Raw genomic sequence first — 230,686 nt, 5'->3', positions numbered from 1 at the left:
AATGCCTTTGCGAATATGAAGCAAAAGGTCGTTGTAAATCGCCATAAATTTATTTTCCTTCATAGTCATCACCGAATTGAATAGTATCATTTTGTTAAATGATACACAATCGCTTCATATGGACGCAACATGATTTCTTGTACATGTTCAGAAGAGTCATTATAGTTGGAAAGCAGGATACGGCTTGTATATCCGTTTATATCAAGCTCATTCGGCAAAACAAATTCTGTTTGGCCGCCAAAAAAGTTGGCCACTACTAGAAGCTTTTCACCATCTCCATTGCGCACATAAGCAAAAATTTGCGGATGATCCTCTAACAATAGCTGATAGTTTCCTGTTGTAATAATGTCATAGTTCTTTCGCAATTCAATCAAACGTTTGTAATGGTAAAAAATCGATGTTGGATCCTCTAATGCTTTTTTCACATTAATCTCTTTAAAATTCGGCGCGACATGAATCCAAGGAGTCCCAGTTGTGAATCCGGCATGCGGACTGTCGTCCCATTGCATAGGTGTCCGTGAATTATCGCGCGATTTACATTTTAAAATTTCAAGCACCTCTGCTTCTGTTTTTCCTTGCTCAAGCAAAATTTTATACATATTTAATGTTTCCACATCTCGGTATTCTTCAATTCGCTCAAACTTCGGGTTGGTCATGCCAATTTCTTCACCTTGGTAAATATATGGTGTTCCTTGCATCATATGAATAACTGTTGCCAGCATCTTCGCCGATTCTTTATGATATGCTCCATCATTGCCATAGCGCGACACAATTCTCGGTTGGTCATGGTTGCACCAGAAGAGCGCATTCCAGCCTCCGCCTTTATTCATCTCCACTTGCCAAGTAGATAAAATTCGTTTTAGAGCCAGAAAATCGAATGGAGCTGCCACCCATTTTTCACCATTTGGGTAGTCTACCTTTAAATGGTGGAAGTTAAACGTCATATTCAATTCGTTCCGTGCTGGATTAGTATATTGAATGCAATGGTCAATGGTGGTCGATGACATCTCACCGACTGTCATAATATCATATTTAGAAAATACTTCCCTATTCATTTCCTGCAAAAACTCATGGATGCGCGGACCGTCTGTATAAAATCGGCGGCCGTCACCCAATGGCAGGGATTCGTCATCATCGAGAAAACGTTGATCTTTCGAAATCAAATTAATGACATCTAAGCGAAAGCCATCAATTCCCTTTTGAAACCAAAAATGCATCATTTCATAAATCGTTTTGCGTAGCTCTTCATTTTCCCAATTTAAGTCCGCCTGAGTTACATCAAACAAGTGCAGATAATATTGTCCCGTTTGCTCATCATACTCCCAAGCCGATCCGCCAAATTTGGATTTCCAGTTTGTTGGGGCACTGCCGTCTGGTTTGGCATCCTTCCAAATATAAAAATGGCGGTAGCGGTTTTCTTTTGACGAACGAGCCTGCTGAAACCACTCATGATCGGTCGAGGTATGGTTTACGACCATGTCCATTATCACTTTGATACCGCGCCGATGGGCTTCAGCAAGCAAACGCTCGAAATCCTCCATTGTTCCATAATCTTGATGAATGCTAAAATAATCACTAATATCATAGCCATTATCTCGCTGCGGCGAAGCATAAATAGGCGTCAGCCAAATGACGTCAATCCCTAATGTCTTTAAATAGTCTAATTTCTCGATAATCCCTTGCAAATCTCCTATTCCATTTCCCGTCGTGTCTTTAAAACTTTTCGGATAAATTTGATAAACAACGGCTTTTTTCCACCATGGCTGCTTCAATGAATATCACCTCGTTTATAATTTTGAGACTATCGGGAAAAACGATACCATTGGCGGTCATTCACCAATGGTATGAATCTTTGATTATTCATATTTATTATTTAGAACACAGTTCTATTAATTATGATCTTTGCGAATTTTTCCTAACACAAATGTTAGAGCAAACGGCAGCACAATCGCGATCGCCATTCCAATGAAAAACGGCGCCCATTTTTGCTGAACGATTGATAAAAACCCAGGAAGACCGCCAACACCAATAGAAAATGCGATCACTTTATTAAGCGTAATGAACATTCCGCCAATTGCTGCTCCTATCATCGCAGAAATAAATGGATAACGGTAGCGTAAATTCACTCCAAACATGGCCGGTTCCGTGATACCCAAATAAGCTGAAACGGCAGATGTGAATGACAGCCCTTTCAGTTTTTCATCTTTTGCTAAAAACATCATGGCTAACGCCGCCGAACCTTGAGCGATATTAGAAAGAACGAGAATCGGCCATAAAAATGTTCCGCCAGTGTTGGTGATCAGCTGCAAATCAACCGGCAAGAACGTATGATGCATCCCCGTGACAACAAGAGGGGCATATATCGCTCCATATAGAAGCCCGCCAATTGCTGGAACATTATGAAACACTGAAACAAATACACTTGTAATCCCGTTGCCGATTGCAAATGTAATCGGTCCGATCGCAATAAACGCTAAAAAACCGGTAAATAGCAGCGAAAGCGGAGCGACTAACAGCAACTGAAACGCATCGGGAATTCGTTTGCGCCAAAACAGCTCTGTTTTCGCCAGCACGTACGATGCCACTAGCACAGGCAATACTTGACCCTGATATCCTACCTTTTGAACATCCAATCCGAACAAATTCCATACAGGAATGTTTCCTTCTTCTTTCGCTGCTCCCCAGCCCCATGCGTTTAACAAATCTGGGTGAACAAGCATTAAGCCTAGCACAATACCAAGCAATGGACTGCCGCCGAATTTCGTTACCGCTGACCAACCGATTAAACCTGGCAGAAAGACGAACGCCGTATTGGCAATTAAGTTAATAATGCTGGCAAGATCGGCCCACTCTTTATGCACTTCCACAAATGATTTGCCTTCATAAAAAATATCTTGGCCTGTCAGGATATTATTAATTCCCATCAACAAACCTGCTGTCACAATCGCCGGCAAAATCGGAATAAAAATATCAGCTAATGTTTTAATCGCACGCTGAAGCGGGTTTAGCTTCGCTTCCGCTGCATCTTTAATCTCTTGCTTTGTCGCGCGGTCAATCCCCGTCAACTCCACCATTTCGTTGTACACTTTATCGACAAGCCCTTGTCCAATCACGACTTGAAATTGACCGTTTGCCGAAAAGGAGCCTTTGACGAGATCAATGCTTTCCAAAGCCTCTTTATCTACTTTTCCCTCATCCTTTAATGCAAATCTTAACCGGGTAACACAATGTGTTGCCGCTACAATATTCTCTTTTCCTCCAACAGACTCAACAATCTTTTCAACTGATTGTTTGCTGATATTCATGATGATCCCCCCCGTAATCGTTTACAAAACAAGTGTTATTTTGCTACGACAACCATAAATGAATCCGTTCCTGCCTGCACGCTTTCGAGCGACTTCTTTTCGAGTGATTGAACGGCATCCATATTGGTGATGACAATCGGTGTGATCGTGCTTGCTGCTTTTTCTTTGATCAATGCAAGATCGAATGTCAGTAAACTGTCTCCCGCCTTGACTTTGTCACCGACCTTCACATGTCCAACAAATCCTTCACCGTTCATCATAACGGTGTCTAAACCGATGTGGATCAATAGCTCCAGTCCCGTCTCAGAACGAATACCAATCGCATGCTTCGTATGGAAAAATTGAATAACTTCCCCATTGACCGGCGAAACGACAATTCCGTCTGCAGGATCAATAGCCACTCCATCCCCCATGAGCTTTTGGGAAAATGCTGGATCAGGAACTTGTTCGATCTCGACTATTTTTCCGGTTAAAGGTGCTAAGAGCGTTTCCTCTTTTTTTCGAAACCATTTTTTTAACATTGTGAACTCTCCTTTTAACCGCTTTCAAAACTTGTATATACAAGATGCTTTTATTTTAACCTGTATATACAAGTTCGTCAATAAAAAAGTGGCTCGGTTACATGATAGCCACTGAAAAAGTACTATATTTATTGGAGCCATTCTCAAAAAGAGAATGCATCCCCCCTATTTGAAATTCCATTACAGAGATACCCTATTTATCTTACATTACAAAAAATTCTTGTCGGCACCATCTTCCTCAACTTTTTTTGTAGCTTTATTTCTTCCATTCACTAGAAACAGAAATAATATTGGTACGATGATGATTGCTCCAATTATACTCCACAATATATCTGTTCCGCTTATGACTTGTTCTTTCAGCAATCGATAGTAGGTATATGAAGAATAGGGTAGCACTAGAAAGATGGAAGTGATTACACCAGGAGTGTATTTCCTTAGATAGAGTGCTTGCCCTAAATGTGTGAACACATGGGCAAAAAAGATAAACAGTAACATTAAAAAAATATAGTAAAAAGAGAAAATGACGGCTAAACATGTTGCTGTTGTAATGGTATGGAAAATCCAAAATACATCGTTCGCAAATTGAACAGTTGTCATCTGAAAGCTGCTATAAAAATATTTTCGTATTGATTTAGGTAAAACCGCAAGAACTTGTTCTTTGTTCTGTTTGGTCCACTTCTCTACCGTAAGAATCTCTTCGAAATCATGAAACATAAACAAAATGGGAAATAACCAAAGCACGCTAATCAAATGAAGTTGAGAATCCAACCAATCTAATACCATCTCAATCACCGCTTTTCGAACGATTTTGAATTCCGCTCAAAAACATCTGTCCTACTTTACTTTTTCTCCTGTTAATAAATATCGATGTACCAATCGTTCTATAATAGCAGCGATGGCCTCTGCTGCCACCCTGTGTCAATTTTTTCTTTTACAATTCCGAATCGCTTGTTATTGAACATATCAATCTTATTCGAATCTGATCACTGTCTCCTTGTCTGATTTGTTTTTTCTAAAAAAGTAAACAATTTGATAAACATGTTGGTTACAAAAGTTTTGACATCCGATAGCGATAGTTCAACAGATTTTTCCAACATCCCTTAGTTTTATTAACTGTTGATCAAAATTTTGAAATATTTGTTGAAAGATATCTTCCTTACTTTTGAAACGCAGCTTGTGTTAAGCTTTCGTTTACAACAAATTCGCTTCTTTTGGTACTTTGAAAACCTTTTTTCGTAAAAAGCTCTTCTGGCATAGAAATAACTTTCTCTTACTCACTTCGCCTTTTTTTACAGCCAACAAGAGCCCCCTTTTTTATAACTAACTAATTAGTTAGTTATAATTATAGGAAAAATTTGCTTTGTTGTAAATAGGTTTTCAAAACAGTGAAGAATGGAAAGTACCGAAAGTAAAAAGCCTGAGGCGCTTAAAGCTAATGTCAGTCTTTACTTTCGCTGATAGAAAAAATTATTGCATTTATAATAAAAATTAATCAATAAGGTGAAAGCATAACGAGGCTGCCGCAATGGCCGTTAAACCGATGAGACAGCCGCTGTTTTTTGAATGGGGATTTATCCTTTGTTGCGCCTTTTTTCTCACACTGTAGACAGCACAAGCCAGATCCTATTCCGGGGATTATGTGTTAAAACAAGGATAGTATTAATTGGATATTAATAGGAACGAATAAAGCTAAATAGAAAACGGCGAAGAAGTTTGACATTATTTTGAAGAAAACAGGGAGGCGAAAAGCTAATTTCAGACATCATTTTGTTTTTATCTAACGGTTTTGTCCAAAAAAAAACACTTAATAGATCAGTGCGGTTAATATATGTTTAAAATATTTTTGACTCGCTTGATTTCTTTCTTATTTTCAAACAACTCTTCCACAAGAATTTTTTGACCGTTTGCTACATCAGTGAGCTGTTTGTCCATCTCCTCGATCTTTTGTTCAACTTGGTCGAGCCGCTCATTGATTTCGACCAATTGCTGCTTCGTTTGTTCAAACTGCTGATCGGTTTGTTCAAATCGTTGGTCAATTTGTTCAAACCGCCGATCAATCTGCTCAAACCGTTGGTCAATTTGTGCAAACCGTTGGTTAATTTGTTCAAACCGGTTATTCGTTTCTTCTGAATGGTTTTTTAGCTGCTCAGCCAGTTCTTTAATCGCTTGTAAAATCATTTCATTTGTAATTTCAGCCATCAGTATGCTCCTTTCTTCATTATAAATATAACTATTATTATACCATATTGCGGTCATTTCGATATAATTCACATCAACTTTCATATAGTCACATGGTAATTGGAGTATGATGTTTAAAAACACTTTAGGCAATGTCTCTCTCAAATAGAGAAAGTTCGACACTCTCTACATTCGCAAGAGCGGTTATAGATACTTTTTGTTGATCTATTAAGAATCTATCACATTATTTCAGAATAATTTTCGCTGATTTTTCCATTTTCGGTTTTTCGAACGATTGTCTTTTGTTGCGTTTCATAATTTAACAACGATGTTTCGCTTATTGATCATTTAATACGATCAAATGATTATTTGTAATCTTTAACCATACTTCTTTTTGCGCAAGTTCAGAAGATGTTGAGTAGAGATTTTTTCATAACGTACTTTGTGTTTCTATCCCTTTTTTGCTCTTACTAATCGGTAGAGATCAAACGATGTCCTCGTTAACAGTCCGAATGTCTTTTCGTCTTCCTCAAAAAAATAGAAATTTTGGAAAAACTTTCTTTCGTTTTTGAAAGGCATCGCTTAAATAGATCCAACCTACTTTCTCATTAATTTCGAAGGAGCAGTTGAGAGATTGAATAGATTTCTGAACTGTTTTCGATCCTCAATTTCCTTATATTATTAGAAAATATTCATTCCTCTTTCATATATCTCTCTTCTCGTAATCGTAAACGACAGCTTCTCTCATTGACACTATAGTTATATGCCGGGATTTTTTTTCAGGCGATACGGGGGTACCGGTTCTGACGTCCTTTTGATGAAAAATCGGGATTATTGAATTAAGATGAGAAGCTAAAAACTTTACACACAAATATTCTCCATAAAACTCCTCTCTATCATCAAGATTACGCAAAAACCCTTTTATCATCAGCTTTAACAATACGCCCTTTTTCACCAAAGGGGCTCCTCATGATCGACAAACGAATATAAAAATGGCAGCAATATCATACCCAAAACTGACAACAACAAAAATATCAACATAGTAAACTTGAATGGAAGCCCAAATACCTGTAATGCAAAACATATGACCAATGGTACAAAAGTTGCTATACCCATTTTTTGTCTTGATTTCATTGTTGGATACATTTTTGTTCCACACTTAGGGACTTTATTTCTTGGCTAAATTTGAACGAAGCACAAAATATGTTTCTCCAACTAAATGGATGGTTACATTTACAACATTTTGGCAATCCCATTGAAACTACCCCTTTTTACTTTATTTTACCATATGATATATATTTCTCTATGATTGATAACAACAATCTTTTAGAGAATAGCTTTTATTTTACACTGATGTAACCTGTTACAAATCCATGGAGTGTATCATGTTTTCATGAGTGAAATGTTTGGATATTATGTGTGAAAATAAAGGCAGAAATTACACTTATTATCGGCATATAATAAATAATAAGTGTATGTATTAAGATGAAAAAGAGGAATATTGCAAATAATCAAGAATGATCAATGCCGATCTTTAGGTGAAAAGAGTAATAATAGCATGAAAAAGATATTTTTTATGAGTCAAAAGGATTTGTTAAAAAGAAGGATTAAGCAAATATTATCGAAAGTTCGAACATAATAATTAGGATCAAACGCGGACTTTACTGTTAAGCTGAATTTAAAATTAATGGGATCGATATGTTTCTCGTTGCAATGAATAAGTTCGGAACATGAAAAATATGATAAAGTAGAGTAAATATTTATGGATAAAATCAATTAACCTCCTTCTTTTTGGACGTTTTAAAGAAGGAGGTCTAAAAGCAATCGTACGATAGGCTTGTTCAAAACAGATCTTTTTCCTATCCTGTATGTTGTTTTTAAAGGCTGTTTTCGTAAGATTTGCTGCTTTGCGACTATCTAGAACAATCAAAAAGAAATAGTAAAACAATAATCTTTTAGGCAGAACCTAAACGATTTTTAGAAAGCGATTTTAATTTGTGTCATTTTGAAATTGAACACCTTAAAATGTTTCAGAAATGGCATGATCCATTTTCTCAGGAAGATCAAAATTATCCTCATGTTCTTTTTGAAAATGATGAGGTTCGATTAACAAGGAAACCAACACTCCTCCAACTAATGCCCAAAACGGTGAACTAATATTAAAAAAACTAATATCCGACATACCAATGATTAATGCGAAAAACGCTCCAACTTGAAATTTAGTTTCAGAAAAAGCACTTTGTAAAGAGTTCACCAGTACGCTAATCATTGCTAGACCAGCAATAGTACCAACGAGTACAGATGGTAGAGCCGTTACAAACGGTACGACGATGCCGGCAAGTAATCCAAATAAACTGAATAAAATACCGTTTACCACAACAGATGCATAACGTCCTTCCTTATTTTTCCCAGCTTCCTCTGAAGCACAAATGGCCGTCATCGGACCGGCAATATTTGCATTATGTCCTCCAAAGAAAGAAGTGACCATCCCACCAATTCCGCTTATTATTGTCATAACATTGACAGGCGGCTTGTATCCTTGAGCCATTAATACACCGGTTGCTTGAGCATTTTCTGCTCCGATAACTAAGAAAGCAAGCGGAATTGAAACAGATACTATTGCCTCAAGACTAAATGAAGGTATTAAAATTTGTGGAAGAATAAAACTACTTTGCTGATCTTGAATTTGAAATTCGTTCATGATTACTACTAAAATAACAGAAACAATGAAAGATGTTAAAATTGGCGGTATGACTTTAATAAATCGTACTGATAGCAAGTATACGAGAACTGCTACCCCTGCGATCAATGGGGCTTTTTCAATAGATGTAATCATTCCGGTTCCAAACCGGATCATGGCCCCAACAATCATCCCCATTACGATCGGAACGGGTATCCAGTTCATTATCTTTCCGATTGTACGAGTAATTCCTAGTAGTAAGACAATGACACCAGCCACAAAATAAGCACCCGCCATTTCATTTAAAGAAAACTGTGATAATGCACCTGCAACAAGTACTGCACCTGGAATAGAGTAAGCTCCTGCAATCGGCTGGCGATATTTTAAAGCCAAATAAATCCCCAACAATCCACCAAAGAAATAAACAGCAAAGAGCCACGAGATCGTCTGCTCATGTGTTAAACCACCGTCTGCTGCTCCACCAATAATAATTAAAGCTGGACCAGTACATCCGAAAATAGCGGCAAGTGTACCAGCGCTCACTGTGTTAATATTTAAATGTTTCGTAAATCCTTTTCGTTCGGTATTCATAATATACCTCCTTTTTATTATGAATTTTCTGAAAATGAACTATTTTTTATATGCTCCCTCAACTATAGTTGGGGAGCACGAATAATTCGTATTTCAATATTATTTTCCTGTGAAATTCGGCTTTCTTTTTTGGACAAATGCTTCGACGCCTTCTTTGAAATCTTCTGTAGTGCGAAGCAATCCATAGGCTTTTCCTTCTATTTCAATTCCTGCACTAAGCGGTGTTTCATCGGCTGCATTGAGCACTTGTTTACATACTTTTAATGCAAGCGGAGAGAAGTTTACAAGCTCTTCAACGAGTGAATCGACAGCGCTTTCTAGTTCTTCCTTTGGAACAACCTTTGTAATAAGGCCCCATTGATACGCTTCCTCAGCAGGAATTCTTCTTGCACGCATAATCATGTCTTTTGCGCGAGTTAATCCTACTGCTTTGGCCACCCTTTGTGTTCCGCCGCTTCCCGGAATCATACCAAGATTCATCTCAGGCAGTGCTAATAATGTGTCGTCTGCTGCAATTCGAAAATCACATGCCATAGCAATTTCAAAACCGACTCCAAACGTATAGCCTTGAAGCTGAGCAATGACAGGCTTTGGAGAACGTTCTGGTGCTGCAACGTTTACAGCAAGATGTGATAATTCTTCTTGGTGCACTTCCAAAAATTCAGGGATATTCCCTCCTGCACTAAATGCCTTATCTCCTTCACCTTTAATAATAATGACGCGAACATCATCGTCTTTATTTAACTCATCAAAAATTTCTGGAAATTGCGAGCGAGCTAGCATGCTAATATAATTCATTTTTTCTGGACGGTCGAAAACAATCGTTGCCGTCTTTTTTTCCGGATTTTTTTCAACTCGAATGTGATCATATTGTTTTACTGCTTCCATGTTTTGGTTCCCCTTTCTTTTTTGAAAAAATTAAACGATTTTTTCACTTTCATTTATATATAGTTCAAATTCTCCCGTTTTGAGTTTACGACGGAGAATTTTCCCAACAGGGCTTTTCGGTACTTCTTGAATAAATACATATTTTCTTGGACGTTTAAAGTTTGAAAGTTTTGTATTATTTTTACAATAATCGTCAAGTTCCTGTATGGTAAGTGACGGATCTTTTGGTACGACATAGGAAGAAACAACTTGGCCCCAGCGCTCATCTTCTTCACCAATTACAGCAACTTCATGCACTTTCGGATGCTTGGCTAAAACATCTTCTACTTCAAGAGGATGTATATTTTCTCCGCCGGAAATAATCATATCATCGACACGTCCGACGACATATAAATCTCCATCCTCATCTAATTTGCCAAGGTCTCCAGTAAAATACCATCCATCCCGAATGGCTTTTTTTGTAGCATCTGGTCTATTCCAGTAGCCTTTAAAGCTTTCTGGTGATTCAATATTGACAATGATTTCTCCCAGTTCTCCTTTTTCCACTACATCCTCTGGAGTTGCATTGCCATCAGGATCTGCCTTAACAATGCGGATATTTTGATGAAAGCCTGGCTTACCAGCACATCCTGGCTTTTCCATCACATTTGGATTGATCGTAAATGTATAAATTTCAGTGCTGCCAAAATGGTTCACAAACACTTCAGGCTTTAACATCTCAATACATTTTTCTGTTAAAGCTGTTGTCATGGAAGCGCCCGCATAACCGATTTTTTTCAACTTAGACAAATCGTAATTAGGAAATTCAGCGTGATTTAACATATCGTGATATAACGTAGGTACTAAGTAAAGGCATGTAATTTCTTCACGTTCTATTAATTCCAACGCTTCCTTTGCATCAAAATCAGGTAGAACAACATATTTACCATTTAAAAACATAATAGATAGAAGGGAGCGCATTCCCATCGTATGATAAAGCGGCATTGTCCCTAATGTACTTTCCCCGTCTTGATATTGATTTTGGATAATATGGGCTAGCGCTGCGCTATATTCATTTTTGTGCGTTCGCGGAACTCCTTTTGGTTTTCCTGTTGTTCCGGACGTATAAAGCATGAGGGCGACATCGTTATCATCTATAGTAGGTTTTTCCAAGCTGCCAGGACTTCTTTCAACAAGTTCATTATAGTAGATATCAGCACCTTCCACTTCGCCAAGACCAATCAGTATTGGCTTTTGCTGAAGATTTGCTTTCAAAACGGATTCTTGGCTTGCGCTTTCGTATATGACAGCAGCAGCCTCTGCATCATTGACACAATACTCAACTTCTTTCACCGAAAGGCGAAAATTAATTGGAGTGTAAACGGCTCCAATTTTTTGCAGAGCCCAATAAATCACCGTATTTTCAAGACGATTTTTTAAAAGGATCATAACGCGGTCATGCTGTTTAATGCCGATTTTTTGAAGGGAGGCAGCAACTTTTTCCACTTCGTTATGAAATTGCCGGTACGTATACCTTCTGTCTCCTTCTACGACAGCAAGTCGATTTGGATGACGCTCAACAGCAAATTCAAAAAGAGTTACAAGGTTCATATCATCATCACCTTTCCACCCGAGCATGATTACTATTTTCTTCAACTGTTTTTTGAATTGCTTCTATAATTCCAACATAACCCGTGCATCGGCATAAATGTCCTGAAAGCATTTCTTTAATTTCCTGAACAGAAGGATTCGGGTTGTTTTGCAAATAGTCAGTTGCTGACATTAAGATACCAGGTGTACAGAATCCACACTGAAGGCCGTGACATTCAATGAAGTTTTTTTGTAATGGAGTTAATTGACCGTCTTCTCCCAAACCTTCTACTGTTGTGATCTCCTGTCCATCCACTTGAACAGCAAATATGAGGCAGCTTCGAACAGCTGAACCATTTAAATGGATCGTGCAAGCACCGCACACACCATGTTCACAGCCGACATGCGTGCCAGTGAGACCGCACGTTTCTCGTAAAAAATCACTTAACAGCAATCTTGACTCAACTTGTTCTTTATACTTTTTCCCGTTGATCGTCACTTCAATTTCATGAACGCTCATTGGCTTCACCCCTCGCTCGTTCGTAGGCTGATTTCACCGTACGCACTGCCAATTTTTTCGAAAGATGTCTTCTATATTCAGCAGTTGCGTGTATATCTGACTCTGGATCTACCATTTCATCCACTATATCCTCGACTTTTTGGAGAAGGGAGTCAGATAAAACCTCTCCTTTCATCCATTCGTTTGCCCCTTCTATTAACAATGGCGTTGCTTCAACACCGCCTAACACAAGTCTTACATTTGAAATGCGATCTAAATGATCAATCGTTAATTGACAAGCAGAGGCAACGAGTGCAAAATCACCGTGACGACGAGAAATTTCAAAAAATGAATATCCATTTCTTTCTTGTTCTATAGGAATGTGAATTTCCGTCAGCATCTCATTTGGCATTATGTCAGTTGTTAAATAAGTAATAAAGAAATCCTCGACGTTTACTTCTCGCACCTCTTCTTTAGAAGCAATATGAAGGGTCCCTCCGAGCGCCATCAATGAAAGAGGAATTTCAGCTGTTGGGTCAGCATGAACAAGACTTCCTCCAAATGTTCCACGATTTCTCGTTTGAACGTGCCCAATAAAGGGAACCGCTTCACTTAGAAGCCCTAAATGCTTCTGAACTACATCTGATCTTTCAACTTCCGCCTGCCTCGTTAACGCACCAATTTTAACTTTGTCACTATCAAACTCAATAAATTGCAAATCATGAAGCTGATTAATGTCAATTAAACATTCTGGCGATGATAGTCTCATGTTCATTATTGGTACAAGACTTTGACCACCGGCAATGATTTTCCCGTCAAATCCTGCTTCTTCTAAAAGTGTTAAAGCTTCATCAACTGTTTTCGGGGAATAATAATCAAATTTTACGGGTTTCATATACTCCCCTCCTCGTTTAGTATTTTTAGAATCCTCTTTAGAGAGAGGCATTTTCCAGTTAGACTCTTTGATAACTTTTTCAGATAGTGTTGCTAACTGGCACTATCTGAAAAAGTTCCATTTTAGGGGTAGACTTTTCGTGATGCCCCTAGATAGTGGTATTAAGGATCATTGGGAGAAATCCTTATAAAGTCTGTTTTCCCAGCTCTTGTTCGAGCTTCTAACCCGCAATCTTGTTCCCTCTGGCCACCAATGCTGAATGTGACAGCTTCCAGACAGCATGGATTAAAGCAAGTTCTCGTGATTGATCAACAAGTGGGCTGGGGACATCCCGAATAGTCCTTTCCACAGATCCTTACATGAAAGGGGTTATTTTCAGGAAAAGGGCAAAAATCGCTTTACTGATGCTAAATGTAGCAAACTCCATTCAAAAGGCAGCCAGATTTTCTTATCGGTGCAGAAGACTCAATCGACCTTTTCATTTCGTCCACTCACAGTATGATCTAGCAGTTCAAAGGATTTGGAATTTCCAATTCCTTTGATTTTTGTGCTTGACTTGTATTTTCTCTATTTAAATAGATTGTTCGCTTTTCGCTAGTTCTTTATTAAACTTTTTAAAGAAGTCCTGAATGATTAATTTAGCTACACCATTTAGCATTCTTTGCCCAACCATTGCCACTTTACCGCCAACTTCCGCATCATACGTATAGTTCAATTCCGTCTTGTTATCGTCAATTGGAATAAGATCAACAACACCTGTTGCTTCAACACTTCCTGGTCCGCCTTCCCCTTTTACAATGAGCTTATAATGGTTCGGTTTTTGAACATCAGCAATTTCAATGGTTGATTCATATTTCCCTTTCACAGCAGCAATTCCAATAGATACTTCCGCTTCATATTTGTTTTCATCGACAGGCTCTAATTTTTTACAGCCCATAATGCAATTTTTTAATGCCAGTGGGTCAAGCAGCACTTCCCATGCCTTTTCAATTCCTGCATTTAATGTTACGCTCCCTTTTCCGTTCATGATGAAACCTCCTGTTTTTTAGACTGATTCAACATGTTCCATACTTTATTTGGCGTTATAGGTAATGAATCAATCGTCACACCATATGGCTTCAACGCATCATTTACTGCATTTGCAATGACAACTGGTGCACTCATTGTATTTCCTTCCCCAAGACCTTTAGCGCCTAATGGTGTAATTGGTGATGGCGTCTCAATATGTTTAATCGTTACATTTGGTACTTCAGGTGCTGTTGGACATAAATAATCCATAAATGATCCAGTTAAAAACTGACCTTTTTCATCGTAGACGAGTTCTTCATACATGGCACCGCCAAGCCCATGGACAAGACCTCCTAGTATTTGTCCATCGACAATAAGCGGATTTAACAGTTTTCCAGCATCGTGGACCGTGAAATAATCAAGAATGTGAATGTCACCCGTCTCTGGATCAATTTCTACTGTCACTAAATCAGCAACAAATCCATACGTAACCGATGAATTAATAAGGTCCTGGTCATCCGGTGGTTCAGCCTGGGCAGTATAATAGGCTGTTTCATAAATTCCAGGCTCCATCCCTTCTGGTAAAGAAAGTGGATTCCAATGGGCTGATCCAACAACCCTTTTTATAGAAATAGATTTAGATGGATCGGTTTTGGAAACGATCTTACCGTTTTCGATCGTTAAATCTTCTTCCTTCACTTTTAAAAAATGTGCGGCAATTTTTATGAGTTTATTTTTTACCTTATGAGCTGCGTAGTACACAGCGCTTGATCCGAGTGACGCAAACCGGCTGGAATAGCTTCCGGAAGCAATAGACCAGGCACTTGTAGCTGTATCAAGTTCAGCTACAACATTAATTTTGTCATGCGGAATTCCGAGAATTTCCGATACGATTTGGCTAGCGACCGTTTCATGCCCTTGTCCGGATGGTGTTGTACTAATGCGCACATTCACATTTCCCATCGGATCCATCGAAATCGTCGCCGCTTCTGAACAACCTGATTTCGGCAATCCTGCTTTTCTTTCCTCTGGGGTTAAGGCGATCGTAATGTAACCCATATTTGAACCAGATGGTTCAACGATCACAGCAAGACCAACACCTAGAAGCTTTCCTTTCTTGCGTGCTTCAGCTTGTTTTTTTCGGAATTCATCATATTTTCCGACTTTTAACAGCAGGTCAAACGCTTTTTCATAGTCGCCGCTATCATACACTCCACCAGATGCCGTTTTGTATGGAAATTGTTCTTTTTTAATTAAATTTCGTTTAATCACTTCAGTTGGCTCTAATTTTAATTCATCCGCAATCATTTGCATGATCCGTTCAAGAGGGAAATACGTTTCTTGTCCCCCATATCCGCGTATAAGCCCTGTCGGCAATTTATTCGTCATAACGGCATACGCATCAATCATTAAGTTTGGAATATCATAGGCACCTGTTGTATTAGCATGGTTCCGGTACAAACATGCCGGCTCTGGTGCCCGAATATATGCACCTACGTTATCCATCATTTTCATTTTTAATCCGAGTATTTTCCCATCATCTTTTACAGCCGCTTCTATATATGTGACGCGATCCGTACAGCTTGAACTAGCTGCTAAATGCTCCTGCCTGTCCTCGATCCATTTCACTGGACAGCCTACGAGACGGCTTACAACGGAACAAAGAACGATATACGGGAATATTCCTGCCTTAATTCCATAACTGCCGCCAATATCCTTTGGTATGATAATTCGCAACCGATTGCTTGGAATTTTTAATGCACCTGCCATAATCGAATGAAGCACAAACGGTCCGTGAAAGTTTGCGTGAACCGTATAACTATCAGAGCTATGATCGTATTGTGCAATAATGCCGTATGTTTCAACTGGCGTCGCAGAATATTTCGGAAATTGAAAACGATGCTTGATGATTTTGTCAGCTTTCTCAAAAGCCTTCTCTACATCTCCATAATGAAAAGTTCGATGATTAGCGATATTTGAACCAACATTTTCATGTAAAATAGGTGCTCCTTTTTCGAGCGCACGTTCAATATCTACAATTGGTTCAAGATTTTCATATTTCACCTTAATTTTTTCTAACGCATCCTCCGCAATATATCGGTTTTTTGCCACGACAACTGCTACTGGCTCACCTACAAAACGAACTTTATCAATAGCAATTGGATAATAGTGTACTGGAGCACTGACGCCAACACTAAAAGGATTTAATAGAGGATGTACATCCTTACCTGTTACAACACCCTTTACTCCAGGAATTTCTAAGGCTTCCGAATAATCGATAGACACAATTTTGGCATGCGGATAAGGGCTCCTTAAAATGGCCACATGACCAGTATTCGGCGGGGTACCGATGTCATCAATATATTTTCCCTGACCAGTCAATAATCTAGCATCTTCAACACGCGTCACTCTTTTCCCAATCACTTTACTCATTTAACTTACCTCCTTCCGAAGAAATCTCTCATAATTTTGTGGTGACTCAATAACTTGAGGATATTACGATCGCAGCAAAACAAATATCATTACGAATTTTTGCCCTTTTGGCTCATCCCTTTAAAGAACTGGATGACCTTTTTAATTCGATATTTTGCTTGAACAATAAACAGGTTCCTATTTCTTTCATAGCATTGAATCACAGCACAATAACGCAACTACGGTGTCAGTCTTGTCAGATACATTTTTTAATCTTATTTTTAGCAATGTAATCAGTATTGATTGGTAATATCTCCTAAAACCAATCGGTTTACTTATTTCATAGAAACTTCAGGTCCGAGTTAAGACAGCAGCAATACCGCTTAACTGAGATTTTTTACTTTCATCCACGGTATTTTGGTCAATACCTTTCCAATAGATGGTATTAATAGATTGTGTTTGACCATCCACTTTGAAAAAACTGCAGCTGATATCACTCAACAAAATATGTTTTTTCACCTTTATGACTGATGTATCTTTTTTTAGGAATAAGCCATTGCCGCCAGCTCTGATAATTTCTTTCCTGTTCCGCCTCTGTACACCGTCATAATTTCAGCCAAAATACTAAAGGCAATTTCTTCCGGTGTTTTCGCTCCAATATCAAGACCGATAGGACTATGAATTTGCTGAATAGAAGGATGAGCCTTCAGAGTTTGGCTGCTTTCAATTAATTGGGCAGTTCTTTTTTTCGGACCTAATAGACCAATGTAAGCCGCATTTGAATGAATGATGGATTCTAATATTTCTTGATCGTGTAAAAAATTGTGTGTCATTATAATGACATATGTGTTTTCATTAAACGAAACGTCAGGAACAGACCCTTTAGGATAAACTTGGATAAAATCAGCATCAGGAAAATTATTTTCATTGCAATGAGTAGGACGATGGTCAAGAACAGTCACAATCCATTTCAAGCTTTTCGCCATTTTGACAAGCGGAATGGCATCAGGACCTGCGCCAAAAATCTTTAAGTGTGGTGGTGGACTTAATGATTCATAATATACGTACAATTCTTTTTCACCACCTAAATAAACCATTTCATTTTTTAAATTGTTTTTCCGATCTTGATAATCATGAGCAATTTCAGAAACGGTAATAAGTGAGTCGTCATTACTTTGCAAAGGGTCTAGGATCCACATTTTTCCTTGAAGATTTTCATCTTTCGCATTCACGATCGTGACAGCGTGTAATTGTTTTTGGAGGGATTGAGAAAAATATTGATCAATCACTTCTGTCCTTTCAGGCTGCTTTTTTGGCAGATATGGTTGTAAAAATATGTTCATTTTCCCATTACAGCCGACACCAAGTCCCCAAACAATATCCTCTTCTCCGTAAAAATCATAGTGGAGAACTGCCGGCTTACCCGTTTCGAGCACTTTTACAGCATGTTCTACAATATCTGCTTCGACGCAGCCTCCGCTTAAAAGACCTGTTAGCTTTCGATCTTCTGATATGAAGCATTTTGCCCCTGTCTTTTGGTAGGTAGATCCTTTTGTAGAAATAATGGTTCCAATAACACCTGATAACCCTTCCTTTTTGCAGCGTTCCAATTCCTTTTTAATCGTAATCACGACTTCACCTCCTATTCTTTAAAATGAAACTGCTCCCGATACTCTCTTGGCGTCTTCCCAGCCATTTTTTTAAAAGCGGTTGCAAAATAGCTTGCATTTGAAAAACCGGTATTGTTAGCGATAATTTCAATCGGAAGACTCGAAACTCTAAGCAGCGTTTTAGCTTTTTGAACTCTAACAAACGTTAAATATTCCACAAATGTCATACCAACTTCTTCTTTAAACAATCGGCTGAAATAAGATGGACTTAAATATACTTGATTTGCCACTTCTTTTAAAGTAAGAGCATAACCATAATTCATTTGAATAAACTGAATGGCACTTTCGATCGGATTTTTTAAGTCAGAGGAAAAATGACTTTTACCATTGATGGTTTGATTAATTTCTTTATTTAATCCTTGGGGCAAAATCCGCTCAAATGTATCAAGCAGTTCATTTTTGGAAAGCGGTTTCAACAAATAAGCTGAAAAACCTGAGTTGATCGCTTCCTGAACAAACTCGAACATTTTTAACTGAGTCACAACAATCACGGGCAAATCTGGATACAGCTCTAACGCTGATCTCCCTAATTTAATACCGTCTATATCTGGCAAGGAGATATCCACAATGAGTATAGTCGGTCGATTTTGCTTTAAAAGGATCATACCTCGTTGAGATGTACTTGCTTCATAAATGGAAAGAAAGCTGAATTTACTATCTTCAATAATTGACTTTACATCCTTCCGAGCAGATTTATCATTATCAACAATTAATACATCAGCCAATTGCTCCCCTCCTTGCTTCTATATATTAGATAAAAATGTATTTTAATGGTTTAAAAATTTTGCGATTTCAATTTTGATTTTTTCTCTTTTGAATTTTCTAAAAAAAATAAAAAAAACAATCAGCATTTCATCACCAAACGCCGATTGTTTATCCTCCTATATATGACATCTCAATTTTATTTTTGTTCAACATACCTTTGTTTTCTGTACGTTCAACAGAATATTGATCTTTACGATTTTGCCAAACACGTTCAATAGCCATTTTGATTTCTTCTGGACTTTTTCCTGAACGAATGAAATCCCGTAAATCAAATCCTTCGTGGGCATATAAACAAGTGTACAGCTTTCCGTCTGATGAAATACGCGCCCTCGTACAGCTTGAACAAAATGGTTCTGATACTGATGTAATAAATCCGATTTCTGAACCTGTGTCTTGATGACGATATCTCTTGGCTACCTCTCCAAAGTAGTTTTCATCAATTGGTTCAATGGAATAAACAGAACTAATCATCTTTACAATATCTTTTTTTATCAATACATCTTTCATATTCCAGCCGTTTGTATTGCCTACATCCATAAATTCAATAAATCTTAATGGAATCCCCTTGTTTTTAAAATATTCCGTCATCGGCAAAATTTGGTGATCATTTACTCCTTTTTGTACAACCATATTTACTTTAACCGAAAATCCGATCGATACAGCATAATCAATATTTGCCAAGACCGTTTTTGCTGATATATTTCGTCCATTTAGACGGCGAAACGTATCGTCATCAATTGCATCAAGGCTGATGTTCAATCGGCGAAGACCTGCTTCATACAATTTTGAGCCATACTTTTTTAAATACACGCCGTTTGTTGTCAAACCAATATCATGAATTCCTTCAATTTTTGAAAGCATGGCAATTAGTTTATATACATCCTTTCGAAGAAGCGGTTCGCCTCCAGTCAGCTTAATTTTCTTCACGCCAAGCTCAACAAAAATTTTCGTGAGCCGGACAATTTCTTCAAACGTCAACAAGTGATCCTTCGGAAGGAATTGATAATCATCTCCGAATATCTCTTTCGGCATACAATACGTGCACCGGAAATTGCATCGGTCGGTTACAGAAATACGCAAATCGCGCAAAGGGCGGTGCCTCTGATCCAAGACTTGGTCTTTTTTCATTTTTTATCACATTCCTTTATAAGGATTTTCAAAAATGATCGATATTATAAATGTTATCCTATCAAATTATTAAAACGATTTCAAAAATATTGCATGAAAGGCAAAAGGACACTCCTGTTTTTCGTTTTTCTTTCCTATCATTTTGTATAACAAAGAGGACTCCTTACAGATTATTTAGATAAAACGAAAAAATAACTACTGTTGCACTTTGTCGTCAATCAGAAACAAAAACCGCCCGGTAATCCGGTTGGTCGTTTCGCATAATTTATAATTCTCAACATTTGTGCTTCTATTAAAAGCACTTCCTTTTATCAATTTAGATTCTAAGACCAGAAAGAGCTTATCAATGATTAAAAACTACAGCAAGTAAAAAAACTTGCATATTGAGGCTTGACATATTTTTATAACAACATTACAATAGGTATTGTCAAAAAAACGCATTAGAAATTCATCTGTTTTGTTAATATGATTCCGTAGCTCAGCAGGGAGAGCGCCACCTTGACAGGGTGGAGGTCGCTGGTTCGAGCCCAGTCGGAATCATCATTAAAAACCTTAGTATGACGTGGTTCTTGTGAAATACAAGAATCGCGTTTTCTTTTTCTCTTCTTTTTTGCCGACTTTTTGACGGCGAAACATTAAAATATCAGGTTTATTCAACAGACAATTTAACTTGTAATTTTTTTAAATGTAAATTTTGTTTACGCCTTTTATATCATTCAAATTTTCCATTTTAACAATTTTAGTTATATTCACCTTTTTTGACTGTACAATATGTTTTTACGCTAAATAAAGTTAGGTACAGCGAGCTAATTGGCGACAACAATAATTAGCAACACAAAGTTTTATTTAATCTTCTTATCAATTGTTTTTAACAAATTACGTTTCTCCTTGTTTTAAAATATGCAAACTAGTTTTTTTACTTAAACTTTTTGATTCCTCCATTCACCAACAGTGGCGTTTGAAAAATTAAATTTTGGGATGACCAGATTTCAACAAAATTAAAAATGTACAGACCTTTGTCTGTTTAGGCCGATCCAAGCCTTTTGGGTCGGCTTCTTTTTTCGGCATGAAAAAATCGGATGAGACTTTAGTTCAATTAGACTAGAAAATTTAATTTTCTATAAAAAAAAATAAAATTTTCTAAATTAAATCTTGTAAATTTTTCCTACCACGCTGTATAATCAATTTGATCTATTCAGTACTCGGAGGGATTTTGATGAAATTACGTAAGCTATTGTTTTCGATAGTGTTTGCATTTTCTTTTTTGCTGATGCCGTTTCACGAAACAACAAGCGCTCAGGCAAAAAATATGTATGTTCATTTTATTAATGTCGGACAAGGAGACGCAATTTACATAAAAGCTCCGAATGGAGAAGATATTCTCATTGATGGCGGAAATAACAGTTATGGAGATGACGTTGTTAATTATTTGAAAAAGCAAAAAGTGGATGATATCGAAATAATGATTGCAACTCATCCGGACGCAGATCATATTGGCGGTCTGGACACTGTCCTATCTGCTTTTCGAGTAGAGCAAGTGTATGCGCCAAAAGTCAGCCATACGACGGAAAGCTACAAAGACTTTTTAAATGCTGTTAAGCGTGAAGGCAAAAAAATAAAGACCGCTCAAGCAAATGTTGCTTTGCCGATCAAAGGAGTTACCGCAAAATTCGTTGGGCCTGTCAAAGCATATCCAAAAAGCGACTTAAACAACTGGAGTGCTGTTTTAAAGCTTACTTACGGTAAAAAATCATTTCTTTTCACTGGTGATGCGGAACTTAAAGCAGAATCGGATATGATTAAAGCTAAACAATATTTGCGAGCTGACGTCCTAAAAGTAGGACACCATGGCGCCAAAACATCTACAGGCACAGCGCTGTTAAACTCAGTAAAACCGACATATGCCGTCATTTCCGTCGGCAAGAACTCATACGGCCATCCTACTCAAGATGTGATCAATCGGCTGAAAGCATACAAAATAAACACTTTTAGAACGAATAAACAAGGCCATATTGTGGCAACAACGAACGGCTCCAATCTTTCCTTTAATGTAAAAGCGGCATCGTCCGGTGCAGCAAGCAAACCAACTAGCTACAAATTAACAGCAAGTGTCGATAACAAAACTCCAAAGCAAAACTCAACAATAAAACTGAATGTAAAAGGGCTGCCAAATGGAACAAAATATAAAGCTGTTTTTAAATATAAAAGCAAAAACACCACTTATACCGGTACTATTGGCAAGCCATTGTCGGTAAAAATCGGCCGTGCTGCAAAAGGTTATACTGTTAAAATCGATGTATCAGCCACTTATAAAAACAAAACTTATAAAGCACAAACATCTTTCACTCCTAGATAAGGTGGGACATTATGAAATTTATTATTGATCGATTTGAAAATGACATCGCAGTCTGCGAAGATGAAAACGGCAAAATAATCGAAATTTTAAAAAGCCAGTTGCCTAAAAACGCAGAAACGGGAGATGTAATTATTCAGAAAAATAACCGTTATTATGTCGATAAACAAGAAACAAGCAAACGAAGACAAGAAATTGAAGAGTTAATGGACGAATTGTTTGAAGATTAATCGTTTTTTCAATTAAGATTTCAAGCAAATATGATCGAAGTGGATGTGTCAAATGATGCTTCCACTTCATTATTTTTTGCCGTTTTAGAATCGCGCCTATAGAGCTGATCATTCATTTTTTCCTCTTTGCTTGGCTTTTTATAGATTTAAATTTTCGTTTTCTATCGGATTTCATTTTGCCGTCTAGGTTGAAATGCCACTCCATTTCCCACCTATTCGTGACATAAAGCGGTTTTTTTAAACAACATTTTGAATTTTGCAGCACAAAAATAAATCGGACTCACAATGTTCGTACCGAAAAGGGACGATCTTACTGGATTGATAGAAAGTTTGTATACTCAACAATTGGAAAAAATCATGCTATAAAACAATCGTTATAACCAACAAACTCGCATTTCAAATCATGCAGTCTAAAACGGAAAAATAAGTTTTCTGCAGGCTCTTTTTCTGTGAAAATCAATTAACCATGGCTGAAGCGGTATACCCCACAATCAAATTGGATACCCTATTAACGACCAAAAAAAGGCAATAGGAAAGCAGAGCTACCTTATTTTTAGGTATCTCGTATATTTCTGAACCTTTTTGGTTATACTAATTTATTTACTGCTCTCGAAACGGTTCTTTTCGAGAAATGATGCAGTAAATGATGGTAAGCATTCGGTGCGCGATCGCAACGAGTGCTTTTTTCTTTCCCCTGCGTGCCGCCAATGACCAATATTTCGCTGCCAAACGTTGATTCCTACATCGAGACAAAGCCCAAGCCGCCTCACATAACGCCGACTTGATATGCGGATTCCCCTTCGTCGTTCGGGTACTTTTTCGTTTTCCAGCACTTTCATGATTTCCCGGCGCGACTCCCGCCCATGAAGCGAGGTGTTGAGACGTTGGAAATTGTCCCATATCGACTCCGATTTCAGCGATAATCACGGCAGCGGTTTCCTTCTTGACCCCCGGTATGGTCACAAGAAGCTCCATCTCTTGTTTGTATACTTGTAAGAGTTGGTCGATTCGTTCTTCGATGTCTCGAAGTAAACTTTCCAACGATTCGATGTGCTTCCACGATTGGCGAATCATGAACAGTTGATGGTTGGTCAATGTACCAAAGAGAGAATCCTGAATTTGTTGTTTTTTCCTCTTCATACTCCTGTGAATGCAAGCATCGACTTCGGTTTCTTCGATGTATCCCTGTTTCATTAAACGTTCCAGTAGCTTTCGCCCAGATACACCAAATACATCCGAAATCACGGAACTTAACTTGATATTGGAACATTCCAACACTTTTTGAATGCGGTTTTTCTCCGCGGTTAACTGCCCGATCCATTTTTTGCGCAAGCGAGTTAAATCCCGTCATTCTCGAATGCTTTCAGGAGGTACGAAACTCTTCTCGATCAATCCGTAACGCAACAATTTGGCGATCCATTCTGCATCGGAAACATCGGTTTTTCTCCCCGGTACATTTTTGATTCGCTGAGCGTTGGCAAGTGTAATGTCAAAGTAATCTTCCAAAATATTGAACACAGGTTTCCAGTAAACGCCCGTACTCTCCATCGCAACCGCGATCTTCTAACCATTTCAGAAGACGAAACAAGTCTTTCGTGAAAGTAGGAAATGTTTCAACTTCCTTTTGAACGTGTTCTTCCTCTCCAAGAAGAGCACAAACGACAATTGTTTCGGCATGGATATCTAATCCTGCACAACGATGATAAAGAACATCCATGATTCTTACTCCTTCCATCGATAAATTCGCAAACAGGGAGTCCATTTGCACGTTAGGCATTTTTCTGTTCGTAGTCACCTTTTCACACGAAAAGGGCTGACAATGGGTGGAACACCAAATGGACTCAAACAGTTTTTATTACAGGGTCGAACCACCATTAAAGAGAACGTCTTTCAAAACTGTTTGCGTTCATATCCATTATGGGAAGGAATGATGGATTTTCATGTATGAGTGGGGAGTAAAATTACTCATGGATGTTTTTATTTATGATATAAAACTGTCCCGCTATCAACCGCTTACACACGAGCAGCCGTTCCCCAAAAGATTTTTAGAAGCTTGCTGTATTTTCAATTTTGTTTGCCCCTTTTTCATTTTTACAAGCAATTCAGCCTGTCAAAAAACCAGTTTTATTTTTCGCATAACAAAACAAGCTGAGTCATATCATCCTTTTGGAGAACGTCTTCTGCAAATTTATGGATCGATTCCAACACATCTCTTTCAAGTTCCCCGACATTTTATCCTGATTTTGTTCGTTCCAATGTGAATTGCTCTCCGCGTTTATTCTGCGTCTCAATGATTCCGCCTGTAAGAAGACTGAATCATGTTCTAATCATTGGATCGATTCTTCATAACAACCTGTCTTCTTTATATGCTTTCACCTTTCACTTTTTGATCAGCTCCGTATTTCCATATATATTGAAACGCATATAATGCGATGAAAATGATGAGACCTGTTATGTCTGAAAAACGTTCTGGATAAATCAGCAACAGCCCGGCCACGACCGCAGCAATTCGTTCAATCAAATGCATGTTTCTCATCCAATATCCGATCATCCCGGCTCCAATTGCGATCATTCCGCAAAACGCCGTAAAGACTACCCATAAAATTTCAAGCCATGTCGTATCAATCATTAACATTTGCGGAGACAAAACGAAAATATACGGAATGATAAAGGCGGCGATTGCCAATTTTGAAGAGTGAATTCCCGTTCGGATCGGTTCTCCTCCTGATACACCGGCTGCGGCAAAGGCTGCAAGGGCTACTGGCGGTGTAATGTCGGCAATAATCCCGAAATAGAACACAAATAAATGTGCAGACAGATCAGGTACTCCTAACAAAATAATCGCTGGTGCAGCAATCGTTGAGGTAATAACATAGTTCGCTGTAGTCGGTGAACCCATTCCAAGAATCAACGAAGCTATCATCGTCAGCATTAATGTCGGAATGAGATTGCCCCCGGCGATATCAAGCAACCCGTTAGCAAGCTTCAAACCAAGCCCGGTTTTCGTCACAACGCCGACAATAATTCCGGCAGCGGCTGTTGCTGCCGCAACCCCTAACGCTGTACGGGCGCCGTCGACGAGCGCTAATACAATATCCTTAAATCTCATCCGATTCTCGCGATTTAAAAATCCAGCGACAATCGAAATACATATCGAATAAATGGCAGCATGTGTAACGGTCACTCCTGACATTAGCAAAATAATAATGACAACGATCGGGGCTAACAAATGCAGTTTTTTCAAAATTTCTTTCCGATTCGGCATTTCTTCTTTTGACAAGCCTCTTAAACCGATTCGCTTTGCTTCAAAATGAGTCATGATCCAAATCCCTGCAAAATATAGAATAGCCGGAATAGCTGCCGCTTTGGCAATGTCCCAATACGTAATGCCGTTTCCGATAAATTCAACCATTAAAAACGCAGCTGCCCCCATTATCGGCGGCATTAACTGACCGCCTGTAGATGAAGAAGCCTCCACCGCTCCTGCAAAATCTTTGTCATATCCAAGTTTTTTCATCATAGGAATGGTGAAAGCTCCAGAAGTCACAACATTGGCAACGGAACTTCCGCTGATCGTTCCTTGCAAAGCGCTGGAGAAAATAGCGACTTTTGCCGGTCCGCCAATCCTTCTCCCGGCAATCGCAACGGCCAAATCATTGAAATATTGGCCGATACCCGTTTTAATTAAAAATGCCCCAAAAAGAAGGAACAAGAAAATAAAGGTTGATGACACTCCAAGCGGGGTTCCGAGTATTCCTTCCGTCGTAAAAAACATCGTTTGCACAATCCGATCAAAACTAAGTCCGCTGTGTTGAAGGAAATCCGGCATATAAGGACCGAAATAAGCGTACGCTAAAAAAAGAAGAGCGATGATGGTGATCGGCAAACCCACTGCACGGCGCGTTGCCTCTAAAACTAGCAAAATAGCGATGATGCCAATATAAAAATCCGTTTCTGTAAGCATCCCTACTCTCATGACAATATCGTTAATAAACAGCGGCCAATACGCCCCCACGACAACGCTCAAAAGCGCAAGAACGATATCATACCACGCCACTTGAAATTTATATTCCTTTTTCTTTTTGCGGTTGGCTGGGAATAACAGGAAGATTAAGGCTAAAGCAAACCCAAGATGGACGGAGCGTTGGATTTGTGCTGTAAAAACACCGAAAATTGCTGTATATACCTGAAACAGGGAGAAGGCCAACAATCCGGCAAAAACAATGCCTCCCAAAACGCCTTTTAGTTTTCTCGTACCCGCTTCAGGGTCGTATTTTTCAATTAAAGCTTGCTGTTCTTCTTCCGAAATTACTTCAAATTTTTCTTTGCTCACTGATTTCAACTCCTTTCAGCCTTTCCCAATAGCTCAGCTTAGCAGGTTTTATTCTAACCCATGTACCGGGTCTAATATAATTCGACAACTTGTAAACGTTTTCTTTATAAATGACCCGGTGATCTGCTCTAACTAGTCCAACCCGCAAATCAATATACGGAAACCGCCGATTCATATTTTTAATCAAATATTTCCCATCTTTTTCTACAAATTTTTCATTTCCTTCGACATTGGAAGGCATGCCGATAGCAAAATTTTCAAACTGTAGCTCTGTTTGCACAATTTCCTTATTGCGTAATTCATATGTCTCCACGACATCGGTCAGATGAATGGAATGGGTGTATTGTATTTGAAAAGAGTTGTCATCTTGGATAGGCAAAAAAGCCAACAATTCTTCACGGTCTTCTTGATAAAAAGCGATGGTTTCGGTAAAAGGAAAGAAAAGCAAAAAGGCAATGGTTGCGATGAGAAGGAGAAAACCAATGATAAACACTTGCCGCCATGACCTCATGAAACCCCCACCAAATAAAAAGAAATGAAAAGGATAGACCGAACAATTCGGTCTATCGTCGCACTTTATTTTTGAACTCCTTTTTCAGAAAAATATTTTTCAGCGCCGGGGTGCAACGGCAGATCGCCAATGCCGTCAAGCGCCGTCTCCGCCTTGATTAGTTTGCCTTTTGCGTGGGTGATTTTATCCGTATTCTCAAAAATCGCTTTTGTGATGGCGTAGACATCATCTTCTGGCATGTCATCACGAACAACTAGCATTGCTTTTACGGCAACAGTTTTCACATCTTCAGAAATTTTATAAGTGCCTTTTGGAACTGTATCCTCTGCATAGTAAGGATATTTTTCCATTAATTCTTGAATCTTGTCGTCGGCAATCGGGATTACTTTAACTTCTTTTTGTGCGGATAAAGATTCAACTGCTGCTGTCGGTGTTCCCGCTGTGATAAACGCTGCATCAATACTGCCGGATTGAATGCCGTCTGTTGATTCATCAAAAGACAGATTTTGGGCTTTGATATCGTTAAAGCTTAAGCCGTGTATTTCCAAAATTTGCTGGGCGTTGGCATTCACTCCTGAACCAGGAGCACCGACAGAAACGGTTTTTCCTTTCAGGTCTTCAACGGAATTGATTCCGCTGTCCTTCGTCGTAATGATTTGGATAGTTTCTGGATAAAGTGTTCCAATTGCTTTCACATTTTCTACTTTATTGTCTTTAAACATTAACTCCCCGTTTAATGCATATGACGCAATGTCAGTTTGCGAGAAGGCAATATCTGCTTCACCGTTTTTAAGTGCTTGCATATTTTCAGCTGAAGCGCCAGAAGATTGGGCATTTGCATTATAATCTGTCTCGTCTGAAATAATTTGCGCCATCGAACCGCCAAGCGGATAATATGTACCACCCGTTCCTCCAGTCAAAAGGCTTAGTGTTTTATTGTCTCCGCCTTCGCTGCTCTTTTCTCCTTCACTCCCGCCGCCTTGATTTCCGCCGCTATTGTTGTTTCCACAAGCAGATAGAATCAACACAAAAGCGAGGAGAATGGCAAAGAACAAACCGCTACCCCTCTTGCTCATACATAACATCCCCCTTTAAAAATTCTTTTTTATATAACACATTAACTATAATATCACAAATATATAAAATAATGTCAAATAATTGTCAATTTTCCTTACAAAAAAAAGAAACAGGGGACTTTCCCCTGTTCTTATGAGTGATTTTCATGGAAATCATTGCTTATGCAAGAATTTTGTCCAGTCCATGCTGCAAATCGCGTCTCAAGTCCTCAAAGCTTTCCAAACCGACGCTTAAGCGAAGCAATCCGTCCGTAATCCCTCTTTTTTCTCTTTCTTCTTTCGGCATTGCTGCGTGGGACATTTTAGCTGGATACGACAAGATCGATTCAACTGCACCAAGGCTGACTGCGAAAACAGGCAGTTGAACATGATCAGCAAGAATCTTGACCGCTTTTTCATCTTCTAGTTCAAACGATAAAACCGCTCCACCGTTGACACTTTGCCGCAAATGAATATCTGACCCTGGGTGATCGTGAAGACCCGGATAGTACACTTTTTTAATGGCAGGGTGCTTTTTCAAAAATTCTGCTAATTGAGAAGCTGTTTTGACGGATTGATCCAGCCGCACATGAAGTGTTTTTAACCCTCTTAATACAAGCCAGCAATCATGCGGGCCGAGAACAGCGCCGAAGGCATTTTGAAGCTTGTAAAGCTCTTCGCCAAGCTTTTCATCTTTCACAACTGCCAGTCCTGCCAAACAGTCGCTATGACCTGCCAAAAATTTTGTTGCACTATGTAAAACAATATCGGCCCCTAAATCGAGAGGCCTTTGCAAAGCCGGAGTCATAAATGTATTATCAACAAATGTTAAACAGCTGTTTTCTTTTGCAAGCTGCACAATTGCTCGAATGTCCGTCACTTTTAACAGCGGATTCGAGGGCGTTTCAATGTAAATCACTTTTGTGTTCGGACGTATATTTGCTTTTACGGCATCAAGGTCCGTCATATCGACAAACGTATATTCAATGCCAAAGCGCGATAAGACATCGGCAACAATCCGGTATGTTCCGCCGTACACATCTTCAGTGACAAGAACGTGATCTCCCGAAGACAGTAGCAGAAAAGCTGTTGAAATGGCGGCCATTCCTGAAGCAAAAGCAAACCCTCTGGCGCCTCCCTCCAGTTCGGCAATCGCCTCTTCCAACGCTTTTCGTGTTGGATTTCCTGAACGGCTGTAGTCAAATTCAGGAGATTCATCCAATGTTTGCTGATGAAACGTTGACGCTTGCTGAATCGCCACGCTGACAGCACCGGTTGTCGGGTCAACCTTATGTTTATTATGAATCAATTTTGTTTGAAAGCTCCATTGGTCATGCATTTAGTAAATCTCCTTTCGCAGCTGCTTGCAATGCCTGCTTGAGATCTTCCTTCAAATCCTCCACGCTTTCAATCCCTACAGAAAAACGGAGAAGCCGGTTACATACACCGTTTTGAATTCGGATTTCTTCCGGAATGTCCGCATGTGTTTGGGTAGCTGGATACGTTATAAAGCTTTCTACCCCTCCAAGGCTTTCCGCAAAACAGATTAATTTCAGATTCTGCAAAAACGGGTTGACCCATTCTTCTTTTTTCACACGGAAGGAAAGCATTCCGCCTCTGCCAGGATATAATACATCATCAATTTCAGGAAGCTCTTTTAAATATGCCGCCAGCTCCCTTGCATTTTCCTGATGTTTGGCCATTCTCAATGATAAAGTTTTCATTCCTCTAAGCAGCAGCCACGAATCAAAAGGAGATAATACCGCACCAATTGCATTTTGATGCATGGCTAATTTTTCGCAAATTTCTTTCCCTTTTGCACAGACCAGGCCGGCAAGGACATCGTTGTGACCGCCTAAATATTTCGTTGCGCTGTGAATCACGATATGCGCTCCTTCTTCAATCGGACGCTGCAAAACAGGCGTGTAGAACGTATTGTCAACGATCAGCAGCAAATTGTGCTTCCGGGCCAATTCCGCCAACGAGGAAATCGATGTTTCCTGCATAAGCGGATTAGTGGGCGTTTCTAGAAAAATCGCTTTAGTATTTTCGTTTATTAATGATTCCGTATATTCGCGAGACGTAAAATCGTCATAGTGGAAGGTAAGACCGTATTTGCGCCACTCTTCTTCAAACAAGCGGTATGTCCCGCCATATAAATCTTTTGAAACGATCAGTTCATCTCCACTTTTAAATAAAGCCATAATCGTCTGAATCGCTGCCATTCCGGAAGAAAATGCAAATCCTTGATCGGCTCCCTCCAATTTGGCTATGGCGTCCTCGACAAGCTCTCTCGTTGGATTTTTTGTCCGAGTGTAATCATAACCTGTTGATTCGCCTATTCCTTTATGCCGGTAGGCAGTGGACAAATAAATGGGGGCGCTTACTGTTCCTGTAAGAGCTTCACTTCGATTTCCTAATTGGGCCAAAACTGTTTCAATATTCATCTTTGACTTTCCTCCCTTTTTTAGTTAGTAAAAATGTGCTGCTTTCATTGCCTGTAGAGGAGGCTTTAAAAATAAAACGCCCTCTTCATAAGAAGAAGGCGTTTATTGTTTGGCTCCTTCTTATCTTCCAAGCATATCTTACGGCAAAATGCTTGCTGGATTTAGCACCTTGGTACAAAGGTTATCATGCCGCCGTCCTTGTACCGGTTGCTGAGACTTCTTCGGGCCAGTTCCCTCCGCCTCTCTCGATAAGAATTCCGATATGAACTTTTGATAGGTATAACTTTACCTCAGTTTTTAAAAAAATTCAAGACGTTTCCTGCCAACAATTCCGATAACTTTGATTTATTTTCAGTAAAACTAAAGAAAAATAAGAACATTCTTTAAATAATCCGTCGATTCTGGAAATGTTTTTTGCGAAAGCCAAAAGGGAAATTTTTTTGTATGGATCACCTTTGATCCTCCATCATTTCAATGAAAGTGGTTTTATTTTCCCCTGAGGCTTCCCAAATTTTAATAGATTTTAAAATGCAAATATTCAATTCGAAAGCTGTCGTATTTTTAAGAAAAATTGTGAACGAGGTGATCTTCTTTTGAGGAATTGGAAAATTTTAAGAGAATTTAATAAACAGAGAATGAAACGATTGAATTAGCAAACTAATCGTTTGATAAATTTTTCGCCAACTTCAGTCAAATGAACCCGTATTCCATAAAGCAGCTGAACAGAAAACGAAGATGCGATATTTGTTTTGCAGGTGAAGCTGGGAAGCAAAAAAGATGAACATAAACGTGCCGTTGGAAAATTTGCTGAACATTCTTTACTGATGCGCCTTCTCTTTTTTATCAATATTATGGAAAGGAAAGACTGTTTATGATGCTGTATATAATCGACAGCATTCGAACCAATAATTTTCATGACGAGCAAATGATGGGGCAAATCAAAATTATGTGAGAAAACGCTTTCTAAAAATTGGAACATCATCAAAACAATGTGTACGGAATTTATTATGATTATGAAAGCGACTACAGAGGAGATTATTTAATTAAGCATTGCAATTGAAGAAAATAATGGGGAAGCTTTTAATTGAAATCCCGAGAAACATGAAAATAAAGTTTTTCAAGTAGATACAACGGACGAACAAAGCATGTTTAAAACTTGGAGTAAGATTTGGAAGCAAGAAGAAACTGGTTTAATAGAGCGTGCTTGAAAAATACAGCCTAAAGCCCAAATGGAGAAATTGAAATTCATATAGGCGCTGTCTAATAAGTCGATTTTCCGGCTTATAGACGCCCCTTTAATGTTTTAGAAATGTTGATTCGTTTTCAATGGATTTTGACTTTCTGGACAGCTCCAAACAATGTGAAAAAACGGGAGCTTATTCGAGCGATTTGAATAAAATGCTCTCACAACAACAGAATCCCAATATACAGGCATAATCATAAACAACTTTTGGGATAATCCTTTTTTAACAACTGCTTCATCTTGAACATCAACAAAATAACCCCCTATCCAGAAGCCGCATAATATCAAACAGCTTCTATATAGGGGGGTTATTGCTTAATTCAAAAAGCTTGTATCTACAAGACCTTTAAGATCCGGTTTTTCTTTTAAAAATTTCAAGTCATAAGAAGAGTTAGAAAAGTCTTGAAGAACTTTTTCATCCACTTCGGTTGTATAGCGGACACGTTCCCAAGCGCTGTCGATAATTTCTGGGTCAAGCTCTTGATTGGTTATATCTTTAATCGATTGAATGGCAATATCGCGTGCTTCCTCTTTGTTTTTATTGATGAAGTCGACTGCTTTTTTATGAGCTTTGACGATATTTTGAACTAAATCTTTATTTTCTTTAATAAATTTGTTGCTTGTCACTAAAACAGTGTTCGGGAGTGTAGTGCCATAGGCGATGTCTTTCGTATCGACAATCACTTTCGCTCCGTCTTTTATTAATAATGAAGCCCAAGGCTCAGGCACAGCGGCTAAATCCACTTTTCCCGATTCAAAGAAAGCTTGATATTGTGCCGGGTTTCCAGTTGTATGCTTTAATGTGCCGCCGATTCTTGATGAAGCAATGTCGTAATCTTGCAAATACGTTTCAAATTGGACATCGTGAGTGCAGCCGACACCAGGAGTAATGAATGTTTTATTATGAATATCATCTAAGCTTTCGATTCCGCTTTTTTTGCTTGCTACGACGACAGTACCCCCAGATGACGCACCAGCAATAATTTTCACGTCTGCACCATTAGAATAGTTATTCATGACAGGAGCTGGACCGACAAGCCCGGCGTCAATTTCGCCGGTTTTCAACGCTGTCATAAAAGCACCGCCATCCGGAAAAGTTTTATATTCAATCTCTACCTGATCCCCTAGTGCTTCTTCATAGTAGCCCTTTTCCTTCGCAATCATCGCCGGAACATGGTCAATATTTGGGAAATAGCCGATGACTACTTTATTTTTTCCGCTTTTCTCTTTTCCTGATGCCTCATTCCCTCCGCCGGCTCCGCAGGCAGATAAAATCCCAATTAACAACAAGGTGATAAATGATAGCAGCAAACCTTTTCTCTTCATAATCTCAACTTCCTCCCTTTATTGTTCAAGCAATCCCCATTTTTTCATCACTTTCTTTTCAATTCTGCTGAAAAAAACTAAATCTACTAAAATTCCAATTAAGGCAATGATAAATATAATGCCCATCACTAACGCCATATCGCCAAAATCTGATGCGAATTTTAACGTATAGCCTAAACCCGGGCCGGTGCTTAGCAGCTCGCTACCCATCAGGCCTCTCCACCCAAACGCCCAAGCAAGCCTTGCACCAGTTACTGCATGCGGAATGGCTGCAGGAAAAATCACATGAGTAAACAGTGAAAATCCGCTGTAATCCATTGTCCTTGCCGCATTTGTATATATTGGAGGAACGCTTTTAATGCCTGTCCGCATATTCAATGTCATCACAAGCGTTCCACCGAGCACAACAATAAAAATGATCGCTTTTTCATTTAAACCGAACCAGATGATGGCTAGAGGCAGCCATACGATGCTCGGTACGCTTTGCAACGGCAAAATTAAAGAGCCAATGGTATCATCCATTACTTTCGATTTTGCCAAAATAACCCCTAGCACCGTTCCAAGAATTAGAGCAATCACAAGCCCGATTGCCAGCCGCTGAAAACTTGCCAGCAAATCATAAACAAGAGTTAGATCAGCAAAACCGTTCCACAATGCCTGAAAAATATCGCTCGGAGCCGGAAAGACGACAGCCTTAATATTTAACAGCTTGACGATTGCTTCCCATATACCCAATGCGGCTGCATAAAAAATGATTCGTTTAACGACCTGCTGCATAACTTTCTTCCTCTTTCACTACTTTATCAATTTCTGACTTCAACAGCTTTTGAATGCGCTCTTCATATTCAGCAAGCTGCTTTCTAAATTCATCACGTGGTCTCGGAAAAGAAACTTCAATCTCATCAATAATTCTCCCAGGCCTTGTACCCATGACGATAATACGATCCGATAATTTTAACGACTCTTGGATGCTGTGCGTAACAAATAGAATTGTTTTTTTCGTATCGATCCAAATTTTTTCCAACACTTCGTGCAGACGTGATCTCGTCTGCTCATCCAACGCTCCGAACGGCTCATCCATTAAGAGCACCTCAGGATCCATCGCCAAAGCTCTTGCGATCGATACGCGCTGCTGCATGCCGCCGGAAAGCTCGTGCGGAGAATGCTTGGCATATTGGCTTAATTGAACCATGGCCAAATATTCGTACGCCTTTTTTTTCGCTTCTTCCTTCGGCATTTTTTTCTTCAGCGGAAACATGACATTTTCCTCAACTGTCAGCCATGGAAAAAGGGCTGCCTGTTGGAACACTACTCCCCGGTCGCTTCCAGGTCCCTTTACTTCCTTCCCGTTTACCAACACTTTTCCCGATGTGGGAGCTGTTAACCCGGCAACGATCGATAATAACGTCGACTTTCCGCAGCCGGAAGGACCAAGAATAGAAACAAACTCTCCTTTCTGCACAGTCAAATCAATTTGGTCAAGAACCGTTTGGGAGACGCCATGGTGTTGAAATGTTTTTGAAATTTGCTCAATTTGGACAGACAAAGTGATTCCCCCAGTATATGATCATTCTTACCTATCTTATCGGATTAGTCGTTATCATTATAATATAAGCATTTTTTATTTTGTCAACCTTTTTATTTGTTGGAGACTTGTCAAAAGAGTGATAAAATAATGAGAAGTCCAGCCTAACTGGTAATTAGTCAATTTTGGAGGAATTGGTATGGCCCAAAAAGTCGCACCTATAAAAGAAGAAACGTTTTTTAGCGAAGAGCTGGGGGAAGAAGTTTCTTTGCTCATGTATTTGCCGACTTCCTTTTCTCCATTATCTCATCATCATCTTCTCATCGCCCAAGATGGTGGAGACTACTTTAAACTGGGAAGGATCGCGCGTTTTGTTGAGGAATTAACAGAGCAGCAAACGATTGAAGATTTGATCGTCGTCGGCATTCCTTATAAAGACATTCAAGATCGAAGAAGAAAATATCATCCCGATGGAAGCCAGTTCAACAGCTATATCCGATTTTTAGCTCATGAATTAATTCCTGTTTTAGAAGAACGTTTTCCACTTTTGCCATTAGGAAGAGGCCGTGCGCTTATCGGTGATTCTCTGGCTGCAACCGTTTCACTTATGGCAGCGCTTCATTATCCGCATACATTTGGAAAAGTGATTATGCAATCACCATATGTGGATGAAAAGGTGTTAGAAGCGATCGATGCTTTTTCACAGCCTTCTTTATTATCTATTTATCATCAAATCGGGAAACAGGAAACGAGCGTAAAAACGACCGATGGGAAAATAATAGATTTTTACACAATCAATCAAAAACTTCATGAACGAATGGAACATAAAGGATTCGAATGCATTTATGAAGAATTTGACGGCGATCACCGCTGGACATATTGGCAGCCGCTGCTGAAAGACATATTAAAAAAAATGTTTGCTGTATCATGAAAATTGATTCTTTAAGTTGTTATAATAAAGAATACGAGTAAATATCAAGGAGGCCAAAAAAATGAAGTACGGAATTGTGTTATTTCCTTCAAAAAAGTTGCAAGACATTGCCAACTCATATAGAAAACGTTACGATCCGCATTATGCGCTTGTCCCTCCTCATTTAACATTGAAGGCTCCGTTTGAAGCTGACGAAAAAGAAATTGGCGATATTGTGAAAGAACTTAGGAAAATTGCGAAACAAGTGAAGCCTTTTAAACTCTCTGTCTACAAATTCAGTTCATTTGCTCCTGTCAATAACGTTATTTATTTAAAAGTTGAACCAAATCCGGAATTAACAAAATTGCATGAGCTTCTCCATCAAGGAAAATTTAAAGAGAAGCCTGAATACGCTTTCGTACCTCACATTACAATTGGACAAAATTTATCGGATGATGAACATTCTGACGTTCTCGGCCGTTTAAAAATGTTAAAAATTCAACATGAGGAAACGATTGACCGATTCCATATTTTGTATCAATTAGAAAACGGCTCATGGACTGTTTATGAAACATTCCTGCTTGGAGAAGGACGAGATTGATGAAGGCAGTCAAAGCTATTAATGAAAAACAACGAAATGATGCTTTTTATGTTAGAAAAAAAGTGTTTGTAGAGGAGCAAAACGTTCCAATTGAAATTGAGCTCGATGAATATGAAGACTTTGCCGAGCATGTCGTGCTTTATGACGATCATCAGCCTGTTGGAGCTGGCAGATTTCGTGTCATTGGCAACACCGGAAAGCTTGAGAGAATTTGTGTTCTGCCACAATACCGCGGAAAAGGAGCGGGAAATATCATTTTGGAAACACTTGAAAAACTCGCGGCCGAAAAAGGATTAAAGAAAATAAAATTGAACGCCCAAGTACAAGTAGAAAATTTTTATAAAAAGCATGGATATCAAACCGTTTCCGATATTTTTATGGATGCGGGCATTCCCCATGTCACGATGGAAAAAACGTTACATCCACATTCATAAATAAAGACAACCAAACGAGGCCGCGGATTGCGGTCTTTCATTTGGAATGGTCAGTAAGCGTGTTAAAGAGGTTAAAAATCTCCCTGTATTACATTCAGATCAATTCGAATGTTTCTCCATTTTCTCCACCGCACGACTTCCCATAGTTTTTTAAAAGAATGTACATGAATTTCGGCAGTTGGGACAACCTAACCATTACCGATCTTAGCAAAGGTGATGGAAATGGAATTTGTAGCAATTGCCACTGAACTGGTCTTCGGTTTCTTTGCCCTTTTTCTATTGACAAAAATACTAGGTAAAACACAAATTACGCAAATCACGACGTTCGATTTTATCTCTGCGCTCGTTTTAGGTGAGCTAGTTGGCAATGCTGTATATGATGTAAAAATGGGCGTTGAAAAAATATTATTTACGGTCGTGATATGGGGAATGCTAATCTATTTATTGGAATTCATCACACAAAAATGGAGAAGAACCCGCGGAATACTGGAAGGAGCTCCGTCAATGGTCATCCACAAAGGAAAAATTATTCGTGATCAGCTGAAAAAAAACAAGCTTGATATGAACCAGCTTCAACTTTTACTAAGAGCAAAAGGAGCTTTTTCGATCCGCGAAGTGGAATACGCAGTTCTTGAAACGGACGGCACAATCAGCGTATTGAAAAAATCGGAATTCGATAAGCCGACCCGAAACGATTTAAATATTTTATCTTCGCCAGCTACCATCCCCTACACAATTATTGTTGACGGAGAAGTGGTTAGTGAAAATTTAAAAGAAGCAGGTTTTGATGAAAAATGGCTTCAGCAGCAGCTTCTCGCTTACAGTGTGGAAGACGCGAAAGATGTTTTTTACGCGGAATGGGATCAAAACAACGGATTATTTGTCCAAAAATATTAGCTTGTTTCTAAACATATTCATGAAATCTTTTTTTGCTATATTTGCGCTTATTTGCGAATAAATCTTGCTTTCGCTGGAAATGCAAATATTTTTCATCCATCATAACATTGTTTCGCTGTTTGACTTTCGCATAATCTTCCTTTGGCTGAACAGTTCTGTTGACATATTCATAAAAGGCAGGAGTCTGAACGGAAAAAAATATACCCCATGTTTCTCTCTCCTTTCTTGATTTGCAAAAAATTATTTTCTAAATCGATCTGTCATTCTTTTTTTACCCGTTTTTCTAAAAATTGAAACATCATGTAAAAACATCAGCGGGAGCACACCCGCTGACGCGCTATTTTTTCTTATTATCCAACATATTGGCGATGGTGTTAAAATCCATATTCTCTTTTCCGTTTACAATCGCATTGACAATTTTATTTTCTAATTCTCTTGAAACCGGCCGATTCGCCAATTGCGCAACCCGCTTGATCACTTTTCTGACAGTTGCTTCATCATTGAAATTGGCATTTTGCAAAGAATTGGCCAGTTCGAGTACATCCTTCATATTGACGCCGGTTTTTTTCTCAATATTTTTAAAAATATGATCCATTCTGAAATTCGTCCCCTCCTAAATTGTCGAAATGACCTGTATAACAGGCCTTAATATTTTATGAAAATGAAATGAAAACGTGATGAAGAAAAAGTACAGTCCGCCTTCTAAAAGGCGGACATCCATCCGTGACCAGCACTCACCATTAGTATTGTAAAAGACTTACAGATTAGTATTTAAAACAGGAACAACCAACGATAATCAACAAGATGAATAAAACGACGATTAGCACAAAGCTGTTATTATGAAAACCGCCGCTATAAGGATAGCTGTATCCACCATATCCGCAACCAAAGCCCATTTTTCTGCACCTCCTCCTTTATTCATCACTATACTGTATGAAGCAATTCCTCATTTGGAGTGGACACATAAGATGGGCAAGTGCGGATTTTTTAGGTGGGGTTTCAACCTGTTTTGATTCCCTTTTCATTTCCCTATCAAATTTGTTTTTCAATCTTTTCGATCTCTTTTTCAAATTTTGCCGCCGTTTTTTCAAGGTCTAAAAGCTCCCTGTCTTTTTTCATCATCCAGCTTGAACATTTTTGCTGCATTTTGTCATGTTCTTTGTACATACCTTCGATCCATTTGACGAATTCCTTTTCGAGCTTGTTCGTATATCCAATTTTAAAATCCTTTTTTCCCACAGCCGCAGCCACCAGAAGTCGTTGAATTGTAAATTTTTATTCCGGAAGGATGATGCATTTTCTTTTTCATCATCTTCTTTTTGATCGCATTTTCTTTCGTCGATGAACTGGAAAAAATTTTTATGTTTTCTTTCAAGAGGTTTCTCCCCTTTCCCTCAAAATAAGAACCTTATTCATCGTATGAAGAATAAGGTTAATCTGTGTTCTTTCTAATCGTTTTTGACCACATCGTCCATCATCCAAAAATGAAATTCCTTTTGGTTGTTCTGTTCGTTTTTTTCCTTCACAAAATATTCCTTCCGTTCCTGAGGTTCAACTGTTCCTTGAATGGCTTGCGTTTCCTTTAAAATTCGGAAAAACCAATCTTCCTGTTTTTGTTCGTCCTCCTTTTTTTCATTTTCATCCAGATGGTGATTTTTTTCAGCTAATTTTCTTTTTAACACTTCGATTTTTTCTAAAAGCTTTTTTCGTTCCTCCCACTTTAAATTTCGATCATTGCTCTGGCGGTGCTTTTCGATCGTTTCTTTTAGCTTTTCGTTTTCTTTGATTGCTTTTTCAAGCTCCCGCTCTTTTTCCTGCAATAATATTTCCAATTCTATCGATTCTTTTGCCTTTTCTTTATAAAACGCAAGCTCCGCTCTCATCCGTTGCAAAAATTCTTTATTGATTTGCGCCATCTATCTCACCTCTCACTGTAAATGTATGAGCTCAAATAAAAAATGTTGACAGAAGCCTACTAAAAAGATACAAATAGCTTTTTAAATGAATTTTTAAAACGGGGCAAAACCATTCTTTTAATGGAAAGAGAATTTTTTAAAAAATTAAATTTTCCGCTCCTGTCACTGCACATTTAACCAGTTTGCTCATAATATACAGTAGTCCGACACCTAAGAAGGTTTTGGAAATCAGAATGATTAGGAGGTAACAGCATGAGCCATTTGGGACATGATACAGAGAGATTATGTATTCGCGTTCCGAAAGTTTATGACTGGGTGAACCGTCAAATTGATCTTCCTCAGTTAAGCTTTAGAAAATTATCATCCATCGGTTTTAATTTCGATGGAATAGCAGGGACGTCGGAAGATCCGTTTTCACTGTTTGAAGATGGACTTTTAAATGTCAATTGCTACTTATCAGACAGCTTGGGAAATCCTGTTGATCCAAATTCACCAAATTCTATAACGGTGACAGAAATCGTTCAGCCGCAAGGTCGTCAATCGGTAGTCGTTCATTTACCAAAAGGAGGAAAAATTACCCTTCAAAAAGTAAAAGTTCTCATCAGAGGGTATATTGTCGTTGCGATCTCCGATTTGCAAGGTACTGTCACTAGTGTGTCAGATGCTATTCCATTTGCAACGGTTCAAACTTTCTTCCTATGCGCGCCGCCCGGCACAACATTAAACAGCCACGTTTCCTATTTTGAAACTGACGCTAACTTGATTTGGGATAATAAATCATTCAGCCAATTAGACATTTCTATCACGATCTGTCTAGATGTGCAAATGGAAGCCCAAGTGAAGCTTGAGGTAGAAGGAAAATTTTGCAGACCTCGTCGGGAACTTCCTTCATCTCTTACATGCGCAAACCCGCAAATTCCGCCGCAATGTCCGGAAATTTTTCCAAACGACGATTACGCCTTGGAGGAATAAATTAATTGCAAAAGGGGACGCTCTCCCCTTTTTGTTTTTCCTCTCATTTTTCCGGGAAAGTGTTAAATGAAGGAAACATACATATGTATAGAAAAACTGCTCTTTCAAAGCTGGCGGTAGCGGCGCTTGTGAGTTTTCATCCTTTTATAGGAAATTGGGCTGTTTTGAAATCGCTTATCGCCAAATTCCGTACGTCATGGTCATTAATGATCTGAGGTTTTATCATTTATACTATTTTCCTGTTAAATCGTTAAATAAAAATTCTTCTGTTTGGAGGAAATGGCAACAAACTGTTTTCCACTTATATTTTTTTATTTATCCGAGGAGGAGATTCAATGAACAAAATAAAACGGAACAAACAGGATTATTTACAGCTTCAGCAGCAGCTTATCCACTATAAATCCGAAATTTCGAAATACAAAAATGAATTGGCAAGCATGCAAAATAAGCTGCTGCAGGAACAGGAAAAAACGGAATATTACAAAGCAGTCATCCGAACCAGCGAGCAATATCGCATCGCAAAAGAACAATTTGAACATGAAATCCTTTCCGTTCAATCCCAATTAAAAGAAGCTGAGAAACATGTTGAAAAGATCAGCAATCAGCTTTCCATTGTTGAAGAGGAGCGAAACGACCTATTAAAACTGCTGAAAGCAGCTGTCACTGGTTTATTAAAGGAAAAGCAAGCCGCTGACAAAAAGATTCAAGACCTTTTGTTTGAAATAAAGGAAAAAGAACGATTGATCACCGAATCGAAAAAAGAGCAGCTTCGGATCGATTTATTAACTGCTGAACGAAATGAACTTTTAGATGTCTCTCAATTTTTATTCCAATCGCTTTACGAAAAAAATGTCCAACGACAAGAGAATGAATCTGTCCAAAATGAAAAAAACGTTTCCATAAATGATCCGATTCGCGCTCAATTTTCGTATTCGATTGTTCTTCCTCGTGAAAGCGATGATCCGGTAACGATTCTTGGCAATGCTGTGATGGAAAACATCACAGAACAACCTTTGCATTATCCTGTATTATGCATTCACATTCATCCTCATCAGCATGTTCAATTCAGCGGAAAAATCATCACAACCAAAAATCAAAACGAAAATGATTTCATCTATAATACTCATTCTTCCTTAGAATGGGAGTATTTACACCCGGAATGGCGAAAGCAAATTCAAGAAAAAGGGGAATACTGGCTGAAACCTAGTGAAAAATTATCGATCGAACCAAATGAAAAAATCTCTTTTGAAGGTTTTCACATTACTTTCCCATTCGATGTTTTCGATGAAGCGCTGGTGATTGAAGGGTTTGTATATTGCCAGGAGAAAAAAGAAGGCATTCCGTTTGAAAACAAAATTATTATCAATTAACAGACGGTCAAGTTCATGAAAGTTCTTTATATTCCTTTCGGTTATAAAAGAACTTTCATTTTTTGACCGTTTCTTTTTTCACGACTTTAACAATCTGTCCTTTCCACACAATCATTCGAAATTGGCTGCTTACCTTTCAGCGATAGGCGGCAAAATTCATTACAGGGTGCTAGTCAGAATAAGAACTTTGCCGCCAGAGAAACTTTTTGACGCCGAAACTGCTTGCAAAGAAATGCAGGCGCCATGTCAGTCTCAAAAAATCAATGAAATTGAGATGAACGGATCGCATTCGTAAAAAATTTAGGTTTTCTACACCTTTTCCGTTTTTTTGAATCGTCTATTGTTAAAGCTTCGGCTTAAGGGACATGCTCCACAGTGGTGTTTGAAATCAGCAAGAAATTATTAAAGCTTCCGACTGTAAATGTGTATTCATCGCGTTCATAAATGGGGTCAAATTTCTCCTTTTCGTTCCTGACAAAACGGCAACTTTCATCCCCTTTCCCTTTCTTAACACCCAATTCCGAGAGTGAGCCGATTCCGCTTGAAGATCATTTTAAGCTATAAAGGTTCATAGGTTCTATATCGTCCTGTTCGTTTCTGACCAAAATGAACCCCTTTTATTTCCTTACACCCAATTCCCAGAGTGAGCCGATTCCGCTTGAAGATCATTTTAAGCTATAAAGGTTCATAGGTTCTATATCGTCCTGTTCGTTTCTGACCAAAATGAACCCCTTTTATTTCCTTACACCCAATTCCCAGAGTGAGCCTATTCCGCTTGAAGATCATTTTAAGCTGTAAATTGTTCATGGTTCAATATTCGTTCCTGACGAAATGAACGCTTTTCATGTCTTTAACAAACCATTCCCTTAGTTTATTCAATTCGTGCTTGAGGGACATTGTAAATGGCGACAATCAATCAAGTAAATGTTCAATAATTCCTGCCAAGCCTGAGATCGCTAAAATAACTGTAATCGGATAGAAAATGACGTTTATATATTCATTTCCAAAAAATAAAATGGCGGCACACCATATTCCTGTGCACCAATAGCAGCTTAAAAGCTCACCGATCCACAATCGAAGCCCTTTTCCTTTCGGTCTGAAAAAAGAAACGGTTTCACCTGTCTCCGCTTTTTCCTCCACAATTGTTATAAATGGAGCGCGCAAAAAAGAAGCGATTTTATCAAACACTATAATTCTCGTTAATCGAAAAGTTGCCAATGCAATGAGAGCAAATGAAAACCAATGCCATTCCATCGGAATCAATACTCCTTTCGTTCCCCAACATAGTGAGAAGACTTGTATCGTTCAAATAAAAAACCCGGCATAACCGAGTTCTCCATTTTAATTCCCTAACACTTTTATGTCTAAAATACTTTTCGATTTTATTTTCAAAGGTTCATTTTGATCAAATGTACGGATTTGAACGACATCGTTTTCCTTTGACAAAATAATTCCTTTGTATGTTTTCTCTACTGTTTTAATTTCACATACGTTTTTATACACATGCTCCGGAAGACTTGAAAAGAAATCAATCTTTTCATGAACCGTCATATTTGCCAATTCTCTTCTTCTTTTATAAATCTCTTCTTTCGTCCATGTACTCTTTACCGCTTGCTTAGAATTATTTGCAATTTTTTTTAATAGCGTCGACTGCATGGTCACTTCAGGCTTTTTTATATTCGGCTGGACAATATACATCAAAGGTTCTAATTTTTCTTTTTTAATCAAGTTTGATCGCCACCCTCAAATATGATTTCTCTCATTATTTTATGACACGATAGAATGAAATCATGACGGAAATCTAACTTTTTCTTATGACAAAAGAGCATTTGAAAATCGCTGCACATTGAGACAAAAAGTCGTAACAGAACATCAACAATAAATCCAAGCTTCACGGCTTGAAATAGTGGCACCTTGAAGCTGACAGCAAAATTTCATTTTATCCTGCCATAAAAAAAGATTAATCTTGTGCGAGTAACGCACACAGATTAATCTTTTTCAGCTAACTTAATAACCTAAAATATGAAAACCTGAATCAACATGAATCGTTTCCCCTGTAATGCCGCGGGAAAGATCGCTGAACAGGAACAACGCCGTGTCTCCAACTTCTTCTTGTGTTGTGGTTCGGCGCAGCGGAGCACGTTCTTCTATTTCCTTCAGAATTGAATTAAAATCACTGATACCTTTTGCCGAAAGCGTACGAATCGGACCAGCGGAAATGGCATTGACGCGAATATTTTCTTTACCTAGATCGTTCGCCAAATATTTCACGCTAGCATCCAATGACGCTTTCGCAACTCCCATTACGTTGTAGTTTTGAACGACTCGCTCACCGCCCAAGTAAGTTAATGTAACAATGCTTCCGCCTTCTGTCATCAAAGGACGGGCTGTTTTCGCAACCGCCGTTAAAGAATAAGAACTGATGTTGTGGGCCAACAGGAAGCCGTCTCTTGTTGTGTTCAAATATTCACCGCTCAGCTCTTCCTTATTCGCAAAGGCGATACAATGAGCGATACCGTGAATCACACCAACCTCGCTTTTAATTTTTTCAAAACACTGCTCGATTTCTTCATCCTTTGTTACATCACAAGGCAGCACGAGATAATCTTCCCGTCCTAACGAATCTACAAGCTCTCGAACCGATTTCTCCATTCTTTCGCCCACATATGTAAAGATCAATCTTGCTCCTGCTTCATGCAAAGAGCGGGCAATTCCCCAAGCAATGCTTCGCTTGTTTGCAACACCCATGACCACAATGTTTCGGCCTTCCAAATTCAATTTCATGGAAAATCCTCCTAAACATTATTACAAGTTATTAATACCTGATCATAATTATAAAGGACAAAAGAGAAAAAAGCCAGAACATATATGTCCGGCTTATGTTATTTCGAAGCAGCTAAATTTCTTTTATATGCCCAATGATTGGTAGGACCGTGGCCGCCTCCAATGCCTAGCGCATTTTCTACAGCAAGATGGATGAACTCTTTTGCGGTTTTTACGGCTTCGATAACGTCTTTACCTTTGGCGAGCTCAGCTGTCAGCGCAGCAGAAAAAGTGCAGCCTGTTCCGTGCGTATGCTTTGTGTTTACATAGTTGCCTTTAAATTCATAAAAATCATGCCCGTCAAACAACAAATCAATGATTTCGCTGCCCGACGGCTGATGTCCTCCCTTTATGATCACATGCTTTGCTCCCATTTGGCAAATTTTTTTCGCAGCTTCTTTCCGATCATCAAACGATTTTATCTCGATGCCCGTGATCGCTTCCGCTTCCGGGATGTTCGGCGTCACAATAAACGAAAGCGGAATTAAGTCGTTGATGAGCGCGTTGATGGCAGACTCTTCAAGTAATGGATGTCCGCCTTTTGCAATCATTACTGGATCAACGACAATTTTTTCCCATCCATGCTTTTGAACTTTATTTGAGACGATTTGGATGATTTCTTGATTAAAAAGCATTCCTGTTTTGACCGCATCTGGCGATAAATCTTCAGCAATTGCATCAAGCTGACTGATCACCCCTTCAATCGGAACAGGGTAGACGCCATGAACACCTAATGTGTTTTGAGACGTAACGGCCGTGATCACGCTCATTCCGTATACATCCAACTCCTGAAAAGTTTTCAAATCTGCCTGAATTCCCGCGCCTCCTCCTGAATCGGACCCGGCAATCGTCAACGCTTTTCCAATGGTCATAAATACACCTCCATTTAAGCTCCGAAGTAACGTTGATAAATAGCTTTTGCTTTCTCTTCTTCCTTAGTGCCGTGAATTAATGCTCTTCCGTCTTGAAAAAGCACGACGCGGAAATCATCCGCCTGAAAGGAAATTAAATAAGCATTTCCTTTTAAGTCTTTCACGATCGGGCGCAAACGATTGGTAATTTCTGATAGCGAAATCTTCTGTTTTTGCTGCGGACGTATTTGTACGGTATTCCTTCCGCACAAAACCGCTGTTTTTAATCCATTTTCAACCGACAAATATGGATATGTCGGGTGATGTCCGCACGATGGGCAGTCGGCCTTTTTTAACTTGGTCATGTCCACTGCAGAATGCTCCCTTGTCCAAACATCAAATGAAACTAACTGCTTGGACACCTCTCCGCTGACTAAATATTTCAGTGCCTCTGCTGTTTGATAAGAGGCGACGATTTGCACCGCCGGGCTGATCACGCCAACTGTATCGCACGTCATTCCGTCAGACGGAATCGCTTGGAGCATACAATGGAGGCATGGTGTTTGTTTCGGAATGATGGAAACGGTCATTCCATAACTTCTCACTACTGCCCCATAGATCCAAGGTATTTCGTGCTTCATCGCTAAATCATTGATGAAAAATCTCGTTTCAAAATTGTCAGTTCCATCGATGATAAGGTCTACATCCTTTACATGTTCAATAAAATCAATTGAGAAATCGCCCACAATCGCTTCAATCGAAATGTTCGAATTGATTTCCTGCAAATGTTTTTTGGCAGCAACCGCTTTTGGCAGCTTTTGTTTCGCATCCTCTTCCGTATACAGCTGTTGACGCCCGAGATTGCTCCAATCGACATAATCACGGTCAATGATGGTTATTTTACCGATTCCAGCACGGGCTAACATTTCAGCGCTTGCGCAGCCGAGTGCTCCAGCTCCAACAATGAGCACATGGCTTTTCAGCAATTTTTTTTGTCCCTCTTCTCCAATAGGAGAAAACAAGATTTGGCGAGAATATCGTTCCATTATGTTGTTAACATTCCTTCCGTTGGACTGCTTGCTTGTGCATACCGTTTTTTCGGGATGCGTCCTGCTTCATATCCAAGTCTGCCTGCTTCAATCGCCAGTTTCATTGCCTTCGCCATTTTCACAGGATCCTTTGCACCGGAAACAGCTGTATTTAATAAGATTCCATCTGCTCCCATCTCCATGGCGAGTGCGCAATCTGCCGGCGAACCGATTCCGGCATCAACAATGACTGGAATATTTGCTTGCTCAATAATAAATGATAAATTGAGAGGATTGACAATTCCTTGGCCTGATCCGATCGGAGATGCTCCCGGCATGATGGCATGAACCCCTAATTCTTCAAGCTTCTTCGCCAGAACAACATCGTCAGAAGTGTATGGAAGAACAATAAACCCTTCTTCCAATAACATCTCTGATGCTTTCAATGTTTCAATCGGATCAGGGAGAAGCGTTTTATCATCTCCAATTACTTCCACCTTAATCATATCACATAATCCTGATGCCTTCGCAAGCTTGGCGATTCTGACTGCTTCCTCCGCAGTTTTTGCCCCAGCCGTGTTCGGCAGAAGCGTATATTTTGATAAATCCAACATCTCCAAAAAATTTGGCTGTGAAGGCTCGTAAATATTCATTCTTCTGACGGCAAATGTCAAAATTTCAGCACCTGAGGCTTCCACCGCTTCTTTTTGTATCTCAAAAGACGGATATTTTCCAGTTCCTAACATTAATCTCGACTGAAATGTTTTATCACCTATTTTTAACATGAATCATCATCCCCCTCCAACAAAATGGACAATTTCAATTTGATCACCATCATGTAATGTCTGGATACTGTATTGTTCTTTTGAAACAATTTCACCATTTCGTTCAATGACAACAATTCTTTCCTGTAATTGAAAAAAGTTCAGCAAATCTTCTATGTTCCGAACACTATTCTCCACTTCCATCTGCTGGCCGTTAATGCGAAGTTTCACTGTTTCATCACCCCCCTTTCGCATCAGAAAGCAATCGGTTTAAAGAAAAGCTATGAACATAACGCTCATATTGATTCGTTTTCAAAATCATGTCTTTTACGATCAAGCTTGTAATCGGCGCTAGAAGAATGCCGTTTCGATAATGGCCGGTCGCAAAAAAGATTCCCTCATGCTCCGGGTGCTCGGCAAAATACGGCCAGCCGTCAGCTGTTTGCGGCCTGAGCGACGACCAAGCACTAACGACCGGTTCAGACCCGATTTCTGGCATAATTTTCTGAACCTTTATCATTAATTCGGATACTCCTTTGACTGTCGGATGCGTATCCCAGTCGTTTTCATAAGAAGTTGCTCCAATAATAACGGTGCCGTCTTTTTTCGGTACGATATAACAGTGCTCGTAAAACACTGTTTTGTTGATCACCAGTTTTTTCGGTTTTACGGCTAAGCATTCTCCTTTAACGGGCTTCATTGGATTTCTCAGCCCCAGCTTTTCAAAGAAAAAGCCACTCCAAACTCCGCTTGAAACGACGACTTTTCCACATATAAAAACTCCTTGGGAAGTGACAAGCTTGAATGCTTTTCCCTCTTTAATCACGTCGAAAACAGGACATTGTTCAAAAATAGATGCACCATATTTTCTAGCGCCTTTCGCATATGCGCAGCAAACAGATGAACCTTTCACTTGGCCGTCATGCTTAAGCCAAAGAGCTCCCGCAATGTCTTCAGAAACATGTGGCTCATTTGCCAGTACGTTTTCCCTTGAATGCCATTCTAGTTCATTCTCATCTGCAAGCGATTGCAGAAAGCGGCCTTCTTCCTCAGTAAATGCAAGCCGATACATGCCTTCCTGCACAAGCTCAATATCCACACCAGATTGCTCCAATAATTCTTTTGCAAGGCTCGGATATAAATTTCGGCTCTCTAAGCATAGCTCAAAAAATATGTCTCTTTTTTCATTTTCAGAATGGGCACCCAGCATTCCTGCTGCAGCGGATGTCGCTTTACCTCCGATTTCGCCGCTTTCAAACACGGCGGTCTTCAGCCCTGCTTTTGATAGCTCATAGGCGATCCCTTGGCCGATGACCCCTCCCCCGATGATTCCAACATCAAAAACGTTCATTTTAAAAAGTTTCTCCTTTCCTGAAAAGTTTGGCAGCGCTCTCTGGATCTTTTGAAGAAAAGATATAGGACATAACGGCAATACCGCTTGCTTTTTTTTCTAAAACTTTTTGCATATTATCAGGCGTGATCCCACCAATGGCGATAATGGGAATATTGACGTGTCCAACAATTTTTCCGAGCAAATCTGTTCCCTTTGCCGGAAGTCCTTTTTTACTGTTCGTTTCAAAAACGTTTCCGAAAAAACAATAGTCTGCTCCGTCTTTTTCTGCTTTTACCGCTTCATCTAATGAATGGACGCTGACGCCTGCTTTTATTTGCGGAAAAGCGCTTTTCACTTTTTTTACCGGCAGGCCGGTTCCCGGAAGATGAACATTTTGAATGCCTGTTAGGAGCGCAACATCGAGCCGATCGTTGATAACAAGCTGTTCTCTCCTTATCCCGTTTGCCAAAAGCTGTTCTACGAGATGAATGATCTCACATGGTCTTTTATTTTTTTCTCGTATATGAACGTAATCAACATGATCTGATATGGACAAAATTATGCGTATTAGCTCGTTAACTGTTTTTGTTCCGTCTGTTACGGCATGAAGCTCCAACATTGTACATTCCTTTCATGAGAAAGACGCTCACACTCGTCTTTCAAGGTTCAAAACTGGAAAGCAGCTGTCCAAGGGTGAGACTGGAAACAATAAAAAACCACCTTCCTTGCTGGAAAGTGGTAATGGAATATCAGACACATGTTTCAAATTCCCACTTCCCTACGCTGGCATCATCCAGATCAGGTTCAAAGGGTCTTAAAGTCAACACTTTAATCTCAGCCTTTCCAAAGGCTCCCCTAGTGGATGCTTATTAAATTTTCATACTAATTTCATGCTATCACAATTTGTTTTGTTTGCAAATATTATTTGCTAAATTCCAGCTCATCTTTTAACTCATTTACATATTTGCGGGAACCCGTTACAATCAAGCGGTCCCCTTTTTTCAATTCGGTATCGCCGTGAGGTACAATGGAATCTTCACCTCGAAAAATCCGGACAAAGATACAATCTCCCGTAAACGGAAAGTATCGAAGCTTCATTCCATCATATTTTCGGTTATTCATATTAATTTGATAAAGAGAGTTGTCTTGGTTTGTTAAGATCCGCATAACGCCAGGCGATTCGATCAAAGCCCTGAGCAGCGTTTTTGTTGACAGCATGACGGAAAATACGCTGATCCCCTTTTCTTTTAATGCTTGATCCAACTCCGGGGAAGAAATGGAGGCGATGACCTGTTCTACGCCGCATTCTTTTGCATATGTCGCAATTTCCGCATTTCTTTCTTCATCCCCAGTAGCCACTATTACTATATCAGCTTCCATTATGTGGTGTTCATTCAATGATTCTATCGAATAGTCTTTCAATACTTCAATTTTAAACACCGATTGAGCAGTCCCGTTTTCAATTTTGTCTTGCTGTGTATGATATACGGTTGCTTCATACAAATTTTTATCCAATTCCCTTGTGACTGGAAGGGTCATTTGATTTGCACCAATAAAAGCAATTTTCTTTTTTGGCTGCACCGCCATTTTTTTAGGGAATAATTTTTTAAATCCTATCGGCGTGATAATGCTTGTTAACACGGCAACTACTATTAATGCGTCAGCCATTTGCTTATCAATCAGTTCGATTCGCTGTCCAATTTCCGCTGCCGCAATAACTAATGATAAAGTGGCAGTCAACAAGAACGCCGCCGCAATCGTTGTTTTCGTATCATACCATTTTCTCAGCACAAAAACGGGAATAAACTTTGAGATCAAGAGGGCGAGAAATAACAAAGTAATTAACAAAAGAAGGTTCGGATCTTTGATCAATTCCCATAAATCCAATTCCACCCCTACCATGACAAAAAAGATCGGGATTAAAAAACCGTATCCAAACGAATCTAGCTTTTGCACCAAGTCTGAATTAGGCGATAAAAGCGAGACTAAAACTCCCGCAAGGAAGGCGCCTAAAATATTTTCTGCCCCAAGCGTTTCCGATAAACTGACAAGCACTATTATTAACGTAAAAACCGCCCTTGTTCCAATTTGGACCGTTCCTTTTGACATCGATTTAATAAAGGATCGACTTTTAAACCTTTTGCCAATGAAGTAAAGCAGTACGCCTGCTGCAAACAAAAGAAGCAGAAACCACGTATTGCTTTCTCCTTCGCTGTTTAAGGAGACAAAAACCGCCAGCAAAATCATGGTGACAAGGTCGGCTATGACAGCCACCAGCAAAATAATTTGGCCGATGTTTGTTTTCATAATTTGCTCGTCTTTCAACGTCGGCACTACTACTCCTATAGAAATCGTTGAAATCACTAACGTCATGAAAAAGGCATTGCGGATAAATCCCATCCACAGTAACAAATACGATAAAAGTAATGAAACAACGAAAATGCCAAGAAAAACAATTGACGCAACCAAAAAAGTATGAGGAGCTTTTTTTCCGTTGGGCAGCTTTTCTTCTTTTTTCTTCCCTTTGGAGAAAATGGTGAAATCAATCTCAAGCCCGCTTAAAAACATGAGAAATATAAATCCCAGCGTTGAGAGAGTTGCCAGCCATACATCTTCCTGCACTAAATTAAATCCCGTTTTCCCGATGATTAATCCGACAATAATTTCCGCAACGACGACAGGAATGAATGTCAGTTTGAACCGATGCAGCAAAATCGGGGTTAAAAAAGCGCCGACCAGCACGATGACAAGAGAGGTTATTGCATGTGATTCCATATTGATCCTCCTTTAGCTAATTTTGTTAGAGCAAATAGTTCATAAATAATGTCGCCATGCCAAAATAAATCAAAATGCTGATTATATCATTAATCGTTGTAATAAATGGACCGGAGGCCACAGCCGGGTCAATGCGAAGCCTGTGCATGACAAGAGGAACAAACGCCCCGGCAATTGTCGCAACAGTCAGCGTTGACAATATGGAAAGACCCACTAGCAGTCCTAAGAAAAATTTCTGTTTCCAAATAAAAATTGTCAGTGCAACAACGATTCCGCATACTGTTCCGGTTATCAAGCCGGTTCCAGCTTCTTTGAGAATAATTTTCCACACGCGTTCGGAAGTACCTTCGCCTGTTGCAATTCTTCTTACGGCAACAGCGAGAGCTTGTGTTCCTGTATTTCCAGCCATCCCTGCAATTAATGGTATAAAGAGCGCTAAAGTTGCCACTTTGTTCAACGTTTCTTCAAACTGGCCGATTAGTCCCGCGGTGAACATTCCTAAAAATAGGAGAATAATAAGCCATGGCAATCTTTTTTTGGCAGCAGAAACAGCATTCGGATCATATGAATCTACATCCGAGACAGCGGCCAGTTTCGAATAATCGTCAGAAGCCTCTTCGTCCAGCACATCAATAATATCATCAACAGTTATAATTCCAACAAGACGATGTTGAAAATCAACAACTGGAAGAGCCAAAAAATTGTAGTCCTTCATCTTTCTTGCTACTTCTTCCTGATCATCCGCCACAGATACCGAGTAGACTTTCTTTTTCATAATGTCAGCAATCAAAGTATCGTCTTCATGAACAATTAAATCTCTTAACGACAGGACGCCAACAAGATGTTTCTCTTCGTCAATCACATATAAATAATATATTGTTTCCGCATCAGGAGCTTCTTTCCGCAACAAGTCCATCGTTGACTGCACCGTATAATTGGCATTAATGGCAACGAACTCGGTTGTCATAATACTTCCTGCGGTAAATTGTTCATAATCAAGAAGCTCGCTTATGCTTTTGGCAGCTTGAGCGTCCATGATGGTTAAATAGCTGGAAATTTTCTCTTTTGTCAGCTCACTTAATACATCTGCCGCATCATCGGCGTACATGTATTCCATCATTTTGGCGACAAATGCCGGATGCATTTCCTCAAGCAGCGATTTGTAGCGGTTTTTATCATCCCTTATATTTTCAAAAACATTCGCCATTTCTTCCGGAGATAGAATTTGATATAAAAGCATTCTATCCGGCTGGTCAAGTTTTAGAAAAAATTTTGCCTGATCATATGGATGTAGCTCAAAAAACAGCGAACGGAATTCCTCTACATTGTTCTTTCTCAGCTTGTCAATCATCAACTGTCTGTATTCCGGTGCATCTGTTTTAGGCTGCATAAAATCTCCTCCTTTCCGGAAAAATATCGAAAAGTTTTGTGTTTTACTATATTAACAAATCTATCGGATTTTGTCGTACATTTTTTCATAACAAAAGCATGCACTTACAGGCGCGCATGCTTTATTATTTTTTCCATATCAGGAGGAAGCTTGCAAGTATACGTCAAATTTTTATGCAAAACGGGATGATAGAAGGACAGCGACTGACTGTGGAGGGCATGGCGGTCAATTTCTTCTTTTTGTCCACCATAAAGCGAATCTCCTAAAAGCGGATGACCTATATAGGACATATGTAGACGAATTTGATGAGTTCTACCAGTTACAGGCTTTACCTCAACAACCGTTTTGTCAGAAAAGCGGCTTATGACCCGAAAATGCGTAATAGCTTTTTTCCCATCCTCCCTGACAGTTCTCTCGATGATGCTATCGTCCTTTCTTGCAATTGGCGCATCGATGGTGCCTTCGTCTTCGCTGATCCTTCCATGGACAATTGCGATGTATGTCCGTTTTACCGCTCCTTTTTGCTGTTCTTTTGAAAAAAGAAAATGGCTGTAGCGATGTTTGGCTACAAGAAGCAGCCCGGATGTATCCCGGTCAAGCCGATTGACGATATGCACCGTAAGATTTTGCCGCTGTTGATCATAATAGTGTAAAAGCCCGTTCGCAAGACTTCCTGACGGATGCTCTCTAGACGGAATGGTGGACAAAAACGCCGGTTTATTTACAATAAGGCAATAATCGTCTTCATAAACAATGTCCAATGGTATGTTCTCTGGAATGAGCGACTGGCTTCTCTTTTCTTCCGGAAAATGGACGGTTACTTGATCGCCTTCTTGTAAGACGTATCGGACATTTTTTTCGTTCCCGTTAACGACAATTTTTCCACCGTTAAATTTAATATCTGTTAAAGCGGATTTAGAAATATGATGCTCCCGCAAAAATTCTCTAAGCAGCCAGCCATGATGTTCTTTTTTGATGTCCCAATGAAGCTGAAATGTCCCCATGTTTTTTCTTTCCTTTATCTGTCGCCAATAAACGAGTCCCGGACCCGCTTCCAAAATGGGAAAGGCCGAAATCTCGCAAACCTTACCTTTTCCTGTGCGACCCGGCATTGGATGGACCTGACGTTTTTGTGAAGAAGTGTTAAATGATCGATTGTAATTTGAAAATCAACATCATTGACAGGCTTTAGCATACACGTATGGTGGTCAGGCAAAATTAATGGCGAGCCGATTGTCCGGAACACCCTGTTGTTTATGGAAGCCATTTCTGTTAATTGAATAGCCCGCAGTGAAGGATGAATGAGAGCACCGCCAAGCGCTTTATTGTAGGCGGTGCTTCCTGTCGGTGTTGAAATACACAACCCATCTCCTCGAAATGTTTCAAAGAGAAGCCCTTTAATTTCTATATTCATGACGAGAGTCCCTTCAATGCTTTTCACTGTGCATTCATTTAGCGCAAGGTAGGAGGCTTCACTCCCGCCATTATGCCGGACCACCACTTCAAGCAATGGATATTCAACGATCTGAAACGGTGTTTTAGCAATTGCAATCACCATTTTTTCAATTTCATTCGGGAGCCAGTCGGCATAAAATCCTAAATGCCCCGTATGAACTCCTATAAACGCTGTTTTATCCAATCGTTTATTATATCGATGAAATGCATAAAGCAATGTTCCGTCTCCCCCGACGGAAATCACGATATCCGGCTGATCTTCATCATATTGAAACTCGAAATCGAGCAAATAGGTTCTGATTTTTTGCGCCAAAGCATTAGATGTTTCATCACCTTTTGATGTGATCGAAAACTTCATTTAAGAATCATTCTCCTTTTTTATGTTGTTTCTGTTTTGCGTGAAAATATCGCGTGCGCTTCTTGAATTTCTCCCCGTATTTGCGACATTTCCTCGTCCAGCCGGTAAGCTGCTTCAGCTGCGCGCTGCAAGCGGATTTTAATCTGTTCAGGTATGTTCCCGCTATATTTGTAATTTAAAGAATGCTCAATCGTCGCCCAAAAATTCATGGCAAGCGTACGAATTTGAATTTCAACCAAAACCTTTTTCAATCCCTCGAACGATTGAACCGGGTAGCGGGCCACAACATGGTAAGAGCGGTAGCCGCTTTCTTTATTTCGGGTTATGTAGTCTCTTTCCTCCACGATTTCCAAATCATGCCGATCTCTTAGCATTTGAACAACCAATTGAATGTCGCCGACAAATTGGCACATCATTCGGAGACCGGCAATGTCCTGCATTTCTTCTTCTATTTTATCAAGTGGAATTTGTTTTCGCTTCGCTTTATCTAAAATGCTCGGCACAGGTTTTACCCTGCCTGTCACGAACTCAATTGGAGAATGCTCTCCTCTTAGTTCAAATTGGGAACGAATCCCTTTTAATTTGACCTTTAATTCTTCCACTGCCTGCTTATATGGCGCTAAAAATTGCTCCCATTCCTTGTAGTTCATAAAGCCCTCCTCCTAATAAAACACGCTTTCGACCATTTTTTCCATCTCCTCGCCGTAATTTGCGTTTCCCTTTATATTTTCAAGCAAAAACTCGAGCTCCTCGTGAAATTGGGTAAGCAAAATTTCTTTTTCTCCCACTTTAGCATAAACAGGAAGCTCTTCATTTTTGGCTTCTTTTAAATGTGGCCAAATATCCGATGATAAATCTATGTAAAGAAAGTCTTCGCCATTATCCAATATGTATATAAAAGAAAATTGGTCTGAATCTACCAGCATCTGTCCTTTTGCTGCGAGATTCCCTGCATCATGGACATGCTCCGTTTCGAGCAGCAATTTGCCTTCCGTTTTGCTAACCGCCAGCACTTTAATTCTTTTTTTCATGCTGTTCACCCTTCCAATCAAACATTTCAAGTTCATCTCATGTATATTTTATTGTATCATATTCATAACTACATTACCTTATTTTGATATTAATCATAGAGAGGAATGCCCGATGGTTCAAGAGCTTGAGATAGAATTTAAAAACCTGCTTACAAAAGAAGAATTCCACCGCTTAGCTGATTTTTTTCAATTGACCGAAAAAGATTTTGCCGAGCAGGAAAACTATTATTTTGACACAAAATGTTTTACGTTGAAAAATCATGGCGCCGCTTTAAGAATTCGTAAAAAGAAGGATCAATATGTTTTGACATTAAAGGAGCCTTATCATGTCGGATTGCTGGAAACACACCAGTTTTTAACCGATCAAGAAGCAGTTTCAGCCATTCACGAGTCGGTCTTTCCGAAGGAGGGATCAGTGGTCGAAAAAATCAAACAGCTTGAAATCAAGCCCGAAAGCCTTCTTTGTTTCGGTTCGCTCATTACAAGCCGGGCAACAAAAAAATATAAAAATGGTGAAATTGTTCTCGATCATAGCCGATATGAAAATAGAGAGGATTTTGAAATCGAATTTGAGGCAGAGGATGAAAAGGAAGGAAAGCAGCAATTTTTGGAGATTTTAAACAAACACAACATCCCGATCCGTCAAACAGAAAATAAGATAAAGCGGTTTTATTCCGCAAAATTTTCAAAGGAGAATTTGTGATGAATACAAACTATAATTTCAATGTTCTGTTTGAGCTTGAAGTCCTTCGTCTTTTGTCAGGCCAATCCGATGGGCCGCAAACAAAAGATGCAGCAATTTCGCTGAACTTTCAGGATGTTTTAAATGCCTTCATCGAACAAGATGTACAATCTGAAACGGCCAAAGAGAATATTTCACTGTCTTCCTCCCAATCTGCCAAAAAAACAAATGAACAGAAACAGGTCTCCGCTAATCTTAATGAAATCATTCAGCAGATGGCTCAAAAATACGGCGTCGATGCCAAATTAATCAAAGCTGTGATTCAACAGGAGTCAAGCTTCAAGGCAAATGCCGTCAGTCCTAAAGGAGCTGTCGGCTATATGCAGCTTATGCCTTCTACAGCAAAAGCGCTCGGTGTAAAAAATCCGTTTGATCCTGTGCAAAATATCGAGGGCGGCACAAAATATTTAAAACAGCTTTTAAACCGATATAACGGTATTGTAAAATTGGCGCTGGCTGCATACAACGCCGGTCCGGGAAATGTCGACAAATATGGAGGCATCCCTCCATTTAAAGAAACGCAAAACTATGTAAATAAAATTACTCAAAGATATTTTGCGTAAAAAGGTGCAAACAAACAGCACCTTTTTCTTTTTCATTAAAAGTAGTTGGGAATATTTGTTATCCAATCGATTTCGGCTAATCTTCGATCGCTGCGCTTCAAGCCGCAAGTCCTTCTATGTTCATGTCACAGCAAGCACAACATATTTGCGGAAATAGCTCCCGCTTTCGCTATTTATCCTTTTGTTTGCATTGCCTCAGCCAACTCCTTCAAAGCGATTCGTTTGAGATAAATAAGTTATGTTGATAAAATAAATGTAACATCATTATTAACGAATGATTCCAAAGGAGCTATCACCATGACAAAACCACCCTTAACTCCATATGACGCGATTGGAGAAAAGAAACTTCACGCTCTAATCGATGCTTTTTATAAAAATGTTAAAAAACATCCTCTTTTAAAACCTATTTTCCCCGAGGATTTAACGGAAACTGCCAGAAAGCAGAAACAATTTATGACACAGTTTTTAGGTGGTCCGCCACTTTACACAAAAGAACACGGACATCCGATGCTCAGAGCCCGCCATCTTCCATTCCCGATTACGCCGAGGAGAGCAGAAGCATGGCTCTCATGTATGCGAAAAGCAATGGACGAGGTCGGACTTGACGGGGAAATACGAGAGTTTTTCTACGATCGGCTTGTGGTGACCGCCCATCACATGATTAATTCGAAAGACGAAGATCAGGAGGAGTATTCAGTTGAAACCTGACAAAAAAGACGAAGTGAATGCTGCTCACTTCTTTTCTCATTGTCACAGCCATCCTAAAAAGCCGATCGAGATTTATATGTTTATTGATCCGCTATGCCCTGAATGCTGGGCCCTTGAACCGTTTATCAAAAAACTGCAAATCGAATACGGCAGGCTTTTCTCATTGCGCCATATTGTTTGCGGAAAGCTTGCTAATTTAAACTTAACAAAACGGCGGAAACCGAAAACAATTGCCCAATCATGGGAGAAGATAGCGAGCAGAACCGGCATGTCATGTGACGGCAACCTTTGGCTTGAAAACCCTATATCATCACCCTACAGAGCTTCCCTTGCTTTAAAAGCAGCGGAGCTTCAAGGGAGAAAAGCGGGCATCCGTTTCTTGCGGCACTTACAGGAAGTTGTTTTTTTAGAAAAGCAAAATGTCTCTGATCAAAACGTTCTCATACAAATTGCTAAAAATGTCGGCCTTGATGTCAATGAATTTGAGAGGGACTTATATTCCGAAAGTGCAAGAAAAGCACTTCAATGCGATTATAAAATTACAGAAGAAATGGACGTGCATGAAATTCCTTCCCTTGTCTTTTTTCATTGCCGTGAAGAGAAGGAAGGATTAAAAATTACCGGATTATATCCTTATGAAACATATGTTGATATTCTTTGCGAGCTTGTCGGAGATAAACCGAAGCCGTCTCAAGTGCCGCCAATAGAGATTTTTTTAAAGCATTATAAATTTGTCGCAACAAAAGAGATTTCCGTTGTGTATAACATGACTGATGAAGAAACGGAACGTAAAATGAAAAGACTGCTTTTAAAGCAACTAGTTGAGCGGGTGCCTGTAAAATATGGAACTTTTTGGCGCTATATCGGGCAGTGAGATTGAGGGGTTTAATTCAACGAAACGTTCCCCATCGGCTTCTATGCTGATGGGGAACGTTTTTAATCAAAAATGTAAGCGCTTTATCTTTATTAAACAATTAAAAAAAGAAACCACAAACGGTTGTTTGTGGTTTCTTTTTTTTCTTATGACAACAAAGGGGATGGGAGAAATTTTTCACGGTCAAACAAAGGGGTAAATGTTTGTTTGTGATCAATTTCACTTTTTTAATATAACAAATTCCTTTTTCAGTTTGCAAGAGGGGAAAACAACAATTCACAAATTTGTCACAAAACATGAAGAACGGGCAAGCTGCATACAATATACAAAATCTTTTTCCTCGTTTTAGAAATGTGTAGGAGGGAAAAATCGTGAAAACATTTTGGCTCATAATCAGCCTGCTGCTCGTCATCTTCGCTTTTTTTTATAATCTGTTAGGATTGATGAATCTCGCACCGATTTTCGTTTCTGCCCCCCTGCTTTTTATTTCTCTTTTCATATCGTTTCTTCTGTTTAACCATCGAAAAACATTCCGCGGATTTTAAGATAAAAAAGAGGACGGGATGATGAACCGCACGCATCTCAATTAGTAGAGATACAACTGACAATTGGAGGTGCAGTTTTTATATGACCGAAAAATCGAGTAGGAGGGGGTGACTAACGGGTGACTAACCCCCGACCTCTCACACCACCATACGTACGGTTCCGTATACGGTGGTTCAATTAAGATAATTGACGCAAGTCTTTATAACTTCCGTGAATAGCTGTTCTCTTTATGCCAGTGGTCACTCCACCCTCCAAGAGGTCTCCCACGGGATTCACCGCTTCCTTCCTCAAGTGAGGTACTACGTTTTCTGTGTTCATCATGACTCACTGAATGCCAAGGGCTATTCTCTCTTAATTGTTCGGTCCTTCTTAGTAGTTCTAAACCAACTAATACTATGACCTCTGCTGACTTCTGACGGTTCAGCTACTTATCACTAAGTAGGTTATGAAGCGTATTTCACCTATCCGCCAGACCTCCCCGGGTAAGTACATGCACTTTCACACCATCTATCCGCCTCATTTACTCGATATGACCTTCGACAGAAAGAGCTTTGTTTTGTTTGGCAAACTCACTCAATCATACCTAGCCTTATATGAGGTTCGTGTTCCTCGGACCGGTGTTTTGCCTCCAGCTTCCTTCAGATTCCGCGTCACCACGGACACCCTTTCGTTGAGCTAACCTCTACTTCTGTCTTCGGGGTTCGGGACTTACACCCTATAGTTCATGTACATGCCGGGCGCACCAAAAAGGCATGAGTCCAGTTCCAGATCGAACTCATGCCACTAATTTTTTGGATTCAGATGATGCTCCTGTTTTCTTTCACTTTACTTTAACAGCAGCTCCTCCATCTCCGTCAGCTTTTCTTCAAATACTTTGCATGCATCTTCAATCGGCTTGGTTGATGTCATATCGACCCCTGCTTTTTTCAGCACATTAATCGGATAATCAGAGCTTCCCGCTTTCAAGAAATTAATGTACCTTTCAACGGCAGTTTCTCCTTCCGATAAAATCTGCTTGCTTAAGGCGCTTGCAGCACTAAAGCCTGTTGCGTATTGATAAACGTAAAAATTGTAATAAAAATGCGGAATTCTTGCCCATTCTAAGCCAATTTCTTCATCGACCACAATGTTGTCACCAAAATATTTTTTGTTTAACTCATAATACGTTTGCGTCAAAAATTCCGGTGTGAGCGGCTCTCCGTTTTGCGCCATCAAATGGATATAATGTTCAAACTCAGCAAACATCGTTTGCCGGAATACCGTTCCTCTAAACCCTTCAAGGAAATGATTCAGCAAGTATAAACGTTTCTTTTCATCATCGATCGTGTTGAGCAAATATTCATTTAACAAGTTTTCATTGCATGTAGAAGCCACTTCCGCGACAAAAATAGAATAATCTCCGTACGGATACGGCTGTGTTTTTCTTGTATAGTAGCTGTGCACCGAATGGCCAAGCTCGTGAACAAGTGTGAATAAATTGTTCACATTATCTTGCCAATTCAGCAAAATATATGGATTTGTTCCATAGGCGCCAGAGGAGTAAGCTCCGCTTCGTTTCCCTTTATTTTCCTTAACGTCAATCCATCTGTTTTCAAAGCCTTCTTGTAAAATGCCGACATATTCTTCACCTAATGGAGCAAGCCCCTTCAATACGATGTCTTTCGCTTCTTCATACGTGATTTTCATATCGACGTTTTGTACAAGCGGCGTATAAAGATCATACATATGAAGTTCATCAAGCTTCAGCGCTTTTTTCCGCAAATCGACATAACGATGGAGCAGCGGCAAATGTTCATTGATCGTTTTCACTAAATTGTCGTAGACTTCCTCGGGAATGTTGTTGGCGCTTAGTGCAGCCTGGCGGGCATTCTCATATTTCCGCACCTTCGCATAAAAATTATTTTTCTTAACAGCTCCGCTTAATGTGCTGGCAAACGTATTTTTAAATTTTCCATATGTTGCGTATAATGCTTGGAACGCATCGCGACGGACTCGTCTATTTTCACTCTCCAAAAACTGGATATAACGGCCGTGAGTGATTTCCACTTCTTCTCCATTTTCATCCTTAATTGCTGGAAATTCCAAGTCCGCATTATTTAATTTTCCAAACGTATTGGAGGCAGTGCTCAGGGCTTCCGCAGCTTGAGCTAAAATAGCCTCTTGCTCCGCATCGAGCACGTGCGGTCTTTGCCGGTTGATTTCGTCCAAGGCATGTGCATAAAGCTTCAATTGATCATTTTCTTTCAAAAATTGCTGAAGCTTTTCTTCTTCAATGGATAGTATTTCCGGAACGATATAGGATGAGAGGCTGGAAGCTTGTGTATAAAGATTTGCTGCCCGGTCATTCAATCCTTGATAAAAAGAATTAGTTGTATCTTGATCGTAGCGCATATGGGCATATGTATAAAGCTTTCCAAGCCTCTCCATCACGGAATCTTGATAAGAGAGCGCCTCATATAACAGATCGGAGGATTGACCTAATTTTCCTCTATATTCACCGATTTTTGGAATTAGCTGCTTTACTTCTTCAAATTCTTTTTCCCATTCATCATCAGAAGCAAAAATATCTTCTAGCCGCCAAGTATACTCAACAGGGATTTCTTCCCGTTTTGGCAGCCTTTTGACAGCTGTTTCATTGCCCATTCTCGATTTCCCCCTTTAAAAAAATCAGTCTGTTTCCATCATATTGAAATTTTTTTCAAAACGCAATAAATCACTATGCTTATATTATTCTACAGCAGAAAAAAACATACCTTCCTTGTCCAAATAATGTCCAAGACGTTGTTCACGCTTTTCCATCGACTCCAAATGAAAAGGAGATGATGTTTTTCGAAACGAATATGGACCGATTGGCTGCAAAAATTTTAAATGGGAAAGAGTCGTTAAATATTCAATAATCGGCTTTTTTAAATCCGTTTTTACGCTACAGCTTCTTTCTTTCATCCCTATTTTCTTAAGGTGCCAAACTAGCTTTTCTGCGTGAAATACTTCATCGGCTCGCAATGTTTCAATAAATAATAAAACTGAGCATTGCCAAATATAGACCGCCTCATCAACCATATAACCGCTTTTTAAAGGGATAAAAACTTCAACTGGCAGCTGCGATAAAGATAAGCCAACTGTTTCGTAAACCTTTTTTTGCAGCTTTCGCTCTTCGTTCGTCTTTTGAAACAGCGGCTTTAAGCGATATTGACTTATTTTCTTCAGCCAATGCTTCCATAAACCGTTTGCCGTCAGGCTCTTTCCTTGCAAACAATCTCGAAAGAAAAACGACTCTGGAGAGATCATAGCAGATGCGGCAAAAATATTCTGTTTAGAAAACGGAATCAGATGGGAAAAAAAGATGAAGGTTTTCTTATCTGAGCAATAATTGATGATAAAAGGATGATCGTTTTGCGGGGAATGAAGAAACTGGCAATGAAAAGGAGTCAGTCGATATTGATGTTCACCGACTTGCTTCATTTGTTTCCAGCCTAATATCCAAATCGGTTTAATTCGTTCTTTTTTGTAGCCATTTGTCCGTTTTATCACCTGATCAGGGGGAATATTAGAGCATTGGTATTCAATCGCATACCGTTTATGCTGAAAAGATACAAACAGATCCGCTCGTTGTGCAATAGAAGGTATAAATTTTTCCACTTCCGCAGCTAACCGCTGCCTTTTCAACCAAACATACAATTGCTTTTTTCCGTTCAAATGGTACGTGCTTTCCGCTTCCGAATCAGCCTGACAAGAGGCCGTTAAGTGGGCAAAATGAGGAATTTTGATTTTGCCTATTTTTAATTTTACCGGCTCCTTGCAAGCCGGACAAAAAAAGGATTGCTCTTCTTTCAGTTTTAGAAGCCTTTCTGTCGACCAGTACGGGGCGGCGACATTTACTTTTTCGCCGTTTCGCAAAAGGGCAACAAGCATATAAATCATCACTTCCTTTCACAAATAGAAACATTCGACAAAAGGGAAAAAAATCCTTTCAAAAGCAGCGTTTTTCATAAGTTTTAAAAGATGCCAGAAACACTTCATGGAAAAATATACTTTTTTCAAAAACGCATGCTTGCCGCTAAAGAGGCGGAAGTTAGATGTTGCTTCATTCGTTTCAATAAAGGTTCGCCATTTTACATCGTGACGGCCGGCAATTCACCCGTGGTGTTGTGAAATCCGCTCAAATAGAGCTTTATCCTAAAAAAAAAACACCGCTGTATCAAAAACGGTGTTTTATAATAAAGGAGACAAAAGCCGCGACGTTGATTCAAACAGCTTTATATATAGCGGACGTTTTTTGAATTGTTCAAGGTCGATGACACTTGAATTTTCAATGTCTCGAATATAATCCTCTACAAGCGTTTCAATGCTGTCCGTTCGGTATAAAAAAGCATTTACTTCAAAATTCAAATGAAAACTTCTCATATCCATATTCGCCGTACCGATCGATGCCAGTTCGCCATCAACAATAATGATTTTGCTGTGCATAAACCCTTTTTCATATTCGTACACTTTAACCCCGGCTTCTAAAAGCTCCGGAAAATAAGATCGCGACGCATAAAATACAATCCGTTTGTCAGGCCTTTTCGGAACGAGGAGACGAACGTCAATGCCGCTCAGCGCAGCAATCTTTAAAGCGGATTTTATATCCTCGTCAGGAATAAAATACGGAGAGGCGATCCATATCGAATTTTTTGCGGAAACGATCATCGAAAAGAACAAGCTTTTAATGACCTCCCACTTATTATCAGGACCGCCGGCGATTAGCTGAACGCCTCCTTCTTTATCGTCCATTTGAAAATGAGGCAGCAAATATCGATCGGTAAGCAGCTTCTGCCCAGTCATATAATACCAATCCTGTAAAAAAATAAGATTGAGCGTCCGTACTCCTTCCCCTTCGAGCATCATATGCGTATCCCGCCAAAAGCCGAAATACGGATTTCTTCCCAAATATTCATCTCCTATATTTAAACCTCCGACAAAGCCGACTTTTCCGTCAATCACAATAATTTTACGATGATTGCGAAAGTTAATATTGTTAGACAAAAACGGAAGCTTTACAGGTAAAAATGGAACCATTTCCACCCCGGCATCAAGAAGCTCCTTCCTGTATTTTTTGGACAGCTTCCAGCTGCCGACTGCATCGTATAAAAATCGAACCTCTACACCGTTTTTCGCTTTTTCGATCAACAGCTTTTTTAATTTTTGCCCAATTACATCATGCCGAACAATATAGTATTCAAGATGAATATGATCTTCCGCCTTTTGAAGCTCTCGAAAAATATGGTCAAATGTTTCAATGCCGTTCGTCAGCACCTTTGTATTTGTCCGAAAAGAAATCGGACTGCGGCCAAGCTTATGGGCGAGCTTAAATAAAAGGCGCTGGTGATTTCTCATGAATTTAATTTTATCTTCATAAGTATGAAAGCTGGTTTCAAATTTGGCATAAGCTTGCTCATCTATTAAAGCTTTTTTCTTAAATAGACGATGCTTCCGGACATTTCTTCCAAAAAATATATAAAAAAAGAAGCCTATTAATGGAAATCCTCCTAAAACAACAAGCCAAGTAAGCGTTTGAGTTGGGTGGCGGTTTTCCAAGAAAATAACAAAACCGATAAAAATGATGGATAACGTGAACAAAATGGAAACGGCTCCTAAAAACCATTCCTCCCAGATGTTCTTAGTTAAATACAAGATGATAGCTAGACCAATGGCAAAAACGATTACTTGCAGAAATTTTCTCATAAGCTTCCTCCAGGCAATCGATATTTCTTATCTCTCGATTGGGACATATCTCATTTGATCTGAGATATTAAGCGTTCCTTAAGTAAAAAAGACCGATTTCGAACATGAAATCGGCAATTTAAGAAAAGTGCGTTTCGATTTGTTCCAAGGCATTGTCCTTCATAATCAGCTTTCCGTATTCTTCAAGACGGTGAATTGTCATCCTTGATTCCTGACCGTATTCAAGCATAATGCTGAGCAAATTTTCAATTTGTTCATCGTCTTTATCCGAAAATTCAACGAATAAATAATATTTTTGTTCAAATACATATAAGCTATTCAAAAATCCGTCCAAACGATGGGATGCTAACGAAATAACGTCTTCAAAGTCCTGAAACTTTATGACAAATTGCAGTTGCGCCGTTTCATCTTTTTCATCTGAGGAAGATCGTTCAGACATATTAAAATGTCTGTCCAACAAAGATTCTATATTCTCATCAACCGGGATTTCTCTTAATTTTTCATCGACTACCGGAAGCTCCAGCTTTTGTCCGTCTTTTGACAGCTGTGCTTTTGTGACAATGACTTCAAGCCCTTTGTCATTGGCATGAACTTGAATCCATAACGGACCTTCAAGCGGAAAGTCTTCTTCATCATTAATTTCATCCATCATTTCCCAAAACAGCTCTTCGCTTCTTTCTCTGTTATACCAGATTTCTTCTCGGTCAAATCCTCGTTCTTCTATGTCAACATATGAAATATAAAATTTTACTGTGTTTTCATTAATGCGTTCGATTTCCATTTGAACAACCTTCCCTTCTTTTTAAATTTTTGGAAGGGACAATAAACCCCCGAATTCGTTGCACTTTTCTTTCCTAATTTAAAAAATTTCCAAATTTTCATCGCGAGCACCAAGTTGTTCAATTCTAATTCTATTGTATGATAAATCACTTCATAAAGAAATAAAAAAAGCCTTGATTTTGAAAAAAACCGTTATTTACCTATTAAGCATAAAATATTTCGTTTTTCATATATATTGTACGAGCCATAATTTGAAAAGAGGTTGACTGATGGATGAACAATTTTTCACATCTTTATTCCTTATCATTGGCATTGACCTCATATTAGGAGGAGATAATGCCATTGTCATTGCGCTGGCATGCCGCAATTTGCCGGAAAATCAGCGGAGGAAAGGAATTTTATTTGGAACAATGCTCGCGATACTCAGCCGAATTTTGTTGACATTACTAGCTGTCCATTTATTGAACATTCCTTTTTTACAGTTTTTTGGCGGATTATTTTTAATGTATATTGCCTTTTTATTATTGACAGGAAATGAAGGTGAGCATACTTCCGTGAAAAGCCACCGCTCATTGTGGAAAGCCATCCAAACGATTGTTTTGGCTGACATTTTTATGGGATTTGACAATGTCATTGCGGTTGCTGGAGCAGCTGGAGGAAATATCTTTCTTGTCATAACAGGTCTTCTTATATCCATTCCGATCATTATTTGGGGAAGCAGATTTATCATGTCTGCCATGTCCCGATTTCCTTTGCTCATTTACGGGGGCGGAGGAATATTAGCTTATACAGCAGGTAAAATGATGGCAACGGATGAAAAAATGACCCCTCTGTTGAAAACTGAAGCTGTTGCACAAACTCTCCCTTATTTCACAGCTTGTCTCATCCTTTTCTTTGCCCTTCTGTACAATATAACAAAAAAATAACAGCCTTCCGCAATCTATTTTGCTTTGCGTACGGAAGGCATCATTCCCTTTTAATTTGCCATTCTCTGAGCTTCTCTCAGCTGGTAGGTGCGAATTTTTCTTGGCAGAAAGCGTCGTATTTCATCCTCGTTATAACCGACTTGAAGACGTTTTTCATCAATCAAAATCGGGCGGCGCAAAATTCCAGGGTTTTTCCGGATAATATCATACAGCTCCTGCAAAGGAAGCGATTCAACATCAACCTTCAATTTTTGAAAAACCTTTGAACGAGTGGAAATAATTTCATCTGTTCCGTCTTCTGTCATACGAAGAATTTCTTTAATTTCTTCGATCGTTAAAGGCTCGGAAAAAATGTTCCGCTCTCTATATTCAATCTGATGCTTTTCCAACCAAGATTTTGCTTTTCTACAAGATGTGCAGCTCGGAGATGTATACAATATTACCATGCCAATCACTCTCCTTTTCGAGAAAAATATAGGTGTATATATAAAAACTATGCCAATCTCACATTAAAATAAATTTAAAAAAGTAATTTATATTGATTATTATACTATAAAAAAGCAACTTCGCCTATATGTTTTTATTTCTCAAATTATAACAAAAATGTTACAACAGGTGAATGATGATCATTTTCAAGGCCATTTTCTCAATTAACACCTCTTTTCTTTCTCTACTCTTCTTTTCCCTTTTTTTGGTTCGATTAAACGTGAAAAAGAAATTTTTTCAGAAAGACGCTGAGAAGTTGCAAAGAATACACAATTTTTTTATAATCATTCGTAAATGAATACATAGGCAATGAGAAAGAGAAGTACATGCCGAAAACAGTTTTCAGAGAGTTTGTGGCTGGTGGAAACAAACACTGTCCGGTATGGAAATGGACTTTTGAGCTCTCAGCTGAAATCAGTAAGCTGCGGCGTTTTTGTCTTGCGTTAAAAGACGAAAAGTGATTTCACATGAAAGTTTGTGAAATAATTAGGGTGGCACCGCGGTCCATTCGTCCCTATACGGACGGATGGGCTTTTTTATATATAAAAATCAGGAGGAGTTTGCACATGAAAACGATCTTTTCAGGAATTCAGCCTAGCGGCACGTTAACACTCGGAAACTATATCGGAGCAATGAGACAATTTGTAGAGCTCCAGCATGAATATAAATGCTATTTTTGCATTGTCGATCAGCATGCCATAACTGTTCCGCAAGACAGACTTCAATTAAGAAAAAACATTAAGAGCCTTGCTGCATTATATTTAGCAGTCGGCATCGATCCGGAAAAATCCACCCTTTTCATTCAATCGGAGGTGCCCGCTCACGCGCAGGCAGGATGGATGCTTCAATGCGTTTCTTATATTGGCGAACTTGAAAGAATGACACAATTTAAAGATAAATCTAAAGGGAAAGAAGCTGTTTCAGCAGGACTGTTAACTTATCCGCCTTTAATGGCCGCCGATATTCTTTTGTACAACACGGACCTTGTTCCAGTCGGCGAGGATCAAAAACAACATTTGGAATTGACAAGGGATTTAGCCGAAAGATTCAACAAAAAATATGCAGACATTTTTAAAATTCCAGAAGTCCGCATTCCAAAAGTCGGTGCTCGGATTATGTCGCTTCAAGATCCGACGAAAAAAATGAGCAAATCCGATGCGAATGAAAAATCGTTTATTTCCCTGCTCGATGATCCAAAAAAAATTGAAAAGAAAATTAAAAGCGCTGTGACTGATTCAGACGGAGTGGTTCGTTATGATAAAGAGAACAAACCAGGCATCTCCAACCTTTTATCTATTTATTCAATTTTAGCTGGCGTGTCAATTGCCGACCTGGAAACAAAATACGAAGGAAAAGGCTATGGTGAATTTAAAGCGGATTTGACAGAAGTCGTCATTAACACTTTAAAGCCGATTCAGGAAAAATATTATGAGCTCATTGATTCTGATGAACTTGATGACATTTTAGACAGAGGCCGGGAGGAAGCAAACAAAGTAGCATCCAAAATGTTGAAAAAAATGGAGAATGCAATGGGATTGGGAAGAAAAAAACGAAAATAAAAGCGCTAGCGAACGAATGACGATTGATGATGGAGCTGATTAAACAAAACAAATATACTAGCTTAAAAAAATATGTTCGATAAAAAGAGGGCGGCTGATATAGTGCCCTCTTCCTTAATTTACTTTCGGTTCTTGCTCCATTTCCCAAAGCTTTTCAAAGAAAGGCTGCCCTTTTATTAATCGTTCGCATAATTGTTCATGCTTTTGAGACCATCCGACAATCGCTTCCTCATAAAGCATAGTCCAAATTTCCTCAAAACCGAGTGATTGAATTTGACCATACATGTACGGATTCCATTCCGTATACCAATATTTCATTTCCGCCGTATTTTTTGTCGATTGCAATTGATCAAGAGCCATAAACAAAAGCTGTTTCAGCTGTCTTTCTTTGCGGGTTAATCCGTGCATATATTCAGGTGCAAGGGATAAAAGATGATAATCTTTTTTGTCTTTGTCATTTGTTTGTGAGAACTCGTATGATTCCGGCTCTAAATCCTTCACCATGTCATATACAATCTGCTCTTGTCTTGGGATAAGCCGGCTTTTGCGAATTGGCGTCGTATATCCGATCGTATCTACTGCTAAAATGCCGTTGCCATCCGAAACAACAAAGCAATAATCTAGCTTAATTCTCTCATGGTTTTTCCGGGCGTATGCCTTCTGGTAAACATCCTTTAAAAGTTTTTCAGGCAGTTCTTTTAAGTCATTTTCAATATAATCATAAAGTTCTTTACTCACTTTAATCAGCGGTACTTGGTCTAACAGTTCAACCTTATCATCCTTTCTCCATTCATGAAAATGACAAACATTATAACCATTTTCTTCTCCTTCAAACCAGTTTACCCAAACATCGTACAAATTCAGCATAATTAGCCCCCTTACTACAAGACTGTTTGTCATCATTATGGTCAGTGGAGAAGGTTTTTATTCCAAATTTTTCATTGCCCAAAAAACTTTTCATCATTACGTATTCCACTTTTGATCAATGCGGATTTCAGGCCTGTCAGCTTTCAGAAAAGGACCATTCATGCACTTTATAAAAGTAATTTTTCGGATGAAAAATATAGCCGTTTAACCGTTCAGGCAACGCCCGAAATTCCTTCGGATAATATAAAACTGTATATGGCTGTTCATCCTCGATAATTTGAAATATCTCCTTGTAAATTTGTTTTCGTTCGCTTTCGTCCATTATTTTTCTAGATTTAGACAACAGCAGGTCGGCCTGTTCGTTTTCCCACCAAACAAAGTTCAATCCATATTCTCTCTGACTGGAATGGAAAATATCAAAATGATTCGGAAATTTAGATAACGACCATTCTAAAATCAACGCATCGTAATCCCAATTCGGCGGTGAAATTTGCTTAATTAAATCTTCCCATTCCCAAAACTCCGTTTTCACGTCAATTCCGATCTCTTTCAATTGTTTTTGCACAAGCAACGCAACTTTTTCTCGAACAATATTTCCTTTGTTCGTTTTTAGCGTAAACGAGAAATCTTTTCCTTCTCGATCCAGTATGCCGTCACTGTCCGTATCTTCCCATCCCGCTTCTTTCAGCAGCTTTTTTGCTTCTCTCCGGTTATACTTTAATGTTTGAATTTCGTCGGTAAAAATAGAAGCAATAGGCGTTTCTGGAATATGTGCTTCCTTTCCTTGTCTGTGCAAAATCTTGCGAACGATAGCTTTGCGGTTGATCGCCATCGTCAAGGCTTGCCTTACTTTTTTATCTTGAAAAAGTTCGTTTTTTTCATTCCAGCCGATAAACACATAAGAATGGGAAATGTTCGATTGAACGTCCAATCCTCTTAACCTTTTTATTTTTTTTACATTGGTTAGTTCTATTTCAGGGGCGTAATGAACCTCGCCGTTTTTCAGCTGTTCGTAAAGAGCTTCCTGGTTATGAACAATTTTATACTTGATTGATTTGATTCGAGGCTTCCCTAAAAAATAATGTTCATTTGCGGCCAGCTCTACGAATCCATTCTTTTCCCATTTTACGAACCGAAAAGGCCCAGTGCCCACAGGCTGTGATGTATTAAACTTATGCTCCTTTAATTTTGCAACCTGTACATTTTTCAACAAATGCTTCGGCAATATGCCGTATGATAATGTGACTGGAAGAAAGGAGGCGTCTTTTTCTCTTAAACGGAATTTCACTGTATACTTATCAAGCTTTTCAATGCTTTCAATCATTTCAAAGTCTGAACTTCTTTCGCCATTATAATCAGGGCTTAAAGGAATGCTGTAAGTAAAAACAACATCATCCGCCGTTAATTCTTTTCCGTCATGAAATTTGACCCCGCGCCGAATAGTGACCGTATATTCAAGTCCATTCTCTGATTGCTGAATCTTTTCAGCCAGATGCGGTTTCGGCCGCAGCTGCTCATCAACTGTCACCAGTCCATCAAAAAGCATCCCTTCTAACTGCGAGCTTGATTCATCTAGAGAATACAAAGGATTAAAAAGCTGCGGCGATTCAGTTGAACCGATTATAAATGTTTCCGGAACAATCAGCGGATCGAGCTCTTCCTCTTTTATCTCCTTAACCGTTGGTTGCGGCTTTCTATTATAATCCAGACTTGAGCAGCCATGTAGAAGCAATAAAAACAAGAGAATCGATATATACAGCCATGGTCGTTTTAATCGTGCCAAATCCATTCCCCCATCATTGGAAGTTTCGTTCTATTTTTTATTCATATTCACAGTCTGTCCAAATTATTAATAAATCGAGTAGGAGGGGGAGATTAATCCCCGTCCTCTCACACCACCGTACGTACGGTTCCGTATACGGCGGTTCCATTAAGATAATTGACGCAAGTCTTTATAACTTCCGTGAATAGCTGTTCTCTTTATGCCAGTGGTCACTCCACCCTCCAAGAGGTCTCCCACGGGATTCACCGCTTCCTCCCTCAAGTGAGGTACTACGTTTCCTGTGTTCATCATGACTCACTGAATGCCAAGGGCTATTCTCTCTTAATTGTTCGGTCCTTCTTAGTTGTTCTAGACCAACTAATACTATGACCTCTGCTGACTTCTGACGGTTCAGCTACTTATCACTAAGTAGGTTATGAAGAGTACTTCACATATCCGCCAGACCTCCCCGGGTAAGAGTGTAATCTTTCCTTCCATCTATCCTGAAAACAAAATTTGGCAAAAAACAACCCCCACCTAGCCTTTGGAATATAATTTCCAAAGGAAGGTATTAAAGTTTATATATGGTTTAATTCCCTTATGCACCCACTTTTTCTAACTTCACTTCGTACCCTAACCCCTCTAATTTCTTCACCGTTTGACGCACGATCTTTGCTTCCCGTTGACGATCCCAATAGTCTGCCCCTAATTCTTTATACGGTTCCTTCCGAGTTAACAGGTAATAGATGATTTCTAATATCGTTCGTCCAACTGCCATACTCGCTCGATTCGCCCCTCTTCTTGCGGCTATGCGGTGATATTTCGCGGATAAATACGTATCCTTCTTTCTCGCGGCGGCACGGGCACATTCTACTAAACACGCTCTCAGCTTCTTGTTCCCTTTCCTCGTTCGGCTTGATAACCGTTTCCCCGCACTCTCGTAGTTTCCTGGTGCCATGCCTGCCCACGATGCCAGATGGCTCGCTGATGCAAAGCGACTCATATCGGTTCCGATTTCCGCCAAAATTTGTTCCGCACTTTTCCGCCCGACTCCCGGAATCGTATCTAAGAGCTCCAGCGCTTCTTCAAAAGGGCGCGTTCTCTCCTCGATCTCCTGATCTAATCGCGCAATCGCTTCATCTAGGTATTCCACATGCCGCCATTGTTCGGCTAACATCATCCGTTGATGAGGGCCGATTACCCCGTGTAATGCGCGCTGGAGTTCTTCCACTTTTTGTTTCAATTTCCCTTTTGCGAGCTGAGCGATGACCATCGGATCGTTTTTCCCTTCGATCAACGCACGAATCATTTTTCGTGCCGATGCCCCATTGATATCGGAAACAACGGACGACAACTTGATGTTCGCTCCTTCCAATACTTTTTGAATCCGATTCAATTCCCGCGCTCTTTCTTCGATCAAACTGCGACGATATCGAACGAGTTCTCGCAGTTCTCGTTGGGCTCGGTCCGGAATATAACTTCCTTTCAACAATCCATGGCGAAGCAAGTTGGCGATCCACTCGGCATCCTTCATATCCGTCTTCCGTCCAGGAACTGCTTTAATATGCCGGGCATTGACGACAAGCGTTTCGATTTGTTCGAGTTCGAGCAAATTGTACAACGGTTTCCAGTACACGCTTGTCGATTCCATCGCCACGTGCGTCACCCCTTTTTCTTTCAACCAGTTCACAAACTCCAGCAATTCATCGGTCATGGTACCGAATGTTCGTATTTCTTTTCCTTCAGGGGTGATGGTACAAGCGGTAATGGATTTTTTATGCACGTCTACTCCACAACAACGTTCATATAATACCTTCATCGCTTTCCCTCCCTGCTTCATTTCATCTTCAGCTGGTGCAGTAGCCTATGACGAAGCATTCTATCCTGCGTGCTTCCCAACTCGGGAGCGACATTCCGTGGTGCACCAGGCTACTGGGGTCCGTCTATCTTTCGGACTCTTGCGTACCATAGATGCATCGACCTCATGACCCCAGCTGCAAGGAGTTATTTCGACAATATTCGTTTTCATCCTTCCGATGGTGCCGAATTTTTTTCGGCATGGGGGTCTATCTGCTTCATTTACTCTATATCACCTTTGGCAGAAAGGACTTTGTTTTGTTATGCAAACTCATCCAATGATACCTAGCCTCATATGAAGTTCGTGTTCCGAGAGACCTTAAAGTTCGCCGCTCGCTTCCTTCAGATTCCGCGTCACCACGGACACCCTTGCGTTAAGCTAACCACTACTTCTGCCTTCGCAGCTCGGGACTTTCACCCTATAGATTACACCCATGCCGGGCGCACACATATAGAAACAAAGGAGCCTATTCCTTTGTTTCATAGCTTTCCACGAATTGTTCGGCAGGCAAATAAAAGCTTTCTTTTGTTGAAAACGGTTTTTGTTTATAAAACGTTTGTACGATATCATATCCAATTGCGTATCCAAGCATGGTCGGATAAAAGCCTTTTCCGAACAAAAGCTGATCGAATAACGGATGGTCCCATTTTATGTCTTGATTCGGAACAATTAAATTTTTCCACCAGCTGTATAGTTGTCTCTTCGAATATTTTTTCACCCAATTTGTTACATGCTGCTCACCTATCGTTCTGTAAACCGTATGCTCCGCCAAACCTTCCAAAATAATCGCATCAAGAAGCGTATAGTCTTTTTCGTGCTTCGGATTTTTCCTAAGCCTGCAAATATGATGATATTCGTGAATCAATAGCGCAATGAGCTCATCATTTTTTACATCCGGCGATAAAAATAAAAACATTTTATCCTGAAAAGACAACCCCGAACGACCTTTAAAATCTCTCCCAAAAAAACTTTTTCGCTCTTCAACAGGAAAAATAAAAATAGGGACATCTGGACCGTTCCATCTTTTCTTTAACTTCAAAAAAATGTTATTTGCTTTTGTCCAAATTTTCGAATCATCAGCCTTAACAAGCCAATGTTCATAGCCAGTTCGAAGCATGCCGTATTGTGACAGGTAGTGATGGATTTCCTCCGCTTGTAAATGGTGAAAATATTTCTCTAGCTTTTCACAAAGTTCGATTGGATTCCGGCTTTTCTTCAACCAGTTTTTTGTGTCAATAACTCCCAAATCTTCGCACCTCCTTTTCTACACTATTCATTAGAAAAGAAAGATGTTTGAATTTTTTTTAAAAAGAAAACCGCTACTGCCTGTTTAGGCAATAACGGTTTCATATGATCCTTAATTTCCTATATGTTGACATCAGGCTTCTTCAAATTTCTTGAAAACGAGCGTGGCGTTATGTCCTCCGAAACCAAGGGAATTGCTGAGCGCCGCCCGAACTGTTTTTTGTTTAGCCTGATTAACAGCATAATCCAAGTCACAGTCAGGATCAGGTGTTTCATAATTCATTGTCGGAGGAATTATATTTTCTTTCACTGCTAAAATGGTGAAAATGGCTTCAACTCCTCCTGCTGCTCCAAGCAGATGACCTGTCATCGATTTTGTCGAGCTGACGGTTAATTGATAAGCATGGCTGCCAAAAACTTCTTTAATCGCCGATGTTTCAAATTTATCATTATATTCGGTGCTTGTTCCATGGGCATTAATATAATCGATATCTTCCGGTTTTAAGCCTGCATCTTGAATTGCCATTTTCATTGCACGTGCTCCGCCTTCTCCGCCAGGAGCCGGTTGTGTAATGTGATAGGCATCGCCTGTTGATCCATAGCCGACGATTTCTGCATAAATGTTTGCTCCTCGTTTTAAAGCATGTTCCAGCTCTTCAAGAACAAGTATTCCTGCACCTTCTCCCATGACAAAGCCATCGCGGTTTTTGTCAAAAGGACGGCTAGCAGTTTTCGGATCAGGATTTGTCGACAACGCTTTTGCTGCACTGAAACCTGCAAAAGCCATCTTGGTCAGCGGCGCTTCTGTTCCGCCCGTAATCATCACATCGGCATCGCCACGTTGAATTACTTTAAAGGCATCGCCGATTGAATTTGATCCTGTTGCACAGGCAGTGACTGTACATGAATTTGGACCTTTCGCGCCGATCGCTATGGACACCTGTCCGGCTGCCATATCAGGAATCATCATCGGAACAAAGAAAGGACTTACACGTCTCGGACCTTTTTCCAGAAAAGTTTCGAATTGCTGTTCATACGTCTCCATTCCGCCTATGCCTGAACCGATCCAAACGCCTACCCGTTCACGGTTTTCATTATTTATTTTTAAACCTGAATCTTCAAGCGCCATCAACGAGGCGGCTAATGCAAATTGTGTGAAGCGGTCCATTTTCCTCGCTTCTTTCCGATCCATAAAATCTTCAGGTTTAAAATCGTTTATTTCAGCGGAAACTTTGACAGGAAATATGTCTTTATCGACTCTCGTCAATTCTCCAATGCCTGATACACCTTTCAAAGCATTTTCCCAGCTTGTTTTCGCATCCAATCCAATCGGTGTCACAGCACCGATGCCTGTTACAACTACTCTACGTTTTTCCATATCATTACACCTCGCCTTTTTCGGTTTGTATGACGGAAAAAAAGCATTTTTATTTCTGATTGAATGATTTTACTGTCCCCATCTTAATGCAATGGCTCCCCATGTTAAACCTCCGCCGAAGCCGACCATCACAATAAGATCACCATCTTTTATTTTACCAGCTTTTACTTCTTCGTATAAAGAAATTGGGATTGATGCTGCGGAAGTATTCCCGTACTTGTGAATCGTCTTGGACATTTTCTCCTCCGGCAATTCAAGCCGTTGTCTGGCGGCTTCCATAATGCGGATATTTGCTTGATGCGGAATGAGAAAGTCAACATCTTCTTTCGTTAATCCCGCTTTTTCCAATACATTAATGCTTGATTCTCCCATCTGCCGCACAGCAAATTTAAATACTTCACGCCCGTTCATCACAATATGACCTTTTTCATATAAATGCTTGCCGCCGCTTCCGTCCGCTCCTAGCTCAAATGAGAGAATCCCTCTGTCATCACTTACCTCTCCTAAAACAACCGCCCCGGCACCATCCCCAAATAAAACACTTGTTGAACGGTCATTCCAATCCGTAATTTTCGAAAGCTTTTCGGCTCCAACGACAAGAATTTTTTTATAAGCTCCTGTTTGTATAAACTGTCCTGCCGTTGCCATCGCATAAATAAAACCTGAACATGCGGCGCTTATGTCCAAAGCAGCAGCCCGTTTTGCACCAAGTCTTTCCTGCAGAACACAGGCAACTGACGGAAAGGATTGATCAGGTGTTACGGTCGCAACTATAATCAGATCGATTTCTTCCGGTGAAATTTTTGCATCTTCAATGGCCTCTAATGCCGCTCTTGCGCTCAAATCCGATGTTTTCATATCATCTGAAGCAATTCTCCGCTCTTCAATGCCGGTTCTTGTTCGAATCCATTCATCAGACGTATCCATGATTTTTTCTAAATCATAGTTAGTCACAACTTTTTCCGGTATATAACGGCCTATCCCGATGATCCCAGCTCTCATGAAGAACATCTCCTTCACAAAAAATTATTATCAAATGTTATGACTTGGTACTAATTTTATATTATTTTTCTACTTATAGCAATATGCTTCATAACAGTTAACTACAGGTTTTCTTGTTTTTGACTGATAGATTGAGCTAATCGTCTATTCCTTACTCAGTTTTGTTTCATAAAATAGGATGCAAAGGAAAAAAGAACGGAAGGTGAAACGGGAATGAGTGATGAAAACGTAAACGAGCGGCAGGAAGATGAAAAAGAGAAAGCAGAAGCACCAGAACCCGATTTTTTTACCCAATTTATGTTCGGCCGGCAGCTTCCGGTTCATTCTGAAAAAACTTCCGAAAAAAACAAGCAAGACGAGCAATCAGACTATCAAAAAATTTTTGAGCAAGTCGATGATATTGTGACAAAATTATCTGAGCTGAAGCCAATTATTAAAGAAATAAAGCCGTTCGTCAATCAAATTAAAAAACTATTTAAAAATTAAGGGGATGAATTCAACCATCCCCCAAAATTTTTATTTTATTTATTTCACCATATATAAATTGAAATAAAGGTTTTCTCCCGTTCCACGGCGAATAAATACAAAGAGAAAATAGGGGAACGGAGAGAAAACTATGATGCCAAATCACAAAGACGAGATCGAAAAGTTGTCCACTGCCATGAAAGAAGCAAAAAGTAAACGAGCATATGAACGCTACCAAGCGATTTATCTTCATTTGCAGGGATATACCAAAGGAGAAATCGCAACGATTATTGGTCGATCCAAGAAAACTATTTATAACTATATTCATGCCTACGCCCAGCGCGGTCTTGATGGACTGGAGATGAAATACTCACCTGGCGCCCCACGTCGATTGACCCCTGAGCAGGAAAAAGAGCTGGCTTTGATCATTGAACATCAGCTCCCCGTAGATGTGGGATTCGAAGCAAAATATAATTGGACGCTTGCGATAATCGCTGAACTCATTCAACAAAAGTGGGGGCCAACATACACGCTTCGCGGAACAAGTGACATTCTGCATCGGTTAGGGCTAAGCTATACGAAACCGACCTATACACTAGCCAATGCCGATGAAGAGAAACAAAAAGAATTCGTCGAAATCACCTTCCCTGAAGTAAAAAAAAACTGGTAGATGGGAACATCGCCCATGTCCTCTTTCAAGATGAGTCGATGATTCGTGATTACCAAGCGATTCAAAAAACATGGTTTGTCAAAGGAAAACAACGAATCATTCCGACGTTTGGAAAACATCAAGGGCTGAAGCTGATTGGCACGTTGAACTACGAAACAGGGGAAGTGTTTTGCATCGAAGAAGAACGCTATGACGCGGAAACATTTCTTCGATTTCTTCAACTTGTGTTAGAACGCTATCCCACAGGCAAAATAGTGATGATTTTAGATAACGCTCGAATTCACCATGCCAAACTCATTCAGCCATTTTTAAAAGAACACGAAGATCGGTTAGAGCTCGTCTTTTTGCCACCATACAGTCCGCAATTGAACTTGATTGAAGGGCTATGGAAATGGCTGAAATCAGACGTGATTTACAACGTGTTCTATTCGAGTGTGCAAGAAATTAGAAAGAATGTCCAAGCCTTTATTCAGCGAATCAACCAGAAACCAGAACAAACGATCGATCGTTTGTGTGTTTAGTTGTAAATCTTTAATTCAACTTATATAGCATTATTCGTTAGGCAATTTCCCTGTTTTCTTATATTCTTCCACATATTTTAAAACTTTATTTTTAAATTCTTTATCTACTAGAGGGCTGAACTTCCCTAAATCAATCACACCATCTTGAAAATCAAAATATAAATTCCCGCTTTCCAGTTCGCCTTTTATAAATTTTTTTGCGACTAATAAATACAACTCATCCACATGCTGTACTGTGCTTGTTAAAACCGTTTGTTCGCCCAAATCACTTTGATCTGAAACAAAGCCAATTGAATATATTCCTTTTTCCTTCACTTTTTCGATCACTGGCACGTTGTATCTGTCGCCTGCCGGATAAACAACATCTACATTTTCTGCGACAAGCTTATCGAGCTTCTCAAGCGCCAAGTCAACATGATCAAACCCTTGGACATATTCAATGTGAATGGTTACGTTTGGATTTTCAAATTGCGCCCCTTGATAAAACCCCTCCACTTCAGGCTGCCACTCAAAAGCGGCAATAATTCCGATTTCGTTTGTTTTTGTCATATGTGCTGCCACCATTCCTGCGAAAAAGCCCATGGCATGCGCCTCAAAATTTAAACTTGTGGCATTCGGGCCTTTTGCATCACCATTAAAAAAAACGAAATGAATATCTGGATATTGATCCAGCAAATCTCTAAAAAAACCCTCATATTCGTGACCGTGCCCGATAATTAAATTAACTCCCTTTCCGTGAAATTCTTCGACCGCCTCCCTCACCGCCGCTTCGGAATTCATTCCTTCTTTATAAAAAACATCTACATTCAGCTCAGACTGAATTTTTAACAGCCCTTTATACCCTTTTGTCCCCCAAACTTGATCATTAATCGTTTCAGGAACGAGCAAACCCACCTTTTTCAGTTTTCCTTTTTCTGATGCTTGTCCGCAGCCAACGAGAAATAATAAAATAAAAATGATCACAAACATTTTTTTATACATACCAAGCAACTCCTTTAAACCAGTGAACTGCATCATCATTGAAATGGTGAGGTTTCTCAATAATCGAAATGATTACATATCGATCTCAGCTAAGTTCAAAACGATCTTTTGAATTTACGGTCAATTTGATTGTCACGAAATATAGCTTATGAGGCGTTTCTCTAGGAAGCTTCCTCTTTAACACGATGTATATTTAGTACTAAAATTTTCACGTTTCACTTCATTCCTCTTTTATTTTGCTATACGCCGTCAATGAAGTAAAGAAATTTTATAGTTAGGTATAAAGTCTGCGTGTATTTTGCAGGAAAAAATCTTTTAATTCTTGCAAACTCTTTTCAATGTTTTCGACCGTCTTTGGAACAACTAAATGATGTTCGCTTTTCGATATAGGCTTGTAAATGTAATGAAAAATGTCAAAAAAGCTCATCACCTTCTTAATGCGCTCTTTGTCGTCGGAAATCAAGTAAATTGTTTTTTTCGCAAACAAATCTTCGTCAAATTCTGTTAACACCGGAACTATTTCATCAATATGAAGAATGTCTCGAATGACAATTTTTTCATTCGCATTCGTCTTGGAACGGCTGATGCCTGTACATTCCAACAAACTGTTCGAAATCCAATGGCCTATCGGCTGCCAAGGTCCGAAAACGGTTGGAAGATAAACAAATAAATAAGGGAAAGTCCATTTTTGTCCTATTTGCTGCATCCAGCTGTCAATTTCTTCATCCCTATATTCCAGCGGATTTTCTCCTTCAAGAGAAAATAAAAAAATAATCGGAGTCTGCTTGAGGGATGCGATTTCGACCGTTTTTTCCAATCGGTGTTTTTCAGCTTCATCGTCTATCGTTTGATGATCTGTTTGACAATAATAAATCAAATCATATTGCTTTTTGGAAGCATCCTCTATCCAACTGTCTTCTTCCAATAAATGAAAATGTGCGTTCCGCCCGAGCCACATCATTTCTTCTTCGCATATTTTTTTTTGCAACGGATTTTTAGGAACGATTACCACTCCATCGACTAGTAATCCTTCCTCTACCAGTTTTGAACATATATGAAAGCCTTCAAATTGATGAGCCCCAACAATTAAAATATGTTTACACTGCTTTAAGGCAGTTGACATTTTGAAAACCTCCCTCTATAAATGTTGATATATCAACGGTTGTAGCCGTTTCAGGGGTGTCAAAAAAATATTTTTCGACAAAGTTTCTAACATTATTTCTTAAATATGTGTATATCTTACATTGATGGGGTACGCTTCGCGGCCACTACTGGTTAAATTTGGTTGTAGTGCGGGGAAGCGTATGGGATGCACCGTGGATCTCTGCATCGCTGATGATGACGAACCCTCCCATGTCTCTTGGCATCCTTGTGCCTACATTCCTTCGTTCGGTCTAGTCATCAGGCAGAGGCCGGCTAAGCTCCTTTAGGGACTCAAGGTCGAATGGATGATATCGCGCCAGCTTCTCCGTGTCATCCTTGTTGTCTAGAGAATCACAAGGCATGCAGGCATCAAGCCGCCGTTTCGAGACCAAAGATGTCCTGCATCATTCGCTTCGCATCGAACGCCTGGTGCTTCGTACACACAGCGTGCAGTACCTTCAGTCATTTCCCGCATAACACCACAATGGATTGCTTCTTGCGCAACGGATTATCGGGCCGTGTCGTGTAATATTCATGTAACTGTCGAAACGCTTCGTTGTGGCGGATCATCGGCATCATCACGCGGAAGAGGAGGGCGCGCAACCGCCTTCTTCCACGCTTCGAGATCCGTTTTTGCCCTTTGTGTTGGCCGGAGGAATGCTCCCGCAGTGTCAGGCCCGCAAGTTTCAATAATTGGCGCGGATCCTGATAGTGGGAAAAACTCCCGATTTCCGATAACAGTTCCACGATAGTCGCATCCCCTAAGCCCGGAACGGTCTTCAGCCATTCGTATTCGACGGAGGTCTGAACGAGTTCAATCAGCTGTTCTGTCAATGCCTCGATCTCTTTTTCCAGCTGGCGATATCGGCGGACAAGTGTGGCGATTTCGATACGGGCCATCTGTTGTCCTTCCGTTACGCCAATGGAATGTTGGACCAATTCCATCAACTTCTTCGCTTTCGGTTTTTGTGGCGATTGTAATCCCTCGCTTTGGCGGTAAAGGGTGAGAACCTCTTCGATCTCTTTCCCTGCTAAATCCGACGGAAACGGCGTCTGTTCCAGCACAGCGAGCGCCATTTTCCCAAACGACGGAAAGACTTGCGTAAATTCCGGAAATTACCTATCGAGCCAGCGAATCATCTGATTTCGAACCGCCCCCTGCTCTTCCACGAGTTTGGATCGAAACGTCGCCCCTGTGCGCAGTTCGGCCTCCACCCCTTTCAGAATGCGCGGATAGCTGAATCGGCCGTCTTTCACTAACCGGGCAATGACGAGCGCGTCTTTCGCATCATGCTTGGTTGGAAGATTGTCATCCAGCTCTTTGGAGCGCTTCACGTGCATCGGGTTTGTCATGACGAGAGGAATGCCCTTCTCGTCAAGAAAGTAAGCGAGATTGAGCCAATAATGTCCCGTTGGCTCGATGCCAACGATCACTTCCGTTTTTTCAAATTCCTCCATCGCTTTCACGATGCACTGGTACAACCATTCCAATCCTTCTCTCGATTGCAGAACGGGAAACGGCTTTTTTAACACCCTCCCTCGCTCATCCACAAAGCAGGCATAATGCTTCTTTTTCGCGATATCCATGCCAACGACGAGCGTTTGATCGGTGACTTGATTAATCTTCTTGTTTGAGATAGAATTCATGTATAGTCCTCCTTGGTATCCAAATTAGGGGTCAATTCGTGCGATTGACACCCCCGAATCATACCAAGAGGGCTTTTTTTATTCAAGTCCCCGAAAAAACTTCTAACAGGAATGCTCCTTTATGAAAAAACTATTATTGTATCGTATGCGAAAAAAGAAGAGATTAGTCCAATGCCCTTTTCAAACAAAAAGGGGGCAGCCTGCTCACTTATTGAGCATTTTCGCCCAGTCCTCAATTCCTTTTCTATAAGATTCTTTCATGCTCTTTGTAAAAACTTCTTATCATATCATGGATCCGATTTATATTTTCCTGGAAATAAAATGTGAATTGAATTGGAGCTTTCAGCTGCTTTCTCCATTCCTCATATTTTTTTCCATGAATTTTATAGGAATAGCTTCCCCCGTTCATTTTCTGCCAGATGCCTACAGGTATTTTTGATACAAAGTCTTGTATACGGACAAAGGGATAATGGGTGACAGCTTTTTCATCTAATTGGTAAGCTTTTGATAGTTCTTTTATCATTTGTTTGTAAAAAAATTTATTCTTTTTCTCTTCCGCTATTTGGGCTTTTATGTCCAAACAAGGATTGATCATCACCGATGAACGGATGGAATTTGGCATCTCTTCCATCAACTGCAGCGCAACGAGTGCTCCTATACCTTCAGACAGTATATGGATTTTTTTATTTAAAATTTCTTGTTTCATGACAAGATGATAAAGCTGTTTTGCCAACAAAACGGCGTGAGAGCTGCCCCAATGGCGTCCGTAAAGATTGGAATGAAACAATGTATATCCGCAGCTTTTTAACGTATTGATCAGCTGACGCCGCCCGTAATGCTCCAACCAGTAGCTTGAACCATTTTCAACAAAATGGGTTCGATCGCCAATGATCAAGATGCCGAATCCGTTCGGCTTTTCCGGAAGATGAATGACATTCCACTCGTTTTCAATTTGAAAAAATCTTTCCGAAACACCTTCCATTTGCCCACCACCTTTCCATCGATGACCTTTTATAATGTATGTACGAAATGTCAAAAAGGCTCGCAAAAAAATCGCGAAACAACCGTTTTCATGAAAAATGTTGTATGATAATATAAGTAAAGACAGGAATAAACGAGGTGAAGATAATGAGATATTTCGCAACATTTTTTTGGACGTTTTTGCTTGTCAACATGGCCAGCTATGTTGTTTCTTCCATGACAGGCTCTGCATTCCATTTTTCAACAGCAATTATAATCTCTGTTGTTTTTACCGTACTTCTCTTTATAATTGGGGAGTTAATTCCGGCTGAACCTTCAGAAGAGCATTAAGAATTTGTCGAAATTGGCGAATTGCCAATTTCTTTTTATTTAAAACGAAAATCAGCGATTAGATGCCTGCTGCTATCGGCGAAGCCTCACTTGTTACGCCATAATATAGACAAATTCAAAAAAAGGGGATAGTCTAATAAGTCATTTTTGGGCTTAAGACATCCCCTGTGATTTTTTGTTTTCAATGGAGATTTGTCTTTGGACAGACCCTTACCAGTTAACATATACGTCAGTATAATTAAGATTTCAGCCTAGCAAATTTACATGAAGCTGTTACGTATACGTCAGCACAACTAAGATTGGCGGAAAAACTTATAAAGCACTACACTTTTCCAATTATAGTTTTCTAGTCTTTTAGGCAGAATCAGGCTTGCTTAGCTGTGCAATCTCCCCATGAAACTAGCCTGATAGGAATATCGCCCTGTTTTTAGTCTCCGAATCAGATTCCCCGCCACCAGGACACAGTTTCCTATGTCTACATGGTCCGCACAAAAAAAAGAACCCTCCTCGATTGAGAAGGGTTTTAATATCCATTTATAGCTATTCTAATTTTGCTGCTCCGCTCTTCTCATGAGCATGCAAATCCGTTTTTATAACAATTTCTTCATTTTCTACCCCTAACAGAACTTGGTCACGATCATGAACGGTTCCAGCAATAACCGCTTTCGCAAGTTTTGTCTCTACATGCTTTTGAATAAACCGTTTCAGCGGCCGTGCGCCAAATACAGGATCAAATCCTCTTTTTGCAATGAATTCCTTCGCTTCATCTGTAATCTTTAGTGTAAGTTGTTTATGGGATAGGCGCGCTTGAAGCTCTTTTAAAAGTTTTTCTACTATTCCTTTTACTTCGTTCATTGTTAAAGGCTTGAACAGGATCGTGTCATCAATCCGGTTTAAAAATTCTGGCCGGAAATGCATGGAAAGCTCATCAAGAACTTTCTTTTTCGCTTCATCTGTTATTTCCCCCTGATCATTTAAACCGGAGAGCAAATGCTGAGAACCGATGTTGGATGTCATAATGATCACTGTATTTTTAAAATCAACTGTTCTTCCTTTCGAATCGGTCACCCTGCCGTCATCAAGCATTTGCAGCAATATGTTAAACACTTCTGGGTGAGCCTTTTCGATTTCGTCCAGTAATATAACCGAGTACGGATGTCTCCGAACTTTTTCCGTCAGCTGTCCTCCTTCTTCATATCCGACATAACCCGGAGGTGCGCCGATCAGCCTTGAGACAGAATGTTTTTCCATATACTCCGACATATCAATGCGGACTATTTCGTCCTCGCTGTCAAAAAGCGCTTCTGCCAATGCTTTCGCCAGCTCCGTTTTCCCGACCCCTGTCGGACCTAAAAAGAGGAAGGAGCCGATCGGCCTGTTCGGATCTTTTATGCCTGCCCGCGCACGCAAAACTGCATCCGATACTAATTCAACTGCATCGTCTTGCCCGATGACCCTTTCTTTTAATATTTGTTCAAGCTTCAGAAGCTTTTCTCTTTCCCCTTGTACAAGCTTTGCTACCGGAATGCCAGTCCATCTTGACACAATACCGGCAATTTCCTCTTCTGTTACTTCCTCGCGAAGCATCTTGTTTTCCTCTTTCTGCTTCATTTCTTCTTCCAGTTGTTTGATTTGTTTTTCCAGCGCCGGAATTTTTCCATGGCGCAGCTCAGCCGCTTTGTTTAAATCGTATTCATTTTCAGCATCAGCTAAATCTCTGCGTGCTTTTTCCAGCTCTTCCCTCAAGCTTCTAAGCTGTTGAATACCTTCGACTTCAAGCTGCCATTTCGCCTTCATTTCATTTGCTTTCTCTTTTAAATTTGCAAGTTCCTTTTGCAACTCTTCCAATCTGATTCGGCTGATGTCATCCGTTTCTTTTTTCAATGCAGCCTCTTCAATTTCAAGCTGCATAATCCTTCTCGTCACTTCATCAAGTTCTGTCGGCATTGAATCTATTTCCGTGCGGATCATCGCGCATGCTTCATCGATTAAATCAATCGCTTTATCAGGCAGGAAGCGTTCTGTAATATAGCGGTGCGAGAGCTCACTCGCAGCTACAATCGCCGAATCATGAATTTTGACTCCATGATGGATTTCAAACCGTTCTTTTAGTCCTCGTAAAATAGAAATCGTGTCTTCCACAGACGGTTCGCTCACAAGCACCTGTTGAAAACGCCGCTCAAGCGCCGGATCTTTTTCAATATACTTGCGATGTTCATCAAGTGTCGTTGCTCCTATGCAGTGCAGCTCACCTCTCGCAAGCATCGGCTTTAACATGTTGCCGGCATCCATTGCTCCTTCTGTTTTGCCGGCCCCGACTATTGTGTGCAATTCATCAATAAATAAAATAATCCGTCCATCGCTCTTTTTAATTTCTTGCAAAACAGCTTTTAATCTTTCTTCAAATTCTCCGCGAAACTTGGCTCCCGCAATGAGCGAGCTCATATCTAAAGCAAATATTGTTTTATCTTTTAATCCCTCCGGTACATCTTTTCGTACAATCCGATGGGCTAATCCTTCCACGATCGCTGTTTTTCCAACCCCTGGTTCACCGATTAACACCGGGTTGTTTTTCGTTTTTCTTGATAAAATTCGGATCACGCGCCGAATTTCTTGATCACGGCCAATGACAGGGTCAATTTTTCCTTCTTTCACCTCTTTAACTAAATCACGGCCGTATTTCTCCAATACTTCATAAGTGCTTTCTGGATTAGGTGATGTCACCCGAGCATTCCCCCTTATTTCCTTTAACACTTTCAATATGGCAGCTTTTGTTAAGTGATATTGCTGAAAAAGCTCTCTCACTTCTTTTGAGCTCGATTCGGAAAATGCCAATATAATATGTTCAACTGATAAATAATCATCTTGAAAATCTTTCCTTATTTCGTCCGCTTTTGCAAAAGCTTCTGAAAGAGTACGGGAAATATAAATATTTACCTCACCGTTTCCGTGAACAGATACTTTCGGCTTTTTTTGTAAATACTCGTTGATCGCTGCCTCAATTTGTTGTACAGGACATTTAAGCTTTTCTAAAATTCTTGGAAAAATCCCGTCAGACTGCCGCAGAAAAGCAAGTAAAATATGAAATTCATCCACTTCTTGATGTTCATGTTCTTTTGCGATTTTTTGAGCTTCTACCAGACCTTTTTGCAGCTTCTCCGTGAATTGATTTACATCCATACCGAAACGCCCCTATTTTGACTTTTTTTGACCTTTAATTTTATTATAACTTCTTTATAAATCAAGTAAAGCCATTCGTTTTCAGAATGGCTTAGCGTTGTTCGAAATATTACGGCTTGCGCTTATAGGTCCAAACCCGATTATGGTTGGATGTTTCGGGGAATCGATCTCCTGCTTTGAGTTCAACCTTTTTGGGATCGACCACCATCGATCCGGTCTCGCCGACTTCGATGTAGATTCCGTTGTTAGGTGCTTTTTGACCAGGCCTGAATTGACGATTTTGACCCATGAATCATCCCTCCTTGGACATTATTGTTGGCTATCAGAAGATTTTTCATGTATAGACAGAAACACCTTTGATAATTTTCATTATGTGATGTACTTCGAAACTTTACTCAACGCCCAAAATCGAACTCACTGCATATGGCATCCTTTTGAAAAAATCGTTTAAGCGTGCAAGCACCGAATGCTGGGTCAAAAGCTCTTTTTACTGTTTCTGTGAGAATCATTATTTACAATTATTCCCAAAATTGTCTCACCTGTCGTTCTTTTTTGTCTGGATATATATGCAGTAGAGTAAAACCTTTCGCCCCGGTTTCAAAAGAAAAAAAGCAGGAGATCATCCTGCTTTATCAACGAAAGATCTTGTTAAGCCATAATTTCTTTTAAAATTGCTTTTTGCGCATGAAGGCGGTTTTCGGCCTGCAAAAATACCGCTGATTGGCTTCCGTCCATCACTTCATCTGTCACTTCCAAGCCGCGCGCAGCCGGCAGGCAGTGAAGGAAGCTTGCATCTCGTTTTGCTTTTGCCAGCAAGGATTGATTTACTTGAAACGGTTTAAATGCTTTCATTCTTGCTTCTGTTTCTTCTTCCTGTCCCATGCTGACCCAAACGTCCGTATAAATAATATCAGCATCCTGAACCGCTTCGTCTGGATTATGAATTAATTCGACTTTCCCGCCCGTTTCGCCAGCAATTTCTTTCGCCTGTTTCAAAATGCTTTCATTTGGCTCATAGCCTTCTGGGGCTGCGATCGTAAAATGAGCGCCAACTTTTGCGCAGCCAACCATAAGGGAGTGGGCGACATTGTTGCCGTCGCCAACATAAACGACTTTTACGCCTGAAAATTTGCCTTTCAGCTCATAAATTGTCAATAAATCAGCTAACGCTTGGCAAGGATGGTACAAGTCGCACAAACCATTGATGACAGGGACAGTTGCATATTCGGCAAGCTCTTTGACCCGATTATGGTCAGTTGTGCGGAGAAGAATGGCATCCACATATCGCGACAATACTCTCGCTGTATCAGCGATTGTCTCACCGCGCCCGAGCTGAAGCTCTTTTGAAGAAAGGGCAAGCGCATGTCCCCCTAATTGCAGCATTCCTACTTCAAAGGAGACACGAGTTCGAGTGGATGATTTTTCGAAAATCATCGCCAGCGTTTTCCCATGAAGGACGTTTGATAGCGGATTTTGCTTTAATTTCAATGCTTCCTCGAGCAAATATTGAATTTCTTCTGATGTAAAATCAAGCAGCTTTAAAACGTTACGACCTTTAAGTGTGCTCATAAACTCATTTCGACTCCTTTATCTGACAGTTCATGTAAAGAAATAGGCGTGTATTTGCTAACTGTTAGTGCACTTAAAAATGCCTGAAATGATGCTTCTTCCGTCAATACCATAATTCCTCGTTCAAGCGCTTTTTGTCGTCTTGCCTTTGCCTGATCGTTTTCTTCCGGATTATAATAAAGCACCGCTTCTTTTTTCTCAAGCCAACTTTCAAAATTATCCGTTACCGGTTTTATATAATCGAGTACATCATCTTTCTTATCTCCATCCACAAAAATACCGTCCGAATGAATTGGAAATAAATGATCGAATACCTTCCGCATCGCTTCCTCCACAGATTTGCCGACACACATTCCTTCGCCCGTCGATTTCATTTCCGGACCTAGTTTCATATCGACATCTGAATGGGCGTGCGTTGAAAATACCGGATATTTAATAGCCACATATTCATGGGCTGCTATTTGAGGATGTAAGTCAGTTAACATTTTTCCGGTTAAAATGGTTGTCGCAAGATCTACTAACGGCACTCCGGCAACTTTGCTGACGATCGGCACAGTCCGGCTCGCACGCGGATTCACTTCCAGCACATAAACGTCCTGACCATCAATTAAAAATTGAATGTTCATAATGCCTTTATATTGCAAATGTTGAACCATTCTTTCCGCATAGTCGGTCATTTTTTCTTTTATTTCTTTTGACAACGACACAGCTGGAAAAATCGCATAACTATCGCCAGAATGAACACCAGCGGGCTCGATATGCTCCATAAATCCCGGAATAAACACATTTTTCCCGTCAGCTATTAAATCAACCTCCGCTTCCTGACCAAAAAGGAATTCATCTAAAAGAAGAGGAAAATGATTTTCGTCCGTCTGCTCCACTAACGAAAGCAGCTCTTCTTGATTTTTTACCTTCACCATGCCTTTTCCGCCAATAACATATGAAGGTCTTAACAGGATCGGATACCGCAGCTTTTTCGCTTCCGATATCGCCTCCTCTTTTGTATGTGCCATTGCTCCTTGAATGTGCGGGATATTCGTTTCGTCTAATAGCTGATAAAATCTTTCTCGATCCTCCAATATGTCCAGAAGCTCAGAAGTTGTACCAAGCAGCTTCACGCCTGCTTTTTCAAGCTTCTCCGCTAAGTTGATCGCCGTCTGGCCGCCAAATTGGACGAGCGTTACGTCAATGTTTTCATTTTCAACAACATTTAATATATGCTCGACTGTTAACGGCTCAAAATATAATCGATCCGCTGTTTCATAATCAGTGCTGACCGTCTCAGGATTATTGTTGATCATGATCGCGTCATATCCAAGCTTTTGCAATGTTTGAATGCAGTGAACAGCACTGTAGTCAAACTCAACTCCCTGTCCGATGCGAATCGGGCCGGAACCAATGACAAGCGCCTTCTTCTTTCCTCTTGTGGAGACAGCTTCGTTTTCACCGAAAACGTACGTAGAATAGAAATAATTTGTTCTCGCTTCAAATTCTGCGGCACATGTATCAACCATTTTGAATATGGCCTTAATCCCCCACTCTTTGCGGAGCTTTCGGATTTCTTTTTCTTCTGTCTTTTGCCAATATGAAATCGAACGGTCGGAAAAGCCGAAAAATTTCAGTTCTTTTAAAAGGCTTGGAGACAGCTTTTCTTTTTTCGCTTTTCCTTCAAGTTCAATTAGATGGTTGAAAACATGCAAGAAATAATAGTCAATTTTTGTCTGGCTGTGAAGCTCATCTATAGAAACTCCTCTTCTTAACAGCTCCATTAAGATGAAAAAGCGTTCATCATCTGCATGCTGGAGGCGGTTAATAAGAGCTGACGTATCTTCTTTCACAAGCTTAGGCAAATAAATGCCGATATTATTTAATTCCAACGATTCCACAGCTTTTTGCAGAGCGGCTTCCATCGTCCGTTCGATCGCCATCACTTCGCCGGTTGCTTTCATCTTTGTTCCAAGCTTCCGATCTGCTTTTGTAAATTTATCAAACGGCCAGCGCGGAAATTTGACAACTACATAGTCAAGTGCAGGTTCAAAGCTGGCATATGTCGACATCGTTAACGGGTTCTTCAGCTCCGCTAATGAGTAGCCAACAGCTAGCTTTGCAGCCATTCTGGCAATTGGGTAACCAGTCGCTTTCGAAGCAAGTGCGGAAGAGCGACTTACCCTAGGGTTGACCTCAATCACGTAATATTGCTTGCTTTCAGGGTCAAGTGCAAACTGAATGTTGCAGCCCCCGACTACCTTTAATGCATCGATAATTTTCAAAGCCGCCTGCCGGAGCATTTGATATTCTTCATCTGTTAATGTTTGAGATGGGGCAACAACGATCGAATCCCCAGTATGAATTCCGACTGGATCAATGTTTTCCATATTGCAGACGGTAATACAAGTACCTTTTGCATCGCGCATCACTTCATATTCAATTTCCTTAAATCCGGCAATACTTCTTTCCACAAGCACTTGATTGATTGGGCTCATTTTAAGTCCATTTGTGACAATGGAAATAAACTCTTCTCGGTTGTAGGCGATGCCTCCGCCTTTGCCGCCAAGCGTATAAGCCGGACGAATGATAATCGGAAAACCAATTTCATCAGCAAACTGAAGGGCGGACGGAACATCCTCCACAATTTTGCTTTCCGGGATCGGCTCGTTCAAATCAATCATCAGCTTTCGAAATAGCTCCCGGTCCTCCCCTTTTTGAATCGATTCGATCGAGGTTCCGAGCAGTTTCAAGCCGTATTTTTGCAAAATCCCTGCCTGATCAAGCTCCACAGCTAGATTTAAAGCCGTCTGCCCCCCCAATGTTGCCAAAATGCCGTCTGGACGTTCTTTTGCAATTATTTTTTCAATGCTTTCCACCGTAAGCGGCTCTGAATAGACCGCATCGGCAATTTTCGTATCGGTCATAATCGTTGCAGGATTGTTGTTAACAAGTACAACTTCAAATCCTTCTTCTTTTAACGCCAAGCATCCCTGTGTCCCAGAATAGTCAAATTCCGCCGCTTGGCCGATAATGATCGGACCTGAACCGATCACTAGTATTTTGTTTAATGATGTATCTTTAGGCATAGACTTTTTCTCTCCCTGCTGCTACATATGTGTCTAAAAATTCATCAAAAATAAAACTAGCATCTTCCGGTCCTGGATGGGCTTCCGGATGAAATTGAACAGACATGACTTTCAATTTTTCATGCTCAAGCCCTTCAACTGAGCCGTCATTGACATTTGTATATCGCAATTTAAGAGGTGTTTTTTCCAAGCTTTTTTTATCCACCACATAGCTGTGGTTTTGTGATGTAATAAATACGTTTCCTGTTTTTTGATCAATTACCGGATGGTTTGCTCCGCGGTGCCCGAATCTGAGCTTTGTTGTATTCCCGCCAAACGACAGGGCAATCAGCTGATTCCCTAAACAAATCCCGAGCGTCGGATATTGCTTCATCAATTGGTTTAATGTAGAAAAATAATTTTTCATTTGCTTTGGATCGCCCGGCCCGTTCGACAGCACGATGCCATGCGGCTTGATTTCAAACACTTTTTCCATTTGATGAAACGGAACGACTGAAACTTTACAGCCTCTTTTCAGCAAAGAATTCAAAATCGATTTTTTAAATCCAAAATCAATTAGTGCAATGTGTGTCGGACCATTGCCAAACGTTTCGATTTCGCTTGCAGAAACATCGCGAATCGGAAAATCGGAGAGCTTATCCTGAGAGTCGTATTGTTTGTCTTTTGAAATGACCGCATGCAATGTCCCTTTTGATCGGATTTGTTTGACAACAGCTCTCGTGTCAACATTTGTTAAATAAGGAATATTCCATTTTTGTAAATAGTCTTTTAATGAACGGTTCGCTTTATAATGGGAATAGTGTTCAGTCAGCTGAAAAAGGATGACCCCTTTCACCTGCGGCTTTTTGCTTTCAAAATCTTGATCATTGATACCGTAATTGCCAATAAGCGGATACGTAAAAACGACGATTTGATCTTTGTAGGAAGGATCTGTCAACACCTCTTGATATCCTGTCATTCCTGTATAAAAAACGAGTTCTCCTTTAACAGGAGACACGATTTCATCCATCTTGCCTTCAAAAACTGTTCCATCTTCTAATACAAGATAACCTTGCATATTGAACACCTCTTTGATGTATATTTATACAACAATTTGCAAGAAAATTCTTATCTTTTAGGAAGAGAAGATCTTTTCTTTTTTCAAAACAGAAGCAATAATGCCCAGTCCTAAATCAATTTCTTCATTCGAAACAGTGAGCGGAGGAAGAAGCCGTAACACATTGGATCCAGCTGAAAGTGCTAGAAGTCCTTCTTCTCTTAAAGAAGCAAGCACTTTATTGACCTCAATATCCAGCTCAATTCCAAGCAGCAATCCTTTACCCCGCACTTTTTTTACAGTAGGCACATCTCTCAAGAGTTCTGATAGACCTTCGAACAGCCGCTGACCTTTTTCCTGAACGCTTTGCAAAAAGCTTGGCTGAAAAACAGTTTCCAAAGTCGCTTTCGCAGCTGCCATAGCCAAATAATTCCCGCCGAACGTTGAACCGTGTGTTCCCGGTGAAAAACTTTCGATCAATTCTTGTTTTCCGATCATGGCTCCGACAGGAAATCCGCTTCCCAATCCTTTGGCGACAGTGATAATATCCGGAGAAATGCCGTAATGCTGGTAGCCGAATGCTTTTCCGGTGCGTCCGATTCCAGTTTGCACCTCATCGACGATGAATAATGCGCCGATCTCCCTGCACTTTTCTTCTACTGCCTGTAAAAATTCCTTCGTTGCAGGAATAACTCCTCCCTCGCCCTGAACCACTTCCAGCATAAAAGCAGCTATATCCTCATCATGAATGTTTTTCACCGCAGCTGCATCATTGTAAGGGAGATATTCGAACGTAGGAATGAGAGGACCGAACCCTTTATGTACTTTTTCTTGAGCAGTAGCCGTCATAGTCGCAAATGTTCTGCCGTGAAAAGACTGGTAAAATGTAATGATTTTATGTTTGCCGGTATGTTTTCTAGCCAGTTTAATGGCGGCTTCATTCGCTTCGGCGCCGCTGTTCGCAAAAAATACGGCATCTCCGCTTGAATGCTCCACCAATTGCTTGGCAACCTCTTCTTGAAGGGGGATATGAAAAAGATTAGAAGTATGCCATACCTTTTGCAGCTGTTCAGTGATGGCATCCGCCACTTGCTTCGGACAATGACCTAGGTTGCATACAGCAATTCCGGAAATAAAATCTAAATATTTTTTTCCGTTTGCATCATATGCATAGCTTCCTTCTGCTTTTTCAATTGCCACATCCCACTTCGCATAGGTTGGAAATAAATAACTCATTTGACCACGACCTCTCGTTTTTTCGTAATTTTCGTTCCGATCATTTTCCCTTCCTTAAAAATACGGTCGTTGCCGCTCACAATCATCACATGCTCAAGCTGATCAGAAAGCGCATCTAAAGCCGCCTGTACTTTCGGAATCATCCCGCCGTAAATAACCTTCTGTTCAATGAGTTTTTCGATCATCGTTTCCGTCGCTTCTTCAATAAGCTTGCCATCATATAAAATTCCCGGAACATTCGTCACAAACAGCAGCTGTTCCGCATTTATTTTTTCAGCAATTGCACTAGCAGCCAGATCTGCGTTGATATTTAATTTTTGCCCATCCGCCGTTATGCCGATCGGGGCAATGACTGGAACATAGTCAAGAATTAGCAGCGAACGCAATAGTTCATCATTAATCTGCTCGACTTTGCCGACAAAGCCAAGATTTTCTTCATCTAAAAATGACGAGACAATTAGCTGACCATCAGTACCTGAAAGACCGATCGCTTTCACACTTTTTTGTGTCAACAGAGCCGTGAGCTGTTTGTTAATTTTTCCTGAAAGAACCATTTCTGCAATTTCAAGCACTTCTTTTGTCGTTTTACGCATGCCGTTGTAAAACTCGCTTTTTACATTTAATTTTGTCAACATATTGTTAATGTCCGGTCCTCCACCGTGGACGATAATGACCCGTTTCGTAGTTAACAGTTCTTTTATGCTGTCTAAAAAGCTTTCTGACAGCTGTTCCAGCATGCTGCCGCCAAGCTTAATGACAACAATCGGTTTATCATGTCCGGTAACTTGCATTGATTTTGACATACTCATATGTTAAATCACATCCCCATGCTTTTCCTTGTGCTTCACCATTATTTAACATTACCTTGATTTCTACGATTTCCTGATCCAAATATTGGATCGCTTCTTGTTCCGAAAATGAAACTGGCAATCCGTTTTTAAATAATAAGATATGGCCGAGATACACTTCCATTTGATTCGGATCGAATTCCGCTCCGCTGTAGCCGGCGGCGCACAAGATTCTTCCCCAGTTCGCATCTTTTCCATATATTGCAGTTTTGACGAGGGAGGATCCGACAATCGTCTTGGCAATGATGTTCGCTTCCTGCTTTGATTTAGCCCCATTAACAGAAACTTCAATCAATTTTGTCGCACCTTCACCGTCTCTGGCAATTTGCTTTGCTAAATCTTCGCTTACTTTTCTCAACGCCTCTTTAAAAACAGGCCAATCTGGATGCTCTTCCGTCAGCATTGAGTGTTCAGCTTTTCCGTTTGCTAAAACAAGCACCATATCATTTGTTGATGTATCGCCGTCAACGGTTATTTGATTAAACGTTTCATCGATAACTTCCCAGAAAGCTTGCTGCAGCGATTTTTCATCGATATTCGCATCTGTCGTCAAAAACCCGAGCATTGTCGCCATGTTGGGATGAATCATCCCCGATCCTTTTGCTGCTCCACCGATGGTCACCTGTTTTCCCTCGATTTCAAATTGATAACAGGCAGTCTTTTCACACGTATCTGTTGTCAAAATAGCCTCGGCAAAGCTTTTGGCTCCTGCTGATGAACGTTCATATTCAATATTGTTGATCCCCTCTTGGACTTTTTCCATGTTTAAATATTCGCCAATTACTCCTGTTGAAGCGACAGCCACAAGATGATCTGCAATTCCAAGCTTTTCAGCCGTCCATTTCCGCATTGCGTATGCATCGCTTAAACCTTTTTCGCCTGTACAGGCATTGGCGTTGCCGCTGTTGACAATCACCGCTTGAATTTTGTTTTCCTTTGCAATGCTCTCTTTTGTCACAAAAATTGGGGCAGCTTGCACAACGTTTTGTGTGTAAACAGCTGCAGCTGTTGCTGAAACGTCACTATAAATGATGCCGATGTCTTTTTTATGAGTGTAGCGGATGTGCGCTTCATAGCCGCCTGCATAAAAGCCTTTCGGTGTTGTAATTGAACCGTTGTCTATTTTTCTTATTTTGGTTGTCACTAGAAGTCCTCCTTGATGTTATGGATATACTGGCAAAAAGTTTAGTCCTTCATTTTCTTGGAATCCTGACATAATGTTGAAATTTTGCACTGCCTGCCCTGCAGCGCCTTTCATCAAATTGTCAATGACAGATACGACTGTCAACCGACTTGTTCTTTGATCAAATGCAAGACCGATATCGCAATAATTCGAGCCGTACACTTCCTTTGTGCTTGGGAACGTTCCGTTTGTACGCACTCTCACAAATGGTGAATGTTTATAAAATGATTCATATAAATCTACTAATTTTGAAGTATTCCATTCTTCTAATAATTCAATATACATTGTCGCCATAATCCCTCTTGTCATCGGCACTAAGTGGGTGCTGAACGAAATGAAGCCGACTTTCTCGTCCCACTTATGAAGCTCCTGTTCAATTTCCGGTATATGCTGATGCTGATGTACTTTATAAATTTTGAAATTATCTTGTATTTCAACAAAGCTTGTAGCAAGCGAAGCGTTTCGACCTGCACCTGAAACACCCGATTTTGCATCAACAATGATCGAGTTCTCTTTGACGATTTTTTCCCGCACAAGCGGTGCTAGGCCAAGCAAGGTTGCAGTTGGATAGCATCCAGGATTCGCCAAAATTTTAGCGTTCTTAATATCCTCACGATACAGCTCTGTCAAGCCGTATACCGCTTCCTGCAAAAGCATTTCAGGCGCTGGTGCTTTTTTATACCATTTTTCATAATCATCACTATTTTTTAACCTTAAATCGCCTGATAAGTCGATGATTTTCAATTGATCGTCAAGCAATTCCGTCGTCAGTGAAGCAGATATTCCCGACGGCGTCGCAAGAAAAACAACATCATTTTCTTCTTTTATTTGATCCGGCTCTAACGGTTTTAGTTCATTTTCTTTTATATGGGATAAATGCGGATATTCGTCAATATAGCTCTTTTTTTCTGCTGAAGATGTATATAAATGAATGTTTTCGACATACCGATGATTGGCTAAAATTCGATAAAGTTCCACACCGCCATATCCTGTTGCCCCGATAATTCCTATATTCAACCTCAATCACCTTCAATTCATTCCGTTAAATTAGTTACCATTATAATACTGTATAAAAATAAAATCAATTGTATATTTATAATTTTTCTGTTCAAAAACAAGGATTCTTAATGTAGTAGAGAGCAGGGAATCCCTTGCAAATTATTCAGATATGCCATGCTGAAGAAAAAATGCAAATTATGTTTCGGGATAAAAGCTCCATTATGGTGAGAGATAAACAAAAGAAGCGATAAAGACGAAAATAAAAACATAATGACACTTGCAGTCAAATTGATAAAACATTTGCATAATAAAAAAGACTGGCCTTTTCCGCCAGTCTGCACAAGTTTTTATTGAATACCTAAGGCAATTTTTGCGTATCTGGACATGCGGTCCTTCGTCCAAGGTGGATTCCAAACGATGTTGACATCGACATCTTTGATTTCTGGAATTCCGTCAAGCGCAGCTTTTACTTGTTGAACAATTGTTCCAGCAAGGGGGCATCCCATTGCCGTCAATGTCATAGTTACTTTGAGGACTCCTTCATCGTTCAGTTCCAAATCATATATTAATCCTAAATTGACAATGTCAATGCCGAGTTCTGGGTCAATAACCTGTTCAAGAGCACCCATTATATTTTCCTTCAGCGCTTCATCCATTTCGATCCACTCCTCTTATATTCGTTAATATCATTATATCGAAGTTTATGTCACATTAAAAATTTTCTACCTCAAATGCCGTACAAACCATTCAACCGTTTCTAGCACCCCTTTTCGAGACACCTTATGCCCTGCATCCTTTTCCGCAATAAATGCCAAATGTTCCGGATTGTCAGCATACAACGGCTTTATCTCTTCATAAAATTGATAAGTAGGAGCGAATGGTACAACTTGATCCTTCATCCCGTGCCAAAACAAAAGGGGGCGGTTGCATAACGCTTCTTTATGTACGGATAAATCATACTCATACAACGCATCAAATTGCTGCTGAATTTCTTCTTCAGACAACGGAAAGGTATAGCCTGCTTTTTGATAGGAGTCCACAAGATATTTGAAAAATTTTTGATAATGTGGGCTGCCCATTAAACTGACAGCAGCTTTGATCCACGGATATTGGGTGAGCGCTCCAAGTGTAGCAACACCGCCCATGGAAGTTCCCGCTACCCCTATATTTTTCCCATCAATCAATTCTTTTTCAAAAAAATAATTTTTTATTTTTTCGAGCTCTTTAACAGAACTGATAACAATATTCCAAAAATTTAAATTTAAGTCAGCCTCTGAAAGATTCTCATCCCTCTCTCCGTGAAATTTCGCATCAGGCAATACTACTCGCAAACCTTTTTCCGCCAAAAGATAGGCAATGTGCAAATTATGCTCTTTTGCGCTCGTAAATCCATGGATAAACACAACAAGCGGCAGCTCATCTTTTATAAAATCTTCTTTGCATACATGCAGTACAGGGATATTGTCCGCCATCGTATGCTCAACAATGACCTTCAATTAGGATGCTCCTTTCATTATTTTTTTGCTAAAATTAGTTTAACATATGGACAAAAAAGATGGAAAAAAGATACACTAAATAAAAACAAAAAATGAGGAGAGATTATGGCCAAAAAACATTTAATCGCATTGGATTTAGACGGCACATTGCTGAAAGATGACAAAACGATTTCTCCTTTTACAAAAAATGTTTTGCAAAAAGCACAAGAAGAAGGGCATATCATATGCATTTCAACAGGAAGGCCGTTCCGCTCGAGCAAAATGTATTACGAAGAATTAAATTTAAAAACCCCGATTGTCAATTTTAACGGAGCCTTTGTCCATCATCCGCTGGATGAATCCTGGGGATTTCATCATACAACCCTTGATGTATCTGTTGTAAAAGAGATTGTAGAAATCGCCGAACAGCATCAAGTCCATAACATTTTAGCAGAAGTGCTTGATCATGTTTATTTTCATTACCATAATGAACAATGGTTGGATATTTTCAGTATAGGAAATCCGAAAATTGAAATCGGCAACTTAAAAGCTGTTTTAAATCGCGATGTCACAAGCATGTTAATCCATTCAGACGAAGAAAATGTCAAGCGGATTCGCCATTATTTAAATGAAGTTCATGCGGAAGTTGTAGACCACAGAAGCTGGGCTCACCCGTGGCATGTTATTGAAATTATCCGAGCAGGCATTAATAAAGCAGTCGGATTGCAAAAAATCGCCGAATTTTACAATATCCCTCGAGAGCAAATTATCGCTTTTGGCGACGAAGACAATGATTTGGAAATGATCGAATATGCGGGATTAGGCGTTGCAATGGGAAACGGAATTGAGCCGCTCAAAGAGATTGCTGATGAAATTACGCTGACAAATGAAGAAGACGGAGTTGCAAAATTTTTAAAGGAATTGCTGTCCCTTTAATCTTTGCAAAAGTCCAAAAGTTCGATGATCTTTTTACACCTCACAACAATTGACAAGGATTTAGATGTTTAAAAAGGGATATCCTATAATTGACGAACTCATTTCGTCAATGATCAAAAGGGGGATTCCAACTTGGGCAAACGGAATAAATCGAAACGATTCATTGAGCAAGGAAAAGGTGCTGTCAAAAAACATGATGAAAAGTTTCCATACCGTATGACGTTTGCCGAATCAGAAGCAAGAGCCAATAACGAAGCAAGCTTCGAAGGATAATGCCCTTCCGTTCATTTTCGAATCCTTTTAAGAGCTGTTTTTATAATGAACAGATCGAATTTGAACAGACCAATCTTTGTACAGCATCTGCATCGAGAAAAAATCGAGCAGGCATAACACCATCCAGAATGCCGATTGTACGGCACATTTTGAACAAGGAATAAATATGAAATGGACGAAACGAGCTCCTCTTGTTTCGTCCATTTTTTCTTGTGCGCCCGGCATGGGTGTAATCTATAGGGTGAAAGTCCCGAGCTGCGAAGGCAGAAGTAGCAGTTAGCTTAACGCAAGGGTGTCCGTGGTGACGCGGAATCTGAAGGAAGCGAGCGGCAAACTTTAAGGTCTCTCGGAACACGAACTTCATATGAGGCTAGGTATCACTGGGTGAGTTTGCAAGACAAAACAAAGCCCTTTCTGCCGAAGGTGATACAGAGTAAATGAAGCAGATGGATGGAAGGAAAGATTACACTCTTACCCGGGGAGGTCTGGCTGGCACGCCAAGTAACCTTGGTAACCTATCTAGTGATAGATAGCTGAACAGTCAGAAGTCAGCAGAGGTCATAGTATTAGTTGGTTTAGAACTACTAAGAAGGACCGAACAATTAAGAGAGAATAGCCCTTGGCATTCAGTGAGTCATGATGAACACAGAAAACGTAGTACCTCACTTGAGGAAGGAAGCGGTGAATCCCGTGGGAGACCTCTTGGAGGGTGGAGTGACCACTGGCATAAAGAGAACAGCTATTCACGGAAGTTATAAAGACTTGCGTCAATTATCTTAATGGAACCGCCGTATACGGAACCGTACGTACGGTGGTGTGAGAGGACGGGAGTTAATCGCTCCCTCCTACTCGATTTTTTGTCCTTCTTTTTTAAATTTTCAGTTTGCACAAAATGTATTGTTTTCTATTTGTGATCAAGATAGACTATATGTAAATGAAAAAAAGTAGGTGTGATTAATGAATATTCACATTATCGCTGATAGTGCTTGTGATCTGCCTGTCTCTTTTTTAAACGATCAAGGCGTTTCTTTCATCCCTCTTCGTGTCCACCTTGGCGAGAAGGACTATGAGGATCAATTGACAATCAAACCAAAAGAAGTTTACGACTATATGAGAGCTGGAAACGTTGCTAAAACATCACAAGCATCACCGGAAACAATCACCAATCAATTTGAAAAGCTGGCGAAAGACAATCAGCCGGCGCTGTATATTGCCTTTTCTTCCGAATTGTCCGGTACATATCAAACTGCCGTTATGGTTCAGCAGCAATTGCTTGAAAAATATCCGAATTGGAAACTGCAAATTATCGATTCGAAATGTGCTTCACTTGGGTATGGACTTGCTGTCCGCTACACCATTCAATTAGCAAAACAAGGACTTGATTTAGAACAAATGGCAAATGCAGTAAAAGAGTATTGCAGTCATATGGAGCACATTTTTACAGTTGATCGCCTGGAATATTTGGCTCGCGGCGGGAGAATCAGCAAAACATCTGCGTTTGTTGGCGGACTGCTAAATATCAAGCCGCTTTTGCATGTCGAAGAAGGAAAGCTGATCCCGCTGGAAAAAATCCGCGGGAAAAAGAAGCTTTACCGGAGAATTCTTGAGCTGATGGAAGAGCGTGGAGACAGATTGAGTGAACAGACAATCGCCATCAGCCATGGTGATGATGAAGAAGCAGCTCTCGAATTAAAACAATTAATTGAAGAAACGTTTCATCCAAAAGAAATTATCATCCATACGATCGGTGCTGTCATTGGTGCACACTCTGGCCCCGGCACCCTTGCTGTATTTTTTCTAAATAAACATATTCAAGAAGCTTCATGGAAATCATAAGTATATAACAGTATGGAAAGGAGCTTCCTGAATGTCCAAAACAAGCGATAATGATAAAAAAGCTGTAGACAACAATGCAAAACGACACGAAAAAAATCTATTGAAGGAAAAAAATCGAGAGCTTGGAAAACGGCAATACTCAAAGAAAACGGATCATTTATAATGCCCGCCTGTCGGGCTTTTTCTTTTTTTGAAATATCTCTAAAGGCGAGTCTTCCACCTCTTCTATCCGGACGTTCTGAAAGATAAAGACGCTTTCTTATCTTACAGTATGCATCTTTTCTCTAGCTTTTGTTTTCATTTTGTCTAATAAAACATGGGCGGGGCAATAACTTTCAATTTGATTAGGCCATTCATTTCATTAAAAAACAGAGAAATCCAAAACGTTTCCATATTCGAAAGCGGAGGTCATTTTTTTATATGTAAGAGGAAATGACAAACATGTGGGAATCTATCCTTTATTGATGTAAGATATTGTAAAATAAGTATACAAGAGGTGGCACAATGAAGAAACATGAAATTTCCGTGTATCTTACAAAAGAGATGGAGCCGGAATATGTCATTTCCCTTGTCCATGAAGCGATCAAATTTAACAGCTACATTTTATTCCAAACAAAAAAGCTCCAATTAAATGCGAAAAGCGTTTTAAGCATGCTCGGTTTTTCCGCCTTTTTAGAAGGTCATGTAGTCATCAGCGCTGAAGGAGAAGATTCGCTCGAAGCAGTAAAAAACTTACAAGACTTTCTTTCCCCTAAATGTTCTAAAGCGACATCATTAGCTTAATTGCATTTAAGCAGCTATTAATTTCCTTGCCGTTGCTTTAAGTAACGGTTTTTTCATTTAATTTGCGAGGAACCCCTAAAAGAGTTGTTCAACTGAACGACATTCACTATAATGAATGTAAATAACGTTATTGGAGGTAAAAAGTTGGCTAAGGAGAATTCATTTGACATCGTCTCAAAAGTGGATATTGCCGAAGTGAACAATTCCATTCAAATGGCGAAAAAAGAAATTGTAAACAGATATGATTTCAAAGGATCTAAAAGCGATATATCCCTAGAAAAAGATGAGCTTGTGCTAATCTCTGACGATGAATATAAGCTGAATCAACTAAAAGATGTATTAGTAAGCAAAATGATTAAACGCGGTGTCGCAACCAAGAATATTCAGTACGGGAAAATCGAAAAGGCTTCAGGAGGCACTGTCAGACAAAAAGCCAAACTTGTCAACGGAATTGACAAAGAAAACGGGAAAAAGATCAATGCGCTGATCAAAAATACCGGGCTAAAAGTAAAAAGCCAAATTCAAGACGACCAAGTCCGGGTAAGCGGCAAAAGCAAGGACGATTTGCAAAAAGTGATTGCAGCTGTGAAAAGCGCCGACTTGCCGATCGACGTACAATTTATTAATTTTCGCTAGCTTTGCCCTGTTCACAAAATTGAAATTTTATATTGATTATTTTGATAAAATTCGTTAAATTAGGATTAATCCGTTGTTTTAAAATTTCATACGGTAAAGCGTTCTTATCAAGAGAAGCGGAGGGACTGGCCCGATGAACCTTCAGCAACCGGATTACCCAAAAACTTTGGGTACCAAGGTGCTAAATCCAGCGATGCGTAAATTTGCGCTCGGAAGATAAGAAGAAGGGGAAAATGTTCAAGAAAAAGTCTTCTTCTTAGAAGGCTTTTCTTTTTTATATAGGTGTTCGCCTCCTTGCAGGCGCCTATTTCATTTGATTGGAGGACTTTTTATGGGGCTTTTACAAGATTTACAAAATCATATATTAATTGCCGACGGAGCAATGGGGACTCTACTATACTCATTCGGAATAGACAGATGCTTTGATGAGCTAAACGTTTCAAAACCGGAAGAAATAGAACGGATTCATTCAGCCTATTTAGACGCAGGCGCAACTGTTATTCAAACAAATACATACGGCGCCAATCGCATAAAGCTTGCCAGATATGGGCTGGAAGATGATATAAAGATCATCAACCAAAAAGGGGTTGAACTTGCAAAGAGGGCGTTACAAAAAGCGGAAAACAAAGGGTATGTCATCGGAACAATCGGCGGCATCCGTTCGTTTCAAAAAAGCGCCTTCACGCTATCTGACATTGCCGAAAATTTTCGTGAGCAGCTTCATGTCCTTTTATCCGAAAACGTAGATGGCATTATTTTAGAAACCTATTACGACTTGGAAGAACTGAAAACCGTTTTGCAAATAGCTAGAAAAGAAACGGATTTGCCCATTATCACAAATGTTTCTTTGCACGAACAAGGCGTCTTTCAAAATGGAACAAGATTGGCAGACGGTTTGAAAATGCTTGAAGAACTTGGTGCAGATATTGTCGGCCTCAATTGCCGTTTAGGCCCTTATCATATGCTGCAATCGCTGGAAGAAGTGCCGCTGTTTGAACATGCCTTTTTATCCGCTTTTCCAAACGGCAGCCTGCCAAGGTATGAAAACGGAAGATTAGTTTATGAATCAGATGAACACTATTTTTATGAAGCGGCTCTTCAATTCCGAAAACAAGGTGTCCGGCTTCTCGGCGGATGCTGCGGAACCGCGCCGAAACATATTCGGGCAATGGCTGAAGCAGTATCAAACCTACCTCCTGTCACAGAGAAAGAAGTTAAAGAACGAAATGTTCCAATTCATGTTTTACCTACGAAAGAAAGTCAAGAAACTCCTCTCCCAGATATTGCAAAAAACAGACGCTCAGTGATTGTAGAATTGGACCCGCCGAAAACGCTCGGCTTGGAAAAATTTTTAACAGGAGCAAAAGCGTTGAAAAAAGCGGGGATTGATGCAATTACGCTTGCGGATAATTCCCTTGCTACACCAAGAATCAGCAATGTTGCTTGCGCAAATATTGTGAAAAGCCGTTTCCAGCTTCGCCCGCTCGTTCATTTAACATGTCGTGACAGAAATTTAATCGGCATTCAATCCCATTTAATGGGGCTGCATACGCTTGGCCTGCACGATATTTTAGCGGTCACCGGCGACCCGTCCAAAATCGGTGATTTTCCGGGTGCAACCTCTGTCTATGATTTATCATCGTTTGATTTAATCAGCTTAATTAAGCAATTTAATGAAGGTTTGTCATACTCCGGAAAATCACTTGGTCAAAAAACAAACTTTACTGTAGCCGCCGCCTTCAATCCGAACGTAAGACATCTTGATCGCGCAGTTCAGAGACTTGAGAAAAAAATCAGCTGCGGAGCCGATTATTTTATTACGCAGCCGCTCTACTCGGAGAAGCTGATCGAAGAAGTATATGAAGCAACAAAACATCTGAATGTTCCGATATATCTCGGGATTATGCCGTTAATAAGCAGCCGCAATGCTGAATTTATTCATAACGAAGTGCCAGGCATTAAATTGTCCGATTCGATTCGCGAACAGATGCAAAAAGCAGGCAATGATAAAGAAAAGGGAAAACGAGAAGGACTTGCCATTGCAAAATCGCTTATTGACGCAGCATTTGACCTGTTTAACGGCATTTACTTAATCACTCCGTTTTTGCATTATGAGATGACAGTCGAGCTGACGGAATACATTCATGAAAAAGAAAAGGCAAAACGAGAAAGGAAGATTTCCCATGTATAACATAAAGGAACAGCTGGAGAAAAAAATTTTAATACTAGACGGAGCCATGGGAACAATGATTCAAGCTGCAGAATTATCTGCGAAAGATTTTGGCGGTGAAGAATATGAAGGATGCAACGAATATTTAAACATCACTTCCCCTGAAACGATTGTCCGTATTCATGAAGCGTACCTTGAAGCAGGCGCTGATATTATCGAAACAAATACGTTTGGCGGTACAAGCATCGTCCTCGAGGAATATAACTTGGGGCACCTTGCTTTTGAAATAAATAAAAAAGCAGCGGAGATTGCAAAGCGCGCTGCAGAAAAATATTCAACACCGGATTGGCCTCGTTTTGTGGCAGGATCAATGGGGCCAACGACTAAAACGCTCTCCGTTACAGGCGGCGTCACATTCCAACAATTGGCAGAAGCTTATCAAGTTCAAGCGGAAGGACTGTTAGAGGGGGGCGTTGATGTACTTCTACTTGAGACAAGCCAAGATATGCTCAATGTGAAAGCAGGTTACTTAGGAATTCAACAAGCTTTTCAAAAGCTCAAGAAAGAAGTGCCGATCATTCTGTCCGGAACGATAGAACCGATGGGAACAACTCTTGCCGGTCAAGATATTGAAGCGTTTTACATTTCAGCTGAACATATGAATCCAATTGCCGTCGGCTTAAACTGTGCGACAGGTCCTGAATTCATGACCGATCACATCCGCACATTGTCTGAAATCGCCAATACCGCTGTCAGCTGTTATCCGAATGCCGGACTGCCTGATGAAGAAGGTCGCTACCATGAATCACCGGAATCTTTAGCCAAAAAAATCAGAGGGTTTGCAGAAAGAGGCTGGCTTAATATGGTCGGCGGCTGCTGCGGAACAACTCCCGAACATATTCGCGCAATAAGGGAGGCAATGGAAGGCTTAACACCGCGAAAAATCGTCAAAAAGCAAAATCAACATACGGTATCAGGCATCGAGCCCCTTCGCTATGATGAATCAATGCGCCCGCTGTTTGTCGGTGAACGCACAAACGTCATCGGTTCGCGTAAATTCAAGCGTCTCATTGCGGAAGGAAAATTTGAAGAAGCAGCGGAGATCGCCCGCGCTCAAGTGAAAAACGGCGCCCACGTCATCGATGTCTGTCTCGCCGATCCGGACCGAAACGAGCTTGAAGATATGGAAAACTTCATCCGCGAGGTTGTAAAAAAAGTAAAAGCGCCGCTTGTCATTGACTCAACCGACGCCAATGTCATCAGAAAAGCGCTCGAATACTCACAAGGGAAAGCGATCATCAACTCGATCAATTTAGAGGACGGCTTAGAACGGTTTGAAGAAGTTCTCCCGCTTGTGAAACAATTCGGTGCGGCTGTTGTCGTCGGAACAATCGATGAAGACGGAATGGCTCTGACTGCGGAGCGAAAGCTGGAGATTGCCAAGCGGTCTTATGACATTTTAGTCAATCAACACGGTATAAGTCCAAGCGACATTATTTTTGACCCGCTTGTCTTCCCTGTCGGCACAGGTGATGAGCAATATATCGGATCTGCCCAAGAAACGATCGAAGGGATCCGTTTAATTAAAGAACATCTTCCCGGCTGTTTAACTATTCTCGGGATCAGCAATGTTTCTTTCGGGCTTCCGCCGGTCGGCAGAGAAATATTAAACGCCGTTTTTTTATACCATTGCACACAGGCAGGGCTCGATTATGCGATCGTCAATACGGAAAAATTAGAGCGGTACGCTTCGATCCCTGAGGAAGAGCGGAAGTTGGCAGAAAACTTATTATTTGAAACAAATGATCAGACGCTCGCACAATTTACGAACTTTTACCGCGACAAAAAGAAAGAGGAAAAAAAGCCGAAAACGGAATTAACCTTGGAGGAACGGCTCGCACAATACGTTGTGGAAGGAACAAAGCAAGGATTAATCGAAGACTTGCAGCTGGCACTAGAAAAATATGATGATCCTCTCGATATCATCAACGGGCCGTTAATGAAAGGAATGGAAATTGTCGGCGAACTGTTTAACGACAATCAGCTGATTGTTGCTGAAGTGCTTCAAAGTGCGGAAGTGATGAAAGCATCTGTCGCCTTTTTAGAACCGTATATGGAAAAAAAAGATGACAGCGGCAAAGGAAAAGTCATTTTAGCTACAGTCAAGGGCGACGTCCATGACATCGGCAAAAATTTAGTTGACATTATTCTTTCCAACAACGGCTACCGCGTCGTTGATTTAGGCATTAAAGTTGCGCCGCAGCAGCTGATTGAAGCGGTCAATAATGAAAAGCCTGATATTATCGGTCTTTCCGGACTGCTCGTCAAATCAGCCCAGCAAATGGTGTTAACAGCACAAGACTTAAAAACAGCCAACATTTCGATTCCGATTTTAGTCGGCGGTGCTGCATTATCACGCAAATTTACCGATCAAAAAATATCACCGGAATATGACGGTCCTGTGTTATATGCGAAAGATGCAATGGACGGGCTGTCGCTTGCCAATAAGCTGAGAGAAAACCCGGATGCTTTCCTTGAGAAAAGAACGGTCGCAGTTGAGGAAAAACAGAATAGACAGAAAAGCAGCAAACCTGTTATGATCATTGAAAAAAAATCATCTGTGTCCAAACCGACCGTATATCATCCAGTTGACTGCAATCCACACATTATTCAAAACATTGATATTGCCCAAGTCGTCCCGTATGTGAACATGCAAATGCTTTTAGGACACCATCTCGGATTAAAAGGCAATGTCAAACAGATGCTTCTGGAAAAACAGGAAAAAGCGGTAGAACTAAAAAATGAAATAGATGAATTGCTGCGTTTAGGGAAAGAAAATGGCTGGTTCCGTCCATCTGCTATTTATCAATTTTTCCCGGCCTATCGCGAAGGAAACTCCATTCACATTTTAGATCCGGCTGCAAAAGATAAAATCATTGAGACGTTTACATTCCCTCGGCAGGAAAAGCCGCCGTTTTTATGCATTGCCGACTATGTAAGCGAACGGTCAGATGAAACACCGCATGATTATATCGCCCTGTTTGCCGTAACTGCTGGAAAAGACATTCGCAGCATCGCCATGCAGTTTAAAGAAAGCGGTGAATTTTTCCGGAGCCATGCGATTCAAGCATTGGCGCTGGAGCTGGCAGAAGGTCTTGCAGAGCGGACGCACCAGCTGATCCGCGACCGATGGGGCTTCCCGGATCCACTTGACTTCACAATGCAGGAACGGTTTGCAGCAAAATACCAAGGTCAGCGCTATTCATTTGGCTATCCGGCTTGTCCAGACTTAGAAGATCAAGCGAAGCTGTTTAAGCTGTTAAAGCCTGAAAAAATCGGCATCCAGCTGACGGAAGGCTTTATGATGGAACCGGAAGCATCCGTCTCTGCCTTCGTCGTCTCACATCCTGAAGCACGGTATTTCAATGTTCTGTAATTGATCTCACCTCTTTGAGGTGGGATTTTTTATAGTACTTTTTTAGGAACTTAACTGAATTTAAAATAGAATAGAAGCTAAGTTATAAAAAGAGCTGACCCTATGTTTTGGAGTCAGCTCCGTTCGCCTTTCTTAATTAGTCTTCCTTTTTTGAATGGAGACAAGTACTCCTCCTAAAATTAGAAGGATTGCCCCTAATGCAATGAGATTAAATGAAGAAGTAGCTGTGTTTGGTAATTTATTGATTTGAGATGAGCCTTCTTCACTTGTTTGATTGACGGTGTTGTCCTGATTTGTTCCAAAACTTGGATCTGTCTCGAAAACAGTGAATTTGCTAAAATGGTCTGTTTCAGCTGATACTTTGCCATCTTTATATTTCCCTTTTTGGACAAATTCCCATTGATGTTTGTTTTCATTAAAGTAGTAGACATTTAAGTTGTCAACGTTTTTCACTTTATTCGCGTCTACTTTGAAAAGAAGTGTTACCGGGTGATCAAATTGATGAATGATATTTTCGTATTGATCAAAGATTGTAAAATCATATACAGCACTGACTGCATTTTCAATATCTTTCAGGCGATTCAATTCAATGAATGCTCCACCGTTTGGGAGAATGGCTGATGGGATTTGCATTTCAACATCCTCATTCAAAATAAAAAGTTTTTGGCCATTTTTCTTTAACATTGCCACTTGTTTTGCCGTTAATTGGACGACTACTGATTTTTCTTTTCCTAAATCGATCCGGATAGGTTTTTTTGGATTAGCTTTTACAAATTCATTGTCATCGACTGTAGCTTTTCCATCATTCAAATGGACTTTTATGAAATTACTTTTTTGATTTTCATCGGAGCCATCATTTCCATTCTTGCTGCCATTGTTGTCCTCTTGTCCACCATCGTTATGGTTATCCTTGTCATTGCCGTCATTGTAGCCATTGCGACCGTCTTCATTATTGCCATTGTCATCTTGGCCGCCATTGTCGCCGGCATTGTCATATCGATCGTCGTCAATTGGTGATGGTGCAGCGATGATGCGGTTTTCTACCTTTGGCTCAATGGTTCCTCGTTTTCTAATATATTCGATAACTGCTTCATCAAGCGCTTGGTACTCTCCTGTAACTGGATAGTTGGAAAGAACGGTGTATTCGTCGCCTCCGGCAGCAAGGAAGTCATTCGTCGCTAACGTATAAGTTTTCTTCATGTCGATTGGCTTGCCGTTTATTTTTACGGAGTGGATGCGTTCTCCCGCAGGTTTACTAGCATCAATGGCGAATGTTATGCCCGCTACATGCGGAAATGCTCCGCTAACAGCAGGGAATGATTTCACACCGTTTTCCAATGCTTTTTTCAAGTCATCCCCAGTAATTTCTATTGTCTGAATGTAGTTTCCAAATGGCAGCACTGTAATGACATCACCTTTTGTAATAACGCCCTTTTCAATGGAGGCACGGATGCCGCCGCCATTCATTAATGCTGCATCTGCGCCAGTGATTTCCAACATGGCATCTGTAATTAAGTTCCCAAGATTCGTTTCGCCTGCACGGACTTGTTCGCGTTCACCATCTAATTTTACATTTGTATAACCTATTTCTTCTGCTAAAATAGCTTCCTGTGAATTCTCAATTTCGCTGATGACTTTTTCAATCGCCGGGTCTGGTTGAATATTGGCAGCTTCTTCTTTTGTTATACGGGATGCCTCTCTTTTGATTAACTGATTGTTTTCATCAAAGGTCAGTTCCACTACTCCAAGATTTTTTAAATATTCACCAGCGCTCACAATCAATGTGCCGCTATTTTCAATGTCATCAACTGTATGGCTATGTCCATCGACAATTAAATCAATGCCGGGAGCGCCCTGTGCAAGTTTTAAGCTTGTGTCTGTACTTGATTCATCTGTTCCTAAGTGCGTCAAGGCAATAATGACATCTGCGTCTTGCTGTTTTAGTTCTTTCACCATTTTATTCGCTGCCGCAACAGGGTCAGTGAATTTCAGTCCTTTTATATTTTTCGGATGTGTTTTGTAATGTGTTTCAGGTGTTGAAAGGCCAAAAATCCCGAATTTCACTCCGTCAATTTCTCGAATTGTATAAGGATCGAGCACTAATTCACCCGTGTCTTCATAAATGACGTTAGCGCTTAAAATGGGGAAATCAGCCATTTTTGCAAGTTCTAACAATCGGTTATATCCGTAATTAAAATCGTGGTTTCCGGCAGCCATGTTATCATAGCCAATGGCATTCATTATTTTTACGATACTGCTTCCTTTTTCCAAAGTGGCAAATGTTGTTCCGTGGAAAGTATCGCCGGCATCCAACAAAATTGTATGCTCATTTTCTCTCTCAAATTGTTTAACTAACGTTGAAAGTTTTGCAAATCCCATGCCATCAAATGCCCCTTCAAAAACACGGGCATGAGAGTCGTTTGTGTGTAATATGTTAATCGTTTTCAATGGCGTTAAATCAATTTGTGCCACGATCGGATCATGGTCGCTTGCACGCCCATCTTCTTCCATAAACGGTGAATTTATATGAACGATATCAATTTCTGCCGATTTTGCTAAACGGTTTGAAACTAAAATATGGTCAAGTACTTGAGAGTTTCCGCGATAGTTGTACGTCCAACGTTCTTCTTCAGGAAGTTTGTCCATTAAGTTTGTAAGCTCTGAACCTTTTAATGCTTCCAGCGGTTTGGAAAATTCAAAGTCATTCATATCACCGAGAACGATAACATTTGCTTGTTGATTTTTCGCCAAAATGTCTTTGACAAACCCGTTTACTTCCGTCATGAAACGAATTCGTTCCGTTTCACTTTTTAACACGGGCGGCTGGGTTTTCCCAAATAATGGTGAATCACCGCTTTTGGAATTAAAATGTGCTGCAATAACAATGACGTCCTCACCTTGAAACTCAAATTGTGCTGCAAGCGGTTTGCGAGTATCGACAAATTGATCTGGTGCAATACGTCCAGGATTTAAAGTTAACTGTCCATTTTCATAAGCGACAGCTTCTCTAGCTGTTCCCTTTTTCCCTTCCGTTAATTTTACCCGCTCTGGATTGAATAAAAATCCGACACGAATATTTCCTCCAGGTTGTCCACCATCTTGATTATTTTCGGGAGCGATATCTGTAAACTCATAAGTTGGACCGCCGAGTTCTTGAATTTTGCTAATTAGACGCTTATACGTTTCATCAGCGTTGGTCACACCGCTGTCAATCGGACCATCATTGTCCTGCACTTCAACTAACCCGATAATGTCTGGAGTTTTTAAATGATGAACAATCGAATCTGCAATTCTATGAACTTTCTTTTCATCTGTCAGCGCAGAAAAATTTTCAACATTATAGGTTGCAACCGTTAATTTATCTTCTGCTTTTTCAATTGTCGTTGTTTCTTGTTGTGAACGGCCATCTATTAATGGCGGAAGCGGTTCATTTATATCACGGTAAATTTTATATGTGCCGTAATCATAGCTTAAAACACCAGTAATTTTGCCGGAAAATGAATCGCCAACTTTTGCGGCAAAATTACGGCCAGCCTGTACATATAATATTTCTGGATTTTGATCATCTTTTGTTAATTTATAACCGCCAAAATTTGTTTTGACTTGTTCTGTCCCATTCTCCACAACAACAGCGACATCTCCATATTCCTGCGGACCGACAACGGTTGGGTTTTCGAGTTGAACGCGCATTCCTTCCAAGCTTTCATAAAAGTCAATCGCATCTTCTTCAGGATCAAATTGCTTAAATGAATCATTATCAATGATTTTATCCGGAATAATGCGTCCATTCACACCTAAAACAATTGGCTCCGGAAGTTTGTTCCCCTTTGATAATGTTTCAATATTTGTTGCCGCTATTTCTGTAAACGTTAAATCTGTCTCGTGTTTATCGGCATAACCGTTTAAGACAAATTCTTTCACTTCGCCATCTACAGAAATATGATCGCCGATGGACAGACCGTGATTTCTTTTGTAAATGAGAAGTCCTTCAGATGTTTTCGGATTACCATCATCGTTTTCTTCTTGAATATATACATTATGGCCATCAATGTAGGTGACAATTCCATCGACACCTTTGACATTTTTGCCGATATAGGGGGATGTATGACTTTCGCCTTGTATATCATGAATGTCTAATTGGTTTAAATCTTTACCAATTTGATAAGTAAACGTTGCGACATCGCTATTTTGCAATCCTGCTTTTATCGCAATTGCTTTAATGGTGATGTCCTCGGTAATTTCAATTGGTTTCGTGTATTCTAGAGATTTGGTGGAAGGTTCAGATCCGTCTATCGTATAATAAATTTTTGCCTCTTTCGTCGCCGTTGACAGTTCCACTTTTGTCCCTTTAGCTACTAACCCTGGCTTAGGTGCAGCTATGAGAGAAGATACTTTCCTGCTGTTTTCAATGATATCTGCTTCATTTCTCGGAATGAGTTTGTATTCTCCAAAACTATACTCGACGACGCCGATTATTTTTTCATAGTTTTTGTTAACTTCAACAAGGGGGGATTTAATAAAAAATGTACCATCTTTATCACGGGCAACCCGTTCTTCATATTGATTGACCGAATCGATCGTTACGTTATGAAGTTGAACCAATTCACCCTCAACTTCTTCCGTTAATTGCGAAGAGGAAATCGTTTGCGGCTGTGGTGCGCCAATGTTTGGCTTGATAATTTCCACTTGATCTGTTGTTGTATCAAGTTGTGCCATATCATAGTATTGATACGTTTTCCCAGTGGCTTTGATATGATCGCCAATTTGTACTTTATTGTCTAGATTAGCAGCTCTGACAATCATTCCGGCTGTATCATCTTGAATGTACACATTCGTTTTACCGCCGGCGACAAAAACAGCGGTGGCAATTCCTTCAATTGTTACCGTTTTTCCGTTTGTTTGACGAATATCACTGATTTTCTTTACTTCATCCGTTGGTGGTTCTTCTTGTGAACCGTCTAGACGGTGTTTGCCGATATGATTAAAACTATCTTTCGGAAGCTTTTCCCATTCTGCTAGATTAAATGTTGCCGATCCTTTTGTAATAGATGGAAGCCTAACAAGTGTTACATCTGCAGCAATCTCATCACTATTTCCTACTGTATGGAATACATCAACAATTTCGCCGTTTTTCTTTAAAACGAGAGCATCATTTCCATTAAAATTTGCGACTGCATCTTTTACATCAGCTTGTCCAAGTAATGCTTCGCTCGCATTAGGGTTAGCAATGACGAAAACATCGTTATCGTCTAGCGTTCCTTGCAAAGATAGCTGTCTTTCAACATTTGTTTTGCCATTACTGTAAAGTTCAATCACATAGCCGTTTAAATCTACTGATTGGCCTGTTCCATTAAAGATTTCAATCGCCTTGTTGCTTCCTGACCCTTCAACATACTCAGAAATAAACAATGATTCTGCCAAGCGAGTTTCAGCTCTTGCATGAAAGCTTACGTTTGTTAACACTGTTGTAAACGATAACAAAAAGACAGTGAAAACAATAAAAGCTCTTTTCAAACTGCTTAAAGGTTTCATCCTTTTTCCTCCAATTATTTTATTTTTTCCAAATCATGTTCTATTATAGGAAAGATATATTTAGAAATTTTTAATTTTTTGTAAAAAATGATAAAGAATGAATCTAATGTAGTAGATTTGGCAAAACGCAAAAAGGGAAGGAACAGAAAGAGGATCAATAGCGGTAATAGAAAAATCCGTCTTTTAGAGAGTATCGAACATCTATAAAATTTCATACAAATGGGAAAATTAGACCGCAGAGGACGATGGAGTATAACAGCTGTTATAAAATGCCTATATTTTATTGCAACATAATCTTGAAGATACGCTATCATTTTGCTAATTGGCTTAACTAAGTCAAAAGTCTCCTCTTTTTCATCTTAAAAACGGACCAGTAAACATTTTTTGAAATATAGAACATTACAAATTTTAATTATTTTATCATTCAACCTATTTTTCATTTTTTAAATTTTGCCCAAACCCTTTAGAAATGGGAAAAGGAATGGTTATAAAAAAATTTTTTTATTGGTTATTATTTCCGGAACTTTTCGTTTGTTACTGAAAGAACGTTTATTATTCCCCCGACTCCTCATACTAATTATATACTTTTATTTTTAGGAGGAGTTTCTATGGTTCAACCGCAAAATTTGATACACTCTTTGCCGCCTCAGCAGCAAAATGTGCAGCCGGGGATTGAATCGTTTATGAATCCAAGACCGGTCTTTGATGATCCTTCTTATCAAGGCAGCGGAAAGCTTAAAGGAAAGACAGCGATCATTACCGGCGGCGACAGCGGCATCGGGAGGGCGGTTGCGGTGCTGTTTGCCAAAGAAGGTGCCGATGTGGCCATCATTTACTTAAATGAGCATGAAGACGCAAAGGAAACGAAAGGCTATGTTGAACAACTCGGGCGCAAATGTCATTTAATAGCCGGCGATATCGGCGACGAAGCATTTTGCCAGCAAGCGGTGAAGAAAGCAAAAGATCAATTTGGAAAAGTGGATATTTTAGTAAACAATGCAGCCGAGCAGCATCCGCAGAAAGGAATTGAATTCATTACAGCAGAACAGCTGGAACGAACGTTTCGAACCAATATTTTTTCGTTCTTTTTCATGACAAAAGCAGTTCTTCCCTATATGCAGCAAGGAAGCGTCATCATTAATACGACGTCTGTCACAGCTTATCAAGGCAATGAGCAGCTCATTGATTATTCGGCAACAAAAGGCGCCATTGTGTCATTTACCCGTTCTCTTGCTTTATCATTGGCTCCTAAAGGCATTCGTGTCAACGGCGTCGCTCCGGGACCCATTTGGACACCGCTAATTCCCTCTACATTTGACAGCCAAGAAGTCGCTTCATTCGGTGCCGATACAAAGCTGAAGCGCCCGGGGCAGCCGGTTGAAGTTGCACCTGCTTATGTGTATTTAGCTAGCGGCGATTCTACTTATATGACAGGGCAAATTCTTCACGTAAACGGCGGCACGATTGTAAACGGATGATATTGATTCTTTGTATGGAAATTTTAAAAAGTTGAACGTTGATATTTCAGCATTTTTCTTATTATCAGGATTTAGTCCTGAATTTTTTGTAAAAAGGAAGCGGTTTGATTGGCCGGAGTCTAAGTTCGCTGAGCTGGAAGTGTGATTTTACATAATAATTATCAGAATGAGAAAGATTTTTAATTACGTGGGTAAATTGCGGAAAAAAAGAGAAGGGCTATTTTTTTCCCTTCTCTTTTATAATATTTCAATGGATAAAATTCAGAAAGAAACATCCAAAACATGTGTGCTTTGGGGGTTTGGCTATTTTATTTGTAAATAGCTTGCCGCTGACGAATCTTCAGCATCATTCCCATTGCTATCAGCAGCATGCCTATCAGCAGCCAGCGATACACGTACGTTGCTGTATCCGGAAGTGATGCCGAATCTTGATTCTCACTCACCTGTTCAAATTTCGTTCCATCCGTAGTTCCATCCGTACCAGAAGGATTATTTGTGCCGCCTGATCCGCTACCGTTGTTTCCATTATGATTTTCGTTTTCAGGATGATCTTCGTTACCCGAATAATCTTGATCTTTTTCTTGACCGCCGCTTTCGGAAGGTGTTTTATTGTCTTTGCTGCCACCTTCGGAAGGTGTTTTATCGTCTTGACCACCTTTATCCGTGTTGTCTTTTTCCGGATCATTTCCGCCTTCTCCCGGATCAGCCGGATTTGGAACAATTTCACCTTCTTTCGTTTGGAAAGACCAAATCGATGAGCGCGTTTTACCGCCAAATTGATCTTCCGCTTCCGTGTACCAATAATACACTTGGTTTGGCTCTAAATCATGCCACATGACAGAGGCCACTTCGCCGCTCGGAACGTTTTCGACTTTGCCGATCAAGCTGTCGGTATAGACGTTGACAACAAAAGAATCTGTTGCTACTTTTTTCTCTTGCGGTTGTAAATCGGTTTCAATGATAAATTCATCTTTTCCTGGATACTGTTCCGGATCGTAAAAATTGTAGTCGTCTAAATAAGGCGAATATGTTTTCACATAAATTTGGTTCGTATCTGTATTGAAATGCAGCAAACGGATGTAGCCTTGGCCGCCCTCTGGACCGCCTTGATAATCCGCAAGTATTTGATAAACTTTTCGATCAGGCGCTCCATCCCCGTCATCGTCAATCTCATCGACTAATGTCTCGCTGTCATGATAATGTCCGGATAATACCGCCATCACATTTTTGTTCGGTTTCACCACTTTTTCAAAAATTTGATTCCCAATCGGGCTGCGGTTTCCGCTGACAAGCAAATATTCATGGAATGCTAAAATTGCTTTCCGATCCGGATACTTTTCAAGAACCGAATTCATCCAGTCCAAATCTTCATCTGTAATGCCCCAGCCCATATACACCATGATGTAATCATTTCCGTTCGCCGAAATTAAATCATAATGACCGCGGTTATTTTTATAAGACCCTCCATAATAGTCACGACCTGCAAACCGATTTTCGCCGAAATATTGATAATAATTGTTGTAGTTTCCGTCTTTATGGCCGACATCGTGATTGCCGGCTAGAACTCCGTATCTGACTCCTGCATCATCAAGCACTTTCATGGCTTGATCAGCTACAGCCCATTGTTTATGATCATCAGCTTCATCGACTAGATCACCTGTATGAAATACATACTGAATATTGAGATTATCTTTTTGATCTCGAATCCATTCGACTTGTTTTTGATAAATGTGGGGATAGCTTTCCGAATAATATTGCGTATCGCTCATCCATACAAACGTATAATCATAATCTATAGTTTGCGCGATTTGGTCTTGAACGATCACGCTCACCTTTTGGTTTTTCACATAGTCTTTCGCAATTACGCTCCCTTTCAATTGAAATCTTTCTTCACCGGCAATTTGTGTAGCAACTTCCTTCCATTTATTTTCCGTATTGTTCCAGGCATACATCGTCACTTTTCGTCCCGGCAATGAAGAACCGTTCCAAATAAGTTCTATTTCATCATTTTCATCAACTTTTTGATCAACGGTAACGTTGAAGCGATGATACGGAAACTGCTCAGTTGATGTTGTTGCAAGCGCCTCGCCATCTGCGTTTTCCAACTTCCTGCGTTCATCTTTCGAAAGAACTTTTTCGCCTTCAACTTGAAATCCAGCAGGCGGTTCTGTATCAGATGCATTTTGCAAAATATCTACATGTTCTTCATCTGATGCTTTATACTGAAAAGCTTGAAAGAAAGATACATCAAGATCGTCCTTTGTCGGATCCGTCACTCTCACGGACAATTTAGCACTTAAAGCGTCCTCATCTGTATCGGAAAAATCAGGTAAGAGCGGGTGTTCATCCACTGTATAGAAAGTGACTTCGCTTTTTCCTTCATTGCCCGCTTCATCAACCGCTGTAATGACAAGTTGATGTTTGCCGGGTGCGAGCTGTGCTGATGAAGCGGCAAATGGAAGATCGATATATTGATCATCTAATTTGGCCGTGATCGACCTAATTTTACTCCATTTATCTTGGATTTCAGCATCAATCACGAAAGATCCTTTATATTTTTTTCCTTCCTCAATTGTTGGTTTAATGATTGGCTTTGAGTTATCGACAATAACTGTCGATTTCACTTCATTCCCCTTTTGGTCAACTGCTTTCACTTCATGCTCGCCATCTTCTTCATTTTCGCTATTCCATAAGTAACCGAGGGAAGTAAATTTTTCATCCGGAATATTGAACGTAAATTCGACAACCGGGCTTAATCCGGCACTGTCGCCGACGGAAATCTCCTGTTCGGGTTCTTGATGCTCACTGCTGTATAGAGCTGTGCCGTCAGATAAAACTAATCGCACATTTTTTACATAAAAATCATCTCGATTTTCTTCAGATGTTTCATCAAATGGACTGACCTTTGTGCCTGCCCTAATCGCAATTGATAAATCTTCCCCGATTTTCAGCCTTTCCGGCGAAACCGGAACCGTAATTGTTGTATATTGATTAATGGTGTCATCGAAAATCCGCAAAATGTCATTACCGATCGTCACACCGTTTTGAAAATAAAGATTCGTTTTCCGAACATCAAAGGCAAAATAAACGTCGGATTCAATTGTACGGAATGTGTTTGTTTGTTTTGTTCCGTCAATGTATAAGGAAAGCTCCTCAGGTGTAAGATCGCCTGTTGCCTTCACAACGGTTTCTTTGGAAACAATTTGCCCGTTTTCTACGTTTAACCGCAAGCCCTGCTTCTTATTTGCACTTTCAATTTGAACCGTAAAATGAGGAGACTCTTGGATATTCGTCCCATCGCCAGCGACAAAGTAATACTCAACTATATTTTTCCCAATTAATTCAGGCGAATAAATCGTATGTTCATATAATCTCGAATTATAGTTTTCTTCTAAATTCACTTTTTTAAATGGTTCTTGTAGTTTTGTCCGGTAGTATAAAGAAACGGTTTTGACTTCGATATTATCTTTTACTTCCGCTTTGATGAAAATATTATCCGTTTCCATGGCTTTTTCAGTATTTGTTAAATTTTCAATAGTTGGCGCCATTGAATCGGCTGGAACCGTTACTTTCCCTTTCGGAGTCTGTCCGTCTTTTACCGATCCGGGTGTTGCCGCCTCCACGCCGGCACTAATTTTTTGCATTATATTGCTTCCATCTGCAGGATATTTGTACAAAATCCCTTTGTCCGCTTTTGTATCATCAACATTTACTTGATCGTTGTAATGAGCAACAGAAATTTCTTTTCCGCTGTTTGTGGCAATTACCAATGATCTCGCACTGCTGTTGGCCATCCCGTTATTATAAATTTTCACAATGTTTTTGTTCTCTTCTAACGAAACACCGTAATGTTTGTTAAAATCTTCAACAGTCAACGAGGCATTCCCTTGATTGATGATCCAAAATACAAGCGTCCCACCTGAAGGAATTTGCAGTGATTGATCATCATCAGGAGGTCCCCAAATGAGATCGGATTCTGCACCTTCCTGTGGATAGCGATAGCGAATCTTATAATCTTTAAAGTCAATGGTTTGATTAGTATTATTATAAATTTCAATAAATTCATAACCGTCCAATCCGTTTATATTGGCGCTGTCCGGAACTACTTCAGTGATGAGAAGTTTTGGCACTTTTTGATAATCAACATTGGGAGCTTTAAGTTGAACATGGTATTCCTCGGTTTTAACCGTGTTTGTTCCATCTGATGCCTCTATGTAATATAGGAGTTCGCTTCCCCACATGTCTGCACTGGGAATCGCCGCCCTATATTCATTTTGATTTCCGTTTTCAGCCATTTGAACCGATTTGTATGCTTCATTTTCCGTCAATTTATAAAATAATGTGACATAACGGACTTGTTTATTATCTGTAACTGAAGCTTTTACGGTTAATGGTTCTTCGCTTTTCCATTCTGAAATCGGCTGATGCGTAATGACAGGAGCTTCCTTGTCATCAGGTTCTTCAATGATGACAGGTGTCTTCGGCACTTGCCCTTCGATGAATGCACCTGGATTAGCTTTTTCACTTAAGCCAATTTTTTTCATTTTCGTCTCTTCCGTAAATTGATAAATGATTCCTTTATCTCTTTCTACATCATCTGCTCCGTCATTATATGCTGCTGCAGATACTAATGAACCATCCTTTGAATAAACAGCTAATGCCCGGATGCCGCTGTTAGCCATTCCTTCAAATGGCAAGGCTTGGACTTCGCTTTCTTTCAAATCCGTTCCGTAAAATTGATTAAAATCATCCAATCCTAAAGATTGATTAGAACTATTTTTCACCCAGAGAATGAAAGTTTTTTGCGGAGCTATCACTTGATTGCCCGAAAATTGAAAAACTTGATCGGCTTTTGTTGTGCCCGGATATTGATAATGCAGTTCATAATTTCGCAATTCAATCGGCTTGTTGGAATTGTTGTAAAGCTCAATAAATTCATATCCGTCAGCACTTCCGACATTTGACGTGTCTGGAGCCAGTTCGGTGATTAAGATTTTCGGAACTTTTTGATAATCCGGTTCCGCATCTTGTTGAATAGCTACTGAAAAGGTTTCAGAAGAATTTATTGGAAGTCTTGTTGTTTCTGTCTCATTTTTCCCTTCAAACCAATAAGAAAAAGTATAAGACCATAAGTCGCTTTCTGGTACAGTTGCCGTAAAGGTTGTATCATTTATTTTCTCCATTTTCATGCTTTTCACAAGCATACCCGGAGCTGTACGATAAAACAATGTCAACTCTGCAAGGTCTTTTCCTTCCGCATCAATTTTAAGCGGCCGGCCTTTTTGAATGACTGCCGGTGGCTGATGAACAATTTCCAGTGGCAGTGTTACAGCTTGCTGTTCAAGTTGGGGGGTAGATTGTGAATTTGCTTCTGGTTCTTGTTTTGAAGTTTCGGGAACTGTATCAGTATCTTGCTGTTCTGGTTTTTGCTGCTTTTGTTCACTTTCATTAACCGGAAAAGATGGATGATCCCCTCCTTTTGCAGGTTCTTTCACTTCTTCATTTGCTGCATCAGGCTGTCTTTCATCACTTTTGTCCTGTTGAACTTCGTTTTGCTGAGAGTTGTTTTCTTCAACATTTGGCTCGCTGTCATTTTGATGAAGCGGTTGTTCTTGATTTGGTTTATCCGTTGATTTCGTTTGTTCCTCCATCTGCTGCTCGGCGTCTCCTGCAACTGTTGCTGTTGCATACGTATGTATCGGTGTTAACACGGAAACAAGAACAAGCAAAACAGCGGAAGCTCCAGCCAGCATAGAGCGTCTCTTTCTTTTTCTCAAATAAAACTCCTCCCTAAAATTTTCTAACCTCAATTATTGTAATATCGAAATATTTAGTTGATTTTAATTATTTGTAAATTTTCGTCTAATTTTAAAATAGAAAAATAGGAGAATTTCCATGATATAATTCTAGAAAAGTATATTTGAAAGGAGCATGTTTCGTGGCAAATCCATTCATCGGTTATATCGGTACATATACGAAAGGTGAAAGCAAAGGCATTTACAAATTTACATTGGACACTGAGAAAAAAGAGCTTAGTGAAGCTAAAGTAGCAGCAGAGCTTGACAATCCGACATATGTCGCGATTTCCAAAGACAATCAAAATTTATATTCGGTTGTTAAAGACGGAAATTCAGGGGGGCTTGCTGTTTTTTCCATTGACGAACAAACAGGCGATCTGCAAAGCATCAACCGACAAGTGACGGAAGGACCTTCTCCGTGCCACGTCAGCGTCAACAAAGCAAACCATTTCGTCGTCACCGCTAATTACCATCGCGGAACGATCGAGGCTTACTTTCTGAATGAAGACAAAAGCGCAAATCCAGCGGCAAGCGTTGCAGAACATACAGGTTCAGGCCCTAATCTTGAAAGGCAAGAAAAACCGCACGCTCACTATTCGGGGTTTACACCAGATGAAAATTATGTTGTAGCTGTTGATTTAGGAATTGACCAAATTATTACCTACTCTTGTGATCAAGGTGTTTTAAAGAAGGTGAGCAGCCTTTCTGTTAAACCTGGAAGCGGCCCTCGCCATATCGTCTTTCATCCAAACGGAAAATTCGCTTACGTGATGACGGAATTAAGCAATGAAGTGATCGTTCTTTCTTATAATGCAGATGAAGGAAGCTTTCAAGAGCTGCAATACATCCCAGCAATTCCGGAAGATTTCGCAGAAAACAGCCAAGGCAGCGCCATTCACATTTCTTCCGACGGCAAGTTCGTTTATGCTGCTAACCGCGGCCATGACAGCATTGCTGTTTTCAAGGTAGAAAATGATGGGGGCAAGCTTGAATTTGTTGAATGGACAAGCACCGGCGGCCATTGGCCTAGAGACTTTGTCCTCGATCCGACAGAAAGATTTGTGATCGCCACAAACCAAGAATCAAGCAACGCCGTCTTATTTGAACGCGATCCTGAAACCGGCAAATTGACACGCTTGCCATCAGAAATTTCCGTGCCTGATCCGGTTTGCGTGAAATTTCTTCATCAAGGCTAAAAAAATGTCTTTGCAATCTATTTTCACCTTTACGAAAAGAAGGCTCATCTTGTTTTAAAACAAGACGAGCCTTTCAAATTTTTATAAAACTGGCACCTTCCATCAGACTTTTAATTTAGGAGCCTACTGGTGTTGGTCAACTTCGATCACAGTGCGAATCCCTAGTGAACGAGTATAAAAACGGTGAAGTGCTGCTCAATCCGTTTGCCTCCAACTTATTAATTCAAATCTTATCGTCGTCCGATACAGAGCGTTTCAAACAATCTAGTTTTCCTCCAACTTATTAATCCAATTCCCGAGCTCGAAAGAAAAATCGTCATGGAAGCACCCTTCTTTTAAGCTGACCGCTTATGATCCATAGGACAACAAATGCTGCAAACCTTTATGACAACTTCATTCATGATTCCTATAGAAAAGAAACGGAAACAGCTTTCTACAAAGCTTGCAGTATTATAGTGAAGAAGCATAGCCTCCGTGTTTAAAATTAGAATAGCCGAATTGTCGCTCGGCTATTTCCACCTAGAGGCTATTTCCTGCTTAACAGGGGCAAAATCTCAACATGGTTTCGCTAATACTTGGATTATGTAAAAGATGACGAAGACGAAAAAGAGTACAAAATTTCAACAAGATTGCGCCAATATGCACCAATAATTTTGAAAAGCCGCAATCAGCTACACTGACAGATTGGGCAGTGACGAAAACTGTAAAAAGCTACTTAGCTTCCTTTTGCGCAATATTCCCGTTACGGACATTGGCGATGCCTTCTTTGCATACACCGTGCGGAAGCCAGGAGCAATTCGCACATAAGTAATCTAAGTCGTCAGGGACTACTTTTTGGGCCGTGAGCCCCATTAATTCCGATTTTAAGTAAATCCCATTTTCTTCAATGCCTAAATGGCGGATTACTTTTTGATCCATGGAAATCACATGCTCATTTGAATTCGGATCCGCTTGGCACGTCGATTCTCCATGGTGCGGACATGCCATGCACGCATCATCAAGTGCAGAGACGACTTGAATGGGAAAGTCTTGCTCTTCATCACGAATTTTTGTAACTACTTCCCACATCTTCTCTACAAACGATGGACTATATCCCATTCCGCGAAATCCGTGCACACATAATAAATGATGCCCCCGTAAGCGAAGCGGCTTCATACATTTCTCCTCCCCTTTTTCTATTACTCCCATCTTATGAGAAAAAGCACCAGCCTACAACATAAACGTGAAAAAACATTGCATCCTTTAAAATTAAAATACAAGCGTCACAACGAAAAAGCGAGCAAAAGCTTGTTCCAAATTCACAAGCTATTGATAAGAAGCCCTCTTTCCTAATCTGTTATCCATTGATCAATATTGTTTTACCCACTTTAAATGGAGCCGCTCCTTTTCCAGCGTCTTGATATGAGGAAGGGGCTTTTTTGCGTTCAAAAAGGAAGAATTAGGCTTCTTTTCCAACATCTCAATATGAAAAGGAAGATGTGATAGGCGAACTTTCCGCTCCGAAGCTTTCAGTTGAAAAATTCCTGTTTAAAGCCTATGTGTACATAGAAGCAGCTTAAAAATGGCAAATTAAGACGAGTTTGTCCTTTTTTTGCACCTTTAAGGGATCAGCTTTTTATTTTGCATTTTACGACGACTGTTTTCCCTTCCCTTTTTTATATGCGGCATATAAGAAAAGGATAAACAAAACTGGGACTCCGACCAAAATGGAAATAAAAGGGATGCTCGCACCTTTTTGTTCGTCCAGTTTAAAAATCTCCGCTGTTTCCCGCTCCAAAGTGATCGTGTATCCGTCCTTTGAACTTTTTATGCTTCCCCCTTTTAAATACCCTCTCAATTCGTGATTATCCGGCAAATATCGAAATCCGATCGTTACGCTTTTTGTTTGCGATGTGTTGTTAATGGCAATAATGGATGTTTCATCACCGCTTTTTAATTGATAAACGAGCATGCCGTCCTTTTCATACAACAAATGATATTGCCCTGTTCGGAGAGAAGGCAGGATTTTGCGAATGTCGGCTAAATTTGTTATGTACTCGACTATTTCGGTGCTCGTGCGAAAATCCATCATCCGATAATTGACTGCTCCATTTCCGCCATCCAATGCAATCTCCGTCCCGTAATAAACAAAAGGAACAGCCGGTAAAGTATATAAATACGTCAAGGCAAGTTTTAATCTTGTCACTGGAAACGCTTCATTCTCAACAGCTTTTCTTGTAAAACGAACGATATCCTCGTCATCTAAAAACGAAACGACAGGCAGATTGGATTGCGTAAACCCGTCCAATCCTGAAAGCGGTTCATCCACATTCGAAAATGATTTTTGCGCATTTTTCGCAAAATAGGTATTCATCACGGCATCGATTCCACTGTTTTGATATGTATTCGGATCACCCCCGCCAATATCTGCCACTAAAACGAAATCTTTTTTGACAGACTTAACTTCTTCAGCCATTTTTTTTAAAAATTGAGGTTCAGTTCGATTCGCGTCAATCAACCGATACCCGTCAATATCACTTTGTTTGATCCACCATTTAGCGACATCGATTATAAATGCTTGAACGTCGGGGCGAGAAACATCGAATGTCGTACTTCCTTCAACAAACCATTCTTTTTTAGCTGGATCAGACAGCCAAGGGTGGTTCGGTCCTGTTTCGAAAACAAAATCTATCATGACCTTTAGATCACGTTTATGTGCTTCCTTTGTCAGCTGTTTTAAATCCTGCATTGTTCCAAAATGCTCGTCCACTTTTTTAAAGTCTTTCACCCATTTCCCATGAAAGCCGTTTGCCTCATTTTGAAATATTGGTGATAAAGAAACGATTGTAAAGCCCATTCCTTTTATGTAATCCAGCTTTTTGATCACCCCTTGCAAGTCACCCCCAAGAAAATGTTCAAGACCGCCCTTTCTTTCGCCGTCATTGGCCGTCGTTCCATTGTAAAAGCGGTCAACTGCTACGTGATAAATTGACTCATCCTGCAAGTTTACAGCGCTAGCAGTCGCTGAAAAACAAAAAAGCAATGAAACACACAAAATGAAGATCAATCCTTTTTTCACTCGTCAAAATCCTCCTTATGTCAGCAAAATCCATGCTTGTCGCTTAATTCATCTAAGTTCGCCGCTTCAACTCTTCCGCAAAATCGGCAAGCGGTGTTGCATCTGTTTTGGTTTGCTGTCAATCTTCTCATCGAATGTATGTAATGTTTGATGGGATTTATCCCCTTTTCCGATGAGTTTTTCTTTATAAGCCTCGCGAATCACTCGCTGGCTTATCCCCGTTTCATTTGAAAGAGCCTTTATTCCTTCCATGCTAACTGAAAAATAAGTTTACATGTTTGAAATCATTGCGTTACCTACATCATTTTGCCTGGATTGCGCCACGATCAAACAGTTCGTCAACGTATTCAAAAAGTTAGGTCAGTTAATTTTTCATTCATGATCTTCTTGAACTATTCTCTTACAACATGAACCGTACCAGGCCAAATTCGGATCTTATTGTAAGCTTCTCTCCCTGCTTGATTCCTAGACATTAGAAAATTTTTGAAAACGTTCATCATTTTCATAAAAATCTTTTTTCTACCGATGAATCATTCAATTTCTACAAAATGTTAATATATCTCTCCCCTCCCGCTCCCCTTGCAGATCATTTTTGAATTTCATTATAAAAAACATTATAACATGCTGAACATGTTTGTCCTTCTTTATTATAAAAAGCAAGGGGGTGTCTACTAAGTCGTTTTTACGGCTTATTGACACCCCCATTAATGTGTTAGAAACGTTGATATATCGGTGTTTATGATTTTTTGTTTTCAATGGCGATTTGACTTTCTAAGACAGCCTCATTTTCCCTAAATTCATCAAATGATATTAATCCGGTACTTTTCAAACCAAATGTGAATTTGCCAAAGATAAGCTAACAGCTGCGGTCCCGTCATCAGCTGTCCGTACCATGGACGTTGAAAAGATGCACCGTCTGTCTCTACTAATTTATTTAATGCATTCCCATCGAAAAGCTCGTGCAATATGGAGTCTTTCATGGCCAATACGTTTTCAAGCTGTTCTTTTACAAGCTTCGTATATTTCGGATGATGTGTTTTCGGATACGGGCTTTTTTTCCTGTAGACAACCTCCTTCGGCAAAAGATCTTCTAAGCTTTTCCGTAATAGGCCTTTTTCCCGATCGCCATATCGTTTCCATTCCCACGGAATATTCCAGACGTATTCGACAAGCCGGTGATCTGCAAACGGAACGCGCACTTCAAGCGATGCCCCCATGCTCATGCGATCCTTTCGGTCAAGCAATGTTGTCATAAACCATATCATATTTAAGTAAAAAAGCTCCCGCCTTTTTCTTTCCGTTTCAGGTTCTCCATCTAAAACAGGTGTTTCTTCAATCGTTTTTTCATATTGCCTTAAAGCATATTCTTTTATATTCAGCTTTTTTTGCCAATCGTTCCGGAGCAGCTTGATCCGCTCATCTAATGAACGAATCCACGGAAATCCTTCTCTTGCCAATTCCTCATGACGATAAAACCACGGATATCCGCCGAAAATTTCGTCCGCACATTCTCCCGACAAGCTCACGACAAAGTCCTTATTAATTTGCCGGCAAAACCAAAGAAGTGAAGAATCGACGTCCGCCATCCCCGGAAGATCACGGACTTCAACTGCTTCCTGCAAATATGAGACAAGCTCTTCCTGTGTCATGATACATTCGTGATGAATGGTTTGAAAAGATTCCTTCATTAAATGAATCCAGTAGGCATCAGCATTCGGCTGAAACTCACTTTGTTGAAAATACTCAGAATTCCCTTCGTAATCAATTGAATAAGTATGAAGATGCCCCTTTCCTTCCTTTTCAAATGTCCTGGCGGCAATCGCTGTAATGGCGCTCGAATCCAATCCTCCCGATAAAAACGTGCATAGCGGAACATCGCTGACAAGCTGTCTTGTGACGGCATCTATTAGTAATTCACGCACTTTTTCGACCGTTTCTTCAAAAGAATCCTCATGCGGATGGCTTTTAACGTTCCAATACCTCCATATTTTTAAGCCATCTCGATTAAAACTTAGGGCATGGGCGGGTCTAAGCTCTTCGATTCCTTTAAAAACGCCTGAACCGGGAGATCTCGACGGCCCCAGCGCCATAATTTCTTGCAGCCCTTCCTGATCGAGCAAAGCATCTACTTCAGGATTGGCTAAAAGGGCTTTTATTTCAGAAGCGAACAGAAAATTACCGTTGTTTTCATAAAAAAAGAGCGGTTTAACGCCAAGACGGTCGCGTGCTATAAATAATTTTTCATCTGCTGAATCCCAAACGGCAAAAGCATAAATTCCGTTTAAATGGTGCACACATTCTTCTTTCCATTCCATGTATGAAGCTAAAAGAACTTCCGTATCTGAGTGGCCGCGAAACGTATAGCCTTTTTTCAATAATTCTTTGCGAATATCTTCCGTATTGTATAGCTCGCCGTTATAACAAATCGTGTAGGAATTATCTTCTTTTAGTTTTGTCATCGGCTGTCGACCGCATTCCGGGTCAATGACAACAAGTCTTTTATGCCCGAACAATACGTGCTTCTTTCCCCAAATATTTGTATCATCAGGCCCTCTTTTGCTTAACGTATCAATCATGTCTTCCATTATTTCAGTATTTTGGAAAAGTGATTGTTGAAAATTTACCCAGCCAGCAATTCCACACATATGCTTATCACCCCACTATCTATAACATGAAAGATGTAGCTATTGTATGCAAAAAAAGTTCAATGTTACCTGCCCATTTGTATAAAAAGAAAGCATTTTGTCTAAAACAATCAATAAAAAGTATTGAGGTGTTCATATTGTTTTCGGACATAAAAAATGATCTTCTCCATAAACAAAAAAGGAGTTTTCGGACCGCAACCGTTGAAATGCTTCAAGCAAAACCGATTTTGATCGATGATGAAGATGATGAACAGATTTCTCTTGATGATTTAAACGATCAGCACATTGAACTTTTGAAAAACGGCCGATGGGTTGATATTGGACATAATAAGGAAGAATACTTGCGGTCAGGCGGAAAAATTCGAATCAAGAAGACATTCCCCTATGCATTTCATTCTTTTTTAAATGAATTGAATGATGAAAGCTTTATAATGTTTGTACACCATTTAAATGCTTTATCCTTTTCCGTTTATGACATCATTTACTGCCACAATCAATTGTTGTATCACCATGGAAACAAACCGATGAAAGGCGCTTCTGTTTTTATATTTGATAATACGGATTCTCTTTGTGCAGTTCAGCATTTTTTCCATCGGGGAGACAAACAAAAAGACCTGTTTGAATTCACTGTAAGCACAGGGGAACGAAGCTTTGTCAGCTCTATTTCATAACTGCAATTCAAGGAAAAAACTTTTAGTTAAACAATCGGAGTAATGAAAGCTTTGCAATTGATAGGGGGAGTGCAGAGAAGAGTCATTTAAATTTTTTAAGGAGACACATAAAAAACAGCTGCAGCCTGATCATGCTGGATATTCAAAAAGATTCTATTCGTTCGAATTGTCACCCTGTGGCGAAGTATTTATTCAATGATGGGCAAAACAGACCGGCTGCCCAACATCAATGTAGACTGCGCTACCGAAAAATGTTTATAAAAACAAAAATATGAACCTAAAACATTAGGTATTAACAAAACGAAAACTAAGTTATATCATCATCCTCCTCTGCCATATTATAAACCTCCCCGTTCAAGTATTTTGATTTAAATACTCGTTTATTATTACCAGGAAATATTGTGCTATTATCTATCCCGAAAATTTAAGTCCATGAAAAAAGCACAAAAAATCCAGGGGGTGTTAACACCAGCAGATTGGTATTTGCTGGAATAAGTCATGTTTATGCACCTGATGGTTACTGTTTCGGTTAACTACGCTGTTTGATTTGACGGCTCTACCATGACCTTAAACCCTAGTGTTTCCAACTTCCGAATCGCTTGTCTGGCGACTTGATGGCGCTTGCGTTCTTCGTAGTAATGTGGACCAAGTTCGATGTAAGTCTGCTTCTTTTTGAGGAGATGGTAGACAATAGTCAGGATGCTATGAGCGACCGCAACCGCTGCACGATTGGCCCCCCGGCGTGCAGCAATACGGTGGTACTGGCTGGATAGATAGGTGTGTTTGGACCTAGCAGCGGCACGGGCGGCTTCCACCAGGGTGCTACGAAGCTTCTGGTTTCCCTTGCGGGTTTTCCCTGACTTTCGTTTTCCGGCACTTTCGTTATTCCCTGGGGCGACTCCTGCCCATGAACACAAGTGAGCTGCCGAAGGAAACTGTGTCATGTCAGGGCCAATCTCAGCCAAAATATGCTCCGCTGTGCGCCGACCAACGCCGGGGATCGTATCTAACCGCTCCAGGTCATCTTCAAAAGGGCGCATCCGCTCCTTGATTTCAGCATCCAGTTCTTCAATCAAGGCATCTAAGTGATCAATATGCTCAAGCTGGGTTTTAAGCATCAGGCGTTGATGAGGGCCGATGAGGCCCTTCAGGGCCTTTTTCAACTCCTCTTTCTTCCGTTTGAGACGGCGCTGAGCCAGTTCGGATAGCACATCGGGGTCAGTTTCACCATTAATTAAAGCCTCGATCATGGCTCGACCCGATTTGCCCAGCACATTGGTCGCCACCGAGGAGAGTTTGATGTTAGCCCCTTCCAGTACCTTCTGGATGCGGTTGATTTCGCGAGCCCGCTCTTCAATCAGGCTGCGACGATAACGGATGAGTTCCCTCAACTCCCGTTGCTGGCGGTCAGGGATGTAACTACCTTGTAGCAATCCATGGCGTAAGAGTCCAGCGATCCACTCGGCATCCTTTACATCTGTTTTGCGACCAGGCACATTTTTGATATGTTTGGCATTGACCACTAAAATCTTGATGTCTTCCATCTCCAACAGGTTATAAATTGGCTTCCAGTAGGAACCTGTACTTTCCATGGCCACGTGAGTGACGCCATGCGCCTTGATCCAGTCTACAAGCATAAGCAAGTCTTCAGTCATGGTAGAAAACGTGCGGATCTCTTGATGATCCGGAGTAATAATACAAGCGACGACGTTCTTCTTATGAACGTCTAATCCACAAACATGAGTATGGATAATGTCCATGTTCGTTCCCCCATGCCTAACATGTAATAAACACAGGCTGGCGGTGCAACGACCATACACGTCATTCTATCCCGCGTGCTTCCCCAGGGAGCAACAGTCTGTGGTGCACCAGGTCGTCGGGGTCTGTCTAATTAACGGGCTCATGGCACCAAGGTAAGACGACCTCGCTGGCCAGCCTAAGATTAAGTATACATGGACGAACTATTTTCATCATCTGCTGGTGCCGCTTTTGCGGCATGGGGGTCTATTGTAAATTTTGTCTTTGCAATTTGTTACAGCTTCTACTAAAGTAAAGCTGCTGAATAACTCGGTGATTGGGGAAATGGACTTGGACAGACTGTATGATCCGGCAAATGCTCAATGTCCTTCATATCAATAAAGGAAATTGGAACAGCGGATATAGGTAGAAGTAATGAAAAAACTTTAAGCGGGGAGTACCTAAATCAAAATGGCTAAAACTTTGGTATTCTATTAGTATAATGAGTTTTACCAATTAAACTATAAAAATAGTTATGCTTTCTATAAAAGGTGGAGTGGAATTTGTTAAGAAACAAAAGGTTATTACGAACAAATAAGCTTGAATTTTTTGAAATAAATATCTTGGACAATGATACGCTCGGTTACTTAGTTATCGTAGATACTAGAAGAGAAAGCCGTTTATCAGATTTTCCTGAATGAATAGGAGTAGAAACGGAAGAAAGCTTTATTCAAAATTTTAATCATATTAAAGTTGTTATTTTTCAATTACAAGACATAGATGAAAAATATTTAGAATATGAATATCTTTTTATCGAAGATTTATTAGGTTTAAAACCGGATTGTTCTTACCATGTTTCTGAATTTAAGATAGAAACAGCATTAGCATTTGATATGCCTGATCGTATGATCGACATCGTTAAATTTGTCAACAAATTATTATCGATGGCGAAAATGAATATCGAAATTGAAGTAACTAATCCAGAGTCGTTTAATTATTTATCACAGGAATAATGAAAAAGAAAATGCAATATCTTTTAGTTATTGAAGCGATAGTGCCATAATTCATTGCAGTAAACGTAAGCATCGCCTGCATTGAAACTTTTTCCAATCCGCAGAATTTCGTCCAACTTTTTGTCGATTAGCAAGGTTTCAATGAACTCATATCGAATTGTTATTCATAGCCTTAATAAAAAACGAGATAAGGAGAGTTTCATAATTTGAGGTGGTTATTAGCTATTCCATTTATTTTGCTTGGAGCTTTTTTATTTTCATTAACCATTGATGATATAAAATATAGGCCATATAATTCTAATAATTATAGGATTTGGATGTTTTTTTAAGGCTGGTTTTATTGTCAAATTCAAGAAAGAAAAATAATAGAGCCTTGCTAGTGTAGCAAGGCTGCGAAATACGCTCCTATATTTTTGCATCAACATATTTTTTAAAAAGTAAGAGGCAGTCTAAATCCAAGCAAAATGACGAGAATCAGCACAATCCAAAAGCCGATCCAAATGCCTTTGGACGATTCGTTTCTCTTCTTTTTACCCAAAACCATTTCCATAAGCCCGATCAAAACAATGGCAAGGAAAATTTTAGCGACATATTCCCCTACATAGTTGGCCATGCTGAACACATTATAGCGGAAAATTAATTCAAGTCCAGTTGCCAACACGATTAAATAAAAGATTCGCACAGCCATATGCAAACCTTTTGAAGGTTTGGCAAACGCAATGAAAAACAAAATCAGCAAAATGACCCATGATGTAATATGCAAATGTGTCATAAATGCCCTCCCCCATTTATACTTGCAAGTCCACATTCATCATATCAAATGATCAGCCAAAAACATAGCAATTACTATGATAAATAAAATGATTTCACTAAATTGACAAAGACGCACTAAAACGAAAGATTAAAGGGGCTCACTCTTGCCCGTCCTTTCGCTTTTAAATTTCCTTGACTTTATTTCTCAACGTGCCAATTCCTTCTACCGTAATTTCGACAGTGTCGCCAGGCTTTAATAATTTCGGCGGATTGAAGCCTTTTCCGACTCCCGCAGGTGTACCTGTTGCAATGATATCTCCCGGTTCAAGAGTCATGCCTTGAGAAATGATGGAAATGATCCGTTTAATCGGGAAAATCATTTGATTTGTATTGGCTTGCTGCCGAATTTCGCCATTAACTTTCGTCTCGATAGACAGATGCTGTGGATTCGAAACAGCCGATTTATGTACAATATACGGTCCCATCGGGCATGATGTATCCAAGCTTTTTCCTAAAAAATATTGTTTGTGGCGAGCTTGCAAATCTCTTGCTGTGACATCATTGATGATCGTATATCCAAAAACGTAGTCATAGGCTTCTTCTTCGCGAATTTGTTTTCCTTTTTTCCCAATGACAACTGCAAGTTCCCCTTCATAATCAAGTTCGTCGGTTAAATAAAGATGAGGATCAATTTCTCCTTCATGAGCAATAACGGAAGTTGAAGGTTTGGAAAACAGAATCAAATCGGAAGGAATATCACTTTCGCTTCCCATTTCCGCAACATGGTCACGGTAGTTTTTACCGACGCACATAATGTTTTTCTTCGGTCGTGGAATCGGTGCTTGGAGTTTAACAGCTGACAGCGGATAGACATATGTCTCCCTTTCTTTTTCCTTCGCAACCCATTCCTGTAATGCTTCAATATGGCGGACAAATTTTTCACCCATTTCAATGCACGCTTGCAGCAATGCAGGCGATATTTCCGATTCATAAAGCTTCAGTTCCGCTTTTTGAATATCAATAACCGAATCTTCGTTAAAAATTAGTCCGATAAACGTTCTGTCGTGAATATTTGCAGTGACAAGCTTCATGTTCTACCCCCAATTAAGATAAAGTTTTTTCGCATTATTTGCAGTTGTGCGCACAATATCTTCACGCGGCCTCTTTTTAATATTCGCCAATTTGCGGCAAATTTCCTTTAAAAATAACGGGGTTGTGTCAACATTTTTAAACGCTCCCCCATACCGCCAAGGGCCGTCCGTCTCAATAAGCAGCTGATCCATCGGAACTTGTTCAGCAAGCTGCTGATCGCGCAGGCGGTAGCAAACTTCCGGAGTCACAGAAATATAATAGTGTTGTTTACAAATTTCCTTCACTACAGATGATGCCGCTTTAAGCCAATGAAAATGCGCTTTTTTCACTTGATGTTTTTGCAAAAGATGTAAAACTTTTTCCGCATCTTCATGAACTGCATGCAAGGCAACTGGCAGTGAATGTTCAACGCTGATTTTCAAAAATTCCTTCAAGACATCTATATAAGTTTGTTCCGAATACTTTGCAAATAATCGCTCTTTTTCATAATACGGCAAACCTATTTCCCCGACAGCTGAAATCGCCCTCTCTGTTCGAATCAGCGTTAGAAGCTCTTCAAGCTCCCGTTCTTCAAGAATCTCCTGTTCAGGGTGAAAGCCGGCAGCTGCTATAATAAAATCTTCATGTTTCTGCTTCAATTCAAGCGTTTTATAGGCGGATGTTAAATCGGTTGAAACGGCCACAACATGAGTAATGCCCGCTTCCTGCCACTTTTTGATTTGCTCATCAATAGTTTTTGGATCGTATTGATCCAAATGAATATGAGAATCGATCATTCTTCATGACTCCCATCGGGCGGAATGAAGCCTTGCCTAGAAATGAACAGCTGATCTTTCGCAAACACATGTAAAAATAAGTCTTTCACATATTCGATGTTTTCAGGGGAAAACCATTCTTCTTCTCCAATTTGCGAAAAAAGCTTTGACAAACCGAGCGCCTGTGATCGTCTTCCGCCGCTTCCATCTCCTAAAAAGAAATCATCTAAACAGACTCGTTTCGTCGCATTCCGTAATAGATTCGTAAAATTAGGAGAAAAAGGCAGTACAGGAGAAACTGCCGCCTGTGACGGAATGTTCTCTTCATTTAGTTTTTTAAGCGCATTGATCCTAGCTTGAATCGGCGGCCCCTTTGGGGAAAAAATTTTGCGCACATCATCTCTGTCCGTTTCAATGGTAATGCTGACAAGCACCCGATCCCCCAATTTTTGAAAGATATCAATATCTCTAGTGACAAGCGGGCTTCTCGTCTGGACAAATAAAAAGTCCGGAGGCATTTCTGCTATCACTTCAAGGAGCCTTCTTGTTCGTAATTCCTTCGCTTCCAGCGGCTGGTAAGGGTCTGTTGAGGATGACATGAAAATCGTCACTTTCCCTTTCTTCTTGGCCCGCTTCAATTCGCCTAAAAATTGGTTTGGCTTTTCATCCTTTATTTCAACCCATGTTCCCCACTCTTTTTTCTTAAACAATGCGACTGGAAGCTTTTGTACATAACAATAATGGCAGCCGTATGAACAGCCGACATACGGATTTAAACTGTACGAATACCCTTGCAAATAGCCGTTTGTTTTCGTTAAAAACGAGTTTGGATTTTTACGGGTAATTTCCATTCATTACATCCTTTCCCGCAGCGAAAAGATTATCTCATTCAATGAAAAAAATTTTGAAAAGAAAAACGGCCTCAAGGTTCACAGACAGCCCGCTTGCAAACCGGCCATTACCGCTTCCGTGAAGATAAGGACAACTGTTCTCCACAAAAACAAATGGAGGGATAAACACCTCCATTTGTAAAAGGACAACTATTTGCGCTTGTCAATCGATATCGCATGGATCTTTCTTTTGAACATTCCGCTTCAGGGTCATTATAACTTATAAAGCATAAAATGACCACTTTCTTGCTTCGTTAATCTGAAAGAACAGCATCTTGCACATTTATTTTCTCGTTTATCAATCCTGCCTCTAAAAAAGTATCTGCAAGCTTCTGTTGGGCATCCACCACTTCAGGTGTGATGTCAAATACTCCATATTCTCTTCTTTCCAAAGTTTGCTTCCATACATCTTTCGAAATGCCAGTTTTCTGTGAAAAGTTTTCGGCAGCCCCTTGTTTGTCTGCTTGAATCTCTTTGTGAACCTTCTCTAGTTCACTGATCACTAAATTTCGAAGTTCACGATTTTCTTGAAAATAATCGCGTCTTCCTACAATAAATCCATATTGACGCGGGAGACCTTTTGCATCGGCAATGATTCTAGCACCTCCACTTTCTTCTGCGTCCGCAAGATATGGATCCCAAATCGCCCATGCATCGACATTGCCGCGTTCAAAAGCTCCTCTAGCATCTGAAGGCTGTAAATAGACAGGAGTAATATCATTCAAAGTCAGCCCTACACTCTCTAAAGCAGTAAGGAGCAAATAATGTGCGCTTGATCCTTTACCAAAAGCAATCTTCTTCCCTTTTAAATCTTCTATCTTTTGAATAGGTGAATCTTTTGGAACAACAATCGCCCGATATACTTCCGGTTCATAGGCAAGATAGGCTAATTCAGAATCTGAAACGGCTCCTGCAAGTACAGCAGGTGCTCCGCCTACATATCCTACATCAATTTTTCCTGCATTCAACGCCTCTAATAATGGCGGTCCTGATTGAAATTCATGCCATGTGACTTTAACTCCTTTTTCAGCCAAAATTTTTTCTAAGCTGCCTTTTTCCTTTAAGAAAAGCAAAATAGATGATTTTTGATAGCCAATTCTAAGTTCGTCTGGTAATGTCTCCTCTTCCGCTTTGGTATTTGATTTTTCCGCATTGGAAGTCTCATTTGCCTCCTCCTTGCTGCCGCAGCCTGAAATCCAAAGCACTAAAAGGAAAATCAAAAGCTTTTACGAGCAAGTAATGGACGTTTGAGCCTTTGTTGAGCGCAACCTTTTTACCTTTTAAATCCTGAACAGTGCGGATGGGTGAATCTTTTGGAACAAGAATAGCTTCTGAAAGAGGGCTTTCTGGCTCATGACCAATATAAACTAAATCAGTGCCTGCCGCTTGTGCAAAGATCGGCGGCGCTTCGCCAGTATGCCCGATATCAATGCTGCCGACATTTAATCCTTCCAAAAGCTGCGGACCTGCCGGAAATTGAATCCATTCGACAGAATATCCGTGACTTTTTAACGCTTTATCCAGCGTTCCTTGTTTCTTTAAGATGTTTAATGTCCCGTATTTTTGATATCCGATTCTAACTACCTTTTCCTCTTTATCTTTTGTTTCTTGAGATTCACCGGCGCTTTTCACATTCTTTTCTTCTCCTGAGCAGCCGGATATAACAGCAAATAAACTAACAATCATGATTAAAAGCAAGGCAAGCAAAGATTTTTGATTTTTTCTCCTCATTTTGCTACCCCATTTGTCCTTATAAAAACTATTAGTCAAATTTATTTACATTCTTTTTGAAATGCAGGCTTTTCAAGTGATAATGATCTTGGCGACATTATTTATTCATTCTACGGATGGAGAATCTGAAAAAAACTTTATTTTTTCCAAGTCAGCATAAAGAATCTCATCATTTTTCACGTTCAGTTGATTCGCCTGTTCAACACTCAAGTCCACTTCGATCAGATCATTCGTTTTCAATCTTTCCAATTCCAAACGGACAATCGCGCCATAAGATTGGATGCGGCGAACCTTTGCTTGAATTGATTTTTGATTATCATTATGTCGAGTTATTCGCACTTCATGAGGACGAATATACCCGATCATTTTTTTCGTTTGAATGTTTTCGTCAGGTGCAGCAAATAATGCTTCTCCGATATGTAGGCGACCATCGTTCACTTCAGCATGAAAAACGTTAACACGCCCTAGAAACTGATACACGAATTTCGTTTTTGGATGTTGATATACTTCATCCGGTGTTCCGACTTGCTCAATTTTTCCATTATTTAAGATTACCACTTGATCAGCAACCTCTAAGGCCTCTTCTTGGTCATGCGTGACAAAAACAGTTGTTACATGTAATTGTTCATGCAACTGCCGCAGCCATCGCCGCAATTCTTGACGAACTTTTGCATCAAGAGCTCCAAACGGTTCATCAAGCAGAAGCACGTTCGGCTCCACTGCTAACGCTCTAGCTAATGCAACTCTTTGCCTCTGTCCGCCTGATAATTGAGCCGGGTAACGGCGATCAAGACCATTTAATTGGACTAAATGAAGCAATTCATTTACTTTTCGTTGGACGTCTTGTTTGGACGGTCTGTCTTTTCGTGGACGCACTTTAAGTCCGAATGCAATATTCTCAAAAACGTTCATATGATGAAATAAAGCGTAATGTTGAAAAACAAAACCGACATTTCTTTCACGGACCGTTTTTGTCGTATAATCATGGTCGCCAAAATAGATGCTTCCGCTATCAGGCATTTCCAATCCGGCAATCAGCCGCAGCAACGTAGTTTTCCCTGAACCGGATGGACCTAACAAAGCGGTAATCTTCCCTGACGGTATTGTTAAATTTACTTCTTTTAATGCTTGAAATGAGCCATAATTTTTAGAAATTTGCTTCACATTGATATCCATGATGCACACTCCTTACCCTTTTCCATCAACTACACCCTTCCATTCAAGCACCCCTTTAACAATTAATGTAACGATCGCCAACATAGCTAAAAGGGAAGCGACTGCGAATGCAGCAGTAAATTGGTACTCATTATATAAAATTTCTACATGGAGCGGGATCGTATTTGTCATTCCTCGTATATGCCCTGACACAACAGAAACGGCTCCAAATTCACCCATTGCTCTCGCATTGCACAGGATGACGCCGTATAAAATTCCCCATTTGACGTTTGGAAGCGTCACGAATAAAAATGTTTTCCATCCGCTGGCACCTAAAGATAAAGCGGCTTCCTCCTGTTCACTCCCCTTTGCCTGCATGACCGGTATTAACTCGCGGGCTACAAACGGAAAAGTTACAAATAAAGTAGCCAAAATTATGCCTGGGACAGCAAAGATTATTTTCAATCCGAGCGAATCTAAAACCGGCGCTAACAAACCTTGTGCACCAAACAATAAAACAAAGCTTAAACCAGCGATAACGGGCGATACAGAAAACGGCAAATCAATAAGCGTGATGAGCCAGGTTTTCCCGGGAAACTGAAACTTTGTGATACACCATGCAGCAGCAATACCAAAAATAAAATTTAATGGCACCACTATTGCTGCGGTCAAAAGTGTAAGACGGATCGCTGATTGAGCATCCGGTTCTGTAACCGAAGCAAAATAAACATCTAAACCGTTTTTCAAAGCTTCTGTAAAAACAGTAATTAGCGGGATAATGAGAAAAAAACCAACAAATAATAGAGCCGTTCCTGTCAATATAAAACGAATCCACGCAGATTCTGTATGAACACCGACAAGAGGCTGTTTCTTCGTTTTTGTACCCATTTGAGGCATAACATCTCCTTAGTGACTTAATGAATAAAATATTTTCGACTCGTTCTCCATTGCAAATAATTTATAAGAAAAAGCAGGAAAAAAGAGATAATCAATACAATAGCGGCAATCGCTGTTGCCCCCTCATAATCGTACTGTTCCAATTTGGTGACGATCAAAAGAGGGGCGATCTCCGTTTTCATTGGCATGTTGCCGGAAATGAAAACGACTGATCCGTATTCGCCTAACGCCCGCGCAAATGCGAGCGAAAACCCGGTGAACATCGCAGGAACAAGTGATGGCAAAATCACTTTCCAAAACGTTTGCCAACGGTTTGCACCTAAAACAGCTGCCGCTTCTTCGTACTGCTGATCTAAATCATGCAAAATGGGCTGGATAGACCGCACAACAAACGGCAATCCGATAAACGTTAAAGCAATTACGACACCGAGCGGGGTATAAACAGCCTCAATACCGAAGCGGTCCAAATACTGTCCAATAACGCCTGTCGGAGCATAAACAGCTGTTAAAGAAATTCCCGCTACTGCAGTTGGGAGAGCAAACGGCAAATCGATTAATCCGTCGATAATTCTTTTCCCTGGGAAATCATATTTCACTAGCACCCAAGTAAGCAAAAGACCAAAAACTAAATTGATGGTAGCGGCAATAAATGAAGAAACAAAAGATAAACGAAGCGAGGCTGCCACCCTGTCAGTTGTGACGATTTGCCAAAATTGCTCCCAGCTGAGTGTTGAGGCTTTTAAAAAGATAACGGACAAGGGGATCAACACTATTAAACTAAGATAAGTTAGCGTAAAGCCCATCGTGAGTCCCCAACCTGGAATAATCCCTTTTCTGTGCTGTTGTTTTGTTTTGGCCACTTCCAATCCTCCATTCATCGGAACAAATCATTATTTCGGTTGATAAATTTGATCGAAAATACCGCCGTCGTCAAAATGTTTTTTCTGAGCCTCTCTCCAGCCCCCAAACAGTTCGTCAACTGTAAAGAGTTCCAATTGCGGGAATGTATCTTTATATTTTTCAGCGACTTTTGGCAATGTTGGACGATAATAATGCTTCGCTGCCAATTCCTGTCCTTCTTCCGTGTACAAATATTTCAAATACTCTTCAGCTACTTCGCGCGTTCCTTTCTTATCAACCACCTTGTCTACAACAGCAACAGGAGGTTCTGTTAAAATGCTTACAGAAGGCACAACAATCTCAAAGTGATCCTTTCCTAATTCATTGATGGCTAGAAAAGCTTCATTTTCCCAAGCAAGAAGAACATCACCGATTTTTCTTTCGACAAATGTTGTTGTAGCACCCCTTGCCCCGGAATCTAATACTGGAACATTTTTATATATTTTCGCAACAAATTCTTTTGCCTTCTCTTCATCGCCGCCATATTTTTTCAATGCGTATCCCCATGCAGCTAAATAATTCCAGCGCGCTCCACCCGATGTTTTTGGATTGGGGGTTATAATCGAAACATCAGATCTGACAAGATCGTCCCAATCTTTAATACCTTTCGGATTTCCTTTGCGTACTAGAAACACAATAGTGGACGTGTAAGGAGAACTGTTTTTATCCAATCTTTGTTGCCAATTTTTTTCGATCAATCCAGTATCTGCAATGGCGTCAATATCATAAGCCAGCGCTAACGTTACAACATCTGCCTCCAAACCATCGATAACAGACCGCGCCTGCTTGCCAGAACCGCCATGTGATTGTTTAATCGTAACGTCTTGACCAGTTTTTTCTTTCCAATAGCTTGCGAAAGCTTTATTAAAGTCTTGGTAAAGCTCCCGTGTAGGGTCATAAGAAACGTTTAATAACTCGACAGCCTTTTTATCTTCCTCTGAGCTGGAGCTAGCACTTTCATTTTTTGAACCACAAGCACTTAAAACAAGAGCTATACTTGTAATAACAGATAATAGAAAAAATAGTCCTTTTGACTTACGTTTATTTGTAATATTCATAAAATTCATCTCCCATTCCGCTATGTTTCGATGGCGGTGTTATAAATAAAAAAACTTCCTCAATCCGGGAATATTGAAAAAACATAGGGAGTCTTCGGTGGACCGATCGACGACCTCTTTATGATATTGTTTTATATGTTCACTTAGCCCCTTTGTTATGGCTATCCTTTCGTTCTAAAGGATAACGGAATTTTTCTAATTTTTCGATTTGTGTAATTCTTGAGTCATGTACAATAATTTGCACAGATCCGTATTCCAAATCTTCTAGTGAACGTATAATTCTTTCAATCCACTCCTGATCAATTTTCGTTTTTAACAAAGCTCTCTCCCCCCATTCCCGTTGTAATTCTTTTATTCAATAAATCATCTAAAGTTGTTTTTTCAAGAACGCGGGCAATTGTGTCACGTACAACCGTCCAAAGCGGCTTTAATAAACACTTATCTTCCAATGGACACGGCACATAAGCCGTCGTACTGGCACACCCCATTGGAGATAAAGGACCTTCAATTTGCCGGATAACCTCCCCTATGTTAATGTCAGTCGGCGATAAACGGAGCATATAGCCTCCTTGTATGCCCCTTTTACTGTGCACATACCCCAATTTTCTTAATTGGAGCAAGATTTGTTCCAAGTATTTGACCGTAACAAGCGTTTGTTTGGCGATTTCATTGATCGGACAGACTTTTCCCTGTTGCTGACCAAGTACAAGCAAAGCACGTAATGCATATTCACCTCTGCTTGAAACCTTCACCAAATGCCCCCTTCCTCTGAAAGTTTACTAGATTAATCTCGACTAAAACGGTAGGGATTTTCACGACAAAAACTTTTTGATAGTTTAAGAAAATAATATTGAGTTACATTTTAATCGTATTAATCCTATATGTCAAGTAAGAATAATAATTTTTTTGTACTTTTTTCCATTATTTTTCCTTGACAAATGAAAAACATTGTAAAACAAGAAGAGTCATCATGCTATTCGGGCAAAAAAATTTTTTTGTGCAATCATTTGATGGAGTTTTTCATGTAAACGGGCTAAAAGCACCACGAATTTTGCATAGTTATTTTGTGAAATATTGAGGATACAAAAATGCGACTCTAAACGTTTATCACAGTTTTCAAGACATAACATACACTAAAAATAGCTAAATAACTTTTAAGGTAAAGGAATGGAAAACGATGCCTGCAATTGTTGGTGCTATGAAGGTAAATAGCGTCGGGACGGCCAGTGTCGTTCATGTCGGAGACGTCGTAAACATTTCACCATACAGTGAAGTGAAAACATTCGCAGGGGCCGGTTCCTTCAATACAGGCGACGGTCTTTACGTATTTAATCAAAACAGCATTACGAATACGTTTGACAGTGATCTCGTTGATCAGCCGCAAGTGTTAAACGCTTAGAGGGTGGTTTTATGAATTTTTATATTCAACAATCGATTCACATACAATTTATACGTATCGGAACGATCGCCAATTCATCCGTATTTCAAATCGGCAGCGCCGGAATCATAAAACCGCTGTCGAATTTATACAACACAGGACAATTTACTGAACCGGCTCCCGCTCCATCCGGCCAGGGAAACGGAGTCATTGTGCCTCTCCGTCCACCAAGCATTTCATAGTGATTCACCTTTCATTTGGAAAAGAATATAAATATGGTAACGAATGCTGATAAAGGTGGGGAAAACATCATGAATTACACTGTGCAATCATTATTGCAATATATCCTAAAATTGGAACAATATCTCCATTCCCAAAGCAAAAGAATCGACCATCTGGAAAAAGGGTTTCTTTACCTTGAAGAACAAATGGAAGAGATCAAAAACAAACCTTATACAAATATTGAAAAAGTTGAGTACAAATTTGACCAATTGAAAATCGAAACGCTCGAAGGAGTCTTGAATATCGGCTTAAATCCTGCTGATCAGGAAGCAATTGAACAATTTTCCGTAAAAAATGAAGAACTAAACGTCGATGATGTTCATAGCGAATTAAAACAGCAAATATTCGAACAATGCGTTGAAAGCATTCATAGTTATTTACAAGAAGAATGTCCGAAAAAGATTGAAGACTTTGCTAAAAACTATGAATATGAATTAGATGAAACATATAAAGCTATCATCATAGAAGACATTAGAAAACAACTTGAAGGAAGGATTACTTATTATCTACAAAGACTCCGTCTCCATGAGCAAACAGATATAAAAGAAAAAATACAATGGATTGAAGAAAAGGTAAAAAAAGATATTGATCAATCGATCGATCATTTTTTTAAACATTTCCCCAATAAAAAGAAAGGCGACGAATTGTCATGAATTTTACCGTCATCAATAACGGCTTGCATGTGGGCATGGTGAGAATCATAGGGGTTTCAAGTTCATCAGTTTTTTTAATAGGGGATGCGGATAAAATCTTTCTTTCTTCCATTTTTGATACGCCACCTGAATCATTAATCATCGGTCCATTTGTTCCTTTGTCATTAGACTAATGTATTTGTTAAAAAGATTTGCGAACATAAGAGTGGCGTATATACACTCAGTAAAGATCTGTTCCGTATTCCAAATCGGTGACGCGAAAAAAATTACCCCTAAAACGAATGTTCTGGCAGTTCAGCGGGACTATGAAAAATTTAATACAAAGGAAGGGTCGTTTCGCTCCTATCAGCTTTTCCGCGAATCCATTCCTCAGCCTTCCTTTGACGAACAATTTTCCAGCGCATATTCAAACAATTCTCCGAACATATATGTCGATCACGTAAAAATTTTGGGCATCTCATCTTCAAGCATCGTGAACTTTGGATCAGCCGAAGAAATATGCGCAGAAGCACGAATAAAACATATTCGACAATTGTCTAAAAACGTTGATGGCGACGAAAAACAACGGTAATTTCAACAGGACAAAACATATTGATCCCTGAACAATAGATTTTCTCTACGCATGTGATTTATGAGACAACAAGGAAAAGGATGTTCCTCATGCCAGCGATTGTCGTCGGACCGATAAAAATTAATTCCGTTTCAGGAGGAGTTGTGAATTTCGGAGATTCCTTTTATTTATCTCCAAAATCAGCATCAAAATCCATCAGCGGCTCTGGAAGCAGCTGCACAGGCGATTTTCATATTAATAACAACGGTCTCAGCATAACAAACGGAATCGATCCGGACGTAAATGATCAAAACCAGACGGCAAATGCATAGCCGCCTGGTTCGTTAAAAAGACTTAGTGAAAAATAACGATTGGAATTATGTTATGATCCAGAAACACTATTTGCGAGCAGGACATTCAATTTGTTGTCCTGCTCAATAAAAAAAGCGCATTGTTTTGCATTTCAGATCAAAAGACTCTTTTTAGGAATGTGGATGTCCTCATGATGCACAAATAAAGTGAAACTATGAATCGGTTCAAAGAAGCTGAAAACCTGCATTAGTTTTTTCATGGACTGTTATACAGTTAGAAAGCATTCGCACTCACAACATTAACATACAATTCAGTTAATTTCGTAAAGTGATTTTCATCCCGTTGTAAAAGAGGAATTTGATATTTTATAAGACTCGCCTTTTCATAGTCTTATTTTTTTGACGGAAAACGTTTACTCACCCTATTTCAAAACGGGCTAAATTGCAGATGGTACCGTTCTCCTGTTTTTAAGCTTATTTGGAAATGCTGAAACGATTTGTGCATGATGCAGCAGGCGTCACCATCGAACCTGCTTTTTTCGCTTATTTGGAGAATGCTGAAACAGCATACATCTTGTCAAAACAATGAAAAACGGTTAAAAAGTACGGATGAGCACAGCAATCAAAACATACTAAGATTAGTAGGGGCTGTCTTAGAAAGTCAAAATCCATTGAAAACGAAACATCATAAACATTGATATATCAACATTTCTAAAACATTAACGGGGCGTCTATAAGCCGGAAAATCGACTTATTAGACAGCCCCGTCACGTTGAGCGGTTAAGATCCTTTAGAGAATGTAATACTTGCTGTTAACTGGTAACGGCATACTAGGTCAGAAATATCCTTGCTTCATGTAATTAAATCGTTTCGATTCGCACGGTCGTTCCATTTCCGGAAGGTTCAGCTGGCTCAATGATCAGCCGCTTAGGCAATCGTTCCCTTAGCTCCTGCACGTGACTGATTACGCCAACGGATAAATTTTGCGATTGCAGTTTTTCCAAAGCCGATACAACCGTATCGAGAAGCTCTGCATCAAGCGTTCCAAACCCTTCATCAAGGAAAAAAAACTGAAGCGGATATTTTCCGCGAAGCTGAATTTGGGTGGACAACGACAAAGCTAAGGCTAAAGAAGTTAAAAATGTTTCTCCGCCAGATAATGTCGAAACAGGTCGTTTTACTCCGCCATTTGCATCGTCACGCATGATAAAACCGCCTTCTGAATCGACTTCAATCGCATATCTTTGTCTTGTCAATTCCCCAAGCCGCTGTGAAGCATCAAAGCTTATTTGTTGAAGCTGTTCCTCAGCCATGTATTCGACAAAACTATTCCCTTTCAGGACGGCTTGAAGTTTTTCTAACCGATTAAGAAGAAGCTGCAACTCTTCTTTCTCTTTTTCTATTTCCACATATCGTTCATGTTTTTCCTTTAACAGCTGCAAATGCTTTGCCGCCGCGCCTCTTTGTTCCATTGCTTCGTTTACTTGCTTTCTAGCTTCTTCTAAGCATTTTTTCGTTTCTTCCCATGTTTCCTGCTTAAGAACAGCTCCGCCTAATTTTTCTTCCAGACGTTCAATTGCAGATGCTACATGCTCCATTTCTTTTTTATATTGATCCAGACTCGTTTGCATAGCCAGTTTTTCTTCTTCCTGCAAAACGGAATTTCTCACTTCATGCACATTTGCAAAAGGAGTCTGCTGTTTTCGGTCGTTCCAATTTTTTTCCGCTTTTTCAAGCTTGCTTATACAGCTTGTCAATTGCTGTTTGGCGGTATGGAGCTGACTTTCAGCTTTTTGATATTCATTTGCCGTTTTTTGGAAAATATCATAAGCTGCTTGTTCATCCCTTTTTAGCTGTTCAAGGGCAAGATCGATTCTCTTAAGTTCTGTTAAAAGGTTTTCCTTTGCAGCTCTTTGCGCTGTGAGCCTTTTCTGTTTATCGGCTATCAGTTCTGCCTGCCTCTCCATTTCTCCTTTTTTGGCAGCTAATTGAGTGGAAAGATTGAGTATTTCTTCCCTTAACCGCTCGATTTCCTGTTCTTTTTCTTGAATAAAGCTGACGCTTTTTTCAATTCGTTCGTGCAGCTGTTCAACGAGCGAGTCTTTTTTACTAATTTCCTTTACATACATCTCGATTTGATCCATATCGAGATCAGCAAACTCTAAATCCCACTTTCTTTTTTCTTCTTCCAGCTGCTCTATTACATTTTGCAATTGTAGCATGATTTCGGATAAGTCTTTTTCCCCAGCATCCAGCAACGGTTCTATTTGTGCTGTAATATGGTTGACTTCACGAATGTCTGCTATTGTTTTTCTTATTGCGTCTTTTATTTCTAAGTAATCTTGGTTCAAAGCTTTCCATTCGATTTTAAATTTGTCATATGCCAAAAGATCATGAGGCTTATCGTCCATCGTAATGATCGGCTCTTCGTTAGCCGACGCTATTTCTTTCACTCCGGCAAGGAATGACTGTTCCGCTTGTAAATCTTCAGACAGCTCCTGCAGCTTTTGCTTCAGCGAGGAATACAGCTGTTCGGTTTGATCACATTCTTTGAAAATTCGTTCTAGCTGCTGCGTTGTTTCTTCTAATTTTTTTAAACGTTCAATCGAAAAATGTCTGTTCGGGGCCGGATGATGTGTGGAGCCGCAGACAGGGCAAGGCTCCCCCTCCGTCAACTGCTCGGAAATCAAAGCTGCCGCCTGATTTGTTCTTTCTTCTTCAAGCTGACTTTTTGCAGCCTGTAAATCATCCTTTACTTTTTCTTTAAAAAATTCATGCTCCCGCATTTGGCTGCATAAACGATCATAAACTTTTTGTAATTGATTGAAATTACCTGCCAGGCGTTCGTTTAATTCACTCTTTTTGCGGGCGGACTCGTCAGCCTTTTCCCGCCATTCGTTAAGCTGGTCTTCTTTCTTTTGCTTTTTGCTTTTTAATTCATATTCGTCTTTCATAAGCTGCATGATTTTCAGCTTCTGTTGATATGCTTTTTGGATTTTTTCCCGGAATTCTCTTGAAACTGTTTCTTCTTTCGCCTGCTGTTTTAAAGCCTGCTGCTTCTCTAACGCCCTATTTAATAATTCGCTCGTCTTTTTCTCTGTATGCTGTTTTTCATGCAGCCTCGTTTTCAATGCTTCATAGTCTTCTTTCAGCTTTGCAAACGATGCTTCATCCTCTTTGATTTCTGCATCCAATGAGATAAGCTGTTTCAATAGTTCACGTTTTGTTAAAAGCTCCGGCTCTTCAACAGCTTTTTTGACACGAATCGCTTCAAAAGCTTCCTTTTTTTCTTTATAAAGGCTTGCTAGCTTTTTCTCTTCCTGCTGCCAATGCTCTGTTTCTTTTTCAAAACGGTCCTTTTCCGCTAAATGCTCGAGCACTGCTTCCGCATATGGTTTCAGCATCTCCGCTTGCTCCGCTTTTTTCAGCTTTTCTTCGATTTCTTGAAACCGCTCCTTTTCTTGCTCAAGCTCCTGTCGTTTTTTCTCATAAGTCGTTTTTTCCGTCTGCAAATTCCAGATTGTCTGAATCCGCTCAAATTCCTTTGCTGCCTCATCCAGCTGCTTTTCCCGTTCTTTCAGCACTGTATCGCAGCGTATAAACGTTTTTTCTGCCTCTAAAACGGCTTCTTTCGAGGCATCGCCAAGACCTGCTTGTTCCGCTGACAATTCAGCGAATTGCTGTCTTGATTCCAAAAGACGTTTTTTCAGCTTTTTATTTAATTGGTCGCCGAATCGTTCCAAGTTGAACAATCGTTCAAACATTTTCCTTCTTTCCGAGCCTTTTAAAGAAAGAAATTCAGCAAACTTCCCTTGCGGAAGGACAACAGCGCGGGTAAAATCCTCTATCGTCAGCCCTAAAAGCTCGTAAATCTTGTCATTTACATCATTTGTTTTATCTGCCAAAACGACCGTTTCTTCTCCTATTTCGAGAAGCCGGCACAGCCTTGTGTTGATCCTGACATTATCCACCCGCTTAAATGTTCGTTCAACAGTGTATCTTTTTTTTGATCGGCCATCTTCAAGCTCAAATGTAAAACTGACATATAATTGATCTTCCGCATGGTTCATTATCCCTTGCGTATTATTGGCCGCTCGCTCTACTTTTCCATAAAGCGCTAACGTAATGGCATCCAATATCGTTGATTTTCCGCTGCCAGTCGGACCAAATATTCCGAAGACACCGCCGTCGCATAGTGTTTCAAAATCGACCGTCTGCATCTTTCGATAGCTATTCAGTCCAGCTAAAGAAAGTTTTATCGGCTTCATGACTGTGCTCCTTCCTCTTTTAAGTCTTCAGAGAGCAATGTCATAAACAGTTCAATGAGCTCTGCCTCCGGCTCGGCGCCGCCAGTTTGTTTTTTGTAAAAACGTTTAAACATTTCATCAATCGGGAGATTTTCTCTTCTTTCTTGTTGGACCTTTTCGGCTTCTTTTTCAAAAATCGGCCGGATGTGAATAAAGCCGTCGTGCCATTTTCTCAACCGATGAATTTCTTCTAATGAAAGGCTGTCGGTCAAAAAAATTTCAAGATCAATCCATGCGTTTTTGTCTCTTCCTTCTTCAAGCCACTGGTGAACTTGAAGAAGACCGCCAGTTGCTTTCCATTTCACAAGTGGTTTTCCGCTCGACAAATAAATTTCGGAAACAACCGCGTTCTCGCCGGGTTTTGCATCGATCACTGTGACAGACTTCGTATAACCTGCCTCAGAAAAGCTATAGGCAAGCGGCGATCCGGAATATCTTGCCGGCACATTGGACTTTTTAACATTTTGCGGCCGGTGAAGATGCCCCAATGCGACATATTGCGCTTTTTCCGGGAGACTTGTGGCTCGAACTGTATACGCTCCGCCGACTTCAATCGGTCTCTCTGAATCTGTCGTGCTGCCTCCGGCTACATAAAGATGGCTCATGGCAATATTCACCGTATGAGGTTCAAACTCTCTGCTCATCATTGTAAACAAACCGCGAATTTTTTCATCGTAATGTTCTCTCAATAAGAGTTCATCATATTCGTTTGAAAGCAGTTCATTCAGCCTTGCTTCCGACGGATAAGCAAGCGCCGCCAGCTTCATTGTTTCATTTGTCCGCGGAACTTCAACCGTTAAAACATCGCCTCTCGGGTAGCCGATCAGCTCGATCGCTTGCTCCTTTGCCAGCGGAGCTGCTGCTTGCAATCGTTCCGGACTGTCATGATTTCCGGAAATGATGATAACACGTCTTTTTCCTCTATCAGAAAGTCTTGAAATACTTTCATAAAACAGCTTTTCTGCTCCTGCCGGAGGATTCACCGTATCAAAAACGTCTCCTGCCATCAAAATGACATCAATTTTCTCCTTTACAACAATTTCATACAGTTCATCAAGAAACTGTGCCTGCTCTTTTAGCCTGCTCCGACCTTCAAGCGTTTTTCCGAGATGCCAATCCGCCGTATGCAAGATTCTCAATTGCCTCACCTCTAAAATAGTCTGCAAATCTATAATTTTATGATGAGCCCTGTATCAAAAAAGAATAAATACCGATCATCGACTCGTCTTTTTAAGATTGACTCTACCGCCTTTGCATACAAGTCAATTTGAAATTCATATCGAGAAGCAAGCACCGGCTTTGCCTTTTCAATGGATGGAAAACGATCCTTTACCGCATCCGTTTTGTAATCTAACAGAACGAGCCCATCGTCATCTTCAAAAAGGCAGTCGATCACACCTTGAACGATGACCGTTTCAGTATTGAGAGAACTTCCTTTTTCGTAAATTTCGTTCGCCGGCACTGCCAAATTGAAAGGGATCTCGCGAAAAATTTTTTTTGCGCCTTTTAGGCGTCTACCTAGCGGTGATTCAAAAAATTGCACAATTCCTTCTACATTGACCGCTTCCACCTGCTCCTCCGTTAATATTTCTTTTTTCACGAGAGAATGCACGGTTTGTCGAATCGTTTGTTCCGTCAAGTCTTCACCCAATGGCAAATGCTGCATCACTGTGTGCATGGCCGTTCCTTTTTCTGCTGCTGTAAGAGATTTTGCCTGCATAAATTTCGGACGCTTGTACGAGGAATTCCCTTGTATTTTCTTCTTTATGGAAATGTCGCTGTATTCATCCGAAAATTGAAGTCTTCTTTTGATTTCCGTCACCGATTGCTTCGACCGGAGAGAGGCTGCATCTGAAAAAGGATAGCTCCAGGACAACTGATTTTGCACTTGGTTGGCGAAACTACTTGTTGACTGAACAGGAACGAAATTTCTCAAAGCGTCCATTTTTTCATCCATCATAACCGCTGCCTGCTCATTTTGCTCTTTTAATTTTTCTTCAGGAATCACATCAATTTGCAATTTCACCGGATAAGAGAAGATTTCATCCGCTGCTTCTCTTTCTTCTTCTCGTAAAATTGCCGCATCTTTATGACGGATGACAGCAGGACCGATCCAATCTAAATAACATACTGCCTTTAAACGATCGTAATCTGGAAGCAGCCATTCGCGGTGAGTGAATGATTGCTCCCATTCTTTAAACTTTTTTTCTCCGTCTTTCACTGTGCCGATTAAAAACAGCTTTTCCTTTGCTCTTGTCAAAGCCACATACAATACCCTAAGCTCTTCCGAAAGCATTTCCATCCTCAATTTCTTTTTTACAGCTACATAAGGAAGAGTAGGATACACAATCCGCTTTTTTTCATCTATAAACAGCGAGGCAAACCCTAATTCTTTATCGAGCAAATATTTTTTGGTCAAATCTTTCATATTAAATCGTTTAGATAAACCTGCACAGAAAACAATCGGAAATTCAAGCCCCTTGCTTGAATGAATCGTCATAATTCGGACAACATCTTCCTGTTCTCCTAAAGCTCTTGCTGCTCCTAAATCATCGCCCCGTTCCTGCATTCTTTCAATAAACCGCAGGAATCGGAACAATCCCCGAAAGGACGTTTCCTCATATTGCCTTGCTCTGTCATATAATGCCCTTAAATTGGCCTGCCGCTGCTTTCCGCCGGGCATTCCGCCTGCAAAATCAAAAAAGCGAGTATCACGATACAATTGCCAAATTAAATTCGAAACGGAGCTTTTTCTCGCCAAGTTCCGCCATTGATTGAGCCGGCTGACAAATTCGCTTACTTTTTGATAAAGCTCGCTATGATGGGCTTTTTCTTGCTGCAAAAATGATTCAAGTGCATCGAAATACGGACCGTTTTTCTTATAAAGACGGATGATGGCAAGTTCATTTCCGCTTAAGCCGACAATCGGCGAACGCAGCACAGAAGCGAGCGGAATATCTTGATAAGGATTGTCGATAATTTTTAAAAGCGAAAGCATAATGGCCACTTCTGTTGCTTCAAAATATCCTGTTGATAAATTCGCATACACCGGAATACCTTGCTGCTTAAACTCTTCCATGATTTGCGGCGCCCAAGGCATCGAACGAAGCAGGATCACAATATCTCTGTATGTGACAGGTCTCGTACGATCAAGTTTTCGGTCGTAAACAGGAAAGCCTTCCTGAATAAGCTCTTTTATTTTTTTCGCCATAAGGCGGGCTTCAAGCTGCACCGTTTCCAATTCTTCTTCATCAAATTCAATCATTATTTCTTCTTTTTCTGCTAATTCCTCCTTCCGGCGGTCTATTAGGAGGAGCTCTGTATTCATTCTACTGTTCTCTGGATAACGTGCGCCAAGCTTCAATTCTGCTGCCTCATCATAAACGACTTCGCCTACAGTCTCTCCCATCAATTGTTTGAAAAGAAAATTTGTGGCGTCCAAAACTTCTTTTCGGCTGCGGAAATTTTTGGCTAAATCGATGCGCAAGCCAGAATTCGTTCCGCTGGAGGTAAACCGTTTATATTTCGCCAAAAACAATAACGGTTCAGCCAGCCGGAAACGATAAATGGATTGTTTTACATCGCCGACCATAAATAGATTTCCTTCCGCTTCATGATCTTTTGACACCAGCTTTAAAATCGCTTCCTGCACCAAGTTGGATATGGATAGGTAAGCCTTTGAAGTTATCTCCAGCTTTTCCCCCCATTCACACCGTACGTGAGAGTTTCCCCTCATACGGCGTTCCATCAATCGGTTGTCATCTAAGCTACTATTTCATCGTTTCCAACCAATTTGCGAAGTTTGCTTCCTACGTTGGTTGTTATCAGTCAACGAATCACCACCATTCATGATAAAATGGTAGGTTTCGTTTCTCTTAGTCATACTCGAACCTGATAAGACGATGAATGTAGCTATGGCAACCGATTGACTAGTGGCTATCCCTCCATGATGTTTCCATCACTTCTTCGGTACTGTGCCACCGCTCTCACTGGCATAAAGATGAGTTATAGCTTTCCGCCTTTCCTCATCACCGTTTCATTGGTGGGTAAGACCTCCACGTTGCCAGCTTTCCACGTTCCGATGGTTCTATCTGTACATATGCACTTTTAGGTGAATCCTCTGGCCCTGCTGGCTGGACAGCGCCTGTAACGCTGTAAGGTGTTTCATAAAGACAATTCTTACTCCACCTCACCAGCACCACGAACCGTGGCGATACCATTTCTGGTACCTATACCTCTAGAGCCGTACATTCGGATTTTCGTCAGTTGGTTTTTGTGCACCAACATTCTCACCATGAGTGCTTTATAGACCCCCGGCCTATCCGCTACACCCTCCACCTCTGGAGAGCTTTCGTCAACCTTACTTGTTACGGCAGCGTTCAGCCGACTTCACCGAGCTTATAACCACAAGATGCTTACCCATCTTGTCGCTATTCGGAGTATTAGGGAGAGCCTTTCGAGGCGTTACCCTCTCATTCGACTCTTCGAACCATCAGTTCTCCTAGCTTCAAAGCTAGTGCCTAACCTTTTCAGTTAGGAACGTGTCGCACTATCTTGGTATTCATCCACTAATACTTCTTGAAATTGTCGTTTGAAAAACAAAGCAGCATCACTCGGAACAACATTTCCTTTCTCATCTTTTTCTGTTAATATTTGCAAACAATAATGCTCAAGATCCGAAAAATCGACAATTCCTTTTTCTTTTTTCATTGCTTCCAGCCGGACAGCAAATTTTTTCACCAAGTCGGCTAAACAAATCATTGTGCGCTTCATTTTTTTCAAATCGAGCAGTTGGTTTTGAATATCCCTGGAGAAAAGCTCATTTTTTAATTTCTCTATTTCCTTTGTCGCTTTCTTTCTCATTTCCGTCACTTCATCAATGAGCTCTTTTCGATATTCTTCTCCCCTGCATGCCTTGGCGCGTGTCGGTTGAAAAGCTCTCATTTGCTCGGCAAGCTCCTGCCACGATGAAGCGTTTATAATGTTTTCCACCTGTTTCATGTCATCGAGTAAATTTTCAGCCCTTGGAGAGGGTCCGCCCGGCAATTTCGTAATGTCGAGAGCTCTCGCTAACAAATCCTTTATTCCGGAAAGCTGTATCGCTATATCCTTCCGTAAATATTGAAAAAACGGCAAGTCCTCGTATGATTCAGCTTGTTCTATGTCATACATTTGCACCATTTCATCAAGCCATTTTTCCGGGAATGGATTAGATCTAGCAAATTCATAAATGGATCTAATAATTTTTTTGATTTCATCATCTGAGCGATCGCCTGTATATTTGTCAACTAATTCGAAAAATAGTTCATTATGCTCCATTCCGTATTCTTCTTCTAACAATTCATCCATGCAATCTTCCATTAACAGTTCCATTTCTGTTTCGTCCGCTATTCGAAACCCGGGATCAATATCAATTTTGTAATAAAATTTGCGAACAACTTGCAGGCAAAAAGAATGCAATGTTGATATTTGCGCTTTGTTTAAAAGGGTTAATTGGCGGCGCAGATGGAGGGAAGAAGGCTGGTTTCGCAAAGCCTTTGCCAGCGCTTCGCCAATTCTGCTGCGCATTTCTGCAGCCGCAGCGTTTGTAAACGTTACGATTAACAGCCGGTCCACATCTACAGGATGCTGATTGTCGGTCAGCTTGCGAATAATCCGCTCAACTAGAACGGCCGTTTTCCCTGATCCGGCAGCGGCCGCCACTAATATATCTTGTCCGTCGGCAACAATCGCTTTCCATTGTTCATCGGTCCATTGGCCTTTTTCTAACTTTTTCAGCTCATTCTTCATCTGAATCCACCTTCTCTCTTACCTTTTGCAGCACTTCTTCCCCTTTTAAGCTTTTCAATATGCGAAAACGGTTCGTTTCAATCGATTCATCAAATTGACAGACCGATTTAAAGGAACAAAAGGTGCAAGGCGTTTTCTCTTTCATTTTATATGGCGCAATGGAAATATTTCCGTCTGTTATTTCCGTACCGATCCGCTTAAATTCGCGCCGGATATACGAGCGTAATGCATGAAATTCATCCTCGCTGGCGATTTGAGAATTTGCATAAAATTCCCCGGTTTTCTTTATGCCGGCTTGAACGATTTTGGAATAGCCGCTTTCCAATTTTTGATCCATTAACCGCACCGTTTCTTCGTCTCCAAGCAGCAAGCCTTTCATTTTAAATTTCTTCAAAATTTCTTCTTCTATTTCATCATCCGTTAATAAATCTGGGGACTGTATGAACGGATCATGAATATGGAAATACAGCACCCCTGCTGGAGTCGCTTCTACGCCAAGCCAAGATTGAGAATTGGAAATAACAACATCCAAGTAAGTGAGCATCTGCAGCGCAATGCCGTAATACACTTCTGCCAAATTTAATGTTTTGTCGCTCGATTTAAAATCGACGATGCGAAGCAAAAGACCTTTCGAACTTTCCGCTTTATCCACTCGGTCTATCCTTCCGACGACCTCCAACGTACATCCGTTTTCAAGCTTAAATCGGAACGGGGGGAGCTTGCTTTTTTCATCAAATGATATTTCTAAACCAATTGGGACAAAACCGCTTGCTTTTGCATGTTCGCTTAAAACCTTTGATGCGCGGGCAACAATATTTTGAAGCTTGCGTTTAATATAATAGTGGCGGTTTGTGCTCATTAAAATTTCTTTTTGCAGCTTCGGTGCCAGCTGTTCGACTGCATCATGAGCAAGTCTTTCGCAATTCTCCTTTGTTAATTCGCGCCATTCTACTTTCATGCTTTGAAGCCGGTCTGCCATCAGCTTTAATGCCGCATGGAACAATTGGCCGATATCCGGCGCTTCCAATCTGTAATACTCCCGTTCTTTTAACTTTAAGCCGTGAGAAGCAAAGTGGGCAAAAGGACATGCCCGAAACCGCTCCATCCTTGAAACGCTTCCTTGTATTTTCCGTCCATATAATTTTCTGCTTACCTCTTCGGATAAAGGTCTTTCTGTATTTGAATAAAACAGGCTGGCAATCGCCTTTTTCGCTTTGCTGCTCCATTCTTGATCATATACAAAGTAATTGTAAACATCCCACCACAGCTCATGGAGAGGATACTGCTTTTTCCAATTTTGCAATTTTGAAGTTAAAACAGACAAAGAAACATTCGGACTGACAATAAAAGAAAGCTGTTCTTCCACCTCCTCACTTTCCGGTTCATTAAGAGAGATCATTTCCTTAGCATCTGGAAACATTTCTTTTAACCGTTTGACAATAATAGACGGCATGAGCGCTTTTCCTTCTTCATCCGCCAAAGAATACGATAAATACAGCTTTTGCTTAGCAGACGCGAGCGCTAAATAAATCAAAAAATTTTCATCCAGCAATTTTCTTCGAGCTGTCGGCGCAAGCTTCACTCCATTATGATATAGAAGCTCTCTTTCATCATCTGTTAAAACCCCGTCTTCCACCGGTTTTGCTGGAAGCACTCCGTCATTTGCTCCTGCAATAAATGCCGTCTTAATGCCATATAAACGTGACCGGTCAAGTGTTGCGACAATCACTTGGTCAATGGCCGGCGGAACGAGAGAAAATTTCATCGATTCCATTCCGGTTTCGACCATTTCCCTAAACAAACGAATGGAAATTTCCTGATCGCCCATAATTTCTACAAATTCATCCAATAGCTCTATCACAGCATTCCAAACTTGATCATGCTCCCTTGCTTCAATCAAGTTCCCTCCATTTTCCGCATCTAGACGAAGAAGCTCCAGCTTATCAGGCACTTTTGTTTGTTCTAAATACATATATAGCGCTTCGGCCATATCCCTGCCGGTTTTGGCGCGTTTCATCTTATTTTCCAATGCCTGCAGAGGCTCCACAATCAGCTTCCGTAATTGATTGATCCGTTTTTCTATTTCCTCTTCTTCATCTGTCTTTTTGTCGTTGCCATAGAATGAATGGTACTTCCTGTACGTCCAGCCGGCTTGATCCGTCCATTTTTTCCCTTGAATACCGTAGGCAAGCACATAATTTTCCAATTGATCCATTTCTTTTCTCATTTCGGCTTTATCGGCATCTAGCGGGTAAAGAAATTCTGTTTTAATCGTTCTGAAAACAGCTTCATACCGCCAGTTTCCGGTTATGACTTCCAAGCTCGAGCGGATAAATTCGATCAGCGGATGATATGTCATTGAGCTTTTTTCATCTATAAAAAAAGGAATCTCGTAATCTTGAAACAATTGCTCCAGCAAATCTCTGTAATCGGACATGTTTCTAATAAGCAGTGCAATCTCCCGAAATCGCACTCCCTCATCCCGAACGAGGCGGATAATTTCTCTAGCAATCCCTTCAATTTCGGCGCGTCTATTCACCGCTTGCATAAATACAATCGCGCTGTCTCCGTGAAAAGGTTCGGGAGTATGGGAAGAGTACATTTTTTCTAAATGAACAAGTGACGGCTCTTCAATAAAACGTTTCCGGTCAGTCATATATGCTACTTCATCAATGGAAATATTATTTCGTTCAGCCATTTTTTTCAGCAAAGAAAAGGTTTCAGCCGTCATGTAAAATAAATGAAGCTCGTCGGCAACGGCCTCTTCAGGCGGTTTATCCAATGTGAGAGCAATTGTTATAGAAGAAGCTGTTTTCACCATCGATTCAATTACTTGCAATTCTTGAGGCGTAAAATTGTGAAAGCCGTCGATATAAATTTCCGCCCCGTCCATGTAGCTTGATTCATAAATCTTCTCTGAAAGAAGCTGCAAATAATCCTCTGAATCTATGTATTTATCAGCAAATAATTTTTCCACGGAACGATAGATGCCCGCCAAATCTTTCAATTTATCGGAAAGAATTCGCTCTCTATGATCATGGCTTTCCGCTAATTTTTTTACTTGATCATCGAGCATATCTGGACTGATGATATATCTTTTCATTTCTGTAATCATCTGTTCGATATGCTCAATAAAGCCTTTTTTTTCACTGGCTTTGGAAAACACTTTAAATTCGTGCTTTTTTTCTTCGATAATTTTTCGAAGAAACATGTTCATGCCTGTTTGGGAAATAAAGGTACGGCTGATGCCTCCTTCCTCCTGCAGCACCCTCCACGCCAAACGGTTGAAGCTCAATACTTGCGCTCTAATGATTCCTCCTAATTCCGGAGTTTTCATCAGTTCATATTCCATTTGAAACGTCATTTGATCTGGAACAAGAAGCAAAATAGGTTTTCCATTATACGGATCTTCTTTTAATTTTTCCCTAATTTCGTTTAAGATTGCTGTCGTTTTTCCTGTGCCGGATGAACCGATCAAAAACTTAATACCCATGAAATCTCCCCCCTTCAGAAGGCATCCAAACGGAAAATGGGACAATTTTCTTGTCCCATTCTGATTTCGTGTTTATGAATACATTTATTTTACTGTAAATGGTTTTGAAAATCCATTGATTCGGACAATCCGAATTTCCAACTAATAGGAATCATCGTTTACGGTTTTACCTCTCCGATCACATTTTTTTCACGAACAAAGCCAAAATGCCGGCTGTCCCTGCTGTTTAACCGATTGTCGCCAATGACAAAAATACATTTTTCCGGCACCGCTTCTTTTCCAGTTATTTCTTTTAATGTAAAATTCCCTGTGATTGGATTTCCATATACTTTTTCTTTATTTTTCTTTAAAAATGGCTCCGGTACATATTTCCCATTCACATATAATTTGTCGTTTCGATATTCAATTTTTTCTCCTGGAAGGCCGATGACCCTTTTAACCAAAACTTTCTTTTCGCCGGGCATCTGAAACACGACAATGTCAAACCGTTCAATTTTATTAAACCGATTCGTCAATTTATTTATATAAAAATGATGCCCTTCTTTTAAGGTAGGCTGCATCGATACGCCATCAACAGTGTACGCGGCAAACGCTATATTTTTAATTAAAATGGTTGATAAAAGAGCTGAAGTGACGATTCCCGCAATAACTCGTTTTTTCCTCACGGCTCTTCACCTACTTTTTATCTTTTCGTTTAATTAACGAAACATTTAAACGCTGCTCAATCCTTTTTCCGATAAACCACATGAGCGCCATCACAACAAACACAATGATCAACCGGGCGGGCTCTTCAATCAGCTCCCGTAAATCATACCCTGATAAGCTAAGCATAAAAATCATCACGAGCTTCCCCGATAAAACAGCGAGCGCAAACTGCCACACATTGATTTTGGAAAGACCGGCTACTACATTTACAAGTGCAGAAGGCGTAAAAGGGAAACAGAGCATTAAAAATAAAGGAGCAAAGCCGTGCCGTTCGACCCAGTTCATCATTCGTCTTACTTTTTCATGTCTGCTTAAAAAATTTAAAAAACGCTTCCGGCCAAACTTTCGCACTAAAAAAAACACGAGCAATGCGCCTGCCGATGAACCGATCCACGAGTACAAAAAGCCGAACCAAAGTCCGAATGAATTAGCGTTCGCAATTACAAACAGAATAAGAGGCAAGAACGGAAAAAAAGCCTCAAGCATCGGAAGCAGAATCCCTGGAAGAGGTCCGAGCGCTCGGTATTCTTTAAAGAATCGTTCAACATCTTCTAATGTAATGGAATCGAAAAATGCAATGACATCCATATCTTAATGAACTCCTTACTTCAACATCTCCTTTTATTTTACACCTTTTGAGCATAAGTTGAAAAATTTTGCAGAAAAAAATTAATTGAAATGATTTATTTTCCTGTTTTATAATAAAAATAGAACATATGTTCCGTTTGAAGCGAGGTATTCCCTATGTCGAAAATACCAACCGACATTCGCCATTTGATTGAACAGTCGATCTACTTACCGATGACTGCTACGGTGCTGAGCAAAGACATGAATGTCGTAAAAAAAAGTCCATTCAAGCTGAAAGATCCTTATTTGCATCTAATCGAAGAGGCGTTAAAGCTTGTACAAAAAGATTTGGCAGAGGTTCGCAAAGAATTGCGCAGACAAAAGGTGAAAGTTTTAAAAGCCAAACAGGATGAAGCATTCACAACGTACACTTTCTACTATAACGGCTACGAAGAACACCACAGCTACTTCAACCCAAGAATCCGAAATAAAGTAAATGAACTAATTGAACATTATTTGTTTAAAACTGAAAAAAAATCTGGCATTCCAACCTCTTAGACTTTTTATCTTAGAAGAAAGACAACGGCCAAACCGTTCGCTGCAGAAGATAAGGGAACAGGACTATTTGTTTCGCCCGTTGAATGCCTGTCCCCTTATAACAGAAAAAATGAAATCTCCCCCATTTTCTAACACGGAAAAAAGCACGCAAATTGACAGCTTGCGTGCCGGAAGATAAAGCTTATCCATCTTCTTTTCTGAATTCGCGAACGAGCTGTTCATAAATATATGCATGCTGCTCCTTCGGAAAAAGGATTGTATTCATGCGGCGCTGCTCCTGCTCAATTCTTGAAGAGATAATCGTTCGAAGATGTGCCGTTTTATAAAATTGATGGGAAAAAGAAGATGGAGATATGTCAGCAACTATTTTCTGACCGTTACGGAATATGACTTCCGTACAATTCGAATCTGTTTTCATAAAGCGGGAAATGTGGGAATGGGAAAACCAGGCGCACTGATGCCTTGCGGGTGAATGAGTAGGAAAAAAATAAAGGGAATTGGCAGGATCAATGACAATCGGAAGCTTTTTTGTTATGCCAAGCAGCCCTTTTGATCCTTCAACTCTTCCTTTAAAGCTTGAACCATAATAACGGCAGCTTTGATCAATAACATAAACAGGTCGAATAGGTACTATGCGCTCTCCGCTAGTTTCCAAAATTTTAGCGTACAAGTGATGTTCTTTTCTAAAAGGCAAAATTGCCATTGTTTCCCCATTTACAATACATTTTTCTGCCTCAAACTGCTTCGTACTCACTAGAATTCTTACCTCCTAATTTTTTCTATATAATAGTTCTTTTTTACTGATTTCAATCTATCATAAAAATTCAAAAATTTCTATATTTTTTTTTAAAATTTTTAAATACAAAGCTTTAGATCAAGGCAAGATGTTATTGTTAATATAATTTTTCTAAAAATTACAAATTATAAGTTGATTTTTCCTTCTGAAATCCATATAATATAAAAAAGGCATCAGAGGTGATGGGTTATGGAAAACCGGAAATCTTATTCCGAACTGATGAAGACCCGTTCTGTGAAGGAAAATCCAGAAAACTTCATGATGGATGTATACATCCAAATGATTCTGGACGAAGCATGGTTCAATCATCGAAAAAAAATGCTGGAAGACAAAATTAATGATGCTCTGGACCGAAAAGATAGAGAAAAATTTATGGAGCTATCCAAAGAATATGCGAAATGGGTGCGTTAAATGATAAAAAAAAGCCAATCCCAGAGGATTGGCTCAATCTATGTGAAGGTAATGATTATGGCCAGTCAATTAAGTTGTGGTAAATTGTTCAGCTTCCGTAGACCCTTTTAAAGCGGTTGTAGAAGAAGTACCTCCAGTAATCACTTGGGCAACCTCATCAAAATAACCAGTTCCAACCTCCCTCTGATGCCGTGTTGCTGTATAACCATACTGTTCGCTTCTAAATTCGGCTTGCTGAAGTTCAGAGTAGGCAGCCATTCCATGATCTTTATACTTGCGTGCAAGTTCAAACATGCTGTAATTCAATGCATGGAATCCAGCTAAAGTAACGAATTGGAACTTGTAGCCGTAAGAAGCAATTTCCTTTTGGAAACGTGCGATAGTATCGTCATCAAGCTTTTTCTTCCAGTTAAAGGAAGGCGAGCAGTTATATGCCAATAACTTGCCTGGGAATTCTTTATGAATAGCCTCAGCAAACTTCCGTGCTTCTTCCAAATTAGGTTCAGATGTTTCACACCAAATCATGTCTGCGTATGGCGCATATGCCAAACCTCTAGCAATCGCTTGATCAAGACCAGCGCGAGTGCGGAAAAATCCTTCCTGTGTCCGTTCCCCAGTAATAAACTCTTTATCCCTGTCATCGATGTCGCTTGTGATCAAATCAGCCGCATTGGCGTCAGTGCGAGCAATGATAACAGTCGGAACATTCATCACATCAGCAGCCAGTCTTGCAGCAATCAAATTGCGAATAGCTGTTTGTGTCGGGAGCAAAACTTTTCCGCCTAAATGGCCGCATTTTTTCTCAGAAGACAATTGATCCTCGAAGTGAACAGCAGCTGCTCCTGCTTCAATCATCGCCTTCATCAATTCAAAAACGTTCAACTGACCGCCAAATCCAGCTTCAGCATCCGCAACAATTGGAACGAACCAATCGATTGAATGATCCCCTTCCATATGATGGATCTGATCTGCCCGCTGCAAAGCTTGATTAATCCGCTTTACGACATGCGGCACGCTGTTAGCAGGATACAAGCTTTGATCCGGATACATTTGCCCCGCAAGATTAGCATCTGCTGCCACTTGCCAGCCGCTTAAGTAAATTGCTTTTAATCCGGCTTTTACTTGTTGGACAGCTTGATTTCCTGTCAAAGCTCCGAGGGCATTTACGTATTCCTCAGTTTTCATTAGATTCCAAAATTTTTCTGCTCCTCTTCTGGCAAGAGTATATTCGATTTCAATGGAACCTCTAAGCTTCAACACATCTTCAGCCGAATAAGGGCGTGTAATCCCTTTCCAGCGTTCATCTTTCTCCCAGCTTTCTTGCAATTGTCTCGCTTTTTCTTGTAATGTCATCTTTTCTCTCCCCTTTTTTGAAATATTTTTTAATTTAATCTTTCATAGCCTGGAAGCGTCAGAAAATCTACGAATTCATCATTTCTCACAAGCTCATCAAACAATTTCGCCGCTTCATCAAAACGCCCTTTTTGATAGGCTTCTTCACCTAACTCTTGTTTTATTTTTTCCAGCTCTTCCTGCTTGATTTTTTCATAAAGCTCTATTGTAACCTTCCGTCCGTCTTCCAACACCCCCTTTGGATGACGAATCCATTGCCATACCTGTGCCCTTGAAATTTCTGCCGTTGCAGCATCCTCCATCAAATTGTGGATAGGAGCAGCTCCTCTTCCAGAAAGCCATGATGCAAGATAACGAATGCCGACATCAATGTTCGTTCTTAATCCTTGCTCTGTAATTGTTCCTTCCGGGACTTCAAGAAGCTGTTCTGCTGAAATCTCAACATCTAGCTGTTTATCAATCTGGTTAGGTTGTTTCATATATTGGTCAAAAATTTCTTTGGCAACCGGTACAAGCGCAGGATGTGCCACCCATGTGCCATCGTGTCCATCTTTCGCTTCCCGCTCTTTATCAGCGCGCACTTTTTGGAACGCCTCTTCATTTTTCACCGGATCATCTTTAACCGGAATTTGCGCTGCCATTCCTCCAATGGCATGAACGTTCCGGCGATGGCACGTTTTAATCGCGAGCAGAGAATACGCCCTCATAAACGGAACCGTCATCGTTACTTGCGCCCGATCAGGTAAAATGACGTTTTGATCGTTTCGGAATTTTTTCAGATAGCTAAAAATGTAATCCCATCTGCCGCAATTCAATCCAGCTGAATGCTCTTTCAGCTCGTATAATATTTCGTCCATTTCAAACGCGGCCAATATCGTTTCAATCAGAACGGTTGCTTTAATCGTCCCACGCTTTACCCCCAATTCATCTTGCGCGAAACAGAAAACATCGTTCCACCATCTGGCTTCTAAGTGGCTTTCCAGCTTCGGCAAATAAAAGTAAGGTCCGCTTCCTCTTTTGATCAGTTCTTTTGCATTGTGGAAGAAATATAGGCCAAAATCAAACAGACTGCCTGAAATCCGTTTTCCGTCCAATAGGACATGTTTTTCTTCTAGATGGAGTCCTCTCGGCCGCACGATCAGCGTTGCCGTTTCTTCATTCAGCTTATATACCTTTCCGTTTTCATTCACATATTCAATCGTTTTGTTGACCGCATCCCTTAAGTGAATTTGTCCTTCCACAATATTTTCCCAAGTCGGTGATGTGGCATCTTCAAAGTCCGCCATAAAAACTTTTGCGCCTGAATTTAAGGCATTGATAATCATTTTCCGGTCGACAGGTCCAGTAATTTCAACTCTGCGATCCTGCAAATCTTTTGGAACAGGCGGTATCGTCCAGTCCCCTTTTCGAATATGTTCCGTCTCCTTTAAAAACGACGGCTTCTCCCCTTCATTAATTCGCCTTTCCCGTTCTTTCCTCAGTTCAAGCAGCTCGATTCTTCTTGAACCAAATGTTTGTTCAAGCTTTTCGACGAACTGAAGGGCTTCGTTCGTTAAAATCTCCCTGTAAGAAGGCAGAAGAGTTCCCTTCACTTCCAGCCTAGATGCTGCACTAGCCTTCACGTTTCCTCACCTACCTTGTTATAAAACAGTTTTTAAATTACATTTTTAATATATAACAGATTAATACAGATTGGAAGACTTTTTTGAAAATTCGTTGTTTTCGTTTTCTTATCACATTCAATAAGTTTTTATTAACTTCCCTTTTTCGCTCGTACATCCGATCCATACCTCTATCTCAATCAGCACTTTTTGAAGACTTAAATAATTTTATGTTACTTTTTATAACATGATTTCGTTTTTCAAATTAAAATAATTGTAAAATTTAATAGATTTTACAAAAAAATAGTTGATTTTCAGTGAAAATAACCAATGACAGAATAGCTACCACAAATTATTATGTTATAAAAACGAACATAAAGTGTCACAAACAGAGGAGGAGAGATAAAAATTGGAAGCTGAAAAAGGTGTAAAAAATGCAGCTTTTATTAATCAAAAACCACAATTGGAGAATAAGAAATTAAGAATGCCTCATATTTATGTCATATTGTTTGTTTTAATAATTCTTGCTACAGCCGCTACTTATTTTGTACCTGCTGGCGTTTATGAACGTATTCCAGGACCTGAAGGAAGAACAACGATTGATCCAAACTCATTTGATTTTGTTGAAGCAGCACCTGTAAGTCCTGTTGAATTTATGATGGCAGTCCCAAAAGGATTAGTTGCAGCAAGTGATGTCGTTTTTTTCACTTTGATCATCGGCGGTACATTTGCCGTTATTCGAAAAACAGGACTTATAGAAATAGGAGTAGAGAAACTAGCAAAAACATTTGCTTCCAATGGTATTGTGTTAATTCCAGTTTTAATGACTGTATTCGCAATTATATGCAGTTTAATTGGAACGCAAGAACTGAGTTTAGTTTATATACCTGTAATTCTCCCCCTATTTATTGCTTTAGGATTTGATTCAATGGTGGCGGCGGCGGTTGCTTTAGTTGCAACTACTGCTGGTTTTATGACAGGCTTTCTTAACCCGATTAATACTGGTTTAGGTCAAAAAATTGCAGGACTTCCAATATACTCAGGTATAGAATTTCGCATAGCGGCTTTCGTTGTCTTTGTTTTAGCAGGAATGATTTACATTATGCAATATGCTAAAAAAGTTAAAAAGAATCCTGAAGCAAGCTTAGTATATAAAGACGATCATGCTAAAAGGAATATGTACTTCAATCAATCTGTATCCAAAAGGAATGAAATGAATAAAAAACAAAAAGCTGCTTCTTTTGCCTTGTTATCCTTTTTTGTCTTATTAGTGTACGGTGTTTTAACTCAAGGCTGGTTTATGTTAGAAATGGCTGGACTGTTCATTATAATGGGTGTGGTTGTAGGTCTGATCGCTGGATTAACATTAAACGATATTTGCGAAGCATTTAATGACGGTTTTCGTGAAGTTTTAGTTGGGGCAATCATTGTTGGTATTGCCAGAGCAGTATCAGTAGTTATGGAAGACGGACAAATAATGGACACCATTGTCCATACACTAGGAACGATAGTAGGCGAAATACCAGGAACATTTAGTGTCATCGGGATGTTTATTGTCCAAATGCTATTTAGCTTTTTAATTCCGTCAGGCAGCGGACAAGCATTAGTTACTATGCCGATTTTAGCTCCGCTTTCTGATTTAATCGGAGTTACGAGACAAACAGCTGTTTTGGCCTACCAATTTGGAGACGGGCTAGGCAACATATTATTTCCAACTTCAGGATATTTTATGGCTGCACTAGCACTAGCTGGAGTTTCATGGCAAAAATGGGTTCGCTTTTATGTACCATTATTTTTAATTTGGTTTGGATTATCTGTTATTTTCCTGATCACCGCTCATTTCATTCAGTGGAACGGTTGAATCATGATTTAAAATGAGTCAAAAATTAATAAATCATCATATAAAAAACACGCGGCAAACAAAATGTTTTCCGCGTGCTTTTTGAAATTTTATCGCATTTTTACTTAAAAAACGGCTCCCCTGGCTTTCGACTATCTTCCAATACAAGAATCCCTTTTTCCTTTGGTGCATTGGGCAGGTTTAATTCTTTTGCCGAACAGATCATGCCGCTCGAGGAAATGCCTCTTAGTTCAGCTTCTTTTATCACCATTCCGCTTGGCATAACCGCTCCTACCTTTGCAACAACAACTTTTTGTCCAGCCGCAACATTCGGTGCCCCGCAAACAATTTGAAGCACTTCATCCCCCACATCGACTTTGCATACACTTAATTTGTCAGCGTTCGGATGCTTTTCTTTTTCCAATACATGGCCAACGACAAATTTCGGTGATAAATCCGCCTCCAGCTTATCTGAAAAACCGTTTTGCGCAATTGTTTGATTGATCTTTTCCACCATTTCTGCCGTTACATCTAATTGGCCGTTTCCGTCAAGCGAAAAATAAGAAGTTGCCTGAAAAATGTTGAAGCCTGCTGTTTCATTAGTTTCAGCATCAAATATTTTTACAACATCTCCTTTTCTTTCAAACCGCTTCTGTTCATACGGTATATCTTTTAAAGAGATGATGAGTACATCGCCGATTCCTTCTTTATTGTAAAATACATTCATTGCTTGTCATCGTCTCCTTTCGTCAGTTTTCTGCGGTTTTTTGCCAAAATAAAGATCGGTTCGAGCTTTTTGTTTTCATAAATAAAGGATAAAGCCGTAATCGGCACCCTCCCATTTGTAAAAAAGCTCATCGTCAGCTGTGCCAGCACGTCATAACCCGTTTCATTTCGAATGTCGCCTATGATCAGCACGTCTTGATGAGGAACGCTGACAGCCATATCCCCTTGAACTTTTGATTCATATTCTTTTAAAATTGACTCATTTAAAATCCTGCTGGCATCGTAGCCGTCATTTGAATTAAAAAAATAAAAAACATTGCCTGCGACCTTATCTTCTTTTACTTTTGTCGGCAATGAACGCAAATTAAAGGCAGCCATTTCCTTCAATTGCTGGCGCGTCCAATTCTCCTTCTTCATCATCTGTTCATCAATTAGGCGATACGAATTTCCGAGATCAAGGGCATAATAAATGCGGGTCTCAGCAGTATGATCCTCAAAAATAAGAGGAACGCCATTCGACTCAACCGGAAAGGAAGTTGAGCGAATGACAGGATAAATCTGTTTTTCCTTGCCGCTTAATGCACCTTCATTTTTCATTGCTGAGAGAGACTCGGTTATGTAATAAACGAATTCATCAATCGCTTTTTCTTTTTTTTCGTTCCATTTTGAAATAATACCTGGCAAGGAGAGTGTCAGCCCTTTTTTCAATTCTGGATCTTCGATTCTTAACGTATCCTTTTTTCGATTAAATGAAAAGTGAAATGAGTAATCATTTAACTTCTCTTTTAACAATTCGACCATTTGTTCAGAATTCATAAGGCTGATCATCTCCTTTTTATTTTCTTTATATTAAAGATTTAAGCCATCTAAAAATTGCTGAACTTCCTCTTTTGTTTTCCGATCTTTGCTGACGAAGCGTCCGATCTCTTTTCCCTCGTTAAATGCGATAAAGCTTGGGATGCCAAAAACATTTAATTCTGCGCATAAATCGATATATTCATCCCGATCGACATAATAAAATGCGAACTGCGGATTCTCCTTTTCCAATTCAGGAAGATGCGGCTTAATAAACCCGCAATCTGGACACCAATCAGCCGAAAATACAAATAAAGCATTTTTTCCTTTCGTAAGCTCCCAAAAATGATCAACAGATTGAATGTTTTCCATCTCTAAAAGTCTCCTTTTATCTTTTTTCATTGGCATCGTAACAAATCTCAGCAAAAAAAGCTACTAACTCGCATGCCTAGCCGATCAAAGTTCATTTTTTTTGGAAAATTGATATTGTCCTATTAACAGCTTCACGATATGTGCAAACATTTCTTTCCGGTCGATAAAGCCGTTTGTAAAGATTCCAATTGCTCCTTCTCGATGTCTCACATTTCTTTTTTTCGCATATGCATCCATTACATCTCCAAGCTCCAAGCCTTTTTTCAACGGTTCAAGAAATTCATTCGGGAGCGGGATTCTCGCCCCATACCCGTCAAGTTAGCGGTATAAAATTTTTTAGGATGATACGCATGTTCGAAAAATCAATCAAAGGATGAAGAGAAAACCAAATGCTGGGCATGCCAAATAACCCTCAAGAAGAGGGTTATTTGGCATTTATATCCATGACCCACACTACCATATCCCCAATTTCTTTAAAAGATCCGATACCGTTTCCTCTCCTTTCCTTCGGTCTTTCCTCGCGTGTTTCCTTAACAGAGATAGGAGAGATGGAAGGGCGGTTTCCATCGCTTGGGGATGCAAAAGAAACCGATGCCAATACGATTGGAGGATATTAAGCGCTTTCCATTCACTGATCTCGATTCCCTCCCGTTGATGCCAATACCTTCGGGCTTGGAACAGAAGAGTCTGCGTGACTAAAATGGCAATCAATGTCCCATATAAGTGGCATTCGAATCGTTCCTTCTTCATCTTTTTGACACGGTCAAGATCAAATAAGGATTTCCAGCCCTTAAATAACAGCTCCACTTGCCAGCGCAGCGAATACAGCTCATAAACTTGTTGCGCATCAAACGATTCTTGTGGTAAATTGGTCAGTAAGATGTGATATTTCTTTTGTTCAAGGGTTTGGCGTGACAGCGCCTTCCCTTTCTTTTTTTCCTTTTTCCGCACATACGTCAGCCGTTTTTCCCATTCTTCCGCCGTGAGACGGCGAAAAATCAGACGCGGAACATACAGGCGTTGGTGTCCGATATACACGTGTTCCACTTCCACGGCTTCCCCCTCGCCCAATCGATTTCCTATCGATTCCCAATCCCATTCGTGCCACTCCCCGTCCTGTTTGATATAGACTTTGATATCGGAACGCAACCGGGTAATATAATAAGCACCTCGAGCATCGATCTCCGCCAGCGTGGCGAGTGAAAAAAACCCCAGATCCCGAATGCAAAGGTCATTCGGTAAAATCGTGTGCTGGGTATGATAAGCAAAACGGGCATCGGAATCATTGGCCTGTTGGACGCACAGCTGAAGACAGGTTCCCGATAACAGCTCATACTCAAATTGGATTTTGGCGCCAGATGAAACCGAACCTTGATAGTCCTCACCATAGTCGGCCGGAAGTAAAAAACTGGTAGAGTCTAAGATCCGCAGACGGGTGAAACAAGCGCGATACGTCTCGGTGATGGAAGAGAGTGCCGGACGTTGATGCATCAGGAGAGTAAAAAAGACCTCTTTTAAAAACGCCACGGCACGAGGCGTAAACCGCTGATTCAGTCCTTCATTCGAGAGAGAGCAATCATGCCAGAGCGCCAAATCGGCACACAACCGCTGAAGCGACTGACAGGCGAGCGATCCGTCTCCCCAAGCACATAGCGTCAGAAAGGCTTCCGCTGTTAATGAACGCTGCCGCTGAATGAATCCGACTTTCCGTGCCAGACGGGTCAGTTCTTCAGAGGAGAAGAGTTGACGAATCGTTTTTATCCATGCCTTCATCTTTTTTGCCATCAAAAAATAATCCTTTCCAACGATGATTTTCGTTAGAAAGGATACCATGTTTTTGGCGCTGAAAAAAGATCAAATTCTTAACTTGATGGCTATGGATTCTCGCCCCTCCAGCAATATATTCATTTCCATCTTTATCAATTAATGCACCCCAATTGCATAAAAACAATCCGCGAGATGTAACATCCACACCTCCCTCAAGACCAACCGAAAGATCCGGTTTAACTTTTTCAAAAACATTTTTTGCCCGATTTAATGCCCCCTGCAATGTTTCCTCATCGGAAAATGGCTGCGTTGAAACCCCGGATGGAACATCAACTGAGATGAATTCCATGTTCTTCTCTTCCAAAAGAGAAAAGGTCTCCTTCACCGCATTGATTTTCGCCGGGTTTTTCGATCCGATTGCGACATTCATTTTTTCCCTCCGGAATGTTTTATGTTAAACGTTTTGTTTAATCTTTTCAACAGTGGATCGATCGCAAGCTTTTATGAGCTTCACAAGCAATTCTTTTGCTGCTAAATAATCATCGACATGGATCATCGAAGCATGAGTATGAATATATCGGGCGCATATTCCGATTACCGCTGAAGGCACACCGCTGCCAGAAATATGTACTCGGCCTGCATCTGTTCCGCCTTGGGATGTAAAATATTGATATGGAATATTGTTTGTTTCAGCTGTGTCAAGAATAAATTCCCGCATTCCCCGATGAGTGACCATTGTCCGATCATAAATTCTCAGCAGAACACCTTTTCCAAGCTGACCAAATTCGTTTTTGTCCCCGCTCATGTCGTTGGCAGGACTCGCATCCAATGCAAAAAAGATGTCCGGCTTAATCAAATTGGCGGCCGTTTGCGCTCCCCTTAACCCTACTTCTTCTTGGACAGTCGCTCCAGAATACAAAACGTTTGGCAATGTTTCATCTTTCACTTCTTCCAACAGCTCAATGGCCAGCCCGCATCCATACCTGTTGTCCCAAGCTTTTGCCAAAATTTTTTTCGAATTAGCCATCGGCGTAAACGGGCAGACCGGAACAATTTGCTGTCCTGGCTTGATTCCTATGGCTTCCGCATCTGAGCGATTATCAGCACCGATATCAATCAGCATATTTTTAATCTCCATCGGCTTTTTCCGAACTTCCTCATTGAGCAAATGCGGAGGGATGGATGCGATCACGCCGATCACCGGACCGCGTTCAGTTATAATTTGCACGCGCTGCGCCAGCAAAACCTGACTCCACCATCCTCCCAGCGGTTGAAAGCGGATCATTCCATTTTCTGTAATAGATGTGACCATAAAGCCTACCTCGTCCATATGGCCTGCAATCATTATAGTTGGTCCATCCTCGCTGCCTTTTTTCACTCCAAAAATGCTGCCGAGTTTGTCTTGAACGATCTCATCTGCATATTTTTCTAGCTCTTTGCGCATAAATGAGCGAACAGCGTGTTCATTGCCTGATGCACCCGGCAGCTCTGTTAATGTTTTAAATAAATCCAACGTTTCGTTGTTCATGTTTATATCCATTCCTTTCGCTTCGCTCAAGGCACAAAACGTAATGAAACAATTGTGCCACCGGCGTTATTTTTATTATTCTAAAGTCATAGGGATAACAGTCAACTACAAATCACGCGGAGGTGAGTGGGCCACTCTGGTTGCAGGGTGACCGCATGTTTATATGTGTAGATTGCCTTTCCAAGCACAAATAAGTGTGACTTCGAGCACGCAGACTTATCTTTGTATAAACAACTACTCGTTTATTGCTGGGCAATCAGTCAATGCTGTCTATCCCTTTAATAACGTGAAAGGAGTTATCCCTATGGGATTAAAGATTGTTTATCCAATATGCTGTGGGATTGATGTCCACAAAACCTTTGTTGTTGCCTGTATTGCTTCTACCAACAAAGGTGTCACTACTTACAAACGCCATCGCTTTTCTACCTATACAAAAGGATTGAAAGAGCTGTCACAATGGCTTTGTGAAAATAACTGTAAGGATGTTTGTATGGAATCTACCGGGAAATACTGGATTCCCGTGTTTAATGTTCTAGAGGATTCCTGTAACATTACTCTTGCACATCCAAAATATGTTAAGGCTATCCGTGGTAAAAAAACTGATAAAAAAGATGCCAAATGGATTGCCGATTTATTTAAGCATGATCTAGTAGCTGGAAGCTTTATGCCACCACTTGAGATTAGACAGCTGCGTGACCTTATGCGCTATCGTTTTAAACTGACTAATTTTATGTCAAGTGAGAAGAACCGTCTTCAAAACAGTTTAACCGTGTCTAACATCCAGCTTGGAAATGTTGTTTCAGATACCTTCGGCAAAAGCTCTATGAACATCATTGAAAAGCTCCTTAAGAACCCTTTAGACACTTCTTTTGATATTGAACCTTTAATCCACGGCTCCATGAAGAGTAAACTGCCTGAATTGGAGTTAGCCATTGACGGATATATTACACCGGAGCAGGCTGATAAATTAAAGGTCATTAAACAGCACTATGAAGATCTTCAATCTCGTAAAGCAGATCTTGAAAAAATTATCCTTTCTCTTGCCGAGTCCTACACAGAAGAAATCAACTTAATCTTAACTGTTCCGTCCTTTAAGAACATTTTTTCCGCCATTGCCGTGGTTTCGGAAATAGGTGTTAATATGGACGTGTTTCCGACAGCTAAGCATTTATGTTCCTGGGCAGGACTAACACCCACGAATAACGAGAGTGCCGGCAAGAAAAAGTCAGTAAGAATTTCGAGAGCTGGCTGCTACATCAAGCCTCTTTTGGTACAGTGTGCAACTGCTGTGGTCAAAAGTGAAAAGCATCCCGAAATTCGAAACCGCTACTTAAAACTTAAAAAACGTCGTGGTCACAAACGAGCAATTATTGCAATTGCCCGAATGCTGTTAACAGCTATATACAACATTCTCAAAAAGAAAGAGCCGTATAATCCAGAATTATATAAAAAATCAGACGTTCTTCCAGTAAACCGTGAGATCACGGTAGAACAAGCGATTTTATTAGCTAAAAGTCAAGGTTTTCGAGTGACGGCAGTTACAACTTGATGATCAATCAACCAAATATTTCCAATAAAGTCATCGATGGATGGCTTGTTTTGCTATGCCTATTTTTATTACTTGGAACCCAAAGTATTTATTTCAGACTTATATCCCCTTCTTTAGCTTAATTTAGACCATCACGTACACAAAATATGTATAAACTTATTTTAGCGAATGATGAATGTATATTCCACAAATGTAACAAAACTGCGTTATACTAATAGTAAATTGTTTAAGGAGGGAGGGAAGATTGTGAAATGGAAAAATTTTCTGATCGGCTTTGCAGCAGGGATTGCCGTCGGATATGTATTAAAAAACGAATATAAAAAGCCGTTTCTTTCGCCGGAAAAAGCACTTGAATCGGTGAAAAAAGCTTTTAAACAAAAAGGCCCGATCAACGGATCCTGGATTTACACCATCCCGCAAGATTATGAAAAAAATGATATATCTTATAAAGTGTATGAGGCAGGAATCAGCCGTTTTTATAAAGGGAAAACTGAACAGTTTGAAGTAATTGTCGATGCATCGAGCGGAACCATTTTACATGTAAATCAGCTTTCCTCTTAACAAGAAACAGAGAAAACGAATTTCTTTGTCTCTTTGGGGAGTGAAAAAAATGGGGATTGTTAAAAAAGGTGTGACGATTTTACATTTTGATGAAACATACCATTATCAAAGAAAATTACAATCGTATTCTCACGAATGCATTGATTTCACTGATTTAGAAGGAACCCGGCTGTTTTGTGACGGACAATCGTTAAAAGTAATAAAAAGAAAGCTGTTGAGCCGCAAGCAAAAAGGAATTACGTTCATCGGCAGCGGCGATTATCACTATGTTACATATCTCCTGTTGAATGAAATAAAACTTCCGTTTACCCTTCTTCTATTTGACCATCATACAGACTTAGACGATTCTGCAATCGGGAGGAACATGCCAATTTCTTGCGGCTCATGGTTATCTTTTGCGCTAAAAGACAATCCTTTTTTAACAAAAGCCATTATCATCGGTCCAAAATGGACAGAAAAACAAGAAATAGAAAAAGTCAAGGTCATCCCGTATACACCTGAAAATCATCCGTATATTTTACAACAAATTCAACAAATACAAAATGATTTTGTTTATATTAGCATCGACAAAGATGTTTTAAAAAAAGGGGAGGCGGTGACAAACTGGGACCAAGGTACAATGAGTGCTGCGACATTGCTTTTTTATTTGCGGACAATATTAAATGAAAAAAAAGTGATCGGCCTCGATGTTTGCGGCGAGGCGCCGCGTAAAAGACTGGCTTTCTCTTTTCTCGAAGATCGAATGACGAATAAAAATGAAACGATAAATCTGAACATTTTAAAAATGTGCTTACGGAATCCTCACGTGTACGAAACAAACCAATTCGCCTAAAGTTTTTGCTTAAGCAAAAGACTGAAGAATGCAGAAGATTCATCCCTCGAAGATTCCATTTTTTATCAAAAAAAACATCCCGCACACTATCGTGCAGGGATGTTTGTCTTTACCGAATTTTCACTTTCGCAATTTCACTTCCGCCCTATAAATCTTTTGTCCTTTTTTGGAAAATTTCTCTTCGTATTCCGTCATTACATTGTCTGTAAAATCACTTTGGTGAAGATCTAAACTTACCCATTTCAATAAAAATCCGTATTCGGAAAAACTGACAAGCGAATATTCAAACAGCCTTTGATTATCCGTTTTAAAATGAATTTCACCTTCATCAGCTAAAATGCTCTCAAAAATGGAAAGAAAGGAATGATGTGTCAAACGCCGCTTCGCATGGCGTTTTTTTGGCCAAGGATCTGAAAAATTTAAATAGATTCGCTCAACCTCGCCTTTCACAAAAATTTCAGCTAACTGGCTCGCATTTACGTTCATAAGCTTTACATTCGGAAGTTCATCTTCTTTTAATTTTTTTAAAGCCGAGACGAGGACGCTTTCCTGAAGCTCAATGCCGATATAATTAATATGCGGATTTTGCTTCCCCATACCGACAATAAACTGTCCTTTGCCGGTGCCGACTTCTATATGAACGGGATGCTCATTCCCGAACAAATCGTTCCATTTCCCTTTCCATTCAAAAGGCTGCTGTATAACAAATTGGGGATGATTTCTTAAAAAATCTCCGGCCCAAGGCTTATTTCTTAAACGCATATTCCACCTCTGTTTATTTTTTTACTATGTCAAAAGAGCCGTATACTGAACGGCTCTTTATTGTATAGAAATCGAAATAATGTATATTCTAATCAATAAAGAAATGGGGTGAGAATGAATGCAATTGAATTATCGTGATCAACTGATGCTTCTGAAAGATATTTTATCTGAACATGAAAGTGAATGCTGCGGATCAGTAGCGGAATATGAGCAATTAGAGCGCCTCATTCGGTCATTAATGGCCAATACTGAAGTTAATGATCAGTTAAAGCAATCGCTTGAAACAATATATACTTATTGCCAAAACGGGAAAAATTCCAGCGATATAACCGATTTTATCGCCTCACATCAAGGGCAGTTGACTCAATGGCTTGAGGATATCAATGCCCTTTCCTAAGCAAAGCATTTAAAAATTCCAGCTGCTCCGCCATTTCTTTTTCATTGTTTTTCTTTCTCAAAAAAGAGATGGACAAAATGACTTGAGCTAACATATACCAATGCATGCGAACTTTTAAATCGTCCGTTAAATCAGCTCCGTATTTTTTCAGCCATTCATCCCATTCACTTTCAGGAATGTAAGTATATAACAGCATTCCTAAATCAATCGCCGGATCGGCAATCATTGCTCCATCCCAATCGATTAAATACAATTGGTTGTCCTCAGATAAAAGCCAGTTGTTATGATGAATATCACAATGGCAAACAACAGCTTCTTTATGCTGCACCTCTGTCACGTTTTGTTCCAAATAACATAGTGCTTGTCGAATAACCGGAAGCTCCAAAAGCTCCAAATCCGCTGCTTTTTTTACATTTTCGAGCAGCGTTTCAGGCGAGAGCGGCTCTTTTCCTAAACGTTTTAACATATCAAGTAGTTCATACGACCGATGGATTTTCTTTAGGAGCTCCGCAACGTGCTCGTTTTTCATATCTTTCGGTTTTAAACCGCGCCCGTTTAGCCAATGCTGCGCCGTAATCACATCACCGTTTTCCATTCTTTTCGTCCAAACGAGCTTAGGAACAATTCCTTCCGCTGACAAAACAGCTAAAAACGGCGAAGAATTGCGTTTTAAGAACAGTTTTTTTCCATTTTTTTCAGCATAAAAGGCTTCTCCTGTCGCTCCTCCTGCCGGAGATATTTCCCAATCGCTACCTAATACGTCTTCCAACCAATTCACCTTCAATTTCAAGCCCACATTTCGTTAGTAGATTCACCCTGCGCAATAAAAAAGACAGCTATTGAATTGAATGAGATGTTTCCAATAGCTATCCATAATAAATTTTATCTTCTAACAGTCTTTTTCGTCAAGAAAAAGTAAAAACATACCCTCATACTTCCATAAAGAACAACATGTAATCGAACATTTTCAAAAAATTCATTCATTAAATCGTTTTACCGCATTTGTTGCACATGATGCTAAAAGAGCCTTTACAGCTTTTAGTTGCATATTTTTAAAAGGAGAAGGCTGTCGCCGCATATTTTGAAACCAGTCGTCGTAGCTTCTCACATCAATTATTTCAATATCTGCCGGCAGCTCTGAAGCATGTATATATCCCGTTCTGTTTAATAATATTTTTCGAATTGGAAAGTCAACCTCCGCATTTGATAAAATCTGTTTTACTATATTTGCTGTCCGCTCCAATCCGATAATGGGAGATAATATTTTTTTCTCGCCTTGATCGTCCCGTTTCAGCCAAAATTTCTGTTTTGTACCGATTAATACGTTGTTTTCTTTATATTCTAATGCGGTAAGGCATACGACATCTGTTGGCCGAATGATGATAATTTCTCCTTGGACAGAGGCTTTTTTAATAAGAAAAATCGGATAATACATGACAAAATAAGTGTCAGGAAACCGCTGCAAAAAATATTTGAGCAGCGAATCCTTTTCAAAAGCTTCATCCATCAGGGAAATTTCCCGAATGGTAGAGCTTGCCCATACAAGCTGGGAGTTGAAAATCCGATCTAAAAACAATTGTTTTTCATTATCTAAGGTTGAATGAGCAAATTGGATACTCTCAAACCTTTTTTTAATTTCTTCCCACTGTTGTTTTTTCAAGCGGATAAATTGATTGGCATAACGATTTAGATCTATTTCATACCTTGATATATAATCCTCCATTTTAATCAACTGAGCCAAGATCGCGTCATCTCCTCTTTATCTCTACAAAAATAGCTGAACAACGTACGGGCAGATAATGGAAGCAAATATAGCGCTTAACGTCATCGAAATCGAACCGATTGCTCCTTCCAGACTGCCGTATTCTGCTGCCCTCGCTGTGCCAATTCCGTGGGAAGCTGTACCATATCCGATCCCAATAGCAATTGGATGATGTATGCGAAGTAATTTCAATAAATAAGGTCCAAACATCGCACCAAATATTCCTGCTATCATGACATAAACTGCAGCAAGGGTAGGATTACCTCCAATTATGTCTGTGATATCCATAGCTACCGGCGAAGTGACCGATTTGGGTGCAAGAGAAAGAATCAGTTCCTTATCTATTCCGAATAAAACAGCCATCATAATTCCTGAACACAGCCCGATAATCGTGCCGACGACAACGCTCAAAACAATTGATACAGCGTACTTTTTCAATGTTGATCGATGCTTGTACAGCGGGAATGCCAGCGCGACTACGGCAGGGCCTAGAAGCTCATCAATCCATTTTCCTCCATACATGTACGTATGATACGAAATATGAAATGTAATCAATAAACTAATGATGACAAATGTTGAAGTGGCAATCGGAACTAATAATGGAATATGGATTTTATTGTACAATTTAACCATTAGCCAATAAATCAGCACTGTAGCAAGTATCATTAAGATGGAGACTATTATTTTCATAAGCTTTGATCACTCCCATTCTGCCCAGCAGCCTGCTTTTTTTTGGCAGCGGTCATCTGGCTGACGAAAGATGAAATGGACATCACCAGCACCGTGCTAATAATGACAATGAATACTGTCAAGATACCTTTTGATTGGAACAGCGAAAAATATTCCATCACCCCAACTGTCGCAGGAATAAATAAAAGGGCAAGATGCTTGACTAAAAAAGAGCATCCGTCTTTCACTAATTTTTGAAAAGGCTCGTAATGCAAAAGAGCGAAAAGAATCAACATGCCTATAATGCTTCCTGGAATCATTAAATGAAACAATTTTTGAAGAAACGTGCCAATAACATAAATGACATACAACAAACCTATTTGCCATATCAAATTAAATATTTTCAATTTTTTTACCCCTTACTCCTCTCATTATCCTCCAAGAGGAATTTGTTTGATCGCTTCATATTTAGGCGTTTGGTCAATATTCGTTTGGAATAAAGTAACAGAACCTACATGAAAATGTTCGTTTAACAAATATGGGGCGCTTTTCTCCTCCAAGGAAAATGAAAGCTGTCCTTCCCATTTTCTGGCGACAGTAATATGAGGTCTAAACGGACGTTCATCTAAAGAGAAATCGAAAGCTTTGCACGTATTATAAACTTCATTTCGCAACTGGTATAATAACTCGTTTTCTTTCACGCCTACCCATAAAATTCGCGGATGTTCCCGTTTCCCAAAAATTCCTGCCTCTGAAAGTTCAAGTGAAAAAGACGGAATTTTCCGGCAGGGCTCAAGCAAGCTTTCTGACAGCAAAGCAAGCCTCTTTGCATCAACATTCCCTAAAAACACTAATGTTACATGATAGTCAAAAGGATGGACGTAACGCGAAAAGTGCCACCGATCTTGATTCGCTGATATCCATTTTGTAATACTTTTTGCCGTTTCAATCGGAACATCCAATGCAAGAAAATAATGTTTTTGCATTTTTTTCTATCCTCACTTTCGAACATATTGTAGCAAAAACTGCGCATTCTTTGTATATCCGAGTTTTTCTGTCCGTATAAATTTTGTATATCCGAGTTTTTCTGTCCGTATAAATTATGATATGATATGGATGGACTATATCAAAAGGAAGTGTTTTGAATGCGCGTAGTTCATAATATCGCTGATTTAATAGGAGAAACTCCATTAGTTAAATTAAACAGAATTAGCCCGAAAAACGGCGCAGATATTTATGTAAAGCTTGAGTATTTTAATCCTACCCGCAGCGTTAAGGACAGAGCTGCTTATAATATGATCGTAGAAGCTGAAAAACAAGGTTTGTTAAAACCGGGAGCTACAATTATTGAACCGACAAGCGGCAACACTGGCATTGGGCTCGCCATGAATGCGGCCGCCAAAGGATATCGGGCAATTATTGTCATGCCGGACACCATGACAGAAGAACGGATCAATTTGCTGAAAGCATACGGAGCTGAAGTTGTATTAACGCCTGGGGACGAGAAAATGCCCGGTGCGATTAAAAAGGCGCAAGAACTGGTAAAGGAAATACCGAACAGCTTCATACCGATGCAGTTTGAAAACCCTGCCAACCCAGATGCCCACCGGAAAACAACAGCTTTAGAAATTGTCGAAGCAATGAAAGAAATAGGAAAACCGCTTTCCGCTTTTGTTGCAACGTCTGGAACAGGAGGAACAATCACCGGCACGGGAGAAACGTTAAAAAAATATTTTCCTGAGATGACCATTCACGTTGTCGAGCCTGCTGGGTCACCTGTTTTATCCGGGGGCAGTCCTGGCAAGCATAAACTTGTCGGAACAAGTCCTGGCTTTATCCCTAAAACATTAAACACGAACATTTATGATGAAATACACAAAGTGAAGGACGATGAAGCGTACGAAATCACCCGCAGACTCGCCAAGGAAGAAGCTATATTAGTGGGACCTTCATCAGGTGCTGCATGTTTTGCCGCAATTCAAGTTGCAAAAAGATTATCTCCTGATGATGTTGTCGTGTGCATGACGGCTGATACAGGCGAACGCTATTTATCAAGCGATTTGTTCTTATTTGAATAACCGTTTATAATTGCCTTCTTGCTGTTTCTGTGAGATAATTGAATCCAATATGTAAAGTTTTCTAGGGTTCCGCAAGTGCCGTTCGCTTGGACTGGTCCGAGAGAAAACGCACAAATTGCTGTGTACACGGAAGGATAAAAGCCTGGGAGAATGACCTTATGGTTTCTCGCAGGCTTTTTTGATTGTGATGGAAAGGGGGAATTTGTCTATGAATTGGTTTTTAATCGTTGTTTCGGCGATTTTTGAAGTGGCGTGGGTCATCGGCTTAAAGCACTCAGACAATGTTTTGGAATGGATGCTAACCGTGATCTCTATTTGCATAAGTTTTCTGCTGCTTCTTTATTTAACTAAAAAATTGCCGACAGGAACGGTATATACAATATTTGTCGGACTCGGCACTTTAGGAACCATTTTATGTGAGATTATTTTATTCGACGCGCATTTCAGCCCGATGAAAATGGTATTTATTTTGTCGCTAATTTGCGGAATCATCGGGCTGAAATATCAAACAAGCAAATTGGAAGCAAAAGAAGGTGACAAATCTTGAGCTGGATATTTTTAATTATTGCAGGATGCTGCGAAGTCATCGGCGTAACAGGATTAACAAAAGTGAACACGTCGCCAAGCTTCTCATCCTTCTTTATGCTAATTGGCGGATTTATTTTAAGCTTATATTTTTTATCGCTTTCGATGAATGAAATTCCGATGAGCATTGCCTATGCAGTCTGGACAGGTATCGGCACTGTCGGCAGCACGCTCGTCGGCATGTATGTATTCGATGAACCGAAAGACAAATGGAGAATAACATTTATCGCCTTAATTATCGTTTCTGTTATTGGGCTGAAGCTAGTAGACTAAAGGACACTTATTTGGCTAATTCATAAATCGCTTGAGCGTAGATGGCTGTCGCTTTTAACAGGTCTTCGATATAAATGTATTCGTCTTTTTGATGGGCGATGTCTTCCCTTCCCGGAAACAACGGACCAAAGGCGATTCCTGCCTTGAGAGATCTGGCATAAGTGCCGCCGCCGATGGAGATGAGCTCCGCTTTTTGCCCTGTTTGCTCTTCATACACTTTTTTCAATGTTTGAATAAGCGGATGATTTTGTTCTACGTAATGGGGAGCTGAATCGGAAAAGTGAATAAGCTGGCAATCAGCTATTTTTTCTAGTTTTTCTTTAATCTCGCTCCCTTTTTTTGTGACAGGATAGCGGATATTAATGCTAACGGTTTTCTCTTTATCTTTTTCGTAATGAATAATTCCGACATTCACCGTTAACTCACCGCTTACTTCATCTTGTGTTGAGATATCCAGCTTTTTCCCTCTTGTATCTTGATAAAAATAACGATTAATCCAATCAACAAAGCCTTTTCCTTCGCCATCCAGCGGCAATGCTGACAAAAAATTCGCCAAATAAATTCCGGCATTTTTTCCGTTATCAGGCTCCATCGCATGAGCGGATATCCCTTCAAGCTCGGCGACTGCACCTTCTTCATTTTGATACATTCGACCTTTTAATTGTGATGCTGATAAAAATTGCTTAAAGCTTTTTTCAACCTCTGAGAAATTTTGGACATTTCCAAGCACCGCTTTCGCAAAATCAGGAACCATGTTAAACCGTCTGCCGGAAGAAAAGCTTTTTAACACATACTTTCCTGCTGCATGTTTATTCACGCTGTTCACCGAAAACACTGCATCGATTATCCCTTTTTCTGCATGAATAATTGGAAAATCAGCATCTGGCGCAAATCCGATGTCAGGCATTTCTTCATGCTTAAAGTAATGATCGACACAGCGCCAGTCACTTTCTTCATCAGTGCCAATGATCATTCTCACCCGCTTAGATAACGGAAGACCTAATTCTTTTACAATTTTCATGGCGTAGTATACTGCCATCGTCGGCCCTTTATCATCCAACGCACCGCGGGCATATATTTTCCCATCATGAATCGTTGCGCCGTAAGGATCAAATGACCAGCCGTCTCCTTCTGGCACGACATCAATATGGCAGAGGACGCCGACGATTTCCTTTCCTTTTCCCATTTCAATATGACCGGCATATCCGTCTAAATTTTTGACTTGAAACCCGTCTTTTTCCCCTTTTTGCAAAAGATGTTCTAACGCTTGCTTAATTCCTTTGCCAAACGGCGCTCCAATTTGTTTTGTTTTTTCATCGAGCACACTTTTGATTTGTAGAAATTTTTGTGTTTCTAAAATAATTTCTTCTTTTCTTTTTAACACTTCATCCATCCAGTTCATGATACGTTCGATCCTTTCTTTCTCTTATTATTTAAGTGTAACATAAAGATTCTCTTTTTTTTCAGCAAAAAAAATGTGGTTGTCTTCTTGCAAAAAAGTCAAAAAACGAATATTATATATATGTTTTTATAAAATGTTCGTATTTAATTGGAGGTATCATATGTTTAAACTAAAAGAACACGGAACAAATGTTAAAACTGAAATTATTGCCGGTTTAACCACCTTTTTAACAATGGTATATATCGTTGTTGTCAACCCAATTATCTTATCGGAAGCAGGCGTTCCGTTTGATCAAGTGTTTACAGCGACAGTTGTTGCCACGATCATCGGTACTTTATGGATGGCGCTTTCGGCAAATTATCCGATAGCGATCGCTCCAGGTATGGGAATGAACGCATATTTTGCCTATACAGTTGTTGGGGCGGAAAAAGTTAATTATGAAATTGCCTTTTCAGCAGTATTTCTTGCAGGCATCCTGTTTATTATTCTTTCGCTAACTCCGTTTCGTAAACAAATAATCGAGGCCATTCCAAACAATTTAAAAAATGGAATTACCGCCGGCATCGGCTTATTTATTGCGTTTATCGGATTAAGAATGACCGGGCTGATCACCGATCATCCGCAAAATTTAGTGACTCTTGGGGATCTGCATTCTCCTTCCGTCGTTCTCGCTCTTGTCGGCCTTGCTATAACTCTTATCTTAATGAGCTTGAATGTTCATGGTGCACTTTTTATCGGAATGATTTGTACCGGCATCATCGCATTTTTTACCGGACAATTATCGTTTGACCAAGGAATTGTTTCAATTCCAAAACTGCCGGAAGGCATTATAATCGCCAACCCGATTGATGCAATTGGGGATGTGATTCAACATGGTTTATTTGCAGTCGTCTTTTCCTTTTTATTAGTGACCATTTTTGACACAACTGGAACAATGATCGGCGTTGCCAAACAAGCAGGTTTAATGAAAGGGGATGAAATGCCGAACGCACGCAAAGCCCTTCTGGCTGACTCAATAGCAGCAACAGCAGGGGCTATGCTCGGAACAACTCCGACGAGTGCTTACATTGAGTCTTCTTCAGGAGTAGCTGCTGGCGGTAGAACTGGATTGACAACTTTAACCGTTGCCGTATTGTTTGGTGTTGCTGCATTTTTCAGTCCGATCGTTGCAGCTGTGTCCGGCATTTCAGCGATTACAGCACCTGCGTTAATTATAGTTGGAAGCTTAATGATGGGCTCAATTGCCGAAATTAATTGGAAAGAAATTGATGAAGCATTTCCAGCCTTTTTAGTCATTTTAAGCATGCCGCTTACATCAAGTATTGCAACTGGAATTGCGCTCGGATTTATCTCTTATCCTCTCATGAAAGTCATGAAAGGAAAATGGAAAGAGGTTCATCCATTTTTGTACATTTTCGCCGTACTATTTTTCATCCAGCTCTTTTTCCTGGGAGGTCATTAATTAAGAGGCTTTCCCAAAAGGAAAATCTATTAAAAATAAAAAATGGATATCGGGTTTTTGAAATTGGAGATGCCTCTCTAAGCTGATATGCACCCCTTAAGGTAGAGCAATCTGTTTTGCCTTAAGGGGAGTTTTTCTATGTATGTCATCCATTCTAAAGTGTCTTTCCATGTATTAAGATTGGACGCAGGCTGCACCTCTATATAGTTGGAACGAACTATTAAATTTGTGGAGCATTAATCATCATAAGGGTTTATCTAGAAATTCAAGTCCTATTAGGTCATAAACGTCGATAGGATTGTCAATAATCCTTACAAACGACTTTTTAGGCAGCCACAGTAAAATATCATCATGATCGTAACGGTATGAGGTGTAGGTGAACAAGAAAAGGAACGTCCATAAATTTGTAAGTGTGTAAGGGGATCAGAAGAGATAAATGACTTTATTACCGAATAAAGCATAATCTGAGATATTCTATTGAACGTTACACAAAATTCTTGACAGTACCTACCAGCTTTTTGAAGACCTTTAGATATTCCGCTTTCTGTTGTTTTTTCTGCTTTTTCCAGTCCATCGGCTATTTTTAATCGATATTTTTTTATTTTATTAGCTGCTGATTTGCTTAAAGGTGCGAGAGCTTTCTCAAGTACCCATCCACCTGCTCTTAATATTGATGCAAGAACTTTTAATTTAGCTTCTTCATCGACTGAATCTTTCACTACTTTAGATGTTGCTATTTTAGTTGTCTTACTATGAGTAGCTGCCGATGCTCCTATTGGTCCAATTCCTAAGATTAATATACTAAGACTTATTACTGCAGTAACACTTTCGATTTCATAATTTTCATTTTCTTCCCCCTTTCTTTTTAAAATTTTAAAAATTCTATATTATTTTTACCTGAAATTATAACATATAATACCAATAATGTAAATATTTTTCTAATAGCACAACATTAATACTGCCAATTCATCTCTTTATCCATATCCTCCTATCTCAATAAAAATCTATACTTATATCGTAACACGTATCGAGATTGTTCGAGAAAGTTTCACCATCTTAATAGGGCTTATCGTGTTCGTTCTTCTATGCCAAATGCACATTTTTCCTAGACAACAATGTTACATTTTATTTGTACTCTTACTGTAAATGTTATCTAAGTAGTAAAAAGAAATATATCATCATTGAAGTATTTTTATGCATAAGATTTCCAACATTTGTCAGATAAGTTCCTTTCATCTTTTTTATGATCATCAATTTTGACAGCAAAAATTTGCCTTTGCTCATACAACGTTTTTTATTTGTATCTGTATTGCTTAGACAAAGATAATTTGTGAATTTTTGAAAATCTAATCACCAATGGAACCTTTTTTACCAATTGAAGGAATCATCACTTCACTATTTGTCTATTCGACTGGGGTTAGTTCAAGCTGTTAAATCGGCCTATGAGAGGTAAGTATTGTAAATATTATGTGAATTTTATGAACACACTGGAAAGTTTACATGTAAATTGTGTATAATGGAATTGTACCACTTTAGGAGTTTGACATCTAATGCATGGACATTGAAGAGTATGTAGGTTTGTGATTTCGATGCATTAAATGATAGGGAGTGGTTTTTTGAAACCTTCAACAAACCGTATGCTAACCCGAATCAAATCCGTCTACATGTTCATTCATGAAAGGGGTACAGTAACAACTCAAGAGCTTGTCGATGAATTTGGTATTACCCCCAGAACGATTCAGAGGGATTTAAACGTGTTAGCATATAACGATTTAGTGCACAGTCCTGCAAGAGGAAAATGGGCAACAACTAACAAGAAGGTCAAGATGTCATCCTAGCTACTAAAAAAAGAAAATTTGGTTATTCGTTCACATACATATATGGGGCTGATCCAAAAGTTACATAACTTTTGGTCTCAGCCCCTTTTTGTCTGCTGTTGCAAGCAATTTCCACCTTTTTCGGCGCCAGTTTGTCCGCCTTTTTAAAAAACGGAAGTTCAATTTGAACGTTTTTCAAACTACAAAGGAAATTCGGCTGAATCGCCCGGCTGCCCTTGAATCGATCGCAGTTGTTCTAATTCTTCTTTTGTCAGTTCTCGATATTCCCCTGTTTGCAATGTTTGATCTAGTTCAAGCGTTCCCATTTGGATTCGTTTTAAATATTTCACTTTTTTTCCGACAGCAGAAAACATCCGCTTAATTTGATGGTATTTCCCCTCCGTTATGGTGACAAAAACTTCAGAAATGTCGTCTGCCTTAATAATTTCAAGCAAGGCAGGCTTTGTAACATAACCGTCATCAAGTTTTACACCTGCTTTGAACCGCTCGACATCTTCCTCTGCCACTAGACCAATAACTTCCGCAAAATATTTTTTAGGAACATTTTTCTTTGGCGATGTTAATTGATGGGCAAGCTGTCCGTCCGATGTTAACAGCAATAGCCCTTCGGTATCTTTGTCAAGCCTGCCGACAGGAAAAGGATTATAGCGAAGATCTTCCGGATCAAGCAAATCGACCACAGTCTTTTGGACGTTGTCTTCTGTAGCAGATAAAAAACCAGCTGGCTTGTTCATCATGAAATAAACATGTTCTTTGTACAACACCTGTTCACCGTGAATGATGATTTCTTGTTTATTCGGGTCGACATTTGTTTTCGGATCCGTCACCACTTCTCCATTAACATGGACGGCCCGTTCCTTTAGCAGCTTTTTTACTTCTTTCCTGCTGCCGTAGCCAGCGTGTGCTAATAGTTTATCAATACGCATATTATCTACCCCCTTTCCTTCCTCTTACTTAAAAATCTAGTTCCAAAAATAACTTTTAGGAATCCTGATTGCTTAGCCAGCCAAAAATACGAGCCTGCTCCTAATAATGCAGCAATTCCAACCATGATGGCGGCATTTGTTTTACTTGCATGATAATCAAAAAAGACAGTGAAGAGAGAGGAAAACGCTACAACGACAATTGACATACAGATGACCAAAATTCCCGTAAATATTGTTCTTTTCCAAAATCTTTTATACGAGTAGCCTGTATGACGGCGAATCATCATTAATCCGTATATGAGCGAGCCAAGAAACCCGATCGCAGTTGCCATAATCGAACCGTATGCACCAAACTGCGTGATAAGCCAGCTGTTTAAACAAATTTTTAGCAGAAGACCGAATGCAAGGCTAATGACAGCCAATTTTTGTTTATTAATCCCCTGCAAAATGGCGGCTGAAACAGTGAAATAAGAAAAAAGCAAAGCGATCGGTGCATAGGCAGCTAAAATGCTCGCACCTGTTTCATTGTCATTATAAAAAAACATGTAGATTGGTCCGGAAAGAATAATGATCCCAATGGATGCAGGGAGAACGAGAAACATTAATGTTTGAAACGCTTGGTCAATTTGTCTTCTAACAAACGGAAAGTTTTGATTCGTGAACGCATTTGTAATGGCCGGCACGAGCGTTAAGCCAAAAGCGGTTGCTAAAGAAACAGGAATCATGACAATTTTATTCACTAAAAAATTGACCATGGCATATAATTCTTGCGCTCTTTCGCCTTCTCCCGCCTGAATCATAGCTTTATTAAACGTAAAAGAATCGACAAATTGATATAAAGGAATAGCTAGTCCGACAAATACAAACGGACCGGCATACCTGAACACCTCGAGAAACATTTGCTTCGTAGAAATGCCGGAAGGTTCAATTTTGTTCTCCTGCATCGCCAATAAGGAATTTTTTCTTTTCATCCAATACAAAAAAAGGACGAACAGCCCGCCGATGGCGCCAACAAAGGCGGCAAATGTCGCATAACCCACCGCTGTAATGATATCGCCATGTAATACTTTTAAAATGATATAGCTGGAAACAAGCAAAAAAATGATGCGCACTAGCTGTTCTATTACTTGGGAAACGGACGTCGGGCCCATTGACTGATGCCCTTGAAAAAAACCTCGTATTAAACTCATGATCGGAACAACTATAAGCGCAAGGCTGACCATTCGTATAACATATGTGACATCCTCAACTGTCACACCTTGCAGCTCCTGTTGGCCAAGCTGGTGTTCCGCAAAGAAAGGCGCAGTCACAAATAAAATAAAACAAGTGAAAATTCCTCCAAGAAGCATAAACAGCATCCCAGATCGAAACATTCTGCGGCTTGTCTCGTAATCACCAATGGAATTATATTTTGCGACAAATTTTGAAATGGCCATAGGAAATCCCATTGTCGCAATGCTTAAAAAAATCGTATACGGAACATATCCATATTGATACAAAGCACTTCCCGTTTCTCCAACCAACGCGAAAAACGGAATGACATAAATCATTCCTAAAATCCTTGAAATATATGTACCTAATGTTAAAATAAACGTCCCTCTTAATAATTTATCCGACATCTTTTGCTCACCATTGTTTCTAACAAAAATTTTCAACTATAACATTTTACCACATTCACTAGGAACTAAGATATAGTCACCACTCATTGAATTCAAAAATTCATCTTTTTATAATGATATAAGACTAGGATGTAGACGAAACTAGGATCAATCTAAAAGTACGAATAAATTGGACAAGCAACATCAACTTCTTAAAGGTTGTGAGAATATGAATTATGATGTAGCAGTAATTGGAGGGGGACCATCTGGATTGATGGCCGCCATCGCCGCCGCTGAAAACGGAGCGAACGTGCTGTTAGTCGATAAAGGAGAAAAATTAGGAAGAAAGCTGGCGATCTCCGGTGGCGGACGGTGCAATGTAACAAATCGCCGGTCAATTGAAGAAATTATCAAAAATATTCCCGGCAACGGACGATTTTTGTATGGCGCTTTTTCGCAATTTAATAATGAAGACATTATACGCTTTTTCGAAAACCTTGGAGTTCGTTTAAAAGAGGAAGACCATGGCCGGATGTTTCCAGTATCAAACAGAGCTCAAGACGTAGTCAATGCGCTACTTTCCGAACTGAAAAGGCTGAACGTTACAATTAAAACAAATCATCCGGTTGAAAACATCGAATACAGTGAAAGCAAAGTAAAAGGAATCTGGTTGAAAAATAAAACCTTTATTCCTGCCAAAGCTGTTATCGTAGCTGTAGGAGGAAAATCTGTCCCTCATACCGGAAGTACTGGAGACGGATACGTGTGGGCAAAAAAAGCCGGTCATACTGTGACGGAATTATTTCCAACTGAAGTTCCGATTACTTCGAATGAACCGTTTATCCGAACAAAACAATTGCAAGGCCTGTCGTTAAGAGATGCGGCTTTAAGTGTGTTGAATCAAAAGGGCAGACCAATTATTACGCACAAAATGGATTTTATTTTTACCCATTTTGGCGTATCAGGTCCAGCTGCACTAAGATGCAGCCAATTTGTTGTAAAACAATTGAAAAAAGAAAAAACGGTGACGTTGTCAATTGACGCTTTTCCTACTGAAAATGAAGAAAATCTTTTTCAGCATATTTTGCTTAAATTGAAAGGCGAACCGAAAAAGGCTGTTAAAAATGTATTAAAAGGTTTCTTGCCTGAACGATATTTGCTATTTTTGCTGGAGGAATCCGAAATCGATCATTCGATGACATATTCCCAGCTTTCAAAAGATAAGCTGCGCCAATTTGTCCGCTTAGTGAAAGATTTCCGCTTCGAAGCAAACGGCACGCTCCCAATCGAAAAAGCGTTTGTGACCGGCGGAGGCGTTTCTATAAAGGAAATCGATCCAAAGACGATGGCCTCTAAACTAATGAACGGGCTTTATTTTTGCGGCGAAATATTGGATATTCACGGCTACACGGGCGGCTACAACATCACGGCTGCGCTCGTAACAGGACGGTTGGCTGGCTTGTACGCAAGCCGTTACGTAGAAAAGGGCGAACCGATAAGTTGAACTGCCTCCTGTCAAGTAGTCAGTGGAAATAATAAAAGTTGATCTAAGCGGTCTTGGCTCTATATTCCAAAGGACTGAGACCGTTTAATTTTTCTTGATAAAGATGGTAATTGTAAAATTGGATGTATTCGTCAATCGCATTCTTTAGCTCTTCAAATGTATCGTACTTATGTAAATAATATTTTCAACCCGTGGTGCTAGATAAAATCTCGAGACATAAAAACAGCCCTTGCATGAGGATCTCCTTTAAAATGAAAGTGCGAACAAACATTCAAAAGGAGAAGTTCCATGCAAGAGCACTTTCATTTTACAATAAACCAAGCAAAAATTCAAAAGCAATATACCGCGATCTTATTCGTTGTATCAGCACAACTGTCTTGTATTCAGATGTATTTGCAACGTCGAAATCGTCATTTGTTGAAGCAAGAGGATGAGGTTATCATCGCCATTCACGTTCTTGGAAAATTGCTGGGTTTTACTTCGGAACGGGCTTGGCATCGATTTGTCATTGGAAACCTGTTCACCAAGGAAAAGTTCCTAGAGCGCTCTCGATACAACCGTCGATGCCGTTCTTTGCGTTGGGCGATCAAATGGATTCGTCACCAACTCGCCAAACGTGGACAACATCACGCTTATACGGTAGTGGACAGCTTACCCATTGAACTCTGCCACCACGCACGAATGTATCGCGTCAAACGATTTCAAGGAATCGCAGATATTGGGTATTGTGCATCCAAAAAGATGGTTTACTATGGGTTTAAGCTTCATCTTCAGATTACCGACCAAGCGCTTCCGATGGGATATGTCCTGACCGAGGCATCCTGCCACGATCGGACAGCTGCGGAAACAGTGATGACTCAACTTCCTCATCCATATACACTTGGCGACAAAGGATATGTGAGCCAAGCCCTGCAAAAGAAGCTGTACGATGAATACAAGATCGCTTTTTGGACGCCTGCCCGAAAAAATCAACGTGTGGTGCAATCAAAAGAATGGAAACAATGGATGAAGCGAAAACGCAAAATCGTCGAAACCGCGTTCTCGGTTTTAGTGGATTCATTTCGGATCACGAAAATTCGCGCCAATTCGATCTCTGGATTTGAAACGGCGCTTGATGCCATTTTATTGGCCTATTCGCTCGTTGTTCTTGGGCTAGTTGAGCGTTGACGCTCAACTAGCACCATGGGTATTTTCACATTTACTGTTCCCCAAAAGGATGCCATTGGACCATTATTCTATACATCGTCCAACACGAGACATATTATGTGTTAACCCTACTTGATCAATCCTTCCTTTAAATCCATGTGAAGTAAATTGAAATCCTCGATCACTATATAGTAAATAATGTTTACCACAAATAGAAGGAATTTCTTTGACTAACGTGTAAAACACTAGCTTATTATTATTAGAATGCTAAAGACATCATTTCATCTTACTCTTATATTTTTAAATACAATAGTATAATATCAAAAAAATACATATTTAACATTTTTTGTCTCAAAATAGTATAATAATGGTATAATTTAATATGAAAAGAGGATAATTCTAATGAATGGTAACAAATCCGTATTATTAGCAGTGTTTAGTATTCCGATTTTTATGTTAATCACATCTTTTGATTTATCTATACAGACTGATAGAATAAATGCCCTAATTTTCCTTGGATACACATATCCGATATTTTTCCTTTTGTATTATTTAGTTAAGATTAAAAATTTTAAACCAATGTTAGTTCTATCAATAGGAATATTATTATGGACTGCATTCACTAGTTTTTTATTCAAAGATACCTTTATTACAATTGGTTTATTTATAATTTCCATCTTAGTTTTAGTGACAATAACAGTTATAACTAAAGAACCTAATTAATCCGTATTTAATGTCATGGTATTAAATGGAACGTTTTGGATATCATAGTATCAAATTGCATTTTTAAACCTTACCTTTTTAATTCAAAGCGCATAAATTGATGGGTCTGTCTAAAAAGTCAGGATAACTTACTCTTTTTTTAAAAAACACACAAAAAACGTCCTATCTAGTAAAATGTAAGGTGACAAGCCCAATTTTACAGAAAGGACGTTTTTTATGAACTGAGCAGCTGACTTTTAGGGCGCCTCTTTTTTTGCACAAATCGCTATCCCGTTGAACGGCCATGTGCGATCCGGTTTAGCTATTCGCTAGACCTGTTCGCATTCAAAAGCATTTCCAGCTGCTTATACCGTTCTTCATTTGAAGCTTCTAAAAAGCTCTTGTCTAATAATTGATGTAAAACAATCCTTTTTTGCTCTGGGTCGTTGATTTCTTCTAAGACACGTTTTCGACCTTCCTTTAAAAATTCAACATAGTCAGCAAAATGTTCATCAAACTGCTCTGCCAAATTATTTTTTAATTTTCTGGCGAGCCCCGGAACTTTCCCGCTCGTTGATACACTGATGATTAAATCGCCCCTTTTAAATGTTGCCGGCATAATGATATTGCTTTTTTCAGGTGCATCCACTACATTGATCAGCTGATGTGCTTCACATGACTGGTAGACCTGCTCATTAACTTCCCTTTCATTCGTTGCCGCAATGACTAGAAACGCACCGTTTACATCGTCTTTTTCAAACGTTTTTTGTTTCCACGATATTTTTTTTTCTTGATGCATTCGAAGAAGATGATCTGATAGATCGGGACTGACAACCGTTATATCAGCACATGCATCGAGCAAAGCTTTTATTTTTCTTTCCGCTACCTTCCCTCCACCGACAACGACTGTCTTTTTTCCTTTTATATTCAACATCGCACTGTAGTACATATGATCACCCTTTTTTGTCTTAGCGCTTACAATTTCTGGTTGATGCGAAGCGTTTTTTCCTTTCAAAAGGTTCTAGGATAACTTAAAAAAATTGGTCATCCTTTTTTTCGTGCGGTCGCTTCGGAACGGCATTGAAATCTTTTTTCCAATAAAAAAAGACCTAGATTCCCCATAAACAAGGATTTTCAAACGGGTCTAAAGCTTGCTTTAAATAGCTTTTTCATGAGTTAGTCCGTCTTCCATCCTGCAAAACGATGGCGATCATTTCAGTTTTATTCGACTTTCTCACATCAGGTACAATTTATAAAGTGTTTCCTATCTGGATCAGTGCTTATAAGCTTTCAAGATCCACTGGGCATAGCAACTACTTGGAGCGCATGCGAACATTGATGCATTGACGAAGATTCTCTAAAATTACAATCAACCAACGCTTCACGTTTAATTCTGTTTACATTCTTACTAAATATAATAGACTTTTCATTATTAATGTGAAAGTCTTCTTATTCTTTGTAAATAATCATCGCTGAAAAACAGTAAATTTGTTCACCTTTTTGATCGCATGTTACCGCTACATGATATTTTATGTCGATATATTTTTGAGTTGGAAGCGCAGTTAAAAAAGCGTTCACTTCCTCTTCTAAATCTTTTTCATGCTCTTCGTCAAAAATGGCGACTTTATAGCTCAATTTCTTCACACTCCCTTTATTTATCTCGTTGCTTCCAATATACTTTTATGCTTGTACAAATATGACACTTTTAATAAAGGGATGTCGGCAGTTTTTATGGGGATTTTGAGGGTATTACATGCGGTATGGTTTACTGTTTTTGCCACGCTAATCTTCCTTTATAAATAGAGTAGGGTAACCTCTTTCAAGGCTACCCCCTCATCAAACCGTACGTGCCCTATTAAGGCATACGGCTTACCAATGTGTTACAATTAATACGTCGCTAACCTTTGCGCATATTGCATTTTACGGACACGGTCAGGAGTGTAAAACTCTTGACCCTCTTCTTTCGCTCTTTGTTTACGTCTTTCGAGTTCTTTTCGTTGTTTTTCTTTCATACGTTGAATGTAATTTTCTAAAGTAAATCCATAAATTTTATGATAGTAATACCAATATGCTGGTATTAAACCTATCCTCGCAAAGAATTCATTATTCCATTTTGTTTTCATAAGATGTCCTTTTCTTTGATTTGGATGACTGTGTATCATGGCAACTCTTAACCTTTTTCGTATGTAACCATCTATCGCTAATAACTCTTTTCCAAATGCTTGAAAGAAGCAAGAACTTTTAAATCCAAATTGTGCATTTGCCTTAATTGCTTCATAGATCGTCAGAAAATAGTTTACCTTGCCTCGAATGATTGGATTAACCTGCCCAAGCCATTTCTCTTTGCTGAGTGTGAGTGTTTTCCTTGTCTTTGCTTTTATTTTCTGACGAAAATCTTTCCAAGTTGCATCTTTTGGTTTAGCGATATAGTATGGTTTACCATCCTTTTTGCGTTTTCGCCAATGTTCAAATGTAAACCCTATGAAGTCAAAATCGTCATTATTGAAATCTACAAATTTCGTTTTCTCCGATGAGAGTTCAAGACCGAGTTCCGCTAGTTTCTCTTTCGTGACTTCTGCAGCTTTCTTGATGTCTTCCTCTGTTTTAGCAAACACCAGGAAATCGTCTGCGTATCTGACAAATCGAAAATTGTGCTCAGCCCACATCCAATCAAGCTCATTTAGATAGATATTGGCAAGTAGTGGAGAAATGACACCCCCTTGGGGTGTTCCTGAAGCTGTTGCATGGTATTTTCCTTCCTCCATGTATCCAGCTTTTAACCATTTCCAAATCATGTCTAATACCGTTCCATCCGCAATGTATTTGTTTAACACTCTCATTAAGTTCTTATGCGGAATATTGTCGAAGAAGCCTTTGATATCTGCATCATAAATGTAGTTATATCCTTGTTCGATATTAGCCATGATTATTTGTAGGACGCGCTTCGCGCCTAGATTTGGTCTATAACCACATGACCATTTATGGAAAAAGCCATTTTCGAATTTCGGTTGTAGCACATCTACTAGAGCTTGTTGGACAATTCGGTCTTCAATGTTAGGGATTCCTAAAGGTCTAAGTTTGCCGTTCTTCTTTGGAATGTAATGTCTTCTTACTGGGGAAGGTTTATATTCTTTTCTTCTTAACTTTTGTAAAAGTGAGTTTAGATTCTCATCTAAGTTATATCGATAGCTGTCTATCGTTTCACCATCGATACCGCCAGACCCACCGTTCGCTTCTACCTTATCCCAGGCTGCTTTTAATTTCCTGTCAAAGAGAATTTGTCCATAAATACTATGCCATTTTAAAGTTAACGCACGGTTCATTGCATATTCCACACCTTTCATTGTGTACATTCAGTTCGTTTTTACCGCAGTATCGTTTCCTGTTCGCATTACACACCTTTACAGATGTAGAGCCACAAGGTCGTTCCCCTTCCGTTCATACTTGGTTTGGTCCAAATACTACTTCCGTACTATGGGAACGTCTGACTTCTCCATTCACATTCATCATTTCGGATTGCCCTTATAGATGGATGTCCCTAAGGTAGAATGGAGACCTCACGGGGTCATCGTACCTTCCTTATAAGCATACCCAGCACCATCACTTGATAAGCCATCTCTATTCAGCTGATTTATCGAACAGAGACCACTACTCTCAGTAGAGGACTTCCCATTATTTCCGCATGGTCGTCAACTTACCCTGCCGCTGTGCTTCACGCTTATGCATTTGGGTCTGCCTAACCGACTACGGGTCTCTCGACTTTCCGCATCTCCTTCAGACACCACCTCACGATGATGCCCTAGATTAGTCTTCACTGGTTGTATCAGCACTCCAGTGGAAGGACTTTCACCTTCGAGAAAAAAATGAGTCTTCCAGGTTATTCAGAGCCGTGTTTACCATAGGTATCGTGCTCCAGCCTTTAACGACTCATTCAGTGTAGAATCCCTACACAAAGTACGACTGCCCGTCGCACGGAAAAAACCGCGCCTACATAAGCGCGGTTTTTCCACTTATTTTTTTATCTCGCTCTTCGGTTTGGTTTCCCCTGTCCATTCGAGCATTCCGCCAACCATATTGATGACATTAAAACCAAGATCCTGTAAATATAAACAAACATTTTCACTTCTTCTTCCTGAGCGGCAGACGAAAATATATTCCTTTTCTTTATCAAATTCTTCAATGCGGTCAGGGATTTCTCCCATCGGAATATGTTTTGCTTGTGGAATCATGCCTTCTTCTACTTCTTCTTCCTCGCGGACATCAATAATGTCTAATGTTTCGCCGTTTTCAAGCTTCGTTTTGAGATCATTTGGTGTGATTTCTTTTACCATGAATGGCCATCCTTTCATTGATATTCAAGCTTAATTGGCTACGATGTTGACAAGCTTGCCAGGAACAGCAATCACTTTACGAACGGTTTTGCCTTCAAGCTGTTCTTTTATTTTTTCATCATCCATCGCGATTTTTTCCATTTCCTCTTTAGAAGCATCGTTTGGTACAAGCAGCTTTGCCCGCACTTTTCCGTTGATTTGAATGACAATTTCCACTTCATCTTCGACAAGCTTTGATTCATCCCATGCCGGCCACGATTCATAAGCAATCGTTTCAGAATGGCCGAGTTTTTCCCAAAGCTCTTCGCAAATATGCGGAGCAACCGGCGATAAAAGCTTTACAAAGCCTTCCATATATTCTTTCGGAAGAATTGTCGCTTTATAAGCTTCATTAATAAATACCATCAGTTGCGAAATAGCTGTGTTAAAATGCAGATTTTCATAATCCTCCGTTACCTTTTTCACTGTTTGGTGATAAATGCGTTCAAGCTCTTGAGACGGTTCATCGACGATTTTCGGATTCAACTCGCCATTTTCCATTACAAACAGCCGCCATACACGATCTAAAAATCTTCTTGCGCCGTCGAGTCCTTTTGTTGACCATGCAATGGATGCATCAAGCGGACCCATGAACATTTCATATAAACGGAGAGTATCCGCTCCGTGGCTTTCAACGATTTCATCAGGATTGACGACATTTCCTTTTGATTTGCTCATCTTTTCATTGTTTTCGCCGAGGATCATTCCTTGGTTAAACAATTTTTGGAACGGTTCTTTCGTCGGAACTACTCCGATATCGTATAAAAATTTATGCCAGAAACGGGCATACAGCAAGTGTAAAACAGCATGCTCAGCCCCGCCGATATAAATGTCCACAGGCAGCCATTTTTTCAATTTTTCAGGATCAGCTAATTGTTCTGAATTGTGCGGGTCAATATAGCGCAAATAGTACCAGCAGCTTCCCGCCCATTGAGGCATTGTGTTTGTTTCGCGCCGCCCTTTTTTGCCTGTTTTCGGGTCAACGACATTCACCCAATCCTCAATATTCGCTAAAGGTGACTCACCGGTTCCCGAAGGTCTAATTTCATCTGTTTCCGGAAGCACTAACGGCAGCTCCTCTTCAGGAACAGCTGTGATCGTGCCGTCTTCCCAATGGATGATCGGAATCGGTTCACCCCAATAACGTTGACGGCTGAACAACCAGTCTCGGAGACGGTATGTCACTTTTCTTTGTCCTTTTTTGTTTTCCTCCAGCCATTTGATCATCGCTTCAATTGCTTCTTCTTTATTCAATCCGTTCAAAAAGTCGGAATTTACATGCTCGCCGTCTCCTGTATAAGCTTCTTGTTCGAGGTTTCCTCCAGCGACAACCTCTTTAATCGGCAGGTCAAATTTTTTCGCAAATTCATAGTCCCGTTCATCGTGGGCAGGCACGGCCATGATCGCACCTGTACCATAGCTCATTAAAACATAATCGGCAATCCAAATCGGCAATCTTTCTCCATTGGCAGGATTTACAGCATAGGCTCCGGTAAACACGCCTGTTTTTTCCTTCGCCAAGTCCGTTCTTTCGAGATCGCTTTTACTTTTAATTTGATCTAAATAGGCTTCCACCGCTTCTTTTTGTTCCTCGGTTGTAATTTCTTTCACAAGCGGATGTTCAGGCGCAAGCACTGTATACGTAGCACCGAAAAGCGTATCTGGACGAGTAGTAAAAACAGTAAAGGTTTTATCAGTTCCATCGACTATAAAATGAATTTCCGCACCTTCCGACCGGCCGATCCAATTTCGCTGCATTTCCTTTATGCTTTCCGGCCAATCAAGCTCTTCTAAATCTTCCAGCAGCCTGTCAGCATATGCGGTAATTTTTAACACCCATTGTTTCATCGGACGGCGTTCAACAGGATGTCCTCCCCGTTCGCTTTTTCCGTCGATGACCTCTTCATTTGCAAGAACAGTTCCGAGTGCCGGGCACCAGTTGACGGGCACTTCATCAATGTAAGCAAGTCCTTTTTCATAAAGCTTTAAGAAAATCCATTGTGTCCATTTATAATATTCCGGATCAGTTGTATTTACTTCCCGATCCCAATCATAGGAAAATCCTAGTGATTGAATTTGTCTGCGAAAATTATCAATATTTTTTTTCGTAAATTCCGCAGGATCGTTGCCGGTATCTAAAGCATATTGCTCAGCCGGAAGTCCAAATGCATCCCATCCCATCGGATGGAGAACATTGTATCCTTGCATCCGTTTCATTCGCGCCAAAATGTCGGTTGCCGTATAACCTTCAGGATGTCCTACATGAAGACCAGCTCCCGAAGGATACGGAAACATATCCAATGCATAAAACTTCGGTTTATCGGAATCATCCTCTGTTTTAAATGTTTTGTTTTTTAGCCAATAATCTTGCCATTTTTTCTCAATCTCACGATGGTTGTAAGACATGTAAAAATCCTCCTTTGCTATATATATGTATAAGCGTCAAATAATAAAAAAACTCCCATCCCCACGACGAAGGGACGAGAGACAATTTCCCGCGGTACCACCCAAATTAGCGCAAATGCACTCACTCTGTTCCGTAACGTGGAAACACGTCGGGCATTAGTCTGTACCGGAATACATTTCACACCCGCAACTCAAAGGGGAGTTCGTGAATAAACAACGATTGACTTTCACCTTCCGTCAACTCTCTAGACGCCTTTATCCACTACTGATCCTTTTCACCGTTCTTGCTTTTTCATCCACTTATCATATTGTTATTTTAATGAATTTTATGAGTTCATGCAAGTCAATGTCGAAAAATTTGGATTTCAGTCTAATAATTAATAATTGACAGACCCTTTCAAGCTTGAATCAAGCAGCATTTCTGCTTCATTTAAAATGTCCTGCAAGATCGTGTCAGCAGCGTTTGGTCTATATAATTCAGCAATGCTCATTTTCATTTTTTCCATTTTTTCAGGGTGGTTAAATAAATCATTGACCGTCTCTTGAACTTTTTCAAGCTTATTGATGACAACCGCCGCCCCTTTTGCTGCAAACAAATCGGCATTCTCCCTTTCCTGCCCCGGAACAGGTTTATAGAGAATAAGCGGAACTTTTAATGCGGCCGCCTCGCTGAGAGTAATCCCTCCAGGCTTTGTTATCATGCAGGAACAAATGCGAAAGAGCTCGTCGATTCTTTCGACATAGCCAAAAACTTTTATTCGATCCGGGTGAATATACTGAAGCGGTTCAAGCTCATCTTTCAGCGATTGGTTATTTCCGCATACAACGACTATTTGCATGTCATCTCGTGTAAAAAATGATTCACACAAGTCTTTTACATTTTTTAAAACTCCATGAGCGCCTGTAGCAATTAACAAAGTTTTCTTGTTCGGATCCAAATTGTATTTTTTATATAAATCGATCGTTTCCATTTTTTCTTCAAACTGCGGCCGAATAGGAATTCCAGTTACTTTGACAAGCGCTGGATGGATGTTGAGCATTGTCAGTTTTTCCTTCACATCGTCGCACGAAACATAATATTTATCAATGTTTTTATGAACCCATACTCGGTGAAGACAAAAATCGGTCAGCACATTAAAAGTCGGGATGAACACGCCTGTCCGCGTGCGGTATTCTGGCACAACGGAAATAGGAAATGTATTAATAATGATGTCAGGATTTATCTCCCTTACTAGCTGATTCAACTTGCGGTGTCCAAGCTTCAAATACAAATTCATAATGCGTTTGTTAGACATTTTGTCCACACTATAATAAAATAACCGATAAAATTGCTTTCCGATAGAGAAACTTTTCAAATATAAATATCTTGTGATTTCTGCCATAATTGGATGAGACTCGCTGATTAAATCAGAAACTTTTACGTTGTTGATTCCCATTTTATGCAAAGACTGCTCCAATGTTTTAGCAACTTGGATATGACCGTTTCCGTAATTTGCCGTTAATATTAATATCTTTGGGTCTTTTAACATTTTATTCACCTCAACTTAAAGCAGCTCAACAATTAGAACGAACTAAAATCAAAATAGTTTCACTTTAAATGTATATTTCCATTTATAATTTTAGGAGAAAAAAATTAAAAATCCTTTATTATTTTATTACATTTACATTTCACTGGAAATTTTCGTTTTTTTTGTTGGTTGCAATAGCTAAAATGACAAATATATGGATTGGGATTTTTTAATGTCCAACAAAAAATAATTCTGCCCGTTTACTCGCATGGTTCATACAAGAATCTTACCGATACGCATTGGTTTAATTGAATTTATGCCGTTTTTCCGGGGATTTTTTACCTAGCTAATGGGCAGCCAAAACTGCATGAATAACACCGAGAAGAATAAGATATGCCCTCCGAACAAAGTTTTTCCTTTATCTTTTCTGAACCGTTTTAGCCAAACAAGCTGAAACTCACGCTGCAGAGGTTCAAATACTTTTTCTTTGCTAAACTTTATTTATGAAAAGCATTGGCAAATTCGTTATTCATGTCTTTCATCCATTGGTATATTTGTTCAAAGCTGATTCCTGCATAAAATGCGTCGATCATAATTTGCCGCAGCTCCTCTTTAATCATTTCAATTTTCTCTTCATCCAGCTTTTTCTGCACCATTTTCGATACAAATGTCCCCCGTCCTCTTAGCGTTTCAATCAAGCCTTCTCTTTCCAGCTCTTTATAAGCCTTTGAAACCGTGTTAGGATTAGCGATAATCATGGAAGACATCTCTCTTACAGAGGGCAGTTTATCGCCAGGCTTTAACACACCTTTGATACATAGTTCTTTCATTTTTTTTATGATCTGCTCATATATCGGAGTGGCACTTCTCGGGTCAATTTCAAACATCAAATACCCTTCTTTCTTACAAAAAGGACTCTTTTGTATTATGTGTACTACATTATATAGTACACATAATACAGAAAAGATGCAATCAACATTTCTGATTCCGCATATAAAGAACACTGAATGATTTCACTCGTTCGGGGGCTCTTGATCTTAGGGAAAAATTATGATGTACATAGTCGTATAGCAGCTTTTGCTAGAAGTTTGGCTGATGTTCAACAAACTGATCCCGATTTTGTTTGAAAATGTAATCGTTCATTCGCATTGAGCCGAGCTTTTATATCGGTAATTGCGCAATCTGTTGAAAGATATTTTTATTCTATATTTTCGTTTTTATTCCAAAAACCATTCTTTCCCTATGCAAATTTATATATAAGATCAAATCGGCTAAAGAATAAATGAAAAATCATAATTGCAATTAAAGGGCAAGCCTACAATCAGGCTTTGCCCTGGAATTTTAATGATCGAGCAAAATCATCTCATTTTGAAGGTGCTGCAGTTGAAGGCGCATGCGGTGAAGCTGCTCCCGCTGCTGGTCATTTGCGCTTAAACTGAGTTTTTCCACTTCTGCAAGCGCATCTTGAAGCTTTTGCTGTGCATTTGTATATTCTTCATCATTGTAATGCTCCTGTTTCAGTCCTTCAATATATTGCTCATTTGCATATTCCAATGCTTGCTGGCAATGTTGAATGCACTCTTCCACGGATTGTCTAGTAGCCAAACAAATCCCCTCCTTGATGAAGAATTTCTTCATCAACTGTATTTTTCGCTATTTCTGCAAGCTCCATCATGAAAAAAGCTGGTAAATTCTTATTTGAGATTGGTTTGGCAATCATGGTAAAATGTCTTGATAGTATATCGAAACAGGAGGAGTAGGAATTGGCGAACCACAATCCATTTCCGTATACGAATGACAACAAACGGTATCATACATGGAATTACCATTTACGAAATACATTTGGAGATAAAGTGTTTAAAGTTGCTTTAGACGGAGGATTTGACTGTCCAAACCGCGACGGTACGGTAGCACATGGCGGGTGTACGTTTTGCAGTGCCGCAGGGTCGGGCGATTTTGCCGGAAACAGAGCTGATGATCTTGTTACGCAATTTCACGACATTAAAAGCAAAATGCATGAGAAATGGAAAAACGGAAAGTATATTGCTTACTTTCAGGCATTTACAAACACTCATGCACCCGTGGAAGTTCTTCGTGAGAAATATGAAACGGTATTAGGTCTCGAAGGAGTTGTCGGTTTGTCCATTGCTACAAGGCCTGACTGTTTGCCTGACGATGTTGTTGATTATTTGGCGGAATTAAATGAGAGGACATATCTTTGGGTTGAATTAGGATTGCAAACCGTTCACCAGCGGACCGCTGATTTAATTAACCGTGCGCACGATTATGAATGTTATGTGGAAGGAGTTAACAAGCTCAGAAAGCACGGAATCCGAGTTTGCACACACATCATAAACGGTCTTCCGCTTGAAACGTACGATATGATGATGGAAACTGCAAAAGAAGTTGCTAAGCTGGATGTTCAAGGAATTAAAATTCATCTGCTCCATTTGTTAAAAGGTACACCGATGGTTAAGCAATATGAAAAAGGGATGGTGCGCTTTTTATCCTTTGATGAATATGTACAATTAGTTTGCGATCAACTAGAGGTACTGCCTCCCGAAATGATCGTTCATCGCATTACAGGCGACGGTCCAATCGATTTAATGATAGGGCCGATGTGGAGCGTTAACAAATGGGAAGTGCTGAATGCCATTGATGCCGAACTCGAAAAACGAAACAGCTACCAAGGGAAGTATTATACAAAAGATCGAGTGATGTCAAAATGAACCTCATTCGCATTCTTCCATTTGCAAAAAAATTGATGGCTTCCGCTGTCCAAAACGGCGATATCGTTATTGATGCAACAGTCGGGAACGGACATGATACCGTCTTTTTAGCACAACTCGTTGGCGAACAAGGTCATGTGTTTGGATATGATATTCAAAAACAAGCGCTTGAAGAGACAAAAAAACGGTTGAAGGAATCCGGTTTAATCGACCGTGTTACTTTGTTTCATTCCAGCCATGATGACATTTTCAATACGATTCCGAAAAAACATCACAATCATATCGCCGGTGCGATGTTTAATCTCGGTTATTTGCCCGGTGGCCAAAAAAACATTGTGACAAAACCAGAATCAACTATTGAAGCAGTAAAGCAGCTTTTATCCATACTAAGACCCGGTGGAATGATCGTGCTGGTCGTTTATCACGGCCATCCGGAAGGAAAACGTGAGAGAGATGAGCTTCTTAAATTTGCCGAACAAATCGATCAACATACTGCTCATGTACTTGAATACCGGTTTTTAAACCAAAAAAATTCCCCTCCGTTTATTGTAGCAATCGAAAAAGCAAAATAACCGGGAATAATATCCCGGCTAGCTTTATCCATCAAGAAGATTTAATCAAATTCCATTTTCGGAACGTTCGATATGCCCTAGCATTCACATAAAAGAAAACGGAGGTTGTTCCTCCTTTTTTTATTAATTTTTTAGCCAGCTTTCCTAAATCTTTATGTACTAATACTTTGTCATCAGATAAATAAATGCCGAGCAATCCGCGGTTAATTAATTTATGAAAATTTTCGTTCGGAATACCTTTTAAATTTTTGTCCGCTTCATGTACAAAATGAGCTAATCGTTCCATCATTTCTGATGTACTTTCATAAAAACTGCAAAAATTTAAATCGCCCTCCAATTGATCCTCCTCTTGATCAATAAAGTAATCCAATAAAATGTGAAGCCCTTGCACATATGGAAAGTAACCATCTTTAATTTTTTTGGCAATCGCTTCGTTAAAGCTGGGCTGAAATGCATAGGCGACTAAACAAAAAATGCCCAATGTCGATCCAGCGCAGGCAGAAAATTCATACCACCGCATATCCGGGAGGGAAGATTTATATTGTTCGAACCACTGTACTAGCCTTGGCACTCTTTCCTCTTCTATTACATGCTTATGTACTTGCAGTTCACAATAATATTCGCAAAGCTCCATCAAATAGCCAGCTATAACCGGATAGTTCTCCAATTGGCTCAGCATTCTTTGGCATGTCATGACAAGCTCTTTTAAATATCCGCCATCATCTTGGTCCTCACGAAATTGGTAGTAATTTTTTAATTCTGCATGAATCGACAGCGCATCCTTCATTGATTGGTGCAGCATGCGGAAATCTTCCGGATCAAAAGAAGTGCTTCTGTCGCATAAATTATCCAAGTAATCGCTAATCGTTTGATAAGCAACGATAAACTCTATACATTCCTCTATATGAGAGTTCGACAAAAGCGCTAAAATGCTTCCTCCTTCGCAATGAAATGCCTTCGTATTTATGCTTGCAAGCGCCTGCTTTCTCAATTCAGGATTCGGTATTTCCTCAGCCTTTTTTTTCCACCCATCTAAGTAATAATGGACGGTCGGAAGAATTTCCCTATAAACTCTTGACATAAGGCTGATAGGGTGTTCAGGTATACTCAAAGATCAACTCACCTCTTCATTGTAAAATCCAGTATTTATGTTAAATGGCTTTCTGTAAATCTCAATGCATCTTGAAAAACAAGTTCTCTTTCCGGTTCATTAAAAATTTCGTGATATAGTCCTTCCCATTCTTTATAGCTCTTTTCCGTGAGATTCAACTGACTATACCATTTTTGAACTGCTGATTTATCAACAATTTTGTCTTCTCCTCCCTGCATGACGAAAAGAGGGACATCTGGAAACTGCGGGAGCTGCTGAAATGCTAGTTCAATAGCATGAAGAAGCTCTCTGTACCAGCGCACAGAAACTTTTCTTACGTAAAGGGAGTCGTTTCTGGTTATGTCTTGAATTTCCTTATTTCTCGTTGCCATCTCAACTGTCAAACCGGAATCAAAGCGTACCCTAGGCGCGAAAATATTTAATCCTTTTGCCAAAAGATCGAGCGCTTTACTCGGTTTTTGCAAAATTCCTAAACATGGCGAAGATAAAATGACCCCGTTTAACGGAATTTTATTTCTCTCAAGCGTACGTATGGCTATTAAACCGCCCATGCTATGCCCCAGCAAAAAAAGCGGCAATTGGAAAGATTGAGCCTCCCTGATCCAACGGTCAACTTCATCAATATATTCATCAAACGATTGGACATGTCCCCGTCTGGAGGATGAATTTCCTTGTCCTGGCAAATCCCCCATGACAACATGGTATCCGTTTGTTTGCCACTTTTTTATCAGCCATTTGTAACGTCCATGATGTTCTAAAGCTCCATGAATGATGACAATCGCAGCTTTAGGACTAGAACTTACCCATTTCCACATAATTAACTCCTTTCCGAACATGACGGAAAATTTGTTATAATATGAAAAAAAGAAAAGGATGGTTCCCATGGTTATTTATCCATATAAAGACAAAAAACCTATAATTAGCGATTCGGCTTATATAGCTGATTTTGTCACAATCACCGGCGATGTTCAAATAGGAGATGAATCAAGCATTTGGTTTCAGACGGTTATTCGCGGTGACGTCGCCCCAACTATTATTGGAAATCGGGTCAATATTCAAGACCAATGCTGTCTGCACCAGAGCCCAAATAAACCGTTAATTATTGAAGATGATGTAACCGTCGGCCATCAAGTTCTGCTCCACAGTGCGATTGTGCGGAAAGGAGCTCTAATTGGAATGGGTTCGATTATTCTGGATGGAGCAGAAATCGGAAAAGGCGCTTTTGTCGGTGCAGGCAGTCTTGTCCCGCCAGGCAAAAAGATACCTGAGAAAACTTTAGCATTCGGAAGACCCGCCAAAGTGATTAGAGAATTAACAGAAGAAGATCTTCAAGATATGGAGCGCATCCGTCGCGAGTATATCGAAAAAGCTCAATATTATAAAAATATTGCTCGTATGAACAACATATAAATTGCTTATAAAAACATTTTAAAACTTTCTCTTTCAAATGTCATTCTTTACCGGGCAGCTTCATGCATTTTTAAAATTTTGTAAAATTTTTATTAGATTTGTTGAAGTTTACATAAATATGAGAGAAAATTTTTTATAAGAATTTTTGCTTTTTGAAAAGAGGAACTTTAACATGGGCAGACTGCTGAATCAGCTTTACCAATTTGAGTGCAAGTTGTTCAAACTGATTAATTCGCATTTTGAACGAAAAGGACTGAATGTTTATTTTCGGTATGTTACTCATTTAGGAGGGGCTGTTTTTTCAATTGCAACATGTTTAATGCTGATGTTATTTTTTAATGAACCTGTAAAAACTGTTGCCTTGGCAAGTTCAGCTGCACTTTTTTTCAGTCATATTCCGGTTTTCATTGTGAAAAGAATTTATCCACGCAGACGGCCTTATCTTACATTATTTGAAACAAAAGTGTTAGAAAATCCGTTAACTGACCATTCATTTCCTTCTGGACATACGACAGCTGTATTTTCAGTGGCTACACCATTTTTGCTCTTTTTTCCAGCCTTAACATGGATTTTGCTTCCTCTCACATTCAGTGTGGCACTATCAAGAATTTTTCTTGGCCTACACTACCCTTCAGATGTGCTGGCGGGAATAGTTCTAGGAGCTTCAGCTGGCACCATCTGTTTTGTCGCATTCGGACCATAAAAGCAAAAAGGTGTCTAATGCATGCATCGCATTGGACACCTTTTTTATTTTACAAATATTGATGAGCTTGTTCGCGCAAAGCTTCCGCTTTATCTGTGCGTTCCCATGGCAAATCTAGATCGTTGCGTCCGAAATGACCGTAAGCAGCTGTCTGTTTGTAAATCGGGCGGCGCAAGTCAAGCATTTTTATAATGCCAGCTGGGCGCAAATCAAAGTTATTGCGAATTAATTCAACTAAAACATCTTCGCTTACTTTGCCAGTACCGAACGTATCAACAGAAATAGAGACAGGTTTCGCTACACCAATTGCATAGGCCAGCTGAACCTCACATTTGTCTGCAAGTCCGGCTGCGACAATATTTTTCGCTACATAACGAGCCGCATAAGCTGCAGATCGGTCTACCTTCGTCGGATCTTTTCCTGAGAAAGCTCCTCCGCCATGGCGCGCATAGCCTCCGTAAGTATCGACAATGATTTTTCGTCCCGTTAATCCTGCATCTCCTTGTGGTCCGCCAATAACGAAACGTCCGGTAGGATTGATGAAATATTTTGTTTCTTCATCGATCAGTTCTTTTGGCACAACCGGATCAATTACTTTTTCTTTAATATCCTGCTTAATTTGTTCTAAAGTTGCCTCCGGATGGTGTTGAGTCGATATGACAATTGTGTCAATTCTAACCGGCTGTTCATTTTCATCATATTCTACCGTAACTTGCGTCTTTCCGTCCGGACGCAAATAAGGAATTTCTTCGCTTTTTCTAACTTCTGTAAGCCGGCGTGAAAGCTTATGGGCAATGGAAATCGGGAGAGGCATTAATTCCTTCGTTTCATTGCATGCAAAACCGAACATTAACCCTTGATCTCCAGCGCCAATCGCTTCAATTTCTTCATCAGTCATTTGTCCTTCTCGCGCTTCTAAAGCTTTATCCACCCCTGCAGCGATATCGGGTGATTGCTCATCAATTGATGTTAAAACAGCACAAGTTTCAGCATCAAAACCGTATTTAGCTCTCGTATAGCCGATCTCTTTGACCGTTTCTCGCACAATTTTTGGTATATCCACATACGTGCTTGTCGTAATTTCTCCACTGACTAATACAAGTCCGGTGGTGACAGATGTTTCGCAAGCTACACGTGCGTTCGGATCTTTTTCTAAAATGGCATCTAAAATCGCATCTGAAATTTGGTCGCAAATTTTGTCCGGATGCCCCTCCGTTACGGATTCAGATGTAAACAGACGGCGCTTTTTTGTCATTTACTGCTTCCTCCTCAAACTTAAAATGATGTTTATGGAGTGCTACACTCCTTGTCATTGACACGGAACTCATTCCCTCACCACTATTGTAAACATATCAAAATTTCGTACGATAAGAAAAACTTGGCTAAACGAGATTTCTCTTATACATAGAAAAAACCTTCCCTGCCAGAGGAAAGGTTGTTATAAACATCATTGCCTTTCACTCTTATCGTTCAAGGATATAACCTTGCATCAGGTTAGCACCATTGCTCGTCTATGAATATGGAATTCTTTCGCACCATGTTGTATGTCCATAGAATACCGGGATTTTGAAAGCCATATTCTACTGTCTTCTTTCAACGAGCCGGTTGCTGGGCTTCATAGGGCCTGTCCCTCCGCCAACTCGGGATAAGAGTATCCGTTCAAATGTATATCATACAGGAGCAAAAAAGTACTTGTCAACAATAAAAAAAGCTTCTCTGTAATTTTCCAAATCGTCTGATATCCATTATTTCAGGATCAGCTGATCAATCATGATTCGTATGATGCCCAAAAATGAAGGCAAAATATGTAGTAAAAACATTATTTTCAGAAATTGATAAATAGGATGGACTATTTCCACAAATGTGTTATACTATTTCTATAAAACCATTTCAAATATGCAAAAAAAGGATGGTATGTATATGAATATTGTAGATGTATCAAATGAATTAGCTTCGTTGATTAGCGGACCAAATGCATATCATAATTTACCAGTCGCACGGCTTGTAGAAAAAGTTTTAGCTAGGAAAGAAGGTTTTTTAACAAATACAGGTGCAGTTTCGGTTACAACAGGCAAATATACCGGCCGGTCACCAGAAGATAAATTCATCGTTGAAGAAGATTCTGTCAAGCATTTAATTGATTGGGGACCCGTCAACAAGCCAATTTCATCAGAAGTTTTTGAAAAACTGTACTTAAAAGTCATACAATATTTAAAAAATAGAGATGAAATTTATGTTTTTAACGGATTTGCCGGAGCTGACAAAAAATATCGTCTTCCAATTCAAGTGGTCAATGAATTGGCTTGGCAAAATTTATTTGCTCACCAACTGTTTATCCGTCCGAAAAGCCAAGACGATTTAAAGGAGCATAAAAATCCGTTTACGATTGTTTCCGCTCCTTCCTTTAAAGCAGATCCAGCTGTGGATGGAACGAACTCAGAAGCATTTATCATTATTTCTTTTGAAAAGAGAATAATCCTGATCGGCGGAACTGAATATGCAGGCGAGATGAAAAAGTCTATCTTTTCCGTCATGAACTTCCTGCTTCCAGAAAGAGATATATTTTCAATGCACTGCTCCGCCAATGTCGGTCAAGAAGGCGATGTCGCGCTCTTTTTCGGTTTATCGGGAACAGGCAAAACAACACTTTCCGCCGATCCAAAACGCCGGTTAATTGGTGATGATGAACACGGCTGGTCTTCATCTGGTATTTTTAATATTGAGGGTGGCTGTTATGCAAAATGCATCGGTTTGTCTGAAGAAAAAGAACCTCAAATTTATAACGCGATTCGATTCGGTTCCGTTTTGGAAAACGTTGTGGTTGATGAATCGACACGAATTCCTGATTATGACAACTCCTTATTAACAGAAAACACCCGTGCGGCTTATCCAATTGAAGCGATTGACAATATTGCTAAACCGAGCATTGCGGGTCACCCTAACACTATTATTTTTTTAACAGCTGATGCGTTCGGTGTTCTGCCGCCAATAAGCAAATTAACGAAAGAACAGGCTATGTATCATTTCTTAAGCGGTTATACGAGCAAGCTTGCTGGAACGGAAAGGGGTATTACTTCCCCTAAAACAACGTTCTCCACATGCTTTGGAGCACCATTTCTTCCGCTTCCAGCTACAAGATACTCTGAAATGCTCGGAAGAAAAATCGAAGAACATGATGTGAAAGTATTTTTAGTCAATACAGGGTGGACCGGCGGAGAATACGGAGTAGGAAAACGAATTAAACTTGCTTATACAAGAGCCATGGTTCAGGCAGCATTGGAAGGCGAACTCGATGAGGTGGAAACTGTAAAAGACCCTATTTTCGGGCTGGCGATTCCTGCTCATGTTCCAGGAGTGCCTGATGAAGTTTTACAGCCTATTAAAACATGGAGTGATAAAAACGCTTATGAACAAAAAGCGTATGAATTAGCAAAAGCATTCAAAGAGAACTTCAAAAAATTCTCGAACGTTCCGAAGGAAATTGAAGAACTTGGCGGTCCAATCATATAAAAAAATTACTTACTTTCGGCTATCGGCTTTTTGTCCGATAGCCTTTTTTTATATTGGGTTGGCAAACAAACCGTTATATACAGATTTTTAGACGAAAACCCCTTTTTCAACGAGCTTTTATGAAAAAGGGGTTACGCGATTTTTTATGATAAGACAAATGGAAGCCGTACTCGATAAAATTAAGAAAATTCCTTTTCCTTCCACAATCCGTTCAACAAATGAACGGAAATATGATGACGGTTAATTGGTTGAGTACAATGAAGTGAGATTATAAGTAAGCACGGTTTTGTTATCAGCCCATTCCAATTTAATAATTTCAGCTGTTCCTGTAGGATCGCTTGTCAACGTTTTTCGAACTTCCAAAGGAATATTCATAGGATAAAGGCGATAGCCATCTTTGACAACCTGAAATACGTTTTCCTCTATCCGCTTTTCCTTCCCTTTTGTAATAATCATCGTATTTAATTCAAGCGGCATGCCCATTTCTCCAATCCCCTTTCATTTGATCGATCATTTTTTAGTATGTATCATATGAAAAATATAATGGTCAATTTTTCATCCATTTTATCATTCGTTCTAAAACCATCCGGTTATGCCGTGGCGGAAAATGATGACTAAAATGTTGGAAATACCAGCTGTCCACTTGCTTTCCCAATTCTTTCAGCCTTCTTTCCAATCGATATGCATGTTCAATTGACACGTTTTCATCTTTTCCCCCATGAATGATTAAAACGGGTGCTTGCATTTTTTCAAGGTAATACAACGGTGTCCGCCATTTATAGCGGTCAGGATATTTCTTCGGTGTCCCTCCAATAACTCTTTTCATCATCCTTCTTAAGTCCTTTCTCTCCTCATAAGTTAAAAACATATCAGACACCCCGCCCCAGCTTACAACAGATCGAACATTTGAGCATATAATCCCAGTAAGCAAGGCCATGACTCCTCCCCTTGAAAAGCCAAAAACGTGAATACGATCCGGATTCACTTGCGGATGTTTCATCAACAAATAGAATGCATTGACCGCATCAAAACGATCATTCCCCGCAAAATCTTCATTCCCTTCTCCTCCTAAATTTCCTCGATAAAAGGGAGCCATCACGATAAAGCCTTTTGATGCAAATTGTATAATTCTTCCTGCTCGGACCATACCAACATTTTTAATCCCTCCGCGCAAATATAAAAAGCCATCATAAACACCTTCTTGAACAGGCTCTGCTAACAGACCTTTCACTTTTAGTCCTTCAGAAATATATGTCACGATGGAAAGCTTAATCGAAGGGTTCGGTGATGGGAAAATTTGTTTGTCAACTATTTCTCCGTTTCTCAGCATCTTTTCAACCTCCATTTTTAGGTAGGCAATCACACATTATATTTTTTTTTCATACTTTATCCTAGATAAATATATTTAAACATTTTTCCTTTAATATGAACATCATTAGGGAGGATTTCACATGAAAAAAAGGCTTGCTTCCATCGTATTGGTGATCCTTTTCATCATACCTCTTTCAGCCTGCGGCGGAGGAGTGGAAAAAATTCGGCTGGCGGAAGTCACTCATTCTGTTTTTTACGCACCATTATACGTAGCCATTGAAAAAGAATTTTTCAAAGAAGAAGGACTTGACGTAGAATTAAAAACTACTTGGGGCGGAGATAAAACAATGACCGCCATTTTATCAAACGGCGCTGATATCGGTCTTGTCGGTTCGGAAACGTCCATTTACGTATATGCCCAAGAAGCAAATGACCCAGTCATTAACTTCGCCCAGCTGACCGAAACGGACGGCACTTTCCTTGTCTCCAGAGCCAAGTTGGATGATTTTCAATGGGAAGATTTAAAAGGAAGCACTTTTTTAGGACAGCGTAAAGGCGGCATGCCGCAAATGGTAGGGGAATTTGTGCTGAAAAAGCATAACATCGATCCGCATCAAGATTTAACCCTTATCCAAAACATCGACTTTGCGAATATTGCAAATGCTTTTGCTTCCGGTACAGGCGAATATGTTCAGTTGTTTGAGCCAACCGCAAGTATTTTTGAAAAAGAAGGAAAAGGTCACATTATCGCATCCTTCGGCAAGGAATCGGGCAAAGTTCCTTATACAACATTTATGGCAAAAGAAAGCTATATTAAGAAAAATGATAAAACGGTGAAAAAATTCACAAAAGCGCTCTACAAAGCGCAAAAATGGGTGGAAGAACATGACGCCGAAACAATTGCCGAAACGATAGCGCCGCAATTTAAAGATACGCCGATCGATATTTTAATATCTTCCATTGACCGTTATAAAAGCCAAGGATCCTATGCAAAAACCCCGCTGTTAGATGAGGACGAATGGAACAATTTGCAAAAAATTATGGAAGAAGCAGGAGAACTGCCGGAGAAAATTGATTATGAACTATTAGTCAACACGTCCATAGCAAACGAAGTGGCAAAATAATGTTGTTTCAAAAGGAGTACATTTATCGACAAGGGGGGGAGGAGATTGTCATTTTTAACGATCGATCATGTCAGCCATACTTATTTTACAAAAAAATCGGCAACGACTGCTTTGGAGGATATCCATTTGGAAGTAGAGGAAGGGGAATTTATATCCTTTCTAGGTCCTAGCGGCTGCGGCAAAACAACGCTGCTTTCCATCATTGCCGGTATCATGAAACCGACAGAAGGGCAAGTTATTTTGAACGGAAAGCAAATATCTTCCGCAACACCGTCTGTCGGTTATATGCTGCAACAAGATTATTTATTTCCATGGAAAACGATAGAGGAAAATATTTTAATTGGATTAAAATTATTGAACAAACTGAATGAAAATGAGAAAAAGCGGACATTTCAGCTTCTGCACCAAATGGGTCTCGAAAATGTAGAAAAGCTATATCCGAATCAATTATCAGGCGGAATGAGACAAAGAGCCGCTTTAGTTCGCACTCTTTCTACAGATCCGAAAATGCTGCTATTGGATGAACCTTTTTCCGCCCTCGATTATCAAACGAAATTAAAGCTTGAAGACTTAGTCTTTCAAACATTAAAGGATTTTAAAAAAACAGCCATTCTAGTCACGCATGATATTGGGGAAGCAATCGCCATGAGCGATCGGATTGTCCTGCTATCCAAAAGGCCTGGCAAAATTGCCAAAATATTTACTGTCCCAAAAGAATTGCGGGATACATCCCCGTTTAAAACAAGGCAGCATCCAACGTATACTTCACTTTTTGACTTAATCTGGAAGGAGTTAGATCAGCTTGAAACAAACAACAACAATTGATCTCCTCCATAAACAATATTTGCAAAGATTGAATAAGGAAAAGAAATGGATTACCTTTTATCAAATCTTAATTTTTATTTCTTTTTTTCTCATATGGGAGGTGTCATCCAGCCAAAAATGGATAGACCCGCTCATATTCAGTTCGCCGACAAAAATTTTTCACTTATTTGTTGAAAAACTGCAGGACGGTACATTACTTGCCAATTTGAACGTGACGCTTTTTGAAACGGTCTTGGGGTTTATTTTGGGGACATTATTCGGGACATTACTTGCTGCTCTATTATGGTGGTTTCCAAGGCTGTCTAAAATATTAGATCCGTATTTAGTGGTTTTAAACGCAATGCCGAAAGTAGCTCTTGGGCCGATTTTCATCGTTGTACTTGGGCCTGGATTTACCTCAATTATCGCGATGGGAACAATCATTTCGGTTATTATTACTACAATTGTAGTCTATACTTCCTTTAAAGAAGTGGATCCGAATTATATAAAAGTGCTGCAAACATTTGGGGCAGGCAAAAAGCACGTGTTCAGAGAGGCGATCCTGCCGTCATCTTTTCCAACCATTATTTCTACTTTGAAAGTCAATGTCGGGTTATCCTGGGTGGGTGTGATCGTCGGAGAATTTCTCGTTTCAGCTAAAGGATTAGGCTATATGATTATTTACGGGTTCCAAGTTTTTAATTTTACCCTTGTGCTGTTAAGCCTAGTTATCATTGCCATCTTTGCAACGATCATGTACAAAATTGTCGAACTAATTGAAAAAACATTAATCAAAAGCCAATAAGAGGCTGTTTTAGAAAGTCAAATCGCCATTGAAAACATAAAATCATAAACACCGATATATCAACGTTTCTAACACATTCATGGGGGCGTCCATAAGCCGTAAAAACGACTTATTAGACACCCCCTTAAACAATTTCTAAACCGACTTTCAGGAATTTAAAAGCTATTTTATGTAATCGGCATAAATTTTGTCCAAGCTGCGTTTTAGAACATCATCTTTCATAATAAAGCTAAAGCGATGATCGTCCTCAATTTTTTCAGGCAAGTCCGCAAGCAGGACTGGACCTAACGTTTCAAAATACGTGCTCTGTTTTTCGAGCCTCTCAATTTCCGCATAATAAATATTTTTCACAATCGTTTTCTCTTTTCCTATAACCTTATATTGCCCAATATATACGATATCTTGGACAATTCCTCCCGTTTCTTCCCTCACTTCCCGGACAGCAGCTTCAACCGGCTTTTCGCCGTTCTCGACTTTTCCTCCTGGAAACTCGTAGCCCCGGTCTTCATGTAAAGTTAAAAGCCATTTGTTTTCATATCGGCAGATGACCCAGACATGCTTCGGGTAAACAGAAAAAGGGTGTTGACGGAAAGACAGGTATACATCATTGCCGTAAAAATCTTTAAAATAAAACATAATCAATCCCTCTACTCCCATTTATCTGTTTTCATCATAACATATGGAAAAGAGGATTGTATAACTTATTCTTGATTATGCATAAGACCCATTGAAGCAATATGTTTTCTAGCTTCTTCGTCGCCATGCTTATAAATGAATTCATATACTTTTTTTGTTAAAGCATCAATCGCATCATTTTCCTTGTCATAATGATACTGTATATACGGAACATGCGCCCGGAAGAAATTTTGCCAGCTGGTAGAATGAATCTGATCGAAATACTCCCGTAACTCCGTAATTTCCTCATCATTGGCAGAAATTTGAAAATCCCACGGAGATGCTTCTCTGCTTTGGGAAATTTCACCGCTAGCTACTGATATATAATAGGTTTTTCTTGGATTTTCGGACATTTATATCCCCCTCCTCTTTTTAAGTATTGCCTTATCAAAGAAAAATATTTATAAAAAAAGGCTGCCTAACGCAGCCAAAAGAGGAAGGATATAATTATTTTCCAAGGAATGACTTTAACATCCAGTTATGTTTTTCAAGATTCACTTTCATATCGAGAAGCATGTCACCAGTTGCTTCGTCATTCACTTCTTCAGCAACTTTGATTCCTTTGTCCAAATCTTGAATGATGGCGGAAAAGTCGTCAACAACTGCCTGCACCATTTGTTCTGCAGTTTCAACGCCTTCTGCTTCTTTAATAGAGGAGATTTCTAGGCTTTCTCTAATCGTAGCAACAGGTTTAGCGCCCAAAGCTAAAAGTCTTTCCGCTAATTCGTCAATATAACCTGCAGCTTCATTGTACAGCTCTTCAAACTTTTCATGGAGAACGAAAAATTGGTCTCCTTTTACATTCCAATGAAAGTTATGTAATTTTACATAAAGTACCGTCCAATCCGCAATTTGTTTATTTACGATTTGGAATAATTCTTGTTTAGACATAATCCCATCTCCTTATTATTTAATCTTTTAGTTATACAGTACCCCTTTTTTGCACTCTTAAAACTATAAAAAAAGTTGCATCATTGCGTGTAGCTGTTAGCTGAACACTTTTTCCAAATCCTCTTTACTATGCTTTAGCCAATATTCCATGAGCTTTTTGGCGCCTTCTAAATCATGAAGCTTCGCTTGGCCGCATTGCAGTTCGTTTGCGGCAGGCACTTCTGTCTGCTCTACAGCATCTTTCATTGTCTCTTCCAATAAATCAATGATTTCTTTTACGGTCGGTTCCCCGCTAACGACTAAATAAAAGCCTGTTTGACACCCCATTGGAGAAATATCAATGATATCAAAGTGATCATATTTTTCCGCATATTTACGAATTGTAAATGCCAGAAGATGCTCCAATGTGTGAATAGCATCCGGTTTCATTGCCTGCTTATTCGGCTGGCAGAAGCGGATATCAAATTTGTTAACTACTCCATCCGTGCCGACTTTATGTACTCCGCAATGTCTGACATACGGTGCTTGCACTTTTGTATGATCCAGTTCAAAACTCTCCACTGAAGGCATTCCCATCACTCCTTACATTTTCTTAGTTTCCATTTTAACACAAAATTTTCACTAGCGTCGCATTAAAATAATTTAACACCTTCAAATAAACCGAATTTTCTGAAATATAATCCAAACACAAAAAAAGCCTTTATAATGGTTGGGTGGTAGTAAACCATCCAAATCCAATACAAAGGACAAAAGCATGGATAAGTTTACACGAAAAACATCATTTGAACAATGGTTTTCACCGATTAATCGTCCATTATTTGACGACCTAGTGAAAACACATCAATTAAATCACTATACCAAGAAGCTTTATATGGCTTCATTTATGAAACTGCTTTTGTATGCCCAACTCCATGAAACCGAGAGTTTACGGGCGTTGAGTGACGCTGTCTTTTTAGAAGAATTACAACGAGCAACGGGATTGGAGTCGATTAGTTTTTCACAGTTAGGGAGACGAATCAATACCATCCCAACTGAGTTCTTTCAAACGATTTTTCTCGATTTAGTGGCACAAATTCATCGGAAAACCAATTTCCAAACAAGAAGAAAAGTGACAACGCCTTTGAAAATCATTGATTCGAGTACATTACCGCTTAATTTGACCAATCATAAGTGGGCAGAGTTTCGAAAAACAAAATCAGGAGTAAAGCTTCACTTACGACTTGTTTTTATGGAAAAAGGACTCTCCTATCCAGATAAAGCCGTACTCACGAATGCCAACGAACATGATCGTGGTCAACTAGAAGTATTCGTGGATGACAAAGAATGCATGTACGTGTTTGATCGTGGTTACTTGGATTATGGGCGCTTTGATCAAATGACGGAAGATGGCTATTTCTTTGTGACCCGTTTGCGTAAAAACGCTGTTGTCCGAGTGTTAGAATCCTTTTCGTTACCAGAAGATTCACCCGTATTCTCTGATGAAATGGTTGTCATTGGAACACCACAAAATCGTTCTGAAAACGTGTTTCGCTTACTCAAATTGCATGATACAAAAGGAAATGAGCTTCATTTACTGACAAATCGGTTTGACATTGACGCAGATGAAATTGCAGAAATCTACCAATCACGTTGGGCAATCGAACTTTTTTTCAAATGGATGAAACAACATCTGAACATTAAAAAGTTTTTTGGTCACAGTGAACAAGCTGTACATAATCAAGTGTACGTAGCCATGATAGTGTACTGTCTGAATGTTTTAGCTCAGTTGAACACGAATAGCGAACGCAGTTACTTACAAATTAGTCGCTATTTGAAGGCTTCTTTGTGGAAATCCGCTCACATTTGGTTACGAAAAATCGAAGGAAACGGCGTCCCATAAAGGTTTGCCAGTCGTTGTTGCACAAGTCATAGGTTATAGTAAAAAAATGGATGTTTACTACCCTCGCTTAGGTGTTTTCGTTTTTTCTCTAAAGTCCAGAAAAAATAAAACTGAAAATTCAGACATTATTTATGCGACGGTAGTGCAAAATTTTATAACATACATTTATGTTAAAATGTTGTCAAGATTCCAGAAAAAAGAGGTGCTTGCTGTGAAATCTGTCTTGATCGCCCTTATCCGTTTTTATCAAATCTTTATCTCCCCGTTAAAGCCGCCTTCATGCCGCTTTTACCCAACATGCTCTGAATACGGGCTTGAAGCAGTGAAAAGATTCGGAGCTGTCAAAGGCGGCTTTCTGACAGTAAAACGAATCTTGAAATGCCACCCGTTTCACCCGGGAGGATTTGACCCTGTCCCGGAAATTGAAAAAGATATAAATAAAAAAACGAGTGAATAAATGAAAAATAATGCAAAATACTACAATTATCAAATCAAGCTAAAGGGGAGCAAAAGATATGGAAAATATGATCGCTCAATTTAAACATGAAGTGAATAATGCAACAGAAGAGACGTTCCATTCTTCTGTTTGTTCTTTTTTAAATTTGTGGAACTACGAATACGGCTCGTTCGAACATTTGCCAAACGAAATCCACCACTTATTGCATATTAGCCAATATGATATTTTAACTGTCGATCATGAATAGCCAGAAACTACAGCCATTCTTTTAGTTTTCTCCTGAGCAGTTTTTTAGATGCATTTCGTGGCAGAGATTCAACAAATGTAAATCCTTTTGGAACTTTGTATTTTGCCAGCTTTTTCAAACAAAATTGCCTTAATTCTTCTTCAGACACCTCTTCGCTTCGGACGACAAAAGCATGGGGAACTTTTCCCCATTTTTTATTTTCTTTTCCTACCACTCCTACATCTTTTACGGAAGGATGCGACAAAATAACTGCTTCAACCTCCGCCGGATAAATGTTTTCTCCTCCCGAAACAATTAAATCGGATCGACGGTCCAATACATATAAAAATCCTTCTTCATCCAGATAGCCTAAATCTCCAGTATAAAACCAGCCGTCACGTATAGCTTCGTTTGTTGCGTCTGGACGATGTAAATACCCCGGTGTAACATTCGGTCCTTTTACTACAATTTCTCCCTCTTCATTAGGGGAGCAGTCCCTGCCGTCTGCTACGATCCGAATTTGAGCTGGAAACAACGGTTTTCCCGCAGATCCGAGTTTTGAAAAGCAAAATTCAGGGGCTAATGTGGCAATTTGCGAACACGTTTCCGTCATCCCATATGTTTGAAAAACGGGAATTTCTTTTTCACGGCATTGTTCAAGAATCGGCCGCGGGGCAGGACCTCCTCCTAAAAGCATGCATCGAAACGATTTCGGATACGTGTCACTTCCTAATTCCTGCAGCATGTCATTCAGCATGGCCGTAACGACGGAAGCAATCGTAACTCCTTCATTTTTGATCGCTCTGTTTGCTTCTTTCGCTGAAAATGAAGAATGGAGAACAATTCCGATTCCATAGATGACGCTGCGCATCAAAATTGACAGTCCGCTTATATGAAAAAGAGGAACTGCCAAAAGCCAGCAATCGCCGTCCTTCAGTCCAAGATTCAGCACAGAACCGATCGCACTCCACCAATGATTCCCAAATGTTTGCTGAACTCCTTTCGGTTTTCCTGTTGTTCCAGACGTATACATAATCGTTGCCACGTCATCTAAAATAAAGCTGTCATCTAATGCTGCTTCCTTTTCATCACAAAGCTTCAACTCTGATAATGTAATAACTTTTTTACCGGGAAAATGAACCGATAATTCATCATCACAGATAACGCATTTTATATTCGCATCATTTATTTGCCATAATAATTCTTCAGCTGTTAGTCTAGTATTCAAAAGAACATTGACCACACCGAGATACATTAAAGCATGAATATTAATGACCATTTCTAAGCTGTTTTTCATTAAAAGCCCGACTGTATCTCCACGCTTGATATCTATTTGATGCAGCTGTCTTGCTCTTTTTTCAACAAGCTGATGCAAGTCCAAAAATGAATAATTTTTCCCCTCATAACGAATAGCCAATCGGTCCGGAGTCAAAAAAGCTCGCTGTTTAAGCCAATTCGGTGTTTCATTTCGATTTGCACTCATGTCTTAACACCTCGATTATTGCACAATAAAGCAGCTCGATGCATCGCCATCAAGCTGCTTGTTCTTTTTAAGGGAAACGCGGGAATTGTTTGAAATCAGGTTTTCTTTTCTCTTTAAATGCATCTCGTCCTTCTTTCGCTTCATCTGTTGTATAATACAATAATGTCGCATCCCCCGCAAATTGTTGGAGACCGGCGAGACCATCTGTATCTGCATTAAATGCAGCTTTCAAGAAGCGAATAGCAGTTGGGCTTTTTTCCAAAATTTCTTCACACCATTTGACAGTTTCCTCTTCAAGCTGCTCTAATGGGACAACTTTGTTGACTAAGCCCATCTCATAAGCTTCCTGCGCATTATATTGACGGCATAAATACCATATTTCACGAGCTCTTTTCGTACCAACAAGCCGGGCAAGCAGTCCCACTCCATATCCCGCATCAAAGCTTCCAACTTTTGGGCCTGTTTGTCCGAAAATTGCATTCTCTGATGCGATCGTTAAATCACACACGACATGCAGAACATGTCCTCCTCCAATTGCATATCCGTTCACCATTGCAATAACCGGTTTTGGAATCACCCGGATAAGTCGTTGCAAATCCAAAACGTTTAATCTAGGAATTTTATCATCCCCGACGTATCCGCCATGCCCCCGCACTTTTTGATCTCCGCCTGAGCAAAACGCTTTATCACCAGCACCTGTCAAAATAATTACACCAATTTTATCATCGTCCCGCGCATAGGAAAAAGCATCGATCATTTCCGCGACCGTTTTTGGTGTGAATGCATTATGTACATGAGGACGATTCATCGTAATTTTTGCTATCCCATTGTACGTTTCATAAATGATTTCATCATATTCTCGTTCTTTTACCCAAGGAAATCCCATTTTTATCCTCCTTTAATATGTAGAAAAATGTTGGAGAAACTCATCTACTATTTTACCAAAAAATTTTGACTGTTCCACATGAACTGCATGTCCGGCTTGCGGCACGACCTTTAATTCAGAGCAAGGAATCAATTGGTTCATTTCTTTCATAATTTTGCAAAACTTAAGATCCCTTTCACCACAAATTAATAATGTAGGGATGTTGAAATTTTTTAATGCTCCCCACCATGAAGGTTGAACGCCAGTTCCCATTCCTTTTAAACTGTTTGCCAATCCAATTGCATTATTTTTCAGCCGATCCTTTCTTATTTTGTCCTTGACGGCAGGCGGGAGAGACTTTTGCGTTAAAAACAAAGGGATATTTTCCCAATGTTGGACAAATGCCGCAACCCCTTCGTCCAAAATCATTTGGGCAAGTCGTTCGTCCTGCAGCCTTCTCGTCTCTCGTTCCTTTTCAGTTTTTAATCCAGGAGAACTGCTTTCCAATATTAAAGTCTTCACAAATTCCGGCTGTCTCATTGCAAAGCTCAATGCCAATCTTCCGCCCATTGAATATCCGAGCACATGCGCTTTTCGAATATTGAATGAAAGCAATATTTCTTTTAAATCTTCAACTGCTTCTTCCATCCGATATCTTTCAGGATTTTCAGGCGAATCTGTTTGACCATGGCCGATGATGTCGATAAGTACTAGCTGGTATTTTTTTAAACTATTTTTCAAAAATCCCCAGGTTTCTCCGCTTCCTGTAAAACCATGAAGGAGAACAAGTGGCTCCCCCTTTCCGAACGTTTCAGCCCAATAATTCACATTTCGAACGGCCAATTTTCCCATCATAACATCCTTTCTATTTCCCAGGAAACAGAACGAAGCCATTTTCTCTGTTCGTTGACTCGTGTATGTCGATTGGTCGGGATTTCAATAATATTTAATCCATCTCTATTCATGCAAAATTGAAACTCGGTTCTGAATTCTTCCCAAGTGGAAATTTTTTTATAATGTGCACTATATAAGCTGGCTGCATATTGAAAATCTAAATTGGTCGGGGTGCCAAACAATTGTTCAAAATGCGTCTTTTCATCCGCCTGCGGCAAAAATGAAAAAATGCCGCCGCCGTTATTATTAATTAATAAAACAGTTAAGTTCAATTTATTTTGTTTTGCAGCAAGGAGTCCATTTAAATCATGATAAAATGATAAATCCCCTATGATTAAAATAGTTTTTTCATGACTAGCTGCAGAAACCCCAAGGGCTGTCGAAACGACTCCGTCAATTCCATTCGCTCCCCGGTTGGCATAAACCATAATATTTTTATCACTGTTATGGAAAAACGTGTCGACATCTCGAATCGGCATGCTGTTTCCTACAAATACATTGCAGCGATCCGGGAGCAATTTTTGCAATTCGACATATACCGTTCCTTCAAATAAAGAATCTTCCTCAATGACCGGCGTTGACAAATACTCTCGAAAGAGATTGTTTACTTGTTTCCATTTTTTGCACCAGGATGTTTCCTGTTTATCTTTACATTTTTTGATCAGCATTTCACATAAATAGGCTTCATCACTGTGAACATGTTCTGCTGATAAAGTAGGATCGCGATAACCGCCATCACCATCAACCACAATTTGCTTTATTTCAGGATGGTCTCTTAACAATAGAAACAGCGGTTTTGAGACGGGCATTGCACCAAAACGAAGGACGACATCAGGTTTCAGATAAGCTTTCTTTTCCATCGTTTTTAAAATGGAATCATAACAATCAATAATATAATGTTTAGAATGTTCGCCAAAGCGTAAATTGGACAACGGATCCGCTAATATCGGGAATTTCAATTTCTCTGCTAATGCCAAAACTTGTTCACGAAACTCTTTGTTATGTAATTCCCCGCATACAATAAGTCCTTTCTCGCTTGAATCGATTTCATCCACAATCCGTTCAATTTGCTCATGTTCGACCAGCTTTTTTGTTTCCACCACTGGCTCAATATGAAGAGACTTCTGCAATGGATGGATTTTCGATAGATCGGGCAAAAGCGGCTCTCGGAAAGGTAAGTTGATATGGACTGGTCCTTTCGGATTTTCATTTGCAGTTTGGACCGCCCGTTGAGCGATATTTTTTATATATAACAGCATCGTTTGACTGCTTTCAGGAAGAGCGCAATCAACAAACCATTTCACATAGTTCGAATACAGATGAATTTGATTAATTGCTTGTGGAGCTCCAATATCCCGCAGCTCATGAGGTCTGTCTGCCGTTAAAATCACAAGAGGGATGCGTGAATAATGGGCTTCTATGATAGCTGGATAATAGTTTGCTGCAGCTGTTCCTGATGTACAAAGCAAAGCAATTGGTTTTCTTTGTTTTTTAGCCAATCCAAGAGCAAAAAAACCTGCAGATCGTTCATCAATATTAATATAGGTATGTATTTTCGGATGCTCTGCAAATGTGATCGCAAGCGGGGTAGATCGTGAACCTGGGCTAATCACAACTTCAGAAATACCTTTTGCAATTAATCCATTTACAAATGCAATGACATAGTCAGATAGATTTTTATTTTTCATTCAGTTTTCCCCCTAATGCATGCTGCATAGGTCCAAATTTGATTTCTGTCTCCCTGTATTCCTCTTCCGGCTTCGAATCTCCAACAATCCCGCATCCTGCGTACAAATAAGCTTTTTGCTCATCCAGCAGACCTGAACGGATCGCAACGACAAATTCTCCGTTGTCCTGATCATCCATCCATCCAACCGGAGCAGCATACCAGCCTCTCTCTAAAGGTTCTTCATTGCGAATAAATGCTAGAGCAGCATCTTTCGGATAGCCACCAAGCGCAGGGGTCGGATGCAATTTTTCTACAAAATCAATCAGCGTAAAACCTTTTTTTACGGTTCCTTCAACAGGTGTATACAAATGTTGAATATTCGGCGTTTTTAAAATCGTTGGATTGTTTTGTAGTTGCACTTCTTGGCAATATTCACGGAACACTTTTTCGATCGCTTTGACAACAATTTGATGTTCATGAATGTTTTTTGTATCTGAAAGCAGCATCTGAGCGTATTCTTCGTCTGCCTCCACTGTTTTTCCTCTTTTAATTGATCCTGCTACACATGCAGACTGGACCTTTTGGTCTCTCTTGCTTACAAGCCGCTCAGGAGTTGCGCCAACGAACGTTTTTCCTTCATTTTCAACAACAAATAAATAACAATTAGGCTGATGTTCATTTAACATTGATAAAACATAATGTATATCAATCGATCCCTCAAACTCCAGCAGCATTTCCCTTGCCAATACGACTTTCTCAAAACGGTTTTGTTTTATTTGTTCTGTTGCTTTTTCAACAGCTGCCATCCACTCTTTTTTATGAAACAAACTTTCTTTTTTGATGGTAAAATTCAAAAAAGAATTTGTGTCTTCATTTTTTTTCTTTAAGGTGTATTCATATGTATTGAAATGATTTATAATTTCATTTATATCATCAGTTGATTGAATTAACCTATTTATAGTAGCAAGTGTGTGACGGCCAATTTTTGTAATCATGAAAGAAGGTAAAGTGAATCGTGCTTCATGAAACGGTTTCCATTTTGAAGAATTCGCATTTTTTAAAGGGTCAAAAGAAAAACCCCCAAAAAGAAGCGGACCCGTTCCAATCGGATGGGCGCCTTCAATTTGTATATGCTCTTTCCAATCTTTCCACTTTGAATAAATGTCAAAAAAACGGTTGGAAAATTTTTTGTCTGTCGTCAATTCGAGCTCAACACCAATTCCACAAAGGATAAATGTACGATCAGGTGTCGCCCAATAAAATCTTTTCCCTGCATAAGCCGATTGAAAGCTTGAGAAAATCTGGAGCGGATCTTTCTCCTTGATTTCAAATACATAACTTAAAATGATTGGATGGGAATATTTTTTGGCATGATTGACAGCATTCGCAACTTTATCCCTCAATGTATCTGAACATGGAATTGAAACCAAAGATGATCCCTCCATAACCGAAAAATAGCTTATATTAAGATACACCTGTTCAAAATTTATGTCAACTATATTATAGAATGACGCAATGCAAAACAACAAGCAAACAAACTGCTCAGCTCTTTGATGGGGCTTGAGCATTTATTCCAATGAAAAACAATTGACACTCTTTCGACATTTTTCTAGACTAGGTTGTGGGGAATAGCTTTCGTTTTCAGAATGAAATAAAGGAGAGAACATATTATGCATCCTAAAACGGAGTCACATAATGTACCCATTATAAAAGCTGAACGAGGGTTTCGGGCTTGGTGGATGCTTTTAAGACCCCATACATTAACTGCAGCATTTGTCCCCGTGATTGTCGGAACTCTTTTGGCACTGCAAGTAGGACCCATTCATATTGGACTTTTTCTTACGATGCTTACTGCCTCGTTGTTAATTCAAACAGCCACAAACTTATTTAATGAATATTTCGATTATAAACGAGGTCTTGATACAGAAGAATCTGTCGGAATTGGAGGAGCAATTGTCCGAAATGGCTTCAAGCCCCAAACCGTTTTAAATTTAGCAATCACATGTATTGTTGTCTCTATCCTATTGGGAATTTACATCTGTCTCCAGTCAAGCTGGTGGTTGGCATTAGTCGGTTCAATTTGTATGGCAGTAGGATACTTATATACTGGAGGTCCATATCCAATCGCTTACACGCCGTTTGGCGAGCTAGCTTCAGGTTTATTTATGGGAGTCGTTATTATCCTTATTTCCTTTTTTATTCAGACAGGTTATCTAACTTCAACAGCTTTTATTCATTCGATCCCGATTGCGATCACGATCGGCGCCATCATGCTTGCGAATAACATAAGAGACTTAGACGGCGATAAGGAAAACGGAAGAAAAACATTAGCAATTTTGCTTGGCCGCCAGAATGCAATTCGATTTTTAGCAATTATGTTTATTGTTTCTTACTGTCTCATTTTTATTATGATCATTTTTGATTATTCCACATGGTGGTCTATTCTTGCTTTTCTTAGCATTCCAAAAGCTATTCAGGCGGTGAAGCGATTTGTCGGCAAAACAAAGCCTATTGAAATGATGCCGGCCATGAAAGCAACATCGCAAACAAACACTTTATTAGGCTTTTTGCTTGCTGCAGGTTTGCTCATAAGCACCATCATATCTCAGTAACACGATAGTATGTTTACTATCGTGTTTTTTTATTAAGCTTTACTGTGAAATTTGTTCTGTATCATCCACTCGCAATTTCAATATGCTGAGCAAATGTTTTTTCCTGAAAAAACATCTCGATAGGTCACAGCCTCTTTATCGGATAGCCAGCCTGTTTCTCAGCCGAATGATGTTATGTTAGCCTTTCAAGTGCCATCAGCTTCAAAGCATAGCGTTAAAAAAGGCGCGGAAGCAGCAATCCTTTCCTGACATGTTTTAAAATGATGATGAAATTTATGGCTGGAAAGGTGAATTTTTTTCATGATTTTAAAGTTATAATTTATTCCTTTTCGTCCAAAATAGCTTTAGATTCTAAAAAAGAAGGTGTCTTTCATATGGACATGGACGAAAAAAAATTGAAGGATTTTCAAAAGCAATTAATATTCATGAAAAATGAGATTGAAAAACGTTGGGATAATAACGATCATTTTCAATTGGAAAAAGGGCTGGACCATGAATCAACTGGAGAGCTTTCCAGCTACGACAATCACCCCGGAGACGATGCGACCGAACTGTATGAAAGAGAAAAAGATTTAGCATTAAATAAACATTTAGAAAAAGAATATGAAGAGATCGTTGAAGCATTAGAAAGAATTCATGAGGGCACATACGGTACTTGTTCCGTCTGCGGAAAAAAAATTGATGAAGACCGTCTCAAAGCTATACCGACAGCCAAAACATGCAAAGAACATACTCTAGTTCAAACGATTTCTCATGAAAGACCTGTAGAGGAAGAATTATTTGATGCGTCTTTTCACGGATCCTCTCAAATCGACCATGAAAATACCGCTGTTACTGAACCGTATGATTATTTTCAAGATGTTATCGAATACGGAACGTCAGAAACACCGCAAGATGTAAGAACTCCACCGTTATCGTACGGAGATATGTATAATTCCGATGATGAAATTGGATATATTGAAGATATTGAAAACTTCATTTATACAGATATTGAGGGAAAAAACGTAAACGTCTATCCGTCACATGAACATAAACGATATGAAAAAATGCTTGATGAAGAGGATTTAACAGTTTTATGGGGAGATCTTCCATTAACAGAAAAAGAACCATATACGAAAAATGATTAAAATTACAAGAAGACAAAAAAAGCGTTGCAGTTTGCAACGTTTTTTTGATTTCGAAATGACTCCGCAGGCAGGATTCGAACCTGCGACCGTTCGGTTAACAGCCGAATGCTCTACCACTGAGCTACTGCGGAATATAAAAAAAATTTAAGGCATTTTGCCAAATAGAGCAGCTTTTGACTGACAATTGCAACAATGTCAATTGCTCAACTAAGCTGCTTAAAAAATAGCAATGGGCCTGAGTGGACTTGAACCACCGACCTCACGCTTATCAGGCGTGCGCTCTAACCAGCTGAGCTACAAGCCCATATTAAGCGGGTGATGGGAATCGAACCCACGACATCAGCTTGGAAGGCTGAGGTTTTACCACTAAACTACACCCGCACGAAAATATTTATTTTTTTATTTAAATGATAAACACGCATTTTCCATGCCTCTTCCTCTTCCAGCATTGTTCGAGGATGTAAATGCGTCGAGGCAACTCGCAGATTATTCATTGAAGTGTCGCTCGTGGCTGAGGTTTTACCACTAAACTACACCCGCACGAAAATATTTATTTTTCTATTTAAATGATAAACACGCATTTTCCATGCCTCTTCCTCTTCCAGCATTGTTCGAGGATGTAAATGCGTCGAGGCAACTCGCAGATTATTCATTGAAGTGTCGCTCGTGGCTGAGGTTTTACCACTAAACTACACCCGCACGAAAATATTTATTTTTCTATTTAAATGATAAACACGCATTTTCCATGCCTCTTCCTCTTCCAGCATTGTTCGAGGATGTAAATGCGTCGAGGCAACTCGCAGATTATTCATTGAAGTGTCGCTCGTGGCTGAGGTTTTACCACTAAACTACACCCGCATAATAAGCTGATAATAGAAATAAATACTTACTTTCAATGCCATATTATCTATCTCTACTATAGGCAAATGGGGCGACTGATGGGAATCGAACCCACGAATGCCAGAGCCACAATCTGGTGCGTTAACCACTTCGCCACAGTCGCCGCAATTAATAAAACAATGGCTCGGGACGGAATCGAACCGCCGACACAAGGATTTTCAGTCCTTTGCTCTACCGACTGAGCTACCGAGCCGTAAAACTCCGATAAAAAATTATGTACAATCCATCATTAAAGAAAGATTACATTGAAACAACCTGCTGTACTTGAAAAAATCCTCCTACAGCTGTTGAATCAATAATTAATGGCGGTCCCGACGGGAATCGAACCCGCGATCTCCTGCGTGACAGGCAGGCATGTTAACCGCTACACTACGGGACCATTGGTTGCGGGGGCAGGATTTGAACCTGCGACCTTCGGGTTATGAGCCCGACGAGCTACCGGACTGCTCCACCCCGCGATAATAATGACGGAGGAGGAGGGATTCGAACCCCCGCGCGGTTTGACCCGCCTCTCGGTTTTCAAGACCGACCCCTTCAGCCAGACTTGGGTACTCCTCCATATAATAAAGATGGTGGACCTTGCAGGATTCGAACCTGCGACCGGACGGTTATGAGCCGTCTGCTCTGACCAGCTGAGCTAAAGGTCCGAAAAATGGCGGTGGAGGGGATCGAACCCCCGACCTCACGGGTATGAACCGTACGCTCTAGCCAGCTGAGCTACACCGCCAAATTAAATATGGAGCCTAGCGGGATCGAACCGCTGACCTCCTGCGTGCAAAGCAGGCGCTCTCCCAGCTGAGCTAAGGCCCCTTTAAATTCCCTGGTCGGGAAGACAGGATTCGAACCTGCGACCCCATGGTCCCAAACCATGTGCTCTACCAAGCTGAGCTACTTCCCGTGTATGGCGCGCCCGAGAGGAGTCGAACCCCTAACCTTTTGATCCGTAGTCAAACGCTCTATCCAATTGAGCTACGGGCGCAAATATGGTGCCGAGGACCGGACTTGAACCGGTACGGTAGTCACCTACCGCAGGATTTTAAGTCCTGTGCGTCTGCCAATTCCGCCACCCCGGCAGAGAAAAGCGGAAGACGGGATTCGAACCCGCGACCCCCACCTTGGCAAGGTGGTGTTCTACCACTGAACTACTTCCGCGTATTATGCGGGTGGAGGGACTTGAACCCCCACGCCGTAAGGCGCTAGATCCTAAGTCTAGTGCGTCTGCCAATTCCGCCACACCCGCGTCAAAATGGTGAGCCATGGAGGATTCGAACCTCCGACCCTCTGATTAAAAGTCAGATGCTCTACCGACTGAGCTAATGGCTCATAAAATTTTTTTCTTCTAATCCATTTTTCATTTGTCAGATGTCCCTTCCTCTTCTAGCTTTTTCGAGGATGTTGGATGCGTCGGGACAACTCGTCGCCTATTCGACGATGCTTTGCTCGTTGCTCTACCGACTGAGCTAATGGCTCATAAAATTTTTTTCTTCTAATCCATTTTTCATTTGTCAGATGTCCCTTCCTCTTCTAGCTTTTTCGAGGAAGTTAGATGCGTCGGGACAACTCGTCGCCTATTCGACGATGCTTTGCTCGTTGCTCTACCGACTGAGCTAATGGCTCATAAAAAATTTTTTTCTCCTAATCCATTTTTCATTTGTCAGATGTCCCTTCCTCTGCCAGTCTTTTCGAGGATGTTGGATGCGTCGGGACAACTCGTCGCTTATTCGATGAAGCCTTGCTCGTTGCTCTACCGACTGAGCTAATGGCTCATAAAAAATTTTTTCTCCTAATCCATTTTTCATTTGTCAGATGTCCCTTCCTCTGCCAGTCTTTTCGAGGATGTTGGATGCGTCGGGACAACTCTCTGATTGTTCGTCGAAGCATTGCTCGTTGCTCTGACGACTAATCTAAAAGTTCCTGCTCAATATGCAACACCTTTAATGATGCCGGCGAGAGGAATCGAACCCCCAACCTACTGATTACGATTCAGTTGCTCTGCCAATTGAGCTACACCGGCATGATGAATACAACAATCAATAATCAGTCTTGCTTCATTTGATCGTCGTTCCAATCTTAGAAATCTTGTCCAAGGAAAAGTTCAATTGGTACGATGAAGCAGCATGAAAGACGATATCTCGACCGTGCTTTGCCAATTGAGCTGAATCGATATACTGTATGGTGGAGGATGACGGGATCGAACCGCCGACCCCTTGCTTGTAAGGCAAGTGCTCTCCCAGCTGAGCTAATCCTCCAATTCAAAAATCACCAGAGGACATATGCAAAGTAAATAAAAGTCCATAATTCTTTCAAAACTAGATAACGGTTCCTTCACGAATAGATGCTCCTACTTGGTTAAGTCCTCGATCGATTAGTATCCGTCAGCTCCACGTGTCACCACGCTTCCACCTCGGACCTATCTACCTCGTCATCTTCAAGGGATCTTACTCGCTTTTCGCGATGGGAAATCTCATCTTGAGGGGGGCTTCACGCTTAGATGCTTTCAGCGCTTATCCCTTCCGCACATAGCTACCCAGCGGTGCCCCTGGCGGGACAACTGGTACACCAGCGGTGCGTCCATCCCGGTCCTCTCGTACTAAGGACAGCTCCTCTCAAATTTCCTGCGCCCGCGACGGATAGGGACCGAACTGTCTCACGACGTTCTGAACCCAGCTCGCGTACCGCTTTAATGGGCGAACAGCCCAACCCTTGGGACCGACTACAGCCCCAGGATGCGATGAGCCGACATCGAGGTGCCAAACCTCCCCGTCGATGTGGACTCTTGGGGGAGATCAGCCTGTTATCCCCGGGGTAGCTTTTATCCGTTGAGCGATGGCCCTTCCATGCGGAACCACCGGATCACTAAGCCCGACTTTCGTCCCTGCTCGACTTGTAGGTCTCGCAGTCAAGCTCCCTTCTGCCTTTGCACTCTCCGAATGATTTCCAACCATTCTGAGGGAACCTTTGGGCGCCTCCGTTACCTTTTAGGAGGCGACCGCCCCAGTCAAACTGCCCACCTGACACTGTCTCCCGCCCCGATCAGGGGCGCGGGTTAGAATGTCAGTACAGCCAGGGTAGTATCCCACCGTCGCCTCAGCGCAAGCTGGCGCTCACGCGTCTCTGGCTCCTACCTATCCTGTACAAGCTGTACCCACATTCAATATCAGGCTGCAGTAAAGCTCCACGGGGTCTTTCCGTCCTGTCGCGGGTAACCTGCATCTTCACAGGTACTATAATTTCACCGAGTCTCTCGTTGAGACAGTGCCCAGATCGTTACGCCTTTCGTGCGGGTCGGAACTTACCCGACAAGGAATTTCGCTACCTTAGGACCGTTATAGTTACGGCCGCCGTTTACTGGGGCTTCGGTTCGCACCTTCAGCTACAGCTTAAGCGCTCCCCTTAACCTTCCAGCACCGGGCAGGCGTCAGCCCCTATACTTCACCTTACGGTTTCGCAGAGACCTGTGTTTTTGCTAAACAGTCGCCTGGGCCTTTTCACTGCGGCTCATCATGGCTTATCACCTTGATGAGCACCCCTTCTCCCGAAGTTACGGGGTCATTTTGCCGAGTTCCTTAACGAGAGTTCTCTCGCTCACCTTAGGATTCTCTCCTCGCCTACCTGTGTCGGTTTGCGGTACGGGCACCTCTCACCTCGCTAGAGGCTTTTCTTGGCAGTGTGGAATCGGGAACTTCGGTACTTCCTTTCCCTCGCCATCACAGTTCAGCCTTCCGGCAAGCGGATTTGCCTGCTTGCCAGCCTAACTGCTTGGACGCGCACATCCAGCCGCGCGCTTGCCCTATCCTCCTGCGTCCCCCCATTGCTCAAACGGTGAGGAGGTGGTACAGGAATATCAACCTGTTGTCCATCACCTACGCCTTTCGGCCTCGGCTTAGGTCCCGACTAACCCTGAGCGGACGAGCCTTCCTCAGGAAACCTTAGGCTTTCGGCGGAGGGGATTCTCACCCCTCTTTCGCTACTCATACCGGCATTCTCAC

The 230,686-nt window shown here is 40.1% G+C and carries 196 protein-coding genes, 20 tRNA genes, 1 rRNA gene, 8 pseudogenes, 5 riboswitches and 2 other annotated features (2 of these 232 cut by a window edge); of the genes and pseudogenes, 65 read left to right on the top strand and 160 right to left on the bottom strand.

Going from position 1 to position 230,686, the window contains the following annotated elements:
• The 16 genes from treR to moaA all read right to left on the bottom strand — a co-directional run.
• A protein-coding gene (gene treR / locus NSQ44_RS05725; protein ID WP_144598512.1) for a trehalose operon repressor crosses the window boundary here: on the bottom strand, positions 1 to 63 show its beginning. 684 nt of this gene lie to the left of the window's left edge; the window shows 63 of its 747 coding nt (coding positions 1-63); its start codon is at positions 61 to 63; the stop codon falls past the left edge of the window.
• 23 nt (positions 64 to 86) lie between these two features.
• Positions 87 to 1,772 carry an alpha,alpha-phosphotrehalase gene (treC, locus tag NSQ44_RS05720; protein WP_327863910.1) on the bottom strand — a complete coding sequence of 562 codons (1,686 nt, stop codon included), beginning with the start codon at positions 1,770 to 1,772 and terminating at the stop codon, positions 87 to 89.
• Between the two features lie 117 nt (positions 1,773 to 1,889).
• Positions 1,890 to 3,305 (bottom strand): PTS system trehalose-specific EIIBC component, encoded by a 1,416-nt coding sequence (treP, locus tag NSQ44_RS05715; RefSeq protein ID WP_340855644.1) that lies wholly within the window; start codon positions 3,303 to 3,305, stop codon positions 1,890 to 1,892.
• A gap of 35 nt (positions 3,306 to 3,340) precedes the next feature.
• On the bottom strand, positions 3,341 to 3,826 hold the full coding sequence (locus NSQ44_RS05710) for a PTS sugar transporter subunit IIA (RefSeq protein WP_063386461.1): 486 nt from the start codon (positions 3,824 to 3,826) through the stop codon (positions 3,341 to 3,343).
• A gap of 207 nt (positions 3,827 to 4,033) precedes the next feature.
• Positions 4,034 to 4,609, bottom strand: a complete 576-nt coding sequence (locus tag NSQ44_RS05705) for an HXXEE domain-containing protein (RefSeq protein ID WP_340855642.1) — start codon at positions 4,607 to 4,609, stop codon at positions 4,034 to 4,036.
• 1,038 nt (positions 4,610 to 5,647) lie between these two features.
• Positions 5,648 to 6,025, bottom strand: a complete 378-nt coding sequence (locus NSQ44_RS05700) for a hypothetical protein (protein ID WP_063387544.1) — start codon at positions 6,023 to 6,025, stop codon at positions 5,648 to 5,650.
• 1,999 nt (positions 6,026 to 8,024) lie between these two features.
• Positions 8,025 to 9,275 carry a benzoate/H(+) symporter BenE family transporter gene (locus tag NSQ44_RS05695; RefSeq protein ID WP_340855637.1) on the bottom strand — a complete coding sequence of 417 codons (1,251 nt, stop codon included), beginning with the start codon at positions 9,273 to 9,275 and terminating at the stop codon, positions 8,025 to 8,027.
• Positions 9,276 to 9,374: 99 nt separating this feature from the next.
• Positions 9,375 to 10,163 carry an enoyl-CoA hydratase/isomerase family protein gene (locus NSQ44_RS05690; protein ID WP_340855631.1) on the bottom strand — a complete coding sequence of 263 codons (789 nt, stop codon included), beginning with the start codon at positions 10,161 to 10,163 and terminating at the stop codon, positions 9,375 to 9,377.
• 30 nt (positions 10,164 to 10,193) lie between these two features.
• Complete coding sequence (locus tag NSQ44_RS05685; protein WP_340855623.1) at positions 10,194 to 11,753, bottom strand: class I adenylate-forming enzyme family protein; 1,560 nt, start codon at positions 11,751 to 11,753, stop codon at positions 10,194 to 10,196.
• A 7-nt stretch (positions 11,754 to 11,760) separates the two neighbouring features.
• On the bottom strand, positions 11,761 to 12,252 hold the full coding sequence (locus NSQ44_RS05680) for a (2Fe-2S)-binding protein (RefSeq protein WP_340855617.1): 492 nt from the start codon (positions 12,250 to 12,252) through the stop codon (positions 11,761 to 11,763).
• Positions 12,239 to 13,126: an FAD binding domain-containing protein gene (locus NSQ44_RS05675; protein WP_340855611.1), complete on the bottom strand. Its 888-nt coding sequence runs from the start codon at positions 13,124 to 13,126 to the stop codon at positions 12,239 to 12,241. Before NSQ44_RS05675 ends, NSQ44_RS05680 begins: the two co-directional genes overlap by 14 nt.
• Positions 13,127 to 13,697: 571 nt before the next feature.
• Positions 13,698 to 14,153: an SRPBCC family protein gene (locus NSQ44_RS05670; RefSeq protein ID WP_340855603.1), complete on the bottom strand. Its 456-nt coding sequence runs from the start codon at positions 14,151 to 14,153 to the stop codon at positions 13,698 to 13,700.
• The gene (locus tag NSQ44_RS05665) at positions 14,150 to 16,567 is read right to left on the bottom strand and encodes a xanthine dehydrogenase family protein molybdopterin-binding subunit (RefSeq protein ID WP_340855596.1); all 2,418 of its coding nucleotides are present in this window, start codon (positions 16,565 to 16,567) and stop codon (positions 14,150 to 14,152) included. Before NSQ44_RS05665 ends, NSQ44_RS05670 begins: the two co-directional genes overlap by 4 nt.
• A 521-nt stretch (positions 16,568 to 17,088) precedes the next feature.
• Entirely contained in the window at positions 17,089 to 18,177 is a 1,089-nt protein-coding gene (locus tag NSQ44_RS05660; RefSeq protein ID WP_340855589.1) for an XdhC family protein, read from the bottom strand.
• 11 nt (positions 18,178 to 18,188) lie between these two features.
• Complete coding sequence (locus tag NSQ44_RS05655; protein WP_340855584.1) at positions 18,189 to 18,941, bottom strand: response regulator transcription factor; 753 nt, start codon at positions 18,939 to 18,941, stop codon at positions 18,189 to 18,191.
• A gap of 148 nt (positions 18,942 to 19,089) precedes the next feature.
• Positions 19,090 to 20,109, bottom strand: coding sequence for a GTP 3',8-cyclase MoaA (moaA, locus tag NSQ44_RS05650; protein ID WP_094245374.1), 1,020 nt, complete (start codon positions 20,107 to 20,109; stop codon positions 19,090 to 19,092).
• Between the two features lie 467 nt (positions 20,110 to 20,576).
• Here moaA and NSQ44_RS05645 point away from each other — a divergent pair.
• From NSQ44_RS05645 to NSQ44_RS05635, 3 genes and pseudogenes are all read left to right on the top strand, one after another.
• Positions 20,577 to 20,649, top strand: a tRNA-Val gene (locus NSQ44_RS05645).
• 676 nt (positions 20,650 to 21,325) lie between these two features.
• Positions 21,326 to 22,153, top strand: a pseudogene (locus NSQ44_RS05640) (ComEC/Rec2 family competence protein); the annotation flags it as partial.
• Between the two features lie 323 nt (positions 22,154 to 22,476).
• The gene (locus NSQ44_RS05635; protein ID WP_094245372.1) at positions 22,477 to 22,692 is read left to right on the top strand and encodes a DUF3006 domain-containing protein; all 216 of its coding nucleotides are present in this window, start codon (positions 22,477 to 22,479) and stop codon (positions 22,690 to 22,692) included.
• Positions 22,693 to 23,292: 600 nt separating this feature from the next.
• Here NSQ44_RS05635 and NSQ44_RS05630 read toward each other — a convergent pair.
• The 6 genes and pseudogenes from NSQ44_RS05630 to NSQ44_RS05605 all read right to left on the bottom strand — a co-directional run bounded on the left by NSQ44_RS05630 (position 23,293) and on the right by NSQ44_RS05605 (position 31,038).
• Positions 23,293 to 24,409, bottom strand: a pseudogene (locus NSQ44_RS05630) (IS110 family transposase).
• 645 nt (positions 24,410 to 25,054) lie between these two features.
• Positions 25,055 to 27,025, bottom strand: coding sequence for a TRAP transporter permease (locus tag NSQ44_RS05625; RefSeq protein WP_340855574.1), 1,971 nt, complete (start codon positions 27,023 to 27,025; stop codon positions 25,055 to 25,057).
• Positions 27,006 to 27,536: a DUF1850 domain-containing protein gene (locus NSQ44_RS05620; protein ID WP_094245370.1), complete on the bottom strand. Its 531-nt coding sequence runs from the start codon at positions 27,534 to 27,536 to the stop codon at positions 27,006 to 27,008. Before NSQ44_RS05620 ends, NSQ44_RS05625 begins: the two co-directional genes overlap by 20 nt.
• Positions 27,537 to 27,601: 65 nt before the next feature.
• Positions 27,602 to 28,612: a TAXI family TRAP transporter solute-binding subunit gene (locus tag NSQ44_RS05615; protein ID WP_117017072.1), complete on the bottom strand. Its 1,011-nt coding sequence runs from the start codon at positions 28,610 to 28,612 to the stop codon at positions 27,602 to 27,604.
• A 160-nt stretch (positions 28,613 to 28,772) separates the two neighbouring features.
• Positions 28,773 to 29,930 (bottom strand): cystathionine beta-lyase, encoded by a 1,158-nt coding sequence (metC, locus tag NSQ44_RS05610; protein WP_340855566.1) that lies wholly within the window; start codon positions 29,928 to 29,930, stop codon positions 28,773 to 28,775.
• A complete protein-coding gene (locus NSQ44_RS05605; RefSeq protein ID WP_340855563.1) occupies positions 29,923 to 31,038 on the bottom strand; it encodes a methionine biosynthesis PLP-dependent protein in 1,116 nt (371 codons plus the stop codon). The genes metC and NSQ44_RS05605 overlap by 8 nt, the downstream gene beginning before the upstream one ends.
• Before the next feature lie 117 nt (positions 31,039 to 31,155).
• Positions 31,156 to 31,293, bottom strand: a riboswitch (SAM riboswitch).
• A gap of 265 nt (positions 31,294 to 31,558) precedes the next feature.
• On the opposite strand from NSQ44_RS05605, the gene NSQ44_RS18960 reads away from it, so the two are divergent.
• Positions 31,559 to 31,603, top strand: a complete 45-nt coding sequence (locus NSQ44_RS18960; protein WP_445659522.1) for a YSIRK-type signal peptide-containing protein — start codon at positions 31,559 to 31,561, stop codon at positions 31,601 to 31,603.
• Between the two features lie 993 nt (positions 31,604 to 32,596).
• On the opposite strand, the gene NSQ44_RS05600 is transcribed toward NSQ44_RS18960, so the two are convergent.
• Genes NSQ44_RS05600 through NSQ44_RS05590 form a run of 3 tightly spaced genes read right to left on the bottom strand, consistent with a single transcriptional unit; the run spans position 32,597 to position 35,153 of the window.
• On the bottom strand, positions 32,597 to 33,607 hold the full coding sequence (locus NSQ44_RS05600; RefSeq protein ID WP_340855559.1) for an aliphatic sulfonate ABC transporter substrate-binding protein: 1,011 nt from the start codon (positions 33,605 to 33,607) through the stop codon (positions 32,597 to 32,599).
• A gap of 18 nt (positions 33,608 to 33,625) precedes the next feature.
• Positions 33,626 to 34,384, bottom strand: a complete 759-nt coding sequence (locus NSQ44_RS05595; protein ID WP_340855556.1) for an ABC transporter permease — start codon at positions 34,382 to 34,384, stop codon at positions 33,626 to 33,628.
• Complete coding sequence (locus NSQ44_RS05590; protein ID WP_340855550.1) at positions 34,368 to 35,153, bottom strand: ABC transporter ATP-binding protein; 786 nt, start codon at positions 35,151 to 35,153, stop codon at positions 34,368 to 34,370. Before NSQ44_RS05590 ends, NSQ44_RS05595 begins: the two co-directional genes overlap by 17 nt.
• A 178-nt stretch (positions 35,154 to 35,331) precedes the next feature.
• On the opposite strand from NSQ44_RS05590, the gene NSQ44_RS05585 reads away from it, so the two are divergent.
• The 4 genes from NSQ44_RS05585 to NSQ44_RS05570 all read left to right on the top strand — a co-directional run bounded on the left by NSQ44_RS05585 (position 35,332) and on the right by NSQ44_RS05570 (position 37,974).
• Positions 35,332 to 36,063, top strand: a complete 732-nt coding sequence (locus tag NSQ44_RS05585) for an alpha/beta hydrolase (protein ID WP_340855547.1) — start codon at positions 35,332 to 35,334, stop codon at positions 36,061 to 36,063.
• Between the two features lie 61 nt (positions 36,064 to 36,124).
• Positions 36,125 to 36,643 (top strand): YjcG family protein, encoded by a 519-nt coding sequence (locus NSQ44_RS05580; protein WP_094245364.1) that lies wholly within the window; start codon positions 36,125 to 36,127, stop codon positions 36,641 to 36,643.
• A complete protein-coding gene (locus tag NSQ44_RS05575) occupies positions 36,643 to 37,077 on the top strand; it encodes a GNAT family N-acetyltransferase (protein ID WP_340855544.1) in 435 nt (144 codons plus the stop codon). The genes NSQ44_RS05580 and NSQ44_RS05575 overlap by 1 nt, the downstream gene beginning before the upstream one ends.
• 222 nt (positions 37,078 to 37,299) lie before the next feature.
• Entirely contained in the window at positions 37,300 to 37,974 is a 675-nt protein-coding gene (locus tag NSQ44_RS05570) for a DUF421 domain-containing protein (protein ID WP_327862844.1), read from the top strand.
• 337 nt (positions 37,975 to 38,311) lie between these two features.
• Here NSQ44_RS05570 and NSQ44_RS05565 read toward each other — a convergent pair whose 3' ends face one another.
• The 5 genes from NSQ44_RS05565 to NSQ44_RS05545 all read right to left on the bottom strand — a co-directional run bounded on the left by NSQ44_RS05565 (position 38,312) and on the right by NSQ44_RS05545 (position 39,890).
• Entirely contained in the window at positions 38,312 to 38,569 is a 258-nt protein-coding gene (locus NSQ44_RS05565) for a stage VI sporulation protein F (protein ID WP_340855540.1), read from the bottom strand.
• A 169-nt stretch (positions 38,570 to 38,738) separates the two neighbouring features.
• The gene (locus tag NSQ44_RS05560; RefSeq protein WP_311067050.1) at positions 38,739 to 38,870 is read right to left on the bottom strand and encodes a YjcZ family sporulation protein; all 132 of its coding nucleotides are present in this window, start codon (positions 38,868 to 38,870) and stop codon (positions 38,739 to 38,741) included.
• Between the two features lie 136 nt (positions 38,871 to 39,006).
• Positions 39,007 to 39,213, bottom strand: a complete 207-nt coding sequence (locus NSQ44_RS05555; RefSeq protein ID WP_340855534.1) for a hypothetical protein — start codon at positions 39,211 to 39,213, stop codon at positions 39,007 to 39,009.
• Positions 39,194 to 39,349, bottom strand: coding sequence for a hypothetical protein (locus tag NSQ44_RS05550; RefSeq protein WP_340855530.1), 156 nt, complete (start codon positions 39,347 to 39,349; stop codon positions 39,194 to 39,196). Before NSQ44_RS05550 ends, NSQ44_RS05555 begins: the two co-directional genes overlap by 20 nt.
• A 73-nt stretch (positions 39,350 to 39,422) precedes the next feature.
• Entirely contained in the window at positions 39,423 to 39,890 is a 468-nt protein-coding gene (locus tag NSQ44_RS05545; protein ID WP_063387514.1) for a hypothetical protein, read from the bottom strand.
• Between the two features lie 252 nt (positions 39,891 to 40,142).
• On the opposite strand from NSQ44_RS05545, the gene NSQ44_RS05540 reads away from it, so the two are divergent.
• The 3 genes from NSQ44_RS05540 to NSQ44_RS05530 all read left to right on the top strand — a co-directional run bounded on the left by NSQ44_RS05540 (position 40,143) and on the right by NSQ44_RS05530 (position 42,232).
• Entirely contained in the window at positions 40,143 to 40,862 is a 720-nt protein-coding gene (locus NSQ44_RS05540) for a hypothetical protein (RefSeq protein ID WP_063387513.1), read from the top strand.
• Positions 40,863 to 40,945: 83 nt separating this feature from the next.
• Complete coding sequence (locus tag NSQ44_RS05535) at positions 40,946 to 41,077, top strand: hypothetical protein (protein ID WP_340855527.1); 132 nt, start codon at positions 40,946 to 40,948, stop codon at positions 41,075 to 41,077.
• Between the two features lie 120 nt (positions 41,078 to 41,197).
• Positions 41,198 to 42,232 (top strand): hypothetical protein, encoded by a 1,035-nt coding sequence (locus NSQ44_RS05530; protein WP_340855524.1) that lies wholly within the window; start codon positions 41,198 to 41,200, stop codon positions 42,230 to 42,232.
• Positions 42,233 to 43,144: 912 nt separating this feature from the next.
• Here the strand turns inward: NSQ44_RS05530 and NSQ44_RS05525 are convergent.
• From NSQ44_RS05525 to NSQ44_RS05455, 15 genes are all read right to left on the bottom strand, one after another.
• Entirely contained in the window at positions 43,145 to 43,486 is a 342-nt protein-coding gene (locus NSQ44_RS05525; RefSeq protein WP_063387509.1) for a DUF1360 domain-containing protein, read from the bottom strand.
• 87 nt (positions 43,487 to 43,573) lie between these two features.
• Positions 43,574 to 43,960 carry a CotO family spore coat protein gene (locus NSQ44_RS05520; RefSeq protein WP_063387508.1) on the bottom strand — a complete coding sequence of 129 codons (387 nt, stop codon included), beginning with the start codon at positions 43,958 to 43,960 and terminating at the stop codon, positions 43,574 to 43,576.
• Positions 43,961 to 44,239: 279 nt separating this feature from the next.
• Positions 44,240 to 45,016 (bottom strand): enoyl-ACP reductase FabI, encoded by a 777-nt coding sequence (fabI, locus tag NSQ44_RS05515; protein ID WP_063387507.1) that lies wholly within the window; start codon positions 45,014 to 45,016, stop codon positions 44,240 to 44,242.
• 98 nt (positions 45,017 to 45,114) lie between these two features.
• A complete protein-coding gene (gene thiD, locus NSQ44_RS05510; protein WP_063387506.1) occupies positions 45,115 to 45,927 on the bottom strand; it encodes a bifunctional hydroxymethylpyrimidine kinase/phosphomethylpyrimidine kinase in 813 nt (270 codons plus the stop codon).
• A gap of 14 nt (positions 45,928 to 45,941) precedes the next feature.
• Entirely contained in the window at positions 45,942 to 46,955 is a 1,014-nt protein-coding gene (locus tag NSQ44_RS05505; RefSeq protein WP_340858135.1) for a ThiF family adenylyltransferase, read from the bottom strand.
• Entirely contained in the window at positions 46,952 to 47,719 is a 768-nt protein-coding gene (locus tag NSQ44_RS05500; RefSeq protein WP_063387504.1) for a thiazole synthase, read from the bottom strand. Before NSQ44_RS05500 ends, NSQ44_RS05505 begins: the two co-directional genes overlap by 4 nt.
• Before the next feature lie 6 nt (positions 47,720 to 47,725).
• On the bottom strand, positions 47,726 to 47,929 hold the full coding sequence (gene thiS / locus NSQ44_RS05495) for a sulfur carrier protein ThiS (RefSeq protein WP_340855520.1): 204 nt from the start codon (positions 47,927 to 47,929) through the stop codon (positions 47,726 to 47,728).
• 7 nt (positions 47,930 to 47,936) lie between these two features.
• The gene (thiO, locus tag NSQ44_RS05490; RefSeq protein WP_340855518.1) at positions 47,937 to 49,049 is read right to left on the bottom strand and encodes a glycine oxidase ThiO; all 1,113 of its coding nucleotides are present in this window, start codon (positions 49,047 to 49,049) and stop codon (positions 47,937 to 47,939) included.
• A 1-nt stretch (position 49,050) separates the two neighbouring features.
• A complete protein-coding gene (gene tenI / locus NSQ44_RS05485) occupies positions 49,051 to 49,650 on the bottom strand; it encodes a thiazole tautomerase TenI (protein ID WP_340855515.1) in 600 nt (199 codons plus the stop codon).
• 139 nt (positions 49,651 to 49,789) lie between these two features.
• Positions 49,790 to 49,898, bottom strand: a riboswitch (TPP riboswitch).
• A 54-nt stretch (positions 49,899 to 49,952) separates the two neighbouring features.
• Positions 49,953 to 51,806, bottom strand: coding sequence for a monovalent cation:proton antiporter family protein (locus NSQ44_RS05480; protein ID WP_340855512.1), 1,854 nt, complete (start codon positions 51,804 to 51,806; stop codon positions 49,953 to 49,955).
• A 25-nt stretch (positions 51,807 to 51,831) separates the two neighbouring features.
• The gene (mgtE, locus tag NSQ44_RS05475; protein ID WP_340855510.1) at positions 51,832 to 53,196 is read right to left on the bottom strand and encodes a magnesium transporter; all 1,365 of its coding nucleotides are present in this window, start codon (positions 53,194 to 53,196) and stop codon (positions 51,832 to 51,834) included.
• Between the two features lie 104 nt (positions 53,197 to 53,300).
• Complete coding sequence (locus tag NSQ44_RS05470) at positions 53,301 to 54,200, bottom strand: RluA family pseudouridine synthase (RefSeq protein ID WP_340733257.1); 900 nt, start codon at positions 54,198 to 54,200, stop codon at positions 53,301 to 53,303.
• Positions 54,201 to 54,214: 14 nt separating this feature from the next.
• Complete coding sequence (locus NSQ44_RS05465) at positions 54,215 to 55,009, bottom strand: NAD kinase (protein WP_063387497.1); 795 nt, start codon at positions 55,007 to 55,009, stop codon at positions 54,215 to 54,217.
• Positions 55,010 to 55,029: 20 nt separating this feature from the next.
• Positions 55,030 to 55,659, bottom strand: a complete 630-nt coding sequence (locus tag NSQ44_RS05460; protein ID WP_063387496.1) for a GTP pyrophosphokinase — start codon at positions 55,657 to 55,659, stop codon at positions 55,030 to 55,032.
• A 12-nt stretch (positions 55,660 to 55,671) separates the two neighbouring features.
• Positions 55,672 to 56,040, bottom strand: coding sequence for a UPF0738 family protein (locus NSQ44_RS05455; RefSeq protein WP_130157355.1), 369 nt, complete (start codon positions 56,038 to 56,040; stop codon positions 55,672 to 55,674).
• Between the two features lie 112 nt (positions 56,041 to 56,152).
• Here NSQ44_RS05455 and NSQ44_RS05450 point away from each other — a divergent pair, with 112 nt between their 5' ends.
• The 5 genes from NSQ44_RS05450 to NSQ44_RS05430 all read left to right on the top strand — a co-directional run bounded on the left by NSQ44_RS05450 (position 56,153) and on the right by NSQ44_RS05430 (position 59,472).
• Positions 56,153 to 56,743: a CYTH domain-containing protein gene (locus NSQ44_RS05450; protein WP_340855507.1), complete on the top strand. Its 591-nt coding sequence runs from the start codon at positions 56,153 to 56,155 to the stop codon at positions 56,741 to 56,743.
• Positions 56,743 to 57,345 (top strand): lytic transglycosylase domain-containing protein, encoded by a 603-nt coding sequence (locus NSQ44_RS05445; protein WP_340855504.1) that lies wholly within the window; start codon positions 56,743 to 56,745, stop codon positions 57,343 to 57,345. The genes NSQ44_RS05450 and NSQ44_RS05445 overlap by 1 nt, the downstream gene beginning before the upstream one ends.
• Before the next feature lie 297 nt (positions 57,346 to 57,642).
• Positions 57,643 to 58,053, top strand: a complete 411-nt coding sequence (locus tag NSQ44_RS05440) for a globin domain-containing protein (protein WP_063387493.1) — start codon at positions 57,643 to 57,645, stop codon at positions 58,051 to 58,053.
• A complete protein-coding gene (locus tag NSQ44_RS05435; RefSeq protein WP_445659491.1) occupies positions 58,043 to 58,927 on the top strand; it encodes a ClpXP adapter SpxH family protein in 885 nt (294 codons plus the stop codon). The genes NSQ44_RS05440 and NSQ44_RS05435 overlap by 11 nt, the downstream gene beginning before the upstream one ends.
• 371 nt (positions 58,928 to 59,298) lie before the next feature.
• Positions 59,299 to 59,472, top strand: coding sequence for a hypothetical protein (locus tag NSQ44_RS05430; protein WP_162536160.1), 174 nt, complete (start codon positions 59,299 to 59,301; stop codon positions 59,470 to 59,472).
• Between the two features lie 826 nt (positions 59,473 to 60,298).
• Here NSQ44_RS05430 and pepF read toward each other — a convergent pair.
• From pepF to mecA, 4 genes are all read right to left on the bottom strand, one after another.
• On the bottom strand, positions 60,299 to 62,116 hold the full coding sequence (gene pepF / locus NSQ44_RS05425) for an oligoendopeptidase F (RefSeq protein ID WP_340855500.1): 1,818 nt from the start codon (positions 62,114 to 62,116) through the stop codon (positions 60,299 to 60,301).
• Positions 62,117 to 62,200: 84 nt separating this feature from the next.
• Positions 62,201 to 63,394, bottom strand: coding sequence for a competence protein CoiA (locus NSQ44_RS05420; RefSeq protein ID WP_340855497.1), 1,194 nt, complete (start codon positions 63,392 to 63,394; stop codon positions 62,201 to 62,203).
• Between the two features lie 291 nt (positions 63,395 to 63,685).
• Complete coding sequence (gene cls / locus NSQ44_RS05415) at positions 63,686 to 65,197, bottom strand: cardiolipin synthase (RefSeq protein WP_063386999.1); 1,512 nt, start codon at positions 65,195 to 65,197, stop codon at positions 63,686 to 63,688.
• Positions 65,198 to 65,315: 118 nt separating this feature from the next.
• The gene (mecA, locus tag NSQ44_RS05410) at positions 65,316 to 65,978 is read right to left on the bottom strand and encodes an adaptor protein MecA (protein WP_340855490.1); all 663 of its coding nucleotides are present in this window, start codon (positions 65,976 to 65,978) and stop codon (positions 65,316 to 65,318) included.
• Between the two features lie 268 nt (positions 65,979 to 66,246).
• Here mecA and NSQ44_RS05405 point away from each other — a divergent pair, with 268 nt between their 5' ends.
• Positions 66,247 to 66,903 carry a TerC family protein gene (locus tag NSQ44_RS05405; protein WP_063387001.1) on the top strand — a complete coding sequence of 219 codons (657 nt, stop codon included), beginning with the start codon at positions 66,247 to 66,249 and terminating at the stop codon, positions 66,901 to 66,903.
• A 50-nt stretch (positions 66,904 to 66,953) separates the two neighbouring features.
• Here the strand turns inward: NSQ44_RS05405 and spxA are convergent, their stop codons facing one another.
• On the bottom strand, positions 66,954 to 67,349 hold the full coding sequence (gene spxA / locus NSQ44_RS05400; RefSeq protein ID WP_063387002.1) for a transcriptional regulator SpxA: 396 nt from the start codon (positions 67,347 to 67,349) through the stop codon (positions 66,954 to 66,956).
• Between the two features lie 340 nt (positions 67,350 to 67,689).
• Positions 67,690 to 67,908, top strand: a binding site (T-box leader).
• 47 nt (positions 67,909 to 67,955) lie between these two features.
• Here spxA and trpS point away from each other — a divergent pair.
• Positions 67,956 to 68,948 carry a tryptophan--tRNA ligase gene (gene trpS / locus NSQ44_RS05395; RefSeq protein ID WP_130157359.1) on the top strand — a complete coding sequence of 331 codons (993 nt, stop codon included), beginning with the start codon at positions 67,956 to 67,958 and terminating at the stop codon, positions 68,946 to 68,948.
• Between the two features lie 114 nt (positions 68,949 to 69,062).
• Here the strand turns inward: trpS and NSQ44_RS05390 are convergent, their stop codons facing one another.
• From NSQ44_RS05390 to NSQ44_RS05365, 6 genes are all read right to left on the bottom strand, one after another.
• Positions 69,063 to 69,815, bottom strand: coding sequence for a YjbA family protein (locus tag NSQ44_RS05390; RefSeq protein WP_340855485.1), 753 nt, complete (start codon positions 69,813 to 69,815; stop codon positions 69,063 to 69,065).
• A 136-nt stretch (positions 69,816 to 69,951) separates the two neighbouring features.
• Positions 69,952 to 71,598 carry a peptide-binding protein gene (locus tag NSQ44_RS05385; RefSeq protein WP_340855482.1) on the bottom strand — a complete coding sequence of 549 codons (1,647 nt, stop codon included), beginning with the start codon at positions 71,596 to 71,598 and terminating at the stop codon, positions 69,952 to 69,954.
• Positions 71,599 to 72,175: 577 nt separating this feature from the next.
• A complete protein-coding gene (locus NSQ44_RS05380) occupies positions 72,176 to 73,396 on the bottom strand; it encodes an IS110 family transposase (RefSeq protein WP_044899176.1) in 1,221 nt (406 codons plus the stop codon).
• A 505-nt stretch (positions 73,397 to 73,901) separates the two neighbouring features.
• Positions 73,902 to 74,681: a DUF2268 domain-containing protein gene (locus NSQ44_RS05375; RefSeq protein WP_340855480.1), complete on the bottom strand. Its 780-nt coding sequence runs from the start codon at positions 74,679 to 74,681 to the stop codon at positions 73,902 to 73,904.
• A 132-nt stretch (positions 74,682 to 74,813) separates the two neighbouring features.
• Complete coding sequence (gene fabF / locus NSQ44_RS05370) at positions 74,814 to 76,058, bottom strand: beta-ketoacyl-ACP synthase II (protein ID WP_340855477.1); 1,245 nt, start codon at positions 76,056 to 76,058, stop codon at positions 74,814 to 74,816.
• A 69-nt stretch (positions 76,059 to 76,127) separates the two neighbouring features.
• Positions 76,128 to 77,060 (bottom strand): beta-ketoacyl-ACP synthase III, encoded by a 933-nt coding sequence (locus tag NSQ44_RS05365; protein WP_340855474.1) that lies wholly within the window; start codon positions 77,058 to 77,060, stop codon positions 76,128 to 76,130.
• 213 nt (positions 77,061 to 77,273) lie between these two features.
• On the opposite strand from NSQ44_RS05365, the gene NSQ44_RS05360 reads away from it, so the two are divergent.
• Positions 77,274 to 77,546 carry a hypothetical protein gene (locus NSQ44_RS05360; protein ID WP_340855472.1) on the top strand — a complete coding sequence of 91 codons (273 nt, stop codon included), beginning with the start codon at positions 77,274 to 77,276 and terminating at the stop codon, positions 77,544 to 77,546.
• A 130-nt stretch (positions 77,547 to 77,676) separates the two neighbouring features.
• A protein-coding gene (locus tag NSQ44_RS05355) for an IS630-like element ISBs2 family transposase (RefSeq protein ID WP_340855470.1) occupies positions 77,677 to 78,716 on the top strand; the annotation gives its coding sequence in 2 pieces (ribosomal slippage) (positions 77,677 to 78,180 and positions 78,183 to 78,716; 1,038 coding nt in all).
• A gap of 30 nt (positions 78,717 to 78,746) precedes the next feature.
• On the opposite strand, the gene NSQ44_RS05350 is transcribed toward NSQ44_RS05355, so the two are convergent.
• The 4 genes and pseudogenes from NSQ44_RS05350 to NSQ44_RS05335 all read right to left on the bottom strand — a co-directional run bounded on the left by NSQ44_RS05350 (position 78,747) and on the right by NSQ44_RS05335 (position 83,469).
• Positions 78,747 to 79,697: a BMP family ABC transporter substrate-binding protein gene (locus NSQ44_RS05350; RefSeq protein ID WP_340855467.1), complete on the bottom strand. Its 951-nt coding sequence runs from the start codon at positions 79,695 to 79,697 to the stop codon at positions 78,747 to 78,749.
• Positions 79,698 to 79,971: 274 nt separating this feature from the next.
• On the bottom strand, positions 79,972 to 80,820 hold the full coding sequence (locus tag NSQ44_RS05345) for a hypothetical protein (protein ID WP_340855464.1): 849 nt from the start codon (positions 80,818 to 80,820) through the stop codon (positions 79,972 to 79,974).
• A 389-nt stretch (positions 80,821 to 81,209) separates the two neighbouring features.
• Positions 81,210 to 82,487, bottom strand: a pseudogene (locus NSQ44_RS05340) (IS110 family transposase).
• 244 nt (positions 82,488 to 82,731) lie between these two features.
• Complete coding sequence (locus NSQ44_RS05335) at positions 82,732 to 83,469, bottom strand: hypothetical protein (protein WP_311067038.1); 738 nt, start codon at positions 83,467 to 83,469, stop codon at positions 82,732 to 82,734.
• Positions 83,470 to 83,615: 146 nt separating this feature from the next.
• Between NSQ44_RS05335 and NSQ44_RS05330 the strand changes: the two genes are divergently transcribed.
• Entirely contained in the window at positions 83,616 to 83,798 is a 183-nt protein-coding gene (locus NSQ44_RS05330; RefSeq protein ID WP_063387013.1) for a YjzD family protein, read from the top strand.
• A 540-nt stretch (positions 83,799 to 84,338) separates the two neighbouring features.
• Here NSQ44_RS05330 and clpB read toward each other — a convergent pair.
• The 11 genes from clpB to NSQ44_RS05275 all read right to left on the bottom strand — a co-directional run bounded on the left by clpB (position 84,339) and on the right by NSQ44_RS05275 (position 98,395).
• A complete protein-coding gene (clpB, locus tag NSQ44_RS05325; RefSeq protein WP_340855461.1) occupies positions 84,339 to 86,978 on the bottom strand; it encodes an ATP-dependent chaperone ClpB in 2,640 nt (879 codons plus the stop codon).
• A 109-nt stretch (positions 86,979 to 87,087) separates the two neighbouring features.
• On the bottom strand, positions 87,088 to 87,267 hold the full coding sequence (locus NSQ44_RS05320) for a YjzC family protein (RefSeq protein WP_063387015.1): 180 nt from the start codon (positions 87,265 to 87,267) through the stop codon (positions 87,088 to 87,090).
• 359 nt (positions 87,268 to 87,626) lie between these two features.
• A complete protein-coding gene (argF, locus tag NSQ44_RS05315) occupies positions 87,627 to 88,547 on the bottom strand; it encodes an ornithine carbamoyltransferase (protein ID WP_066248375.1) in 921 nt (306 codons plus the stop codon).
• Positions 88,544 to 91,621, bottom strand: a complete 3,078-nt coding sequence (locus tag NSQ44_RS05310; protein WP_340855458.1) for a carbamoyl phosphate synthase large subunit — start codon at positions 91,619 to 91,621, stop codon at positions 88,544 to 88,546. The genes argF and NSQ44_RS05310 overlap by 4 nt, the downstream gene beginning before the upstream one ends.
• Complete coding sequence (locus NSQ44_RS05305) at positions 91,614 to 92,678, bottom strand: carbamoyl phosphate synthase small subunit (protein ID WP_340855455.1); 1,065 nt, start codon at positions 92,676 to 92,678, stop codon at positions 91,614 to 91,616. The genes NSQ44_RS05310 and NSQ44_RS05305 overlap by 8 nt, the downstream gene beginning before the upstream one ends.
• 57 nt (positions 92,679 to 92,735) lie before the next feature.
• Complete coding sequence (locus NSQ44_RS05300) at positions 92,736 to 93,893, bottom strand: acetylornithine transaminase (protein ID WP_144596632.1); 1,158 nt, start codon at positions 93,891 to 93,893, stop codon at positions 92,736 to 92,738.
• Positions 93,890 to 94,702 (bottom strand): acetylglutamate kinase, encoded by an 813-nt coding sequence (gene argB / locus NSQ44_RS05295; protein WP_340855451.1) that lies wholly within the window; start codon positions 94,700 to 94,702, stop codon positions 93,890 to 93,892. Before argB ends, NSQ44_RS05300 begins: the two co-directional genes overlap by 4 nt.
• A complete protein-coding gene (gene argJ, locus NSQ44_RS05290) occupies positions 94,665 to 95,885 on the bottom strand; it encodes a bifunctional ornithine acetyltransferase/N-acetylglutamate synthase (protein WP_340855448.1) in 1,221 nt (406 codons plus the stop codon). The genes argB and argJ overlap by 38 nt, the downstream gene beginning before the upstream one ends.
• A gap of 18 nt (positions 95,886 to 95,903) precedes the next feature.
• Positions 95,904 to 96,941 carry an N-acetyl-gamma-glutamyl-phosphate reductase gene (argC, locus tag NSQ44_RS05285; RefSeq protein WP_340786132.1) on the bottom strand — a complete coding sequence of 346 codons (1,038 nt, stop codon included), beginning with the start codon at positions 96,939 to 96,941 and terminating at the stop codon, positions 95,904 to 95,906.
• A 329-nt stretch (positions 96,942 to 97,270) separates the two neighbouring features.
• Positions 97,271 to 97,579, bottom strand: a complete 309-nt coding sequence (locus tag NSQ44_RS05280) for a metal-sulfur cluster assembly factor (protein WP_063387022.1) — start codon at positions 97,577 to 97,579, stop codon at positions 97,271 to 97,273.
• Between the two features lie 66 nt (positions 97,580 to 97,645).
• Complete coding sequence (locus NSQ44_RS05275; RefSeq protein WP_340858124.1) at positions 97,646 to 98,395, bottom strand: alpha/beta fold hydrolase; 750 nt, start codon at positions 98,393 to 98,395, stop codon at positions 97,646 to 97,648.
• Positions 98,396 to 98,524: 129 nt separating this feature from the next.
• On the opposite strand from NSQ44_RS05275, the gene NSQ44_RS05270 reads away from it, so the two are divergent.
• The 8 genes from NSQ44_RS05270 (at position 98,525) to metH (ending at position 108,468) form a co-directional block, all read left to right on the top strand.
• Positions 98,525 to 99,334, top strand: coding sequence for a Cof-type HAD-IIB family hydrolase (locus tag NSQ44_RS05270; protein WP_066248385.1), 810 nt, complete (start codon positions 98,525 to 98,527; stop codon positions 99,332 to 99,334).
• A gap of 132 nt (positions 99,335 to 99,466) precedes the next feature.
• Positions 99,467 to 99,607 (top strand): competence protein, encoded by a 141-nt coding sequence (locus NSQ44_RS05265; RefSeq protein ID WP_094245334.1) that lies wholly within the window; start codon positions 99,467 to 99,469, stop codon positions 99,605 to 99,607.
• 957 nt (positions 99,608 to 100,564) lie between these two features.
• Positions 100,565 to 101,443 (top strand): DegV family protein, encoded by an 879-nt coding sequence (locus NSQ44_RS05260; RefSeq protein WP_094245333.1) that lies wholly within the window; start codon positions 100,565 to 100,567, stop codon positions 101,441 to 101,443.
• A 31-nt stretch (positions 101,444 to 101,474) separates the two neighbouring features.
• Complete coding sequence (locus NSQ44_RS05255; RefSeq protein WP_082829462.1) at positions 101,475 to 101,606, top strand: DUF3941 domain-containing protein; 132 nt, start codon at positions 101,475 to 101,477, stop codon at positions 101,604 to 101,606.
• Between the two features lie 341 nt (positions 101,607 to 101,947).
• Entirely contained in the window at positions 101,948 to 102,226 is a 279-nt protein-coding gene (locus tag NSQ44_RS05250; RefSeq protein ID WP_063387027.1) for an HPr family phosphocarrier protein, read from the top strand.
• Between the two features lie 144 nt (positions 102,227 to 102,370).
• Positions 102,371 to 102,862: a YajQ family cyclic di-GMP-binding protein gene (locus tag NSQ44_RS05245; protein ID WP_094245332.1), complete on the top strand. Its 492-nt coding sequence runs from the start codon at positions 102,371 to 102,373 to the stop codon at positions 102,860 to 102,862.
• A gap of 101 nt (positions 102,863 to 102,963) precedes the next feature.
• A riboswitch (SAM riboswitch) is annotated at positions 102,964 to 103,085 on the top strand.
• 108 nt (positions 103,086 to 103,193) lie between these two features.
• Positions 103,194 to 105,053, top strand: coding sequence for a bifunctional homocysteine S-methyltransferase/methylenetetrahydrofolate reductase (locus NSQ44_RS05240; protein WP_340855439.1), 1,860 nt, complete (start codon positions 103,194 to 103,196; stop codon positions 105,051 to 105,053).
• A complete protein-coding gene (metH, locus tag NSQ44_RS05235) occupies positions 105,046 to 108,468 on the top strand; it encodes a methionine synthase (protein ID WP_340855435.1) in 3,423 nt (1,140 codons plus the stop codon). The genes NSQ44_RS05240 and metH overlap by 8 nt, the downstream gene beginning before the upstream one ends.
• A 132-nt stretch (positions 108,469 to 108,600) precedes the next feature.
• Here metH and NSQ44_RS05230 read toward each other — a convergent pair whose 3' ends face one another.
• Positions 108,601 to 114,000, bottom strand: a complete 5,400-nt coding sequence (locus NSQ44_RS05230; RefSeq protein WP_340855432.1) for a 5'-nucleotidase C-terminal domain-containing protein — start codon at positions 113,998 to 114,000, stop codon at positions 108,601 to 108,603.
• A 608-nt stretch (positions 114,001 to 114,608) separates the two neighbouring features.
• Here NSQ44_RS05230 and NSQ44_RS05225 point away from each other — a divergent pair.
• The gene (locus NSQ44_RS05225) at positions 114,609 to 115,478 is read left to right on the top strand and encodes an SDR family oxidoreductase (protein WP_340855430.1); all 870 of its coding nucleotides are present in this window, start codon (positions 114,609 to 114,611) and stop codon (positions 115,476 to 115,478) included.
• Positions 115,479 to 115,786: 308 nt separating this feature from the next.
• On the opposite strand, the gene NSQ44_RS05220 is transcribed toward NSQ44_RS05225, so the two are convergent.
• Positions 115,787 to 121,255, bottom strand: a complete 5,469-nt coding sequence (locus tag NSQ44_RS05220) for a lamin tail domain-containing protein (protein ID WP_340855427.1) — start codon at positions 121,253 to 121,255, stop codon at positions 115,787 to 115,789.
• Between the two features lie 161 nt (positions 121,256 to 121,416).
• On the opposite strand from NSQ44_RS05220, the gene NSQ44_RS05215 reads away from it, so the two are divergent.
• Entirely contained in the window at positions 121,417 to 122,472 is a 1,056-nt protein-coding gene (locus NSQ44_RS05215; protein ID WP_094245327.1) for a lactonase family protein, read from the top strand.
• A gap of 711 nt (positions 122,473 to 123,183) precedes the next feature.
• Here the strand turns inward: NSQ44_RS05215 and NSQ44_RS05210 are convergent.
• From NSQ44_RS05210 to asnB, 4 genes are all read right to left on the bottom strand, one after another.
• Positions 123,184 to 123,627: a DUF1284 domain-containing protein gene (locus NSQ44_RS05210; protein ID WP_066250588.1), complete on the bottom strand. Its 444-nt coding sequence runs from the start codon at positions 123,625 to 123,627 to the stop codon at positions 123,184 to 123,186.
• Positions 123,628 to 124,099: 472 nt separating this feature from the next.
• Positions 124,100 to 125,530, bottom strand: coding sequence for an alpha-amylase family glycosyl hydrolase (locus NSQ44_RS05205; protein ID WP_340855422.1), 1,431 nt, complete (start codon positions 125,528 to 125,530; stop codon positions 124,100 to 124,102).
• Between the two features lie 66 nt (positions 125,531 to 125,596).
• Positions 125,597 to 125,734, bottom strand: a complete 138-nt coding sequence (locus NSQ44_RS05200; RefSeq protein WP_340855421.1) for a hypothetical protein — start codon at positions 125,732 to 125,734, stop codon at positions 125,597 to 125,599.
• Positions 125,735 to 126,330: 596 nt separating this feature from the next.
• A complete protein-coding gene (gene asnB / locus NSQ44_RS05195; RefSeq protein WP_340855418.1) occupies positions 126,331 to 128,175 on the bottom strand; it encodes an asparagine synthase (glutamine-hydrolyzing) in 1,845 nt (614 codons plus the stop codon).
• Positions 128,176 to 128,312: 137 nt separating this feature from the next.
• Between asnB and NSQ44_RS05190 the strand changes: the two genes are divergently transcribed.
• On the top strand, positions 128,313 to 128,846 hold the full coding sequence (locus NSQ44_RS05190) for a DUF2777 family protein (RefSeq protein ID WP_340855415.1): 534 nt from the start codon (positions 128,313 to 128,315) through the stop codon (positions 128,844 to 128,846).
• A gap of 533 nt (positions 128,847 to 129,379) precedes the next feature.
• Here the strand turns inward: NSQ44_RS05190 and NSQ44_RS05185 are convergent.
• The 13 genes and pseudogenes from NSQ44_RS05185 to NSQ44_RS05125 all read right to left on the bottom strand — a co-directional run bounded on the left by NSQ44_RS05185 (position 129,380) and on the right by NSQ44_RS05125 (position 141,579).
• Positions 129,380 to 130,606, bottom strand: coding sequence for an IS110 family transposase (locus tag NSQ44_RS05185; RefSeq protein ID WP_044897903.1), 1,227 nt, complete (start codon positions 130,604 to 130,606; stop codon positions 129,380 to 129,382).
• A gap of 1,420 nt (positions 130,607 to 132,026) precedes the next feature.
• Entirely contained in the window at positions 132,027 to 132,368 is a 342-nt protein-coding gene (locus NSQ44_RS05180; RefSeq protein WP_063386645.1) for a YisL family protein, read from the bottom strand.
• 163 nt (positions 132,369 to 132,531) lie between these two features.
• Positions 132,532 to 133,440: a fumarylacetoacetate hydrolase family protein gene (locus tag NSQ44_RS05175; RefSeq protein WP_340855411.1), complete on the bottom strand. Its 909-nt coding sequence runs from the start codon at positions 133,438 to 133,440 to the stop codon at positions 132,532 to 132,534.
• A 3-nt stretch (positions 133,441 to 133,443) separates the two neighbouring features.
• On the bottom strand, positions 133,444 to 134,217 hold the full coding sequence (locus tag NSQ44_RS05170; RefSeq protein WP_094245320.1) for a TatD family hydrolase: 774 nt from the start codon (positions 134,215 to 134,217) through the stop codon (positions 133,444 to 133,446).
• A complete protein-coding gene (locus NSQ44_RS05165; RefSeq protein WP_340855408.1) occupies positions 134,214 to 135,047 on the bottom strand; it encodes an SPL family radical SAM protein in 834 nt (277 codons plus the stop codon). Before NSQ44_RS05165 ends, NSQ44_RS05170 begins: the two co-directional genes overlap by 4 nt.
• A gap of 293 nt (positions 135,048 to 135,340) precedes the next feature.
• The gene (locus NSQ44_RS05160) at positions 135,341 to 136,291 is read right to left on the bottom strand and encodes an aliphatic sulfonate ABC transporter substrate-binding protein (RefSeq protein WP_340855404.1); all 951 of its coding nucleotides are present in this window, start codon (positions 136,289 to 136,291) and stop codon (positions 135,341 to 135,343) included.
• A 10-nt stretch (positions 136,292 to 136,301) separates the two neighbouring features.
• Positions 136,302 to 136,817, bottom strand: a pseudogene (locus tag NSQ44_RS05155) (ABC transporter substrate-binding protein); the annotation flags it as partial.
• A 105-nt stretch (positions 136,818 to 136,922) separates the two neighbouring features.
• On the bottom strand, positions 136,923 to 137,993 hold the full coding sequence (locus tag NSQ44_RS05150; RefSeq protein WP_340855399.1) for a sulfate/molybdate ABC transporter ATP-binding protein: 1,071 nt from the start codon (positions 137,991 to 137,993) through the stop codon (positions 136,923 to 136,925).
• A gap of 12 nt (positions 137,994 to 138,005) precedes the next feature.
• Positions 138,006 to 138,860 carry a sulfate ABC transporter permease subunit CysW gene (gene cysW, locus NSQ44_RS05145; protein WP_339229460.1) on the bottom strand — a complete coding sequence of 285 codons (855 nt, stop codon included), beginning with the start codon at positions 138,858 to 138,860 and terminating at the stop codon, positions 138,006 to 138,008.
• A 26-nt stretch (positions 138,861 to 138,886) separates the two neighbouring features.
• Positions 138,887 to 139,747: a sulfate ABC transporter permease subunit CysT gene (gene cysT / locus NSQ44_RS05140; protein ID WP_094245316.1), complete on the bottom strand. Its 861-nt coding sequence runs from the start codon at positions 139,745 to 139,747 to the stop codon at positions 138,887 to 138,889.
• Between the two features lie 12 nt (positions 139,748 to 139,759).
• Entirely contained in the window at positions 139,760 to 140,827 is a 1,068-nt protein-coding gene (locus NSQ44_RS05135; protein ID WP_340855395.1) for a sulfate ABC transporter substrate-binding protein, read from the bottom strand.
• 139 nt (positions 140,828 to 140,966) lie between these two features.
• Entirely contained in the window at positions 140,967 to 141,146 is a 180-nt protein-coding gene (locus NSQ44_RS05130) for a YezD family protein (protein WP_094245314.1), read from the bottom strand.
• The gene (locus NSQ44_RS05125) at positions 141,127 to 141,579 is read right to left on the bottom strand and encodes an RrF2 family transcriptional regulator (RefSeq protein WP_094245313.1); all 453 of its coding nucleotides are present in this window, start codon (positions 141,577 to 141,579) and stop codon (positions 141,127 to 141,129) included. The genes NSQ44_RS05130 and NSQ44_RS05125 overlap by 20 nt, the downstream gene beginning before the upstream one ends.
• A 425-nt stretch (positions 141,580 to 142,004) precedes the next feature.
• Between NSQ44_RS05125 and NSQ44_RS05120 the strand changes: the two genes are divergently transcribed.
• From NSQ44_RS05120 to NSQ44_RS05095, 6 genes are all read left to right on the top strand, one after another.
• Positions 142,005 to 142,226 carry a spore germination protein gene (locus tag NSQ44_RS05120; RefSeq protein WP_063386633.1) on the top strand — a complete coding sequence of 74 codons (222 nt, stop codon included), beginning with the start codon at positions 142,005 to 142,007 and terminating at the stop codon, positions 142,224 to 142,226.
• An 11-nt stretch (positions 142,227 to 142,237) separates the two neighbouring features.
• Positions 142,238 to 142,447, top strand: coding sequence for a spore germination protein GerPB (locus NSQ44_RS05115; protein ID WP_063386632.1), 210 nt, complete (start codon positions 142,238 to 142,240; stop codon positions 142,445 to 142,447).
• A gap of 69 nt (positions 142,448 to 142,516) precedes the next feature.
• On the top strand, positions 142,517 to 143,140 hold the full coding sequence (locus NSQ44_RS05110) for a spore germination protein GerPC (protein WP_063386631.1): 624 nt from the start codon (positions 142,517 to 142,519) through the stop codon (positions 143,138 to 143,140).
• A complete protein-coding gene (locus tag NSQ44_RS05105) occupies positions 143,137 to 143,313 on the top strand; it encodes a spore gernimation protein GerPD (RefSeq protein WP_340786074.1) in 177 nt (58 codons plus the stop codon). Before NSQ44_RS05110 ends, NSQ44_RS05105 begins: the two co-directional genes overlap by 4 nt.
• A gap of 32 nt (positions 143,314 to 143,345) precedes the next feature.
• Positions 143,346 to 143,711 (top strand): spore germination protein GerPE, encoded by a 366-nt coding sequence (locus NSQ44_RS05100; RefSeq protein ID WP_340855392.1) that lies wholly within the window; start codon positions 143,346 to 143,348, stop codon positions 143,709 to 143,711.
• Between the two features lie 89 nt (positions 143,712 to 143,800).
• The gene (locus NSQ44_RS05095) at positions 143,801 to 144,022 is read left to right on the top strand and encodes a spore germination protein (protein WP_340855389.1); all 222 of its coding nucleotides are present in this window, start codon (positions 143,801 to 143,803) and stop codon (positions 144,020 to 144,022) included.
• A gap of 839 nt (positions 144,023 to 144,861) precedes the next feature.
• Here NSQ44_RS05095 and NSQ44_RS05090 read toward each other — a convergent pair.
• From NSQ44_RS05090 to NSQ44_RS05060, 7 genes and pseudogenes are all read right to left on the bottom strand, one after another.
• The gene (locus NSQ44_RS05090; RefSeq protein WP_340855386.1) at positions 144,862 to 148,269 is read right to left on the bottom strand and encodes an SMC family ATPase; all 3,408 of its coding nucleotides are present in this window, start codon (positions 148,267 to 148,269) and stop codon (positions 144,862 to 144,864) included.
• Positions 148,266 to 149,447, bottom strand: coding sequence for an exonuclease SbcCD subunit D (locus tag NSQ44_RS05085; protein WP_340855383.1), 1,182 nt, complete (start codon positions 149,445 to 149,447; stop codon positions 148,266 to 148,268). The genes NSQ44_RS05090 and NSQ44_RS05085 overlap by 4 nt, the downstream gene beginning before the upstream one ends.
• A 29-nt stretch (positions 149,448 to 149,476) precedes the next feature.
• Positions 149,477 to 151,969: pseudogene (gene addA, locus NSQ44_RS05080) on the bottom strand (helicase-exonuclease AddAB subunit AddA); the annotation flags it as partial.
• 872 nt (positions 151,970 to 152,841) lie between these two features.
• Positions 152,842 to 154,098: a UvrD-helicase domain-containing protein gene (locus tag NSQ44_RS05075; RefSeq protein WP_340855378.1), complete on the bottom strand. Its 1,257-nt coding sequence runs from the start codon at positions 154,096 to 154,098 to the stop codon at positions 152,842 to 152,844.
• Positions 154,088 to 157,591, bottom strand: a complete 3,504-nt coding sequence (gene addB / locus NSQ44_RS05070) for a helicase-exonuclease AddAB subunit AddB (protein WP_340855375.1) — start codon at positions 157,589 to 157,591, stop codon at positions 154,088 to 154,090. Before addB ends, NSQ44_RS05075 begins: the two co-directional genes overlap by 11 nt.
• Positions 157,592 to 157,749: 158 nt before the next feature.
• Positions 157,750 to 158,256: a signal peptidase I gene (gene lepB, locus NSQ44_RS05065; protein ID WP_340855374.1), complete on the bottom strand. Its 507-nt coding sequence runs from the start codon at positions 158,254 to 158,256 to the stop codon at positions 157,750 to 157,752.
• Positions 158,257 to 158,266: 10 nt separating this feature from the next.
• Complete coding sequence (locus NSQ44_RS05060) at positions 158,267 to 158,884, bottom strand: TVP38/TMEM64 family protein (RefSeq protein ID WP_340786055.1); 618 nt, start codon at positions 158,882 to 158,884, stop codon at positions 158,267 to 158,269.
• Between the two features lie 156 nt (positions 158,885 to 159,040).
• On the opposite strand from NSQ44_RS05060, the gene NSQ44_RS05055 reads away from it, so the two are divergent.
• A complete protein-coding gene (locus NSQ44_RS05055; RefSeq protein ID WP_340855371.1) occupies positions 159,041 to 159,421 on the top strand; it encodes a hypothetical protein in 381 nt (126 codons plus the stop codon).
• A 181-nt stretch (positions 159,422 to 159,602) separates the two neighbouring features.
• Here the strand turns inward: NSQ44_RS05055 and NSQ44_RS05050 are convergent, their stop codons facing one another.
• Positions 159,603 to 160,175, bottom strand: coding sequence for a competence protein ComK (locus NSQ44_RS05050; RefSeq protein ID WP_082829581.1), 573 nt, complete (start codon positions 160,173 to 160,175; stop codon positions 159,603 to 159,605).
• Between the two features lie 231 nt (positions 160,176 to 160,406).
• Here NSQ44_RS05050 and NSQ44_RS05045 point away from each other — a divergent pair, with 231 nt between their 5' ends.
• The gene (locus NSQ44_RS05045) at positions 160,407 to 160,628 is read left to right on the top strand and encodes an IDEAL domain-containing protein (protein ID WP_063386620.1); all 222 of its coding nucleotides are present in this window, start codon (positions 160,407 to 160,409) and stop codon (positions 160,626 to 160,628) included.
• 69 nt (positions 160,629 to 160,697) lie between these two features.
• Here NSQ44_RS05045 and aceA read toward each other — a convergent pair whose 3' ends face one another.
• Together aceA and aceB are read right to left on the bottom strand one after the other, a co-directional pair.
• Positions 160,698 to 161,981 (bottom strand): isocitrate lyase, encoded by a 1,284-nt coding sequence (gene aceA / locus NSQ44_RS05040; protein WP_063386619.1) that lies wholly within the window; start codon positions 161,979 to 161,981, stop codon positions 160,698 to 160,700.
• Between the two features lie 29 nt (positions 161,982 to 162,010).
• Complete coding sequence (aceB, locus tag NSQ44_RS05035) at positions 162,011 to 163,573, bottom strand: malate synthase A (RefSeq protein WP_445659521.1); 1,563 nt, start codon at positions 163,571 to 163,573, stop codon at positions 162,011 to 162,013.
• Between the two features lie 418 nt (positions 163,574 to 163,991).
• Here aceB and NSQ44_RS05030 point away from each other — a divergent pair, with 418 nt between their 5' ends.
• Entirely contained in the window at positions 163,992 to 165,443 is a 1,452-nt protein-coding gene (locus tag NSQ44_RS05030) for a YfcC family protein (protein ID WP_340855363.1), read from the top strand.
• Positions 165,444 to 165,543: 100 nt separating this feature from the next.
• Here NSQ44_RS05030 and ytpR read toward each other — a convergent pair whose 3' ends face one another.
• The 7 genes and pseudogenes from ytpR to NSQ44_RS04995 form a co-directional block, all read right to left on the bottom strand.
• A complete protein-coding gene (ytpR, locus tag NSQ44_RS05025; RefSeq protein ID WP_063386617.1) occupies positions 165,544 to 166,149 on the bottom strand; it encodes a YtpR family tRNA-binding protein in 606 nt (201 codons plus the stop codon).
• The gene (locus tag NSQ44_RS05020) at positions 166,146 to 166,964 is read right to left on the bottom strand and encodes a DUF1444 domain-containing protein (protein WP_340855360.1); all 819 of its coding nucleotides are present in this window, start codon (positions 166,962 to 166,964) and stop codon (positions 166,146 to 166,148) included. Before NSQ44_RS05020 ends, ytpR begins: the two co-directional genes overlap by 4 nt.
• Before the next feature lie 33 nt (positions 166,965 to 166,997).
• On the bottom strand, positions 166,998 to 167,315 hold the full coding sequence (locus tag NSQ44_RS05015) for a thioredoxin family protein (protein WP_063386615.1): 318 nt from the start codon (positions 167,313 to 167,315) through the stop codon (positions 166,998 to 167,000).
• 84 nt (positions 167,316 to 167,399) lie between these two features.
• Positions 167,400 to 167,615: pseudogene (locus NSQ44_RS05010) on the bottom strand (DUF84 family protein); the annotation flags it as partial.
• A 153-nt stretch (positions 167,616 to 167,768) separates the two neighbouring features.
• Positions 167,769 to 169,100 (bottom strand): IS4 family transposase, encoded by a 1,332-nt coding sequence (locus NSQ44_RS05005; protein ID WP_044899035.1) that lies wholly within the window; start codon positions 169,098 to 169,100, stop codon positions 167,769 to 167,771.
• Positions 169,045 to 169,512, bottom strand: coding sequence for a DUF84 family protein (locus tag NSQ44_RS05000; protein WP_340855356.1), 468 nt, complete (start codon positions 169,510 to 169,512; stop codon positions 169,045 to 169,047). Before NSQ44_RS05000 ends, NSQ44_RS05005 begins: the two co-directional genes overlap by 56 nt.
• A 24-nt stretch (positions 169,513 to 169,536) precedes the next feature.
• Complete coding sequence (locus tag NSQ44_RS04995; protein WP_340855354.1) at positions 169,537 to 170,610, bottom strand: M42 family metallopeptidase; 1,074 nt, start codon at positions 170,608 to 170,610, stop codon at positions 169,537 to 169,539.
• Positions 170,611 to 170,914: 304 nt separating this feature from the next.
• Here NSQ44_RS04995 and NSQ44_RS04990 point away from each other — a divergent pair, with 304 nt between their 5' ends.
• From NSQ44_RS04990 to NSQ44_RS04980, 3 genes are all read left to right on the top strand, one after another.
• On the top strand, positions 170,915 to 172,159 hold the full coding sequence (locus NSQ44_RS04990; RefSeq protein WP_445659520.1) for an IS110 family transposase: 1,245 nt from the start codon (positions 170,915 to 170,917) through the stop codon (positions 172,157 to 172,159).
• Between the two features lie 246 nt (positions 172,160 to 172,405).
• Positions 172,406 to 172,720 (top strand): PepSY domain-containing protein, encoded by a 315-nt coding sequence (locus tag NSQ44_RS04985; RefSeq protein ID WP_063386612.1) that lies wholly within the window; start codon positions 172,406 to 172,408, stop codon positions 172,718 to 172,720.
• Between the two features lie 49 nt (positions 172,721 to 172,769).
• On the top strand, positions 172,770 to 173,552 hold the full coding sequence (locus NSQ44_RS04980) for an arginase family protein (protein ID WP_339211130.1): 783 nt from the start codon (positions 172,770 to 172,772) through the stop codon (positions 173,550 to 173,552).
• A 120-nt stretch (positions 173,553 to 173,672) separates the two neighbouring features.
• Here NSQ44_RS04980 and trmB read toward each other — a convergent pair whose 3' ends face one another.
• On the bottom strand, positions 173,673 to 174,314 hold the full coding sequence (trmB, locus tag NSQ44_RS04975) for a tRNA (guanosine(46)-N7)-methyltransferase TrmB (RefSeq protein ID WP_340855350.1): 642 nt from the start codon (positions 174,312 to 174,314) through the stop codon (positions 173,673 to 173,675).
• Positions 174,315 to 174,432: 118 nt separating this feature from the next.
• Between trmB and NSQ44_RS04970 the strand changes: the two genes are divergently transcribed.
• A complete protein-coding gene (locus tag NSQ44_RS04970; protein ID WP_327873519.1) occupies positions 174,433 to 174,711 on the top strand; it encodes a YtzH-like family protein in 279 nt (92 codons plus the stop codon).
• Here NSQ44_RS04970 and NSQ44_RS04965 read toward each other — a convergent pair.
• The 5 genes from NSQ44_RS04965 to thpR all read right to left on the bottom strand — a co-directional run bounded on the left by NSQ44_RS04965 (position 174,695) and on the right by thpR (position 178,128).
• A complete protein-coding gene (locus tag NSQ44_RS04965) occupies positions 174,695 to 175,489 on the bottom strand; it encodes a phosphotransferase family protein (protein ID WP_094246454.1) in 795 nt (264 codons plus the stop codon). The genes NSQ44_RS04970 and NSQ44_RS04965 overlap by 17 nt on opposite strands.
• 198 nt (positions 175,490 to 175,687) lie before the next feature.
• Positions 175,688 to 176,452: an NERD domain-containing protein gene (locus NSQ44_RS04960; protein WP_340855346.1), complete on the bottom strand. Its 765-nt coding sequence runs from the start codon at positions 176,450 to 176,452 to the stop codon at positions 175,688 to 175,690.
• A 24-nt stretch (positions 176,453 to 176,476) separates the two neighbouring features.
• Positions 176,477 to 177,163 (bottom strand): LrgB family protein, encoded by a 687-nt coding sequence (locus NSQ44_RS04955; RefSeq protein WP_186439324.1) that lies wholly within the window; start codon positions 177,161 to 177,163, stop codon positions 176,477 to 176,479.
• Positions 177,160 to 177,549: a CidA/LrgA family protein gene (locus NSQ44_RS04950; RefSeq protein WP_340855343.1), complete on the bottom strand. Its 390-nt coding sequence runs from the start codon at positions 177,547 to 177,549 to the stop codon at positions 177,160 to 177,162. Before NSQ44_RS04950 ends, NSQ44_RS04955 begins: the two co-directional genes overlap by 4 nt.
• A gap of 24 nt (positions 177,550 to 177,573) precedes the next feature.
• Entirely contained in the window at positions 177,574 to 178,128 is a 555-nt protein-coding gene (thpR, locus tag NSQ44_RS04945) for an RNA 2',3'-cyclic phosphodiesterase (protein WP_063386605.1), read from the bottom strand.
• Between the two features lie 159 nt (positions 178,129 to 178,287).
• Between thpR and cysK the strand changes: the two genes are divergently transcribed.
• The 3 genes from cysK (at position 178,288) to NSQ44_RS04930 (ending at position 180,078) form a co-directional block, all read left to right on the top strand.
• Positions 178,288 to 179,220, top strand: coding sequence for a cysteine synthase A (gene cysK / locus NSQ44_RS04940; RefSeq protein ID WP_063386604.1), 933 nt, complete (start codon positions 178,288 to 178,290; stop codon positions 179,218 to 179,220).
• Positions 179,221 to 179,270: 50 nt separating this feature from the next.
• Positions 179,271 to 179,371, top strand: a riboswitch (guanidine-I (ykkC/yxkD leader).
• A gap of 57 nt (positions 179,372 to 179,428) precedes the next feature.
• Complete coding sequence (locus NSQ44_RS04935; RefSeq protein WP_130157146.1) at positions 179,429 to 179,767, top strand: DMT family transporter; 339 nt, start codon at positions 179,429 to 179,431, stop codon at positions 179,765 to 179,767.
• Complete coding sequence (locus NSQ44_RS04930) at positions 179,764 to 180,078, top strand: DMT family transporter (protein WP_063386602.1); 315 nt, start codon at positions 179,764 to 179,766, stop codon at positions 180,076 to 180,078. Before NSQ44_RS04935 ends, NSQ44_RS04930 begins: the two co-directional genes overlap by 4 nt.
• Positions 180,079 to 180,085: 7 nt before the next feature.
• Here the strand turns inward: NSQ44_RS04930 and pepV are convergent, their stop codons facing one another.
• Positions 180,086 to 181,480: a dipeptidase PepV gene (gene pepV / locus NSQ44_RS04925; protein ID WP_340855341.1), complete on the bottom strand. Its 1,395-nt coding sequence runs from the start codon at positions 181,478 to 181,480 to the stop codon at positions 180,086 to 180,088.
• Between the two features lie 160 nt (positions 181,481 to 181,640).
• On the opposite strand from pepV, the gene NSQ44_RS04920 reads away from it, so the two are divergent.
• Complete coding sequence (locus tag NSQ44_RS04920) at positions 181,641 to 182,942, top strand: NCS2 family permease (RefSeq protein ID WP_340786011.1); 1,302 nt, start codon at positions 181,641 to 181,643, stop codon at positions 182,940 to 182,942.
• A gap of 311 nt (positions 182,943 to 183,253) precedes the next feature.
• Here the strand turns inward: NSQ44_RS04920 and NSQ44_RS04915 are convergent, their stop codons facing one another.
• Positions 183,254 to 183,661 (bottom strand): hypothetical protein, encoded by a 408-nt coding sequence (locus tag NSQ44_RS04915; protein ID WP_340855338.1) that lies wholly within the window; start codon positions 183,659 to 183,661, stop codon positions 183,254 to 183,256.
• 897 nt (positions 183,662 to 184,558) lie between these two features.
• Here NSQ44_RS04915 and NSQ44_RS04910 point away from each other — a divergent pair.
• Positions 184,559 to 184,780 carry a DeoR family transcriptional regulator gene (locus NSQ44_RS04910; RefSeq protein WP_063386591.1) on the top strand — a complete coding sequence of 74 codons (222 nt, stop codon included), beginning with the start codon at positions 184,559 to 184,561 and terminating at the stop codon, positions 184,778 to 184,780.
• A gap of 179 nt (positions 184,781 to 184,959) precedes the next feature.
• Here the strand turns inward: NSQ44_RS04910 and NSQ44_RS04905 are convergent, their stop codons facing one another.
• Together NSQ44_RS04905 and NSQ44_RS04900 are read right to left on the bottom strand one after the other, a co-directional pair.
• Positions 184,960 to 185,706: a pseudouridine synthase gene (locus NSQ44_RS04905; RefSeq protein ID WP_340855335.1), complete on the bottom strand. Its 747-nt coding sequence runs from the start codon at positions 185,704 to 185,706 to the stop codon at positions 184,960 to 184,962.
• A gap of 5 nt (positions 185,707 to 185,711) precedes the next feature.
• Positions 185,712 to 187,325, bottom strand: a complete 1,614-nt coding sequence (locus NSQ44_RS04900; protein WP_340855332.1) for a putative polysaccharide biosynthesis protein — start codon at positions 187,323 to 187,325, stop codon at positions 185,712 to 185,714.
• Positions 187,326 to 187,533: 208 nt separating this feature from the next.
• Between NSQ44_RS04900 and NSQ44_RS04895 the strand changes: the two genes are divergently transcribed.
• Entirely contained in the window at positions 187,534 to 188,808 is a 1,275-nt protein-coding gene (locus tag NSQ44_RS04895; RefSeq protein ID WP_340855330.1) for a BaiN/RdsA family NAD(P)/FAD-dependent oxidoreductase, read from the top strand.
• Positions 188,809 to 188,851: 43 nt separating this feature from the next.
• On the opposite strand, the pseudogene NSQ44_RS04890 reads toward NSQ44_RS04895, so the two are convergent.
• Positions 188,852 to 188,974: pseudogene (locus tag NSQ44_RS04890) on the bottom strand (IS3 family transposase); the annotation flags it as partial.
• 122 nt (positions 188,975 to 189,096) lie between these two features.
• On the opposite strand from NSQ44_RS04890, the gene NSQ44_RS04885 reads away from it, so the two are divergent.
• The gene (locus NSQ44_RS04885; RefSeq protein WP_340855327.1) at positions 189,097 to 189,975 is read left to right on the top strand and encodes an IS982 family transposase; all 879 of its coding nucleotides are present in this window, start codon (positions 189,097 to 189,099) and stop codon (positions 189,973 to 189,975) included.
• A gap of 1,057 nt (positions 189,976 to 191,032) precedes the next feature.
• Here the strand turns inward: NSQ44_RS04885 and NSQ44_RS04880 are convergent.
• The 8 genes and pseudogenes from NSQ44_RS04880 to NSQ44_RS04845 all read right to left on the bottom strand — a co-directional run.
• Positions 191,033 to 191,590 (bottom strand): annotated as a pseudogene (locus NSQ44_RS04880) (NAD(P)-binding protein); the annotation flags it as partial.
• Positions 191,591 to 192,105: 515 nt separating this feature from the next.
• Positions 192,106 to 192,291: a sporulation protein Cse60 gene (locus NSQ44_RS04875; RefSeq protein WP_327855806.1), complete on the bottom strand. Its 186-nt coding sequence runs from the start codon at positions 192,289 to 192,291 to the stop codon at positions 192,106 to 192,108.
• A 251-nt stretch (positions 192,292 to 192,542) separates the two neighbouring features.
• The gene (gene ltrA, locus NSQ44_RS04870; RefSeq protein WP_232515578.1) at positions 192,543 to 194,000 is read right to left on the bottom strand and encodes a group II intron reverse transcriptase/maturase; all 1,458 of its coding nucleotides are present in this window, start codon (positions 193,998 to 194,000) and stop codon (positions 192,543 to 192,545) included.
• Between the two features lie 666 nt (positions 194,001 to 194,666).
• The gene (locus NSQ44_RS04865) at positions 194,667 to 194,987 is read right to left on the bottom strand and encodes a rhodanese-like domain-containing protein (protein WP_063386585.1); all 321 of its coding nucleotides are present in this window, start codon (positions 194,985 to 194,987) and stop codon (positions 194,667 to 194,669) included.
• A 30-nt stretch (positions 194,988 to 195,017) separates the two neighbouring features.
• A complete protein-coding gene (gene leuS, locus NSQ44_RS04860) occupies positions 195,018 to 197,432 on the bottom strand; it encodes a leucine--tRNA ligase (protein ID WP_340855325.1) in 2,415 nt (804 codons plus the stop codon).
• Positions 197,433 to 197,499: 67 nt separating this feature from the next.
• Positions 197,500 to 197,720 (bottom strand) — a binding site (T-box leader).
• 89 nt (positions 197,721 to 197,809) lie between these two features.
• Complete coding sequence (locus NSQ44_RS04855; RefSeq protein WP_063386583.1) at positions 197,810 to 198,961, bottom strand: diglucosyl diacylglycerol synthase; 1,152 nt, start codon at positions 198,959 to 198,961, stop codon at positions 197,810 to 197,812.
• A gap of 476 nt (positions 198,962 to 199,437) precedes the next feature.
• A complete protein-coding gene (locus tag NSQ44_RS04850) occupies positions 199,438 to 199,827 on the bottom strand; it encodes a GntR family transcriptional regulator (RefSeq protein WP_063386582.1) in 390 nt (129 codons plus the stop codon).
• A gap of 454 nt (positions 199,828 to 200,281) precedes the next feature.
• On the bottom strand, positions 200,282 to 200,545 hold the full coding sequence (locus tag NSQ44_RS04845) for a YtzC family protein (RefSeq protein ID WP_063386581.1): 264 nt from the start codon (positions 200,543 to 200,545) through the stop codon (positions 200,282 to 200,284).
• Between the two features lie 158 nt (positions 200,546 to 200,703).
• On the opposite strand from NSQ44_RS04845, the gene NSQ44_RS04840 reads away from it, so the two are divergent.
• Together NSQ44_RS04840 and NSQ44_RS04835 are read left to right on the top strand one after the other, a co-directional pair.
• On the top strand, positions 200,704 to 201,669 hold the full coding sequence (locus tag NSQ44_RS04840; RefSeq protein ID WP_066249458.1) for a TIGR01212 family radical SAM protein: 966 nt from the start codon (positions 200,704 to 200,706) through the stop codon (positions 201,667 to 201,669).
• A complete protein-coding gene (locus NSQ44_RS04835; protein ID WP_066249456.1) occupies positions 201,666 to 202,241 on the top strand; it encodes a class I SAM-dependent methyltransferase in 576 nt (191 codons plus the stop codon). The genes NSQ44_RS04840 and NSQ44_RS04835 overlap by 4 nt, the downstream gene beginning before the upstream one ends.
• A gap of 31 nt (positions 202,242 to 202,272) precedes the next feature.
• Here NSQ44_RS04835 and NSQ44_RS04830 read toward each other — a convergent pair whose 3' ends face one another.
• Together NSQ44_RS04830 and NSQ44_RS04825 are read right to left on the bottom strand one after the other, a co-directional pair.
• Positions 202,273 to 203,352, bottom strand: coding sequence for a tetraprenyl-beta-curcumene synthase family protein (locus NSQ44_RS04830; protein WP_063386578.1), 1,080 nt, complete (start codon positions 203,350 to 203,352; stop codon positions 202,273 to 202,275).
• A 35-nt stretch (positions 203,353 to 203,387) separates the two neighbouring features.
• Positions 203,388 to 204,167 carry an alpha/beta hydrolase gene (locus tag NSQ44_RS04825; RefSeq protein ID WP_340855323.1) on the bottom strand — a complete coding sequence of 260 codons (780 nt, stop codon included), beginning with the start codon at positions 204,165 to 204,167 and terminating at the stop codon, positions 203,388 to 203,390.
• Between the two features lie 67 nt (positions 204,168 to 204,234).
• On the opposite strand from NSQ44_RS04825, the gene NSQ44_RS04820 reads away from it, so the two are divergent.
• Together NSQ44_RS04820 and NSQ44_RS04815 are read left to right on the top strand one after the other, a co-directional pair.
• Positions 204,235 to 204,762: a gamma carbonic anhydrase gene (locus tag NSQ44_RS04820; protein WP_094245285.1), complete on the top strand. Its 528-nt coding sequence runs from the start codon at positions 204,235 to 204,237 to the stop codon at positions 204,760 to 204,762.
• 172 nt (positions 204,763 to 204,934) lie between these two features.
• Complete coding sequence (locus tag NSQ44_RS04815; RefSeq protein WP_327855803.1) at positions 204,935 to 205,465, top strand: phosphatase PAP2 family protein; 531 nt, start codon at positions 204,935 to 204,937, stop codon at positions 205,463 to 205,465.
• Between the two features lie 49 nt (positions 205,466 to 205,514).
• Here NSQ44_RS04815 and metK read toward each other — a convergent pair whose 3' ends face one another.
• Positions 205,515 to 206,720 (bottom strand): methionine adenosyltransferase, encoded by a 1,206-nt coding sequence (metK, locus tag NSQ44_RS04810; RefSeq protein WP_063386575.1) that lies wholly within the window; start codon positions 206,718 to 206,720, stop codon positions 205,515 to 205,517.
• A 205-nt stretch (positions 206,721 to 206,925) separates the two neighbouring features.
• Positions 206,926 to 207,117: riboswitch (SAM riboswitch) on the bottom strand.
• 268 nt (positions 207,118 to 207,385) lie between these two features.
• Between metK and pckA the strand changes: the two genes are divergently transcribed.
• Positions 207,386 to 208,975 (top strand): phosphoenolpyruvate carboxykinase (ATP), encoded by a 1,590-nt coding sequence (pckA, locus tag NSQ44_RS04805; protein ID WP_340855321.1) that lies wholly within the window; start codon positions 207,386 to 207,388, stop codon positions 208,973 to 208,975.
• Between the two features lie 240 nt (positions 208,976 to 209,215).
• Here pckA and NSQ44_RS04800 read toward each other — a convergent pair whose 3' ends face one another.
• The gene (locus NSQ44_RS04800; protein WP_340855319.1) at positions 209,216 to 209,458 is read right to left on the bottom strand and encodes a DUF2584 domain-containing protein; all 243 of its coding nucleotides are present in this window, start codon (positions 209,456 to 209,458) and stop codon (positions 209,216 to 209,218) included.
• Between the two features lie 64 nt (positions 209,459 to 209,522).
• Positions 209,523 to 210,305, bottom strand: coding sequence for an alpha/beta hydrolase family protein (locus NSQ44_RS04795; RefSeq protein ID WP_066249449.1), 783 nt, complete (start codon positions 210,303 to 210,305; stop codon positions 209,523 to 209,525).
• Positions 210,306 to 210,426: 121 nt separating this feature from the next.
• On the opposite strand from NSQ44_RS04795, the gene NSQ44_RS04790 reads away from it, so the two are divergent.
• From NSQ44_RS04790 to NSQ44_RS04780, 3 genes are read left to right on the top strand one after another with little or no spacing between them, the layout of a single operon-like run.
• Entirely contained in the window at positions 210,427 to 211,410 is a 984-nt protein-coding gene (locus tag NSQ44_RS04790; RefSeq protein ID WP_340855316.1) for an ABC transporter substrate-binding protein, read from the top strand.
• A gap of 45 nt (positions 211,411 to 211,455) precedes the next feature.
• Positions 211,456 to 212,235 carry an ABC transporter ATP-binding protein gene (locus tag NSQ44_RS04785; RefSeq protein ID WP_066249444.1) on the top strand — a complete coding sequence of 260 codons (780 nt, stop codon included), beginning with the start codon at positions 211,456 to 211,458 and terminating at the stop codon, positions 212,233 to 212,235.
• Positions 212,213 to 213,019: an ABC transporter permease gene (locus tag NSQ44_RS04780; RefSeq protein ID WP_327855790.1), complete on the top strand. Its 807-nt coding sequence runs from the start codon at positions 212,213 to 212,215 to the stop codon at positions 213,017 to 213,019. Before NSQ44_RS04785 ends, NSQ44_RS04780 begins: the two co-directional genes overlap by 23 nt.
• Before the next feature lie 162 nt (positions 213,020 to 213,181).
• On the opposite strand, the gene ytkD is transcribed toward NSQ44_RS04780, so the two are convergent.
• From ytkD to NSQ44_RS04760, 4 genes are all read right to left on the bottom strand, one after another.
• On the bottom strand, positions 213,182 to 213,655 hold the full coding sequence (gene ytkD / locus NSQ44_RS04775) for an RNA deprotection pyrophosphohydrolase (RefSeq protein WP_094245279.1): 474 nt from the start codon (positions 213,653 to 213,655) through the stop codon (positions 213,182 to 213,184).
• A 65-nt stretch (positions 213,656 to 213,720) separates the two neighbouring features.
• A complete protein-coding gene (locus NSQ44_RS04770; RefSeq protein WP_340855314.1) occupies positions 213,721 to 214,047 on the bottom strand; it encodes a hydrolase in 327 nt (108 codons plus the stop codon).
• A 94-nt stretch (positions 214,048 to 214,141) separates the two neighbouring features.
• Positions 214,142 to 214,585: a Dps family protein gene (locus NSQ44_RS04765; protein WP_340855312.1), complete on the bottom strand. Its 444-nt coding sequence runs from the start codon at positions 214,583 to 214,585 to the stop codon at positions 214,142 to 214,144.
• A gap of 96 nt (positions 214,586 to 214,681) precedes the next feature.
• Positions 214,682 to 215,155 (bottom strand): S-ribosylhomocysteine lyase, encoded by a 474-nt coding sequence (locus tag NSQ44_RS04760; RefSeq protein WP_063386565.1) that lies wholly within the window; start codon positions 215,153 to 215,155, stop codon positions 214,682 to 214,684.
• Positions 215,156 to 215,339: 184 nt separating this feature from the next.
• On the opposite strand from NSQ44_RS04760, the gene NSQ44_RS04755 reads away from it, so the two are divergent.
• The 3 genes from NSQ44_RS04755 to NSQ44_RS04745 all read left to right on the top strand — a co-directional run bounded on the left by NSQ44_RS04755 (position 215,340) and on the right by NSQ44_RS04745 (position 217,168).
• The gene (locus tag NSQ44_RS04755; RefSeq protein WP_339287653.1) at positions 215,340 to 216,464 is read left to right on the top strand and encodes an IS4 family transposase; all 1,125 of its coding nucleotides are present in this window, start codon (positions 215,340 to 215,342) and stop codon (positions 216,462 to 216,464) included.
• 211 nt (positions 216,465 to 216,675) lie between these two features.
• The gene (gene yidD / locus NSQ44_RS04750) at positions 216,676 to 216,921 is read left to right on the top strand and encodes a membrane protein insertion efficiency factor YidD (RefSeq protein ID WP_327863688.1); all 246 of its coding nucleotides are present in this window, start codon (positions 216,676 to 216,678) and stop codon (positions 216,919 to 216,921) included.
• A gap of 58 nt (positions 216,922 to 216,979) precedes the next feature.
• Entirely contained in the window at positions 216,980 to 217,168 is a 189-nt protein-coding gene (locus NSQ44_RS04745) for a hypothetical protein (protein WP_340855309.1), read from the top strand.
• Between the two features lie 7 nt (positions 217,169 to 217,175).
• Here the strand turns inward: NSQ44_RS04745 and NSQ44_RS04740 are convergent, their stop codons facing one another.
• The 5 genes from NSQ44_RS04740 to NSQ44_RS04720 all read right to left on the bottom strand — a co-directional run bounded on the left by NSQ44_RS04740 (position 217,176) and on the right by NSQ44_RS04720 (position 223,488).
• Entirely contained in the window at positions 217,176 to 218,630 is a 1,455-nt protein-coding gene (locus NSQ44_RS04740; protein WP_340855307.1) for an o-succinylbenzoate--CoA ligase, read from the bottom strand.
• 67 nt (positions 218,631 to 218,697) lie between these two features.
• The gene (menB, locus tag NSQ44_RS04735; protein ID WP_063386561.1) at positions 218,698 to 219,516 is read right to left on the bottom strand and encodes a 1,4-dihydroxy-2-naphthoyl-CoA synthase; all 819 of its coding nucleotides are present in this window, start codon (positions 219,514 to 219,516) and stop codon (positions 218,698 to 218,700) included.
• A 12-nt stretch (positions 219,517 to 219,528) separates the two neighbouring features.
• Positions 219,529 to 220,350, bottom strand: a complete 822-nt coding sequence (menH, locus tag NSQ44_RS04730) for a 2-succinyl-6-hydroxy-2,4-cyclohexadiene-1-carboxylate synthase (RefSeq protein WP_232515693.1) — start codon at positions 220,348 to 220,350, stop codon at positions 219,529 to 219,531.
• Positions 220,347 to 222,077: a 2-succinyl-5-enolpyruvyl-6-hydroxy-3-cyclohexene-1-carboxylic-acid synthase gene (menD, locus tag NSQ44_RS04725; RefSeq protein ID WP_340855306.1), complete on the bottom strand. Its 1,731-nt coding sequence runs from the start codon at positions 222,075 to 222,077 to the stop codon at positions 220,347 to 220,349. The genes menH and menD overlap by 4 nt, the downstream gene beginning before the upstream one ends.
• On the bottom strand, positions 222,067 to 223,488 hold the full coding sequence (locus NSQ44_RS04720; RefSeq protein ID WP_161939792.1) for an isochorismate synthase: 1,422 nt from the start codon (positions 223,486 to 223,488) through the stop codon (positions 222,067 to 222,069). The genes menD and NSQ44_RS04720 overlap by 11 nt, the downstream gene beginning before the upstream one ends.
• A 240-nt stretch (positions 223,489 to 223,728) precedes the next feature.
• On the opposite strand from NSQ44_RS04720, the gene NSQ44_RS04715 reads away from it, so the two are divergent.
• Positions 223,729 to 224,670, top strand: a complete 942-nt coding sequence (locus NSQ44_RS04715; protein ID WP_063386558.1) for a 1,4-dihydroxy-2-naphthoate polyprenyltransferase — start codon at positions 223,729 to 223,731, stop codon at positions 224,668 to 224,670.
• Between the two features lie 374 nt (positions 224,671 to 225,044).
• Entirely contained in the window at positions 225,045 to 225,797 is a 753-nt protein-coding gene (locus NSQ44_RS04710; protein ID WP_340855303.1) for a TraR/DksA C4-type zinc finger protein, read from the top strand.
• 59 nt (positions 225,798 to 225,856) lie between these two features.
• Here the strand turns inward: NSQ44_RS04710 and NSQ44_RS04705 are convergent.
• The 20 genes from NSQ44_RS04705 to NSQ44_RS04610 form a co-directional block, all read right to left on the bottom strand.
• Positions 225,857 to 225,928, bottom strand: a tRNA-Asn gene (locus NSQ44_RS04705).
• A 99-nt stretch (positions 225,929 to 226,027) separates the two neighbouring features.
• Positions 226,028 to 226,101 (bottom strand) — tRNA-Ile (locus NSQ44_RS04700).
• Positions 226,102 to 226,107: 6 nt separating this feature from the next.
• Positions 226,108 to 226,178 (bottom strand) — tRNA-Gly (locus NSQ44_RS04695).
• Positions 226,179 to 226,724: 546 nt separating this feature from the next.
• Positions 226,725 to 226,800: transfer RNA gene (locus NSQ44_RS04690), tRNA-His, on the bottom strand.
• A gap of 17 nt (positions 226,801 to 226,817) precedes the next feature.
• Positions 226,818 to 226,890 (bottom strand) — tRNA-Phe (locus tag NSQ44_RS04685).
• 110 nt (positions 226,891 to 227,000) lie between these two features.
• Positions 227,001 to 227,076, bottom strand: a tRNA-Asp gene (locus tag NSQ44_RS04680).
• A 2-nt stretch (positions 227,077 to 227,078) separates the two neighbouring features.
• Positions 227,079 to 227,155: transfer RNA gene (locus tag NSQ44_RS04675), tRNA-Met, on the bottom strand.
• Positions 227,156 to 227,165: 10 nt separating this feature from the next.
• Positions 227,166 to 227,255: transfer RNA gene (locus NSQ44_RS04670), tRNA-Ser, on the bottom strand.
• Positions 227,256 to 227,267: 12 nt separating this feature from the next.
• Positions 227,268 to 227,344, bottom strand: a tRNA-Ile gene (locus tag NSQ44_RS04665).
• Positions 227,345 to 227,350: 6 nt separating this feature from the next.
• A tRNA-Met gene (locus NSQ44_RS04660) sits at positions 227,351 to 227,424 on the bottom strand.
• A 10-nt stretch (positions 227,425 to 227,434) separates the two neighbouring features.
• Positions 227,435 to 227,507, bottom strand: a tRNA-Ala gene (locus NSQ44_RS04655).
• An 11-nt stretch (positions 227,508 to 227,518) separates the two neighbouring features.
• Positions 227,519 to 227,595 (bottom strand) — tRNA-Pro (locus tag NSQ44_RS04650).
• A gap of 4 nt (positions 227,596 to 227,599) precedes the next feature.
• Positions 227,600 to 227,676 (bottom strand) — tRNA-Arg (locus NSQ44_RS04645).
• Between the two features lie 5 nt (positions 227,677 to 227,681).
• A tRNA-Leu gene (locus NSQ44_RS04640) sits at positions 227,682 to 227,770 on the bottom strand.
• Between the two features lie 7 nt (positions 227,771 to 227,777).
• Positions 227,778 to 227,849, bottom strand: a tRNA-Gly gene (locus NSQ44_RS04635).
• A 6-nt stretch (positions 227,850 to 227,855) separates the two neighbouring features.
• Positions 227,856 to 227,937, bottom strand: a tRNA-Leu gene (locus NSQ44_RS04630).
• A 7-nt stretch (positions 227,938 to 227,944) separates the two neighbouring features.
• Positions 227,945 to 228,020, bottom strand: a tRNA-Lys gene (locus NSQ44_RS04625).
• 618 nt (positions 228,021 to 228,638) lie between these two features.
• Positions 228,639 to 228,711: transfer RNA gene (locus NSQ44_RS04620), tRNA-Thr, on the bottom strand.
• 159 nt (positions 228,712 to 228,870) lie between these two features.
• A tRNA-Val gene (locus tag NSQ44_RS04615) sits at positions 228,871 to 228,946 on the bottom strand.
• Between the two features lie 96 nt (positions 228,947 to 229,042).
• A 23S ribosomal RNA gene (locus NSQ44_RS04610) occupies positions 229,043 to 230,686 on the bottom strand (it continues 1,289 nt past the right edge of the window).

This window comes from Aeribacillus sp. FSL M8-0254 (assembly GCF_038008845.1).
Classification (GTDB): Bacteria; Bacillota; Bacilli; order Bacillales; family Aeribacillaceae; genus Aeribacillus; species Aeribacillus composti.
Note: the sequence above shows the minus strand (reverse complement) of the source record. Positions and strands in the feature narration are given on the sequence as shown.

Bases quoted from the DNA above. Each gene is read 5' to 3' on its own strand.
- pepV (WP_340855341.1), bottom strand. From the start codon at position 181,480: ATGAACTGGATGGATGAAGTGTTAAAAAGAAAAGAAGAAATTATTTTA.
- ytpR (WP_063386617.1), bottom strand. From the start codon at position 166,149: ATGAATGTATTTTACAATAAAGAAGGAATCGGCGATGTACTCATCATC.
- argF (WP_066248375.1), bottom strand. From the start codon at position 88,547: ATGAGCACACTTAAAGGTCGTAACGTTTTAAAGCTGCTTGATTTTACA.
- NSQ44_RS05670 (WP_340855603.1), bottom strand. From the start codon at position 14,153: ATGAACGGAAAAGGGAGCGTAACATTAAATGCAGGAATTGAAAAGGCA.
- NSQ44_RS05540 (WP_063387513.1), top strand. From the start codon at position 40,143: ATGAGCCATTTGGGACATGATACAGAGAGATTATGTATTCGCGTTCCG.
- NSQ44_RS05300 (WP_144596632.1), bottom strand. From the start codon at position 93,893: ATGAGTTATTTATTTCCAACCTATGCGAAGTGGGATGTGGCAATTGAA.
- NSQ44_RS05605 (WP_340855563.1), bottom strand. From the start codon at position 31,038: ATGAATATTGAAACAGTTTTGGCCCAATTAGGAAATCGAAGTGAAGCT.
- NSQ44_RS04715 (WP_063386558.1), top strand. From the start codon at position 223,729: ATGCATCCTAAAACGGAGTCACATAATGTACCCATTATAAAAGCTGAA.
- NSQ44_RS05450 (WP_340855507.1), top strand. From the start codon at position 56,153: ATGGTTCAAGAGCTTGAGATAGAATTTAAAAACCTGCTTACAAAAGAA.
- NSQ44_RS05225 (WP_340855430.1), top strand. From the start codon at position 114,609: ATGGTTCAACCGCAAAATTTGATACACTCTTTGCCGCCTCAGCAGCAA.
- NSQ44_RS05560 (WP_311067050.1), bottom strand. From the start codon at position 38,870: ATGGGCTTTGGTTGCGGATATGGTGGATACAGCTATCCTTATAGCGGC.
- NSQ44_RS05470 (WP_340733257.1), bottom strand. From the start codon at position 54,200: ATGGGGACATTTCAGCTTCATTGGGACATCAAAAAAGAACATCATGGC.
- cysW (WP_339229460.1), bottom strand. From the start codon at position 138,860: ATGGGTACAAAAACGAAGAAACAGCCTCTTGTCGGTGTTCATACAGAA.
- aceA (WP_063386619.1), bottom strand. From the start codon at position 161,981: ATGACATTACAAGAAAAAGCGAGACAATTGCAAGAAAGCTGGGAGAAA.
- NSQ44_RS05020 (WP_340855360.1), bottom strand. From the start codon at position 166,964: ATGAATTCTGAACAAATGGTCGAATTGTTAAAAGAGAAGTTAAATGAT.
- NSQ44_RS05250 (WP_063387027.1), top strand. From the start codon at position 101,948: ATGAAGAAACATGAAATTTCCGTGTATCTTACAAAAGAGATGGAGCCG.
- NSQ44_RS04935 (WP_130157146.1), top strand. From the start codon at position 179,429: ATGAATTGGTTTTTAATCGTTGTTTCGGCGATTTTTGAAGTGGCGTGG.
- NSQ44_RS05530 (WP_340855524.1), top strand. From the start codon at position 41,198: ATGAACAAAATAAAACGGAACAAACAGGATTATTTACAGCTTCAGCAG.
- metC (WP_340855566.1), bottom strand. From the start codon at position 29,930: ATGCATGACCAATGGAGCTTTCAAACAAAATTGATTCATAATAAACAT.
- pepF (WP_340855500.1), bottom strand. From the start codon at position 62,116: ATGGGCAATGAAACAGCTGTCAAAAGGCTGCCAAAACGGGAAGAAATC.
- NSQ44_RS05350 (WP_340855467.1), bottom strand. From the start codon at position 79,697: ATGTATAAAAAAATGTTTGTGATCATTTTTATTTTATTATTTCTCGTT.
- NSQ44_RS05045 (WP_063386620.1), top strand. From the start codon at position 160,407: ATGGAAAACCGGAAATCTTATTCCGAACTGATGAAGACCCGTTCTGTG.
- NSQ44_RS04980 (WP_339211130.1), top strand. From the start codon at position 172,770: ATGGGGATTGTTAAAAAAGGTGTGACGATTTTACATTTTGATGAAACA.
- NSQ44_RS04970 (WP_327873519.1), top strand. From the start codon at position 174,433: ATGCAATTGAATTATCGTGATCAACTGATGCTTCTGAAAGATATTTTA.
- cysK (WP_063386604.1), top strand. From the start codon at position 178,288: ATGCGCGTAGTTCATAATATCGCTGATTTAATAGGAGAAACTCCATTA.
- NSQ44_RS05525 (WP_063387509.1), bottom strand. From the start codon at position 43,486: ATGGAATGGCATTGGTTTTCATTTGCTCTCATTGCATTGGCAACTTTT.
- NSQ44_RS05170 (WP_094245320.1), bottom strand. From the start codon at position 134,217: ATGATCGATTCTCATATTCATTTGGATCAATACGATCCAAAAACTATT.
- NSQ44_RS05360 (WP_340855472.1), top strand. From the start codon at position 77,274: ATGAGTGATGAAAACGTAAACGAGCGGCAGGAAGATGAAAAAGAGAAA.
- metH (WP_340855435.1), top strand. From the start codon at position 105,046: ATGTATAACATAAAGGAACAGCTGGAGAAAAAAATTTTAATACTAGAC.
- NSQ44_RS05595 (WP_340855556.1), bottom strand. From the start codon at position 34,384: ATGCAGCAGGTCGTTAAACGAATCATTTTTTATGCAGCCGCATTGGGT.
- spxA (WP_063387002.1), bottom strand. From the start codon at position 67,349: ATGGTAATATTGTATACATCTCCGAGCTGCACATCTTGTAGAAAAGCA.
- NSQ44_RS05675 (WP_340855611.1), bottom strand. From the start codon at position 13,126: ATGAAACCCGTAAAATTTGATTATTATTCCCCGAAAACAGTTGATGAA.
- NSQ44_RS05700 (WP_063387544.1), bottom strand. From the start codon at position 6,025: ATGGCTGAAATTACAAATGAAATGATTTTACAAGCGATTAAAGAACTG.
- thpR (WP_063386605.1), bottom strand. From the start codon at position 178,128: ATGCAAAAACATTATTTTCTTGCATTGGATGTTCCGATTGAAACGGCA.
- NSQ44_RS05005 (WP_044899035.1), bottom strand. From the start codon at position 169,100: ATGGCAAAAAAGATGAAGGCATGGATAAAAACGATTCGTCAACTCTTC.
- NSQ44_RS05705 (WP_340855642.1), bottom strand. From the start codon at position 4,609: ATGGTATTAGATTGGTTGGATTCTCAACTTCATTTGATTAGCGTGCTT.
- NSQ44_RS05680 (WP_340855617.1), bottom strand. From the start codon at position 12,252: ATGAGCGTTCATGAAATTGAAGTGACGATCAACGGGAAAAAGTATAAA.
- NSQ44_RS05390 (WP_340855485.1), bottom strand. From the start codon at position 69,815: ATGCTGAATTTGTACGATGTTTGGGTAAACTGGTTTGAAGGAGAAGAA.
- fabF (WP_340855477.1), bottom strand. From the start codon at position 76,058: ATGGAAAAACGTAGAGTAGTTGTAACAGGCATCGGTGCTGTGACACCG.
- NSQ44_RS04895 (WP_340855330.1), top strand. From the start codon at position 187,534: ATGAATTATGATGTAGCAGTAATTGGAGGGGGACCATCTGGATTGATG.
- NSQ44_RS05135 (WP_340855395.1), bottom strand. From the start codon at position 140,827: ATGAATATTACAAATAAACGTAAGTCAAAAGGACTATTTTTTCTATTA.
- thiD (WP_063387506.1), bottom strand. From the start codon at position 45,927: ATGACCATTGGAAAAGCGTTGACGATTGCCGGGTCCGATTCAGGAGGA.
- NSQ44_RS05150 (WP_340855399.1), bottom strand. From the start codon at position 137,993: ATGGATATCAATGTGAAGCAAATTTCTAAAAATTATGGCTCATTTCAA.
- thiO (WP_340855518.1), bottom strand. From the start codon at position 49,049: ATGAACGTTTTTGATGTTGGAATCATCGGGGGAGGGGTCATCGGCCAA.
- NSQ44_RS05320 (WP_063387015.1), bottom strand. From the start codon at position 87,267: ATGGGTCAAAATCGTCAATTCAGGCCTGGTCAAAAAGCACCTAACAAC.
- NSQ44_RS04795 (WP_066249449.1), bottom strand. From the start codon at position 210,305: ATGCTGAGAAACGGAGAAATAGTTGACAAACAAATTTTCCCATCACCG.
- NSQ44_RS05105 (WP_340786074.1), top strand. From the start codon at position 143,137: ATGAATTTTACCGTCATCAATAACGGCTTGCATGTGGGCATGGTGAGA.
- NSQ44_RS05565 (WP_340855540.1), bottom strand. From the start codon at position 38,569: ATGGATCATATTTTTAAAAATATTGAGAAAAAAACCGGCGTCAATATG.
- NSQ44_RS04905 (WP_340855335.1), bottom strand. From the start codon at position 185,706: ATGCGTATTGATAAACTATTAGCACACGCTGGCTACGGCAGCAGGAAA.
- NSQ44_RS04755 (WP_339287653.1), top strand. From the start codon at position 215,340: ATGGATAAGTTTACACGAAAAACATCATTTGAACAATGGTTTTCACCG.
- NSQ44_RS05165 (WP_340855408.1), bottom strand. From the start codon at position 135,047: ATGGAAATTACCCGTAAAAATCCAAACTCGTTTTTAACGAAAACAAAC.
- NSQ44_RS05335 (WP_311067038.1), bottom strand. From the start codon at position 83,469: ATGGAAGGTGTTTCGGAAAGATTTTTTCAAATTGAAAACGAGTGGAAT.
- NSQ44_RS05600 (WP_340855559.1), bottom strand. From the start codon at position 33,607: ATGAAGAGAAAAGGTTTGCTGCTATCATTTATCACCTTGTTGTTAATT.
- NSQ44_RS05330 (WP_063387013.1), top strand. From the start codon at position 83,616: ATGAGATATTTCGCAACATTTTTTTGGACGTTTTTGCTTGTCAACATG.
- NSQ44_RS05000 (WP_340855356.1), bottom strand. From the start codon at position 169,512: ATGAATGTCGCAATCGGATCGAAAAACCCGGCGAAAATCAATGCGGTG.
- NSQ44_RS04865 (WP_063386585.1), bottom strand. From the start codon at position 194,987: ATGGTAAAAGAAATCACACCAAATGATCTCAAAACGAAGCTTGAAAAC.
- NSQ44_RS05695 (WP_340855637.1), bottom strand. From the start codon at position 9,275: ATGAATACCGAACGAAAAGGATTTACGAAACATTTAAATATTAACACA.
- NSQ44_RS05690 (WP_340855631.1), bottom strand. From the start codon at position 10,163: ATGGAAGCAGTAAAACAATATGATCACATTCGAGTTGAAAAAAATCCG.
- NSQ44_RS04900 (WP_340855332.1), bottom strand. From the start codon at position 187,325: ATGTCGGATAAATTATTAAGAGGGACGTTTATTTTAACATTAGGTACA.
- cls (WP_063386999.1), bottom strand. From the start codon at position 65,197: ATGAGAAAATTTCTGCAAGTAATCGTTTTTGCCATTGGTCTAGCTATC.
- NSQ44_RS05665 (WP_340855596.1), bottom strand. From the start codon at position 16,567: ATGAGTAAAGTGATTGGGAAAAGAGTGACGCGTGTTGAAGATGCTAGA.
- NSQ44_RS05280 (WP_063387022.1), bottom strand. From the start codon at position 97,579: ATGGATGAAGCGCTGAAGGAAAATATAATGGGTGCTCTTGAACAGGTT.
- metK (WP_063386575.1), bottom strand. From the start codon at position 206,720: ATGACAAAAAAGCGCCGTCTGTTTACATCTGAATCCGTAACGGAGGGG.
- NSQ44_RS05535 (WP_340855527.1), top strand. From the start codon at position 40,946: ATGTATAGAAAAACTGCTCTTTCAAAGCTGGCGGTAGCGGCGCTTGTG.
- addB (WP_340855375.1), bottom strand. From the start codon at position 157,591: ATGGGTATTAAGTTTTTGATCGGTTCATCCGGCACAGGAAAAACGACA.
- NSQ44_RS05440 (WP_063387493.1), top strand. From the start codon at position 57,643: ATGACAAAACCACCCTTAACTCCATATGACGCGATTGGAGAAAAGAAA.
- argB (WP_340855451.1), bottom strand. From the start codon at position 94,702: ATGAGTATGTCAAAATCAATGCAAGTTACCGGACATGATAAACCGATT.
- NSQ44_RS04820 (WP_094245285.1), top strand. From the start codon at position 204,235: ATGGTTATTTATCCATATAAAGACAAAAAACCTATAATTAGCGATTCG.
- NSQ44_RS05380 (WP_044899176.1), bottom strand. From the start codon at position 73,396: ATGAAGGTATTATATGAACGTTGTTGTGGAGTAGACGTGCATAAAAAA.
- NSQ44_RS04790 (WP_340855316.1), top strand. From the start codon at position 210,427: ATGAAAAAAAGGCTTGCTTCCATCGTATTGGTGATCCTTTTCATCATA.
- NSQ44_RS04745 (WP_340855309.1), top strand. From the start codon at position 216,980: ATGGAAAATATGATCGCTCAATTTAAACATGAAGTGAATAATGCAACA.
- NSQ44_RS04920 (WP_340786011.1), top strand. From the start codon at position 181,641: ATGTTTAAACTAAAAGAACACGGAACAAATGTTAAAACTGAAATTATT.
- NSQ44_RS05365 (WP_340855474.1), bottom strand. From the start codon at position 77,060: ATGAGAGCTGGGATCATCGGGATAGGCCGTTATATACCGGAAAAAGTT.
- NSQ44_RS05060 (WP_340786055.1), bottom strand. From the start codon at position 158,884: ATGGATGTCATTGCATTTTTCGATTCCATTACATTAGAAGATGTTGAA.
- ytkD (WP_094245279.1), bottom strand. From the start codon at position 213,655: ATGTTTTATTTTAAAGATTTTTACGGCAATGATGTATACCTGTCTTTC.
- tenI (WP_340855515.1), bottom strand. From the start codon at position 49,650: ATGTTGGAGCTTCATGCCGTAACAGACGGAACAAAAACAGTTAACGAG.
- NSQ44_RS05270 (WP_066248385.1), top strand. From the start codon at position 98,525: ATGGCCAAAAAACATTTAATCGCATTGGATTTAGACGGCACATTGCTG.
- NSQ44_RS05260 (WP_094245333.1), top strand. From the start codon at position 100,565: ATGAATATTCACATTATCGCTGATAGTGCTTGTGATCTGCCTGTCTCT.
- pckA (WP_340855321.1), top strand. From the start codon at position 207,386: ATGAATATTGTAGATGTATCAAATGAATTAGCTTCGTTGATTAGCGGA.
- NSQ44_RS05500 (WP_063387504.1), bottom strand. From the start codon at position 47,719: ATGTTAAAAATAGGTGATAAAACATTTCAGTCGAGATTAATGTTAGGA.
- NSQ44_RS05710 (WP_063386461.1), bottom strand. From the start codon at position 3,826: ATGTTAAAAAAATGGTTTCGAAAAAAAGAGGAAACGCTCTTAGCACCT.
- NSQ44_RS05455 (WP_130157355.1), bottom strand. From the start codon at position 56,040: ATGAAAAAAAGAATTAAAGTGCTGGCGGTTAGCAAAACGGAAGGCAAA.
- NSQ44_RS04855 (WP_063386583.1), bottom strand. From the start codon at position 198,961: ATGTTAAAAGACCCAAAGATATTAATATTAACGGCAAATTACGGAAAC.
- NSQ44_RS04850 (WP_063386582.1), bottom strand. From the start codon at position 199,827: ATGTTTGAAATTGACCCGAGAAGTGCCACTCCGATATATGAGCAGATC.
- mecA (WP_340855490.1), bottom strand. From the start codon at position 65,978: ATGGAAATCGAACGCATTAATGAAAACACAGTAAAATTTTATATTTCA.
- NSQ44_RS05480 (WP_340855512.1), bottom strand. From the start codon at position 51,806: ATGGAATCACATGCAATAACCTCTCTTGTCATCGTGCTGGTCGGCGCT.
- clpB (WP_340855461.1), bottom strand. From the start codon at position 86,978: ATGGATGTAAATCAATTCACGGAGAAGCTGCAAAAAGGTCTGGTAGAA.
- NSQ44_RS05615 (WP_117017072.1), bottom strand. From the start codon at position 28,612: ATGAGCAAGAGGGGTAGCGGTTTGTTCTTTGCCATTCTCCTCGCTTTT.
- mgtE (WP_340855510.1), bottom strand. From the start codon at position 53,196: ATGCAGCCTAAAACAGATGCACCGGAATACAGACAGTTGATGATTGAC.
- NSQ44_RS05310 (WP_340855458.1), bottom strand. From the start codon at position 91,621: ATGCCTAAAGATACATCATTAAACAAAATACTAGTGATCGGTTCAGGT.
- NSQ44_RS05405 (WP_063387001.1), top strand. From the start codon at position 66,247: ATGGATGAACAATTTTTCACATCTTTATTCCTTATCATTGGCATTGAC.
- NSQ44_RS05635 (WP_094245372.1), top strand. From the start codon at position 22,477: ATGAAATTTATTATTGATCGATTTGAAAATGACATCGCAGTCTGCGAA.
- NSQ44_RS05445 (WP_340855504.1), top strand. From the start codon at position 56,743: ATGAATACAAACTATAATTTCAATGTTCTGTTTGAGCTTGAAGTCCTT.
- NSQ44_RS05240 (WP_340855439.1), top strand. From the start codon at position 103,194: ATGGGGCTTTTACAAGATTTACAAAATCATATATTAATTGCCGACGGA.
- NSQ44_RS05580 (WP_094245364.1), top strand. From the start codon at position 36,125: ATGAAGTACGGAATTGTGTTATTTCCTTCAAAAAAGTTGCAAGACATT.
- NSQ44_RS05175 (WP_340855411.1), bottom strand. From the start codon at position 133,440: ATGAAGCTTGTCACTGCAAATATTCACGACAGAACGTTTATCGGACTA.
- leuS (WP_340855325.1), bottom strand. From the start codon at position 197,432: ATGTCTTACAACCATCGTGAGATTGAGAAAAAATGGCAAGATTATTGG.
- NSQ44_RS05570 (WP_327862844.1), top strand. From the start codon at position 37,300: ATGGAATTTGTAGCAATTGCCACTGAACTGGTCTTCGGTTTCTTTGCC.
- NSQ44_RS04760 (WP_063386565.1), bottom strand. From the start codon at position 215,155: ATGCCTTCAGTGGAGAGTTTTGAACTGGATCATACAAAAGTGCAAGCA.
- ltrA (WP_232515578.1), bottom strand. From the start codon at position 194,000: ATGAAAGGTGTGGAATATGCAATGAACCGTGCGTTAACTTTAAAATGG.
- NSQ44_RS05545 (WP_063387514.1), bottom strand. From the start codon at position 39,890: ATGGCGCAAATCAATAAAGAATTTTTGCAACGGATGAGAGCGGAGCTT.
- NSQ44_RS05110 (WP_063386631.1), top strand. From the start codon at position 142,517: ATGAATTACACTGTGCAATCATTATTGCAATATATCCTAAAATTGGAA.
- NSQ44_RS05620 (WP_094245370.1), bottom strand. From the start codon at position 27,536: ATGAGGTCATGGCGGCAAGTGTTTATCATTGGTTTTCTCCTTCTCATC.
- NSQ44_RS05115 (WP_063386632.1), top strand. From the start codon at position 142,238: ATGAATTTTTATATTCAACAATCGATTCACATACAATTTATACGTATC.
- NSQ44_RS04770 (WP_340855314.1), bottom strand. From the start codon at position 214,047: ATGTCCGAAAATCCAAGAAAAACCTATTATATATCAGTAGCTAGCGGT.
- NSQ44_RS05090 (WP_340855386.1), bottom strand. From the start codon at position 148,269: ATGAAGCCGATAAAACTTTCTTTAGCTGGACTGAATAGCTATCGAAAG.
- NSQ44_RS04825 (WP_340855323.1), bottom strand. From the start codon at position 204,167: ATGTGGAAATGGGTAAGTTCTAGTCCTAAAGCTGCGATTGTCATCATT.
- menH (WP_232515693.1), bottom strand. From the start codon at position 220,350: ATGATGGGAAAATTGGCCGTTCGAAATGTGAATTATTGGGCTGAAACG.
- NSQ44_RS05685 (WP_340855623.1), bottom strand. From the start codon at position 11,753: ATGAACCTTGTAACTCTTTTTGAATTTGCTGTTGAGCGTCATCCAAAT.
- NSQ44_RS05305 (WP_340855455.1), bottom strand. From the start codon at position 92,678: ATGCAAGGTTATCTTGTATTAGAAGATGGAACAGTTTTTGAAGGCAAG.
- trpS (WP_130157359.1), top strand. From the start codon at position 67,956: ATGAAAACGATCTTTTCAGGAATTCAGCCTAGCGGCACGTTAACACTC.
- cysT (WP_094245316.1), bottom strand. From the start codon at position 139,747: ATGAATGGAGGATTGGAAGTGGCCAAAACAAAACAACAGCACAGAAAA.
- NSQ44_RS05075 (WP_340855378.1), bottom strand. From the start codon at position 154,098: ATGAAGAATGAGCTGAAAAAGTTAGAAAAAGGCCAATGGACCGATGAA.
- NSQ44_RS04800 (WP_340855319.1), bottom strand. From the start codon at position 209,458: ATGGGCATGCCGCTTGAATTAAATACGATGATTATTACAAAAGGGAAG.
- NSQ44_RS05210 (WP_066250588.1), bottom strand. From the start codon at position 123,627: ATGAAGCCGCTTCGCTTACGGGGGCATCATTTATTATGTGTGCACGGA.
- fabI (WP_063387507.1), bottom strand. From the start codon at position 45,016: ATGAAATTGAATTTGGAAGGCCGAAACATTGTGGTCATGGGTGTTGCA.
- NSQ44_RS05255 (WP_082829462.1), top strand. From the start codon at position 101,475: ATGTCCAAAACAAGCGATAATGATAAAAAAGCTGTAGACAACAATGCA.
- NSQ44_RS04995 (WP_340855354.1), bottom strand. From the start codon at position 170,610: ATGAACAACGAAACGTTGGATTTATTTAAAACATTAACAGAGCTGCCG.
- NSQ44_RS04835 (WP_066249456.1), top strand. From the start codon at position 201,666: ATGAACCTCATTCGCATTCTTCCATTTGCAAAAAAATTGATGGCTTCC.
- NSQ44_RS04710 (WP_340855303.1), top strand. From the start codon at position 225,045: ATGGACATGGACGAAAAAAAATTGAAGGATTTTCAAAAGCAATTAATA.
- NSQ44_RS05585 (WP_340855547.1), top strand. From the start codon at position 35,332: ATGGCCCAAAAAGTCGCACCTATAAAAGAAGAAACGTTTTTTAGCGAA.
- NSQ44_RS05095 (WP_340855389.1), top strand. From the start codon at position 143,801: ATGCCAGCGATTGTCGTCGGACCGATAAAAATTAATTCCGTTTCAGGA.
- NSQ44_RS05275 (WP_340858124.1), bottom strand. From the start codon at position 98,395: ATGGCGGACAATATCCCTGTACTGCATGTATGCAAAGAAGATTTTATA.
- NSQ44_RS04740 (WP_340855307.1), bottom strand. From the start codon at position 218,630: ATGAGTGCAAATCGAAATGAAACACCGAATTGGCTTAAACAGCGAGCT.
- NSQ44_RS04990 (WP_445659520.1), top strand. From the start codon at position 170,915: ATGGGATTAAAGATTGTTTATCCAATATGCTGTGGGATTGATGTCCAC.
- NSQ44_RS05055 (WP_340855371.1), top strand. From the start codon at position 159,041: ATGTCGAAAATACCAACCGACATTCGCCATTTGATTGAACAGTCGATC.
- NSQ44_RS05465 (WP_063387497.1), bottom strand. From the start codon at position 55,009: ATGAAGTTTTCGATCACATCAAAAGGTGATGAAACATCTAATGCTTTG.
- NSQ44_RS05230 (WP_340855432.1), bottom strand. From the start codon at position 114,000: ATGAAACCTTTAAGCAGTTTGAAAAGAGCTTTTATTGTTTTCACTGTC.
- trmB (WP_340855350.1), bottom strand. From the start codon at position 174,314: ATGCGTTTAAGAAATAAGCCTTGGGCCGGAGATTTTTTAAGAAATCAT.
- menD (WP_340855306.1), bottom strand. From the start codon at position 222,077: ATGAAAAATAAAAATCTATCTGACTATGTCATTGCATTTGTAAATGGA.
- NSQ44_RS05015 (WP_063386615.1), bottom strand. From the start codon at position 167,315: ATGGAAAACATTCAATCTGTTGATCATTTTTGGGAGCTTACGAAAGGA.
- NSQ44_RS04885 (WP_340855327.1), top strand. From the start codon at position 189,097: ATGCAAGAGCACTTTCATTTTACAATAAACCAAGCAAAAATTCAAAAG.
- NSQ44_RS04765 (WP_340855312.1), bottom strand. From the start codon at position 214,585: ATGTCTAAACAAGAATTATTCCAAATCGTAAATAAACAAATTGCGGAT.
- moaA (WP_094245374.1), bottom strand. From the start codon at position 20,109: ATGAAAAAAGACCAAGTCTTGGATCAGAGGCACCGCCCTTTGCGCGAT.
- NSQ44_RS05575 (WP_340855544.1), top strand. From the start codon at position 36,643: ATGAAGGCAGTCAAAGCTATTAATGAAAAACAACGAAATGATGCTTTT.
- NSQ44_RS04955 (WP_186439324.1), bottom strand. From the start codon at position 177,163: ATGAAAATAATAGTCTCCATCTTAATGATACTTGCTACAGTGCTGATT.
- NSQ44_RS04815 (WP_327855803.1), top strand. From the start codon at position 204,935: ATGGGCAGACTGCTGAATCAGCTTTACCAATTTGAGTGCAAGTTGTTC.
- asnB (WP_340855418.1), bottom strand. From the start codon at position 128,175: ATGTGTGGAATTGCTGGCTGGGTAAATTTTCAACAATCACTTTTCCAA.
- menB (WP_063386561.1), bottom strand. From the start codon at position 219,516: ATGGGATTTCCTTGGGTAAAAGAACGAGAATATGATGAAATCATTTAT.
- NSQ44_RS05460 (WP_063387496.1), bottom strand. From the start codon at position 55,659: ATGAACTACAAGGAATGGGAGCAATTTTTAGCGCCATATAAGCAGGCA.
- NSQ44_RS05420 (WP_340855497.1), bottom strand. From the start codon at position 63,394: ATGATTTATATGCTTGTTGCCCTTTTGCGAAACGGCGAAAAAGTAAAT.
- NSQ44_RS05120 (WP_063386633.1), top strand. From the start codon at position 142,005: ATGCCTGCAATTGTTGGTGCTATGAAGGTAAATAGCGTCGGGACGGCC.
- NSQ44_RS05180 (WP_063386645.1), bottom strand. From the start codon at position 132,368: ATGACACATTTGCATATTACATCATGGGTCATTTTGCTGATTTTGTTT.
- treP (WP_340855644.1), bottom strand. From the start codon at position 3,305: ATGAATATCAGCAAACAATCAGTTGAAAAGATTGTTGAGTCTGTTGGA.
- NSQ44_RS05185 (WP_044897903.1), bottom strand. From the start codon at position 130,606: ATGGACATTATCCATACTCATGTTTGTGGATTAGACGTTCATAAGAAG.
- NSQ44_RS05345 (WP_340855464.1), bottom strand. From the start codon at position 80,820: ATGTCAACTGCCTTAAAGCAGTGTAAACATATTTTAATTGTTGGGGCT.